This window comes from Stenotrophomonas maltophilia, assembly GCF_039555535.1.
In the GTDB taxonomy this organism is placed as follows: Bacteria; Pseudomonadota; Gammaproteobacteria; order Xanthomonadales; family Xanthomonadaceae; genus Stenotrophomonas; species Stenotrophomonas maltophilia_Q.
Window position 1 is genome coordinate 4,398,888 of the sequence record NZ_CP154630.1, and the last position, 226,512, is coordinate 4,625,399.

Annotated in this window: 204 protein-coding genes, 3 tRNA genes and 1 pseudogene (2 of these 208 running past the window's edge); 104 read left to right on the top strand and 104 right to left on the bottom strand. The window is 66.5% G+C overall.

The features are described 5' to 3' along the window. Positions 1–481: the 5' portion of a M20 family metallopeptidase gene (locus AASM09_RS20240; protein ID WP_049427338.1), read on the bottom strand. 839 nt of this gene lie to the left of the window's left edge; 481 of the gene's 1,320 nt are visible here — the first part of the coding sequence; the start codon lies at positions 479–481; the stop codon falls past the left edge of the window. Between the two features lie 187 nt (positions 482–668). On the opposite strand from AASM09_RS20240, the gene AASM09_RS20245 reads away from it, so the two are divergent. The 9 genes from AASM09_RS20245 (at position 669) to AASM09_RS20285 (ending at position 14,933) form a co-directional block, all read left to right on the top strand. Continuing rightward, entirely contained in the window at positions 669–1,913 is a 1,245-nt protein-coding gene (locus AASM09_RS20245; RefSeq protein ID WP_049427327.1) for an efflux RND transporter periplasmic adaptor subunit, read from the top strand. A gap of 74 nt (positions 1,914–1,987) precedes the next feature. Further along, the gene (locus AASM09_RS20250; protein WP_049427329.1) at positions 1,988–5,221 is read left to right on the top strand and encodes an efflux RND transporter permease subunit; all 3,234 of its coding nucleotides are present in this window, start codon (positions 1,988–1,990) and stop codon (positions 5,219–5,221) included. 31 nt (positions 5,222–5,252) lie between these two features. Beyond that, positions 5,253–8,375, top strand: coding sequence for an efflux RND transporter permease subunit (locus AASM09_RS20255; protein ID WP_049427330.1), 3,123 nt, complete (start codon positions 5,253–5,255; stop codon positions 8,373–8,375). A 152-nt stretch (positions 8,376–8,527) separates the two neighbouring features. After that, positions 8,528–10,705, top strand: a complete 2,178-nt coding sequence (gene yccS, locus AASM09_RS20260; protein WP_049427333.1) for a YccS family putative transporter — start codon at positions 8,528–8,530, stop codon at positions 10,703–10,705. A gap of 155 nt (positions 10,706–10,860) precedes the next feature. Next, a complete protein-coding gene (locus AASM09_RS20265) occupies positions 10,861–11,655 on the top strand; it encodes an SDR family NAD(P)-dependent oxidoreductase (protein WP_049427340.1) in 795 nt (264 codons plus the stop codon). Between the two features lie 137 nt (positions 11,656–11,792). After that, the gene (locus AASM09_RS20270) at positions 11,793–13,682 is read left to right on the top strand and encodes an MFS transporter (protein ID WP_049427334.1); all 1,890 of its coding nucleotides are present in this window, start codon (positions 11,793–11,795) and stop codon (positions 13,680–13,682) included. 181 nt (positions 13,683–13,863) lie between these two features. Next, positions 13,864–14,151 (top strand): CD225/dispanin family protein, encoded by a 288-nt coding sequence (locus AASM09_RS20275; protein WP_005419784.1) that lies wholly within the window; start codon positions 13,864–13,866, stop codon positions 14,149–14,151. A gap of 34 nt (positions 14,152–14,185) precedes the next feature. Further along, positions 14,186–14,464, top strand: coding sequence for a CD225/dispanin family protein (locus AASM09_RS20280; protein WP_005411298.1), 279 nt, complete (start codon positions 14,186–14,188; stop codon positions 14,462–14,464). Positions 14,465–14,507: 43 nt separating this feature from the next. Beyond that, positions 14,508–14,933: a DUF2752 domain-containing protein gene (locus AASM09_RS20285; RefSeq protein WP_049427336.1), complete on the top strand. Its 426-nt coding sequence runs from the start codon at positions 14,508–14,510 to the stop codon at positions 14,931–14,933. Between the two features lie 460 nt (positions 14,934–15,393). Here AASM09_RS20285 and ampE read toward each other — a convergent pair whose 3' ends face one another. The 5 genes from ampE to AASM09_RS20310 form a co-directional block, all read right to left on the bottom strand. Continuing rightward, positions 15,394–16,281, bottom strand: a complete 888-nt coding sequence (gene ampE, locus AASM09_RS20290; RefSeq protein WP_049426892.1) for a regulatory signaling modulator protein AmpE — start codon at positions 16,279–16,281, stop codon at positions 15,394–15,396. Between the two features lie 134 nt (positions 16,282–16,415). Continuing rightward, positions 16,416–17,321, bottom strand: a complete 906-nt coding sequence (nudC, locus tag AASM09_RS20295; protein WP_049426890.1) for an NAD(+) diphosphatase — start codon at positions 17,319–17,321, stop codon at positions 16,416–16,418. 119 nt (positions 17,322–17,440) lie between these two features. Continuing rightward, positions 17,441–17,833 (bottom strand): iron-sulfur cluster insertion protein ErpA, encoded by a 393-nt coding sequence (gene erpA, locus AASM09_RS20300; RefSeq protein ID WP_005411302.1) that lies wholly within the window; start codon positions 17,831–17,833, stop codon positions 17,441–17,443. Positions 17,834–17,864: 31 nt separating this feature from the next. Next, the gene (locus tag AASM09_RS20305) at positions 17,865–18,329 is read right to left on the bottom strand and encodes a bactofilin family protein (protein ID WP_049426888.1); all 465 of its coding nucleotides are present in this window, start codon (positions 18,327–18,329) and stop codon (positions 17,865–17,867) included. Between the two features lie 4 nt (positions 18,330–18,333). Then, positions 18,334–19,077, bottom strand: a complete 744-nt coding sequence (locus AASM09_RS20310; RefSeq protein WP_005411304.1) for a DUF6776 family protein — start codon at positions 19,075–19,077, stop codon at positions 18,334–18,336. 179 nt (positions 19,078–19,256) lie between these two features. On the opposite strand from AASM09_RS20310, the gene AASM09_RS20315 reads away from it, so the two are divergent. The 3 genes from AASM09_RS20315 to AASM09_RS20325 are packed head-to-tail and all read left to right on the top strand — an operon-like array spanning position 19,257 to position 24,041. Then, positions 19,257–19,874, top strand: a complete 618-nt coding sequence (locus tag AASM09_RS20315) for a DUF4126 domain-containing protein (RefSeq protein ID WP_049426886.1) — start codon at positions 19,257–19,259, stop codon at positions 19,872–19,874. 44 nt (positions 19,875–19,918) lie between these two features. Continuing rightward, positions 19,919–21,805, top strand: coding sequence for an EAL domain-containing protein (locus tag AASM09_RS20320; protein WP_049426884.1), 1,887 nt, complete (start codon positions 19,919–19,921; stop codon positions 21,803–21,805). A gap of 1 nt (position 21,806) precedes the next feature. Next, entirely contained in the window at positions 21,807–24,041 is a 2,235-nt protein-coding gene (locus AASM09_RS20325) for a hybrid sensor histidine kinase/response regulator (protein ID WP_049426882.1), read from the top strand. A gap of 1 nt (position 24,042) precedes the next feature. Here AASM09_RS20325 and bfr read toward each other — a convergent pair whose 3' ends face one another. The 3 genes from bfr to AASM09_RS20340 form a co-directional block, all read right to left on the bottom strand. Next, entirely contained in the window at positions 24,043–24,513 is a 471-nt protein-coding gene (bfr, locus tag AASM09_RS20330) for a bacterioferritin (protein WP_005419804.1), read from the bottom strand. Positions 24,514–24,655: 142 nt separating this feature from the next. Further along, positions 24,656–24,865: a (2Fe-2S)-binding protein gene (locus tag AASM09_RS20335; RefSeq protein ID WP_049426881.1), complete on the bottom strand. Its 210-nt coding sequence runs from the start codon at positions 24,863–24,865 to the stop codon at positions 24,656–24,658. 108 nt (positions 24,866–24,973) lie between these two features. Then, positions 24,974–25,594: an RNA pyrophosphohydrolase gene (locus AASM09_RS20340; RefSeq protein WP_005411310.1), complete on the bottom strand. Its 621-nt coding sequence runs from the start codon at positions 25,592–25,594 to the stop codon at positions 24,974–24,976. 121 nt (positions 25,595–25,715) lie between these two features. Between AASM09_RS20340 and AASM09_RS20345 the strand changes: the two genes are divergently transcribed. Further along, positions 25,716–25,792, top strand: a tRNA-Met gene (locus AASM09_RS20345). A 55-nt stretch (positions 25,793–25,847) separates the two neighbouring features. Next, positions 25,848–25,922 (top strand) — tRNA-Gln (locus tag AASM09_RS20350). Positions 25,923–26,177: 255 nt separating this feature from the next. On the opposite strand, the gene rpsI is transcribed toward AASM09_RS20350, so the two are convergent. Both rpsI and rplM read right to left on the bottom strand, forming a co-directional pair. Further along, the gene (gene rpsI, locus AASM09_RS20355; protein ID WP_005411311.1) at positions 26,178–26,570 is read right to left on the bottom strand and encodes a 30S ribosomal protein S9; all 393 of its coding nucleotides are present in this window, start codon (positions 26,568–26,570) and stop codon (positions 26,178–26,180) included. Positions 26,571–26,572: 2 nt separating this feature from the next. Beyond that, positions 26,573–27,001, bottom strand: coding sequence for a 50S ribosomal protein L13 (gene rplM / locus AASM09_RS20360; RefSeq protein ID WP_005414692.1), 429 nt, complete (start codon positions 26,999–27,001; stop codon positions 26,573–26,575). A gap of 198 nt (positions 27,002–27,199) precedes the next feature. On the opposite strand from rplM, the gene coq7 reads away from it, so the two are divergent. Further along, positions 27,200–27,844 carry a 2-polyprenyl-3-methyl-6-methoxy-1,4-benzoquinone monooxygenase gene (gene coq7, locus AASM09_RS20365; RefSeq protein WP_049426878.1) on the top strand — a complete coding sequence of 215 codons (645 nt, stop codon included), beginning with the start codon at positions 27,200–27,202 and terminating at the stop codon, positions 27,842–27,844. A gap of 118 nt (positions 27,845–27,962) precedes the next feature. On the opposite strand, the gene AASM09_RS20370 is transcribed toward coq7, so the two are convergent. Together AASM09_RS20370 and speD are read right to left on the bottom strand one after the other, a co-directional pair. Next, complete coding sequence (locus AASM09_RS20370) at positions 27,963–28,283, bottom strand: DMT family transporter (protein ID WP_049426876.1); 321 nt, start codon at positions 28,281–28,283, stop codon at positions 27,963–27,965. A gap of 168 nt (positions 28,284–28,451) precedes the next feature. Beyond that, positions 28,452–29,246, bottom strand: coding sequence for an adenosylmethionine decarboxylase (gene speD / locus AASM09_RS20375; protein WP_005411315.1), 795 nt, complete (start codon positions 29,244–29,246; stop codon positions 28,452–28,454). Positions 29,247–29,395: 149 nt separating this feature from the next. Here speD and crp point away from each other — a divergent pair, with 149 nt between their 5' ends. Next, positions 29,396–30,085: a cAMP-activated global transcriptional regulator CRP gene (gene crp / locus AASM09_RS20380; RefSeq protein WP_012481435.1), complete on the top strand. Its 690-nt coding sequence runs from the start codon at positions 29,396–29,398 to the stop codon at positions 30,083–30,085. A gap of 62 nt (positions 30,086–30,147) precedes the next feature. Beyond that, positions 30,148–30,909: a sulfite exporter TauE/SafE family protein gene (locus AASM09_RS20385; RefSeq protein WP_343368590.1), complete on the top strand. Its 762-nt coding sequence runs from the start codon at positions 30,148–30,150 to the stop codon at positions 30,907–30,909. 97 nt (positions 30,910–31,006) lie between these two features. Here the strand turns inward: AASM09_RS20385 and AASM09_RS20390 are convergent, their stop codons facing one another. From AASM09_RS20390 to AASM09_RS20435, 10 genes are all read right to left on the bottom strand, one after another. Further along, positions 31,007–31,723 (bottom strand): haloacid dehalogenase-like hydrolase, encoded by a 717-nt coding sequence (locus AASM09_RS20390; protein ID WP_049426872.1) that lies wholly within the window; start codon positions 31,721–31,723, stop codon positions 31,007–31,009. Then, the gene (gene trpC, locus AASM09_RS20395) at positions 31,720–32,514 is read right to left on the bottom strand and encodes an indole-3-glycerol phosphate synthase TrpC (protein ID WP_049426871.1); all 795 of its coding nucleotides are present in this window, start codon (positions 32,512–32,514) and stop codon (positions 31,720–31,722) included. Before trpC ends, AASM09_RS20390 begins: the two co-directional genes overlap by 4 nt. 74 nt (positions 32,515–32,588) lie before the next feature. Continuing rightward, positions 32,589–33,620 (bottom strand): anthranilate phosphoribosyltransferase, encoded by a 1,032-nt coding sequence (gene trpD, locus AASM09_RS20400; protein ID WP_049426869.1) that lies wholly within the window; start codon positions 33,618–33,620, stop codon positions 32,589–32,591. Positions 33,621–33,636: 16 nt separating this feature from the next. After that, a complete protein-coding gene (locus AASM09_RS20405; RefSeq protein ID WP_014038739.1) occupies positions 33,637–34,224 on the bottom strand; it encodes an anthranilate synthase component II in 588 nt (195 codons plus the stop codon). Positions 34,225–34,226: 2 nt separating this feature from the next. Further along, a complete protein-coding gene (locus tag AASM09_RS20410) occupies positions 34,227–35,006 on the bottom strand; it encodes an SIMPL domain-containing protein (RefSeq protein ID WP_049426867.1) in 780 nt (259 codons plus the stop codon). Between the two features lie 67 nt (positions 35,007–35,073). Next, positions 35,074–36,549 (bottom strand): anthranilate synthase component I, encoded by a 1,476-nt coding sequence (gene trpE, locus AASM09_RS20415; protein WP_049426866.1) that lies wholly within the window; start codon positions 36,547–36,549, stop codon positions 35,074–35,076. 290 nt (positions 36,550–36,839) lie between these two features. Next, the gene (gene yegS / locus AASM09_RS20420) at positions 36,840–37,790 is read right to left on the bottom strand and encodes a lipid kinase YegS (protein ID WP_049426865.1); all 951 of its coding nucleotides are present in this window, start codon (positions 37,788–37,790) and stop codon (positions 36,840–36,842) included. A gap of 328 nt (positions 37,791–38,118) precedes the next feature. Continuing rightward, complete coding sequence (locus AASM09_RS20425; RefSeq protein ID WP_049426895.1) at positions 38,119–38,601, bottom strand: GNAT family N-acetyltransferase; 483 nt, start codon at positions 38,599–38,601, stop codon at positions 38,119–38,121. Positions 38,602–38,613: 12 nt separating this feature from the next. Continuing rightward, a complete protein-coding gene (gene rpe / locus AASM09_RS20430) occupies positions 38,614–39,291 on the bottom strand; it encodes a ribulose-phosphate 3-epimerase (RefSeq protein WP_006474082.1) in 678 nt (225 codons plus the stop codon). A 57-nt stretch (positions 39,292–39,348) separates the two neighbouring features. Then, positions 39,349–39,678, bottom strand: a complete 330-nt coding sequence (locus AASM09_RS20435) for a J domain-containing protein (RefSeq protein ID WP_005411327.1) — start codon at positions 39,676–39,678, stop codon at positions 39,349–39,351. A 141-nt stretch (positions 39,679–39,819) separates the two neighbouring features. Here AASM09_RS20435 and AASM09_RS20440 point away from each other — a divergent pair, with 141 nt between their 5' ends. The 8 genes from AASM09_RS20440 to AASM09_RS20475 all read left to right on the top strand — a co-directional run bounded on the left by AASM09_RS20440 (position 39,820) and on the right by AASM09_RS20475 (position 47,952). Further along, positions 39,820–40,746, top strand: coding sequence for a phosphoribosylaminoimidazolesuccinocarboxamide synthase (locus AASM09_RS20440; protein WP_029379835.1), 927 nt, complete (start codon positions 39,820–39,822; stop codon positions 40,744–40,746). A gap of 461 nt (positions 40,747–41,207) precedes the next feature. Beyond that, positions 41,208–41,693, top strand: coding sequence for a DUF962 domain-containing protein (locus AASM09_RS20445; RefSeq protein ID WP_021202665.1), 486 nt, complete (start codon positions 41,208–41,210; stop codon positions 41,691–41,693). A 333-nt stretch (positions 41,694–42,026) separates the two neighbouring features. Beyond that, a complete protein-coding gene (locus AASM09_RS20450) occupies positions 42,027–44,858 on the top strand; it encodes a monovalent cation/H+ antiporter subunit A (protein ID WP_100443708.1) in 2,832 nt (943 codons plus the stop codon). Continuing rightward, a complete protein-coding gene (locus AASM09_RS20455) occupies positions 44,858–45,250 on the top strand; it encodes a Na+/H+ antiporter subunit C (protein WP_049428077.1) in 393 nt (130 codons plus the stop codon). The genes AASM09_RS20450 and AASM09_RS20455 overlap by 1 nt, the downstream gene beginning before the upstream one ends. Further along, positions 45,247–46,782, top strand: coding sequence for a monovalent cation/H+ antiporter subunit D (locus AASM09_RS20460; RefSeq protein ID WP_049428076.1), 1,536 nt, complete (start codon positions 45,247–45,249; stop codon positions 46,780–46,782). The genes AASM09_RS20455 and AASM09_RS20460 overlap by 4 nt, the downstream gene beginning before the upstream one ends. Continuing rightward, positions 46,779–47,285 (top strand): Na+/H+ antiporter subunit E, encoded by a 507-nt coding sequence (locus tag AASM09_RS20465; protein ID WP_049428075.1) that lies wholly within the window; start codon positions 46,779–46,781, stop codon positions 47,283–47,285. The genes AASM09_RS20460 and AASM09_RS20465 overlap by 4 nt, the downstream gene beginning before the upstream one ends. After that, a complete protein-coding gene (locus AASM09_RS20470) occupies positions 47,282–47,566 on the top strand; it encodes a K+/H+ antiporter subunit F (protein WP_005411334.1) in 285 nt (94 codons plus the stop codon). The genes AASM09_RS20465 and AASM09_RS20470 overlap by 4 nt, the downstream gene beginning before the upstream one ends. Further along, the gene (locus AASM09_RS20475; RefSeq protein ID WP_049428073.1) at positions 47,563–47,952 is read left to right on the top strand and encodes a Na+/H+ antiporter subunit G; all 390 of its coding nucleotides are present in this window, start codon (positions 47,563–47,565) and stop codon (positions 47,950–47,952) included. Before AASM09_RS20470 ends, AASM09_RS20475 begins: the two co-directional genes overlap by 4 nt. 134 nt (positions 47,953–48,086) lie before the next feature. Here the strand turns inward: AASM09_RS20475 and AASM09_RS20480 are convergent, their stop codons facing one another. Both AASM09_RS20480 and AASM09_RS20485 read right to left on the bottom strand, forming a co-directional pair. Beyond that, positions 48,087–49,052, bottom strand: coding sequence for a sodium:calcium antiporter (locus AASM09_RS20480; protein ID WP_049428072.1), 966 nt, complete (start codon positions 49,050–49,052; stop codon positions 48,087–48,089). A 73-nt stretch (positions 49,053–49,125) separates the two neighbouring features. Beyond that, positions 49,126–49,758 carry a hypothetical protein gene (locus AASM09_RS20485; protein ID WP_049428071.1) on the bottom strand — a complete coding sequence of 211 codons (633 nt, stop codon included), beginning with the start codon at positions 49,756–49,758 and terminating at the stop codon, positions 49,126–49,128. 125 nt (positions 49,759–49,883) lie between these two features. Between AASM09_RS20485 and AASM09_RS20490 the strand changes: the two genes are divergently transcribed. After that, positions 49,884–50,429: a hypothetical protein gene (locus AASM09_RS20490; RefSeq protein ID WP_049428068.1), complete on the top strand. Its 546-nt coding sequence runs from the start codon at positions 49,884–49,886 to the stop codon at positions 50,427–50,429. Positions 50,430–50,554: 125 nt separating this feature from the next. Here the strand turns inward: AASM09_RS20490 and hmgA are convergent, their stop codons facing one another. Together hmgA and hppD are read right to left on the bottom strand one after the other, a co-directional pair. Continuing rightward, positions 50,555–51,862 carry a homogentisate 1,2-dioxygenase gene (gene hmgA / locus AASM09_RS20495; RefSeq protein ID WP_049428067.1) on the bottom strand — a complete coding sequence of 436 codons (1,308 nt, stop codon included), beginning with the start codon at positions 51,860–51,862 and terminating at the stop codon, positions 50,555–50,557. Between the two features lie 102 nt (positions 51,863–51,964). Then, positions 51,965–53,077, bottom strand: a complete 1,113-nt coding sequence (gene hppD / locus AASM09_RS20500) for a 4-hydroxyphenylpyruvate dioxygenase (RefSeq protein WP_180849114.1) — start codon at positions 53,075–53,077, stop codon at positions 51,965–51,967. A gap of 129 nt (positions 53,078–53,206) precedes the next feature. Between hppD and AASM09_RS20505 the strand changes: the two genes are divergently transcribed. After that, positions 53,207–53,701: a MarR family winged helix-turn-helix transcriptional regulator gene (locus AASM09_RS20505; RefSeq protein WP_010482680.1), complete on the top strand. Its 495-nt coding sequence runs from the start codon at positions 53,207–53,209 to the stop codon at positions 53,699–53,701. Between the two features lie 119 nt (positions 53,702–53,820). Here the strand turns inward: AASM09_RS20505 and AASM09_RS20510 are convergent, their stop codons facing one another. The 4 genes from AASM09_RS20510 to AASM09_RS20525 all read right to left on the bottom strand — a co-directional run bounded on the left by AASM09_RS20510 (position 53,821) and on the right by AASM09_RS20525 (position 58,316). Next, a complete protein-coding gene (locus tag AASM09_RS20510; protein WP_049428065.1) occupies positions 53,821–54,960 on the bottom strand; it encodes a hypothetical protein in 1,140 nt (379 codons plus the stop codon). A gap of 180 nt (positions 54,961–55,140) precedes the next feature. Beyond that, positions 55,141–55,740: a thioredoxin family protein gene (locus tag AASM09_RS20515; RefSeq protein ID WP_049428064.1), complete on the bottom strand. Its 600-nt coding sequence runs from the start codon at positions 55,738–55,740 to the stop codon at positions 55,141–55,143. 19 nt (positions 55,741–55,759) lie between these two features. Then, entirely contained in the window at positions 55,760–57,259 is a 1,500-nt protein-coding gene (locus tag AASM09_RS20520) for a peptide MFS transporter (RefSeq protein WP_049428063.1), read from the bottom strand. 181 nt (positions 57,260–57,440) lie between these two features. Continuing rightward, the gene (locus AASM09_RS20525; protein ID WP_049428061.1) at positions 57,441–58,316 is read right to left on the bottom strand and encodes a tryptophan 2,3-dioxygenase; all 876 of its coding nucleotides are present in this window, start codon (positions 58,314–58,316) and stop codon (positions 57,441–57,443) included. A gap of 335 nt (positions 58,317–58,651) precedes the next feature. On the opposite strand from AASM09_RS20525, the gene pdhA reads away from it, so the two are divergent. Genes pdhA through AASM09_RS20545 form a run of 4 tightly spaced genes read left to right on the top strand, consistent with a single transcriptional unit; the run spans position 58,652 to position 62,534 of the window. After that, positions 58,652–59,734, top strand: a complete 1,083-nt coding sequence (gene pdhA, locus AASM09_RS20530) for a pyruvate dehydrogenase (acetyl-transferring) E1 component subunit alpha (protein ID WP_049428059.1) — start codon at positions 58,652–58,654, stop codon at positions 59,732–59,734. Further along, a complete protein-coding gene (locus AASM09_RS20535; RefSeq protein WP_019338598.1) occupies positions 59,727–60,794 on the top strand; it encodes an alpha-ketoacid dehydrogenase subunit beta in 1,068 nt (355 codons plus the stop codon). The genes pdhA and AASM09_RS20535 overlap by 8 nt, the downstream gene beginning before the upstream one ends. Before the next feature lies 1 nt (position 60,795). Continuing rightward, positions 60,796–61,149 (top strand): SH3 domain-containing protein, encoded by a 354-nt coding sequence (locus AASM09_RS20540; RefSeq protein ID WP_008265756.1) that lies wholly within the window; start codon positions 60,796–60,798, stop codon positions 61,147–61,149. Next, positions 61,146–62,534, top strand: coding sequence for a dihydrolipoamide acetyltransferase family protein (locus AASM09_RS20545; protein WP_049428057.1), 1,389 nt, complete (start codon positions 61,146–61,148; stop codon positions 62,532–62,534). The genes AASM09_RS20540 and AASM09_RS20545 overlap by 4 nt, the downstream gene beginning before the upstream one ends. A 121-nt stretch (positions 62,535–62,655) precedes the next feature. Here AASM09_RS20545 and AASM09_RS20550 read toward each other — a convergent pair whose 3' ends face one another. From AASM09_RS20550 to AASM09_RS20560, 3 genes are all read right to left on the bottom strand, one after another. Next, on the bottom strand, positions 62,656–63,042 hold the full coding sequence (locus tag AASM09_RS20550; protein ID WP_049428055.1) for a VOC family protein: 387 nt from the start codon (positions 63,040–63,042) through the stop codon (positions 62,656–62,658). A gap of 217 nt (positions 63,043–63,259) precedes the next feature. Next, the gene (locus AASM09_RS20555) at positions 63,260–63,967 is read right to left on the bottom strand and encodes a helix-turn-helix transcriptional regulator (protein WP_049428053.1); all 708 of its coding nucleotides are present in this window, start codon (positions 63,965–63,967) and stop codon (positions 63,260–63,262) included. Then, complete coding sequence (locus AASM09_RS20560; protein ID WP_180849116.1) at positions 63,967–64,602, bottom strand: NAD-dependent dehydratase; 636 nt, start codon at positions 64,600–64,602, stop codon at positions 63,967–63,969. The genes AASM09_RS20555 and AASM09_RS20560 overlap by 1 nt, the downstream gene beginning before the upstream one ends. A gap of 105 nt (positions 64,603–64,707) precedes the next feature. Between AASM09_RS20560 and AASM09_RS20565 the strand changes: the two genes are divergently transcribed. Continuing rightward, positions 64,708–66,246: a GGDEF domain-containing protein gene (locus AASM09_RS20565; RefSeq protein WP_049428047.1), complete on the top strand. Its 1,539-nt coding sequence runs from the start codon at positions 64,708–64,710 to the stop codon at positions 66,244–66,246. 95 nt (positions 66,247–66,341) lie between these two features. Here the strand turns inward: AASM09_RS20565 and AASM09_RS20570 are convergent, their stop codons facing one another. Further along, the gene (locus AASM09_RS20570; protein ID WP_049428046.1) at positions 66,342–67,268 is read right to left on the bottom strand and encodes a DUF808 domain-containing protein; all 927 of its coding nucleotides are present in this window, start codon (positions 67,266–67,268) and stop codon (positions 66,342–66,344) included. Between the two features lie 165 nt (positions 67,269–67,433). Between AASM09_RS20570 and AASM09_RS20575 the strand changes: the two genes are divergently transcribed. Both AASM09_RS20575 and AASM09_RS20580 read left to right on the top strand, forming a co-directional pair. Then, positions 67,434–69,125: an ABC1 kinase family protein gene (locus AASM09_RS20575; protein WP_049428045.1), complete on the top strand. Its 1,692-nt coding sequence runs from the start codon at positions 67,434–67,436 to the stop codon at positions 69,123–69,125. A gap of 244 nt (positions 69,126–69,369) precedes the next feature. Continuing rightward, a complete protein-coding gene (locus AASM09_RS20580) occupies positions 69,370–71,475 on the top strand; it encodes a phosphoglycerol transferase I (protein ID WP_049428079.1) in 2,106 nt (701 codons plus the stop codon). A gap of 531 nt (positions 71,476–72,006) precedes the next feature. Here AASM09_RS20580 and AASM09_RS20585 read toward each other — a convergent pair. Beyond that, positions 72,007–74,436: a DUF3772 domain-containing protein gene (locus tag AASM09_RS20585; RefSeq protein WP_049432033.1), complete on the bottom strand. Its 2,430-nt coding sequence runs from the start codon at positions 74,434–74,436 to the stop codon at positions 72,007–72,009. An 82-nt stretch (positions 74,437–74,518) separates the two neighbouring features. Further along, the gene (locus tag AASM09_RS20590; protein ID WP_006474562.1) at positions 74,519–74,767 is read right to left on the bottom strand and encodes a hypothetical protein; all 249 of its coding nucleotides are present in this window, start codon (positions 74,765–74,767) and stop codon (positions 74,519–74,521) included. A gap of 182 nt (positions 74,768–74,949) precedes the next feature. On the opposite strand from AASM09_RS20590, the gene AASM09_RS20595 reads away from it, so the two are divergent. From AASM09_RS20595 to AASM09_RS20605, 3 genes are all read left to right on the top strand, one after another. Next, positions 74,950–75,444 (top strand): lipocalin family protein, encoded by a 495-nt coding sequence (locus AASM09_RS20595; RefSeq protein ID WP_049432030.1) that lies wholly within the window; start codon positions 74,950–74,952, stop codon positions 75,442–75,444. A 13-nt stretch (positions 75,445–75,457) separates the two neighbouring features. After that, a complete protein-coding gene (locus AASM09_RS20600; RefSeq protein WP_049432025.1) occupies positions 75,458–76,666 on the top strand; it encodes an NAD(P)/FAD-dependent oxidoreductase in 1,209 nt (402 codons plus the stop codon). Between the two features lie 126 nt (positions 76,667–76,792). Beyond that, positions 76,793–77,275: a hypothetical protein gene (locus tag AASM09_RS20605; RefSeq protein WP_005411364.1), complete on the top strand. Its 483-nt coding sequence runs from the start codon at positions 76,793–76,795 to the stop codon at positions 77,273–77,275. An 83-nt stretch (positions 77,276–77,358) separates the two neighbouring features. Here the strand turns inward: AASM09_RS20605 and AASM09_RS20610 are convergent, their stop codons facing one another. After that, positions 77,359–77,793, bottom strand: a complete 435-nt coding sequence (locus tag AASM09_RS20610) for a PepSY domain-containing protein (RefSeq protein WP_043034271.1) — start codon at positions 77,791–77,793, stop codon at positions 77,359–77,361. 151 nt (positions 77,794–77,944) lie between these two features. On the opposite strand from AASM09_RS20610, the gene AASM09_RS20615 reads away from it, so the two are divergent. Genes AASM09_RS20615 through AASM09_RS20625 form a run of 3 tightly spaced genes read left to right on the top strand, consistent with a single transcriptional unit; the run spans position 77,945 to position 80,210 of the window. Further along, positions 77,945–78,235 carry a PepSY domain-containing protein gene (locus AASM09_RS20615; RefSeq protein ID WP_049432022.1) on the top strand — a complete coding sequence of 97 codons (291 nt, stop codon included), beginning with the start codon at positions 77,945–77,947 and terminating at the stop codon, positions 78,233–78,235. After that, entirely contained in the window at positions 78,235–78,894 is a 660-nt protein-coding gene (locus tag AASM09_RS20620; protein WP_049432019.1) for a response regulator transcription factor, read from the top strand. Before AASM09_RS20615 ends, AASM09_RS20620 begins: the two co-directional genes overlap by 1 nt. Continuing rightward, positions 78,891–80,210 carry a sensor histidine kinase gene (locus AASM09_RS20625; RefSeq protein WP_049432017.1) on the top strand — a complete coding sequence of 440 codons (1,320 nt, stop codon included), beginning with the start codon at positions 78,891–78,893 and terminating at the stop codon, positions 80,208–80,210. Before AASM09_RS20620 ends, AASM09_RS20625 begins: the two co-directional genes overlap by 4 nt. A gap of 142 nt (positions 80,211–80,352) precedes the next feature. Here AASM09_RS20625 and AASM09_RS20630 read toward each other — a convergent pair whose 3' ends face one another. After that, positions 80,353–80,673, bottom strand: a complete 321-nt coding sequence (locus AASM09_RS20630; RefSeq protein ID WP_049432014.1) for a DUF6122 family protein — start codon at positions 80,671–80,673, stop codon at positions 80,353–80,355. 43 nt (positions 80,674–80,716) lie between these two features. Then, positions 80,717–82,606 carry an arginine decarboxylase gene (speA, locus tag AASM09_RS20635; RefSeq protein WP_049432012.1) on the bottom strand — a complete coding sequence of 630 codons (1,890 nt, stop codon included), beginning with the start codon at positions 82,604–82,606 and terminating at the stop codon, positions 80,717–80,719. A gap of 191 nt (positions 82,607–82,797) precedes the next feature. On the opposite strand from speA, the gene speE reads away from it, so the two are divergent. Next, entirely contained in the window at positions 82,798–83,649 is an 852-nt protein-coding gene (gene speE, locus AASM09_RS20640) for a polyamine aminopropyltransferase (protein WP_049432009.1), read from the top strand. A gap of 141 nt (positions 83,650–83,790) precedes the next feature. Here the strand turns inward: speE and AASM09_RS20645 are convergent, their stop codons facing one another. Continuing rightward, a complete protein-coding gene (locus tag AASM09_RS20645; RefSeq protein ID WP_049432008.1) occupies positions 83,791–84,699 on the bottom strand; it encodes an aspartyl/asparaginyl beta-hydroxylase domain-containing protein in 909 nt (302 codons plus the stop codon). Between the two features lie 434 nt (positions 84,700–85,133). Between AASM09_RS20645 and AASM09_RS20650 the strand changes: the two genes are divergently transcribed. Then, on the top strand, positions 85,134–85,793 hold the full coding sequence (locus AASM09_RS20650; RefSeq protein ID WP_049432007.1) for an RIO1 family regulatory kinase/ATPase: 660 nt from the start codon (positions 85,134–85,136) through the stop codon (positions 85,791–85,793). A 103-nt stretch (positions 85,794–85,896) separates the two neighbouring features. Here the strand turns inward: AASM09_RS20650 and AASM09_RS20655 are convergent, their stop codons facing one another. Continuing rightward, positions 85,897–86,235 (bottom strand): P-II family nitrogen regulator, encoded by a 339-nt coding sequence (locus AASM09_RS20655; protein WP_005411374.1) that lies wholly within the window; start codon positions 86,233–86,235, stop codon positions 85,897–85,899. 154 nt (positions 86,236–86,389) lie between these two features. Between AASM09_RS20655 and ubiK the strand changes: the two genes are divergently transcribed. Together ubiK and arr are read left to right on the top strand one after the other, a co-directional pair. Then, the gene (gene ubiK / locus AASM09_RS20660) at positions 86,390–86,641 is read left to right on the top strand and encodes a ubiquinone biosynthesis accessory factor UbiK (protein ID WP_049432004.1); all 252 of its coding nucleotides are present in this window, start codon (positions 86,390–86,392) and stop codon (positions 86,639–86,641) included. 126 nt (positions 86,642–86,767) lie between these two features. Continuing rightward, entirely contained in the window at positions 86,768–87,202 is a 435-nt protein-coding gene (gene arr, locus AASM09_RS20665) for an NAD(+)--rifampin ADP-ribosyltransferase (RefSeq protein WP_049432003.1), read from the top strand. Positions 87,203–87,324: 122 nt separating this feature from the next. Here the strand turns inward: arr and AASM09_RS20670 are convergent, their stop codons facing one another. Next, positions 87,325–88,089 (bottom strand): ImmA/IrrE family metallo-endopeptidase, encoded by a 765-nt coding sequence (locus tag AASM09_RS20670; protein WP_233653633.1) that lies wholly within the window; start codon positions 88,087–88,089, stop codon positions 87,325–87,327. A 97-nt stretch (positions 88,090–88,186) separates the two neighbouring features. Next, on the bottom strand, positions 88,187–88,510 hold the full coding sequence (locus tag AASM09_RS20675; protein WP_049432001.1) for a helix-turn-helix domain-containing protein: 324 nt from the start codon (positions 88,508–88,510) through the stop codon (positions 88,187–88,189). Between the two features lie 458 nt (positions 88,511–88,968). Between AASM09_RS20675 and AASM09_RS20680 the strand changes: the two genes are divergently transcribed. Then, positions 88,969–89,688, top strand: a complete 720-nt coding sequence (locus AASM09_RS20680) for a hypothetical protein (RefSeq protein ID WP_152906613.1) — start codon at positions 88,969–88,971, stop codon at positions 89,686–89,688. Between the two features lie 162 nt (positions 89,689–89,850). Here the strand turns inward: AASM09_RS20680 and AASM09_RS20685 are convergent, their stop codons facing one another. Both AASM09_RS20685 and AASM09_RS20690 read right to left on the bottom strand, forming a co-directional pair. Then, positions 89,851–91,161, bottom strand: a complete 1,311-nt coding sequence (locus tag AASM09_RS20685; RefSeq protein ID WP_099498025.1) for a hypothetical protein — start codon at positions 91,159–91,161, stop codon at positions 89,851–89,853. Positions 91,162–91,248: 87 nt separating this feature from the next. Further along, the gene (locus tag AASM09_RS20690) at positions 91,249–91,530 is read right to left on the bottom strand and encodes a hypothetical protein (RefSeq protein ID WP_072180978.1); all 282 of its coding nucleotides are present in this window, start codon (positions 91,528–91,530) and stop codon (positions 91,249–91,251) included. Between the two features lie 674 nt (positions 91,531–92,204). Here AASM09_RS20690 and AASM09_RS22255 point away from each other — a divergent pair. Next, on the top strand, positions 92,205–92,405 hold the full coding sequence (locus AASM09_RS22255) for a tyrosine-type recombinase/integrase (protein WP_394253848.1): 201 nt from the start codon (positions 92,205–92,207) through the stop codon (positions 92,403–92,405). Positions 92,406–92,526: 121 nt separating this feature from the next. Here the strand turns inward: AASM09_RS22255 and AASM09_RS20700 are convergent, their stop codons facing one another. Together AASM09_RS20700 and AASM09_RS20705 are read right to left on the bottom strand one after the other, a co-directional pair. Further along, complete coding sequence (locus tag AASM09_RS20700; RefSeq protein WP_049431994.1) at positions 92,527–92,892, bottom strand: hypothetical protein; 366 nt, start codon at positions 92,890–92,892, stop codon at positions 92,527–92,529. 55 nt (positions 92,893–92,947) lie between these two features. Beyond that, positions 92,948–93,550, bottom strand: coding sequence for a DUF998 domain-containing protein (locus tag AASM09_RS20705; RefSeq protein ID WP_049431992.1), 603 nt, complete (start codon positions 93,548–93,550; stop codon positions 92,948–92,950). Positions 93,551–94,195: 645 nt separating this feature from the next. Between AASM09_RS20705 and AASM09_RS20710 the strand changes: the two genes are divergently transcribed. The 5 genes and pseudogenes from AASM09_RS20710 to AASM09_RS20730 form a co-directional block, all read left to right on the top strand. Continuing rightward, positions 94,196–94,552, top strand: a complete 357-nt coding sequence (locus AASM09_RS20710; RefSeq protein WP_049431990.1) for a hypothetical protein — start codon at positions 94,196–94,198, stop codon at positions 94,550–94,552. 46 nt (positions 94,553–94,598) lie between these two features. Further along, a complete protein-coding gene (locus AASM09_RS20715) occupies positions 94,599–95,195 on the top strand; it encodes a hypothetical protein (RefSeq protein WP_049431986.1) in 597 nt (198 codons plus the stop codon). Positions 95,196–95,295: 100 nt separating this feature from the next. After that, complete coding sequence (locus tag AASM09_RS20720) at positions 95,296–95,958, top strand: imm11 family protein (RefSeq protein WP_049431985.1); 663 nt, start codon at positions 95,296–95,298, stop codon at positions 95,956–95,958. Positions 95,959–95,999: 41 nt separating this feature from the next. Then, the gene (locus AASM09_RS20725) at positions 96,000–98,699 is read left to right on the top strand and encodes an XVIPCD domain-containing protein (RefSeq protein ID WP_080355085.1); all 2,700 of its coding nucleotides are present in this window, start codon (positions 96,000–96,002) and stop codon (positions 98,697–98,699) included. Positions 98,700–98,905: 206 nt separating this feature from the next. Next, positions 98,906–99,304, top strand: a pseudogene (locus tag AASM09_RS20730) (magnesium chelatase domain-containing protein); the annotation flags it as partial. A 188-nt stretch (positions 99,305–99,492) separates the two neighbouring features. On the opposite strand, the gene AASM09_RS20735 reads toward AASM09_RS20730, so the two are convergent. From AASM09_RS20735 to AASM09_RS20745, 3 genes are read right to left on the bottom strand one after another with little or no spacing between them, the layout of a single operon-like run. Beyond that, positions 99,493–100,311, bottom strand: coding sequence for a hypothetical protein (locus tag AASM09_RS20735; RefSeq protein ID WP_152906612.1), 819 nt, complete (start codon positions 100,309–100,311; stop codon positions 99,493–99,495). A 12-nt stretch (positions 100,312–100,323) separates the two neighbouring features. Further along, the gene (locus AASM09_RS20740) at positions 100,324–104,340 is read right to left on the bottom strand and encodes an RHS repeat domain-containing protein (protein ID WP_238378649.1); all 4,017 of its coding nucleotides are present in this window, start codon (positions 104,338–104,340) and stop codon (positions 100,324–100,326) included. 14 nt (positions 104,341–104,354) lie between these two features. Further along, complete coding sequence (locus tag AASM09_RS20745) at positions 104,355–107,003, bottom strand: RHS repeat domain-containing protein (RefSeq protein ID WP_049431973.1); 2,649 nt, start codon at positions 107,001–107,003, stop codon at positions 104,355–104,357. 414 nt (positions 107,004–107,417) lie between these two features. Here AASM09_RS20745 and AASM09_RS20750 point away from each other — a divergent pair, with 414 nt between their 5' ends. Continuing rightward, a complete protein-coding gene (locus AASM09_RS20750; RefSeq protein WP_049431972.1) occupies positions 107,418–108,917 on the top strand; it encodes a YifB family Mg chelatase-like AAA ATPase in 1,500 nt (499 codons plus the stop codon). Between the two features lie 229 nt (positions 108,918–109,146). On the opposite strand, the gene AASM09_RS20755 is transcribed toward AASM09_RS20750, so the two are convergent. The 3 genes from AASM09_RS20755 to yidA form a co-directional block, all read right to left on the bottom strand. Then, on the bottom strand, positions 109,147–109,533 hold the full coding sequence (locus tag AASM09_RS20755; protein WP_049431970.1) for a hypothetical protein: 387 nt from the start codon (positions 109,531–109,533) through the stop codon (positions 109,147–109,149). Positions 109,534–109,633: 100 nt separating this feature from the next. Next, complete coding sequence (locus AASM09_RS20760) at positions 109,634–111,952, bottom strand: TonB-dependent receptor (RefSeq protein ID WP_049431968.1); 2,319 nt, start codon at positions 111,950–111,952, stop codon at positions 109,634–109,636. 342 nt (positions 111,953–112,294) lie between these two features. Beyond that, complete coding sequence (yidA, locus tag AASM09_RS20765) at positions 112,295–113,128, bottom strand: sugar-phosphatase (RefSeq protein WP_049431966.1); 834 nt, start codon at positions 113,126–113,128, stop codon at positions 112,295–112,297. A 149-nt stretch (positions 113,129–113,277) separates the two neighbouring features. On the opposite strand from yidA, the gene AASM09_RS20770 reads away from it, so the two are divergent. Continuing rightward, complete coding sequence (locus tag AASM09_RS20770; RefSeq protein WP_049431964.1) at positions 113,278–113,940, top strand: exopolysaccharide biosynthesis protein; 663 nt, start codon at positions 113,278–113,280, stop codon at positions 113,938–113,940. A gap of 90 nt (positions 113,941–114,030) precedes the next feature. Here AASM09_RS20770 and AASM09_RS20775 read toward each other — a convergent pair whose 3' ends face one another. Together AASM09_RS20775 and AASM09_RS20780 are read right to left on the bottom strand one after the other, a co-directional pair. Continuing rightward, a complete protein-coding gene (locus tag AASM09_RS20775; protein WP_049431963.1) occupies positions 114,031–115,341 on the bottom strand; it encodes a PQQ-dependent sugar dehydrogenase in 1,311 nt (436 codons plus the stop codon). Further along, positions 115,334–115,774, bottom strand: a complete 441-nt coding sequence (locus AASM09_RS20780) for a DUF2231 domain-containing protein (RefSeq protein ID WP_049431961.1) — start codon at positions 115,772–115,774, stop codon at positions 115,334–115,336. The genes AASM09_RS20775 and AASM09_RS20780 overlap by 8 nt, the downstream gene beginning before the upstream one ends. A gap of 339 nt (positions 115,775–116,113) precedes the next feature. On the opposite strand from AASM09_RS20780, the gene AASM09_RS20785 reads away from it, so the two are divergent. Both AASM09_RS20785 and AASM09_RS20790 read left to right on the top strand, forming a co-directional pair. Next, the gene (locus AASM09_RS20785; RefSeq protein ID WP_049431957.1) at positions 116,114–117,880 is read left to right on the top strand and encodes a S8 family serine peptidase; all 1,767 of its coding nucleotides are present in this window, start codon (positions 116,114–116,116) and stop codon (positions 117,878–117,880) included. Next, a complete protein-coding gene (locus tag AASM09_RS20790; RefSeq protein ID WP_049431953.1) occupies positions 117,880–118,473 on the top strand; it encodes a S8 family serine peptidase in 594 nt (197 codons plus the stop codon). Before AASM09_RS20785 ends, AASM09_RS20790 begins: the two co-directional genes overlap by 1 nt. Before the next feature lie 212 nt (positions 118,474–118,685). Here the strand turns inward: AASM09_RS20790 and AASM09_RS20795 are convergent, their stop codons facing one another. The 5 genes from AASM09_RS20795 to cyoA form a co-directional block, all read right to left on the bottom strand. Beyond that, positions 118,686–119,357, bottom strand: a complete 672-nt coding sequence (locus AASM09_RS20795) for an SCO family protein (RefSeq protein ID WP_049431951.1) — start codon at positions 119,355–119,357, stop codon at positions 118,686–118,688. Between the two features lie 143 nt (positions 119,358–119,500). Then, positions 119,501–119,833, bottom strand: coding sequence for a cytochrome o ubiquinol oxidase subunit IV (gene cyoD, locus AASM09_RS20800; RefSeq protein WP_005411473.1), 333 nt, complete (start codon positions 119,831–119,833; stop codon positions 119,501–119,503). Position 119,834: 1 nt separating this feature from the next. Next, positions 119,835–120,470, bottom strand: coding sequence for a cytochrome o ubiquinol oxidase subunit III (cyoC, locus tag AASM09_RS20805; RefSeq protein WP_080355084.1), 636 nt, complete (start codon positions 120,468–120,470; stop codon positions 119,835–119,837). Continuing rightward, positions 120,467–122,443, bottom strand: coding sequence for a cytochrome o ubiquinol oxidase subunit I (gene cyoB / locus AASM09_RS20810; RefSeq protein WP_006474876.1), 1,977 nt, complete (start codon positions 122,441–122,443; stop codon positions 120,467–120,469). Before cyoB ends, cyoC begins: the two co-directional genes overlap by 4 nt. A gap of 5 nt (positions 122,444–122,448) precedes the next feature. Beyond that, on the bottom strand, positions 122,449–123,354 hold the full coding sequence (gene cyoA, locus AASM09_RS20815; RefSeq protein WP_010482114.1) for a ubiquinol oxidase subunit II: 906 nt from the start codon (positions 123,352–123,354) through the stop codon (positions 122,449–122,451). Between the two features lie 183 nt (positions 123,355–123,537). Here cyoA and AASM09_RS20820 point away from each other — a divergent pair, with 183 nt between their 5' ends. From AASM09_RS20820 to AASM09_RS20835, 4 genes are read left to right on the top strand one after another with little or no spacing between them, the layout of a single operon-like run. Further along, positions 123,538–124,953, top strand: a complete 1,416-nt coding sequence (locus tag AASM09_RS20820) for a PLP-dependent aminotransferase family protein (protein WP_049431949.1) — start codon at positions 123,538–123,540, stop codon at positions 124,951–124,953. Between the two features lie 55 nt (positions 124,954–125,008). Further along, entirely contained in the window at positions 125,009–125,287 is a 279-nt protein-coding gene (locus AASM09_RS20825; protein ID WP_238378652.1) for a hypothetical protein, read from the top strand. After that, positions 125,287–125,886: a DUF6436 domain-containing protein gene (locus AASM09_RS20830; RefSeq protein ID WP_049431947.1), complete on the top strand. Its 600-nt coding sequence runs from the start codon at positions 125,287–125,289 to the stop codon at positions 125,884–125,886. Before AASM09_RS20825 ends, AASM09_RS20830 begins: the two co-directional genes overlap by 1 nt. 9 nt (positions 125,887–125,895) lie before the next feature. Further along, complete coding sequence (locus AASM09_RS20835; protein ID WP_049431944.1) at positions 125,896–127,410, top strand: PLP-dependent aminotransferase family protein; 1,515 nt, start codon at positions 125,896–125,898, stop codon at positions 127,408–127,410. Between the two features lie 83 nt (positions 127,411–127,493). Here AASM09_RS20835 and AASM09_RS20840 read toward each other — a convergent pair whose 3' ends face one another. The 3 genes from AASM09_RS20840 to AASM09_RS20850 form a co-directional block, all read right to left on the bottom strand. Beyond that, on the bottom strand, positions 127,494–128,795 hold the full coding sequence (locus AASM09_RS20840) for an aminotransferase class V-fold PLP-dependent enzyme (RefSeq protein WP_049431941.1): 1,302 nt from the start codon (positions 128,793–128,795) through the stop codon (positions 127,494–127,496). Continuing rightward, complete coding sequence (locus tag AASM09_RS20845) at positions 128,795–131,197, bottom strand: TonB-dependent receptor plug domain-containing protein (RefSeq protein ID WP_343368604.1); 2,403 nt, start codon at positions 131,195–131,197, stop codon at positions 128,795–128,797. The genes AASM09_RS20840 and AASM09_RS20845 overlap by 1 nt, the downstream gene beginning before the upstream one ends. Before the next feature lie 256 nt (positions 131,198–131,453). After that, positions 131,454–132,059, bottom strand: a complete 606-nt coding sequence (locus AASM09_RS20850; RefSeq protein ID WP_238378653.1) for a hypothetical protein — start codon at positions 132,057–132,059, stop codon at positions 131,454–131,456. Here AASM09_RS20850 and AASM09_RS20855 point away from each other — a divergent pair. The 3 genes from AASM09_RS20855 to AASM09_RS20865 are packed head-to-tail and all read left to right on the top strand — an operon-like array spanning position 132,028 to position 134,674. Beyond that, complete coding sequence (locus tag AASM09_RS20855; protein WP_049431936.1) at positions 132,028–132,855, top strand: AraC family transcriptional regulator; 828 nt, start codon at positions 132,028–132,030, stop codon at positions 132,853–132,855. The genes AASM09_RS20850 and AASM09_RS20855 overlap by 32 nt on opposite strands. Before the next feature lie 13 nt (positions 132,856–132,868). After that, the gene (locus AASM09_RS20860) at positions 132,869–133,948 is read left to right on the top strand and encodes an alpha/beta hydrolase family protein (RefSeq protein WP_049431934.1); all 1,080 of its coding nucleotides are present in this window, start codon (positions 132,869–132,871) and stop codon (positions 133,946–133,948) included. A 54-nt stretch (positions 133,949–134,002) separates the two neighbouring features. Then, complete coding sequence (locus AASM09_RS20865; RefSeq protein WP_049431932.1) at positions 134,003–134,674, top strand: VOC family protein; 672 nt, start codon at positions 134,003–134,005, stop codon at positions 134,672–134,674. A gap of 1 nt (position 134,675) precedes the next feature. Here AASM09_RS20865 and AASM09_RS20870 read toward each other — a convergent pair whose 3' ends face one another. The 3 genes from AASM09_RS20870 to AASM09_RS20880 form a co-directional block, all read right to left on the bottom strand. Continuing rightward, positions 134,676–136,076 (bottom strand): TPM domain-containing protein, encoded by a 1,401-nt coding sequence (locus AASM09_RS20870; protein ID WP_049431931.1) that lies wholly within the window; start codon positions 136,074–136,076, stop codon positions 134,676–134,678. Between the two features lie 2 nt (positions 136,077–136,078). Continuing rightward, a complete protein-coding gene (locus AASM09_RS20875) occupies positions 136,079–137,914 on the bottom strand; it encodes a M3 family metallopeptidase (RefSeq protein WP_343368606.1) in 1,836 nt (611 codons plus the stop codon). 73 nt (positions 137,915–137,987) lie between these two features. Further along, complete coding sequence (locus tag AASM09_RS20880; RefSeq protein ID WP_049431925.1) at positions 137,988–138,500, bottom strand: hypothetical protein; 513 nt, start codon at positions 138,498–138,500, stop codon at positions 137,988–137,990. A gap of 82 nt (positions 138,501–138,582) precedes the next feature. Between AASM09_RS20880 and AASM09_RS20885 the strand changes: the two genes are divergently transcribed. Beyond that, a complete protein-coding gene (locus AASM09_RS20885) occupies positions 138,583–139,209 on the top strand; it encodes a YiiX/YebB-like N1pC/P60 family cysteine hydrolase (RefSeq protein WP_049431922.1) in 627 nt (208 codons plus the stop codon). 51 nt (positions 139,210–139,260) lie between these two features. Here AASM09_RS20885 and AASM09_RS20890 read toward each other — a convergent pair whose 3' ends face one another. From AASM09_RS20890 to ubiA, 3 genes are all read right to left on the bottom strand, one after another. Beyond that, on the bottom strand, positions 139,261–139,425 hold the full coding sequence (locus AASM09_RS20890) for a hypothetical protein (protein ID WP_005414774.1): 165 nt from the start codon (positions 139,423–139,425) through the stop codon (positions 139,261–139,263). A gap of 272 nt (positions 139,426–139,697) precedes the next feature. Then, positions 139,698–141,122 carry a short-chain fatty acid transporter gene (locus AASM09_RS20895; protein ID WP_180849118.1) on the bottom strand — a complete coding sequence of 475 codons (1,425 nt, stop codon included), beginning with the start codon at positions 141,120–141,122 and terminating at the stop codon, positions 139,698–139,700. Between the two features lie 176 nt (positions 141,123–141,298). Next, the gene (gene ubiA, locus AASM09_RS20900; protein ID WP_049431917.1) at positions 141,299–142,192 is read right to left on the bottom strand and encodes a 4-hydroxybenzoate octaprenyltransferase; all 894 of its coding nucleotides are present in this window, start codon (positions 142,190–142,192) and stop codon (positions 141,299–141,301) included. A 149-nt stretch (positions 142,193–142,341) separates the two neighbouring features. On the opposite strand from ubiA, the gene AASM09_RS20905 reads away from it, so the two are divergent. From AASM09_RS20905 to AASM09_RS20915, 3 genes are all read left to right on the top strand, one after another. After that, positions 142,342–142,418: transfer RNA gene (locus AASM09_RS20905), tRNA-Arg, on the top strand. 137 nt (positions 142,419–142,555) lie between these two features. Beyond that, positions 142,556–143,260 carry a DUF433 domain-containing protein gene (locus AASM09_RS20910; protein ID WP_049431914.1) on the top strand — a complete coding sequence of 235 codons (705 nt, stop codon included), beginning with the start codon at positions 142,556–142,558 and terminating at the stop codon, positions 143,258–143,260. After that, positions 143,257–143,670, top strand: coding sequence for a DUF5615 family PIN-like protein (locus AASM09_RS20915; protein WP_049431911.1), 414 nt, complete (start codon positions 143,257–143,259; stop codon positions 143,668–143,670). Before AASM09_RS20910 ends, AASM09_RS20915 begins: the two co-directional genes overlap by 4 nt. An 88-nt stretch (positions 143,671–143,758) precedes the next feature. On the opposite strand, the gene AASM09_RS20920 is transcribed toward AASM09_RS20915, so the two are convergent. The 3 genes from AASM09_RS20920 to AASM09_RS20930 form a co-directional block, all read right to left on the bottom strand. After that, positions 143,759–145,114: a Gfo/Idh/MocA family protein gene (locus tag AASM09_RS20920; RefSeq protein WP_100443730.1), complete on the bottom strand. Its 1,356-nt coding sequence runs from the start codon at positions 145,112–145,114 to the stop codon at positions 143,759–143,761. Positions 145,115–145,179: 65 nt separating this feature from the next. Next, complete coding sequence (locus tag AASM09_RS20925) at positions 145,180–148,155, bottom strand: TonB-dependent receptor (protein WP_005414779.1); 2,976 nt, start codon at positions 148,153–148,155, stop codon at positions 145,180–145,182. A 133-nt stretch (positions 148,156–148,288) separates the two neighbouring features. After that, positions 148,289–151,648, bottom strand: coding sequence for a TIM-barrel domain-containing protein (locus AASM09_RS20930; protein ID WP_049431908.1), 3,360 nt, complete (start codon positions 151,646–151,648; stop codon positions 148,289–148,291). A 322-nt stretch (positions 151,649–151,970) separates the two neighbouring features. On the opposite strand from AASM09_RS20930, the gene AASM09_RS20935 reads away from it, so the two are divergent. The 6 genes from AASM09_RS20935 (at position 151,971) to AASM09_RS20960 (ending at position 159,302) form a co-directional block, all read left to right on the top strand. Then, positions 151,971–153,125: an SIS domain-containing protein gene (locus tag AASM09_RS20935; protein ID WP_343368612.1), complete on the top strand. Its 1,155-nt coding sequence runs from the start codon at positions 151,971–151,973 to the stop codon at positions 153,123–153,125. After that, positions 153,118–154,056 (top strand): ROK family protein, encoded by a 939-nt coding sequence (locus AASM09_RS20940; protein WP_049431901.1) that lies wholly within the window; start codon positions 153,118–153,120, stop codon positions 154,054–154,056. Before AASM09_RS20935 ends, AASM09_RS20940 begins: the two co-directional genes overlap by 8 nt. Positions 154,057–154,073: 17 nt before the next feature. Beyond that, positions 154,074–155,408 (top strand): D-tagatose-bisphosphate aldolase, class II, non-catalytic subunit, encoded by a 1,335-nt coding sequence (locus AASM09_RS20945; protein WP_049431898.1) that lies wholly within the window; start codon positions 154,074–154,076, stop codon positions 155,406–155,408. 33 nt (positions 155,409–155,441) lie between these two features. After that, the gene (locus AASM09_RS20950) at positions 155,442–156,218 is read left to right on the top strand and encodes a DeoR family transcriptional regulator (RefSeq protein WP_049432038.1); all 777 of its coding nucleotides are present in this window, start codon (positions 155,442–155,444) and stop codon (positions 156,216–156,218) included. After that, positions 156,215–157,330 (top strand): N-acetylglucosamine-6-phosphate deacetylase, encoded by a 1,116-nt coding sequence (gene nagA, locus AASM09_RS20955; protein WP_049431896.1) that lies wholly within the window; start codon positions 156,215–156,217, stop codon positions 157,328–157,330. The genes AASM09_RS20950 and nagA overlap by 4 nt, the downstream gene beginning before the upstream one ends. Positions 157,331–157,499: 169 nt before the next feature. Beyond that, positions 157,500–159,302 carry an MFS transporter gene (locus AASM09_RS20960; protein WP_049431892.1) on the top strand — a complete coding sequence of 601 codons (1,803 nt, stop codon included), beginning with the start codon at positions 157,500–157,502 and terminating at the stop codon, positions 159,300–159,302. Positions 159,303–159,353: 51 nt separating this feature from the next. Here AASM09_RS20960 and AASM09_RS20965 read toward each other — a convergent pair whose 3' ends face one another. The 5 genes from AASM09_RS20965 to AASM09_RS20985 form a co-directional block, all read right to left on the bottom strand. Next, a complete protein-coding gene (locus AASM09_RS20965) occupies positions 159,354–159,824 on the bottom strand; it encodes a SecDF P1 head subdomain-containing protein (RefSeq protein WP_049431889.1) in 471 nt (156 codons plus the stop codon). Next, positions 159,821–160,372: an HdeD family acid-resistance protein gene (locus AASM09_RS20970; protein ID WP_049431885.1), complete on the bottom strand. Its 552-nt coding sequence runs from the start codon at positions 160,370–160,372 to the stop codon at positions 159,821–159,823. The genes AASM09_RS20965 and AASM09_RS20970 overlap by 4 nt, the downstream gene beginning before the upstream one ends. Before the next feature lie 58 nt (positions 160,373–160,430). Continuing rightward, positions 160,431–161,120 (bottom strand): ComF family protein, encoded by a 690-nt coding sequence (locus AASM09_RS20975; protein WP_049431882.1) that lies wholly within the window; start codon positions 161,118–161,120, stop codon positions 160,431–160,433. 146 nt (positions 161,121–161,266) lie between these two features. Beyond that, complete coding sequence (locus AASM09_RS20980; protein ID WP_152906610.1) at positions 161,267–162,097, bottom strand: hypothetical protein; 831 nt, start codon at positions 162,095–162,097, stop codon at positions 161,267–161,269. 159 nt (positions 162,098–162,256) lie between these two features. Then, entirely contained in the window at positions 162,257–163,597 is a 1,341-nt protein-coding gene (locus tag AASM09_RS20985; RefSeq protein ID WP_049431876.1) for a chloride channel protein, read from the bottom strand. Positions 163,598–163,800: 203 nt separating this feature from the next. On the opposite strand from AASM09_RS20985, the gene bioB reads away from it, so the two are divergent. The 5 genes from bioB (at position 163,801) to bioC (ending at position 168,638) form a co-directional block, all read left to right on the top strand. After that, positions 163,801–164,844: a biotin synthase BioB gene (gene bioB / locus AASM09_RS20990; protein ID WP_049431874.1), complete on the top strand. Its 1,044-nt coding sequence runs from the start codon at positions 163,801–163,803 to the stop codon at positions 164,842–164,844. A gap of 67 nt (positions 164,845–164,911) precedes the next feature. Beyond that, positions 164,912–166,135: an 8-amino-7-oxononanoate synthase gene (gene bioF / locus AASM09_RS20995; RefSeq protein ID WP_049431871.1), complete on the top strand. Its 1,224-nt coding sequence runs from the start codon at positions 164,912–164,914 to the stop codon at positions 166,133–166,135. A gap of 17 nt (positions 166,136–166,152) precedes the next feature. Further along, a complete protein-coding gene (bioH, locus tag AASM09_RS21000) occupies positions 166,153–166,932 on the top strand; it encodes a pimeloyl-ACP methyl ester esterase BioH (RefSeq protein WP_049431870.1) in 780 nt (259 codons plus the stop codon). A gap of 29 nt (positions 166,933–166,961) precedes the next feature. Continuing rightward, entirely contained in the window at positions 166,962–167,741 is a 780-nt protein-coding gene (locus tag AASM09_RS21005) for an SDR family oxidoreductase (RefSeq protein ID WP_049431869.1), read from the top strand. Between the two features lie 12 nt (positions 167,742–167,753). Continuing rightward, positions 167,754–168,638, top strand: a complete 885-nt coding sequence (gene bioC, locus AASM09_RS21010) for a malonyl-ACP O-methyltransferase BioC (protein WP_049431867.1) — start codon at positions 167,754–167,756, stop codon at positions 168,636–168,638. Positions 168,639–168,721: 83 nt separating this feature from the next. On the opposite strand, the gene AASM09_RS21015 is transcribed toward bioC, so the two are convergent. Beyond that, on the bottom strand, positions 168,722–169,366 hold the full coding sequence (locus AASM09_RS21015; RefSeq protein WP_049432036.1) for a YdcF family protein: 645 nt from the start codon (positions 169,364–169,366) through the stop codon (positions 168,722–168,724). Continuing rightward, positions 169,351–170,313, bottom strand: a complete 963-nt coding sequence (locus tag AASM09_RS21020) for a pyridoxal-phosphate dependent enzyme (RefSeq protein ID WP_049431865.1) — start codon at positions 170,311–170,313, stop codon at positions 169,351–169,353. The genes AASM09_RS21015 and AASM09_RS21020 overlap by 16 nt, the downstream gene beginning before the upstream one ends. 159 nt (positions 170,314–170,472) lie before the next feature. Here AASM09_RS21020 and AASM09_RS21025 point away from each other — a divergent pair, with 159 nt between their 5' ends. Together AASM09_RS21025 and mnmG are read left to right on the top strand one after the other, a co-directional pair. Continuing rightward, the gene (locus AASM09_RS21025; protein WP_100443712.1) at positions 170,473–170,964 is read left to right on the top strand and encodes a hypothetical protein; all 492 of its coding nucleotides are present in this window, start codon (positions 170,473–170,475) and stop codon (positions 170,962–170,964) included. A 554-nt stretch (positions 170,965–171,518) separates the two neighbouring features. After that, positions 171,519–173,408, top strand: a complete 1,890-nt coding sequence (mnmG, locus tag AASM09_RS21030) for a tRNA uridine-5-carboxymethylaminomethyl(34) synthesis enzyme MnmG (RefSeq protein ID WP_049431857.1) — start codon at positions 171,519–171,521, stop codon at positions 173,406–173,408. Positions 173,409–173,571: 163 nt separating this feature from the next. Here the strand turns inward: mnmG and smeC are convergent, their stop codons facing one another. From smeC to smeA, 3 genes are read right to left on the bottom strand one after another with little or no spacing between them, the layout of a single operon-like run. Beyond that, positions 173,572–174,987, bottom strand: a complete 1,416-nt coding sequence (gene smeC / locus AASM09_RS21035) for a multidrug efflux transporter outer membrane subunit SmeC (RefSeq protein WP_049431854.1) — start codon at positions 174,985–174,987, stop codon at positions 173,572–173,574. Beyond that, positions 174,984–178,133, bottom strand: a complete 3,150-nt coding sequence (smeB, locus tag AASM09_RS21040) for a multidrug efflux RND transporter permease subunit SmeB (protein ID WP_100443713.1) — start codon at positions 178,131–178,133, stop codon at positions 174,984–174,986. Before smeB ends, smeC begins: the two co-directional genes overlap by 4 nt. Positions 178,134–178,145: 12 nt before the next feature. After that, on the bottom strand, positions 178,146–179,342 hold the full coding sequence (gene smeA, locus AASM09_RS21045) for a multidrug efflux RND transporter periplasmic adaptor subunit SmeA (RefSeq protein ID WP_049428941.1): 1,197 nt from the start codon (positions 179,340–179,342) through the stop codon (positions 178,146–178,148). Positions 179,343–179,458: 116 nt separating this feature from the next. On the opposite strand from smeA, the gene baeS reads away from it, so the two are divergent. From baeS to AASM09_RS21090, 9 genes are all read left to right on the top strand, one after another. After that, complete coding sequence (gene baeS / locus AASM09_RS21050; protein WP_049428942.1) at positions 179,459–180,862, top strand: sensor histidine kinase efflux regulator BaeS; 1,404 nt, start codon at positions 179,459–179,461, stop codon at positions 180,860–180,862. Continuing rightward, positions 180,859–181,548, top strand: a complete 690-nt coding sequence (locus tag AASM09_RS21055) for a response regulator (protein WP_049428943.1) — start codon at positions 180,859–180,861, stop codon at positions 181,546–181,548. Before baeS ends, AASM09_RS21055 begins: the two co-directional genes overlap by 4 nt. A 116-nt stretch (positions 181,549–181,664) precedes the next feature. Next, positions 181,665–182,195 carry a gamma carbonic anhydrase family protein gene (locus tag AASM09_RS21060; protein ID WP_049428950.1) on the top strand — a complete coding sequence of 177 codons (531 nt, stop codon included), beginning with the start codon at positions 181,665–181,667 and terminating at the stop codon, positions 182,193–182,195. 124 nt (positions 182,196–182,319) lie between these two features. Continuing rightward, positions 182,320–183,009 carry an RDD family protein gene (locus AASM09_RS21065; RefSeq protein WP_049428951.1) on the top strand — a complete coding sequence of 230 codons (690 nt, stop codon included), beginning with the start codon at positions 182,320–182,322 and terminating at the stop codon, positions 183,007–183,009. Next, the gene (locus AASM09_RS21070; RefSeq protein ID WP_049428944.1) at positions 183,006–183,998 is read left to right on the top strand and encodes a stage II sporulation protein M; all 993 of its coding nucleotides are present in this window, start codon (positions 183,006–183,008) and stop codon (positions 183,996–183,998) included. The genes AASM09_RS21065 and AASM09_RS21070 overlap by 4 nt, the downstream gene beginning before the upstream one ends. Next, positions 183,988–185,610 carry a DUF4129 domain-containing protein gene (locus AASM09_RS21075; RefSeq protein ID WP_049428952.1) on the top strand — a complete coding sequence of 541 codons (1,623 nt, stop codon included), beginning with the start codon at positions 183,988–183,990 and terminating at the stop codon, positions 185,608–185,610. Before AASM09_RS21070 ends, AASM09_RS21075 begins: the two co-directional genes overlap by 11 nt. After that, positions 185,607–186,791 (top strand): DUF4350 domain-containing protein, encoded by a 1,185-nt coding sequence (locus tag AASM09_RS21080; RefSeq protein WP_049428945.1) that lies wholly within the window; start codon positions 185,607–185,609, stop codon positions 186,789–186,791. Before AASM09_RS21075 ends, AASM09_RS21080 begins: the two co-directional genes overlap by 4 nt. After that, positions 186,788–187,774 carry an AAA family ATPase gene (locus tag AASM09_RS21085; protein WP_049428946.1) on the top strand — a complete coding sequence of 329 codons (987 nt, stop codon included), beginning with the start codon at positions 186,788–186,790 and terminating at the stop codon, positions 187,772–187,774. The genes AASM09_RS21080 and AASM09_RS21085 overlap by 4 nt, the downstream gene beginning before the upstream one ends. Further along, positions 187,771–189,069, top strand: a complete 1,299-nt coding sequence (locus tag AASM09_RS21090) for a DUF58 domain-containing protein (protein WP_049428947.1) — start codon at positions 187,771–187,773, stop codon at positions 189,067–189,069. Before AASM09_RS21085 ends, AASM09_RS21090 begins: the two co-directional genes overlap by 4 nt. Positions 189,070–189,192: 123 nt before the next feature. Here AASM09_RS21090 and AASM09_RS21095 read toward each other — a convergent pair whose 3' ends face one another. From AASM09_RS21095 to AASM09_RS21105, 3 genes are all read right to left on the bottom strand, one after another. Then, positions 189,193–189,516 (bottom strand): hypothetical protein, encoded by a 324-nt coding sequence (locus AASM09_RS21095; RefSeq protein WP_308306918.1) that lies wholly within the window; start codon positions 189,514–189,516, stop codon positions 189,193–189,195. Between the two features lie 296 nt (positions 189,517–189,812). After that, positions 189,813–190,991, bottom strand: coding sequence for a glutathionylspermidine synthase family protein (locus AASM09_RS21100; RefSeq protein ID WP_049428949.1), 1,179 nt, complete (start codon positions 190,989–190,991; stop codon positions 189,813–189,815). A 7-nt stretch (positions 190,992–190,998) separates the two neighbouring features. After that, the gene (locus tag AASM09_RS21105) at positions 190,999–191,571 is read right to left on the bottom strand and encodes a DUF1190 domain-containing protein (protein WP_005420172.1); all 573 of its coding nucleotides are present in this window, start codon (positions 191,569–191,571) and stop codon (positions 190,999–191,001) included. Between the two features lie 509 nt (positions 191,572–192,080). On the opposite strand from AASM09_RS21105, the gene ilvD reads away from it, so the two are divergent. Both ilvD and AASM09_RS21115 read left to right on the top strand, forming a co-directional pair. After that, positions 192,081–193,919: a dihydroxy-acid dehydratase gene (gene ilvD, locus AASM09_RS21110; protein ID WP_049428555.1), complete on the top strand. Its 1,839-nt coding sequence runs from the start codon at positions 192,081–192,083 to the stop codon at positions 193,917–193,919. A 61-nt stretch (positions 193,920–193,980) separates the two neighbouring features. After that, positions 193,981–194,583 (top strand): hypothetical protein, encoded by a 603-nt coding sequence (locus tag AASM09_RS21115; protein WP_049428556.1) that lies wholly within the window; start codon positions 193,981–193,983, stop codon positions 194,581–194,583. A gap of 69 nt (positions 194,584–194,652) precedes the next feature. Here AASM09_RS21115 and dinG read toward each other — a convergent pair whose 3' ends face one another. The 3 genes from dinG to aroE form a co-directional block, all read right to left on the bottom strand. Further along, positions 194,653–196,755, bottom strand: coding sequence for an ATP-dependent DNA helicase DinG (dinG, locus tag AASM09_RS21120; protein ID WP_049428557.1), 2,103 nt, complete (start codon positions 196,753–196,755; stop codon positions 194,653–194,655). 167 nt (positions 196,756–196,922) lie between these two features. Beyond that, a complete protein-coding gene (locus AASM09_RS21125) occupies positions 196,923–197,276 on the bottom strand; it encodes a hypothetical protein (RefSeq protein ID WP_049428559.1) in 354 nt (117 codons plus the stop codon). Positions 197,277–197,279: 3 nt separating this feature from the next. Then, complete coding sequence (aroE, locus tag AASM09_RS21130; RefSeq protein ID WP_049428561.1) at positions 197,280–198,125, bottom strand: shikimate dehydrogenase; 846 nt, start codon at positions 198,123–198,125, stop codon at positions 197,280–197,282. A gap of 48 nt (positions 198,126–198,173) precedes the next feature. Here aroE and AASM09_RS21135 point away from each other — a divergent pair, with 48 nt between their 5' ends. Continuing rightward, positions 198,174–199,037 (top strand): TolB family protein, encoded by an 864-nt coding sequence (locus tag AASM09_RS21135; RefSeq protein ID WP_100443714.1) that lies wholly within the window; start codon positions 198,174–198,176, stop codon positions 199,035–199,037. A gap of 82 nt (positions 199,038–199,119) precedes the next feature. On the opposite strand, the gene AASM09_RS21140 is transcribed toward AASM09_RS21135, so the two are convergent. The 4 genes from AASM09_RS21140 to AASM09_RS21155 form a co-directional block, all read right to left on the bottom strand. Beyond that, on the bottom strand, positions 199,120–199,389 hold the full coding sequence (locus AASM09_RS21140; RefSeq protein ID WP_049428564.1) for a hypothetical protein: 270 nt from the start codon (positions 199,387–199,389) through the stop codon (positions 199,120–199,122). A 32-nt stretch (positions 199,390–199,421) separates the two neighbouring features. Further along, positions 199,422–200,411: a porphobilinogen synthase gene (gene hemB, locus AASM09_RS21145; RefSeq protein WP_049428566.1), complete on the bottom strand. Its 990-nt coding sequence runs from the start codon at positions 200,409–200,411 to the stop codon at positions 199,422–199,424. Between the two features lie 19 nt (positions 200,412–200,430). Beyond that, on the bottom strand, positions 200,431–201,348 hold the full coding sequence (locus AASM09_RS21150; RefSeq protein WP_049428569.1) for a bestrophin family protein: 918 nt from the start codon (positions 201,346–201,348) through the stop codon (positions 200,431–200,433). Between the two features lie 122 nt (positions 201,349–201,470). Next, positions 201,471–201,719, bottom strand: a complete 249-nt coding sequence (locus AASM09_RS21155) for a hypothetical protein (RefSeq protein WP_005411548.1) — start codon at positions 201,717–201,719, stop codon at positions 201,471–201,473. A 184-nt stretch (positions 201,720–201,903) separates the two neighbouring features. Between AASM09_RS21155 and AASM09_RS21160 the strand changes: the two genes are divergently transcribed. Further along, positions 201,904–202,368 carry a hypothetical protein gene (locus AASM09_RS21160; RefSeq protein ID WP_014038879.1) on the top strand — a complete coding sequence of 155 codons (465 nt, stop codon included), beginning with the start codon at positions 201,904–201,906 and terminating at the stop codon, positions 202,366–202,368. 135 nt (positions 202,369–202,503) lie between these two features. On the opposite strand, the gene AASM09_RS21165 is transcribed toward AASM09_RS21160, so the two are convergent. The 4 genes from AASM09_RS21165 to AASM09_RS21180 form a co-directional block, all read right to left on the bottom strand. Beyond that, positions 202,504–204,303: a DUF885 domain-containing protein gene (locus tag AASM09_RS21165; RefSeq protein WP_049428571.1), complete on the bottom strand. Its 1,800-nt coding sequence runs from the start codon at positions 204,301–204,303 to the stop codon at positions 202,504–202,506. A gap of 67 nt (positions 204,304–204,370) precedes the next feature. Beyond that, complete coding sequence (locus tag AASM09_RS21170) at positions 204,371–204,886, bottom strand: cytochrome c oxidase assembly factor Coa1 family protein (RefSeq protein ID WP_049428574.1); 516 nt, start codon at positions 204,884–204,886, stop codon at positions 204,371–204,373. A gap of 24 nt (positions 204,887–204,910) precedes the next feature. Continuing rightward, complete coding sequence (locus tag AASM09_RS21175; RefSeq protein WP_343368629.1) at positions 204,911–207,136, bottom strand: S9 family peptidase; 2,226 nt, start codon at positions 207,134–207,136, stop codon at positions 204,911–204,913. Positions 207,137–207,298: 162 nt separating this feature from the next. Further along, complete coding sequence (locus AASM09_RS21180) at positions 207,299–207,988, bottom strand: glutathione binding-like protein (RefSeq protein WP_049427180.1); 690 nt, start codon at positions 207,986–207,988, stop codon at positions 207,299–207,301. Between the two features lie 112 nt (positions 207,989–208,100). On the opposite strand from AASM09_RS21180, the gene AASM09_RS21185 reads away from it, so the two are divergent. Together AASM09_RS21185 and AASM09_RS21190 are read left to right on the top strand one after the other, a co-directional pair. Beyond that, positions 208,101–208,721, top strand: coding sequence for a TIGR00645 family protein (locus AASM09_RS21185; protein ID WP_049427182.1), 621 nt, complete (start codon positions 208,101–208,103; stop codon positions 208,719–208,721). A gap of 201 nt (positions 208,722–208,922) precedes the next feature. Beyond that, positions 208,923–209,927, top strand: a complete 1,005-nt coding sequence (locus tag AASM09_RS21190) for an energy transducer TonB (RefSeq protein ID WP_049427183.1) — start codon at positions 208,923–208,925, stop codon at positions 209,925–209,927. Positions 209,928–210,001: 74 nt separating this feature from the next. Here the strand turns inward: AASM09_RS21190 and AASM09_RS21195 are convergent, their stop codons facing one another. Next, entirely contained in the window at positions 210,002–210,256 is a 255-nt protein-coding gene (locus tag AASM09_RS21195; RefSeq protein ID WP_049427185.1) for a hypothetical protein, read from the bottom strand. Positions 210,257–210,333: 77 nt separating this feature from the next. Between AASM09_RS21195 and AASM09_RS21200 the strand changes: the two genes are divergently transcribed. After that, the gene (locus tag AASM09_RS21200; protein ID WP_049427187.1) at positions 210,334–211,119 is read left to right on the top strand and encodes an AraC family transcriptional regulator; all 786 of its coding nucleotides are present in this window, start codon (positions 210,334–210,336) and stop codon (positions 211,117–211,119) included. Between the two features lie 157 nt (positions 211,120–211,276). On the opposite strand, the gene AASM09_RS21205 is transcribed toward AASM09_RS21200, so the two are convergent. From AASM09_RS21205 to AASM09_RS21220, 4 genes are all read right to left on the bottom strand, one after another. Then, positions 211,277–212,461 carry an ABC transporter permease gene (locus tag AASM09_RS21205; RefSeq protein WP_049427189.1) on the bottom strand — a complete coding sequence of 395 codons (1,185 nt, stop codon included), beginning with the start codon at positions 212,459–212,461 and terminating at the stop codon, positions 211,277–211,279. After that, positions 212,458–213,204: an ATP-binding cassette domain-containing protein gene (locus tag AASM09_RS21210; protein WP_049427192.1), complete on the bottom strand. Its 747-nt coding sequence runs from the start codon at positions 213,202–213,204 to the stop codon at positions 212,458–212,460. The genes AASM09_RS21205 and AASM09_RS21210 overlap by 4 nt, the downstream gene beginning before the upstream one ends. Continuing rightward, a complete protein-coding gene (locus AASM09_RS21215) occupies positions 213,201–214,724 on the bottom strand; it encodes an alpha/beta fold hydrolase (protein ID WP_049427195.1) in 1,524 nt (507 codons plus the stop codon). Before AASM09_RS21215 ends, AASM09_RS21210 begins: the two co-directional genes overlap by 4 nt. Positions 214,725–214,792: 68 nt before the next feature. Then, the gene (locus AASM09_RS21220; RefSeq protein WP_049427197.1) at positions 214,793–215,995 is read right to left on the bottom strand and encodes a GGDEF domain-containing protein; all 1,203 of its coding nucleotides are present in this window, start codon (positions 215,993–215,995) and stop codon (positions 214,793–214,795) included. 155 nt (positions 215,996–216,150) lie between these two features. Here AASM09_RS21220 and AASM09_RS21225 point away from each other — a divergent pair, with 155 nt between their 5' ends. The 3 genes from AASM09_RS21225 to AASM09_RS21235 all read left to right on the top strand — a co-directional run bounded on the left by AASM09_RS21225 (position 216,151) and on the right by AASM09_RS21235 (position 219,365). Then, positions 216,151–216,636: a DUF1203 domain-containing protein gene (locus AASM09_RS21225; protein WP_049427198.1), complete on the top strand. Its 486-nt coding sequence runs from the start codon at positions 216,151–216,153 to the stop codon at positions 216,634–216,636. Between the two features lie 234 nt (positions 216,637–216,870). Next, complete coding sequence (locus AASM09_RS21230; RefSeq protein ID WP_049427199.1) at positions 216,871–218,037, top strand: lytic polysaccharide monooxygenase; 1,167 nt, start codon at positions 216,871–216,873, stop codon at positions 218,035–218,037. 161 nt (positions 218,038–218,198) lie between these two features. Beyond that, on the top strand, positions 218,199–219,365 hold the full coding sequence (locus tag AASM09_RS21235) for a lytic polysaccharide monooxygenase (protein ID WP_049427201.1): 1,167 nt from the start codon (positions 218,199–218,201) through the stop codon (positions 219,363–219,365). Positions 219,366–219,442: 77 nt separating this feature from the next. On the opposite strand, the gene AASM09_RS21240 is transcribed toward AASM09_RS21235, so the two are convergent. Next, positions 219,443–220,192, bottom strand: a complete 750-nt coding sequence (locus AASM09_RS21240) for a ferredoxin--NADP reductase (RefSeq protein ID WP_080354965.1) — start codon at positions 220,190–220,192, stop codon at positions 219,443–219,445. Between the two features lie 85 nt (positions 220,193–220,277). Here AASM09_RS21240 and AASM09_RS21245 point away from each other — a divergent pair, with 85 nt between their 5' ends. The 5 genes from AASM09_RS21245 to AASM09_RS21265 all read left to right on the top strand — a co-directional run bounded on the left by AASM09_RS21245 (position 220,278) and on the right by AASM09_RS21265 (position 225,067). Beyond that, positions 220,278–221,246, top strand: a complete 969-nt coding sequence (locus AASM09_RS21245) for an ABC transporter ATP-binding protein (protein ID WP_049427206.1) — start codon at positions 220,278–220,280, stop codon at positions 221,244–221,246. Then, on the top strand, positions 221,243–222,034 hold the full coding sequence (locus AASM09_RS21250) for an ABC transporter permease (protein ID WP_049427207.1): 792 nt from the start codon (positions 221,243–221,245) through the stop codon (positions 222,032–222,034). The genes AASM09_RS21245 and AASM09_RS21250 overlap by 4 nt, the downstream gene beginning before the upstream one ends. Positions 222,035–222,243: 209 nt before the next feature. After that, positions 222,244–223,011, top strand: coding sequence for a hypothetical protein (locus tag AASM09_RS21255; RefSeq protein ID WP_049427208.1), 768 nt, complete (start codon positions 222,244–222,246; stop codon positions 223,009–223,011). Between the two features lie 194 nt (positions 223,012–223,205). Further along, entirely contained in the window at positions 223,206–224,144 is a 939-nt protein-coding gene (gene panE / locus AASM09_RS21260; RefSeq protein ID WP_049427209.1) for a 2-dehydropantoate 2-reductase, read from the top strand. Further along, positions 224,141–225,067: an NAD-dependent epimerase/dehydratase family protein gene (locus tag AASM09_RS21265; protein WP_049427211.1), complete on the top strand. Its 927-nt coding sequence runs from the start codon at positions 224,141–224,143 to the stop codon at positions 225,065–225,067. Before panE ends, AASM09_RS21265 begins: the two co-directional genes overlap by 4 nt. 78 nt (positions 225,068–225,145) lie before the next feature. Here the strand turns inward: AASM09_RS21265 and AASM09_RS21270 are convergent, their stop codons facing one another. Next, positions 225,146–225,943, bottom strand: a complete 798-nt coding sequence (locus AASM09_RS21270; RefSeq protein ID WP_049427229.1) for a TatD family hydrolase — start codon at positions 225,941–225,943, stop codon at positions 225,146–225,148. Between the two features lie 68 nt (positions 225,944–226,011). On the opposite strand from AASM09_RS21270, the gene hrpB reads away from it, so the two are divergent. After that, positions 226,012–226,512: the start of an ATP-dependent helicase HrpB gene (hrpB, locus tag AASM09_RS21275; RefSeq protein WP_049427213.1), read on the top strand. The gene runs 2,004 nt beyond the window's last position; 501 of the gene's 2,505 nt are visible here — the first part of the coding sequence; it begins with the start codon at positions 226,012–226,014; the stop codon falls past the right edge of the window.

Consider the following 226,512-nt stretch of genomic DNA (forward strand, 5'->3'; position numbering starts at 1 on the left):
CCTGGCCCGGCAGGTCCTTCTTCATCGACACAAGCGCTTCGGCCACGCCCAGCAAGGTGGCGGTGTGTGCGTCATGGCCGCAGGCATGCATCACGCCTACGGTCTGGCCGCGGTACTGGTCGGTGGCCTTGGAGGCGAACGGCAAGCCCGTCTGCTCGGTCACCGGCAGCGCGTCCATGTCCGCACGCAGGGCGATCTTCGGGCCGGGCCTGCCGCCCTCGATGATCGCCACCACGCCGTGGTGGGCAATGCCGGTCTTCGGCTTCAGGCCCATCGCACGCAGGCGCTTGGCGACCTCGGCCGAGGTGCGCGCCTCGCGGTTGGACAACTCCGGATGCTGATGGAAGTCCCGGCGCCATTCGACCACCTTGGCCTGCAGCCGCTGCGCAGCGGCAGTCACTTCCGGGCGCTGCCCGTCCTGGGCGTGAGCAAGGGCCGGCAGGGCCAGCAGCAGGGCGGACAGCAGCAGCGAACGGCGCATCGCAATCTCCACAGCAAGAAGGTTCCAGCTGAATGTAGGGCAACACCGGCGCCACGGGAACCTCCCGCGGGGGATCCGGTCTTAGCGCCCGTCCCATCCGTCATGCAGGAAACGTGATGTGGCACAGGTATGCTTTGCGCATTGCCGCCGGCGTCCCGCCCGGTCCAGCCCTCTCGGAGTCCTCGTAATGTCACGTGTTTGGAAGATCGTGCTGCTGGTCGTGGCGGTTCTGGTGCTGGCCGTGGTTGGCCTGCGCGTCATCGGCGGGGGCAAGGACAAGGCTGGAAAGCCAGCGGCGGGCGCGCGCCAGGGTGGCGAAGACCCGGATGCCGGCCCGGTGCCGGTCACCGTGGTCGAGGCCACGCGCCAGGACGTACCGGTGTATGCCAGCGCGCTGGGCACGGTTACGGCAATGAACACCGTCACCGTCAGCCCGCAGGTCGGTGGCCAGTTGATGAGCCTGAACTTCCGCGAAGGCCAGGAAGTGAAGAAGGGCGACGTGCTGGCAGTGATCGATCCACGCACCGCCCAGGCCAGCTACGACCAGGCGGCGGCGGCCAAGCGCCAGAACGAGGCGCTGCTGGCCACCGCGCGCTCCAACTACCAGCGCTCGAATGCGCCGGAGTATCGCCAGTTCGTCGCCAAGACCGATCTGGATACACAACGAAACCAAGTGGCACAGTACGAGAGCGCAGTCGCGGCGAACGAGGCCAGCATGCGCTCGGCGCAGGTGCAGCTGCAGTACACCAAGGTCACCGCACCGATCACCGGCATCGCCGGCATCCGCGCAGTCGACGCCGGCAACGTGGTCAATGCCGGTACCGCCCTGGTCACGCTGACCCAGGTCCACCCGATCCATGTGCTGTTCAACCTGCCCGAACGCCAGCTCGGCGACGTGCGCCAGGCGCAGGCCGCCGGTGCGGTGCCGGTGGCAGCGCTGGACCGGGCCGATTCGCACGTGCTGTCCGGTGACGGCAAGCTGGACGTGGTCGACAACCTGATCAGTGCCGACAGCGGCACGTTCAAGGCGCGCGCGCTGTTCGACAACACCGACAACGGCCTGTGGCCGGGCCAGTTCGTCAACGTGCGCATGCAGCTGCGCACCATCGGCGGTGGCGTGGTCATTCCGACCCAGGCCGTGCTGCGTGGGCCGGACGGCGAGTACGTCTACGTCGTGCAGGGCGACAACACGGTGAAGATGCAGACCGTGCGCAGTGGCGTGGAAGTGGGCGACAGCCAGGTGCAGATTGCCGAAGGCCTGAAGGGCGGCGAGCGGGTGGTCAGCGAAGGCCAGTTCCGCCTGAAGCCGGGCAGCAAGGTCACCGCGCTGAAGCCGGGCGAAACCCCGGCCGCACCGACCGAGGCCGAGCTGAAAGCGGCCGAGCAGAAGAACGGTGGCGGCGGTGGCCGTCGCGGTGGTGGTCCGCGCTGAGCGCAGGCCACGGTTCTCCCTCGCGCCGGCGGACCTGCCGGCGCCGACATTGAAGTGCCAGCAAGGATCAGTCCGTGGGCTTTTCGACGATCTTCATCCGCCGCCCGATCGCTACCTCGCTGTTGATGGCGGGCCTGTTGCTGCTGGGCATCCTCGGTTACCGCAAGCTGCCGGTGTCGGCGCTGCCGGAAATCGATGCGCCCAGCCTGGTGGTCACCACCCAGTACCCCGGCGCCAACGCCACCACCATGGCCTCGCTGGTCACCACGCCACTGGAGCGCCAGTTCGGACAGATCTCCGGGCTGGAACTGATGACGTCGGACTCGTCGGCCGGGTTGTCGACGATCATCCTGCAGTTCTCGATGGACCGCGACATCGACATCGCCGCGCAGGACGTGCAGGCGGCGATCCGCCAGGCCACCCTGCCCTCGTCGCTGCCCTACCAGCCGGTCTACAACCGGGTGAATCCGGCCGACGCGGCCATCGTCACCCTGAAGCTGACCTCCGACACGCGCCCGCTGCGTGACGTCAACAATTACGCCGACTCGATCCTGGCCCAGCGCCTGTCGCAGGTGCAGGGCGTGGGCCTGGTCTCGATTGCCGGCAACGTACGCCCGGCCGTGCGCATCCAGGTCAATCCGGCGCAGCTGTCGAACATGGGCCTGACCCTGGAGCAGCTGCGCAGCGCGCTCACCCAGGCCAACGTCAATGCGCCGAAGGGCTCGTTGAACGGCAAGACCCAGTCCTACAGCATCGGCACCAACGACCAGCTGGCCAGCGCTGCCGAGTACCGCGACACCATCATCAGCTACAAGAACGGCCGCCCGGTGCGGTTGTCCGACGTGGCCGAGGTGGTCGATGGCGTGGAGAACGACCAGCTGGCGGCCTGGGCCGATGGCAAGCCGGCGGTGCTGCTGGAAGTGCGCCGGCAGCCGGGCGCCAACATCGTGCAGACCGTCGAGCGCATCCGCGCGATCCTGCCGCAGCTGCAGGGCGTGCTGCCGGCCGACGTGCACCTGGAGATCTTCAACGACCGCACCGAGACCATCCGCGCCTCGGTGCATGAAGTGCAGTTCACCCTGATCCTCACCATCGGCCTGGTGGTGGCGGTGATCTTCGTGTTCCTGCGCCGGCTGTGGGCCACGATCATTCCCTCGGTGGCAGTACCGCTGTCGCTGGCCGGCACCTTCGCGGTGATGGCCTTCGCCGGCATGTCGCTGGACAACCTCTCGCTGATGGCGCTGGTGGTGGCCACCGGCTTCGTGGTCGACGATGCGATCGTGATGATCGAGAACATCGTGCGTTACATCGAGCAGGGCAAGAGTGGCAAGGAAGCGGCCGAGATCGGCGCGCGCCAGATCGGCTTCACCGTGCTGTCGCTGACCGTGTCGCTGGTGGCGGTGTTCCTGCCGCTGCTGCTGATGCCCGGTGTCACCGGTCGCCTGTTCCACGAGTTTGCCTGGGTGCTGAGCATCGCCGTGGTGCTGTCGATGCTGATCTCGCTGACGCTCACCCCGATGATGTGCGCCTACCTGCTCAAGCCCGACGCGCTGCCCGAGGGCGAAGACGCGCACGAGCGCGCAGCGGCGGCCGGCAAGCAGAACCTGTGGACGCGCACCGTGGGCCTGTACGAGCGCAGCCTGGACTGGGTGCTGGACCACCAGCGCGCCACCCTGGCCGTGGCCGGCGGCGCGCTGGTGCTGACCGTACTGCTGTATGTGCTGATTCCCAAGGGTCTGCTGCCCGAACAGGACACCGGCCTGATCACCGGCGTGGTGCAGGCCGACCAGAACATCGCCTTCCCACAGATGGAACAGCGCACCAGGCAGGTGGCCGAAGCGCTGCGCCAGGACCCGGACGTGACCGGCGTATCGGCCTTCATCGGCGCGGGCAGCATGAACCCCACGCTCAACCAGGGCCAGCTGTCGATCGTGCTGAAGGAGCGCAGCCAGCGCGATGGCCTGGAGGAGATCCTGCCGCGCCTGCAGAAGGCAGTGGCCGGCATTCCGGGCGTGGCCCTGTACCTCAAGCCGGTGCAGGACGTGACCCTGGATACCCGCGTGGCCGCCACCGAGTACCAGTACTCGCTGTCGGACGTGGACAGCGCCGAAGTGGCCAAGCAGGCCACGCGCCTGACCGAGGCGCTGCGCAAGCGCCCGGAGCTTGCCGACGTCGACAACAACCTGTCCAACCAGGGCCGTGCGCTTGAGCTGAACATCGACCGCGACAAGGCAAGCGTGCTGGGCGTGCCGATGCAGACCATCGATGACACGCTCTACGATGCGTTTGGACAGCGCCAGATCTCGACCATCTTCACCGAGCTCAACCAGTACCGCGTGGTGCTGGAAGTGGCACCGGAGTTCCGCACCAGTACCGCACTGATGGAACAGCTGGCCGTCGCCTCCAACGGCGCCGGCGCGCTGACCGGTACCAACGCCACCAGTTTCGGCCAGGTCACCTCGTCCAACTCGTCCACCGCCACCGGCATCGGCGCGCAGAACACCGGCATCACCGTCGGTGCCGGCAACATCATCCCGCTGTCGGCGCTGGCCGAAGGCAAGGTGAGCAGCGCGCCGCTGGTTGTCAGCCACCAGCAGCAGCTGCCGGCGGTGACGGTCTCGTTCAACGTGGCGCCGGGGTATTCGCTGTCCGAAGCGGTGCGTGCAATCCAGGAGACCAAGGACAGCCTGGACATGCCGACCCACCTGCATGCCGAGTTCATCGGCAAGGCCGCCGAATTCACCGGCAGCCAGACCGATGTGGTGTGGCTGCTGCTGGCCTCGCTGGTAGTGATCTACATCGTGCTGGGCGTGCTCTACGAGAGCTACATCCACCCGATCACGATCATCTCCACGCTGCCACCGGCCGGTGTCGGCGCGCTGCTGGCGCTGATGCTGTGCGGGCTGAGCCTGTCGGTGGACGGCATCGTCGGCATCGTGCTGCTGATCGGCATCGTCAAGAAGAACGGCATCATGATGGTGGACTTCGCCATCGAGGCGCGACGCGCCGGAGCCAACGCGCACGAGGCGATCCGCCGTGCCTGCCTGCTGCGCTTCCGCCCGATCATGATGACCACCGCTGCGGCCATGCTCGGTGCGCTGCCGCTGGCGCTGGGCACCGGCATCGGCTCGGAACTGCGCCGCCCGCTCGGCATCGCCATCGTCGGCGGCCTGCTGCTGTCCCAGCTGGTCACGCTGTACACCACGCCGGTGATCTACCTGTACATGGAGCGCTTCTCCGAATGGCTTGCCCGCCGCCGCGAACAGCGCGCGCTGCGCAACGGTTCGCTGCAGGAGCCGCAGGCATGATCCTCGCCCCGCTGCTGCGGGGGACCGCACGATGAACCTGTCCGGCCCCTTCATCCGCCGCCCGATCGGCACCGCGCTGCTGGCCATCGGCCTGTTCATGGTCGGCCTGATCTGCTACCTGCGCCTGGGCGTGTCGGCGCTGCCGAACATCGAGATCCCGGTGATCTTCGTGCACGCCAGCCAGTCCGGCGCCGATGCGGCGACCATGGCCTCCACGGTCACCGCGCCGCTGGAACGCCACCTTGGCCAGCTGCCGGGCATCGACCGCATGCGCTCGTCGAGCTCGGAAGGCAGCTCGCTGGTGTTCATGATCTTCCAGAGCGGCCACAACATCGATTCGGCCGCGCTGGACGTACAGACCGCGATCAACTCGGCACAGGCCGACCTGCCCTCGGGCATGGGCTCGCCGATGTACCAGAAGGCGAACCCGAACGACGACCCGGTGATTGCGATCGCGCTGACCTCGCAGACGCAGTCGGCCGACGAGCTGTACAACGTGGCCGATTCGCTGCTGGCGCAGCGCATCCGCCAGATCACCGGCGTTGCTTCGGTCGACATCGCCGGTGCCTCGACGCCAGCGGTACGCGTGGACGTCAACCTGCGCCTGATGAACGCGCTGGGCCTGACCGCCGATGACCTGCGCAACGCCGTGCGCGCGGCCAACGTGACCTCGCCCACCGGCTTCCTCAGCGATGGCAACACCACCACCGCGATCATTGCCAACGACTCGGTGGCGCGCGCCGCCGACTTCGCCGACCTGGTGGTCAAGACGCAGGGCGATGGCCGGGTGATCCGTCTCAAGGACGTCGCCAATGTCTACGACGGCCAGCAGGACGCCTACCAGGCCGCGTGGTTCGACCACAAACCGGCGGTGGTGATGTACGTGTTCACCCGTGCCGGCGCCAACATCGTGGAGACCGTGGACCGGGTCAAGGCACAGATCCCGACCCTGCGCGACTACCTGCAGCCGGGCACCACGATGACGCCGTACTTCGACCGTACGCCGACCATCCGTTCGTCGCTGCATGAAGTGCAGATCACCCTGCTGATCAGCCTGGCGATGGTGGTGCTGACCATGGCGCTGTTCCTGCGCCGGCTGGCACCGACGCTGATCGCCGCGGTGACCGTGCCGCTGTCGCTGGCCGGTGCCGCGCTGGTGATGTACGTGATGGGCTTCACCCTGAACAACCTGAGCCTGCTGGCGCTGGTGATCGCGATCGGCTTCGTTGTCGACGACGCAATCGTGGTGATCGAGAACATCATGCGCCACCTCGACGAGGGCATGCCGCGCATGCAGGCGGCGCTGACCGGTGCACGCGAGATCGGCTTCACCATCGTCTCGATCACCGCCTCTCTGGTGGCGGTATTCATCCCGCTGCTGTTCGCCAGCGGCATGATGGGCGCGTTCTTCCGCGAGTTCACCGTCACCCTGGTGGCGGCGATCGTGGTTTCGATGATCGTCTCGCTTACGCTCACCCCGGCGCTGTGCAGCCGCTTCCTCAGCGCCCACGATCACGCTGCGCCGCCGTCGCGCTTCGGCCGCTGGCTCGATGCCGGCCACGAACGCATGCTACGCGTCTACACCGTGTTCCTCGACTTCTCGCTGCGCCACGCGCTGCTGCTGTCGCTGACCCCGCTGATCCTGATCGGCGCCACCGTCTTCCTGTTCGGCGCGGTGAAGAAGGGCGCGTTCCCGCCGCAGGACACCGGCCTGATCTGGGGCCGTGCCAACTCCAGTGCCACCGTGTCCTTCGAGGACATGGTGGCCCGCCAGCGCCGCATCACCGACATGCTGATGGCCGACCCCGCGGTGAAGACCGTGGGCGTGCGCCTGGGCAGTGGCCGCCAGGGCTCCAGCGCACAGTTCAACATCGAGCTGAAGTCGCGCAGCGACGGCCGCCGCGAAACCACCGCGCATGCGCTGGCACGGTTGAGCGCCAAGGCCGACCGTTACCCCGACCTGCAGCTGCGCCTGCGCGCGATCCAGGATCTTCCCAGCAACGATGGCGGCGGTTCCAGCCAGGGCGCGCAGTACCGCATCTCGCTGCAGGGCAACGACCTGGCATCGCTTCAGGAATGGCTGCCAAAGCTGCAGGCGGAATTGAAGAAGAACCCGAAGCTGCGCGACGTCGGCACCGACGTGGACAACGCCGGCCTGCGCCAGAACATCGAGATCGACCGCGCCAAGGCCGCGCGCCTGGGCATCACCGTCGGCGCCATCGATGGCGCGCTGTACGGTGCGTTCGGCCAGCGCCAGATCTCCACCATCTACTCCGACATCAACCAGTACAGCGTGGTGGTCAACGCCCTGCCCTCGCAGACGGCCACACCGGCGGCGCTGGACGAGGTGTACGTGCGTGCGCGCAACGGCGACATGGTGCCGATCACCGCGGTGGCGACCCAGGTACCGGGGCTGGCGCCGTCGCAGATCACCCATGAAAACCAGTACACGACGATGGACCTGAGCTACAACCTGGCGCCGGACGTGAGCATGGGGGAGGCCAAGGCGATCATCGATGCCACGGTGGCCGGCATGCGCATGCCCGGCGACATCCGCCTGGCCGATGACGCCGGTTTCGGCTTCAACTCCGACCCCAGCGACATGCTGATCCTGGTGTTTGCCGCGATCCTGACCGTGTACCTGGTGCTGGGCATGCTCTACGAGAGCCTGATCCACCCGGTCACCATCCTGTCCACGCTGCCGGCGGCGGGCGTGGGTGCGCTGCTGGCGTTGTTCGGCACCAACACCGAGTTGTCGGTGATCTCGATGATCGCGCTGGTGCTGCTGATCGGCATCGTCAAGAAGAACGCGATCATGATGATCGACTTCGCGCTGGTGGCGCAGCGCGAGCATGGGCTGGCGCCGCGCGATGCCGCGCGCGAGGCCAGCATCGTGCGCTTCCGCCCGATCATGATGACCACGATGGTGGCGATCCTGGCGGCGGTGCCGCTGGCGATCGGCCTGGGCGAAGGGTCCGAGCTGCGGCGTCCGCTGGGCATCGCGATGATCGGCGGCCTGCTGTTCTCGCAGAGCCTGACCCTGCTCAGCACGCCGGCGCTGTACGTGATCTTCTCCTGCCTGGCCGAACGCTGGCGGGCACGTCGTGCACGCAAGCGCGAAGCGAAGCTGCTCAAGCGCGCGCAGCGGGCGTAGAAGGGCCCATCCTCGCATGGCGCGGATCGACTGAAACGGTAGCGCCGGGCCATGCCCGGCGGATGCGGATGGTGGGTGCGGACCGACGGTCCGCACTCCATATTTCACGCGCACCCCGCAATAATGGAGCTCGATCCTTCCACCGAGCCTGCATGTCCGCCCGCCAATCCCGCCTCAGCCGCTTGTGGGCCCACGAGAAGGCCAGTTATGGCCTGCGGGTGTTCATCGCCCTGACGGCGGCGCTTGCCGTGTGCTGGCATCTGGACGCGCTCACGGCGCTGCCCGGCGTGTTCCTCGGCATCATCGCCAGTGCCATCGCCGAAACCGACGACAACTGGTGGGGCCGGACAAAGGCGGTACTGCTGTCGCTGCTGTGTTTCTGTATCGCTGCAGCCTCGGTGATCTGGCTGTTCCCGTGGCCGTGGATCTTCATCGGCGCACTGGCACTGTCCACCTTCTGCCTGACCCTGCTCGGCGCACTCGGCGAGCGCTACGCATCCATCGCCCAAGCCACGGTAACGCTGGCGATCTACACCATGATCGGCCTGGAGCAGCATGGCGCTACCGATCTGCACAGCGCGCTGGACGCCGTCAGCCACCTGCTGGCGGGTGCCGTCTGGTACGGACTGCTGTCGATCCTGTGGACCACGCTGTTCGCCAACCGCCCGGTGCGCGAGCGCGTGGCGCGGCTCTACATCGAACTGGGCCGCTACCTGCAGCTGAAGGCCGCCCTGTTCGAGCCGGTGCGCGAGGCCGACCTGCAACGCCGCCAGCTCGATCTGGCCGAGCAGAACCGGCGCGTGGTCGGCGCGTTGAACGAGGCCAAGACGGCGATCCTGGCCCGCTTCGGCCGCTCCGGCCGGCCCGGGGTGAACTCCGGCCTGTACCTGCGCCTGTACTACATGGCGCAGGATTTCCACGAGCGCGCCAGCTCCTCGCACTACCCGTATGGCGCGCTGGTCGACGCCTTCTTCCACAGCGACGTGCTGTACCGCTGCCAGCGCCTGCTCGACCTGCAGGGCCAGGCCTGCGCGCGGCTGGGCGAGGCGATCCGCCTGCGCCGTCCGTTCGTGTATGGCGAAAGCAACCAGCAGGCCGGGCGCGATCTGGCCGATGCGCTGGCCTACCTGCGCGACCAGCAGCGCCCGCAGTGGCAGCGCCTGCTGGGCTCGCTGGACCTGCTGGTGCACAACCTGCGCAGCATCGAGCGCCGCCTGCTGGACGCCGAACGCTCCGAGGCCAGCCTCGACAATGTCGATACGCGCCTGCGCGACAGCAATCCGCACACCCTGCGCGAGATGGGCGTGCGCCTGCGCCAGCAGCTCACGCCCGGCTCGGTGCTGTTCCGCCATGGCTTGCGCATGGCGCTGGCACTGATCGCCGGTTTCGCGGCCATCCGGCTGTTCAACGCACAGAACGGTTCTTGGGTACTGCTGACCATCGTATTCGTGTGCCGACCCAACTTCGGTGCCACCCGCCAGCGCCTGGCGCAGCGCATCGTCGGCACCGTGGCCGGCCTCGTGCTCACCTGGGCATTGCTGCAGCTGTTCCCGCAGCTGCACGTACAGCTGCTGATCGCGCTGCTGTCGGCGCTGCTGTTCTTCTTCACCCGTACCGATCGCTACCTGGTGGCATCGGCGGCGATCACCGTGATGGCCCTGACCTGCTTCAACCTGATCGGCGATGGCTTCGTGCTGATCGTGCCGCGCATGGTCGATACGCTGCTGGGCTGCGCGATCGCCGCCGCCGCCGCGTTCCTGATCCTGCCCGACTGGCAGGGCCGCCAGCTGCATCGGGTGCTGGCGCGGGTGCTGGATACCGCCGCGCGCTACCTCGATTCGGTGCTGGGCCAGTACCGCAGCGGCATGCGCGATGACCTGGCCTATCGCATCGCCCGCCGCGACATGCACAACGCCGATGCCGCGCTGTCCACCGCGCTGTCGAACATGCTGCGTGAGCCCGGCCACGTGCGCCGCAACCTGGATGCCGGCTTCCACTTCCTGGCCCTGTCCAACACCCTGCTGGGCCACCTCTCGGCGCTTGGCGCGCACCGCGACCAGGTGGACAGCTACGCCAGTGATCCGCTGGCATTGGCGGCCGGTGATCGCGTGCGCAAGGCGCTGCAGCAGCTGGCCACCGCCCTGGCCGCACGCCAGCCAGTCGCCGAAGATGACAACGATGCCGATCGCGCGGTGGCCGCCGAGCTGGAACAGATCGATGAGGCGATGCCGCCGAAGCTGCAGCTGATACGCACGCAGATGGCGCTGGTGCTGCGGTTGCTGCCGAAAGTGCGGGCGGCGGCGAATGAGGCAGTGCGTACGCTCACCTGACAACTGCCGCCGGGCATGGCCCGGCGCTACCGGTGCTGCTTCCACGCGTGGCGTGGATCTACTGTGCCGTGCGCAACAGCGCGTTGCGCCTGGCGCTGCATCCCGATCACGTTCCCGCGCGGATACTGGGTGATCCTCTGCTCCTGGACGCCCCCATGAAGATCGAACTCGCCGGCCGCACCGCGCTGGTCACCGCATCCACCGCCGGCATCGGCCTGGCGATCGCCCAGGGTCTTGCCGCAGCGGGTGCGCGGGTCATTCTCAATGGCCGCAGCACCGACAGCGTCGAACGCGCCCGCCAGCGCGTGCTCGCCGCCGTTCCGGGTGCCGAGGTGACCGGCGTCGCCGCCGACCTCTCCGATGCAGCCGGCGTCGATACCCTGCTGGCCGGCCTGCCCAAGGTCGACATCCTGGTCAACAACGCCGGCATCTTCGGCCCCGAGGACTTCTTCGAGACCGAAGACGCCACCTGGGAGCGCTACTGGCAGACCAACGTGATGTCCGGCGTGCGCCTGTCGCGGGCGCTGCTGCCGGCGATGGTCGACGCCGGCTGGGGCCGCGTGCTGTTCATCTCCTCCGAATCGGCACGCAACATTCCCGCCGACATGATCCATTACGGGGTCAGCAAGACCGCGCAGCTGTCGCTGTCGCGCGGCCTGGCCAAGCGCGTGGCCGGCAGTGGTGTCACCGTCAATGCGGTGCTGCCCGGCCCGACCCTGTCCGATGGCTTCGCGGCAATGTTCGAAGATGAACGCCAGCGCAGTGGCAAGCCGCTGGAGCAGATCGGCCGCGAATTCGTCATGGCACACCGGCCGTCTTCGGTGATCCAGCGCACTGCCACGGTCGAGGAAGTGGCCAACATGGTGGTGTACCTGGCGTCCTCGCAGGCTTCGGCCACATCCGGTGCGGCACTGCGCGTGGATGGCGGCGTGGTCGACGATATCGTCTGAAGTTCTGCAGGTGTGCGGGCCAACGGTCCGCACCCACCGACATGGGGTCTGGGGAGATCCACGCCATGCGTGGATCGCCCCACCGCAGTCCCGACACACGGGCAGGAATGCTAGGCTGCGCCGGTCAAGGAGGTTCCATGTCCGGTCACAACCAGTTCGCCCTGCTGCGCCAGCGCCGTTTCCTGCCGTTCTTCATCGTCCAGGCGCTGGGTGCGTTCAACGACAACGTGTACCGGCAGGCGATCATCAGCATGTTGCTGTTCATGGCCGTGCCGGAGGAAGAACTGGGGTTGTACGCCACGCTGGCACCGGCCATCTTCATCCTGCCGTACTTCCTGTTCTCGGCACTGGCCGGGCAGATCGCCGACAAGCTGGAAAAATCGCGGCTGATCGTGATCACCACCACCATGGAGATCGTGATCATGTCGCTGGCTGCTACCGGCTTCCTCACCCAGAGCCTGCCGGTGCTGCTGGTCGCCCTGTTCTGCACCGGCATGCAATCGACCCTGTTCGGCCCGGTGAAGTATTCGGTGCTGCCGTCGGTGCTCAAGCCCGAGGAACTGACCGGTGGCAACGGCCTGGTCGAGATGGGCACCTCGATGTCGATCCTGTCCGGCATGATCGTCGGCGGCCTGGTGTTCACCGTAGCCGGCAGTCATGGCACGGTGGTGGCCGCGTGCGCGATCATCGCGCTGGCGATCTGCGGCAACATCGCCGCACGGCTGATTCCCAAGGTCGATGCCGGCGATCCCGACCTGAAGATCAACTGGAACCCGCTGCCGGAATCGCTGGCAGTGCTGCGCATGGCGCGCCAGCAGAAAGCCGTGCGCAACTCGATCCTCGGCGTGTCCTGGTTCTGGTTCGTCGGCACCGTGCTGACCTCGCAGCTGCCGGCCTATGCGGTGACCAACCTCGGCGGCGAGCCGACCCTGTACATCTTCGCGCTGGCCCTGTTCTCGATCGGCACCGGCGTCGGCTCGCTGCTGTGCGAGAAGCTGTCGGCACGCACGGTGGAAATCGGCCTGGTGCCGCTGGGTGCGTTCGGCATGACCGCCTTCCTGCTCGACCTGTACTTCGCCCGCAGCGGCGAGGCGACCGCGCATGGGCTTACCGTCAGCACGTTCCTGCAGCAGCCCGGCAGCATCCGCATCGTCATCGACCTGGTCGGCATCGGCCTGTTCACCGGCATCTTCGTGGTGCCGCTGTTCGCGCTGATCCAGAGCCGCACGCCGAAGGCGCAGATGTCGCGCGTGTTCGCCGCGCTGAACATCCAGAATTCCGGCTTCATCGTGGGCGCGGCCCTGCTGTCGCTGGCCGCGCACAAGCTGCTGCACTGGACCATCCCGCAGCAGTTCCTGGCGCTGGCCATCGCCAACGCGCTGGTGGCGATCTACATTTTCACCATCGTCCCCGAATTCCTGATGCGCTTCCTCAGCTGGCTGATGGTGCGCACCCTGTACCGGCTGCGCCCGCACGGCATCGAGGCCAACGTGCCCGACGAAGGCGCCGCGCTGCTGGTCTGCAACCATGTCAGCTACATGGACGCACTGATCCTGTCGGCGACGATCCCGCGCCCGGTGCGCTTCGTCATGTACTACAGGATCTTCAACATTCCGGTGATGCGCTGGATCTTCCGCACCGCCAAGGCGATCCCGATTGCCGGTGCACGCGAGGACCCGGCGCTGATGCAGCGCGCGTTCGATGAGATCGACGCCGCGCTGGCCGAAGGTGAGCTGGTCTGCATCTTCCCGGAAGGCGCACTGACCAAGGATGGCGCGATGGCCCCGTTCAAATCCGGCGTCGAGAAGATCCTCGAACGGCGTCCGGTGCCGGTGGTGCCGATGGCCCTGCGCGGCATGTGGTCGAGCATGTGGAGCCGGCGCGACAGCCGCCTGGGCCGCATGCGGGTGCCGCGCCGTTTCCGCGCCACCGTCGAAGTGGTGGCGGCACCGGCCGTGGATGGCCACACCGCCAACGCCCAAGCGCTGGAGGGCCAGGTGCGGGCCCTGCGCGGCGATCACGCCTGACGGAATCGGCCAGCCTGGCGGGTGGAGTGACCTCTCCACATACGCCAGCGTCCAGTGGCGAACACGGCATGCCGTGCGTGTAAACGCATACATGCAACGCCGGTTGCGGTAGATTACGCACCCACAGGGGGGAGGTTCGGCCGATTCACCAAGGCCGGCCACCAAGGAATGGAGTCTCGCTTTGAATCAACCACCACCGCTCAGCCGTCCGGTCTACATCCCCAACCATCTGGTCTGGGCGATCCTGACGACGCTGTTCTGCTGCCTGCCGTTGGGCGTGGTGTCGATCGTCTATGCCTCCCAGGTCGATGGCCGCCGCGCGGCCGGCGACCTGCCGGGGGCCTACAGCGCGTCGCGCAAGGCGGGCTGGTGGGCAGTGGCTTCGGCCGTGGCCCTGCCGGTCCTGTTGCTGTTGTGGTTCGGGCTGTTCGGCGGCTTGGCCGTACTGGGCGCTCTTTCCGACCAATGATTCACCACCACCACCCATCAAGGAGCTTGAACCCATGAATACCGCTACTCCGCAGGTCCCGAACAACCTGGTCTGGGCGATCCTGACCACCCTGTTCTGCTGCCTGCCGGCCGGCATCGTGTCGATCGTCTACGCCGCACAGGTCAACGGCAAGCTGGCCGCTGGCGACATCGCCGGCGCCCAGGACTCCGCCGCCAAGGCCAAGAAGTGGGCCATCTGGTCGGCCATCGCCTGGGCCGTGCTGGTCGTGCTGTACGTGCTGTTCTTCGTTGTGCTCGGCGGCATGGGCGCGATGAGCAACAGCGGCTACTGATACGCCTGGACGGATCCGGCGCCTGCGCCGGATCCGTTGTTGCATGTCCGCGCTTCCCATCCGTTCCCGACTCGCCCGCTGGGCGCCGCTGCTGGTTTCCGCCGGCCTGGCCGCAGGTGCCACGGTGGTGCTGCGCAACGTCAACCCGTATGTCGCCGGCAATCCGCTGCCGAGCTGCCCGCTGTACGCGCTGACCGGCCTGTACTGCCCGGGGTGTGGCAGCACGCGCTGCCTGTATTCCCTGGTCCACTTCGACCTGCCCGGCGCGATGGCGATGAACCCGTTGCTGGTCATCAGCCTGCCGTTCCTGTTGTTGATGCTGCTGAACATCGCCGGCATCCGCCCACGCGTGCTCGACCCGCTGATGCGGGTACTGGCCAATCCCACGTTCTGGCTCTGGGTGCTGCCCGGGTATGCGCTGCTGCGCAACCTGCCGTGGGCACCGTTTACCGCGCTGGCACCGATCTAGGATTCCAGCCAACGGCGCAGCCCCTCGTGGTGGGCGGCGTTTGTCGATCATGGGATTGGCCGGGCGGGATGGGTTTGCGGGGGACGCCGTGAATCCGTCCGTGGAGGCTTGGCCGCGGCATCCATGCCGCGGACACCCCCGCAAACCCATCCCGCCCGGCCACGGACAGTTTCCGTGTGCGCCCACCACGGAAAAGAAAAAGAAGTTCAAAAGCGGATCGCTTCGCTGCGCTCGCTCGGAGCCGAGCATGGCTCGGCTCTACAGAACGTCAGTGCACGGAAAACTGTCGAAGGCGGGGTGGGTCGGATGGCGGGGGTGTGAGCCGCATGGATGCGGCGACCAAGCCTCCATGGACGGATTCACGGCGTCCCCCGCCATCCGACCCACCCCGCCATCCCGCGGTAATCCGGCTGTTGCTCTTGCTTCTGCAGGTGCAGGGCTGCAAGCCCTGCCAAAACACCTACGTCACCCAGCCTGCAATCACCAGCAAGGCAAGGATCGCCAGCCACAGCAGCAGCATCCGCCACACCAGGCTCATCGCATCGCGCAGGTCCGGCAACCGCTGCCACACCGGCAACAGCCCTGCCTCGGTGTAATCGTGCGCGTCCTCGCGCAGTTCGGCATTGACGCTGGCCCGCGCCACCGCACCCAGGAAGCCGATGTTGCCTGCCAGGCGCTCACCGTGCGCCTGGCGCCAGGCCTTCCACGCCGTATCGAAATTGCCGACCAGCGCCATCGAGAACGCCATCAGCTGCGCCACCGGCCACTCGATCCAGCCCAGCAGGCGCTGCGCCAGCGCCAGCGGCTCCACCGGCACGCGTGCGCGCATCGGGCTCTCCGCCATCAGCGCCAGCAGCCGGTAACCCAACGCGCCGGCCGGGCCCAGCAGCAGGAACCAGAACAACACCGCGAACCAGCGCCGCAGTGCGTTGAGCACCGTCGCCTCGACCAGCGACGGAATGTCTTCGCGCAGGCTGCCGCCGGCCGACTGCAGGTTGCGCACTGCGGCCTGTCGCGTCGCTGCATCGTCGGCATCGATGATGGCCTCGATATCGCGGTCCAGGTCACGCGGGCCCCAGCACCAGGCCAGCACCGCCACGCCCAGCAACAGCGACGGCAGGCCGAACAGTACCCCGCGCAGCAGCCAGGCCAGCAGGCCCAGCAGCAGCAGCGGCGGCAGCAGTGCCAGGGCAACGCCCGCCGGCCCCTGCCAGGCCTTTCCACCATGCGCGTCCAGCCAGCCCAACCAGCGCCGGAAGCCGTCGAAACGGCGCAGCGAGGCAGCAGCAGCCGGAGCGACATGGCCCAGGGCCAGTGCGACCAGCACGGCGGCCAGAGTGGTGAACATGGCGGGTCTCCCTACGAAACAGATCGCTCGGCGTCGCTACCTTACCTGCCGCAGCGGCACCCTCAGCGGTGAACCGGACTGTAACCCGTGCCGTGTTCAGGTGGCGGCAATACAGGCGCCCCCACCGGCCTGGCTCAGCCCTTCTGCTGCCGGTACCAGTGCTCGATCAGCCCTCGCGAAATCGAGATCGGCGGTGACAGGCGGATACCCTCGCCATCGTCCTGGTCATCACGTGCCAGCGCGGCACCGACCTCCTCGGCACTGAACCAGCGCGCGTCCTCCAGTTCACCATCCACGATCGGCAGATCGGCGTGCGCCTGCGCGCGGAAGCCAACCATCAGCGCTCCCGGAAATGGCCAGGGTTGCGAACCGAGGTACTGGCAGGCGGTCACCCGCACCTTGCTCTCCTCGTGGACTTCGCGCACCACGGTCTGCTCGAAGGTTTCGCCCGGTTCGACAAAGCCGGCCAGCACCGAGTAGCGACGTGGCGCCCAGTTCGACTGGCGGCCGAGCAGCAGGCGGCCCTGGTTTTCAACCGCCACGATCACAGCGGGGTCGACACGCGGGTAGTGCTCGGTGGAACACTGCGCGCAACGCCCCACGAAGCCGCCGCGGGCAAACGCCACGGCACCACCGCATACACCGCAGAAACGGGTGCGCGAGTGCCAGTAGGACATGCCACGGGCGTAGCTGAAAGCGGTCGCATCAGCCACCGACCACAGCAGGGCGGCCTGGCGCAGGTCGAGGCGACGTGGTGCGGTGACGGTGACGCTGGCGGCTTCAACCGAGAACCACGCTTGTTCCCCGCGCAGGCCGAGGAAGATCGCGGAGCCGGGACCGCCGCCGATGTCGGCGCCGGTCAGTGCCAGCGGCTGGTCGTCATCGCCGGTGAAGGCGCTGCCGTCCTGATCGAGCACCAGAATGCGCGCACCCGGCCACAGGCGCGCCAGTGCATCGGCATCTTCGCGCAGGGCATCGGCGCGCTCCAGCGGTTTGCCCACGAAGGCGAAACCGGAAAGCGGCGAAGGAGTATTGGGCATCCGGCAAGCGTGCCGCCAATCGATGCAGGTGGCAAGCCGCAGGCTTTGCCGAAACCGTCTGCAGGTGTGGAGCTTGCTCCACACACCTTGTCGCGCGGGACGCAGGCCCCGCGCCCTGCCTACATGCTGAAGCTGCTGCCGCAGCCGCAGGTGGTCTTGGCGTTCGGGTTGCGGATCACGAACTGCGCACCGGTCAGGCTCTCGGTGTAGTCCACTTCGGCGCCCATCAGGTACTGCAGGCTCAGCGGGTCGACCAGCAGGGTCACCCCGCTGGTCTGCACCGCCAGGTCGTCCTCGGCACGGTTCTCGTCGAACTCGAACCCGTACTGGAAACCGGAACAGCCGCCGCCTTCGATATACACGCGCAATGCCAGGTCGGGGTTGCCCTCTTCCTGGATCAGGGATTTGACCTTGGCGGCCGCCGACTCGGTGAAGTTCAGCGGGCGCTCCAGCGACTGGTAATCGGGCGCGGCGGCCGGGGTGGCGCCGGGCAGGGAGACTAGCGTGCTCATGGCGTCAGCATGGGGGCGCCGACGATGGCTTTCAAGCCATCGCCTCGGCCAGCTTGCGGCGTGCGGCAGTGTCACCCTTGCCACCATTGGCGTCGTCGCCTTCCGGGGCCGGCAGGGCCGCCATCGGCGCGTTGGCATGGATCAGGCGGCCGTTCAGCTGGGCGCCCGCATTCATCTCCACCACCTGGTAATGAACGTTGCCGTTGACCCGCGCGCTCGGGGTCAGCTCGACCTTCTCGGTGGCATGCACGTCGCCGTCCAGGCGGCCACTGATGACCACCACCTGGGCGCGGATCTCGCCCTCGATCACGCCATGCTCGGCGACCGTCAGGGTCGCGCCGCTGGCGCCTTCGGCGGCGATCACCTTGCCGTGGATGCGGCCTTCCACGTACAGGCCACCACTGAATTCCACATCGCCGCGGATCACCACCTGGTTGCCGATCAGGGCATCCACCACCAGCTGGCCTTCACGGTTGGATTTGCTGCTTCCGAACATCTGCCTACTCCCCTTTGCTGGCCGGCGCACCGGCCTGTTTCCAGTCGAATACCTGGGTGGTACCCCCCGTACCACTCCCCAATGTCACCCGCACGCGTTGCGGGGTGAAGTCAGCCGGCAGCATCACGCTGCCGGTGAGCTGCTGGAAGTACCGGAACGAGTAATCCTGTCCCGGCACCTTGCTGCGCTGGTGCAGATCATCCCAGCTGATCGTGGCCAGCTTGCCGTTCTTCACGCCTTCCACGGTGAAACGCATCTGCCCCTGGCTGATGGCACCACGGTTGAGGTTCTGGGTCAGCACGGCGGTGTACTGCCAGGTGCCGGCCGCTTCCGGGCTGAACTCGATCGAATGGGTGTTCAGGCCCTTGCGCTGGCTGGTCGAACCGACCAGGCGCTCATAGAAGGCGACGTCGGCACGCAGGCCGGCGATTTCCTCATCGCGCTCGGCCAGCGAGGACTGCACCTCGGTATTGGCGGCGCGGCTGATTCGGTCGGAGGCTTCCAGCGTGGCCTGCTTCTGGCGCAGTTCGGTCAGCTGTGCCTGCAGCGTCTCGGCACGCTTCTCGGCGGCCTGCAGGCGCTGGCCCTGCGCGTCGCGCGGGGTGGCCATCCAGCAGCCGCCGAGCACCGCCAGCACCAGGCTGAGCAGCCAGATGCCGCCGATCACCAGCAGGCGGCGGCGGTCGGCCGGCGGTTGCGGCGCGCCGGGCAGGCGGACCTGCACGCGCATGGGAGGACGGTTGGTCATGGGTGGATTCCGGGGCATCGCGAGGGCGACGCCGGTACGGCCCCTGTGGCAAACGACGGGCTAGTGTATGACAGGACGGGTGGGTTTCCTGCGCAGCACCCGACCGTGGTCTGTGGCGTTCAGGCACGCCATCGCCGATAGTGTGGCCCCCTGCACAGTTCCGTCACCGGAGCACCGCCATGACCGAAGCCCACCTGTTCGTGATCGGCATCCTGCTGGCCTGGCTGGCCGGCATCCGCGTCTACCTCACCGTGTTCGGCGTCGGCCTGGCCGGCCTGCTCGGCTGGGTCGACCTGCCCCCCGCCCTGCAGGCCACCGAATCGTGGTGGGTGCTGGGCACCTCGGCGGCACTGGCGGTGACCGAATTCTTCGCCGACAAGATCCCCGGCGTGGACTCGGCCTGGGACCTGGTGCAGACCCTGGCACGCGTGCCTGCGGGTGCTTTCCTCGCCGCGGCCACGCTGTCGCCGGACGGCCAGCTCGGCACCGGTGCACTCGCCGCCGGTGCCGGTGTTGCGCTGGCCAGCCATGGCTTGAAAGCCGGCACCCGTGCCCTGCTCAACACGTCGCCGGAACCGGCCAGCAACTGGGTCGCCTCCGCCGCCGAGGACACCGTGGTGGTCGGTGGCCTGGCCCTGGCCCTGGCACACCCGTGGATCGCGCTGATCGTGGTGCTGGCCTGCAGCCTGGCCGGCGCACTGCTGGTGTGGCTGGTCTGGCGCGCCCTGTGGAAGGGCGTGCGCTGGCTGGCACGCACTGCGTCGCCCGACAGTGCACGCCAGCCCGGCACCGGTTGATCGCCGGGCTTGTCGCATAATGGACGCGAACACCAGGAGCACCGATGGCCGCAAACGAATCCCCCGCGGGCGCCCGCCCGGGACGCGCTGAAACCCCTCCGGCCGACCATTGGCAACGCTGGGCGCCAGGCCCGGCGGCCGCGGTCACGGCAGCACCGGCGTCAGCCGCACCGCTGGCGGCCGTCGATACACCCCCTGGGATTGGCAGCGCACCGCCACCGCTGCCCGGCCCATCCCTGCTGGCAGAGGCCGGCAGCAATGACCCCGCACCGCTGCATTCCGATTCGCCCTACCGCGTGCTGATCGTCGAGGATGATCGTGCCCAGGCGCTGTTCGCACAGAGCGTGCTGCACGGCGCCGGCATGCAGGCGATCGTGCACAGCGATGCCGATGACGCGCTGCAGGCGATCAAGGAACATCGCCCCGACCTGATCCTGATGGACCTGCACCTGCCCGGCCTGGACGGAATGCGCCTGACCGCGCTGATCCGCCAGCAGCCCGGCCTGCAGCTGCTGCCCATCGTGTTCCTCAGCGGCGACCCGGACCCGGAACGCCAGTTCGAGGTGCTCGACAGTGGCGCCGACGACTACCTGAGCAAGCCGATCCGCCCGCGCCACCTGATCGCCGCCGTGGCCAACCGCATCCGCCGCGCGCGGGCGCAGGCCGCAACCCTGCCCGGCGTATCCGGCACCCCGGCCACCAGCAATCCGGAAACCGGGCTGCCGACGCGGCATCACGTGCTGCAGCAGCTCAACGCCGCGCTCGCCCACCGCGACCAGGGCGGCGTGCTGTTCGTCGAGATATCCAGCGCACTGGGCCTGCGCGAGCGCTATGGCTATGCCGCCTTCGAGCGCCTGATGGTGCAGGCCGGGCAACGCCTGGCAGAAGCCGGGCACCCGCACCTGCTGGCGCGCCTGAACGACAACAGCTTCCTGCTGCTTGCGCGCAATGTCAGCGAGGACAGCCTGGAAGGCATTGCCGCTGCGCTGCGCGAGCAGTTGTCGGCGCGGGCCTTCGTGATCCGCGATGACGAATCCGTGCACCTGCGCGGCGTGGTCGGCTATGCACCGCTGTCGCCGGGCTTCGACGATGCCAACAGCGCGCTGGAAGCGGTCGAGCGCACCACCCTGCAGGCACGCCTGCTCAGCGCCGGCGTGGCCGGCCACGTGCACCGCGACGTGATCAGCGAGCAGGAACACCTGGCACTGCTGGAAGGCCAGCTTGAACTGGCCTACCAGCCGATCGTCGCCGTCGCCGGCGGCAATACCGCGCAATACCAGCTGCTGCTGCGCCTTCGCCAGGCCGACGGTACGCTGCTGGCGGCAGGCCAGGTGATTCCGGCCGCCGAAGCCGCCGGGCGCATCGCCGATCTCGACCAGCAGGTGATGGACCATGCACTGGGGCTGCTCGACCTGTACCGGCACGCGACGCAACCGCTGAACCTGTTCGTCTCACAGTCACTGCGCACCCTGCAGCGCGATGCCTTCGCCGACTGGCTGCTGGAATCACTGCAGCAGCGCGGCCTGCCCGGCAGTGCGCTGGTGATCGACGTGCGCCTGCCGGATGCGCTGATCCACACCGTGCCGCTGCAGCAGTTCTGCGAACGCATGGCAGGGGCCGGCGTGCGTTTCTGCCTGAGCCAGTTCGAGCCCGGGGGCGAAGCCGATGCGCTGCTGACCCAGCTGCCGTTGTCGTTCGTGCGCATGGCCGCGCGCTTCTCCAGCAGCCATTCCAATCCGGCCACGCGCGAAGAGCTGCGCCGGGCAATCGAGCGGGCACACGCCGCCGGGCAGCAGATCATCGGCCAGCAGATCGAAGATCCACAGGCTGCCGCCGCGATGTGGGTGGGCGGTGTCGACTACATCCAGGGCAACATGGTGCAGTCTGCCGGCAGCGATCTGAACTTCGACTTCCACAACGCGGTGCTCTGACGTGCCGATGTGGGTCGCGCTGCTGGTTGCCCTTGCCGCGGCCTCCATCACGGCGCTGCTGTTGGGCCTGCGCCTGCGCGCGCGCAACCATGCACTGGCCCTCCTGCAGCGTGAGCGCAGCGCGTTGGCCAGCGAACGTGACCAGCTGCGCCGCACCACCGAACGCCAGGGGCAGCTGGAACAGCAGCTGCTGCAGGCCAAGCAGGCCGCAGAGGCGGCCGTGCTGGCCAAGGGTGAGTTCCTGGCCACGATGAGCCACGAGATCCGTACGCCGCTCAACGGCATCCTGCCGATGCTGGAGCTGATCGCACGCGGCCCGCTGGGCGAGGACCAGCGGCAGATGCTGGCCACCGCCTCGGCCAGCTCGCAGCAGCTGCTGCGCATCGTCGACGACATCCTCGACTACTCGCGGCTGGAAGCGCAGGCACTGGAACTGGAGATCACCAGTTTCAACCTGCGTGACCTGCTGGATGGCGTGGTGCAGCTCATGCAGCGCGCCGCCGACGCCAAGGGCCTGTCGCTGGGGCTGCAGCTGGACCCGTCGGTGCGCCTGCCGGTGCGTGGCGACCCGGTACGACTGCGCCAGGTGTTGAGCAACCTGCTGGCCAACGCGATCAAGTTCACCGCACGCGGCCAGGTGCAGCTGCGCGTGCAGCGCCTGGGCGAAGGTGCGGCACAGCACCAGCTGCGCTTTGAGGTCATCGACACCGGCATCGGCATCGACGAGGCACTGCAGGCGCGCCTCTTCCAGTCCTTCAGCCAGGCCGATGCCTCAACGACCCGCATCTACGGTGGCACCGGCCTGGGCCTGGCGATCTGCAAGCGCATCATCGACCTGATGCACGGGCGCATCGGCGTGCAGTCCACGCCCGGCCAGGGCGCCACGTTCTGGTTCGAGATCCCGTTGCTGAAGGTGCCCGGCGACCTGCCGGCCATGGCGCGCACGCCAGACTCGCTGCTGCTGTTCAGCAGCGATGCGATCCTGCAGGCACGCATCGAGCGCATCGCGGCCCATCATGGACTGCCGGTGCACGCCATGGCGCAGTTCGATGCCGTGGTCGAGCGCCTGCGCGCGATACCGAGGCCGGGGCAACCGGCACCAGCCTGGCTGCTGGTCGATGCACGCGCCCGCCGCATCGGTGAAGCGACGCTGCAACAGGCGTTGGCCGAGCGTGGCGAGGACGACGCCCTGCAGGTGCTGTGGCTGCAGGACGATGCCCTTCCAGCGCGCCCGCGCCAGCGGCAGCTACCCGCGCATTTCGACGACGCTGCGCTGCACGCACTGCTGGCGGCACCGGTCGCGCATGCACGCCCTGCCGCGCTGCTGGCCAATGCCGAACCGGGGCAGCCCACGCCCATGCTGCCGCCGTTGCACCTGCGCGTGCTGCTGGTGGAGGACAACACGGTCAACCGCATGGTGGCCGAGCAGCTGCTAGGCGTGTTCCAGTGCGTGGTGCGCAACGCCGCCGATGGCGAGCAGGCATTGGTCGCCCTTCGCGAAGGGGGCGTGGATGTCGTGCTGATGGACTGCCAGATGCCGGTTCTGGACGGCTATGCCGCCACCCGCCGCTGGCGCGCCGAGGAAGTGGAGAACGGGCGCCCACGCCTGCCGATCATCGCGATGACCGCCAATGCCATGGCTGGTGACCGCGAGCGCTGCCTGCAGGCCGGCATGGACGACTACCTGTCCAAGCCGATCGCACGTGCCACCCTGCATGCGCTGCTGCAGCGCTGGGGGGGCGGGAAAGCTGCATCACCGGGACAGCCTTCGGTAGAGCCGAGCCATGCTCGGCTGATGGCCAATAGCAGTCGCGCTCCATCAGCCGAGCATGGCTCGGCTCTACAAGACGATGACAGCCGAGTCGGCTCCAAGCCACAGCCGGTGCTGGACCGCGACGTGCTGGACGAGCTGCACGCGGTGATCGGCGATACCGCCATCCAGATCATCTCGGTATTCCTGGAGGATACGCCGACGATGGTGCAGCAGCTGCAGCAGGCCGCGCAGGCCGGCGACGAGCCCCGCCTGCAGGCCGTCGCGCACAGCCTCAAGTCATCCAGCGCGAACGTGGGCGCACTGTCGCTGTCGGCAGTCGCGCAGCGCATCGAGCACGAAGCCCGCAGCGGCAGCCTGCAGCGCCCCGCAGTGGCGGTGGCGCTGCTGGTTGCGGAATTCGCCCGTGCGCGCGTGGCACTGACGGGCTACCTGGCACAGCATCGCGCCGGCCAGGCCGGCTGACTCACTCTTCCAGCTTGCTCAGCAGGTACTTCGGTTCGCCGATGCGCTCGATCAGGTCCAGCTGGGTTTCCAGCCAGTCGATGTGCTCTTCTTCCGAATCGAGGATCTTCACGAACAGCTGGCGGCTGACGTAGTCGCCGACCGAATCGGAATAGGCCACGGCCTCGCGCAGGGTGACCACGCCATCGCGTTCCAGCGACAGGTCGCACTGCAGGATCTCGGTCGGGTTCTCGCCGATGCGCAGCTTGCCCAGTGCCTGGAAGTTCGGCAGGCCTTCGAGGAACAGGATGCGGTCGGCGAGCATGTCGGCATGCTTCATCTCGTCGATCGATTCCTTGTACTCGTGTTCGGCCAGTTCCTTGATGCCCCAGTTCTTCAGCATCTTGGCGTGCAGGAAATACTGGTTGATCGCGGTCAGCTCGTTGTAGAGGACCTTGTTGAGGAATTCGATGACCTTGGTGTCGCCCTTCATGGGGATGCTCCTGCACGCTGAAAACGCAGGCACTTTAGCGCCTTGCATGCAGTCGTGAAGGAACGCGAATCGTGCGCATTGGCCTATGCGGCCGCAGGTGAAGGATGCGAAAGCGCGGCGTCAATGCGCCGCGAAGAAGCGATCAGGCGACCTGGGCCAGGCCCAATACCGGCAGCGGCAGATCGTGGGTGGCACGCGCCTTGGCCAGCAGGTCGCCGGCCATGTCCAGGCAGGAACCACAGGTAGCGCCGCAACCGGTACGCATGGTCAGTTCGGCCACCGAGGTGACGCCATTGCTGGCGGCTTCGCGGATCTGGTGGTCGGTGACTCCGTTGCAGATGCAGACGTACACAGGCGTGGACCGGGCTGACAGGCCAGAAGCGGCCTGTTGGCTATTCCAATGGAAACGAGAATGGTTGTCAATCAGAGAGCTGAACCATTCTCGATACCGTTCAGCCCGTCAGCTGGCCGGGCCGTCGCCCGTGGCCTTCTTCGGCCAGTAGCCGCGGGTCCGCGGGCGCTTGCGTGGGCGGTCATGCCCGGCAGTATGGCCCGGCATCCAGGCCTCGGCGGCGCTCTTGGGCATGGCGGTAACCCCCTGCCCGGCCACCCCGCGCGCCAGCGGCGCCAGATGTCGCAACGCACGCGCATAGACGCCACGCTTGAACATCACCACATGCTCCACCGGATACCAGAAGTCCACCCAGCGCCAGTGGTCGAACTCGGGCGAGTCGGTGTGGTCCAGCTTCACGTGGGATTCGTCGCCGGTCAGGCGCAGCAGGAACCAGACCTGCTTCTGGCCGATGCAGACCTGCCGCTCGTTGCGGCGGATGGCCCGCGCCGGCAGCTTGTAGCGCAGCCAGCCGGGTGTCGCCCCAAGCACTTCCACATGCTCAGGCAGCAGGCCGGTCTCTTCCTGCAGTTCACGATACATGGCCTCGACAGGCGTCTCGTCGGTGTTCATGCCACCCTGCGGGAACTGCCAACCATCCCGGCGCACACGTCGTGCCCAGAACACCTGGCCGTCCTGCCGCATCAGCACGATGCCGACGTTCGGTCGATAGCCGTCCGGATCGATCACGATGCGGACTCCTAAGAAAATCTACTGGTCGGGACTATCCCATGCCCTCTGTCGGCCCACAAGCACGACACAAAAGTGTTGACAGGGTCGATACACATCCGCAGAATAGCGGGCTCACCAAGGCTATGTAGCTCAGCCGGTTAGAGCACAGCACTCATAATGCTGGGGTCGGTGGTTCGAGTCCACCCATAGCCACCACACTGAAAATCAAGTTGTTTTTCAGCGTGAAAAGTGAGAAAATAGTTGCACGTTTTGCCCCGTCGCCAAGCGGTAAGGCACCTGACTCTGACTCAGGCATTCGGTGGTTCGAATCCATCCGGGGCAGCCAAATTAAAAGCAAAAGGCCAGATCGAAAGATCTGGCCTTTTGCTTTTAATTTGGTCGCGCATCCCACCGACCAGGAGCAGCCGAGCATCGGCTCGGCTCTACAGAGACACAGGGTCGGATCCTTTTCCGCAGGAAAAGGCCCTGACCCCACCCCCTCCAATGCACACTCCCCCGAAACGACAAAAGCCCGGCTTCGGCCGGGCTTTTGCTTTTCCATCCAGCGGGCTCCCGAAGGAGCCCAGCCAGGCGCGGTAAATCAGCGCTTGGAGAACTGGGTGGCGCGACGGGCCTTGTGCAGACCGACCTTCTTACGCTCGACTTCACGGGCGTCACGGGTCATGAAGCCAGCCTTGCGCAGCTCGGACTTCAGGGTTTCGTCGTACTCGACCAGCGCACGGGCGATGCCCAGACGGATCGCACCGGCCTGGCCGGTGGTGCCGCCGCCAGCGGCGGTGACCAGGATGTCGAAGCTTTCGGTGTTCTTGGTCAGCTCGAGCGGCTGGCGCACGATCATGCGCGCAGTCTCACGACCGAAGAACTCGTCCAGCGGACGGCCATTGACGGTGATGTTGCCCGAACCCTTGCGCAGGAACACGCGAGCGGTGGAGGACTTGCGGCGGCCAGTGCCGTAGTTTTGAGTGATAGCCATGATTAGATATCCAGAACCTGCGGCTGCTGTGCGGCGTGCGGATGCTCAGTGCCAGCGTAGACCTTGAGCTTGCGGTACATCTGGCGACCCAGCGGGCCCTTCGGCAGCATGCCCTTCACGGCGATCTCGATCACGCGCTCCGGGTGACGCTCCAGCGCCTGGGCCAGGGACTCGGTCTTCAGGTTGCCGATGTAGCCGGTGAAACGGTGATACATCTTGTCCTGCAGCTTCTTGCCGGTGACGGCAATCTTTTCTGCATTGATGACGACCAGGTAGTCGCCGGTATCAACGTGGGGGGTGTAGACCGGCTTGTGCTTGCCGCGCAGACGGCGGGCCAGCTCGGTGGCGAGACGGCCCAGGGTCTTGCCCTCGGCGTCGACGAGGTACCAGTCGCGCTGGACGGTCTCGTTCTTGGCAGTGAAAGTGCTCATGAAGAACTCTAGGTTAGGTCGGGCTCATTGCGGCGAAAGGCTCGCCGGAACTCTGCCACGCGTTGTGAAAAGGTGAAGCGTAAGAGGCGGGATTGTACTCATCTTGCCGGGGGCGCGCAACCCGCCCCCTGGGCCGGGTTGGCAGGGGCGCGGGGCCGGGCGAGAATCGAGGGGTCTTCCGCCCCACCCCGTACTGCCATGACCGTGCTCCGCCAGACCACCCCGCTGGACCACCTGCTGACCGAGGCGCAGCGCGCCCTGGACACAGTGTTCGGCAATCCGCCGGCGGCCCGCCCCTACCCGGCCGCGGACACCGACGAGCCCGGCATGGACAGCGCCGAGCGGCGCCACGCCGCGGGCCTGATGCGGATCAACCACGTCGGCGAGGTCTGCGCGCAGGGCCTGTATTTCGGCCAGGCCGCCGTGGCCCGCGACCCGGCCACGCGCGAACACCTGCTGGAAGCGGCGCAGGAAGAAACCGACCACCTGGCCTGGTGCGCCACCCGACTGCGTGAGCTGGACAGCCGTCCGAGCCTGTTCAACCCGCTGTGGTACGCCGGCAGCTACACCATCGGCACCCTGGCCGGGCTGCGCGGCGACGGCTGGAACCTGGGCTTCGTGGTCGAGACCGAGCGCCAGGTGGAGGCCCATCTGGACGAGCATCTGGTCGACCTGCCGGCCGGCGACCTGCGCAGCCGCGCGGTCATCGCGGTGATGAAGGACGACGAGGCCCGCCATGCGGTCCACGCCGAGCAGGCCGGCGCACGCCGCCTGCCGTTCCCGATTCCGGGGGTGATGGCGGTGGCCTCCAAGGTCATGAAGACCATCGCCTACCGGCTGTAGGGAACCCGCCGGGGTCGGATCCCTTTCCCATCGGGAAAGGGCTCTGCCCCCTTACGGTCCGTGATCCATGATGGGGTCAGAGCCCTTTTCCCGCGGAAAAGGGATCCGACCCCGTCAATCAATTGGGCGAGACCAGCTTCAGGCCGATCACACCGGCCACGATCAGGCCCACGCAGGCCAGGCGGGCCGGTGAGGCGCTGTCGTTGAACAGGTAGATACCCAGCACCGCCACGCCCAGGGCGCCGATGCCGGTCCAGATCGCATAGGCCGTACCGACCGGGATGCTCTTCATCGCCTGGCTCATCAGGTACAGGCTGATCAATGCGGACACCACCGTGGCAACGGTAGGCAGGGGTTTGCTGAAGCCTTCGGAGTACTTCATTCCAAGTGCGAAACCGATCTCGAACAGACCGGCCAGCAACAGATGGATCCAGGGCATGGGTGGGGGCTCCTTACCTTTTTTGAGAAAAACGAAACGGCCCGGTGTTTTCACACCGGGCCGTGGGTCGGTACATCACCGTGGAACTGTAACGCGTGCGGGGCACTGGTTCCACGGGGCGGGTCGTCCCGCCTGGGTGGCGATGCCTGCGGGCATCGCGCATGGGGCTTACTCGGACAGGTTGCGGCCGTGGAACAGCTCTTCGATCTCGCGCTTGAGCAGCGCTTCGATCTTCATGCGTTCCTTGAACGACAGGTTCTTGGCCTTCTCCTCGAACAGGTACTGGTCCAGGTCGAAGTCCTTCAGGTGCATCTTCGTGTGGAAGATGTTTTCCTGGTAGACGTTGACGTCGAACATCTCGTAACGCGACTTGATGTTCTTGGCCAGGAAGTTCTGGATCGAGTTGATCTTGTGGTCGATGAAGTGCTTCTTGCCCTTCACATCGCGGGTGAAGCCACGGACGCGGTAGTCCATGATCACGATGTCCGACTCAAGGCTCTCGATCAGGTAGTTCAGGGCCTTCAGCGGGGAAATGACGCCACAGGTGGCCACGTCGATATCCGCGCGGAACGTCGCGATACCTTCCTGCGGATGGGTTTCCGGGTAGGTGTGGACAGTGATGTGGCTCTTGTCCATGTGCGCGACCACGGCGTCGGAGATCAGCTCCTTGCCGGCCAGCTTCTTGTCGATCACCGGCTCTTCGGAGATCAGGATGGTCACCGAGGCACCCTGCGGGTCGTAGTCCTGGCGGGCCACGTTCAGGATGTTGGCGCCGATGATCTCGGCGACATCGGTCAAGATTTGAGTCAGCCTGTCGGCGTTGTACTCTTCATCGATGTATTCAATGTAACGCTGACGCTCCTCTTCGGTGCGCGCGTAACACACGTCATAGATGTTGAAGCTCAGCGCCTTGGTGAGGTTGTTGAAACCCTGCAGCCTCAGGCGAGGCAACGGCTTGACCACGGCGGTCGATTCCTGTGTAAGAAGGGAAAGGGGGAATTATGGGGCAAACTGCCCCCGGGGGGAACGTGAAGACGCAAGAGTTCTGGCACACTGTTTGCCCTTAACAATTGCGCTGGTTAAGCTCCGCTATCGACCCCGTGAATCCGTTCATGCGCAGAGGGAGCGCCCCTATCGTGTCAACCGTGCGCCTAGCTAGCAGTCCACTGGCCTTGGATATCGCCACCATCGATCGTTTCCTGGCGCACAGCCACCGGCGGCGATATCCCACCCGTACCGACGTCTTCCGACCCGGTGACCCGGCGGGAACCCTGTATTACGTTGTCAGCGGCTCGGTTTCGATCATGGCCGAGGAAGATGATGATCGCGAGCTTGTGCTGGGCTACTTCGGTGCCGGCGAGTTCGTTGGCGAAATGGGCCTGTTCGTCGAATCGGACCGCCGCGAGGTGATCCTGCGGACCCGTACCGCCTGCGAACTGGCCGAAATCAGCTACGAGCGCCTGCACCAGCTGTTCCTCGGCCCGCTGTCCGCCGACGCCCCGCGCCTGCTGTACGCGCTGGGCCAGCAGATCTCCAAGCGCCTGCTCGATACCAGCCGCAAAGCCAGCCGCCTGGCATTCCTTGACGTTACCGATCGAATCGTGCGCACGCTGCACGATCTGGCGCAGGAACCGGAAGCGATGAGCCATCCGCAGGGCAGCCAGCTGCGCGTGTCGCGCCAGGAACTGGCCCGCCTGGTCGGCTGCTCGCGCGAAATGGCCGGCCGCGTGCTGAAGAAGCTGCAGACCGACGGCCTGCTGCATGCACGCGGCAAGACCGTGGTGCTGTACGGCACCCGTTGACCGTTGAGCACCCGGTGGGTGCGGACCTTGGTCCGCACTCCTTCGCGCGCTAGGCTCGGTGCATGGAACTGAGCAGCGAATTCTGGTGGTTCATCCTCATCGGCCTCGGCGCACAGCTGGTCGACGGTGCGCTGGGCATGGCCTTCGGCCTGGTGTCCTCGTCGGTGATGCTGAGCATGGGCCTGCCACCGGCGCAGGTCAGCGCCAGCATCCACACCGCCGAAGTATTCACCACCGGCGCCTCGGGCGTGTCGCACCTTGCCGCCGGAAATGTCGATAAGCGCCTATTCCTGCGCCTGGCCCTGCCCGGTGCGGTGGGCGGCGCGGTGGGCGCCTACGTACTCACCCAGATCCCCGGCGACATCATCCGCCCGTTGATCTACCTGTACCTGCTGGTGCTGGCGATCATCATCCTGGCCCGCGCCGCCGGCCGCTGGATGCCCAAGGGCGAAATCCGCCGGGTACCGGTGCTGGGCTTCTTCGCCGGCCTGCTGGACGCCAGTGGCGGCGGCGGCTGGGGCCCGGTGGCCACGTCCACCCTGCTTGCCCGCGGCGGCCAGGCGCGTACCACCCTCGGCACGGTCAACGCGGCCGAGTTCATCGTCACCCTGACCATCTCGGCCACCTTCCTGCTGTCGATGGGCGTGCAGCACCTGCAGATCGTCGCCGGCCTGCTGATCGGCGGCATGATGGCTGCGCCAGTGGCGGCCATCCTGGTCAAGCGGGTGAAGGAGCGCTGGGTGCTGGTGGCCGTTGGCATGCTGGTGCTGGGCATCAGCCTGTTCCAGATCGGCCATGCGGTGTACGGGCACCTGTATCGCTGAGTCATCCCCTGTAGAGCCGAGCCATGCTCGGCTGATGGCGCACGGATACCGCAACGAAGAGCAGCCGAGCATGGCTCGGCTCTACAGCAGGCTCGGATCAGGCCTTGTCGCCGCCGCGGTCCACGCAGCCCCAGTTGAGGATGCGGGTACCGGCCGGCAGCACGCTGCGGAAGAAATCCACCTTGGAGCGCTTCGGGTTCACCACCACCGGCGCTTTCGCGGCCAGCAGCAGCGGCAGGTCGGCGGTGCTGTCGGAGTAGGCGATATCGATGTTGCCGTAACCGCGCTCGCGCAGCATGCGCATCTTTTCTTCGTTGTGGCAGTGGCGGGTCGGGCCGACGCCCCCCAGCCGCGGGCCGACCTCGGTGCCGATCACCGGCACGTCCTGGTGGGCCACGAAGGCCAGGATCGCGCGGGCCAGTTCCGGCGGCGCACCGGTGGCGACCACCACGCGGTCCCCCTTGGCGCGATGCGCCGCAAAGATGTCCAGCGCCTGCGGCAGCAGCTTGGCGCGCATCTGCGCCTCGTTGCGCAGCACGTACGCGTCGATCACCTTGTTGAAATCACGCGCCCGGTGCAGGCCGAAACTGCCGATCCACACGTAAACCGAAATACCCGCTCGACGGGTCGGCAGCATCGCCACCAGCGGCCCGGCGATCGGCGTGACCAGCAGTGCGGCCAGCATGCGCAGCGGGTTGCGCTTGATCAGCGAGGCGAACAGGTGGGTGCCCGAATCGCCGTCGTAGAGGGTGTGGTCGAAGTCGAAGACCACCAGCGGCGCATCCTCGCGCGGCGTTGGATAGTGCGTTGTCATGCCGCGAAGAATAGCTGACGCAGGCCCTCGCCCGGCTCTTCCACGCGCATGAAGGCCTCGCCGACCAGGAACGCGTGGATGCCGGCGTCGCGCATCAGGGCCACGTCCTGCGGGCCGAGGATGCCGCTTTCGGTGACCAGCAGGCGATCACGCGGCACCGCCTTCTGCATGTCCAGGGTGGTCTGCAGCGACACCTCGAAGGTGCGCAGATTGCGGTTGTTGATGCCGATCATCGGAGCCGGCACCTGCAGCGCGCGCTCCAGCTCATCGATGTCATGCACTTCCACCAGCACGTCCATGCCCAGCGAAAGCGCCAGTTCGGACAGGGTGGCCAGCTGGGTGTCGTCCAGCGCGGCGACGATCAGCAGGATGCAGTCGGCGCCAAGCACGCGCGCTTCGTACACCTGGTAGGCGTCGATCACGAAGTCCTTGCGCAGCACCGGCAGCGTGCAGGCCTCGCGGGCCTGCTGCAGGTAGGCGTCGGCGCCCTGGAAGAAATCGACGTCGGTCAGCACCGACAGGCAGCTGGCACCGCCGAATTCGTAGCTGACGGCAATGTCGGCCGGGCGGAAATCCGGGCGGATCACGCCCTTGGACGGGCTGGCCTTCTTCACCTCGGCGATCACCGCCGGGTCGCCGTTGGCCACCGCCGCCTGCAGCGCGCGCACGAAGCCACGGACCGGCGGGGCGCTGGCCAAGGCGGCCTGCAGCTCCTCGAGCGGGCGCTGGGCGCGGCGCTGGGCTACTTCTTCGGCCTTGCGGGCCAGGATCGTCTGCAGGATGTCGCTCATCGTCGTCGCTTCGGTACTGGGGCGGTGAGGACGGCCATTATCGGCCATCGGGTGGGTCAGGCTGAACCGCGCGCTCAGGCAACCAGCGCGCGGGTGGTGTCAACGTACTGCTGCAGGCGCTGGCGGGCGCTGCCGTTGGCGATGGCGGCACGGGCGCGGGCCAGGCCGTCGCCGATGTCGCTGGCCACGCCGGCCACGTACAGCGCCGCGCCCGCGTTGAGGGCAACGATATCCAGCGCCGGGCCGGGTTCGTTGTCCAGCACCGCGCGCAGCAGGGCAATGGACTGCTCCGGGCCATCCACGCGCAGGTTGCGGCTGGCCGACATGGCAATGCCGAAGTCTTCCGGATGGATCTCGTACTCGCGCACCTTGCCGTCGCGCAGTTCGCCCACCAGGGTGCCGGCGCCCAGCGAGATCTCGTCCATGTTGTCGCGGCCCCAGACCACCATGGCGCGCTCGGTGCCCAGTTCGCGCAGCACGCGCGCCTGGATGCCTACCAGATCGGGATGGAACACGCCCATCAGCACCGCCGGCGCGCTGGCCGGGTTGGTCAATGGGCCGAGGATGTTGAAGATGGTGCGCACACCCATTTCGCGGCGGACCGGGGCCACCACCTTCATCGACGGGTGATGGATCGGCGCGAACATGAAGCCGATGCCGGTCCGGTCGATGGCCTGCGCCACCTGCTCCGGCTGCAGCTCGATCACCGCGCCCAGCGCTTCGAGCGCATCGGCGCTGCCTGACTTGGACGACACGCTGCGGTTGCCGTGCTTGGCCACGCGCGCGCCTGCGGCGGCGGCGACGAACATCGCGCAGGTGGAAATGTTGAAGGTGTGCGAGCCATCGCCACCGGTACCGACGATATCGACCAGGTTCGTGGTGTCGGCCACCGGCACTGGCCGGGCGAATTCACGCATCACGGTCGCCGCCGCGGCGATTTCGTCCACGGTCTCCTTCTTCACGCGCAGGCCGGTGAGGATCGCCGCGGTCATCATCGGCGAGACATCGCCGCGCATGATCTGCCGCATCAGGTCGACCATTTCGTCGAAGAAGATTTCGCGGTGCTCGATGGTGCGGTGCAGGGCTTCCTGGGGGGAGAAGCTCATGGGAATGCTCCTTGGATCAGGCCGCCGGACGCTGCAGGAAATTGCGCAGCAGGGCGTGGCCGTGTTCGGTGAGGATGGATTCGGGGTGGAACTGCACGCCTTCCACCGGGAACTGGCGGTGGCGCAGGCCCATGATCTCTTCGATCGAACCGTCGTCGTTCTCGGTCCAGGCGGTCACTTCCAGCACGTCCGGCAGGCTGTTCTTGTCCACCACCAGCGAGTGGTAGCGGGTGGCCTGATAGCGGTCCGGCAGGCCGGCGAACACGCCCTTGCCTTCATGGCGGATCGGCGAGGTCTTGCCGTGCATGATGTTGCCGGCACGGATGACCGTGCCGCCGTAGACCTGACCGATGCCCTGGTGGCCCAGACAGACGCCGAGAATCGGCGTGGTCGGGCCCAGCCGCTGGATCAGTTCCAGCGACACGCCCGCTTCGTTGGGCGTGCACGGGCCGGGCGAGATGACGATGCGCTCGGGCTTCTGCGCGGCGATCTCGTCCACGCTCATCGCATCGTTGCGCACCACCTTGACCTCGGCGCCCAGCGTCTGCAGGTACTGCACGAGGTTGTAGGTGAAGCTGTCGTAGTTGTCGATCATCCACAACATGGTCAGGTTCCGTCGCTTATCAGGAAAATGGCGTATACGTTTTCGGTGTAGGTGATGGGGCCGGCTTCCACCGACTCGCGCAGGCGGGAGCCCGTGCTCTCGATGCTGTTCATCGGTGCCTCGGGCGCGGGCGGCGAAGGCGGCGTCACCAGTTCCCCGCTGCTGGGCCAACTGCCCGCCTGGATGCCATAGGCGAAGTTCGGCGCCACGTCGGAAATGCTGTACAGACCGCGCAGCTGGGTGCCGTAGGCCTTGGCCAGGCCCTGCGCGGACTGGCGGGTCTGGGCCGCCGCCTCGCCCTTGAGTTCGCGACGCAGCGCCACTTCACCCGAATACGTCGGAGCCACGCTGCTGACCTGCACGTTCTCATTGGCCTTCAGCGCCCCCAGCACGTCCTGCATCTGCTGGACGCTGGCGAAGCTGGCGCGCAGTTGGCGTGACACGCGGGTGCCGATGAAGACCTGCCGGTTCTGCTCATAGCGCGTTGCAGGACCAATCCGCAGGTTGTCCGCGCGCACGCTGCCGTCCACCGCCTTGTGCTGCTTGAACAGTGCCAGCACGCGGGCAACGTTGTCCTGCACGCGGCGGCGCGCGGCGTCGGCGTCCATGTCGGTCTCTTCGATGTTCAACTGCAGGCCGAACCGGTCCGGCATCACCACGCGGCGCGCCTCGCCCTTCACCAGCAGGTGCGGCTGCGAGGGAATGGTATTGGCCTGTGCCCACGCAGACGGGGCCACCGTGGCCAGCAGTGACGACCACAGCAATGCGCTCAGCAGCTTCATGCGGTACTCCTTGTCTTGAATGGGAACAGCAGGAGGTGCCGCGGCGCAGGCCACGGCACGGAAAGGCTCACAGGCCCTTGGCGGCCTGGGCGACGGCGCGGAACAGCGCGCGGCCCTTGTTCATCGTCTCGTCCCATTCCTTGTCCGGGTCCGAGTCGTAGACGATGCCGGCACCGGCCTGCACGTACAGGCGGCCATCCTTGATCACCGCGGTGCGGATCGCGATCGCGGTATCGGCATCGCCGTGCCAGCCGATGTAGCCGATGCTGCCTGCGTACACATTGCGCTTGATCGGTTCCAGTTCGCGGATCACTTCCAGCGCGCGGATCTTCGGCGCACCGCTGACCGTACCGGCCGGGAAGGTGGCGCGCAGCACGTCGGCGTAGCTCAGGCCCGGCTGCAGCTGCCCGGTCACTTCGCTGACGATGTGCATGACGTGGCTGTAGCGTTCGATCACGAACTGCTCGCCCACTTCCACGGTGCCGGCCTTCGAGACGCGACCGGCATCGTTGCGGCCGAGGTCGATCAGCATCAGGTGCTCAGCGCGCTCCTTCGGATCGGCCAGCAGCTCGGCTTCCAGCGCCAGGTCCTGCTCGACCGTGGTACCGCGCGGGCGGGTGCCGGCGATCGGGCGCACGGTGACTTCCCCATCCTGCAGGCGCACCAGGATTTCCGGCGAAGAACCGACCACCTGCAGGTCGCCAACATCGAGGAAGTACATATACGGCGACGGATTCAATGCGCGCAGCGCACGGTACACATCCACCGGGCGCGCCTTGAACGGCACGCTCAGGCGCTGGCTCAGCACCACCTGGAAGATGTCACCGGCGCGGATGTATTCCTTGCTGCGCTGGACCGCATCGACGAAGCCTTCGCGGGTGAAACCGGAGACGAAATCGGACTCGTCCAGCACGTCGCTGTTGAGCGGTGCCGGATAGCCCGCACCCGGCGCCCGCAGCTTGGCTGTCAGCGCATCCAGGCGCGCCTGCGCCTGTTCGAAGGCACCGTCGATACGCGGGTCTGCGTGCACGATCAGGTACAGGCGGCCCTTGAGATTGTCGAACACCGCCAGCTCGTTGGAGTCCAGCAGCAGGATGTCCGGGGTGCCCAGCTCATCGCGACCGGCCGGCGATGCCAGGCGCGGTTCGATGTAGCCGATGCACTCGAAACCGAACCAGCCGACCAGACCGCCAGTGAAGCCCGGCAGGCCTTCCAGCTTGGGCACCGAGTGGGCGCTGCGCAGCGCCTCGACTTCGGCGAACGGGTCGGCCACCTCGCGGGTGTCCACCACCTGCCCGTCCTCGCGCACGGTCAGCGTGTGGCCGTGGAAGGCGTACACGCGGCGCGCCGGCAGGCCGATGATCGAGTAACGACCAAAGCGCTCGCCGCCTTCGACGGATTCAAACAGGTAGGTATTGGGGCCGTCGGCGAGCTTCAGATAGACCGAAAGCGGCGTGTCCAGGTCGGACAGCACTTCGCGGACAACGGGAATATGGGTGTGGCCTTCAGCGGCCTGCAGCTGAAACTGAGCGTGCGAGTTCAAGACGACTTTCCTTCCGGGACACAGCGTTATGGGGGCGGACGACGGCAACGGGCCACCATCGCCACCAACGGCGTGCGGAAGAAAGGGTATGCGGGGTCGTCAGGCTGGACACCCCTTGACTGTATCGCAGGATAGGCGGGAGGGGAACCCTGGGAAACTGAACCACGGCAAGCACGGGGCCGGTGATGGGGGCTGTGGCGGCTACCGGCGCGGGAACCAGTAGAGTCGACTGTTAGTCGACTTGCGCGCGAAGCGCGGGGTTTTACGTCGTCGGAACGAAAAGCAGTCGACTAACAGTCGACTCTACCCCCCTGCCCGGCCAGCAACGGGCAACCGGCGGGCAGATGCATGCGCACCCGGCCCGCCACGCAGTCGATGCGGAACCGCTGGGCCTGCACCGGCTCGCCATCCAGATTGAGAGTCAACGAGCGCTGCGATTCGATCTGCAGCCACGGCAGCCGCGCGCGCGTGGCCAGCTGTTCCAGCGCCGCCTGGGTGCCGGACTTCAGCATCTGGCCAAGGGTGGCGGTGACTTCGCCTTCCAGCTCCGGAAGCACCGTCACATCCAGCAGCCCATCATCGATCAGTGCCTGCGGGCACAGCTGCTGGCCGCCACCGGCCTGGCGACCGTTGCCGATGCCCAGGGCGATGAAGTCGCCTTCCCAAGCGAAGTCCGGCCCCGACAGGCGTGCGTTGATCGACTCGATGCGGCCGAGCTTGGCGATGCCGGTGATCACATAGGCCAGCCCGCCCAGCATCTTTTTCAGGCCGGCGTCGGTCTCCACGGTGACCTGCGTGCCGAAGCCACCGCTGGCGAGATTGGCGCACCACCACGGCGTGCCATCGGCGTCCACGCGCAGCAGATCGATGGCACGCGGCGCGGTCTGCCCGATCAACGCGAAGGCCTCCTTCGGTTCGGTGGGAATGCCGGCGGCGGTGGCGAAATCGTTGGCGGTGCCCATCGGGATCAGGGCCAGCGAGGGCAGCGCATCGGCCGGTTCCTCGCGATGCGCCAGTGTTTCCGCGACCGCGCTGAGCGTGCCATCGCCACCAGCAGCAACGATCACATCCACGCCGTGATCAATCGCCTCGGCCACATAGCGTTCGGCGTCGCCGTCCTCCCAGGTCACCCGTACTTCCAGCTGCACACCCTGCCCGCGCCAGTGGCCAACGGCCTCACGCAGGTCATCGTTGCCCGCGGATTTACCGTTGAGGATCAGGCGCCAGCGCGGGGTGGTCATGCGATGCTTCCAGAGTGGGGCCGCACAGGCTATCAATCACGCGTTCGCGGCCAGTGAACGCCACCGCCTGGAAGCAGTAGATCCACGCCAGGCGTGGATGATGGTGAAAGGGAGCCGACGCGGTGCCACAACCGCCATGTCATGCAGATGTCATTGCCGGCCCGGAGAATGGAAGGCCATAGCAGGGACGACGGATGGAGGCAGGATCAGCCTCCCACGCATGCAGCGAGGCCACGCCAGTGATTGGCGTGGCTTTTTTTTCGAGGTCCGCAGGGAGTGCGAACCAAGGTTCGCACCCACCGGGTTAGGTTGGCCCCAACCACACACCTCACCCGTTGGCGAAATCGTGCAGCGCCTGGCCCTGCAACCGGTACACGGTCCACTCGTCCTGCGGCTTCGCACCGGCGGCGGTGTAGAACTCGATGGCCGGGGTATTCCAGTCCAGCACCGACCATTCAAAGCGACCGCAGCCCTCGGCCACGGACTGGCGCGCGATGTACTTCAGCAGTGCCTTGCCGGCACCAGCGCCGCGCTTTTCCTGGCTGACGTAGAGGTCTTCCAGGTAGATGCCCTTGCGGCCCAGCCAGGTGGAGTAGTTGTAGAAATACACGGCATAGCCGATGGCCTCGCCGTCGGCTTCGCAGATCAACGCGCGTGCGGTCGCATCGGCGCCGAACAGGCTTTCGGCAATACCGATCTCGTCGGTCTGCACCGAATGCTCGGCCTTCTCGTAGATGGCCAGCTCGCGGATGAAATGCAGGATCAGGCCAGCGTCGGCCGCGGTGGCCGGACGGATGTTCAACACGGCCACCGTGCTCATGGTTCAGCCCCTTGCCGCAGCGACGTTCGCGCGCATCTGCGCGATCACGTCCTGATAGCTGGTCCTGGCGTTGAAGATGGCCGAACCGGCAACGAAGGTGTCGGCGCCGGCGGCAGCGATCTCGCCGATGTTGTCGGCCTTCACGCCGCCGTCGATCTCCAGGCGGATGTCCTTGCCGCTGGCGTCGATCATCTTGCGCACCACGCGCAGCTTGTCCAGCGCCGAGGGGATGAAGGCCTGGCCGCCGAAGCCCGGGTTGACCGACATCAGCAGCACCAGGTCCAGGTCATCCAGCACCCAGTCGAGGATGTCCACCGGCGTGGCCGGATTGAGCACGATGCCCGGCTTGCAGCCCAGCGAGCGGATCAGCTGGATGGTGCGGTGCACGTGGCGGCTCGCCTCCGGGTGGAAGCTGATGTAGGTGGCACCGGCCTCGGCGAAATCCGGGATGATGCGGTCCACCGGCTCGACCATCAGGTGCACGTCGATCGGCGCGGTGACGCCGTGCTTGCGCAGGGCCTGGCAGACCATCGGGCCGATGGTCAGGTTCGGCACGTAGTGGTTGTCCATCACGTCGAAGTGGACCCAGTCGGCGCCGGCGGCGAGGACGTTGTCGACTTCCTCGCCGAGGCGGGCGAAGTTGGCGGACAGGATGGACGGGGCGATGAGGCAGTTGGACATGGCCGGGGCCTTCGGAACGGGGAAAAGGTTCTCCCACCCGCAGGCGGGACTCTGGAATCAGCGCTTGCGCAGGGTCTTGATGCGGTCGTAGGCGGCGTTGATGCGCCGCGACTTCTGCTCGGCCTGCTGCTGCAGCTCGGGGGCGGCGCCGCCCAGTTTGTCGGGGTGGTACTGGGAAATCAGCTTGCGGTAGGCGCGCTCGACCTCGGCATCAGTGGCCTCGGAGGTCAGCCCCAGCTCCCGGTACGGGTTCTCCTTGTTCAGGCGGAACCAGTCCGAGTCAAAGGCGTGGCCGATCAACAGGCCAACCACCGCGCCAAACAGCGGATTGGGCCGGAACAGCAGGGCGCCGGCGATGAATCCGAGCAGTTTTCCGTACCAGCGCATGGCGCTCCGGGGGCGGCCGACGAAATGGATGCTCATTTTACGTCACAGCGGGCCCGGACGGCTTTACACTAGGCCGCCCGCTGGTCAGCGGGCCCGCCGGGTCCGTTGGGCAGCCGTATCGACAACGCCCCAGGAGTGCCCGTGCCAACCACGCTGTTGCAATCCGATCTCCCCGGCCTGCCCTTGCGCCATCGCGGCAAGGTGCGTGATGTGTTCGATATCCCGCGCGAGCGGCTGCCCGCAGGGACCCCGCCGGGCGACTACCTGTTGATGGTCGCCACCGATCGCCTGTCGGCGTTCGACGTGGTGCTGCCCGACCCGATTCCGGGCAAGGGCGAGATGCTCTGCCAGGTGTCCAACTTCTGGTTCGCCAAGACCGCGCACCTGATGCCCAACCACCTGACCGGCATCGACGTGGCCAGCGTTCTGCCCGAAGGCGTGGACCCGGCCCTGTACGCCAAGCGTGCGGTGGTCACCCGCAAGCTGAAGCCGGTGCCGGTGGAAGCGATCGCCCGCGGCTACCTGATCGGCAGCGGCTGGAAGGACTACCAGCGCACCGGCAAGGTCAGCGGTATCGACCTGCCCGACGGCCTGCGCCAGGCCGAGCAGCTGCCGGAGCCGATCTTCACCCCCTCGACCAAGGCCGCCGTCGGCGACCATGACGAGAACATCGATTTCGATGCGATGGTGAAGCAAGTCGGTGCCGACCTGGCCGAGCGCGTGCGCGACGCCACCCTGCGCATCTACAAGTTCGCCGCCGACTACGCGCGCGAGCGCGGCATCATCCTGGCCGATACCAAGTTCGAGTTCGGTACCGACGCCGATGGCCGCCTGTACATCATGGACGAGATGCTGACGCCGGATTCCTCGCGTTACTGGCCGGCCGACGAGTACGAAGTGGGCACCAGCCCGCCGAGCTACGACAAGCAGTTCGTGCGCGATTACCTGGAGACGCTGGACTGGGGCAAGACCGCCCCGGGCCCGACCATCCCGGCCGAGATCATCGAGCGCACCCGCGCCAAGTACGCCGAGGCGCTGCAGCGCCTGGCCGGGATCAGCGTCGACTGATCCGCCTGCGCCCCCGGCCGGAAAGGCTGGGGGCGTTCTGAAGGCGCGGCCGCCGACGGGGTGCATCGGCTGGGATGCGTTCGACTGGGATGAAATCGGCCGCGATACGGTCGACTGGGTAGAGTCGACTGTTAGTCGACTATCGCGCGCAGCGCGGGGATTTTCGCCGTCGAAACGAAGAGCAGTCGACTAACAGTCGACTCTACCCGGTCGGTCCCGCCCCATCGGTCCCGCCCCATCGGTCCCGCCCCATCGGTCCCGCCCCATCGGCCCCGCCCCATCGGCCCCGCCCCATCGGCCCCGCCCCATCGGCCCCGCCCCATCGGCCCCGCCCGGTCGGCCCCGCCCGGTCGGCCCCACCCATCGGCCCCACCCCGTCGGTTCGACTCGGTGCGCCCCACCCCGTCGCTCACCATTCGCCGCCCCTCACCGCCTGGCCCCGGCGGGAGTATGCTGGCCGCATGCAGACCTCCACCGAGCTTGCGCGGCCGATCGACCGCTATTTCGCCAGCTACTCCGACGACCACCGCAATGTGATCAACCAGCGCATCCATGTGGTGGCAGTACCGGCGATCCTGTGGTCGGTGGTGGCCCTGCTGTGGTGCCTGCCGCCGCTGATCACCTGGTTCCAGTACGGCATCTGGTCGGCGTTCGCGATGTTCAGCGCCTGGTGCTTCTACAACAAGCTGTCGCGCCCGCTGGGCATCGGCATGCTCATCCAGTTCTTCGTGTTCGGTTGCCTGTGCCGCCTGCTGGAAGCAGAAATCGGCCTGCAGGCCCTGCGCTGGCTGGCGGTAGGCGTGTTCGTGGTGGCCTGGATCGCACAGTTCATCGGCCACAAGTTCGAGGGCCGCAAGCCCAGCTTCCTGACCGACCTGACCTACCTGCTGATCGGCCCGGCGTGGGTGATGGCCAAGTTCTACCGCAAGCTCGACTGGCGCTACTGACACGCCGGCAGCCGACAACGACCGTCGTTTCCTGAACGGGCAGATCCCGTCACCCTCACTCCACGGCGGCCCTGCCAGCCTGCGCCGGTGACCCGCTCCCCACTTCCCGCCCGTCGACGGCAGCCCCTGTGCGACAGGGCCTGCCGTCTCCCTGCGTGGGCGTAGGGTGATCCCCGAGGGCAGCCAGCGAGGGACCGCAGGAACGTGATGCTGCGCCGCAGAAAAAATGAATCAGCGGACGTTACATGCAATTGATCGCTGTTCGATGGGTTTCGGCGACATTTCGCAGCCTGTTATCCTCCCTGACCTGCTCGTGAATCATGGATTCCCTGCATGCTCCCCAGCCTGCCCCTGCTGCTGGCCCTGCCGTTCCTGATGGCAGCGGCTGTTGCGGCCTTCCCCCGTAGTTCGCGCTCGACTGCTGCCTGGCTGGCGGCGCTGGCGCCGTTGGGCGGGCTGGCCATCCTCGGCTGGCTGACCCCGTCCGTACTCGATGACCAGGTGGTCCGCACCCTGGTGCCCTGGCTGCCACAGATCGGCCTGGACTTCACCCTGCGCCTGGACGGGCTGGCCTGGATGTTCGCCGGGCTGGTGCTGGGCATCGGCGCACTGGTGGTGCTGTATGCGCGCTACTACCTGAGCCAGCAGGACAACGCGCACCGCTTCTACTGCTACCTGCTGCTGTTCATGGGCGCCATGCTGGGCATGGTGCTGTCGGGCAACCTGCTGTTGCTGATGATCTTCTGGGAAATGACCAGCATCAGCTCGTTCCTGCTGATCGGCTTCTGGTCGCACCGCCAGGACGCCCGCGAAGGCGCGCGCATGGCGCTGGTGATCACCGGCGGTGGCGGCCTGGCCCTGCTCGGTGGCGTGCTGCTGATCGGCCGCATCGTCGGCAGCTTCGACCTGGACGTGGTGCTGGCCGCCGGCGAGCAGATCCGCGCCAGCGCGCTGTATCCGTATGCCCTGTTCCTGGTGCTGGCCGGCATCTTCACCAAGAGCGCGCAGTTCCCGTTCCACTTCTGGCTGCCGCACGCGATGGCCGCGCCGACTCCGGTCTCGGCCTATCTGCATTCGGCCACCATGGTGAAGGCCGGCGTGTTCCTGCTGGCGCGCCTGCATCCGGCGCTGGCCGGCAGCGACCTGTTCTTCTACACGGTCAGCGGCATCGGCGCGCTGACCCTGTTGATCGGCGCCTGGAACGCGATCTTCCAGCACGACCTGAAGGGCCTGCTGGCCTATTCGACGATCTCGCACCTGGGCCTGATCACCCTGCTGTTCGGCCTGTCCACGCCGATGGCGGTGGTGGCCGGCGTGTTCCACATCCTCAACCACGCCACCTTCAAGGCCTCGCTGTTCATGGCCGCCGGCATCATCGACCACGAGACCGGCACCCGCGACATGCGCAAGCTGGGCGGCCTGCGCAAGCTGATGCCGTTCACCAGCGCGCTGGCGATCATCGCCTCGCTGGCGATGGCCGGCATTCCGCTGCTCAACGGCTTCCTGTCCAAGGAAATGCTGTTCGCCGAGGCGCTGACCGCCGGTGGCGGCCCGGGCGCGATGCGCACCGCGGTGTCGATCGCCGCGCTGCTGGCCGGCGTGTTCGGCGTGGCCTACAGCCTGCGCTTCGTGCACGACACCTTCTTCGGCCCTGGCCCGCACGACCTGGACCGCGTGCCGCACGAGCCGCCGCGCTGGATGAAGGTGCCGGTGGAACTGCTGGTGGTGATCTGCGTGGCGGTAGGCATCGCCCCGGCACTGACCGTGGCGCCGGTGCTGCATGCCGCCGCGGCGTCGATCCTCGGCAATGCCATGCCCGAGTACAGCCTGGCGGTGTGGCACGGCTTCAACCTGCCGCTGGCGATGAGCGCGATCGGCGTGGTCGGCGGCGTGGCGCTGTACTTCGGCCTGCGCAAGCTGATCAACCTGCACGGCGTGGAAACCCGCACCACCGGCCGCAACGTGTTCCATGCGCAGCTGGATGCGATTTCCGCGCTGGCCATGCGCCTGACCAACGGCATCGCCAATGGCAGCCTGCAGCGCATGCTGCTGGGACTGGTGCTGGTGGCGATCGTGGTCGCTGCCGCACCGTTCGTGGCCAACCCGGCCTCGCCGAACTGGACCGCGCCGCAGCCGATCCCGCTGCTGGGCTGGGCGCTGTGGCTGGTGATGATGGCCTGTGCAGTCGCCACCCTGCGCGTCTACAAGCAGCGCCTGCTGGCGGTGCTGCTGGTCGGCGGCGTCGGCCTGATGGTGGCACTGACCTTCGTGTTCCTGTCAGCGCCGGACCTGGCGCTGACCCAGCTGCTGGTGGAGATGGTCACCCTCGTGCTGATGCTGCTGGGCATGAACTACCTGCCCGCGCAGTCCGGGCCGGAGCGACCGCGCTGGCGCAAGCGGCGCGACGCGGTGATCGCGATCATCGCCGGCGCCGGCCTCGGCGCACTGGCCTATTCGGCGATGACCCTGCCGCCGAACACCATGGCCGGCGAACTGCTCGCCCGTGCCCTGCCCGAGGCGTACGGCCAGAACGTGGTCAACGTAATCCTGGTCGACTTCCGCGGCTTCGATACCTTCGGCGAGATCACCGTGTTCGGCATCGCCGCGCTGGTGGTGCACGCGCTGCTGCGACGCACGCGGATGGCCCCGGAGCAGATCATGCCTGGCCCGCCGATCAAGCTGCCGGTACCGGCCGATCTGGCGCAGATCATGTTCCCGCTGACGCTGACCGTGTCGATCTTCCTGTTCCTGCGCGGCCACAACGCGCCCGGTGGTGGATTCATCGCCGGCCTGGTACTGGCGGTGCCGCTGCTGATCCAGTACGTGATCCAGGGCACTGCGTCGGTGGAATCGCGCTTCGGCTTCGACTACATCCGCTGCATCGGCATGGGCCTGCTGATCGCCCTGCTCAGCGGCAGCGCCTCGATGCTGTTCGGCGTACCGTTCCTGACCAGTGGCCACCTGGACCTGCACCTGCCGCTGATCGGTGACGTGCCGCTGGCCAGCGCGATTGGTTTCGACATCGGCGTCTACCTGGTGGTGTTCGGCGGCGCCATGCTGATGCTGTCGATGATGGGCACGATCAAGCCCTCGCGTACCCGTACCGCCCGCAAGGGTGAGATCGACCTGCAACGCCGTTCGGCCCGCACCGGGGAGATGCACTGATGGAACTGGCCCTGGCTACCGCGATCGGCGTGCTGACCGCCATCGGCATCTACCTGCTGCTGCGTGCGCGCAGCTTCGATGTGATCCTCGGCATGACCTTCCTGTCCTACGCCACCAACCTGCTGATCTTTGCCGGTGGCCGCGTGGTGCTGGGCAAGGCGCCGGTGCTGCAGGAAGGCGTGGACAGCCACCTCGGCAACTACACCGACCCGCTGCCGCAGGCGCTGGTGCTGACCGCGATCGTGATCGCGTTTGCGATGACCGCGGTGAGCATCGTGCTGGCCATGCGCAGCCGCAGCGACAACCACAGCGACCACGTGGACGCCCACGAGCCCGACGACGACCTGCAGGATGAGAGCGTGCCGCCGCGCCAGGGCGAGGACCGCGCATGAACCATCTGGTGATCCTGCCGATCCTGATTCCGCTGCTGGGTGCTGCGCTGTCCCTGTTCGTCGAACACCGTCGCTACGGCCCCAGGGTGCAGCGCGCGGTGGCCTGGACTGCGCTGTCGGCGCTGGCGCTGGCGGTGGGCCTGCTGTTTGCCAGCACGGCCAGCGGTGACATCAACGTCTACCTGCTGGGTGACTGGCCGTCGCGGCTGGGCATCGCGCTGGTGGCCGACCGGCTGTCGGCGTGGATGCTGCTGACCACCCTGCTGCTGGCCATTCCCTGCCTGCTGCATGCCTGCTCAGGCTGGGACCGCCGCGCGCCGCACTTCCATGCGCTGTTCCAGTTCCAGCTGGTGGGCCTCAATGGCGCGTTCCTCACCGGCGATATCTTCAACCTGTTCGTGTTCTTCGAGGTGATGCTGATCGCCTCCTACGGCCTGCTGCTCAGCGGTGGCCGCGGCCTGCGCATGCGCATCGGCCTGCACTACGTGGTGTTCAACGTCACCGCCTCGACCCTGTTCCTGATCGCGCTGGGCCTGCTGTACGCCTCGCTGGGCTCGCTGAACATGGCCGAGCTGTCGCAGCGCATCGCCGAGGTGCCGCCGGCGCAGCTGACCCTGGTGAAGGCGACGATGGGCCTGTTGCTGCTGGTGTTCTGCGCCAAGGCTGCGCTGATGCCGCTGTACCTGTGGCTGCCGGAAGCCTATTCGCGCGCACCGGCGGCGGTGGCCGCGCTGTTCGCGATCATGACCAAGGTCGGCCTGTACTCGGTGCTGCGCATCCAGATGCTGTGGTTCGGCGATGACGCGGGCGCGATGGCCGGCTACGGCCGCGACTGGCTGCTGTGGGCCGGCGTGGCAACGCTGGTGCTCGGCGGCCTCGGTGCCTTGGCTGCGACCCGCCTGCGCGTGCTGATCTCGTACCTGGTGATCGTCTCGGCGGCCACGCTGTTCATCGCCTTCTCGGTCGGCACCCCGCAGGTGCTGTCAGCCGGCCTGTATTACCTGCCGCACAGCAGCTTCGTGGCCGCTGCGCTGTTCCTCATTGCCGATCTGATCCGCCGCCGCCGTGGTGGCGCCAGCGATCGCAAGGAGGTGGTGGCACCGATGCCGGGCAAGGAAACGCCGGCGGTGCTGTTCCTGATCGGTGCGGTATCGGTGGCCGGCCTGCCGCCGCTCTCCGGCTTCCTGGCCAAGGCCGCGCTGCTGGCCGGCATGCCGGCGCAGTACACCGGCCCGGTCTGGACCGCGGTGCTGGTCAGCAGCCTGCTGGTGATCATGGGCCTGACCCGCGGCGGTATCCGCCTGTTCTGGCGCGTGCCGCCGGTCGATCCGGAGGCACCGAAGCCGCGCAAGGCACGCCTGCGCCGGGTCGAGTTGTACGCCGCCTGCATCCTGCTGGGCTACGGCATCGGCATGACCCTGGCCGCCGCCCCGCTGATGCGCTACACCGACGCCACCGCTGCACAGCTGCTGCACCCCAGCGAGTACGTGCAGCAGCTGCGCGCGACCACGCCGGAGATCCGCCAGCCATGACCGCCCAGCGCTCCCTGTTCCGCCGCGTCATTCCCTCGCCGATGCTCAGCATCATGGTGGTGGCGTTCTGGCTGCTGATGTCCGACAGCTTCACCCTCGGCCAGATCGTGCTGGGGCTGATATTGGGCGTGGTGGTGCCGCTGTTCGCCGCACGCCTGGACCGCGAGTTCGCCCGCATCGGCACGCTGCGCCCGCTGCCCAAACTGCTGTGCGTGACCCTGTGGGACATCCTGATGTCCAACATCCGCGTCGCCCTGCAGGTGCTCGGCCCGGAGAAGAACATCCATCCGGGCTTCATCTGGCTGCCGCTGGACATCGCCAACATCCACGGCATCGCCGCGCTGACCAGCATGATCACGCTGACCCCGGGCACGGTCTCGGCCGCGCTCAGTGACGACCGCAAGTTCCTGCTGGTGCATGTGCTGCACCTGGAGGACCCACAGGACCTGATCGATACGATCAAGCGCCGTTACGAGGCGCCGTTGATGGAGATCTTCCCATGACCGGTTTTGAAGTCATCCAGACCACCCTGGTGGTGTGCATGCACGTGGTCGGCCTGGCCATGCTGCTGGCCACCTGGCGCCTGCTGCGCGGGCCGACCGTGCCCGACCGCATCCTCGCGCTGGACACCCTGTCGGTGACCGCGATCGCCGAGCTGATGCTGTTCGGCATGTACCTCAACTCGCCGATCTACTTCGAGGCGGCGCTGATCATCGCCATGCTCGGCTTCGGCAGCACCGTGGTGCTGAGCAAGTTCGTGCTGCGCCGGGACATTGTCGAATGATCACCTTCATCCAGATCGCCCTGTCGGTGCTGCTGCTGTTCGGCTGCTTCTTCATCCTGGTCGGCGCACTGGGGCTGGTGAAACTGTCGACGTTCTTCAAGCGCCTGCATGCGCCCACCAAGGCCAGCACGCTGGGCGTGGGCTGCGTGCTGGTGTGTTCGGTCTGCTACCACATCTTCCTCGGCCAGGACCCGCAGCCGCGCGAGCTGCTGATCACCGTGTTCCTGTTCATCACCGCGCCGATCAGCGCACACATGATGGCCAAGGCCGCGCTGTCGCTGCTGATGGAAACCCGCCCCAGCCTGCCCGGCAACGAGCCGGCTGCTGAAGAGCAGCTGCCGCCGCCGGAGCCGGTGCGCGAGGAAGAAGGTTCACAGAGCCGGTAAATCCGGTAGAGGCCGACCTTGGTCGGCGCAGTGTTTTGGCGAGTGCCAACCAAGGTTGGCACCCACCGGATGATCGGTGGTAGGTGCCGACCTTGGTCGGCACGGCACCAACCGCATCCACGCATGGCGTGGATCTACATGGCCGGGGCGCCCACCAGCAGCAGCTCCAGCACGAACCAGCCGACGAAGGCGACCAGCAGGATTGCGCCTTCGCCGCGGCTGACCTTCAGGTCACCGCGCAGCATCGGGTACAGCACCAGCGCGAACGCAAGCAACGCGGGCAGTTCCAGGCGTACGAACGAGGCCGGCAGTGCGAGCGGCTGCAGCACCGCCATCGCGCCGATCACCAGCAGCAGGTTGACAGCGCTGGAACCCAGTACGTGGCCCAGCACCATGTCGCCATGCCCGCGGCGCGCGGCGGCGATGGCGGTGGCCACTTCCGGCAGCGCGGTGCCGATCGCCACCGGCAGCAGGCCGACCAGCAGCGGCGTCCAGCCCAGCGCAGCACCGAAGTCGGCGGCAGCCCCCACCACCAGGCGCGCACCCCAGTACAGCGCCAGCGCCGCGATCAACACCCTCAACACGTTCAACGGCAGGCTGGTGCGGCTCAGCGCGGACTCGGCGATGACCGCCTGCACCTCGGCGTTCTCGCTGCGACCACGGCGCAGCAGCACGACCTGCATGACGATGAAGCCGGCCACCAGCACGCCACCTTCCCAACGCGCCAGGCGGCCATCCAGGCCGAACAGGATCAGCAGCATGCCGGCCGCCAGCAGCGACCACCACAGCACCGTCTGCAGGCGTGCGCGCAGCAGCAGCGGCGCGGCAAGCGCCGCCATGGCCAGGGTCAGGCCGAGGTTGGCGATGCTGCTGCCCACCGCATTGCCCAGCGCCAGTTCCGGCTGGCCCACCGCCAGTGCCCGCGCGTTGACCGCCAGTTCCGGCAACGAGGTGGCTAACCCGAGCAGCAGCAGGCCCGCAGTGAAGGGCGTGGCCCCGAAGCGTTGGGCCAGGCCGGACACGGCCTTGACGATGGAGTCCCCGCCCAGCGCCAGCAGCAGCAGGCCAAGCAGGAACCAGGCAATGGCAATGGCGATCATCGAGCACTCCCCCAGCGGTCGTGGCGCGATTCTACGCTGGGCCCGCGCGCAGGGCTGGGCCGTGGATCAAGGATCAGCCGCAGCCTTCCGCATAATCGACCTGGGGGGTCTTCCCGACCCGCCAGGTACCCACCCGGCCATCGGCACCGAGCGCGAAGTCGATCACCGCCCCGCCCTCCTGCGCCGGGCGAACGCGCAGGTGCTGGGCGTTCTCGTCGTACTTGTCAGGGCCGACATCGGCCCGCTCCGGGTACAGCACCTGCAGCTCACCCAGGGTCATGCCGACCTTGCCGCCGCCTGGTGCGGTGATGGCGGCGCTGCGCACGTCGTAGCGCACCAGCTTGCGGCCTTCGATCATCAGGCGCGGGTCCTCGGCATCCTGCGGGCGCAGGAAGTAACAGCCATCGTTGCCATCGTCAGCCAGCAGCGGTTTGCCGGCGGCATCGGTGCCCAGCCCTTGCAGGGGCTTGCCGAAACCGCTGCGGACTTCGGCAATGCCAGCGCCCAGCTTTACGCCGGCGAAACCATCCAGCCGCGCCGGGCTGTCGGTGCGAGGATCGGCCGGCGACCGGGTCGCCAGATCGGCATCAGCTGTGGCAGCAGCCGGCGTAGCGCCCTTGGCCGGAGCATCAGCAGGTGTCTCAGGCGTGCGGTTGCAAGCGGCAAGTGACAGCAACAACAGACCTGCAATCGGAAGGTGCTTCATCGGTGCGGTTCCCTGGCACGAAGGTAGCTGCACGCTAGCGCAGCACACGTGCAGATGCTGCATTGTCATCGCGGTTTCATCGCCTTCGTTCAGGCTTGGCGAGCACCGACCTGGCCGTCCCTTCCATGCAACCGCGCAAGACCGATCTCGCCCGAACCGCGCTGCAGGCCCACCGCGCGCCGCTGGACATGCGCCAGCGCCGGCTGCTGATCCTGTGCGACGGTCAGCGCGGCATCGCCGAACTGACCAGCCTGCTCGGCCCGGAGGCGCCGGCGATGGTCATCCAGCTGGTGCAGGCGGGTTATCTAAGCACCGGGCTGGCCACGACGACGCCCACGCCCTCCTCCAGAGCGGTCATCCCCCCCGAACCGGTTGCTGCAGCACCGGCACCCGCTGCAGCGACTTCCATACCGGTCGAACGTCGCCGTTCGCTGGTGGCGGCGCGCATCTACGTGCTGGGCATCCTGGAGATGCAGCGGCATCCGCAGGCAGCGGCGCTGTTCCGCGACCTGCAGCAGGCGCGTGCGGAGGATGAGGTGCTGCAGCGGCTGCAGTCTGCGATGCAGCTGCTGCCCGCGCTGACTTCGGATGGCTATTGCCAGCGCGTGCGCCAGCGCCTGCTGGAGGCGTTGCCGCTGGAGCATTGCGACGCCTTCGCCGAGGTGGCGTAAGCGCAGGTTCCTGCCCATCCGGGCCGACCAACGGTCGGCCCCCACCGAAGGCCGCGTTCGGTAGACCCACGCCACGCGTGGATGCGGCCAGGATCCGTGCCAACCAACGGTCGGCACCTACCCACCTAGCGGGACGACCGGAAATTGTTGCGCAGGCCGTTCCAGCACTGCTGGTAATCGCCCTGGCGATGGCCGGCGGCCAGCGCCTGCGCGGTCGGGCGGATCACCCCGCGGGTCTCGAACATGAAGGCCATCGTGTCCTTGATCACATCGGCCTTGGACAGGTCGGCATTGGACGCCTTGTCGAAGGTCGGTGCATCCGGACCGTGGCCGCTCATGCAGTTGTGCAGCGACGCGCCGCCCGGCACGAAGCCTTCGGCTTTGGCGTCGTAGGCACCGTGCACCAAGCCCATGAACTCGCTGGCGATGTTGCGGTGGAACCACGGCGGGCGGAACGTGTTCTGCGCCACCAGCCAGCGCGGCGGGAAGATCGCGAAGTCCATGTTGCTGGTGCCCGGCGTGTCGCTGGGCGAATGCAGCACCAGGAAGATCGACGGGTCCGGGTGGTCGTAGCTGATCGAGCCGATGGTGTTGAAGCGACGCAGGTCGTAGCGGTACGGCGCGTAATTGCCGTGCCAGGCCACCACGTCCAGCGGCGAATGGTCGATCGGCGCACGCCACAGGCGGCCTTCGAACTTGGCGATCAGTTCGAAATCGCCATCCACATCCTCGAACGCCGCATGCGGGGTCTCGAAGTCGCGCGGATTGGCCAGGCCGTTGGAGCCGATCGGGCCCAGGTCGGGCAGCTTCAGCAGCGCGCCGTAGTTCTCGCAGATGTAGCCACGGCCAGGGCCATCGGGCAGCTCCACGCGGAAGCGCACGCCACGCGGAATCACCGCGATCTGCTGCGGTTCGATCTCGATCACGCCCAGCTCGGTCAGCAGGCGCAGCGCGCCCAGCTGCGGCACGATCAGCAGCTCGCCATCGGCGTTGTAAAAGTAGCGGCCGACCATGTCGCGGTTGGCGGCGTAGAGGTGGATGCCAACACCCGCGTGTGCATCGGGCGAGCCGTTGCCGCCCATCGTGTACAGGCCCTCGACGAAGTCGGTCGGCAGTTCCGGCAGCGGCAGCGGGCTCCAGCGCAGCTGGTTCGGCGAGGCCGGCTGTGCGCCGAAATCACACTGCAGCTGCGACTGCGCGAACGGGGTGAACTCGCCATGGGTCACCGCCGGGCGGATCCGGTACAGCCAGCTGCGGCGGTTGCTGCCGCGCGGCGCGGTGAAGGCGGTGCCGGTCAGCTGTTCGGCGTACAGGCCGTGGGCCACCTTCTGCGGTGAGTTCTGCCCGACCGGCAGCGCGCCGGCAACGGCCTCGGTGGCGAATTCGTTGCCGAAGCCGGACTGGTAGCCGCGGGCGGTGATGGCGCTGGACATGGGGGCTCCTGGATACGGCAAAACCGGAACGGAAAGCAGCCGAGCATGGCTCGGCTCTACAGATGGACAGGCGCCGGGACTGGCCCGGCGCTGCTGATGACCTTACAGCACGCCGCGGCGGATCTGGTCGCGCTCGATGCTCTCGAACAGCGCGGTGAAGTTGCCTTCGCCGAAGCCTTCATTGCCCTTGCGCTGGATGATCTCGAAGAAGATCGGGCCGATGCAGTTCTGGGTGAAGATCTGCAGCAGCTTGCGCTGGTGGGTTTCCGGATCGGCATCGATCAGGATCTTGTTCTTCGCCAGGCGCGGCACGTCTTCACCGTGGTTCGGCACGCGCTGGTCGATCACGTCGAAGTAGGTCTCCGGCGTGTCGAGGAAATCCACGCCCTGCGCGCGCATGGCTTCGACGGTCTCGTAGATGTTGTCGGTGAAGCAGGCGATGTGCTGGATGCCCTCGCCCTTGTACGCATCCAGGTACTCGTTGATCTGGCTCTTCGGGTCCGACGATTCGTTCAGCGGGATGCGCACGATGCCGTCCGGCGCGGTCATCGCCTTGGACACCAGGCCGGTCTTCAGGCCCTTGATGTCGAAGTAGCGGATCTCGCGGAAGTTGAACAGGCGCTCGTAGTAATCCGACCACTGCTGCATGTTGCCGAAGTACAGGTTGTGGGTCAGGTGGTCGATGAAGGTCAGGCCGAAGCCCACCGGGTGCAGGTCGGCACCGGCGATCGGCTCGTAGTCGCCGTCGTAGATGCTGCCGGCCGCACCGTAGCGGTCGACCAGGTACAGCATGCAATCGCCGATGCCCTTGATGACCGGGGCGCTGACCGCCTTGCTGTCCGGCTTGAAGGCGATGGCTTCGGCGCCGTTGCCCAGCGCGGTCTGGTAGACCTCCTGGCCCGGCTTCTTGAAGCGGATGGCGAAGCCGCAGGCGCATGGACCGTGCTTCTCGGCGAAGTCGGCGGCGAACGAATCGGGGTCTTCATTGACCAGGAAGTTGACGTCGCCCTGGCGATAGACGGTAATCGGACGCTGCTTGTGCTTGAGCACCGCGCTGAAGCCCATCTTCCGGAAGTAGTCGTGCAGCTCCTGGCCACGGCCGGCCGGGGCGGCGAATTCGACGAACTCGAAACCGTCGATGCCCATCGGGTTCTCGAAGGTGGTGACCTGCATGCCGGGGTTGGGGTGCGAGGCGGTCGGGACTGCGGTATTCATGGTGTGGCTCCGAATCGGTACCGCATCGGTACAAACCAGGTGCGGGCAGGTAGGGACCCGGCGAGAATGCAGGGTCTGGACCTACCCCTTATAGTTACACTTGAAACCACCAGCAAGGTGCACCGCAACATGAGCCCCGCCGATCCTGCCTCGACCCGCCTGCGTGCCTCGCACGTCCTGCTCGACCTGGAACAGTTCCTGCCGTACCGGCTGAGCGTGCTGTCCAACCGGGTCAGCGGCAACATCGCCAAGCTGTACGGTGATCGTTACGGTCTGGCGATTCCCGAATGGCGGGTCATCACCATCCTGGCGCTGTACCCCGGCTCCTCGGCCAGCGAGGTCTCCGACCGCACGGCGATGGACAAGGTGGCGGTCAGCCGCGCCGTGGCCCGCCTGCTGGAGCGCGGCTTCATCAAGCGCGAGACCCACGGCGACGATCGCCGCCGCTCGGTGCTGGCGCTGTCGGCGGCTGGCTTCGAGGTGTACGAGACCATCGCACCGATGGTGATCGAGATCACCCGCAAGCTGATGTCGGTGCTGAGCGAGGAGGAGGAGCAGCTGCTGGAGAAGCTGATCCTGCGCCTGGCCGGTGATGGCCTGGAGCGGATGGGCGAAGGGGTGTAACCACGCCGAGCGCGGCGATTGGTAGATCCGCGCCCTGCATGGATGGCGACACGCCGGCGCGGCTTCGGTGGGGGCAGAGCCCTTTCCTACGGAAAGGAATCCGACCCCTGGGCGTGGGGTCAGCTCAGATGCTTGCGCCGTGCGTGGATCCACGGCACGGCCAGCGCCGCAATGGCGCCACCGGCGAAGCCGAGCGAGGCGGCAACTGTGGCCGCTTCGACCGCCCCCGGCAACGCCAGCGCCGCAGCCACCAACAGCAGCGACGGCAGGCCAACGAAGGTGCCCAGGAAGAAGTGCCAGCGCGGCGACCAGGTGTTGAGCTGCAGCAGGCTGACCGGCTGCCAGGCTTCGGAGGCGGCGTCCTCGGCGATCTTCGCCACCGCCTTGGCCAGGTCCACTTCCGGCAGCGCGCGCCCCAGGCGAGCGGTCGCCAGCAGTTCGGCCACGGCCTCCACCGGCGGGAAGCTGGACGGCCACGCCACCGGCGCCGGCACGCCATAGGCGGTCAGCAGCGGCACGCTCAGCCACGGCGCCACCAGCGGACGCATGCGGCGGCGGCCCTGCACGCACCAGATCTGCGGCTGGCCGTGCGCGGTGACGCTGTACAGCGCCAGTTCGTTGGCCGGCGGATAGCCGAGCATGGTCACCCGTGCCGCCAGGCTGTCCTGGCCCATCGCGCGCAAGAAACCGGGGCGGCTGCGCCCTTCCTGCATCCACGCCAAGCCGAGTGCACCCACCAGATAGGCCTCGGCCACGTCCTTGCTGCCGGCGGAGGCGCGTTCGTCGCTGGCCAGGTACCAGGCCAGCGATTTCGGTTCGGACACATCGTCCAGGCCCCAACGGCTGTCGTCCCCCAGCACATGGCGCACTGGCAGGCGCGCGGGCGCGGTTTCGCCACGCTCGCCTGGCTGCAGGAACGGCAGCACGCCCTGGATGAAGGTGGACAGTTCGATCGCACGCACGCCGTGGCCCTGCCATTCCGGCGGCAGCAACCCGGCCAGCTGGCCGTCGGCGGCCAATGCATCGAGCCGGGACTTCTGCTCGACCAGCTTCTGCACCGCGCCCTTCAGCACCACGTTGTCGGGCAGCGCGATCTGCGGCAGGCGGTGGCGTGGCGGCGCCAGTTCAACACTGTCCTCGCCGGTACCAGCGTCATCCAGCAGCGCCTCCTGCGGCGGCAGGGTCACGCCCTCGCCTGCTCCGGCCTCGGCCAGCTCACTGGCGGGTTCGGGCAATCGTTCGGCATGGTCGCTGTGCATGGGCGTTCCGGTAAGGGGCATCGACGGGATGTCGACTGAAGTCCTTGCCGGTAGCGGCGAGCGCGTAGCGAAATTGAGATGCTGATTCCGGGAATGTGACCGCACCCACAGTAGATCCACGCCATGCGTGGATGCGACCCGGTATCAGTGCCGAACAACCCTGCCGGCCAGCGGCCGGCACTACCGGTCAGGCGCCCATTGCTTCAGGAAGGCGCTCACCCGCGCAGGCTGGAATGCCTCGCCCCGGCGCAGCTCACCGGTGGCCTGCGAGACCAGCAGGCTTCCATCGGCATCGAGCACCAGCAGGCGTGGATAGTCGCGCTCCATCTCGGGGAACTGGGCGAAGAAGGCGGTGTTGGGCTGCTCGTCACTGGCGTTGACCTTTACCCACACGTAGTGGGCATCGCGGAAGCGGCGCAGGTCGCCGTTGCCTTCCACGATCTCATCCAGCGCATGGCAGCGGTCGCAGGCGGCATTGCCGACCTCCAGCAGGATGCGCTTCTTGCCGCGCTGGGCTTCCACCTTGGCGGTGGCCAGGTCATCGGCGGGGTCGCGGGCCGGGTCGAACTGCGCGCCGAGCCCGGCGATGGCGGCGATGTCCGCCGCCACCGGGGTGTTGCCCGAGGCCACCGGTTCGCTGGGGTCAGCGACCGGTGGCTCGGTGGGTCGGGTATCCAGGGGCTGCGTGGGCTCGGCGGCGGCAGGCGGTTGCGGTTGGGAACAGGCGCCGATCAGCGCCGCACAGACCACCACCACTGCTCCACCGAGCTTCATGCGCATGCCTTCTACCCTCTCATCGTTACTTGACGCCGTGCATCAGCTTGTTGATCAGCGGGGCGATCAGGAACAGCACCACGCCGGAGCCGATCAGGGCCCAGAACCCGAAGGTATACCCCTTCAGGGCCGACTCGACCGTCATGCCGCCTTCACCACTGACCACGCCGGCGAAGATGCCCGACAGGTTGTTGCCGATGCCGGTGGACAGGAACCAGCCGCCCATGCCGAAGCCGACCAGGCGTACCGGGGCCAGCTTGGTCACCATCGACAGGCCGATCGGCGACAGGCACAGCTCACCGACCGACTGGATGACGTAGACCATGAACAGGGTCCAGAACGGGATCTTGCCGTCCACGACCATCTGCGACAGGGCGAACATCAGCAGCGCGAAGGCGGCGCCGTTGAACAGCAGGCCCAGGCCGAACTTGCGCGGGATGGACGGATTGGCGCGGCCCATGGCCACCCAGATCCAGGCGATGATCGGCGCCAGGGTGATGATGGCCACCGAGTTGACCGACTGGAACCACGCGGTCGGGAAGGTCCAGTCACCGAACTGGCGGTTGACGATGTTCTCGGCCAGGAAGGTGAAGGAGCTGCCGGCTTGTTCGAAGAACATCCAGAACATCACGTTGAAGGCGAAGATGATCAGCATGGCGATCACGCGGTCGCGCTGCACCTTGCCCTCGCGGATGCCCTCCACGAGCAGCACCACGGCCAGCGCGGTGAACATCGCGCCCAGGATCCAGGCCAGCGCGGTAGCGCCGGTGGCCAGCAGGAAGTAGGCGATCGGAATGGCGACCACGGCACCGATCAGCACCATGATGATACGGCCGAAACCTTCAGCGCCGGCCGGCGGTGCACCGATGCCCTTCAGGCCGGCACGGCCGATGTAGAACCACACCAGCGAGATCAGCATGCCCACGCCCGAGGCGATGAACACGACCTTGTACGACGGCATTTCCGAGGTACCGAAGACCTTGCGGGCCAGGTACTCGGTCAGCACCGGGGCGATCATCGCGCCGATGTTGATGCCCATGTAGAAGATGGTGAAGCCCGAATCGCGGCGCTCGTCCTTCAGGCCGTACAGCTTGCCGACCATGGTCGAGATGTTCGGCTTGAACATGCCGTTGCCGACGATGATCGTGGCCAGGCCGAGCTTGAAGATGTGCTCCTGCGGCAGCGAGATCATGAACAGGCCGGCGGCCATGATGACCGCGCCGGTCAGGATCGAACGCTGGTAGCCCAGCACCCGGTCGGCCACGTAGCCACCGAAGATCGCCGCGGCGTACACCAGCGCCAGGTAGGCACCGTAGATGCGGCTGGCGTCGCCTTCACCGGCGGCGTTGCCGTTGTAGAACTGGGCGACGATGTACAGCACCAAGGCCCAGCGGATGCCGTAGAACGCAAAGCGCTCCCAGAACTCGGTCATGAACAGCATCCACAGTGGGCGCGGATGGCCCAGCGTGGTCTTGAAGTCCGGCAGGGCCGGCTCTGGGGTGTTCGCAGTGGCGTTTACGCTCATGCGGGTTTCCTGGTTCGGTGGATGACGAGCACGTCCGCTGTGCAGTTGGAGCAACGCGCGAGGATCACCGACTTCTGGCGTTCACGTCAAATACACGCCGTTTGAGGCAAGTGCCGGCCTGCTCGCTGAACTTGCATCTGAAACGATCCAGCCAATGGCCGCGGTCCAAGCTGAATACGGATCAGCCCTGCGCTGACGGGGGCCCGGCCTGCAGGCTGGTGCGCACCTGGAACAGCTCAGGGAAGAAGGTCAGTTCCAGCGCCTTGGCCAGGAAGCCCACCCCGGACGAGCCGCCGGTGCCGCGCTTGAAGCCGATCACCCGCATCACCGTGCGCATGTGGCGGAAGCGCCAGAGCTGGAAGGCGGTCTCCAGGTCCACCAGGTCCTCGCACAGCGAATACTCGCGCCAGTAGCGGTCGGTGTCCTGGTAGATGCGCTCGAAGACCGGCTGCAGTGCGTCGTCGGCCACGTGCGGCTGGGTCCAGTCGTGGTTTTCATACACAGCCGGTACGGCGTGGCCGAAGCGGGCCAGGTACTTCAGGAACTCCTCGTACAGGCTGGGCGCTTCCAGCACGGTGCGCAGCTGCGCCTGGCCCGCGGCGTCGTGCTCGAACACCTGCAGCATCTGCGCGTTCTTGTTGCCCAGCAGGAACTCGATGTAGCGGTACTGCAGCGACTGGAAACCCGACGAAGGGCCCAGCACGTCGCGGAAGCCCATGTACTCGGACGGGGTCAGCGTTTCCAGCACCGACCATTGCTCGGTGAGCTGGCGCAGCACCTGCTTGCTGCGCGCCAGCACCTTGCGGCACTGCCAGACTTCATCGCGCTGCAGGAAGCCGATTGCGGCACGCAGCTCGTGGCCCAGCAGCTTCAGCCACAGCTCCGAGGTCTGGTGCTGGATGATGAAGAGCATCTCGTCGTGGTGCGGCGGGTTGGACAGCGGCTGCTGCGCGCTGAGCAGCTGGTCCAGCCGCAGGTAGCCGCCGTAGGTCAGGCGCCCCTGCAGGTCGGTGTGGATGCCGGCTTCGAGATCGCGTTGGTTGTTGTCGACGGACATGGGTGCGGCCAGATCGGGGGCGGCAAGGGTAGCGCGTTGCCGCCGCGCTGGCAGCCGCCGGGTCCATACCGGGGCGTGCGGTTGGCCGTGGAGCATCGGCCGATGCCGGGCCTGCGCGTGGAACCCCACATGCCGTTGTACTGGCGGTCAGCCAGAGGCGTATTCTGATGCTTTGCAGCAACGACTGAATACGTTGTTGTTATTGGCCCCCCACCCGCCGGCAGGGGTAAAACGGGGAATCGCCGTGTTGCGGCGCAGGAAGGCTATTCCGTACGCGTTCCTTAACATGGCGATTCATATCATTTGTAACTTCTCTGTCGAAGGTGCAGTACGCAATGACGGTTGCCGCTGAATTCAAGATCGAATACCTGCAGTACCTGGACGCGGACGGCAAGCTCGTCCGCGATGACCTGCCCGCGTCGCTGCGCGACCCCAAGGTCCTGGTACCGCTGTTCAAGCAGATGCTGTACGTACGCACGTTCGACAGCAAATCCATCGCGCTGCAGCGCACCGGCAAGCTCGGCACCTATGCCGCCTGCCTGGGCCATGAAGCCGCGCACGTGGGCATCGGCGCTGCGATGCAGAAGGACGATGTGTTTGCACCGTCCTACCGCGAGTACGGCGCGATGTTCATGCGTGGCGTGCGTCCGCACGACGTGCTGATGTACTGGGGCGGCGACGAGCGCGGCAACGACTACGGCGGCAATGCGGCCAAGGACTTCCCGTTCTGCGTGCCGATCTCCACCCAGTGCCTGCATGCTGCAGGCGCCGCGCTGAAGTTCAAGCTCAACAAGGAACCGCAGATCGCCGTGGCGGTGTGCGGCGACGGCGGCAGCTCCAAGACCGACTTCTACGCAGCACTGAATTCGGCAGGCGCCTACAAGCTGCCGCTGATCCTGTGCATCGTCAACAACGGCTGGGCCATCTCGGTTCCGCGTTCGGCCCAGACCGGTGCCGAGACGCTGGCGCAGAAGGGGCTGGCCGGCGGCCTGCATTGCCTGCAGGTGGACGGCAACGACCTGATCGCGGTGCTGGCCGCCATGGAGCAGGCGCGCGAACGTGCGCTGGCCGGCGACGGGGGCACCGTGCTGGAACTGATGACCTACCGCCTGTCCGACCACACCACCGCCGATGACGCGCGCCGCTACCGCGACGACGCCGAAGTGAAGGATGCCTGGCAGCGCGAGCCGATGCTGCGCCTGCGCAAGTACCTGACCGCCGCCGGCGTGTGGAGCGAAGAAGAAGAAACCGCCTGGATCGCCGAGTGCGGCACGCGCGTGGACGAGGAAGTGAACCTGTACCTCAACACCCCGGTGCAGCCGGTCGAGGCGATGTTCGACTTCCTGTATGCCGATCCGCCGCCGGACCTGCTGGCCCAGCGTGCCCAGGCGATCGCCCTGGAGAAGCGCCATGGATGAGATCAAGAACGGCGCGCCCGGCGCGCACACCAACGCCGCCGACAGCGCTGCTGTCGCGCGCGGAGAAGAGAGCATGACCACCACGCCGATCACCCTCATCGAAGCCATCACCCAGGCGCTGGCCTGGGAGCTGGAGCACGACCCGTCGGTGCTGGTGCTGGGCGAGGACGTGGGCGTCAACGGCGGCGTGTTCCGCGCCACCGCCGGCCTGCAGCAGCGCTTCGGCTCCGAGCGCATCCTCGATACCCCGCTGGATGAAACCACCATCGCCGGCCTGACCATTGGCCTGGCCGCGCAGGGCATGAAGCCGGTGGCCGAAGCCCAGTTCGATGGCTTCATGTACCCGATGGTCGACCATATCGTCTGCCACGCCGCACGCCTGCGTTACCGCACCCGTGGCCGCCTGCACTGCCCGATGGTGCTGCGCGTGCCGTGGGGCGGCGGCATCCGCGCGCCGGAACACCACAGCGAAGCCAACGAGGCGATCTTCACCAACGTGCCGGGCCTGCGCGTGGTGCTGCCGTCCTCGCCGCAGCGTGCGTACGGCCTGCTGCTGGCCGCGATCCGCGAGCCGGATCCGGTGATCTACATGGAGCCCAAGCGCATCTATCGCCAGTACAAGGAGGTGGTCGTCAACGACGGCGAGGCCTTGCCGCTGGACGTCTGCTTCGTGCTGCGCGACGGTACCGACGTGACCCTGGTGACCTGGGGCGCGCAGGTGAAGGAAGCGCTGGAAGCGGCCGACAAGCTGGCCGGCGAAGGCATCAGTGCCGAAGTCATCGACGTGGCCACGCTGCGTCCGCTGGACTTCGCCACCATCGCCGAATCGGTGGCCAAGACCGGCCGCTGCGTGATCGTGCAGGAGGCCCCGAAGACCGCGGGCTTCGGCGCCGAGATCGCCGCGCGCCTGGCCGAGGAATCGATCTACGACCTGCTGGCCCCGGTCGAACGCGTTACTGGCTACGACACCCACATTCCGCTGTTCCGCCTGGAAATGAAGTACCTGCCGAGCGTTGAGCGGATCGTGGCTGCAGCCAAGCGCGCGGTGGCGGCCGGCTGACATGCGGGCCCGCCTTCTGGGGGCTTACCGCAGCCAGTATCCCAACCCGCTCCGGTTCCACACCGGCCAGATCGTCGAAGTAGGTGTCCGTGACGAGGAATGGCCGGCGTTTGCCTGGGTACGCACCAACGATGGGCGCGCTGGATGGGCGCCCGTCGCCTGGTTGCAGCTGCTGGACGAGGGTCGCGCCGAAGCACTGTGCGACTACGACGCCCGCGAGCTGGATGTGGAAAGCGGCGAGATGGTGAAGCTTCATCACGAACACGGTGGGTGGTGGTGGTCCGAGCGCGCCAATGGCGCGACGGGCTGGCTGCCGGCCCGCGAACTGGAACTGCTGGAAGAGAACTGCAAATGAGCCAGACCAAGAACTTCAACCTGCCCGACCTGGGCGAAGGCCTGCCGGACGCGACCATCGTCGAGTGGTTCGTCAAGGAAGGCGATGTGATCAAGCTGGACGAGCCGCTGGTCTCGATGGAGACCGCCAAGGCCGTGGTGGAAGTGCCCTCGCCGTTCTCCGGCAAGGTGCTGAAGCTGTCCGGCGGTGCCGGCGACATCATCCCGACCGGCTCGGTGCTGGCCAGCTTCGAACTGGACCCGAACCTGCCGCAACGCGCCGATGGCCAGGACACCGGCCACAGCCATGGCCATGCCGCACCGGCCGCTGCACCGACGCCGCCGCCGCTTCCCGCTGCCGCCGCACCGGTGGCCGCAGAAGAAGCCAAGCCCGCCGCAGCCGAGCGTGATGACGCCGGTACCGTGGTCGGCGCGATGCAGAGCTCCAATGCCGTGCATGCCGAACAGGCGCTGGCCGTCGGTGGCGTCAAGGCCGTGCCGGCGGTGCGTGCGATGGCGCGCAAGCTGGGCGTGGACCTGAGCCGCGTGCCAGCCACCGGCACCGATGGCGCCGTGACCATGGCCGACGTCAAGCAGGCCGCCGCCAATGGCACCGCCAAGCTCGGCGCCGCCCCGGCACCGGTCGCCGCCGCCGCGTATGCCGCACCGGCCCCGGCGCAGGTGTCTGCCCCGGTGCAGAGCGAAGCCCGCACCCCGCTGTCTGCCGCTGGCAAGCCGATGCGCACCCAGCCGCCGGGCGTGGTCGCCAAGGGCCAGCCGGAACCGCTGAAGGGCGTGCGCCGCAACATGGCGCGCGTCATGGCCGACGCGCACAGCAAGGTCGTGCCGACCACGCTGAACGACGACGCCGACATCCACGCCTGGCTGCCGGGCAACGACGTCACCGCGCGCCTGGTGCGTTCGATCGTGGTCGCCGCGCAGAAGGTGCCGGCGATGAACGCCTGGTTCGACGGTGAAGCGCTGACCCGCACCCTGCACGCGCAGGTGGACATCGGCATCGCCGTGGACACCGACGACGGCCTGTTCGTGCCGGCCCTGCGCAATGCCGACATGCTCGACGCACGCGGCATCCGTGAAGGCGTCAATCGCCTGCGCGAGCAGGTCGAATCGCGTTCGATCGCCGCCTCGGAACTGAGCGGCTACACCATCTCGCTGTCCAACTTCGGCATGTTCGCCGGCCGCTACGCGACCCCTGTCGTGGTACCGCCGTGCGTGGCCATCGTCGGTGCCGGCCGTGCCCGCCACCAGATGACTCCGGTGATGGGCGGCGTGGAAGCGCACAAGGTCATCCCGCTGTCGGTCACCTTCGACCATCGCGCGGCAACCGGCGGCGAAGCTGCACGCTTCCTGCGCGCGATGATGGACGACCTGGCGCTGGCCAGCTGATCCAGCTGATCGGTGGGTGCCAACCTTGGTTGGCACATGAGTTGGAGAAACGCCGGGCACTGCCCGGCGTTTTTTTTGTGCCCGCATCCATGCATGGCGTGGATCTACCAAATGCCTGCGATCAATCGCGAGCGACCATGCCCTCGGCGCGGCTGTAGACACGCAGGCGGTGCCCGTCAGGATCGGCACCGACGAAGGTGTAGCCAAACTCCAGCGTCACCGGCGCCTGCAGGATCTGCACGCCGAGTGCGTGCCACGCATCGTGCATCTGCTGCACGGCGTCGGGGTTGGCGACGACCATCGCCAGTTCGGCGGCACCGGCCTGCGTGGACACCGGCGGTTGCACGTCGTCGCGCTGCCACAGGCCCAGGGCAGCGCCATCGCCGAGCAGGAACAGGGCAAAGCCGGGCGACTGCTCGACCGGCGGTTTGCCGAGAATGCCGCTGTAGAAAGTGGCGCTGGCGGCGACGTCGCGCACGTACTGCAGCAGGGTGCTGGGCTTGAACATGGGGAAGCTCTGTTGTTGGGAGCGATCATGGTGGTATGGGCCTGCTGACAGATTCTGTCAGCAGATTCGACTGTCGGTGGATTCGTCTGTCGGTAGAGTCGACTGTCAGTCGACTGCTCTTCCTTCAGCGTGCTTGAAACCCCGCGCTGCGCGCGATAGTCGACTAACAGTCGACTCTACCCCGCCGCCCGCTCCCCGCTTCCCGCTGTTGCTGTGGTTATGAGCGATCCAGCCAGTCCGGTGCGATGCCCTGCGCTTTCTGCCAGCGTCGCAGCAGGGTGGCGCGTGGCACCAGGTAGTGATCCTCCAGCACGCGCACCTGACGGATGCGGTCGAGCCTGAAATGCCGGAAGTCCTCGCGACCTTCGCACCATGCCGCCAGCATCGGCACTTCATCGAAGTAACCCAGCGCGAACGGCCAGACGGTGCGCTCGGTACGCTGGCCCTGCGCGTCCTCGTAGCCGAACTTCAGGCGCTGCTGCGAACCGACAGCCTCTCGCACGGCCTGCAGACGAGCCGCGGGAACCTTGGCCGCGGCGCGCGACGGGCCCACGCGCAGGCCACTGTCACGCAGCGCTTCGCGCCGTGCTGCAGGCAACACATGGGCGATACGCGCCAGGGCATCACGGGCAGCCTCGGCCAGCGCAGGCTCGGTGCGCGCGGCGACCCAGCGCAGGCCCAGCACCAGCGCGTCGATCTCGGCCGGTGGCAGGGTCATGGGAGGCAAGGTATCGCTCGGCGCCAGCAGGTAGCCGACGCCGGCCTCGCCACGCAGGTCAGCGCCCTGCTCGCGCAGGGTCTCGATATCGCGGTACAGCGTGCGCAGGCTGATCCCCAGCGCGTCGGCGAGGGCCTGCCCGGCCACCGGACGTCGATGACGGCGCAGCAGCTGCAGCAACTGGGTCAGGCGCAGCGCACGTGACATCAGCCGACCAGCGCGCTCGATGCCACCACGTGCTCGCCCGGCTGCGGGGCCAACGCGGCCTCGACCAGCACCTTGGCGATTTCGGTAGCCGGATTGATCCGCCACGCCCGCGGCAACACCGGCCCCAGCGCGCCCAGCACCGTCAGCGCGAAACGCTCACCACGGCGCACCTCGTTGCGCTCGCCCCCGATCAACCCTGGGCGGACCAGGGTCAACGAATTGAAGCCCAGCGCGCGCAGGTCGCGCTCCAGCTCGCCCTTCACCCGGCTGTAGAAGATCGACGACTGCGGATCGGCACCGGCTGCGGAATTCAGCACATAGGCCTGCGCACCCTGCGCCTGCGCCAGGCGGGCGAACGCCAGTGGGTAGTCATGGTCGATGCGATGGAAGGCCTCGCGGCTGCCGGCCTGGGCAATGGTGCTGCCCAGCGCGCAGATGACCGCGTCCACGCGCGCCCACCCCGGTGCGGCCGGCAGCGCGTCGAAGGCCAGCACCGGGTTTTCCAGCGTCGCGCGGGTCAACGCCAGCGGGCGGCGGGTGGGTGCCACCACGGCGCTGCAGCGCGGGTCGTCCAGCAGCCGGGACAGGGTCAGCCCGCCGACAAGGCCGGTCGCCCCCAGCAACATCACGCGCATCACCACCTCCACTGCGGCATCCTGTCGCCCATCGTAGCCGTTCAAGCCATCGGCAGCCGCGCCGATATGCTGGAACCTGCCCCTGCCAGCCCCAGGATTTGCTCCATGACGGACCAGCCCGACCACCGCCCTGCCCCCGGTACTGCCCTTGGGCCGCCGGCACGCGTGCGTGCGGTGGTGGACGATGGGCTGGGTGACCGCGTGGTGCTGCAGGGCGGCGGTGGCGTGGCCCTGCAGCAACTGTTCGCAGGCGCCGACGCGCCGGAACCGCTGCTGGCGGCGTTCGCCAACGGCATGGCCACCCTGCCCGGCGAGCTGGGCGACATGGGCGACCGCCTGCAGTCGGCGCAGGCCAGCGCCGACTGGCCACGCTACGGCCGCGCGATGCGGCAGCTGATCGACAAGTACATCCGCACCATCGAGCAGCATTCCCCGCACGGGCAGCCGGAAAGCCTGCGCCTGTCCGAGCAGCTGCGGCTGCTGCTGGGTGGGGCGGTGGTAGCCCTGCTGCAGCACGACCCGGACCTGCGTGAGCAGGCACAGGCGCTGGCCATGCGCCTGCGCCAGTGGCAGCCGGGCACGGCACTGGAACCGATCGAACAGGGCGTGCGCGAGCTCGGCCACCAGGTCGGCGTGCGCGCCGAGAGCTGGCAGGAGCAGCAGGCACTGCTGCTGGAACTGTTCGCGCTGCTGCTGGAGAACGTGAGCGAGCTGCTGGACGACCGCAGCTGGCTGCAGGGCCAGATCGCCGCAGTACGCCAGCTGCTGGACGGGCCGTTGGAGGCCGAGGCCGTCGAGCGAACCCGCGCCGAGCTGCGCGAAGTGATCTACAAGCAGGGCCTGCTGCGCCAGGGCATCGATGATTCAAAGGCGGCCATGCGCGGGCTGATGGGCGAGTTCATCGAGCGCATGGATGGCATGGCCACCAGCACCGGTGAGTACCACGACCGCATCGGCAGTTACGCGCTGCAGCTGCGCGAGGCGCGCAGCATCGCCGACCTCAATCAGCTGCTGCAGGAGGTGATGCGCGACACCGGCAAGGTGCAGCAGCAGGCTGCACAGGCCCGCGATCACCTGGCCAATGCGCGGCAGGAAGTGGAACGTGCAGAGCAACGCATCGCCGAGCTTGAGCAGGAGCTGCGCGCCGCCGGTGACCTGGCACGCATCGATCCGTTGACCCAGGCACTGAACCGTCGCGGCCTGGACGAACTGCTGCAGCGCGAGCTGGCGCGCGCCGCGCGCAACAACTCGCCACTGGGCGTGGCGGTGATCGACCTGGATGATTTCCACCAGACCAACGACGCGCACGGGCATGCCGGTGGCGATGCGCTGCTGCAGCACCTGGTGTCCGTGTGCAAGCTGTTGCTGCGCGCCACCGACGGCATCGCTCGGCTGGGCGGCGACGAATTCGTACTGGTGCTGCCGGAAACCCAGGGCGCCGACAGCATGGCCACCGTGCAGCGCCTGCAGCGTTCGCTGGCACATCGCGTGCTGACCGTGCAGGACCAGCGCGTGCCGGTGCATTTCAGCGCTGGGCTGGCGCAATGGCAGCCCGGCGACGATACCGAGACCCTGCTGCGCCGCGCTGATGACGCGCTGTATGCCGCCAAGCGGCAGGGCAAGAACCGGGTGCAGGCGGGGTGATGATCCAGCGTGCGGATTCTGTAGCGCCCGAGCCCATGTTCGGGCGGCGGCGCGCAGCGCCGTAGAGCAGCCGAGCGTGGGCTCGGCTCTACATATTACTTACCGCGCAGCTTCTGGAACCCGGTCACCGCCGCCAGCACGATGGCGCCGGCGATGATGCCGACCACCATGTTGGCCGCAGCACTGATCAGCCAGCCCCACTGCCCTTCGCCGCCCAATGCCTGCACCGTGTGGTGCAGTGCCGGCACGTTGTGCACGAGGATGCCGCCGCCCACAAGGAACATGGCGATGGTGCCGGCCACTGACAGGAACTTCATCAGCCACGGTGCCGAGGCCACCAGGCCGCGACCAAAGGCGGCCACAGCCCCGCCCTTGCGCGAGAGATACAGGCCGACGTCATCAAGCTTCACGATGCCCGCGACCAGCCCATAGACGAAGACCGTCATCGCCAGTGCAACCACGGCCAGCGTGACCACCTGGTTGGTGAACGGCGCGGTGGCGACCACGCCCAGGGTCAGCACGATGATCTCGGCCGAGAGGATGAAGTCGGTGCGGATCGCGCCCTTCACCTTGTCCTTCTCCCACGCGACCATGTCCACCTGGGTATCGGCCAGCGCCTTGCGCCGCTCGGCCTGGCGCTCGGCATCGTCGTCGGACGAATGCAGGAAGCGATGTGCCAGCTTCTCAACGCCCTCAAAGCACAGGAACGCGCCACCGATCATCATCAGTGGCACGATCAGCGGCACGTTCCAGCCGCGGCTGTGCAGCCAGGCCTCCAGCGCGCTGATCGCCAGAGCCGCCGGCACCAGGATCACCTTGTTGACCAGCGAGCCCTTGGCCACCGCCCACACCACCGGCAGTTCGCGGTTGGCGTTGACCCCGGTGACCTGCTGCGCGTTCAGCGCCAGATCGTCGCCGAGTACACCAGCGGTCTTCTTCGCCGCGACCTTGGTCAGGACCGAGACATCGTCGAGGAGGGTGGCGATATCGTCGAGCAGGGCGAACAGGCTGGCACCGGCCATGGGGCGTCCAAGAAAGGGAATGGGCGGATTCTGACCGATTCGGCGTTGACTGCGGAAGAGATCGGGTTCACCACGTGACGACCCCGGCCCGGCCAGACTGGAGCGTGATCCCGTTTCGCCGGGCATGGCCCGGCGCTACCGGCCGTCGTCTGAAAGGAGTTCCGCTTGAGCAACCCGCCCACCGCCTATGGCAATCCTCCGCTGGTCAAAGGCATGAACCGGCGCAGCCAGATCCTGCGCCTGCTGATGCGCTATCGCCATTCAGGCGTGTTCTCGGGCATGAACCTGGATGCCGCAGGCAATCCGGCCGACGTTCCCGCAGACGGCAACCCGGAACAGTTCGTCAGCGATCTGGAAGCGCTGGGGCCCACCTTCGTCAAGCTGGGCCAGATGTTGTCCACGCGCCCGGACATGGTGCCGGTGGAGTTCGCCACCGCACTGGAACGCATGCAGGAGAAAGTGGCCGAGATCCCGGTCGAACGCATCCACGCGATCGTCGAGCAGGAGCTGGGCGCACCGGTGAACAAGCTGTTTGCCTCGTTCGACCCTGAACCCCTTGGCTGCGCCTCGATCGCGCAGGTGCATCGCGCGGTGCTGCACGATGGACGCCAGGTGGCGGTGAAGGTGCAGAAGCCTGAAGTCGCTGCACAGCTGCGCTCGGACCTGGAGGCGTTGCGCAGCTTCGCGTTGGCCGCCGACCACCTGACCCAGGTCGGCCGCCGCGTGCGCCTGCGCGACTGGCTCAACGAGTTCGCCAAGACCCTGATGCAGGAGCTGGACTACCACGCCGAGGCCGAGAACCTGGCCCGCTTCGGCCGCCACCTCAAGCCGTTCCGCCGCCTGTGGATCCCGCAGCCGCTGTGGGATTACAGCAGCCAGCGCGTGCTGACCATGGAACTGGCCACCGGCGTGCGCGTGGATGCGATCCCCGATGTGCGCCGCACCGAACAGTCGATGGATCCACTGGCGGCGGCGCTGATCCGCGGCTACCTGGACCAGATCTTCGTGCATGGCGAGATCCATGCCGACCCGCATCCGGGCAACCTGCGGGTGATGCCCGATGGCCGGCTGGCGATCTTCGATCTGGGCATGGTCGCGCACATGCCGCCGCGCCTGCGCGAGCGCCTGTTGAAGATCCTGTTCGCCGCCGTCGATGGCCGTGGCGAGGAAGTGGCTGACGACCTGATCAGCATCAGCACGCGTCTGGAGGCGTTCGACGAGGAACGTTACCTGCGTGAGACCGGCCAGTTGATCGCGCGTTACGCCGCCAGCGGCACGTTCTCCGAAGGCCGCGTCGTGCTGGACATGGTGCGCATCGCCACCGCCTGTGGGCTGCGCACACCGCCGGAACTGAGCCTGCTGGGCAAGGCATTGCTCAACCTGGAAACCGTGTGCCGCTTGCTGGCACCCGAGCTGGAAACACGACGCATCGTCGAGCGTCAGCTGCAGCACGTGATGCGCGCGCGACTGAAGAAATCACTGTCCGCAGCCAACATCGCCAGCGAGGCGATGGAGCTGCAGCAGCTGCTGCGCGATGGACCGCGCAAGCTCTCGGACATCATGGCGCTGCTGGCCGAAAACCGCCTGCAGATGAAGGTGACCGGGCTGGAGGAATCGCGGCTGATGGAGAACCTGCAGAAGATCGCCAACCGCGTGGCGGCCGGCATCATCAGCGCGGCGCTGATCATGGCCGCGGCGATGATGATGAAAATCGACACCGGCTGGCACCTGTTAGGCTACCCGCTCATTGCGCTGATTCTGTTGTTCATCGGCGTAGTGCTCGGCCTTGGCATCGTGACCAGTGCACTGCTGTTCGATCGTCGCGCGCGGGCACGCGAAGAGCGCGGGCATCGCTAGCGCATCACAGAAAACACCCGTATTCATGCGGTTTTTAATGCAATCCAACGGCGTCTTTCACGCTCGTTTTACCTTCTGAGCGCGATCCCGCGCGCGTCATTGCAACAAACATTTCAGTCAGGTTCGTGCATGCACTATCGGGTCATCGGCCTGTCACATGCATGTGCTTGCGGCAGCGCCGGTCGGATGGACACGCGTCGGTACGACGTCCATCACCACCACCCCGTCACTGCCGAAGCTGCCTATGCTCTGGATACTGCTGCTGTCGTTGTTGCTGCTGTGCTGGTTGTTCCTCGCGTCCGACAAGTGGGTGTGGTGGAAGGCCAGTGCGTTCTCGCTGCTGCTGCTTGCGCTCAGCGCATGGTGGCTGATCGACAAGCTGTCCGGTGATGGGCTCAACGCCGCCACCCTGTACCACCTGGGCGCCGACATGGAAGGCGCCGGTGTCTCCGATTTCAAGGGCTATATCGCCGGCTTCATCGTGCTGGCGCTGGTCTCGCTGCTGCCGCTGTTCGCCACGCGGGTGAAGCGCTGGCGCCGGCCCGGCCATGGAGGCGCCTGGTTTGCCGGCTTCATCGCAGTGTGGGTGGGCACGATCATGTTCAGCCCGTTGGCCCGCGACGGCCAGCGCCTGTATCAGCAGCTGCGCCCGGTCGATTTCGCCCGCATCGCACCTGAGTACCAGGTGCCGACGCAGCCACTGCAGCGTCCGCGCAACATCGTCTGGATCTATGGCGAAAGCCTGGAACGTACCTACCTGGACGAGGCCGTGTTCCCCGGCCTGATGCCCAACCTCAACCGCCTGGCGTCCGAGTCGCTGGACGTGCGTGGCCTGGCCTCGGCCGAAGGCAGCGGCTGGACCATCGCCGGCCTGGTGTCGTCGATGTGCGGCGTACCGCTGACCACCTCGCAGGGCGATGAGAACAGCATGGACCGCATGGGCAGCTTCCTGCCCAAGGCGGTGTGCCTCGGCGACTACCTGAAGCAGCAGGGCTACACCAACCACTATCTTGGCGGTGCCAACGGCCAGTTCGCCGGCAAGGGCCAGTTCCTGGCCAGCCACGGTTTCGATGAAGTGCATGACCTGGCCTGGTTCAAGCAGCAGAAGAAGATCGGCCGCATCCATTACTCGGCCTGGGGCGTGCACGATGACGTGCTGCTGGACACCGCCTACCAGCGCTTCGAGCAGCTCTCGCGTGCCGGCTCGCCGTTCATGCTGACCACGCTGACCATGGATACCCATCACCCGGCCGGGCACCTGCCGGTGTCGTGCAAGGGCGAGCGCTACCAGAGCCAGTACGGCAACATCGGCCTGCTCAATGCACTCAAGTGCACCGACCGCCTGATCTCGCAGCTGGTCGAGCGCATCCAGGCCAGCCCGTATGGCAAGGACACGTTGATCGTGATCGCTTCCGATCATCTGGCGATGCCCAACGATCTCAGCCATGTGCTGGCCAAGCAGCAGCGCGAAAACCTGCTGCTGTTCCTCGGCGACGGCGTGACGCCTCGCCAGCTGGCGGTGGAAGACGGTTCAACGCTGGACTCCGGCGCCACCCTGCTCAGCCTGCTCGACCCGAACCTGCAGACCATGGGCTTTGGCCGCTCGCTGCTGGATGACAAGCGCGCGCCGAGCGCCAGCGTCGCCGCGCGCCGCGACGGTGGCCGCGACTACCCGCAGTATCTGGCGTTCGCCCGTTCGCTGTGGCTGGGTGAACCGACCCGTGAACTGAAGATCGACGGCGACGACCAGGTGGTGGTCGGCCTGCAGCATGTGCAGCCACCGGTTCTGCTGGAGTACGACAAGGACTGGGGTTTGAAGTCGGTATATCTGGAAAACACCTCACGCCAGTTCGATGATGCCGACCCGGACAATACCCTGGCCTATGTCGATCGCTGTACCGCGTTCGAGGACGGCTCGGCCGATGGCGACTGGTGCGCCCTGCTGGTCAACCGCGACAACGGCATCAAGCTCTACCGTGACAACGACCTGCGTGGCGGCATCGCCGTGGATGCACCGCTGGACCCCTTCCAGGGCCCGCGCCCGAGCGTGCGCCAGGCGCACATGATCACGCAGAAGGGCCGCCGCACCCGCGCCGGCCAGTACATGCTGCAGCTGGTGGCGAGCACGCGCCCGGATCGCGGTTTCTGGATCGAGGCGGTGTCGTCGCAGCGCAAGGTGGTGCTGGCCCAGCAGTGGGTGCAGCCCGATGCCAATGGCAAGATCAACGTATCGTTCGGGCTGGACCACGAAGTGGACGATCTGGAGATCCGCGCGTGGTTGAACCATGCCGAGAAGTTGGCGGTGGATACGTTCGCACTGGTGCCCTCGCGCAGCCGACCGCGCGGGTAGGGTTCTTTGCAGGGCCGCGCCCTGCCACCCGCCGAAGCAACAGCCGAAGCAAGAGCAACAGCAACGGCAACAGCGTGCATTCCGTGGTTGGGCGGGGCAGTGCCGGAGTGCGGGGACGCCGCAAGTACGTCCCTGTAGGCTTGGCAGCCGCATCCATGCGGCTGACACCCCGCACTCCGACACCGCCCCACCTCTGACAGATTTCGTGTGCTGTTGGTGGGTGTCGACCTTGGTCGACACAATCTGTCAGATATCGAAAATCAAAATGGGGTCAGATCCGTTTTCCGGAGGAAAACGGATCTGACCCCAATAGTATTTCCAACAGACCGCAGCCAACTGTCGAAGGCGGGGTGGGTCCGGTGGCGGGAGTGTCCGCGGCATGGATGCCGCGGCCAAGCCCCCATGGATGGGTTTACGGCGTCTCCCGCAACCGGACCCACCCCGCCAATCCTCGGAATGCCAGCTTTTGCTGTTGCTCTTGCTTCGGCCGTTGCTTCGGCGGGTGCAGGGCGCAGCCCTGCAAATAAACCCCTACTCCTGCGGATCGCGGGTGATGTGGATGTCGGTCGGGGTCGACAGCGGGATGTTCCGCTCCGCCAGGATCTGCAGCAGGCTGAAGTACAGATCGCTGCGGGTGGCGTAGACCTGCCGCGGGCTGGCCACGTACGCGAAGCTGTTGATGGTGATCTGGCCACCGGCAATGCTGTCGATGTAGACCGTCGGCGCCGGCTGCTTCAGCACGTTGGTGTGCGCGGTGTACGCATCCAGCAGCGCCTGCCGCAGATTGCCGACATCCGTGCTGGGCGGTACCGCGAACTGGATCTGGATGCGGCCCTGGTTGTTGCCCATCGTCATGTTGCGCACGGTCTTGGTGACCAGCTCGGAGTTGGGCACGATCAGCGTCGACTTGTCGCCCACCTGGATCTCGGTCGAGCGCAGGCTGATGCGGCGGATGTCGCCTTCCTGGTCACCCAGCTTCACCCAGTCGCCGATCTTCACCGGGCGCTCGGCCAGCAGGATCAGGCCGGAAACAAAGTTCTGGGTGATCACCTGCAGGCCGAAGCCGATACCCACCGACAGCGCGCTGACCAGCAATGCCAGCTTGCTCAGCTGCAAGCCCATCGCGCTCAGCGCCCAGATCACCGCGATGATGATGCCCACATAGCGGGCAACCGTACTCACCGAATTGCGTGCGCCCAGGTCCAGTTCGGTCTTGGGCAGGTAGGTGTCGGTCAGCCAGCGCTGCACCAGCTGGGTGACCGCCAGGCCGGCCAGCAGCACCAGCACGGCCAGCACGATGCGCACCGGCTCCAGCTTGGTTCCGCCGATATCGAACCCAGAAGTGAACAGCGACGAGAACCGCTCGACCACTGCGCCGATGTTGCCGAATGGCGCCACCAGGGCCAGCAGCGCGATCAGTACGACGATGGTGCGCAGTGCTGCCGACAGCAGCACGCCGGCCTGCTCCAGCCGCGATACGCTCAGCCCGGTGCTGAGCAGGATGGTCTGGCCGACCTTGCTGTCGGCGTTGAGCATCCAGGTGCTCAGGTCATCGACGAACTTGAACAGCAGCGTCGCCGCCAGCACCACGATGCTGCCGCCGATCAGCTGCTGGTTCACGAACTTGGCGAAATTCAGATAGCCCAGCAGCGTGGCGATGATCGCTGCCACCACCGCGATGTTGCCTGCCACGCGCGCCAGCACCAGCCAGCTGCTGCGGCGCACCGGCGTACTCGGGCCCTGCCCGTCGGCCTGCGCTTCCAGCTTGGCTTCGGCCTCGGCGGTCTGCCGGCGGTGCAGGCGCGCCAGCGTCACCAGCATGGCCATGATCAGGCCGAGGTAGGTCAGTGCAATCAGGCCATCCAGCGCCACCGTGGTGACGTCGCTGGTGCGCGTGGCCTGATCGAGGGCGACCAGCACCGCGCTCAGCCAGGCCAGCGCCGCCGCGCCCCAGGCGTACTTGCGCAATTTCAGTGCGGCGGTGTCGTCCAGATTCAACAATCGCCATGAGGGGCGCTTGGGCACCAGCAGGCAGGCGCTGAGCGCCGCGATGAACGCGGCGCGGAAGGTCGCGGTTTCCAACCCGTCGGCCACCACCTGCAGGCGCGGTGCGATCGCATCAACGGCGTCCAGCGCCGCCATCAGCACCACTACGGCATAGCCGGGCAGCAACGTGCCCACCAGCAGCAGCCACATGGCCAGGCCAGACCGGCGCAGGCGGCCATCAGGCGCGCGGTCAGACGCGGCGAACTGCCGCCCCAGGCGGCGCAGCCACAACCGCAGCGGGAACATCATCACCAGCGCGGCCACCAGGCCCAGCAGCGGCGTGCCCCAGCCATTGGCGCCGATGCCAGCGACCAGCGTGTCACGCCCCTGCTCGGCCAGCGGCGCAACGCGTGCGATATCGATCGGCAGGCGCTCGGCCACCTTGCTCCACAGCGCAGGCGACAGCGGCGAGGCCACCTTCTGCCCCAGCTCTTCGGTGCGCTGCGCGGCGCGTTGCTGGTCGATGTCGGTCGCCAGCTGCTGGGCACGCACCGCGCTGGTCTTGGCTTGGGCCACCGATGCGGCCAGTCCGTCGCGCTGCTTGTTGAGGATGCGCCGTTGCGCCGCCAGTTCGGGCGGCTCGGTGGCGCCCTCGGCAGGCGTGCCCAGCTGCGCCAGCTGTTCGTCGAGACGGTCCAGCTGCGGCTGCAGCGACTTCTCCAGCGCCTCGGCGTCACGCCGGGCCTTCGAAGCGTCCTCGGACAGCATGGCCAATGTTTCGATGGCCGCGGCATCACCACGCTTGCGGTCGACTTCCTTCAGCTTCGCATCGATATCCGCCAGCTGCTGCTTCGGCGTGGGGTCCTCATCCTGTGCCAGCACCGGTGCCGACAGCAGGAAGGCAGTGCACAGCAGCAGGACCAGCCAAGGCCCCCGTGCACGGATCGATTGCAGGAAAGAAGACACGCCAGCCACACCGTTTCGCGCGGACCACCGCGCCTGCGCGCGACTATACGGCACAGACGGTAAAGGGCGGATGCGTGGCCCCGTGGCGGTATCAGTACTTCAACCGCAGCTCTTCCACCGTGGGCTGCTGCAGCGCGTACCAGTCCTGGAACTCTTCCTCGGTGATCTCATCGGGCGCATACACCGCCACCGGGTGCCAGTCGTGGTCGGTCGGCAGTGGCTGGCGCGGGCCGGCACGCAGGCTGTAACTGACGCCCTCGTAGTCCACCAGGTCGTCGACCTGCGGCCACTGTTCGCGTGCGAACGCGGATTCACTCTTCAACAGGATCACCTGGTACATCGGCACCTCCACTTCGGTTGGATCAGGAAAACACGGCGCTGGTGGCAGCATACCGCCGCACCGTTGACAACGGGCACGCCGCAGCAGCGACGGAACGTTCTGGACACGGCCATCGCCCCGGCTTCACCCGCCCATGGCAAGGCCATCGGCATCGTGGAGGCCCACCCCTGCCACGACCGCCGATGACCGACCACCCGCCGCTGAAGACCGTCACCGACCTCAAGCTGCCCCGCTACCTGGGCACCTGGTACGAGATCGCACGCCTGCCGATGCGCCACGAACCGGAAGGCTGCACCGACGTGTCGGCGCACTACACCCTGCTCGACAACGGCAACGTCGGCGTCACCAACCGCTGCCGCATGGACGGCGAGGTCGAGGAAGCCACCGGCGAGGCCTGTGCCGTCGACAACGACAGCGCGCGCCTGGAGGTGAGCTTCCTGCCCAAGGGCCTGCGCTGGTTGCCATTCGCCAAGGGCGACTACTGGGTGATCCAGGTCGCCCCGGACTACAGCGTCGCGCTGGTCGGCAGCCCGGACCGCAAGTACCTGTGGCTGATGGCACGCGAGCCACGCCTGGACGCGACCGTGCAGGACCATTATCTGGCGACTGCCCGCCTGCAGGGCTTCGATCTGTCCGAACTGATCCACACCCCGCATACCGGTCGCCCGACAGCCTGAGCCGCGCACGCCCATGGACCTCAAGAGTGGCTACCCATGGTGGGCGGTTCGCAACGGCCTGATCCACGCCTTCCCACCGCTGGAAGAGAACCTGCGCTGCGACGTGCTGGTGGTGGGTGGTGGCATCACCGGTGCGCTGATCGCCGACGAACTGTCCGCCCACGGCCACGAGGTGGCGGTCATCGAGCAGCGCGACATCGGTTGGGGCAGTACCGCCGCCAGCACCGCGCTGCTGCAGTACGAGATCGATACCCATCTGCTGGAACTGGCACAGCGTTACGGCCATGACGCCGCCGCACGGGCCTACCTTGCCTGTGCCGAGGCCATTCCGGCGCTGGGCGATGTGGCGCGGGGCCTGAAGGACGTGGATTTCCAGCGGATGGACAGCCTGTACCTGGCCAGCCGCCATCGCGACGTGCCGCGCCTGATGGCCGAAGGCGATGCCCGTCGCGGCATCGGCCTGGATGCCCGCTGGCTTGGCCCCGGGGAACTGCAGGAACGTTTCGACGTTGGGGCCGGCGGCGCCCTGCTGACCCGGCAGGCGGCCCGGGTTGATCCGTATCGGCTGACCTATGCGCTGCTGCAGCGCCTGCGTCGGCGCGGCGGCCATGTGCATGACCGCACCATACTGCACAGCCTCGATGCTACCGCGCGCGGGGTGACCGCCCGTACCGAAGCCGGTGCCACCATCCGCGCACGCCACGTGGTGCTGGCCATGGGCTATGCCAACCAGCGCTGGCTCAAGCAACGGGTCGCACGCAACCGCAGCAGCTACGCCTTCATCACCGATCCCATCGATGCGGACGTGCTCGGCCGGCTGCGCAACACGATGGTCTGGGAGAGCGCCCGCCCCTACCTGTACCTGCGCGCCACCGGCGACCGTCGCCTGCTGGTGGGCGGGCTGGACGACGCCATCGACATCCCCGCCCGCCGCGACCGGCGCGTTCAGAGCAAGGCCGACCAGCTGATGAAGCAGCTGCTGCGCTGGTTCCCACGGCTGGACCCGGTGCCGGCGTTCTCCTGGGGCGGCACCTTCGCCGAGACCGCTGATGGCCTGCCGTTCTTCGGCCCGCACGAACAATGGGGACCGCGGGTGCACTTCGCCATGGCCTACGGTGGCAACGGCATCACCTATTCGATGATCGGCGCGCAGCTGCTGCGGGCCCGGATCGAACGGCGCACGCATCCACTGGCGGGGCTGTTCGGGTTCGGGCGGTTGTGACCTGCAGCCAGGCATGGCCTGGCTCTACCCCAATCCGGTACCGACAGGCATCATTCAAGCAGCCCCTGCTAGCGTCGGCCTGTACCGCCGCGTGTTGCGTGGCCACCTGTCCGCTGGAGCGCTGTCATGATCCGCCCCCTGACCCTGCTGCTGTGCCTGGCCCTGCCGGGAACCGTGCTGGCCCAGTCCGCCGCAGGCGCCACCGCGCCGCAGGCGGCCGGCCTGGACCTGACGCTGCCGCAGGCGCCGATGCGCTACCTCAACGACCCAGCCCTGCAGCAGGACCCGCCGGGCACGTACTACGGCGACAAGAGCGGCCCGCGCGTGCACGACGACGCGAAGATCGCCGACGTGACCGACGACAAGGTCAAGGTGTCCGGCAGCTTCACCACCGGCATCGGCTATTCCAAGAATGGCGGCAACAGCCACTACAACGCCGCCACGCTGAACCTGAGCAAGAACTACACCACCGATGAGGGCAAGACCCACGGGGTCAACGTCAACATCCACGTGAGCGAAGGCAAGGGCCCGGGCTTCTTCGGTCCGTATGGCGGCTACTACGGCCGTGGCCCGGGCTACTGGGACTACCCGCCGCCGTTCGGCTGGTAAGCCAGCTCCTGTAGAGCCGAGCCCATGCTCGGCTACGGTTGGCCGCAAAGCCGAGCATGGCCTCGGCTCTACATGGGCCAACGTCAATCCAGCCAGCCATCGCGCTCGCTGTGCAGGATGCGGCCGTCGTAACCGCTCAGGCGCACTTCCACCTTCTGGTTGCGGGCATTGCGCGCTTCCAGCGACCAGGTGGCACCATCGCGTTCCAACGAATGGATCTCGCGCAGGCCATGTGCCTGTGCCCGTGCCAGCACCTGCTCGGTGGTCAGCAGCGCGCGGCCGTTGTGCTCGTCGAAGATCTCGCCGGTCTTCGGGTCCACGTAGACCTCGCTGAAGCGGCCATCGGCGCGGCTCACGTCCGCTTCCCACAGGCTGTCATCACGCTCGATCTCGTGGATCTGGGTGTAACCGGCCTTGCGCAGGGTCTGTTCAACCTGGGCCATGCCCAGCGGTGCGGCCTGAGCGGCCGGTACGATGGCCAGGGCGGCGACGGTGGCGAGGGCAAGCGACTTCAACATGGGGATTCTCCTGTTCGTGTTCATGGCCGGACCATCCCGGCAACGCCACGATGCACGGGGTGGTTAACAGCCCCTTAGCCGGCGCTGTTAGCCCGCTGTTAGTCAGCCGCTGCACACTCACGCCTGTTCCCCCTTCCCTCATGCGCCCGCGATGCTCGCCACCCTGCCCCTGCTGCTGGCCCTGGCCAACACCCCGACCGCCGCTGCGCCCGTGCAGGATCCGGCGCAGCAGGTCGCGCGCCGTGCCGTGCAGCAAGGCCGTTACGTGCCGCTGGAAAGCGTGGTGCGCGATGCACTCAAGCGCTACCCGGGGCAACTGCTGGAAGTGGAGCTGGACGACGGCGTCTACGAAGTGGAGATCCTGCGCGCTGACGGCGTGGTGGTGGAGCTGGACTATGATGCGCGCAGCGGAAAGCTGCTGAAGACGGAGCTGGACGACTGATGCGCATTCTGTTGGCCGAAGACGATGCCGCGCTGGCGCAGCGCCTGGTGCCCCTGCTGGAGCAGGCCGGCTACGTGGTGCATGTGGTTGCCGATGGCCGCCAGGCCGAAGAGATCGGCCAGATCGAAGATCTGCAGGCGGCCATCGTCGACCTGGGCCTGCCCGGCCTGGACGGACTGAGCGTGATCGAGCGCTGGCGTAGCAACGGCCGCGGCTTCCCGGTGCTGGTGCTGACCGCGCGCGGGCGCTGGCACGACAAGCTGGCCGGCTTCGATGCCGGTGCCGACGACTACCTGACCAAACCGTTCCAGGCCGACGAACTGGTGCTGCGCCTGCGCGCCCTGATCCGCCGCAGCCATGGCCACGCCAGCCCGCGCCTGCACTGCGGCCCGCTGCAGCTGGACGTCAACGCCGGCCGCTTCGAACTGGACGGACAGCCGCTGGCACTGAGCCCGCAGGAGTTCCGCCTGCTCAGTTGCTTCATCCATCACAGCGGCCAGGTGATCGGCCGTGACCGCCTGGGTGAACAGGTGTTCGAGGGTGGGCTGGATCCCGACTCCAACGCGCTGGATGTGCTGCTCGGGCGCGTACGCCGCAAGCTCGGCATCGAGCTGATCCAAACCGTACGCGGCCAGGGCTGGCGGCTGGCGCCGCCGTGACGCGGCAGCCCTCGCTGCGACGGCGCCTGCTGCTGGCCGGTGGCGTCGGCCTGCTGCTGATCTCGCTGCTGGCCAGTGCACTGCTGGGGGAACTTTTCAAGCGCAGCGCGCGTGATCGGCTGGACCACGAACTGCAGCAGGACATGCTGACTCTGGTCGCGCAGGTGGAAGTTGCCCCCGACGGCCAGTTGCAGCTGCGCCAGGAACCGAACGATGCGCGCTTCCAGCGGGTGTTCTCCGGGGCTTACTGGCAGATCGCCGGTGCCGACGGCCGCGTGCTGCTGCAGTCACGCTCGTTGTGGGATGAAACGCTTCCCGCCACCGCCACTGGCCCGACCCCCCGCAACCTGGCCGGGCCGCTGCAGCAATCGCTGCGCGCACGCGTGCAGCAGGTGCGCCTGCCACGCGCCCGCGAACCGTTCGTGGCGGTGGTCGCCACCGATCGCAGCGCACTGGACGCGGATGTTGCTGCATTCCGCAAGCGCACCGCCATCGCGCTGGGCGTGCTGGTCGCCGCGTGGCTGGCGGTGCTGGCCAGCCAGGTGCACTTCGGCCTGCGCCCGCTGCATCGCCTCGGTGCGCAGCTGGAACGCGTACGGCGCGGTGATGCGCAGCGCATCGAAACGCGCGGATTGGGCGCGGAGGTCGCACCGCTGGGTGAAGAACTCAACGCGCTGCTGGAGCACCAGCAGCGCATGGTCGCGCGGGCACGCACCAGTGCACAGGATCTGGCGCATGCGCTGAAGACTCCGCTGAGCGTATTGGCCGCCGAGGCCGACGGCGACGGTACGCATTGGCGTGCCACCGTGCGCGAGCAGAGTGCGCGCATGCAGGCCAGCGTCGACCGTTACCTTGCTGCCGGACTGGCCGCCGACCATCGCCAACGCACCGACGTGGCGGCCGTCGCGCAGGCGATGTGCCGGCTGATGGCACGCGTGCATGGCGAACGTGGCATTGCGTTCACGGCGGCGGATATCGATCCGGCGTTGCAGTTCGCCGGTGCCAGTGCGGACCTGGAAGAGATGCTGGGCAACCTGCTGGACAACGCCGGGCGCTGGGCGCAACGGCAGGTCACTGTCGAAGCAGAAACCAGCGAAGGGCAGCTACGCATCGAAGTGCGCGATGACGGCCCCGGCCTGGCTGCAGACGCGCTGGAACGGGTCACCCAGCGTGGTGTGCGGCTGGATGAGCGTGAAGGCAGCAGCGGGTTGGGCCTGGCGATCGTGGGCGATATCGCCGCCAGCTACGGCGGGCGGTTGGCGTTGGAGAATGCGCAGCCAGGTTTGCGGGCGACGGTGTGGTTGCCAGCGGGGTGACTCGTTGGCGCTGGAACGCCAAGCGGGTAGAGTCGACTGTTAGTCGACTTTCGCGCGTAGCGCGGGATTTCCCAGCGCCTCAGCAAAGAGCAGTCGACTAACAGTCGACTCTACCGCCTTCGCCGGGCATTTCAGTTCCCCATCAACGGTGATGCATCCACCAGCAGTCAATCGCGTCCAGCACGATGTGGATGATCAAACCGATGCCGAACAACCGCGTTTTCTTCGGCACGCACAGCCCCGCGTAGACGGCGATGGCCGGGGCCGTATGCAGCGGGTGGAAACCGATGCTGCAGCGGTTGGGCGCGTAGATCGGATCGGCCAGCAGGTGGTCCAGGTCGATCACCCAGCCCAGCAGCATCAGCAACCACGCCGAGGCGAAACGCTTGCGCCAGAACAGCCATGCCAGCAGGGCTGGCACGGCGGCATGCAGGAACAGGTGGAAGATCGCGCGCGCGCTCATCGGGGCCGGTAGCGCCGGGACATGCCCGGCGTTCCCGTAATCATCAGACCAGCGGTTCGTCGGACAGGTACGTGTAGCCGGTCAGGCCCGCTTCCAGCGCTTCCGACAGTTCCTGCGCACGTTCCGGCAAAAGATCGGCCGCCGCCACGCGCTGGGCATACGCCGCACGCAGGTCGTCCAGCCTGTAACCCACGTAGTCCAGCATCACGTCGGTGGTGTCGCCACGGCGCTGCTGGGTGATGGCATAACCATCGGCGTCGGCCAGCACTTCCACCGCGTCGGTATCACCGAACAGATTGTGGATGTCGCCCAGGATTTCCTGGTAGGCGCCGACCATGAAGAAACCGATGCGGTAGCTTTCGCCGTGCTTGATCGCGTGCAGCGGCAGCGAGCTGTCCAGACTCTCGTTCTCAACGTAGGTCTTGACCATGCCATCGGAATCGCAGGTCATGTCGGCGATGATGCCGCGACGGTCCGGCGTTTCGTTCAGGCGTTCGATCGGCACGATCGGGAACACCTGGTCGATCGCCCAGGCATCGGGAATCGATTCGAACACGCTGAAGTTGACGAAGTACTTGTCGACCAGGCGCTCGTTCAATTCGTCCAGCGCCGGGCGATGGCTCTTTTCGTCGTAGCTCAGGCGCGCGCGCACGCCGTGGGCGATGGCATAGAACAGGTCGTCGATGCGCGCACGCTGCGGCAGGTCGATCTGGCCCAGCGCGTAGCTGGCCAGGCCTTCGGCGTGGAAGTGCTGCGCTTCCTGGAACAGTTCCACCGCCGGGCGCACGTCCAGTTCCTCATGGATTTCGCGCAGGTGGCGGATCGCCGCCGGCTCGTCGTCGTGCTGGTCCGGCACGCGGCCTTCCTGCGCCTGCTCCACTTCAGAGACATTGGCGATCAGCACCGCGTGGTGTGCGGTCATCGCGCGGCCGCACTCGGTCACGATGCGCGGCGGAGTCAGGCCGTGCTCTTCGCAGGCGCTGGCCAGCGGCTGCACGATGTTGCTGGCATACGAATTCAGGCCGTAGTTGATCGAGCAGAAGCTGCGCGAACGGGTGCCTTCGTAGTCCACGCCCAGGCCACCGCCCACGTCCACGTGGGTGATCTTCGCGCCCAGCTGTGACAGCTCGACGAAATAGCGGGTGGCTTCGCGCATGCCGTTGGCGATGTCGCGCACGTTGGAAATCTGCGAGCCCATGTGGAAGTGCAGCAGGCTCAGGCAGTCGGCGTACTCGGTATCGCGCAGCGACTTCCACAGGTCCAGCAGCTGGCGCGGTGACAGACCGAACTTGGCCTTGTCGCCACCGCTGTTCTGCCACTTGCCGGCGCCCAGCGAGGCCAGGCGCATGCGCACGCCCAGGCCCGGCTTCACGTCCAGCGCCTTGGACTCTTCCAGCACCAGCTTCAACTCGGACGGCTTCTCGATGACGATGAAGGTCTGCAGGCCCAGCTTGCGACCGATCAGGGCCAGGCGGATGTACTCGCGGTCCTTGTAGCCGTTGCAGACGATCAGGCCACCCGGGCGCGACAGCGCCAGCACGGCCATCAGCTCGGGCTTGCTGCCCGCTTCCAGACCGAAGCCTTCACCGTGGTGGCTGGCCAGGGTGCCGGCCACGCCGCGGTGCTGGTTGACCTTGATCGGGTACACAGCGGTATAGCCGCCGGCATAGTCCCAGTCCTGCTGGGCCTGGGCGAAGGCCGCCTGCAGCTTGCCCAGGCGCTGACCGAGAATGTCGGGGAAGCGCACCAGCAGCGGCAGCTTGGCGCCGGCGGCGCGCGCAGCGTCCACCACCTTGGGCAGCGACACCACCGGGCCGTCCGCCCCGGTCGGTCTCACCACCATGTGCCCGGCCTGATCCACGTCGAAGTAACCATCCGCCCAATGCGGGATCGAGTAGGTCTTGCGGGCTTGGTCGAGGGACCAATCGGTCATTTCAGTCGGCCTTGTTGGCAATAAAAGGGGGGGCATGATAACGCCTATATGCCCACAGGTTCGTTATCATGCGCGCCCGCGCCCGTGACAGGTTTCAACCTGAACGGGCCGATCCGTCCGGATGTGGCATCTGTGCCACGCGGCCCCGCCCGCCAGCCCGGCTCCACCCCTCCGAACAGGACTGTTTTCCAATGACTGACAGCAACAACTGGTACATCGAACACTTCGAGCGCACCGGCTCGGCCATCGGCTACCGCATCACCGGCAAGCTGGACGAGGTGCAGTCGCCGTTCCAGAAGATCGAGATCTTCCAGACCACCGACTGGGGCAACCTGATGACCATCGACGGGGCCATCATGCTGACCAGCAAGGACAACTTCTTCTACCACGAGATGATCAGCCACCCGGTGCTGTTCACCCACGCCGCGCCCAAGCGCGTGGTGATCATCGGTGGCGGCGACTGCGGCACCCTGCGCGAAGTGCTCAAGCACACCGGCGTGGAAAGCGTGACCCAGTGCGATATCGACGAGCAGGTCACCGTGATGGCGCGCAAGCACTTCCCGGAACTGTGCGACTCCAATGACGACGCCCGCGCCGAGCTGCTGTTCGACGACGGCGTGGCCTACATGGCCAACTGCCCGGCCGGAAGCGTGGACGTGGTGATCGTGGACTCGACCGATCCGGTCGGCCCGGGTGAAGGCCTGTTCAACAAGGCGTTCTACGAGAGCTGCTTCAAGGCCCTGAAGGACGACGGCATCCTGGTGCAGCAGTCCGAGTCGCCGCTGATGCAGCTGGACCTGATCAACGAGATGCGCGCCGAGATGGGCAAGGCCGGCTTCGGCTCGTTCAAGACCCTGCCGTTCCCGCAGCCGTGCTACCCGACCGGCTGGTGGAGCGTGACCATGGCGCGCAAGGGCGACAGCAGCTTCGACTTCCGCCAGGCCGACTCGGCCGCCAAGACCTTCAACACCCTGTACTACACCGCCGCGCTGCACACCGGCGTGCTGGTGACCCCGCCGTTCGTGCAGGCGGCACTGAAGTAAAAGAAAAACCCGCGCTGGCGACAGCGCGGGTTTCTGCTTTCTGTAGAGCCGAGCCCATGCTCGGCTGCATTTCGCGCAGAAGCAGCCGAGCATGGGCTCGGCTCTACAACATCCCCCGCGCGCGACCCGGCGGCGGTTCGATCACAGCGCCCAGATACCGGCAATCACCGCCACCACCAGGCCCCACTTGATCAGCTGGTAGGCCACCACGCTGCGCTCGCGCAGCGCCTTGGCCTTCAGGCGCACCTTGTACAGGCCACCGAATGCCTTGTTGACGCCACCGGTCGGGTCACCCGGCAGGTTCGGCGAAGCACCGCCGGCCAGCAGCGTGGCCGCCACCGCACGGTTGAACAGGCCCGGCAGGCCGAAACGCAGCGGACGGGCGATGTCGCAGAACAGGATCACGCGATCCTCCTGCGTCTCGTTGTGCGCATGGTGGATGTAGGTCTCGTCGAACATCATCCACTCGCCATCGCGCCAGCTCTTCTTGATGCCGTCCACTTCGATGTAGCAGCCATCGTCGTTGGGCGTGGTCAGGCCCAGGTGCAGGCGCAGCGAACCGGCGAACGGGTCGCGGTGCGGTCGCAGTTCACTGCCCGGCGGCAGCTGCGCGAACATCGCCGCACGCACGTCCGGAATCGACTCGATCAGCGCCACGGTCTTCGGGCACAGCGTCTTCGCCGACGGGTGCGACGGGCCGTACCACTTCAGGTAGAAGCGCTTCCAGCCACGGCGGAAGAACGAGTTGAAACCCGCATCGTTGAAGCTGCTGGAAGCGGCGATCTTCTGTGCATCGCGCAGCGCCAGCGCCTCGTCGCGGATCATCTGCCAGTTCTGGCGCAGCGGTTCCAGCTGCGGGAACTCCTTGCCCGGGTCCAGGAACGGCGTGGTCGGCACCTTCGAGAACATGTACATGACCACGTTGATCGGGGCCATGAAACTGGAGTGGTCCAGCAGCTGGCGCGACCAGCGCGCGCGGACCTTGCCACGGAAGTGGATGTACAGCACGCAGGCCACGAACAGCACTGCCAGTACGATCTTGATAGTCAAAGCACTTTCCTCCAGCCGCGGCCGGATCGGGAAACGGGGGCGATGCACGGCCAGGCGGCCAGCACCGGTGGGGAACGCGGCAGGGGACGGGGACGTGCCATGGAGGGGCGGCCGCCGATGTCGCGAATTAACAGCTTATGGTCGGCAGGCCGTGCGCCGGGGTCAAGCCGGACGTGCGTGGCATTCAGCGCGGCGCCGATGAATGGGCCAAAAGCGCAACCAACCCCTTGATTCAACTGGGCAAGCCTTATAAGTGAGACGGAATTGTCCGATTCTGCGTGACGAACTGTTCCAGCCACGACCCCGACATTTCTCCGACAAATCGTGGAATAGCGAACTGGCGAGTACTAAAATTAACGAAAACTTAGTAACTCCCTGTAACACCGGTTCGCTTGACGCTTTGCGCCGCCCACCGGGTCGTCCGAGACCCTGATATGTACCTCCCTGTTACTCCCCCCTCCTCCTGCGGCGATGACGCCGCAACGCCGCTGCTGCTCAAGCGCGGCGAACGTTTCCTGGCCCCCGATGTCTACCGCACCTGCCTGGACGGGCGCGAGGCGGTCATCAAGGACTACTCCCGTTATCGCGGCACCCCGCTGTCGCCCGTCGCCCGGCTGATGGTCCGCCGCGAGGCGCGCATGCTGCAGCGCCTGGGCGGCTGGAAGCACGCCCCGGCCCTGCTCGGCACCCTCGGTGGCCTGGCACTGGGCATGGAATTCATTCCCGGCCAGACGCTCAGCAGCGCACAGGCCGTGGGCAATGAAGTGTTCGAGCAGCTGCAGCACGCGCTCAGCCGCCTGCACGCCGCCGGCATCACCCACAACGACCTGCATGGCACCAACGTGGTGGTCAGCGGCGGCGTGCCGGTGCTGCTGGACTTCACCTCGGCCTGGCGCGCCCCGCGCTGGCTGCGCCGCAACCCGCTGAGCCGGCAGATGCGCCGCAGCGACATGAAGAACCTGCTGAAGATCCGCCAGCGCGTGACCGGCCAAGCGCCGAGTGCTGCGCAGGCCGCGCTGGTGGCCGACCCGGGCTGGGTAGCTGCAGTGCGGCAGGGCTGGAAGCGGTTCTACACGTGGGCGAAGCGGCGGTAGGGGTCGAGCTCGCTCGACCGCGTTACCGCTCTTTGTAGAGCCGAGCCCACGCTCGGCAATGCAGCCGAGCGTGGGCTCGGCTCTACAGATTCCCGCCGGCTGCTTACAACGCGTCCGCGTCCAGTTCACCGGTACGGATACGCACCACGCTGCCCAGGTCGTACACGAACACCTTGCCGTCACCAATCTTGCCGGTGCCCGCGGCCTTCACGATGGCCTCAACCACGGCCTCCACCTGGTCATCGGTCACCGCCACTTCCAGCTTCACCTTCGGCAGGAAATCGACCACATACTCCGCGCCACGGTACAGCTCGGTATGGCCCTTCTGGCGACCAAAGCCCTTCACTTCCGTCACCGTGATCCCGGTGACCCCACGCTCGGCCAGCGCTTCGCGCACGTCGTCGAGCTTGAACGGCTTGATCACCGCCATGACCATCTTCATCGTCTATCTCCTGTCTTCCGGCGTGGAGGATAGCGCCTGAACGCGGCCCGTGCGAAGCCGTTGCGGCCTGTCCGGGCAATGGGTGCCGGCAGTATCCTTGTGCCCGATCGGCCCGCCCGCGCCGGATGCACGGGCCACCCCCACGGAGCACCCCATGATCGACCTGAACCAAATCGATGACCTTGCACGTCGCCTCAGCGACCTGGTGCCGCCGGGCCTGCGCGAATCGCGCGAGGAGCTGCAGGCCACCTTCAAGAGCGCGCTGCAGGCCGGCCTGGCCAAGCTCGACCTGGTCACCCGCGAGGAATTCGAAGTGCAGCGCGCCGTGCTGCTGAAGACCCGCGAGAAGCTGGACGCGCTGGAACAGGCCGTACGCGAGCTGGAAGGCCCCGGCGCCGCAGAATGAAAAAAAGAGGCGCACCGCGCCTCCCGTTTACAGATTATTTCCCGGATGGGGCCTTGCAGCAAGGCCCACCGGACGCCCTAGACTCGCCGGCCTGTCGATCCGGCAGCACAGAGAGGGGCAGCAGCGATGACGCAGGACACCGAATGGACACCCGTTTCGCATGACACCTGCGACCAGGTCGCCGGGCCGTTCTATCACGGTACCCGCGCTGACCTCGCGGTGGGCGAACTGCTGAGCGCGGGCTTCAGGTCCAACTATCGCGACAGTGTGGTGATGAACCACATCTACTTCACCACGATTGCCAAGGGCGCCGGGCTGGCTGCGGAGATGGCCCGGGGTGAAGGGCGGCCGCGCGTGTATGTGGTGGAGCCGACCGGGCCGTTTGAGGACGACCCGAACGTGACCAACAAGAAGTTTCCCGGGAATCCGACGCGGTCGTATCGGAGTGCGCAGCCGTTGCGGATTGTGGGGGAGATTGTGGAGTGGGAGCTGTATGACGCGGAGTTCGTCCGGCAGTTGAAGGCGTTTGTTGCTTCGGGGAGTGGGGAGATCATCAATTGAGGGAAGGAGAGACACGTGCTTTGGCCGACGGAGGATCAACGCAGCAGGTCGTCGAACGATGTCCGCTTTCGGCCAAAAGGAGACGTCTCATCTACAGCAGCTTGACCGCGAATCCCACTGAATCATGCCTTGTCTGAGCAGCGCGGCTTCCAAGCAGAGGTCCCTCGTGGCAGAACCAAGAGTGAGATGGCGAAGTCATAGTGGTCGGCAGTGACCTTCATTTCACGAAGACTTGTTCCACTTGCCACATATGGAAACCAGAGCTTAGCGTCCGTTTCAACGCCCGTCGTGTTCTTCGGCACGTCACTAGACGCAAGTACAGCGTCTGGGACTGCGATGACCTTGCGCCGCGACGGGAAGAACGCCCCGCTACGAAACGCGGACTGGCTTGCTTTGGACTTCAGGACGTACCCATCGCGGTGAATAACTACCACAGCGTTGTGGTCTGTGTAACCAATCCAGCGAAGTAGTGCTGCAGTCAAAGATACGCCGTATCTATCGGCACAACCGCTTATGGCATCAAGACTAGCCTCAGTGCCCATCTGCGCACGAAAGTCGTCTAGCGGCATCAACAATGTCGACGCGAAGTAGTCCGCCTCGGCTTCAATATCCCGTTCATCCAAGTCGAGATCGACCATATCTTCATCGGTGCACTGAAAGCACTCGCGTTCATGGCGGTGTAATAAATAGTGCCCTAGTTCGTGAGCCTGGGTGAACTTGATCCTGCCGAGTGACCTTAGGGCACTGTTGTACAGAAGAAGCCAGCGTTTGCGCCCGTCATCCGGGAACAGAGCGCCGTCGAAGTTGTTGATCGCCTCCCCACGCACTTCGGTGATGGGGTCATCCCACTTGAAGATGTTCGCGGCCTCCAACGCCAGGCTCTGCACGTCTATAGGAAATCTAGGCGTGCCGTGGGCTTGCGAGATGGCATTTAGCAGATTCGTAAGCCTGTAAGCGGCCTTCGGCGGGGTCAGCGCAGCGGACCTATCCCTTTCTGAAGCTGTCGACGATCTTCCTGACACGTTCCCTGTCCTCCGGCTCAAGGTTGCTGTAATTGCGGAAGAAGGCTTCATCCAAGTGCCTCTCCTCCGGGCTCCCGGTTTCTTCGTGAAGCAGGAAGTCGACCGTAACGCCAAAGACGCCAGCGATCGCACCAAGCTTCTCAGCTGAGGGACTGGGAGCTTCCTTGCGATTCTCTATCTCCCACAAATAGCTCTTACTGATGCCAGTCGCATCCGCCAAGGCGTCGAGTGTGAGGCCGGACTTTTTCCGAAGATCTTTGACCTTGGTCTGAAGGGCTTTGTTCATATTTGTGCATAAGGTCAGTGCAATCGCAAGTTGCACTATACCGAACAAGATGTTTGACAGTAACGAATATGCACGGCACACTCCGCCGTGTTCGGTCCACCGAACATCCACTCATGCAATACCGATAGCGCCCAAGGAGGCCAGTATGAGCAAGCCCAGTGGACTCAAGCCGGGTCAGCCCGCCCCGACGTCGGGTCAGTACCAGATCATCGGCCCACGCGGGGGGCAAGGCCCCGAGCGCACCGTAGTGCGCCGGGAACCCCTGCCACCGACGCCGACCCGCGGATCAACCTACCGACTGGTCGATCCCACCAAGACAAAGCGCTGAGCTAGGTAGGAGGGGCGGTGCCTGGATGCGGCCGCCCCCTCTCCGGGCTGATCAAGCCATCAAATCCCGCGAGCGCCCCGTGCGGACAGTCGAACCGAGCGCGCAAATCATGTCATCAGGAGAGAAGCAATTGAGTACCAGCCTTCAAGCGGCTGCACGTCCAGGCATCGCCTACGAGAACCAGCTCCTAGGTGCCTTCATCTACGCATTGGGTTACGAGAGCGGTAGAACTGGAAAACCCTTGCCTGTGAATCTGTTCCAGCAGACCCCTCTCGACGGCACGTTCGGCGATCTCATCGCGGGGGGGGACTGGTGTGTGGCGTTGGAGTTCAAGCGCAGCTGGCCGGCCGCACGCTCAGAACGCGGCAAGTGGCCACCGGCCAACCTTCAGCGCTATCTGGAGGATAAGCAGATGCAGGATATCGCCAAGAAGGCCCATTTCTTGTGCTTCGGCGCGAAGGATCAAGATGAAATAACGATTGGTGCAATGCGCTACTCCGCATTCTTGCGAGACCCCGAAGCGAGCAAAGGTCAGGCCACCAGAGGAACGGCGATGGTGGATCTACTGGTCAACTGCACTGGGCTTGATAGACAAACGTCTCCGCTTGGCGTGGCACCAAGGGTCCTCGAATCCTATCTGAGGCGGCTCAGCGTAATGAGGAAGCTGATGGGAAGCGGAGAACCGCCAGCGCAGTGGCTAGCCGTCGCCAGTACGGCGCAAGGCTACAGAATCCGTTCGGCTGATTCATTGGAGCAGCTCCTTGATATGCCAAAAACCCGCTCAAGGGAGAGATCCGCTGAGTTGGACAGAACGCCCGAGCACAAGAAGAGCTTCGACCGGGAACGGTAGGTCTCCCAATACATTGCCTTGCGCCCCTGCGAGGACAGTTGATACGCGCTACTCGCAATCGACGTCCGCTTTCGGCCAGAAGCGGACAGTGAGCGTGAAGACGACCGTCAGCCAGTAGGCGGGCTGAAGCCCACCTACTGGCCGTCTGCGTCGATCGATCTGTTATCCCTCACTGGCGTCAATCGGAGATGGAAGCTCGTCCTTCACCAACCCGAGATCGCAGTTCCGCAGGAAGAAAAAGAAGGTGGAATCGATCGCGTACAACTGACGTTTGCCGATGTCGTAGTCGATCAAGGGCGGATTGATGCCTTTTTTGTGCTGCAGAGTCGAGAGGTTGTGGAGCAGGTTGCTCATGTCTGATGCGCGCACATCATCTTTACGGTGATGATGCTGCTTCATTTTGTCCGTGATATCGGAGCGGCTGATGCCATGCTCCAGACCGGCGTACCCCATCTCTAGGATGGCGCAGACGAGGTAGTACGGCAGGTGAAGGGGCGTTTTCTCCTTCTCCTTTGAATGCGTGACGTTGCCCGACGAAATAAGTTCGAGAGCCTGCTGGTGTGTGGCGCCGTACTGATCCGCCTTTTCTTGTACCGCCTTTTGAGCAAACGCAACATCAGCGATCTTTTGAGCCAAGAACTTCCGCTCCGATACACCGGCCGCCATACACGTGTGCTTCAGCAGTTCTTGGAAGACTCCAACGCTTCCAAAAGAGTTCTCAATGCAACGCTGAATCACTTCAGGAGCGAAGTCGATGTTCAGGCACTTTGCTCCTTCTGCAGCAACCTTGCGAAACTCGCCCTCGGTCCAAGGCTCCACTGCGAGATCAACGACCCGGTCGGTGAGATCAGGACAATAGATTCGGAGCTTGTCCTTCTGCCGCCATACCCCCAGAACCACAAAGATGATGCCCATCTCCTGAAACGAGCGCAGATCAAAAGATAGTTGACGCTGCTTCTCTTCTGCAAGGTAATGGAAGTTCTCTAAGACGATCTTCTTCTTGAAGTTCACCGCCTTCAATAGCTCTGCGATGTCTTGCGCCACGGCTAGATTGAAAGGAATTGTCTTGGAGGTCTTTTGGCTCCTATCGCCAGCCTTAAGCCCACCTGATGCGTTTGCCTCTCCCTCACCAAAGAACCAAATCGTCGCCTTCGCCTTGATCCCCAAAGTTGCCGAAGTCTCTGAGGTCTTCTCCTCCACCGTCCCTGTCTCGATCTCTACGCCACTTTGGCGGAGGATGCTCGAATAAATGTCTTCGACGTTCGTGTTCGGTGATAGGCGAACAACAACGTTCTGGTCGTAAGGCAGATACCGGGAAACCAATGCTGTTTTGCCCTGCTTCGAGGCACCGTACACGACCACATGCTTGTCCTCCTTGAGCACGGCGGTGAAGAGCCCGTCAATGTTGTCGCGGACGATATACGACAACACGGGGTCGGCGCTGACGCCGAAGACTTGGGTGAGATTTATCAATCTGCGATCCTCTGCAACATGCAATTGGATTGTGGAGGATAACGCCGCGGTTGAGCTGCGGCGTAGCCGTCCGCCTCGAACGAGATGTTAGGCCCAGGCACTTTGCACCAACAGCGCTAGGCTTTGAAGAGCAGCGGCTATCGCTGCTGCGAACGCAGCGCGCTTGCTCCACGTTGATTGGGCAAAGGCAGTACCAATGAAATCGGTGTTCTCACCAACAATGATCGCCGCTGGATAAAGTCCACTAGAATCAGGTTCGTCTTTGTGCGGAACCTGCACTGTTGCCGACCTGTACCACAAGCATGCAGCTATCAGCGCGAATAGAGCAGCACCAAGGTTAAGAAGGACGATTGCGGGGCCGACAGTCATTGCCAGATTTCTCCTGAGGTCTAGCTATTTAATATACGGACACACCTATCCGGGTAGACGTTCCCGGCGGCGCAACGAGATTCCTGCGCAACTCACTGTTCTTTCGGCACCTTATCTTTGCCATGTCCGGCTAACAACCGAGCGCAGAGCCGGACAGAGATGCCAAGCCTTGCAACGGCGGCTTTGGGTCGCATCACGCCTAGCTTCTCGAGCTAGGCGAACGCTGGCCAATCCCTCTACCAGGAGTTGGCCATGGTAATTCTTCACACACCTCAATCCTTCGAGCCCTGGAACAAAGGAAAGCTAGTCGGCCAGAAGGCCCCACTGAAGCTGAAAGACATTTGGGCTATCCGGATCAGACTACAGCTCGACCACAAGATCCGCGACCTCGCTCTGTTCAACCTAGCGATTGATTCGAAGCTACGCGCGTGCGATCTGGTTAAGCTTCGGGTATCTGACGTCTCGCATGGCGGCCAGATAGCATCCCGCGCAATCGTGATGCAACAAAAGACGGGGCGACCTGTTCAGTTCGAGATGACCCAATCGACTCGCGAGGCCGTCCACGCTTGGATCGCTTATGCCGACCTCAATGCTCGGATTTCCTATTCCGCAGCCGCGTGGCGGAATCGCCCCACCTGTCGACGAGGTAGTACGCCCGGATCGTCCATCGCTGGGTGGAAGATGCCGGCCTCGAGTCGGGATCCTACGGCACCCACACGATGCGCAGGACCAAAGCTTCGTTGATCTACCGACGAACGCGAAACCTTCGGGCCGTTCAGCTCTTGCTTGGGCACACGAAGCTAGAGAGCACCGTTCGCTATCTGGGCATAGACGTCGAGGACGCCTTGGAGATCGCCGAGCGGACTGATGTCTGAGCCCGGAAAGCTGGTCCTCGTCCTGCAGAAGGTCGAGGATCAGCCAAGAGCGGACTCTCGCAGTGCCTCGAACAGGCCCAACCACGAATTTGCTTGGCCTAGAACGAAGTATCGAGTCGCCCTACTTGAACATCTCCAACAGATCCTTGTCTTCATGCCTCTGCTCCCACGTAGAGAGAAAGCAGAAACTCACACCGCTGCGCATGGCAACCTTCTGGAACCCAGCGAGTTCTTCCTTCGTAATCGGATATTCAATCGGATCAAAGTGCAGAAGCGCCCATGGCTTTTGAAGTGAAAACCCGGGCGTGAGTTCCGAGAAGAGTTCCTTCAACATAGGCCGGAAGACGGAGAAGTCCTTGATCGCCCCTGCGCGATTTCCAAGGGCATGACACTGGCGACGGATGGTCCTGTCTCCACCGACCAACCGCGCAGTAAAATGGTGCTGGTGCACTTTGACGTAGATCAGCTGGCGGCGAAAAATCCTCATCTTGCTCTCAACTCCGCACGCTCAATCGTCGCCCAAATGTCTGCATACCCTTCCATCAATGCGCAGCCTGCGCCTTCAGCGCGCTTGAATCCCTTCGCAGCAGGTACAGCGCAACCAGGAATGGCCACAGCGAGTTGATCGACGAGAACACGCGCTGGGTCAGCCCCCTGAGCCCCTCCGGATCCACTCCCACCACGTTCAACCAGAGATAGACGATGGCCCCGATGCTCACCACAGCGGTCACGGCGTACGCCCTTCGGTTGGCAGACCAAGCGCTCAATTCGATGTGCGACATCGCCGGTGCAATGATGTTTGCGATACCGATGGTGTAGAAGCCGTGCATCGGATGGCCCATGGGCCAGAGCCCGTTGGTCAGCATGGAGATGCCAAAGATCATCCAGCAGATCGCGCCGACGGCAATCCGGCGGCCGGACTCCCGCCATACCCCGATGGCAAACGCCACGAAGCCTACGCCAGAGCCGATGGCGGCGATCCTGGCGCAAATGCTTGCAGGCGTTGGCGCCTGCAGCAGCTCGCTGGCGTGCTGGGCAAGCGGGTTGTAACCCGGCGCGAACAGGGCAGCAACGCTGGTCCAGAACAGGAACCACGGAAGCGGGAACAGACCCGCGCAGAGAAGCAGTCGGCTGCGGCGTGACACGTACAGTGGTCCTGTTTGGCCTGCGCCAGTGGGTGGAATCCAATCGAACGCTGCAAAACCTTCCTGCTGCGGGCAGGACGGCCCTCAGTGACTACAGCGGTAGTCAGATTGCGCGCGGCACTCGGTAGGTTCAATAGGCAGGAAGTCATTTAAACCATCTAGCGGGTGTCGCAACGGTTCGGTTGCATGGGCGATCACGCATGCCCGATGGGCGAGTGCTGTCGCTTTTGCCGCGCTTGGCGTCTCTGGCGGAAAAATTTGAAGACTCCGTTCCAGAAGTGCCGCTGCGCCAAGCACACCAAGGCTCTCGCCCCATCCGACGCTATGCGACAATGCCAAAAGCGTCTCGGGTTTTGGCGGCATTGACCTCTACCCGTTGGCATTCCGAACAACAGCAGGTAATCGTTACTGCGCCACCGTGCATCGGTGGTCGGGACTCGAAAACCCGGATTGCTAGACGTAAGTTTGCGCTTGCCAGCCGGCACCACCGCGCGTGGTGCTGGCTGGCAATCCGTCTGCCGGCTATGGCGGGCGGGGCGTGGGGGCCTCGTGCCCGCCGGCTTTGTCTAGCAACCGGTTTTCGAGCCACGCTCTGCCCGCCACCTTTATCGGTGGCGGCTTCCGCCTGCTTGCACGGAGCCCGCCATGATCACACCACACTCCCCTCCCCCGCGCCCCATCCAGGAAGCGCCCTCGGGCGCCCCGGCCCTGGACCCCAACAGCCTCATCGCCATCCTGCACGCCATCGGCGCGGGCGCTGCGGCTGACGGTCAGCCCTGGCCCGAGCGCCATCACCTGCACAGCCGGCAGATGCAGTTGTCCGACGCCGACTGCGCGCTGACCGGCCAACGCATCGTGCAGGAGATCCTGCTGGCGGCCGAGCGCACGCGTCAGAACAGCGATCCAGAACAGTACGTGGGCGACCGGGTGATGGAGGGGCTGGTGATGGCCGATCTGGCACTTACCGCCTTCATCCACGAGCGGGTGCGGCCACAGGACTGAGGACGCGCCTGTGGGCGTGACGTTCTGCTTTTGTGCGGGGTGACGAATGAAGAAGCATGGCCTTGCCGCTGCGGCGGTGTGTGCCTCGATCATGGGGGCGGTGTGGGTGGGATGGCCCGAGCCTGCGGGCGATCAGGTGTGGGCCTACCAGAAGCTGCAACCGGCCGATTACCGGTTGCTGCACAGTGATGCGCAGGGCTTCGTGACCGCGAAGGCCCAGGAAGGCTTTGAACTGCACACGCGCTATACCGGGGTGACGTCCTTCGAGATCCGCTGCAAGGGCGTCCTGGTGCTGGACGTGGAGAACGCGCCCTCGCGCGTGCTGATCCGCATGCCTGCCGATGCCCGCTGGCGGGCGCCGGACATCGAGCGTCTACGTGCCAGCTTCGAGCGGTGGCTGGATCTGCACCAGAGTGAGGGCCGGTTGTTGGTGGAGCGTGCGGAGCCTTCGTGGGTCGAGGCACGGCTTGGGCGCCTTGACAGGTCGGTGCCTGATGACCAGCGATGCACGTTCAGGGACCCAGGCCGCCCTTGGCCGGAACCTCCCTCGTCATTCCGTCCGTCCAGCAGACCATTGCAGGCAGTGGAAGGAATGGCAGCATCATCCTCGGCATTGTTCCGACGTCCCCGAAGAATCGCGTGAATCACGTGCCGCCGGCACCGTTTCGGCGCAACTTGTGGCTGCGCTGAAGCCTCGCTAGCATCGGCTCAACGGCTTTTCCCGTTCTACCCCCGCATCCATGATGGAAGCCCCCGTGACCGAATCGACCGCCACCGAAGTTTCAGCCGAAGCCGCATCTCACAAGGGCGAATTCTTCCTGATTGACGCAGGCTTGCTGAGCAACGGCGGGGTTCCCGGTATAGAGATCGCCAACGAAGAGAAGCTGATCGATCCGGGGATGAATGTCATCTCGCGTCCTGATGGAACGCCAGGCCAGTATCCCGAGCGCCCCCACCTGGTTCATGTACCTGAGAAGGGCGGAATGCCACGCGATCTGGAAGAGCTCGCTGGCATCTGGATCGTGTCGGAGCCGTTGAAGCAGCTGTTTGAGCAGTTGGACGCCGAGGCGTTTGCCTTTGTGGCCTGCGACTTCAGCCTTGCCGACGGCAGCCCCGGCCCTCAGTACTACCTGGGCAATGTGCTGCGCAGGCTCGATGCCCTGGACGAAGCCGCTTCCCGCGTGAGGATCAAGCTCGACCACAACTATCAGACCGGCGAGGACGAGAAGCTTTACAGCCTTGTCGGCGGGGCGAGCCTGGTGTTCAAACAGGACGTTGTGGGGGATGCCCATATCTTCCGCCAGGAGCGCATGGGCGCACCGCCCATCTGCGACCGCGTGATGTTTGATGCGTTGAGTGCCACCAGCTTTTCCGGCGTACGGCTGCGCGATGTAGCCGATATTTAAGACGAGCTCTTTCAAACGGATTCTTGAATGAGGTGGTGCGCATGGCCGACACACCGGTTTTTCAGGGACACCATCTGATCGAACAGATTGCGTTCGAGCAAAGCCAGCTACTGAAGTCGCTTGCCAGGAGCGGTCATTTCGCGCTCCACGGACCCAACAACATTCTCAACCTGCCCGCGAACCCTGCGCTGGCGACCAGGTTGAGTATTTCGCCACACTCGGGCGGCCCGTTGAGTGCGTACTCGGATCAACTGAAGTTCGTTCTCGACGACCTCGCGGAAACATCCGATGGCCGAGCCTTGCTGTCGAAGGAGACTCCGCCGGATGTGCGGGCCGCCGCGGCCGAGCGTATGGGTGCCCGCATCCAGAACCTGGAATTCACGCTTCGCGCCGGCATCCTCAACGGCGACCTGGTCACCAACACGCCCGAGAACATGACCCCGGCGGAAGCCAACGCCAAGGTCCGCACCTTCTTCTCTGATCTGGACGGCTACCAGCGCACCCACGCCACGCAGATCGCGGAACTGAAGACGCTCAATCCGTCCGAGTTACGCTGGCGCGGCGTCACCCAGTCCGAGGCCAATGTGAGGTTGGCTCTGGATGCCATCGACGAACCCGGCAACTCCACCCTGAGCGAGCGCTGGGGTGGCCGCGCATCGTTGGGCACCGCCATTCAAGAGGCCAACCAGGGCGGCCGCCTGCCGTTGAGCGAGCAGACCGCCGCCCGGGTACGCACTGCGTTCAACCCGGAGATGCCACTGACCCTCGTGCGCCCTGGCCCGGCAACCACGGCTCCGGAACTGGCTGGCTCTGCTGGGCGAACGGGCGCTGCGGAAGGTGCCGCCGAAGCTGCCACCGGGCGCGGACAGATTACCGGCGCGCGCGTACTCGGTGCCGCTGGCGTCGCCGCTCTGGCCGTGGACTTCGCCATCACCGGCCACCGCGTGGCCGAGTTGCGCAGCGAGGGCAACGACGCCGGCGCAAAATCTGCTGCCACCCACTTCGTGGGGCGTACCGCGGGCGGCTTTGGCGGCGGCTTCCTGTTGGGCGCGGGGTACGGCCTGGTTACCGGCTCGTGGACCGGGCCAGGTGCGCTGGCTACCGGGCTGTTGGGCGGGGTGGCCGGTGGCTTTGCCGGTGAGTACTGGGCCCAGTACCAGGACAAGAAAGCCGTTTACACCCAGGTGGACCGCAACGGCAACGAATGGAGCCGCGATCCGGAAGATGCAAAGGGCACCTGGAGCCGCAGCGTGCGCACGCCGCAGCCCGACGGAAGCTACCGCGAGACCACCATGGTCGCCGGTGGCCGGCTGCTGGATGAACTGAACTACAAAGCCGCCAACGACTCCTATTCACTGGGCATGGCCAACCTGCCCAAGCCGCAGAACCCCTTCAAGCTCGATGCAGGCGGCGAGAGCACGCCGCCGCGCGAGCCGTTTGAAACCAACCGCCACTACGTGCGCAATCCGCACAACGGCGAATGGAACCTCTCCATCCACTCGATGATTGATGGGCGCGTCCCTTTCGACTACACCGTGCCCGTAAGCCCGGAAAAATCCGGCCAACTGGAACGGGAATCGCAGCGCATCATTGCCCAGAACGCCTTGAACACGCCGGAGGCGCTCGCCGCCCGTTACCAGGTGGCGTTCAACCAGTACAACTGGCACGAGTTCGCCACCATTGAGCCGGTACCGGAGGTGATCACCAACGCGCTGACCCAGACGCAGCCCCTGCACGCTTCCAACGGCGAGAAGTACACGCAGGACGCCAACGGGCAGTGGCAAACGCCGGGTTGGGTGTACGGCACCAACCCGGCCGAGGGCAGCATCATCGAGGAGCTCAATCGTACGCGACAGAGCCAGCAGGCCGGCGTACAGGAGCTGACGTCCATGGCCGACATCGCCCGGGCCAACCCCACGCCAACCGAGTACAGCCTGCGCAGCCAGGTGGTGGACGCCTACCGTAGTGGCGGCATTGTGCACAGTGCCGAAGAGATTGATGACGCCGTAGCCGCCGTTGCACAGGATCACGCACGCGCCGTGCCCGACTTCGGCACGTTCACGCTGCAGGTGCAGAAGGATGGCTCGCTGGCCACACTGGCTGGGAAAGATGACGAGCGCATGCAGATCGTTTGCATCACCACGCCAGAGGAGATTGCTCAGGCACACGTGCAGCGCTCGACTGCCGAACAGCAGCCCGCGGATGCCTTGCCGCGCGCACCAACTTCACCTGAGCCCGCACCGAATGCATCGCCGCCACACACCTCCAGGCCTGCCACGCAGCACGACGCTGACGTAAAGCGGCACCACAGCACAGCCCTGCGCCCAGATGGCAGCGGGCTGCTGGAACAGCTGCGCTCGTCGGTAGCGATGCTGGATGAGAAGAACAACAAGCCGTGGGACCAGAGCAGCGACCGCCTGCTGGCCAGCGCCTACCGGCTTGCGGCAGACGCCGGGTTCAAGCCCGGCGACAAAGTAGACGCGGCATTGAGTGAAGCCACCGATACCCTTGCTGCGGGCACCACGCTGTTCGTGACACGCTCCGGACCGGGCGCGTCATCGGACCCCGCCGCCAACCGGGCGCAGATGCCAACACAGGACGCCCTGGCGGTCGCACCGGAGCAGCAGTATGCAGCGGCCAACCGGAGCCTCGGCGGCCAGGACCGGGAGCAGTCGCAGCAGCTGGCGCAAGCGCAGGAGCGGCAGCAGGAAGAGAGCCGGCCGGGGCCGCGGATGGGTTGATGGCAGCAGTTCTGGCTGATCAACGCCGATCCACTTGATACCGGGCGATCTCCGGCGCTCACGTTGTAGAGACGGGTTGTCGCACAGGAACAAGGCACGCTCCAGGCACCTGTCGGAATCCTCCTAGCTGCGCCACCAGCAAATCCCGATATCCCTGCGCAGAGCACCTGCCGCACGATCAAGCGCCTCTCTGCAGGAATCCACACATGAGCCTGGCACTGGTCCACAGCCGCGCCCGCGCCGGGGTCGATGCCCCGTTGGTGCGGGTGGAAGTGCATCTCTCTGGCGGCCTTCCTGTCACCCAGATCGTTGGCCTGGCCGAAACCAGCGTGCGTGAGTCCCGTGAGCGCGTGCGTGCTGCCCTTCTTTGCGCCCGCTTCGACTTTCCGCAGCGGCGCATCACCTTGAACCTCGCGCCTGCCGACTTGCCCAAGGAAGGTGGGCGCTACGATCTGGCGATTGCCTTGGGCATTCTGGCGGCCAATGGCCAGGTCGATCCGCAGTCGCTGCTGCAGTACGAATTCCTGGGCGAGCTTGGCCTGACCGGTGAACTGCGGCCGGTGGTGGGCGCACTGCCGGCCGCGATTGTGGCGGCCGAGGCCGGCGCAACCTGATGGATTGGACCCAAGACGATGGCGGCAGCCTCCACTCCGGGCACCACAGCGCCAGTGCGGCGGCGCCGGCGGCAAGTGGCAAGTGGCAAGTGGCAAGTGGAAATCCACCATGCAGACGCGCTTGTCACATTCCTCAATATGACCATGCTCTGAAACACCGCCTAACTGCTCTGCAAAGTCTATCCTGCCGGCGCACAAGGCCAGAGCTCGACACCTCTCAATCCTGCAGCTCTGATGGCGTTCGCTACTGTCGCACTCACAATCATTGCGTTCGCCGACTGATGCTCGACCCCGAAACGCTGCGAACTACGGAAGATCGGCACATCTGGAGGGTTCTTGATTGACGGGAAAAAGCCGCGGTCATGCCATTGGTAGCGTTCCCTGCCGCATTTCTCGCAACGAACTCCATCCAGCTCGCCCATACACAGCGGAACCACAGGCCCAAGATCGAGTTGAACAACCTCATCCAAGAGGCTTCCTTTGGTGTCCTCAACCGGAAGCACTCCGATACCCAGGGGGCGAAGATGTTCTGACCAAACGGAAGTCTGCATGAAGCAAGCTTCCTCTACCCAATTCAGCTTCAGAAAGGCATTCCGCCCCCACTTCAACGTCTTCTTGATCCGGAACGGCGCCACCTGAACTGCGCCTTCGCCACATTTTGGACATCGCGCGCTCAGGTCGTACGCCTGCTCAAGATACAGAAAATCTCTTTCTGGCTGTGGGTAGCCGCTGGCGTGGACAACCTGAAGCGCGCAGTGTGCGGCTTCCGAAATCTCCGCAGCAGTAAACTCCGTGGTCACAGAAGTTGCACCATTCCACGAGCGAATCAAGCTACAAGCTTCACTCCACCCTGGCGCACCTTCCAAAGCAAAGCTCACAGCAATACCACCGACTTCAGGACGAGGATCAGCCGGGGGCTGAACCTTCAAACCTAGAGCACGGAGCTGCAAAGCACGTGCCTCACTCCAAGTGAAAGCAAATCGATACTTGATCTTCATGTCACGATGCTATCAGAGTCCCAAAGATTTAAGGATGGCGGGATGATTGGCATAAATTGACCTTGCGGCGTCCATTATCTGGGCTTGGCTCGGTGGCGGCCTGCCATACGGAAACATCGATCGCCACTGATTGGTAAAGACCTGATGCTCCGTTCTAGTCACCACAACCGAAAGCATTTCACCCTCCTTCACTTGCATAACACCTGCAAACCGCTTCTCAATAAGATGGTGAACTTGTAACCCAGACCCTGTACCCACCATTCTCTTCAGAGAGTTGTAGGATGCAATGCCAAACTCACCCGCACGCGAGAGATTCCCAAAGCCTCTCGCTGCATTGCCCCCACGCAGCACTACCATGATGGAGGCGAGCTTGAGGCCACCAGCAGCCGTTGATCCCGTTGGAGAGTTCATCAACGGAACGACGATCGCCTCCGACACGGCATCGAAATCGGTCAAGCTCCCCTGTCCGATGAAGAAATTCCGTTCAGAAAAGTACTCCTCAATGGCACCCAGGCCTGTAGCCTTGACGGTCTCTGCAGGCGCGGGGGCGTTGGGATCGTGCTGGGGCACTCCGCCAGGTGTCGGCGACGGCGCACCGGTCAGGTTTGCCCCGGCGAACCAGCTGCCATTGCACATATGTGACCCGGTTGCCTGGTCACACGCGCCCGTGGGATCAGAGAATCGGAATGGGTTGTTGCTGGCGTACCGATAGCGATTGAAATTTGGCCCTCCGGAGGTGCTAGCAGCTAACGGATCGGGAGAAATGAACCTCGCCAGTTGTGGGTCGTAGTAGCGCCGCCCCATGTAGACCAGTCCCGTGTCGGGATCCGCAAGATGGCCTGAGTAGCCTGGAATCTTCGCAGCAGGCGCCGCGTCTGCCTCTCCATATGGTGACCAGAAGTGACGCGTCAGCACCTCTCCATTAGCCCTGCTCGTTGCCACAAGCGTATTGAGTGCATCGTGATGAAGATAGGTGAGCGTTGCCCCCGTGGCAGAGCTGGTGCGAATAGCCAGCAGTCTCTTGCCGAGGTAGATGTAGTCGGACGTTTCCCCACCTTGGGTGGATTCGATCAGCTCCCCACCCACGAGATACTGCCAGGAGCGATCCAGATCACTCGCCAAGAAACCAAGTTCACCGCCACCGCGCTCTGGAATGGATACATCCCAGTTGTGGCTACCCGTGATGGGCGCCTGGCCCAAGATGGGTGAATTTTCTGATGTCGGTGCCGACGTTGATGCTGTTGCGTAAGCACGCAGTCCGGCTCCGTCGTAGAAGTATTTCTGTACATCTCCGGCGGAACGGAGCTGGCCACCCATGTCGTAGGTGAACGTCTGGCCGTTACGCACCGCCAGATTGCCTGCCGCGTCGTAGGAGAAGCCAGAGACGCCGTTACCGCTGGGGTCCCGCAGCAGTTCCAGGCGATTGCGGGTGTCGTAATGGAACGTGCGCTCCCGCTTCCCTGGCAATCGCATCGAGACGATGTTGTCCAACGTGTCATAGCCGAACGTGTACTGCCCATTCCCACCAAATGCCGGCGCGCGGGCCTGAATCAATCGATCAAGGCGATCGTAGCCCAAGCTGATCTTCCAGGAGTCGCCGCGTACGGCATCGCTGATCTGGCTGATGTTTCCCGTCGCGTCATAGCTGTAGTTCAGATCGACCATGCCACTGTCAACGATGCGGCTGGTCAACTGTCGCGCATTCTCGGTTACGCCACGTACGATGCCATTGCCGTAGGTCAGCGCGGCGGTTTCACCACTGGGGAAGTAGGCGATGTTGCTGGCGAGTACGGCGCCAGTGCCATCCTGTAGCCGCACGGGCTGGCCCAGAGCATTCAAGGATTGCTGGACGGAGTAGCCATCGGGGTAGTCCGTACGAACATGCTGACCCATGTGGTCATAGCCAAATGCCAGCGTTCGGGCGCTCGCGCTGCCTATGACACGGCTCTGACTGACCACCGACCCGAGAGAGTTGTAGGTACGGGTGGTCACCACTGGCACACGGTCCTGATTGAAGACCCTCTCAGTCTTCAGCTGGCCCGTAGGTGTGTACTCAAGCTGCTGATCACCCAGACCATCGGGATAGACCACCGTCTGCAGGCGATTGCTGGCATCGTAGTTGCGTGAAACGCGGCGCGCTGCAATCTGCGGCGCCTCACGGTTGCATTCGGTCAGGCTGGGCAACTCCAGCCCGCTCGCACTCCAGGCAAGATTGCCGGCCGCATCGTAGCCAAACACGGTCGCCCCGGTTTCTGGCTCGATGACCTTGCACAACCGAAGGTTGTCGTCGTAGACGTATCGCCGGGCCACGGTCGGGGCCGGATTGTCTGGATTGACTGGCAAGGTAGGAGCGGCTTTGGCAGTGGCCGCCGCCTGGGCAATTGCATCGCCGGCGACCGAAAGCGTGAATCGATTCGTGCCGGAGCCAATCGGCACCACGATGGAACCGCTCGCTCCGCTGCCGACCACAGAGCCGCCATCACGCTTGAGTTCTGCACGGGAGTCCGTGGCCGACCAGGTCAGGGTGACGTTGCAGGTCTGTGCACCAGCTGCAATCTGGCACATCGCAGGGGACACAGACAGAGTGCCACTGGGCGCTGCGGGAACGACGAACGCACCGGAACCATCAATGGTGTTGTTGGGTTGTCCAACGGGAGAAATTCCATGGACATAGATCGGTTGCCCAGCCCGCTGGCGGCGCTGCTCGTTGCTCATTGGAAGCGAGAAGCGATGATTGCCTCCGGCCTTGCAGGACGTAGCTACGGCCGGCTCACTCGCCAAGTCGGCCTTACCGGTCAGGAAGATCGTCCCGCCACTGCCGGCGGCTCCACCGGTGTAGACATGAATGTCGATCGACGAATCAATGCCCGTCGAACACGCCCATCCTCGGATCTGACCGTCGCTGGTGACGCCATCGATATTGCCGATTACCTTGGACGGCGGCCCATTGACGGTGATCTGGACATTGTCACTTTCCCGACCAAACCACTCTTTGCCCTCTTCCAGCAATCGCCATTGGAAGCTGTAGACGCCCGGCAATGAAGGAGCTACCACATCGAATTCAAAGAACGCAGGCAGCTGTGGACTGACTTCATTCGGCATTGGAACCCGCGCCCTGCCCCACCGGACATTATCATTGGGATTCCAGGAACCCAATGCATAGCCCGCAGACGCCGACCACGTGGTATTGCCCGTATTGACGAACTTCAGCTTGACGCGATAGGTCCGCCCGGCCTCCATGCTGGTCGGAACCTCTTGCTCATACATGACGCCGCGATTGAGCCTTCCGGTCGTCTCAAAGGTCTGCTCGCTGCTGGTGCTACCAAAGCGAGCACCATTCCGGTTCATTTGCCATTGGAGCGTTGTCGGCCCGTTCTCACTGGCCGCTACTCCGTTGAACGTAAACGTCGCTGTGCCACCCGGAGCCACGTCATGAGGTACAGCAACCTCGGCAATTCCTAGCTTCGTAGCGCCGGAAACGTAGCGCTCGGCCTGCCCCAGTCGATAGCCTTCCACTGCTCGCCACGTTGTGTTGCCCGTGTTCCGGAAGGTGACGGTACCGCTGAATGGGGTTCCTCTATCGGCCGAGTTAGGCCAGCTTGCAGAGACGTACTCCGCGCCGTCGAAAGGGGTTGGCGGTGCCGCCACCGTGACCGTGATCGTGGGTGAGATTAGTTGTCGGGAAGACTCATTGCCGTTGAAGTTGCGCACGCCAAATGCCTTGTAGACATACTGATACGTGCCCGCCGACAGACCGTTCTCGGTATAGGTCCCGTTCGGAAGTCGGGAGATCACTTGGCCATTGCGCGTGAGCTGTATGTCTTCCAGATACTCCGCTTTGGGGCCGGTACTTGTGACGCCACTTTTGAGCTGCAACTGATAGGTTGCTGGTGCCGTGTAGGAGGTTTGGGCTGGCCCCGTAAGTTCAATCCAAGCGTCAGCGTGTGCCACTTGGCATAGGAAGATGATCATCAGCCCCAGCAGAACCGCCGCGGCCATGCGCAGTTTTTCAGCGTTCACGCTTGCCATCCTTGACATGCCTTTTAGTTGGCGGACTGGGCTACTTCGGTGGTAAGTCCAAAAGCATTTCGTTTGATGCTGACTTTGCTGCCATCGGCACGAATGATCTGCGCAGGCCTCCCGTAGTCCGGGCCTTCAAACGCATCGAATCGGGTGATGGTCTGATGGCCGAGTGGATCCACGACTGTGGTGGTGGCATTGCTGCTGTAGCCAATGGTTGTAATCAGCAGGCCCTGCTCGCTGTCCTGGGACGAAGAGGTCTTCCGCCCCAGCGCGTCGTACTCGGTCCAGGTACCGGTCGCCACCGTGCTATCGCTTGAAGGATAAGAGGTGAACGTCAGGCGACCTTCGCTGTCGTATGCGTTCCTGACCCACCGCTGCGTGCCGGCGACGTTGTTTGCATCGTATTCGCGCACCAGGAGCGGCTGCCAGAGTGCGTCGAGATAGGTTTCCTGGCGCCGTGCCCCTTGGACGTTATCGACTCGCCAGTGCCCCGGCGAAAGGCCGTACTCATCGGCCGCGACCTGACGGAATGAGATGGTAGTCTTGGCCCACTGGTTCTCATCGACCGGCGGTTGGACTTCGCGCACGCGACCCATCGGATCGTGCAGATAGGAAGTAGTCCTTTGTAGCGCGTCCGTGGTGGAAGTGATCCACCCGTTTCCATCTGCCGACATGCGATTGGTGGTGCCATCGGGATTGATGACCAATCGCGGCACGCCGCGATACCAGTCCTGGATCTGCGTTTCGTTCCCCTTTCCATCGCGCACTGCACTGATCGTGCCATCCGCCGCATAAGTAACACTCTGCAGCAAAGCCCCGGCCCGATAGACGGCATTCGGCTTGGCCATACCGTCATAGGCATACTGTGTGGTGATCTTTCCCGACGCAGCCTCCTTGACACTCAGCACCTGATCCAAGACCCAAGGGCTGGCCGTATCCAGATGCTCTCGTATCTCAGCCTTGGTACCAGAAGGACCGGTATAGCTCACGCGTGCCGGACGGGCCTTGCGATCGAAATCGCTGTAGACCACGCGGTAGGTATCGCCATCTTGAGAGAATGTGCTTTCACTGAGAGCGCTCAGCATGCCCGCCAAGAACTGACCCGCTTGCACCCCGATGGAATGCCCGACCCGCGTACTGAACGGACCGGTCTCGGAACCGAACGTATAGGTGTAGAGCTCGTCACGCTCCACTTGGCCAGCTGCGTCCAGAACCTGCTTTTGCATGAGCTTTCGCTCGTTCAGAGCTGGATTGGCACCGTAGCGCTCGCGAATCTGCGTTCCATCCGGCTTGGTCAGGCTGGACCAGCGGCCGCTTCCCGGCAACTGCAGGTTGTAGCTTCGCGTAGTGACCATCGGAGACAGTCCGGGCCCGGTGATGGTGCGCTTCTTCAAAGACCACGCTTGGTAGTGCGAGGGTGTCAGTCCATTGCAAGGATCGGAGCGAATGAACAACTCCATTTCAAAGTCGAATATGCCTTGCGCACCCGAGGGGGCGACCACCGTCATCTGCGTAGGAGGGGGCTCACTACCGGCCCGTATTTCGCACCCGCCCTCATCGTCGGCTTTACGGATAGGGAAACTGGACTGGAGGCGTCCGCGATGACTGTATGCCCACGCCGAGCCATCCGGAAGCGTGACCTGGGACAAGCCACCGTCGTTTCCGTCCGTGTCGCCAACATACGAATACCGCCATATGCGCCCATTGGCTTGCACGCTGGTCACCCGACCGTCGCCGTCATAGCTCAGGTCAATCCGGCGACCGTCGCTGGACTGAATGCTAGTGAGTTTGTCTCCGTTGTAACTATAGGACACCCAATTCCCATAACGGTCCTCCACACGCGACGCCAGAAGATAGACCCGCTTACGCCCCACCGAACGATTGGCAGCGCCATCACTGAACTGAGCTGTTGCATAGGGCCTTTCCACACCCCAGTCGAAGAAGTACTTCTTCCCATCCGGGGTGTGCCCAATAAACGCCTCGCCCGGATATCCGTTTCGTGTTGCAGCCAAACAGGTGAACCGTGCTCTCGAAGCCGTCATCCACTTGGGCGCCTCCAAGCCTGGTGCCGTGGCATGGGACGGATCGTCGGCAATCAGAAGCTCCTCGCCATTTCCGCCATGCCACTTCACGTCAATGCCGAAGCCGATATTGGTATAGCCCCAGGTCTCCAATAGGTAGGGCGCCTTATTGACCGAACAACGCTGTGTGGTCTGCGCCCCTGGATCGCCCGTAATCCATCCAGCCCCCTTGGTCCATACGCCCGACATGTGGGGAACGACGATTTCCCAATCGTCAAACAGCGTCAGCCCTTTGGCCTCGCTATAGCGAGATCCTCGGTTGACGGCCTCAACTCCAAAGCGGCGGGCGATGCTGACCGGAAGGTCGAAATTGCCAGGTATGGACACGTCTTCAACGAGGAACTCGGTGCTGCCGTCGAAGCCGGAAGTTCGATCCCCGAATACCTCATCTGCGGATATGGCGGCAAGCGACTGCGCGCTTTTTACCTTCTTCTCATACTCTTGGTAGTTGAAGAGTCCATCCTGGGCTGAGACGTGGAACCCGACTCCCAGCGCAAGTGCCAAGCCAACGATGAGCGAGCAAAGCGGCGAGCCCGGATAAACATTGCAGGGAGCATTTTCCCCCCGCCGGTCCTTGGCAGAAATCATGTCCGTTACATCCTTGGATGAAGGGCGACAAACGACTCAGCTTCCGTTCATGCGGATGATTACTCGAACTGAAGCATCCCTGTCAAGGCCTGATCTTCATGTTCGGACTTCCTCAGTTCAATCATCAGTCGTCCTGTTGGGTAGCCAGCATGATCGATGCAGTCTGGCGAGTGCCGGATAGCGAACGCGCGCGCATCAGCTTCGAGCGTTGGATGAACTCTCAGCGGAAACTGGGACGGTTGCTCTAGGAAGACGCAGAGCCACTGTTGGTCGAGGCGTGCTCTGGGTGCTCTGGCGAGTGTGCACCAGGCGAACACCGGCCAGAATCCTCCTAGCCACTTCACCAGCAATTCCCGATAGCTCCCCGCAGCGCACCTGCCGCACGATCAAGCGCCCCTCTGCAGGAAACCACACATGAGCCTGGCGCTGGTCCACAGCCGTGCCCGCGCCGGGGTCGATGCCCCGCTGGTGCGGGTGGAAGTGCATCTCTCTGGCGGCCTGCCTGTCACTCAGATCGTGGGCTTGGCCGAAACCAGCGTGCGCGAGTCCCGCGAACGCGTGCGTGCCGCCCTGCTCTGTGCACGCTTCGACTTTCCCCAGCGGCGCATCACGCTCAACCTCGCCCCCGCCGACCTGCCCAAGGAAGGTGGGCGCTACGACCTGGCCATCGCGCTGGGCATTCTGGCGGCCAGCGGCCAGGTCGATCCGCAGTCGCTGCTGCAGTATGAGTTTCTGGGCGAGCTTGGCCTGACCGGTGAGCTGCGGCCGGTAGCAGGTGCACTGCCCGCCGCAATTGCCGCCGCCGAGGCTGGGCGCATCCTAGTGGTGCCTCCGGGGAATGCCGCAGAGGCTGCGTTGGCCGAGCACGCCGATGTGCGAGTAGCGCGTACGTTGCTGGAATGCTGCGCCGGACTGGGCAATCCGCGCCTGTTGCCAACCGTGGAGCGCGCAGACACGACACCGTTGCCACTGCCCGATCTGGCCGACGTGCGCGGGCAGGCGCACGCACGGCGCGCGTTGGAAGTGGCCGCAGCGGGTGGGCACCATCTGTTATTGATCGGCAGTCCTGGCTGCGGCAAGACACTTCTGGCCTCGCGTCTGCCCAGTCTGCTGCCGGATACCGAGGAAGTCGAAGCACTGCAGCTGGCCGCCATTGCATCGGTGAGTGGCGAAGGGCTGGACCCAAGACGATGGCGGCAGCGGCCCTTTCGGGCGCCACATCACAGTGCCAGTGCGGCGGCGCTGGTGGGCGGCGGCAACCCGCCCTGCCCCGGCGAAATCTCGCTGGCTCATCACGGCGTGCTGTTCCTGGACGAGCTTCCGGAATGGAACCGCAGTGCGTTGGAGACTCTGCGAGAGCCGCTGGAATCCGGTCACATCCGCATCGCCCGCGCGGCACGCAGCGTGCAGTATCCCGCGCGGTTCCAACTGGTGGCAGCGATGAACCCTTGCCCGTGTGGCTGGGCCGGTGACCGCAGCAACCGTTGCCTGTGCAGCGATGAACGGATCAACCGCTATCGTGCGCGCGTCTCTGGCCCACTGCTGGACCGTATTGACCTGCATATCAGCGTGGCGCGCATGGACGCGGTGGAGCTGCGGGAGAGCACGCCGCTGGGTGAACCGAGTGCTGCAGTACGTGCGCGGGTGGAAGCCGCCCATGCCCGGCAGCAGGCGCGTGGAGGGCTCAATGCGCATCTGCCGCCGGCAGCGCTGCGGGCGTGTACCCTACTGAGCGAGGGCGATCAGGACATGCTTGAACAGGCCATCGAGCGTCTGCAGCTTTCCGCACGGGCGATGCACCGGATTCTGCGCGTGGCGCGCACGATTGCGGATCTGGCGGGTTGCGAGGACATCCAGACCGCGCATCTGGCTGAGGCGATCGGGTACCGGCAGCTGGACCGGGGAAAGCCTTAGAAGCACCCGTTGGAGAGGACGTTGGTAGAGTCGACTGTTAGTCGACTCGCGCGCGAAGCGCAGATTTCCGCGGAGCCGATGAGTAGAGCAGTCGACTAACAGTCGACTCTATCCAGAGAAGGTCATGACAGCGGTTGGGACAATGCCATAGCAGGTCATGGCAGCGGATGGTGCGAGGGCGCCAGGGCGGTTCATGGCAATCCGGCGTCGCCAGGAGCATCCCTGCAAATCAAGCCGCAGTACCCATCCGCCCACGCCTCGCCAGCAGCGCCACCCGACGGCTGACCAGCGCGTGCAGCTCCGCCAGCTCCGACGCCCGGTCAGCCGTCATGTTCCCGCCAAACACCACCCTCGACAACGCCGCCTCGTCGCTGTCGTCCGGGTGCTGCCAACGGTCGCGATACACCTTCTGGCACACAAGCCAGGCCTTCCGCAGCCCACCGCCGGGCAGCGGGCGGACTACGCGTTCGTAGACGTGCCAGAACTGGTACTCGGCACGCAGGTCGATTTCAGGCGCTACGGACAGCGCCTGCCGGGGCCGTCCTGGGCCCCGGATGCCGAACAGCGGGGTTCGCGGGTTGTGCTGTGCCATGCCAACAGGATGACCCATCAACATTGTGGGAACCTTGCGTCGCCGCCAGAAAATCCCTGTTGATTGCGCAAGGGGGGGGTCTTGGCGGGTTTGGGTCAACTATCCACGCATGGCGTGGATCTACCTAGAAGGTTAGCGACGTGCTGAACATCAGCTGCCGGGGCGCACTCCGCTGCAGGGTCTGGTAATCCCCCGAGAACGACGAGCCGGCGATGGTGGCGGTGCCGATGTTGTGGCGGTTGAACAGGTTGCTCACGTCCAGCCGCAGCTCCAGCCCGGGTACTGCACTGTCCGCACCGAAACGATACGCCGCATAGGTATTGACCTGCCAGAACGTGGGCACGCGGATGTCGTTCTCGTAGGTGAAGGGCTGGCGCAGGTAGGAGGTGCTGGTGGCACCAAAGCGCCAGTCGCCGAAGTGGGCGGACAGGTCGCTGACCAGCGAGATCTGTGGGTAGCCCGGCTGGGCATTGCCCTTGATCGGGTACACCGTATCGCCCACCACGAAATCGCTGTCGTAGTACGAACGAGCCACGGCCACGCCCTGGTAGAACTGCAGGTGGTCGGTCAAGTCGGCGGTGATGCCGAGGTCGGCACCGATCACGTGCATCTTCGGCATCAGCCGCACGGTGTTGATCTGCGTGAACTGGGTGCCGATGGCGGCCGACAGCAGGCGGTTGCGGATGTCGTTGTAGAACACATCGCCGGTGATCGTCAGCCGGTCGAAGCGGTGTGATGCGCCCACGGTGAGGTTCCAGTTCTTCTCCGGGCGCAGCGTACCGGCCACGCGGTCGAACTCCTCCTGGTCGGTGATGGTCCATGCCGAGGCGGTGTAACCGATGTTGCCGCGCTGGGCCACGCGGTAGCCGTTCATGGTGTTGGCCAGGTCGATGAACGCATCGGTGGATTCAGTCGGGCTCCAGAACAGCGAGACATGTGGCAGGAAGTTGCTCTTCGCGCGCAGCGTGCCGTTCACCGGACGGTCCTTGGCATCACCGAGGCCGCCACCGCTGGTGCGGAAGTCCACGGCCTTGAAGCCGACACCCAGCTTCAGCGTGTCGTTCAGCACGATGTCGTCCTGCAGGTAGAACTGGCGCGAGCGGGTCACCCAGCTCGATGCGTTGTCGGTCTTGAACGCGGGGCCGTACACGTCGAACGGGCCGGTGGCCTTCAGCGGCGGGCCCTCGCCCAGCAGTGGCTGCTGGTACCACTCGGTCTTGGCCGCGGCCTTGCTCTTCTCCTGCCAGAAACCGGCAGTGAAGGTGTGCGCGCCGGTCTCGAACTGCAGGTTGACCATGCCGCCCAGGCGGTTGAGGCGCGGCGTCTGGACCTGTTCGGAGAACGGTGCGCCGTTGGGCGACGGTACGGTCGGGTCAGTCAGCGTGGCCTGGGTGTGGCTGTTGGCGTTGTACAGCTGCACGTTGCCACGCAGTGCCGGGGTGATCTGGAAGCGGTGGTTGATCGAGGACACGCGGTCGCGGGTGATCTGGCCGGTGTCGTACGGAATCAGTTCGGACAGCTCACCGCAGGTGTAGGCGCCGCAGGACTTGTCTGCGTTCTCCGGCGAGGCCACGTACCAGGCCCACGCGTAATCCGGGTAGAAGATGTCGGCCTTCCAGCCGAGCTTGCGGATCATGTCGAAGGAGATGTTGTTGTAGCCCCAGACCTTGGCCTTGCTGTCGGACAGGAACACGGTGACATCGCCCCAGGCGACGTCCTGCTGCAGCTTCAGGTCGCCGCGCAGGAAGTTCTGCGTGCCTTCGCCCTGGTACTTGTCGGCGGACACGCGCTGCAGGTCGACCAGCACTTTCGGGCCGTGCTCACCGAGCTGGCCGCTCTGCCCGGACACGGTGGTGACCAGCGTGCTGTTGCTGCCCACGCCCTGCTTCACGCGCAGGCTGGGCGTGTCCTGCAGCTCGCGCAGGCGGTATTCCAGGCTGCCGCCGTTGACGCTGCTGGAGAACACGCTGACCGGTGCGCCACCGGGACTGACCGTGATCGCGCCGATGCCATCGGGCACGCCCACGTTCACCACGCTGGTGCCGGTGAGCGAGAGGAAGCCGTTGTCGTTCAGCGGCACGCCCTCGAAGGTGATGCCCATTTCATTCATGCGGAAGCCACGCACGAACAGGCTGGTGGCCGAGATGTCCAGGCCCAGGCCGTCGGTGGCGGTGTAGCTGGCGCCGGGCACCTGCTTGAGCATGGCCAGGCCATTGTTGCCGCTGACCATCGCGTCGAGGTCTTCGGCCTTGATGATGTAGCGGTTCGGGCCAACCACCTGGGTCGGTGCAACGGCGGCGCCGCGCGGTGTGGCGATCACCTGCAGGGCATTCAAGGTGGTGGGCGTGTCGTGCGCGGTCTCGGCCGAGTCGGCGGCATACGCAGGGGCGGCAATGGCCGTGATGATCGCCAGGGCGAGGCGCGTCGTGGGCGGGGTGTTCATTAGCAGATCCAAGGTGCAGGGGGAGTGCGGCGCAGGCGCACGCCCAGCGCGTTGCAGCGCCGGTGTCGGCGCCTGGCTGGCGGTGCGATTGCGTTGAGGGTGTGACGGCGCTGTCCGCGCCGGTCAGTGGCAGAGGAAGACGATCCTCTGCCTCAGAATTCGATGGCGTGATTTCGACGTGCGAAAGTCTTGCATCGCACTGCCGCATCCGCCATTGCACCGTGGTACAGCGCCGATGGCGGTGGGGATGGGTGGGCTATACCTGGGTATAGCCTGGGTCGGCGCTTGCCGATTGCGTGTGCCAACCAAGGTTGGCACCTACCAGAGCATGGGGACCCGCGGTTACTGCAGAACGAAGCGCTCAATCGCGCGCGCCACGCCTTCATCAGCATTGCTGCTGGTCTCGAACCGCGCCACCGCCTTCACCGCGTCGATGGCATTGCCCATTGCCACGCTGGTACCGGCGTACTGCAGCATGGTCAGGTCGTTCTCCTGGTCACCGATGGCCATCACGTTGGCGCGGTCGATGCCCAGGTGCTCGGCCAGCTTCTGCAGGCTCGGTCCCTTGCCTGCACGGTGGTCGAACACTTCCAGGAAGAACGGTGCGCTCTTCAGCACCGCGAAGCGCTCGGTCAGTTCGCTGGGCAGGCGCGCGATGGCGGCGTCCAGCACCTCGGGCTCGTCGATCATCATCAGCTTGATGAAGGACATCGACGGGTCCATGTCGGCCACGCGGCGGTACGACAGCGGCATCCGCGAAAGATGCGAGTCGGCCACGGTGTAGTAGCTGATGTCCTGGTTGGGTGTGTAGATGCGCTGGCTCTCCAGCGCCTGGAAGTGCACGCCCAGTTCGCGCGCCACCTGCTCGCAGAACAGGAAGTCGGCGAAGCTGAGCGGGTACTCGACCACGGTTTCACGGGTGCCGATGCGCTGCACCAGGCCGCCGTTGCAGGCGATGCAGTAGTCATCGTCGCCATCGATGCCGAGTTCGTGCAGGAATGGCGCCAGGCCCGGCACCGGGCGGCCGCTGGTCAGCACGATGTGCACGCCCAGCGCGCGTGCCTGCGCAATCGCCTGCGTGGCCCGGGCGGTGAGCCGATGGGCTGGGTCCAGCAGGGTGCCATCCATGTCGATGGCGACCAGTTCGATGGTCGATTGCCTGCGGCCCATATCCATTGCGTTCAACTCGTGCGGGGCACGCCAGTTTACCCCCTCATGCCCGGTTCACCTCTTTGCCCACGCTGGCCGGGATACTGCAGGAGCCTGTGCGTCCCCCACCGCAGGACGGCCCACTGACCGCCCTTCCCTGGAGAACCTTGCGACGCATGACCTACCGTGCCCCCGAAACCAACGACAGCGCGCCCCTGGCCCAGCAGATCGAGCAGATGATCGACGAGCTGCCCGGCGAACAGGTCAGCGTCGGTACCCTGCTCAGCGCGCTGGGCGATGAAGGCCTGCTGCTGATCGTGATCCTGCTCTCGGCCATCTTCATCATTCCCGTATCGATTCCCGGGCTGAGCACCGTGTTCGGCGCCTCGATCCTGCTGATCGGCCTGAGCCGGGTACGCAACCGCCCGCTGTGGGTGCCGCAGAAACTGGCGCGCCGCGAGATCGCCACCGACAAGCTGAAGGCCAACCTTGGCCGTGCACTGAAGTGGGTGCACCGCATGGAGCGGCTGTCGCGGCCGATGCGCCTGGCGGTGATGGTGCGTTCGAAGAAGATGATGCGCCTGAACAATCTGGCGCTGGTCGTGGCCACCCTGCTGCTGATGGCGCCGGCCGGCCCGATTCCCTTCAGCAACACGCTGCCCGCACTGGCACTGATGTCCTTCGCCATCGGCTTCATCCAGCGCGATGGCGCAGCGGTGGCGGCCGGTTACGCCTTCGTGGTGGCCACGATGGTGTATTTCGGCGTGCTGCTGGGTGGCGTCGGGTTTGCCGCCGAGTCGGTGTTCAGCGGGTTCCGCAGCGGTACTGCGGAACTGTAGAGCCGAGCCCATGCTCGGCTTACGCGCGCACCGCGCGGGTTTCCGTGCACCGAACGAAGAGCAGCCGAGCATGGGCTCGGCTCTACAGAACTACTTCGCCGACACCCGCCACACCACGTCACCCACGTCGTCGGCCACCAGCAGCGCGCCTTCGGCGTCCATCGCCATGCCCACCGGCGCGCCCATCAGGGTCTTCTCGTCCTTCGAGGCGAAGCCGCTGACCACGGTCTGCGGCCGCCCGGTCGGCTTGCCGTCCTTGAACGGTACGTAGACCACTTCGTAGCCGCTCAGCGGCGAGCGGTCCCAGCTGCCGTGCTCGCCGATGAAGGCACCGCCGTGGTACTGCGCCGGCAGCGCCTGGCCGGTGTAGAAAAGCAGGCCCAGCGGTGCCACGTGCGAGCCGATGGCATAGTCCGGCACGATTGCCTTGGCCACCAGATCCGGCCGCTGCGGCTGCACGCGTTCGTCCACGTGCTGCCCGTAGTAGCTGTAGGGCCAGCCGTAGAAGCCATCTTCCTTCACCGAGGTGAGGTAGTCCGGCACCAGGTCTGCACCGATCTCATCGCGTTCGTTCGCAACTGCCCACAGCTTTCCGGTGCTCGGCTCCCAGTCCAGCCCGGTCGGGTTGCGGATGCCCGACGCAAAGATGCGACTGCCACGGGTGGCCACGTCCACTTCCAGCACCACCGCACGGCGGTATTCGACGGCCAGGCCGTTCTCGGTGATGTTGCTGTTGGAGCCCACGCCCACATACAGCTTGCGGCCATCGCGGCTGGCCAGCAGTTCCTTGGTCCAGTGGTGGTTGATGGTGCTGGGCAGATCGGTGAACTCGCGGCCCTTGTCGGACATGCGGGTTTCACCAGGTACGTAGTGGTACTGCATGATGTTGCCGGTGTTGGCCACGTACAGCGTGTCGCCGATCAGCTGGATGCCGAACGGCGAGTGCAGGCCCTCGATGTAGACGTGCTGGGTCCAGGTGTTCGTTCCCGGCGAGCGGCGCAGCAGGGTGACCCGGTTGCCGCCCTTGCCGGCCTTGCCCGAGCGCGCTTTGACCTTGCCGGCAATCCACTGCTTGGGCGTGGTGACCGGTTCTTCGCCGGGGCCGTTGCCTTCCACCACCAGTACATCGCCATTGGGCAGGGTCAGCAGCCGCCTCGGATGCTGCAGGTTGGCGGCGATGCGTTCGATCTTCAGGCCCTCTGCCACCGTGGGGGTCTGTCCATCAGCCCAGCCGACGCCCTTGGGCACCTGCATCGGCGGCATCAGGAAGTTCTTCGGCGCCGGCAGCGGCGGCTTTGCGCCGGACTGGTCGGCGGGATGGTATTCAGCCTTGCCGGCGCAGGCCGACAGGGTGACGGCCAGTGCCAGCGCGGCGACGGTGGGCAGGATGTGCTTAGCCATGACGACCTCCCTGCAGCACCGGCGGCTGCAACGACAGCAGGATCAGGCCCAGGGCGATCAGGGCCACGGTCAACGCCGACAGGATCGTGCCCGGCACCGCCACGGCATAGGCATCGCGGCTGTGCACGAAGGCGTTCCAGATGGCCAGCACCACCGCGACCAGGTTGAGGAAGAAGTCGATGCGGTCGATGCGGGTGGCGGTACCGCTGCGGCGCCAGACCGCGAACAGGTTGATCAGGCGCGGAATGATGGCGATCAGCAGGCCGAAGGTGATCAGCCAGGCGGCCGCCTTGCCCCACATCACCTCGGCGCTGTTGAGATAGATCGCGTCGAAGATCAGCGCGCCGACGAAGAAGCCGAAGGGTATCGGGTTCAACAGGCTGAACAGCGTGGTGCCGAGGCCGCGATGGGCCTGGGCGAGCGGATTGACCATCATCGTGCTCCGACGCGGAAGGGGTGCTCTGGGTTTAGTAGCACAGCGGGATGTGAAGCAGCGCGATGACACCACTTCTGTAGAGCCGAGCCATGCTCGGCTGATCGGACAGGCACATGTACAAAGCAGCCGAGCATGGGCTCGGCTCTACAGAGCTCTATAGAAATGTGCAGTTGTCATTACCCCGCGGAATGAGTGTTTGTGACGCAATTGGCACATCTGCAGATTGGGTGTGTGAAGAGGTAGGGGGTTCTTCGTTGTGTCGCGTTTGGCTCGTTGCGATGGGGCAGTTCCGCCCCGCCGTCCTGCCATGCCGATTCACAACAGAAGGATTCGTGTATGAAGCGACACACGCAACGCAACGCGCCACCGCGCTCCGCGCGCCTGGCCTTGGCCACCGCCCTTGTACTGGGCAGCCTGGCCGTCACCGCCCAGGCCCAGCAGGCCGATCCGCTGGCCGGACGCCAGTGGCATCTGCTCAACACCGGGCAGGCCGTACTGGGCGATACCCTGCCGGTGGCCGGCAACGATCTCAACGTGGATGGCCTGTTCCGCAATGGCATCCGTGGCCAGGGCGTCACCATCGCCATCGTCGATGACGGCCTGCAGATTGCCCACCCGGACCTGGCCGCCAACGTCGCGGCAGTCGCGGGCAAGAACTTCGCCAACCAGAGCAACAATCCTTCACCGTCCAATCCGGACCGCGACAATCACGGCACCATGGTCGGCGGCATCGCCGGTGCGGTGGGCGCCAACAACCTGGGCGTGCGCGGCGTTGCCTCGGCGGCCACACTCAAGGGCTTCAATTTCCTGGCATCCAATGCCCAGGGCAATTCGAACTCCAACATCGAGTACTCGTGGTGGGACGGCGCCGAAGTGGCCGACGTGGGGGTATTCAACAACAGCTGGGGCTCCAGCCCGGGCAACCCCAACCTGCCGCTGGCCTACAGCCAGAACGACATCACCGCCTATGAGCAGGCCATGTCCGGCACCCGTGGCGGGCGCGGTGGCATCTACGTGAAAGCCGCCGGCAACAACCACAACAACGGCGCACGCTCGGATGGCACCGACATCTGCTCGGCAGACACCAAGAACCGCAACACCGGTTGCATTCCAGCCGGCCGCGATCCACGCAACAACCTGTTCAACGTGATCACCGTTGCCGCCGTGCGCGCCGATGGCGTGCGCTCGTCCTACTCGTCCACCGGCTCGGCGCTGTGGGTGTCCGGCTTCGGCGGCGAGAATGGCTGGCAGCGGCAGGTCGTGCCGGGGCAGCTGGCGATCCGCTACGATCCGGCCATTCTCACCACCGACGTCACCGGCTGCGCACAGGGCAGCAACAAGAACACGAGCCTGCGCAATACACTGGACGGCGATCAGTCCGCCATCGACAGCACCTGCAACTACACCGGCAAGATGAACGGTACCTCGGCGGCCACGCCGATGGTGTCGGGCGTGGCGGCACTGCTGCTGGAGACAAATCCGAACCTGTCCTACCGCGATGTGAAGTACATCCTGGCCACCACCGCCACCCGCAATGACCCGAACCGGGCGGCGGTCACGCACTCCGATGGCCGCGTGCTGGTGCCGGGTTGGACGGTGAATGCCGCCGGCCGCGCCTACAGCAACTGGTACGGCTTCGGCGTGGTCAACGCCGCCCGTGCAGTTGAGGTCGCCGAGAACTTCCAGTCGCTGGGTGCACTGGTGGACAGCGGCTGGCGCAACACGACACGCACCGTGGCTATCGGCAACACCTCGGCCGCCGCTGCACGCCTGACCTTCCAGCTGGCCAATGGCGCGCGCAACATCGAAAGCGTGCAGCTGGGCTTCCGGGTCAACCACAGCAACACCCGCCAGCTGCAGTTCGTGCTGGTCTCGCCCAGTGGCACGCGCAGCGTGGTGCAGCCGGCATTCACCGCGATCGGCTCTGGCCTCAATGGTGTCCAGCGCAACTTCACCAACTGGGACCTGCTGTCCAGCAATGCCTTCCTGGATGAGAACGCCACGGGCACCTGGACGCTGGAAGTCACCGACCTGGGGCAGGCCGCGAACGCTGCATCGCGTGGCAACCTCGAATTCTTCAAGATCCGCGTTCTGGGGCACTGATGATGAAGACGACCATTCTGTTGAGCACCCTCGCCCTCGCGGCGATGACCACCACCACCTGGGCACAGAGCTCGGGCCAGACACCTGCGGCGAAGACCTTGTCGACCGTAGACACGCAGCAGTTGAAGGCGGAGGCCACCGGCCGTTCGTTCAATGTGGGCGGCGCGCGCTTCCAGCTGGCGCCGTCGGCAACCGTGCAGCAGGCCAGCGGCGGCCAGTTCCGGATCACCACCGGGGCTGATGCCAGCGCGGCGGCCGTCGGCACCCGCAGCAAGCGGTCCACCGATGCGTCTACCGGTGTGGCCGCACGTGCGGATGCCGGTGCCAGCAAGTTTGCGGCCGCTGTCTCCAACGATGGTGCGCCAGTGGTGGCGACCTCGCGGGTCAAGGTGTTCTTCACCGATGCGGCCTCGGCCCAGCGTGCGGCCGCCGCCACCGGCGGCACCGTGGTGAAGGTGTCCAAGGCCTCGGGCCGCGCGATTGTGGAGTACCCGTCGGTGAACGCGGCGCTGGATGCGACCACCAAGCTGCTGTCGACCGCCGGCATCAAGGCGGCCGAGCCGGACGTGGTGCAGTGGGAAGAAACCAAGTAAGGCGTTGAGTGGTGCCCCCGGCCGGTTGGCTCTCCTGGCCGGCCGGGGGATTGGTGTGGGAGTGTGCCGACCAACGGTCGGCACTCACCGAGCGGCGAGCATGTAGAGCCGAGCCTATGCTCGGCTGCTGTTTGCAGGGTGCACGGTGAGCCCGGAGCCGAGCATCGGCTCGGCTCTACACCTGTGCCAACCAAGGTTGGCACACACCAGCGTCAGCGGGCGGCGAGCGTGTCGCTGTGCTTGAGGCTGCAGCTGGCCAGCGCGTCATTGCCTGCCGCCGGATGTGCCGGCTCCAGCAGCAGGCGCTGCACGTCGGAGAACAGCTTGTCCACCGGCATGCCATAGGGCGCGAACAGGCGCAGGCGGCCCTGGCGGTCGAACACGTAGCCACCGGCGATGTGGCTCATGGTGTAGGTCTCCGGCACCTGGCCGGGCTCCTTCTCGTAGAACGCCTTGAAGTCGCTGGCCATCGCGGCCAACTGCGCTTCGTTGCCGACCAGTGCGATCGCCTTGGGGTCGAAGGCTTCCACATAGGTGCGTGCAACCTCCGGCGTATCACGCGCCGGGTCGACGCTGACGAACACCACCTGCAGCTGGTCGGCGTCCTTGCCCATCAGGTGCTTCACCTGGCTCAACTCGACCATGGTGGTCGGGCACACATCCGGGCAGCTGGTGAAACCGAAGAACAGATAGGTCACCTGCCCCTGCAGGTCCTTCGGGCCACGCACGGTGCCGTGGCTATCGGGCATCGACCACTGCTGGCCAAGTTCTTCGCAGGCGATGTCCTTGGAGTAGAAGTCCATGCGCGACTGCGCACTGCAGCCAGCCAGCAGGCCGATGGCCAGGCCTGCCAGCAGCGGCAGGCGGAAACGGGGAGAGAACAACGAACGGACAACAGCAGCAGGACGCTTCACGGGTACCACCAACGCAGATGCGGGCGGGGTCTCGGTCAGGCCTGCCCTTGGGGGAAAAGAGGGCTGAGGTGCCGGGGTGATCGCGCGATCCGTGCCGATCACCCCGGCCACGGTCAGTTGATCATCATGTGGTAGTGCATGCTCCAGATGATCCACACCGACAGCGCGACGATGATGAACAGGATCACCAGGGTGAACACGAAGCTGGCCAGGTTCCAGCCACCTTCGGACTTGCGGTCCATGTGCAGGAAATAGACCAGCTGCACCAGGATCTGCGCCACCGCGAAGCCGACCAGCAGGAACAGCGTGAGCGGCCGCGACAGCACCGGGTTCATCACCAGCGCGAACGGCACCACGGTCAGCAGCGCGCACAGCACGAAGCCGATCAGGTATGACTTGGTGGAGCCGTGCGCATTGCCGGCGCGCGAGGTTTCGACGTGGGCCATGTCAGAAGGCTCCGATCAGGTAGACGAAGGTGAAGACGCAGATCCACACCAGGTCCAGGAAGTGCCAGAACAGGCTCAGGCACGACACGCGGGTGATGTTGGTCGGGGTCAGGCCACGGCGGTAGACCTGGTGCATCACCACGGCCATCCAGATCAGGCCACTGGCTACGTGCAGGCCGTGGGTGGCAACCAGGGCAAAGAACGCCGACAGGTAGGCACTGGTGCTCGGGCCGGCACCTTCGTGGATCAGGTGCGAGAACTCGTAGATCTCCATGCCGATGAACGAGGCACCGAGCACGAAGGTCACGCCCAGCCAGCGCAGCACCGCCGATGCATCGTGACGATGCATCGCCAGCACGGCCTGGCCGTAGGTGATGCTGGACACCAGCAGCAGGAAGGTCTCGGCCATCACGAACGGCAGCGAGAACAGGTCCTTGCCGGTGGGGCCGCCGGCGTAGGCGGTGCTGAGCACCGCATACGAGGCGAACAGCGAACCGAACAGCACCAGGTCGGACATGAGGTAGACCCACATGCCGAACACCTTCATGCTGCCCTGCTCGTGGCTGTGGTCGTGCTCGTGGTGGTCCTCGTGCGCCTGCGTGTCGCTGGCCAGCTCGGGGCGGGTCAACAGGTTCATGCGCGTACCTCCTTCAGCTTGGCCAGGTTGGCCGCTTCAGTGCGCGCCACCTCTTCGGAACTGACGTAGTAGTCCACGTCCTCGTCGTAGGACCGCACGATCAGGGTCACGATCATCGCAATGAAGCTGGCCGCGGCCATCCACCAGATGTGCCAGACCAGGGCGAAGCACAGCACCAGGATCCAGATGTTGAGGATCAGCGGCACGCCGGTGTTCTTCGGCATGTGGATCGGCGCGTACTTCTTCGGCGGCGGTGGCAGGCCACGCTTTTTCGCTTCGTGGAAGGCGTCCAGCTCATCAGCCTTGGGCACCACGGCGAAGTTGTAGAACGGCGGCGGCGACGGCGTGGCCCATTCCAGCGTGCGTGCGTTCCACGGGTCGCCGGTCAGGTCCAGGTTGCGCTTGCGGTCGCGCACGCTCACGTAGATCTGCACCAGCATCAGGATGATGCCCGCGAACACGAACAGCGCACCGATGAAGGCGGCGATCAGGTACGGCGTCCACGCCGGGTTGTCGTACTGGTTCATGCGGCGGGTCATGCCCATGAAGCCCAGCATGTACAGCGGCATGAAGGCCAGGTAGAAGCCGATCACCCAGCACGCGAACGACCACTTGCCCAGGCGCTCGTTGAGGGTGAATCCGAACACCTTCGGGAACCAGTAGGCGAAGCCGGCCAGGTAGCCGAACAGCGCGCCGCCGATGATGGTGTTATGGAAGTGCGCGACCAGGAACAGGCTGTTGTGCAGCAGGAAGTCCGCGCCCGGGATGGCCAGCAGCACGCCGGTCATGCCACCGATGGTGAAGGTGACCAGGAAGGCAATGGTCCACAGCATCGGCACGCTGAACTCGACGCGGCCGCCGTACATGGTGAACAGCCAGGTGAAGATCTTCACGCCTGTGGGAATGGCGATGATCATCGTCATGATGCCGAAGAAGGCATTGACGCTGGCACCGGAGCCCATGGTGAAGAAGTGGTGCAGCCAGACGATGAACGACAGGATGCCGATCGCCAGCGTGGCGCCGACCATCGACTTGTAGCCGAACAGCTTCTTGCGCGCGAACGTGGCGGTTACTTCGGAGAAGATGCCGAACGCCGGCAGCACCAGGATGTACACCTCCGGATGGCCCCAGGCCCACACCAGGTTCACGTACATCATCGGGTTGCCACCCAACGTGTTGGTGTAGAAGTTGAAGTCCAGGTAGCGGTCCAGGGTGAGCGCACCCAGCGCCACGGTCAGGATCGGGAAGGCGGCGATGATGATCACGCTGGTGACCAGCACGGTCCAGGTGAACACCGGCATCTTCATCAGGGTCATGCCCGGCGCACGCATGCGCAGGATGGTGATGAACAGGTTGACGCCGGTCAGCAAGGTGCCGATGCCGGAGGCCTGCAACGCCCAGATGTAGTAATCGACACCCACGCCTGGACTGAACTCGATGCCCGACAGCGGCGGATAAGCCACCCAGCCGGTCATGGCGAATTCGCCAACGCCCAGCGAGATCATCATCAGCGCGGCACCGACCACGAAGATCCAGAAGCTGAAGGCGTTGAGGAACGGGAACGCCATGTCGCGCGCGCCGATCTGCAGCGGCACGATGATGTTCATCAGGCCGACCACGAACGGGGTGGCCACGAAGAAGATCATGATCACGCCGTGCGCGGTGAAGATCTGGTCGTAGTGCTCGGGCGGCAGGAATCCGTCGCTGCCTGGGCCGGCCGCGGCCAGCTGCGCGCGCATCATCAGTGCATCGGCGAAGCCGCGCACCAGCATGACCAGCGCCACCACCACGTACATGATGCCGATCTTCTTGTGGTCCACGGTGGTGAACCAGTCACGCCACAGCGGGCCCCACAGCTTGAAGTACGTCACCGCGCCAAGCAGCGCGAGGCCACCCAGCACCATGGCCGCCAATGTGACCACGACGATCGGCTCGTGCAGCGGCACGGCCTCCCACGTCAATTTACCCAACATGTTCGTTACTCCTGGGAAACCTGGGCACCGCCGGCAGCGCCCGCCGGGGTGGCGGCAGCGGTGTTTTCACCAACGCCGATGAACTGGTCGATGACCTTCTTGAACAGCAGTGGTTCAACACTGGAGAAGTGCTGCACCGGTGCGTTCTTCGACGGCGCGGCCAGCGCCTTGAACTGCGTGAAGCTGAGCGCGTCCGGCGCGCTGCGCACCTCGGCCACCCAGCGCTCGAAGTCTTCGTTGCTGCTGGCGGTGGCGATGAACTTCATGTTCGAGAAGCCATGCCCGCTGTAGTTGCCGGACATGCCACGGAACTGGCCGGGCTCGTTGGCGATCAGGTGCAGCTGCGTGCGCATGCCGGCCATCGCGTAGATCTGCCCACCCAGCTGCGGGATGAAGAAGGTATTCATCGTCGAGTTGGAGGTGATGTTGAATGCCAGCGGGCGGTTGGCCGGGAAGTTGAGCTGGTTGACCGTGGCGATGCCCAGGTCCGGATAGACGAACACCCACTTCCAGTCGGTGGCGATCACGTCCACGTGCAGCGGTTCGCCAGCCACGTCCAGCGGCTTGTACGGGTCGAGCTCGTGGGTGGACTTCCACACGATCACCGCCAGTACCGCGATGATGATCAGCGGCACGCCCCAGACCACGATTTCCACCTTGGTGGAGTGCGACCAGTCCGGCGTGTATTTCGCTTTGGTGTTGCCGGCGCGGTAGCGCCACGCGAACACGAAGGTCAGCACGATGGCCGGTATCACCACGATCAGCATCAGGCCGATGCAGATCAGGATCAGGTCGCGCTGGGCGAGCCCGACCATGCCCTTCGAATCCAGCAGCACCCAGTCACAGCCCGACAGGCCGACGCAGGCCAGGGCGACCAGCGCCAGGCGGATGCGGTTCCAGCAGATATTCATTGGAGGTCAACCCTGTTGAAGAAGCGCGCTTGACCGGCTCGCCTGCGCGCAGCGCCCGGGCGTGGAGCGGCTACACTGTGGGTACGAGGTCGCCTACAAGCAGGCGAACCACTCCAATCAAGCCCATACAAGATACAGCATTGTATGGACTTGTGCATCTGCACGTATGGAAAAATCTGACCGATGACGCCACCTGCCGCCGGCCGCCGCCTGAAACACCCCAATCGCACCTGGGTCCGCCCCTTCCGCGAGGGCGCCGGCCCGCTGTACCTGCAGATTGCCCAGCAGGTGCGCGAGGCAGTGGATGACGGCGTGCTGCGCCCGGGCGACCGCCTGCCGCCGCAGCGCGACCTGGCCCAGCAGGTGGGCGTGGACCTGACCACGGTCACCCGCGCCTTTGCCGAACTGCGCCAGGCCGGGCTGCTGGATGCACAGGGGGCCGGCGGCACCTTCATCGCGCTGTCGGCCGGCAACCGCAGCACCTCGGTCGACCTGAGCATGAACATCCCGCCGCTGCTGGGCAGCGCGCCGTTCGCGCAGGGCATGGAGGCCGGTTTCCAGCACGTGGGCCAGCAGCTGGGCCAGGGCGAACTGATGAGCTACCACGTCGGCGCAGGTACCCGCGAGGACCGCGCCGCCGCCGTACAGTGGCTGGCACCGATGCTGGGTACGGTCGGCGCCGACCAGGTAGTGATCTGCCCAGGTGCGCAGACCGCGCTGTGCGCATTGATCCTGGCCCGCACCCAGCCAGGCGAGCTGATCGCCGCCGAGCAGCTGACCTACCCGGGCCTGCTGGCCGCCGCGCGCGTGCTGCAGCGGGGCGTGGTGCCGGTGGCGATGGACGCCGAAGGCATGCTGCCCGAAGCTCTGGAAGAAGCCTGCCAGCTGCGCCGCCCGCGCCTGCTGTATCTGGTGCCGACCATCCAGAACCCCACCACGGCAACGATGTCGGCGCAGCGCCGGCAGGCCCTGCTGGATGTCGCCAAGCGCCACGATCTGACCGTTATCGAAGACGATCCCTACTGGTTGCTGGCCGGGGACGCCGCACCGCCGCTGGCCGCCCAGCGCGATGCCGACTGCCCGGTGTATTACATCTCCACCCTGTCCAAGTGCCTGGCACCGGGCCTGCGCACCGCCTACCTGGTGGTGCCGGCCGGCGAACCGATGGAACCGGTGCTGGACGCGCTGCGCGCGATCGCCCTGATGCCGACCCAGTCAATGGTGGCGGTGGCTTCGCAGTGGATCCGCAGTGGCCAGGCCCAGGACATGGTGCAGCGCTTCCAGCAGGAGCTGCGCGAGCGCCAGGCCATTGCCGCCCGGTATCTGCCCGCCCGTGCCCAGGCCCATCCGGCCGGCCTGCACGTGTGGCTGCCGTTGCCGCCACGGCTGGACCAATACCGGCTGATCCAGGCCGCCCAGGAACAGGGGCTGGGCATCGCCAGCTCCGACGCCTTCAGCGTGGAGGAGCCGCCACCGGGCAACGCGATCCGCCTGTCGCTGGGCGGCGCGGTCGACCAGGGCGCGCTGGCCGGGGCGCTGGCGAAGCTGAATGAGATCCTGTCTGAAGCGCCCGAGGCCCGGCATAACGCCATCGTCTGAACCGGGTAGATGGCACTCCATCCATACAAGATGATATTTTGTATGCAATGTATGGATGAAGGAACGTGCATCGATGCGCGCCGAGAAACTGAAGTTCCACCTGGTGATGGCGGGGTGCGGTGGCTTTGTGGTGCTGATGCTGGCCGCACTGGCCTGGGTCTGCCTGCAGCCGCAGACCGTGGACGTGCAGGCCGCCGAGCGCCACGCCATCGAGCAGTGCGTGCAGCGCAGCGAGGATCCGTCGCGTAGCGAGATCCAGCGCCGCGCGCAGGCCGATTCCTGCCGCGAGATGCGCAAGCAGTACGTGCACAAGTTCGGAAGGGAAGACTCCTGATGGGCGCAGCCGCGCCGCGCCGCCGCTTGCTGCTGCCGACGATGATCGCCCTCGCCTGCCTGTTCATGGCAGGCGTGGCGGCTGCACTGTGGCAGTACTTCGGCTACAGCGCGCAATCCACGTTCACCGAACAGGCCATCGTCTTCGACGACTCGCAACTGCGCCTGCCGGCTGATCTTGCCGGAGATAGCGGCCGCATCCGCGTGGTGCATTTCTGGGACCCGGCATGTGCGGTCTGCAACCGGGAGACCGGTGCACACCTGAGCTACCTGATCAGCATGTACCGCCGCGCCGGCATCGACTTCTACGCGATCCGCCGCCCTGGCACGCAGGGCGAACTGCCCGAGCCGCTGCGCAACAAGGTGATCAACCTGCCGACCATCGATGGAATCGAGCACATCCCGGCCAGCCCTGCGGTGGCGATCTGGGACCGGCAGGGCCATCTGGCCTACGCCGGGCCGTACAGCATCGGCATGGTCTGCAACTCGGCCAACAGCTTCGTCGAACCGCTGCTGGACAGACTGGTGCGCGGTGAAACCGTGCGCCCCAAAGGACTGCTTGCCGTGGGCTGCTACTGCCCGTGGCAGGCCAAGCGCTGAGGACGCGCAATGACATCACTGGCTCTGAGTGGCGCGACCGCCGCAAACAACAACGGCGGTCACCTGTCCGAACCGACCGATGGTTATGGACAGGCTCCCGCCGTTGGAAGCAACGATACGCCCCGACATGCTCCGTACATGCCGCGACCGGATGTCGCAGCGCGCGAGTGGGTGCAGGACGTGCTCGCGCACAGCGGGCCGATCTACCTGCGCATCGTCAACTCACTGGAACGCACGGTGCGTCGCGGTGGCCTCGCCCCCGGCCAGCGCCTGCCCTCGCAGCGTGCGTTGGCGCAGCAACTGGGCATTGACCTGACCACGGTCACCCGCGCCTTCGATGAAGCACGCAAGCGTGGCCTGATCGAAGCGCGCGGACCGCAGGGCAGCTTCATCGCACCGCCCAAGGCCGGCTTCGACCAGGTGGTGGACCTGAGCATGAACGTGCCGCCGGTGCCTGATGCCGACGCGCTGGCGGAGACGCTGCGCCGTGGTGCCGCCGCCGTGCTTGCGCGCAGCAACGCACCGAACCTGATGACCTATCACCTGGGTGGCGGCAACCCCACTGATCGCCATGCCGCGGCGCGCTGGCTGCAACCGATGCTCGGCACCGTGGATGACAACTGCCTGCTGCTGACCGAGGGCGCGCAGGTGGCGCTGGCCGCGATCCTGGTCAGCCAGGGCCGCGATGGCGATACGATACTGTGCGATGCGCTGGTCTATCCGGGGCTGCTGCAGGCCGCAGCGGCGCTGGGGCGTCGGCTGCTGCCGGTGGACGGCGACGAGCACGGCATGTGCCCTGAAGCGCTGGCGCGGCAGGCACGCGACAGCGGCGCGCGGCTGGTCTATCTCAACCCCACCTGCCAGAACCCGACCGCCCTGACACTGCCCTTGCAGCGGCGTGAGGCGCTGGTGCAGGTGCTGGAGCGCGAAGGCCTGCTGGCGATCGAGGATGATCCGTACTGGCACCTTGCCGAGGACGCGCCAACACCGCTGGCGACACTGGCGCCGCACCATGTGTTCTACGTGGCAACGCTGTCGAAGGTGATCAGCCCCGGCCTGCGCACCGCGTTCGTGCACTGCCCCAGTGCCGCACACGCCGAAGCGATGACAGCCGCGCTGCGGGCAACACGGTTGATGGGCCATCCGCTGGTGTCGGCGCTGGCCAGCCAGCTGCTGCTGGATGGCTCGGCGCAATCGTTGCTTGCGCAGGTGCGCAGCGAAGCACGCGAGCGCGTGCGCATGGCGCGCTATCTGCTGGCACCGTCGCTGCTGCAGCGTGCCGAGGGCCTGCATGCCTGGTGCCGGATACCGGCGCCGTGGACCGATGCCACCCTGGTGCGTACCGCGCAGCTGCAGGGGCTGGCGATCGCACCGTCATCGGCGTTCTGCCCGCCCGGGGTACAGCATCAGAACGGCGTGCGGCTGTCGCTGGGGCTGGCAGCGGAACGCCGGCAGCTGGAAGGCGCGTTGCGGCGGATTGACCGGCTGCTGTTGTCGGATGCGTTGCCGGCGATTGATCGATAGGCGAAGAGCATCCACGCATGGCGTGGATCTACGGGAACCGCTTCGGTAGATGCCAACCTTGGTTGGCACCTACCAGCGCAGGGTCAGGCCAGGGCAGAGAGGGCCCGCGCCAGCGCATCCATCTGCTCCGGCCGGGTGAACACCGACGGCGTCACCCGTACACAGGCACCCGATTCCAGGCCATCGCGATACGTGGTGAAAATCCGATGTTCATCCAACAGGCGCTTCTGCAGTGCCTGGTTCTGTTCCACCGAGGTGTGGCCGCGCAGACGGAAACTGGCCAATGCACTGGCCAGCGCCGGGTCCGGCGAAGACAGCACTTCGATATGCGCCATCTGCCGCGCAGGTACCGTCCAGCGCTCGCGCAGGTAGCGCAGGCGCGCCTGCTTGTTGGCCACGCCGATGCGCTGGTGCAATGCGATCGCTTCCGGCAGCGCCAGGTATGCCGCGAAGTTGACCGTGCCGGTGTGCACGCGGCTGCCGACACGGCCATCGTCGGTCTCGCCCATGTAGGGATCCAGGTCCGCCACGCGCCCCTTGCGCACGTACAGCGCGCCGACGCCGACCGGTGCGCCGATCCACTTGTGCAGGTTGATGCCGACGAAATCAGACTTCAGCTGCGGTATCGCATAGTCGATCTGGCCGAACCCGTGCGCGGCATCGACGATCACATCGATACCACGCACACGTGCACGCTCGGCAATCTCCGCCACCGGCAGCACCAGCCCGTGGCGATGGCTGACCTGGGTCAACAGCACCAGCTTCAGCTGCGGCAATCGCGCGAATGCAGTCTCGTAGGCCTGCACGATCTGTGCGTGGTCGGGCACCGATGGCAGCGCGATGCGCTCGACCTGCACGCCACGACGCTGCTGCAGCCAGCGCATCGCGCCGATCATGCTGTCGTAGTCGATGTCGGCATACAGCACCTGGTCGCCGGGCTGCAGGCGGTTGTAGCCGCCAATCAACGCCAGCATCGCCTCGGTGGCCCCCCTCGTCAGTGCGATCTCATCCGCACCCACACCCAGCAGCTCGGCCACCTGCCGCTGTACCGCCATGTACTGCGCCGGAAACGCGCGGCGCCCATACCAGGCATTGCCACGGTTCACCTCGGCGGTATGGCGCTGATAGCTGGCCAGCGTCTCACGCCCCATCGCGCCCCAGTAGCCGTTCTCCAGATGGTTCACTTCGTCGGTGATGTCGAAGTGGCTGGCCACGGCGGCCCAATGGTTTTCATCGCGGGCCAGTACTTCCGGCGCCACGGTCGTCGCGGGAATCTCCATCGGCGAAGCGTAACGCGCAGTGGCGCTGGCCGGCAGTGAAGGCAGCGCCGCTGCGGCCGGCAGCAATGCACCGGCGCGCAGCAGGGAACGACGACGAGCGTCCATCAGAAGGTCAACCGGTACTGCGCGTACAGGTTGGCACCGTCGGTGTCGTACGGCGCGTTGCGCGAGTAGACCAGGCCACGGCTGGCCTGGAACGTGGCCTCATCCGGGTAGCGATCGAACACATTGTCGGCACCCACGCGCAGGCTGTGGTGCTCGTTGATGCGATACCCCACGGCCAGGTCGAGGAAGCTCATCGCACCGAAGCGCTGGTAGATGTCGCCCACCGCGTTGCCGCTGGAGTCGGTCCAGGCACCGTAGTAGCGCATGCGCGCCATCAGCGACCAGGCACCGATGTCCCAGCTGCCGGTCAGACTGCCCTTGTGCTCGGGCAGGCGGTCCTCGAACAGCACGCGCTGGGTTTCGTTGGTGGCCACCGAGGTGCTGCCGTTGTCCACGCGGGTGCGGTTGTAGTTGTAGGCCAGGGTCAGCGTCATGCGGCCGGCGCCGAGATCGCGCAGGTAGTTGCCGACCACGTCCACGCCGGTGGTGGTGGTATCGAAGTCGTTGGTGAAGTAGTTCACCGAGGTGTAGCCCAGTGGATTGGGCGTACCGGCCGGAATGGCGAAGCTGGCCGACTGGCTGAAGCGATCGGTGAGCTTGATCTGGTAGACGTCCACCGAGCCGGACAGGCCGAGGTCGGTGCGCCAGGTCAGGCCCAGCGAGGCGGTGCGCGATTCTTCAGGCTTCAACGGCTTGGCCCCAAGCAGCTGCGCCAGCGGATCGTTCGGCGACAGGCGGCCACTGGTGAAGATCTGCAGCGTGCGCGTGTCCAGGCCCTGGCTGGTGCTGGTGGTGTTGAGCTGCGCCGGCGTCGGTGCGCGGAAGCCGGTCGACACGGTGCCGCGCAGGGCCACGTCCGGGGTGATCGCAAAGCGCGCCGACAGCTTGCCATCCAGCGTGCTGCCGAAGCTGGAGAAGTCTTCGTAACGGCTGGCCGCGCCAATGCTCCAGCGCTCGCCCAGCGGCACTTCCATGTCCACGTAGGCGGCCTTGCTGCGCTGGGTCCACTGCCCGGCCTGGCTGGCCGAGAAGCCCGGCGCGCCATTGGAATTGGCCTCCAGGCCCGCGGCCGCGCCCGGGCCCACCGCGTACGAGGCCGGATCACCGGCGCGGACCTGGTAGGTTTCCTGGCGGAACTCGCCACCAAAGGCGACGTTGATCGGCTTGGACAGCGCGGCCACGTCCCACTCGTAGTTGAAGTCGGCGTTGGCGTTCTTCTCGGTCTGGGTCAGGCGGCCGAGGTCGAACGCGGTCGGGCTGGCGGGACCCAGCGAGGCGTTGATCGAATTCTTCAAGCTGTAGTCGATGGCGTTGCGGCCATACGAGGCGCTGACATCCCAGCGCAGCTTGGGCGTGATCTCGCCGCGCAGGCCGCCGACCAGCTGCAGATCGTTCTGGACATTGCCGTACTGCGGGCTGAAGCCCACCGGATACAGCGAGCGCAGGTTCCAGCCGGGGAAAATGGTGGTGGTTCGGTAGGCACCGGTGGTGGTATCCGGGTTTCGCCAGTTGAAATCGCTGACGCCGTCGCTGTGGCTGTACAGGCCGAACGCATACAGCTCCAGTGTGTCGCTGGCGTTGGCCTTCACGTTGAAGCCGACGCGGCGGCTTTCCAGTTCCGGCTGGCCCCAGCGCTGCACCGGGTTGGGTACCACCAGCTCGGGATGTGCGGCCTGGAACGCGATGGCATCCGGGCGCTGGCGGGTGCGCGAGGTGGCATCGGAATTGGAGGATTCAGCGAACAGCACCAGGCTGCCATAGTCGCCCAGCGACCAGCCGGTGCGCGCACTGAAGTCGCGCGAGGCACCATCGCCCTGCGCATACTGCGAGTAACCGGCGGTGATCTCGGTGCCGGGGCCGTCTTCGAGAATGATGTTGATGACGCCGGCGATGGCATCCGAGCCGTACTGCGCCGAGGCACCATCACGCAGCACCTCGATGCGCTTGATCGCGCTGGTCGGAATCTGCGCCAGGTCGGCGGCCTGCGCGCCACGGTTGCCGAGCAGCGCACTGCGGTGGAAGCGGCGGCCGTTGACCAGCACCAGGGTCTGGTCCGGCGACAGCCCGCGCAGGGTGGCCGGGCGCACGAACACCTGGCCATCGGCCATCGGCAGGCGCTGCACCACGAACGACGGCACCAGCTGCGCCAGCACGTCCTTCAGGTCGGTGGATTCAACGGACGTGATGTCTTCCTTGGTGAACACATCCACCGGCGCCAGCGTTTCGAACTGGGTGCGGTTGGAGGCCCGGGTGCCGGTGACCAGCATCGCATCGAGCTGGGTGGGCACGGCGCGGCTGCCACTGCTGTCATCGACCGCATCGGCCTCCGCTGCGATCGCGCCTCCTGCGCTGGCCATGGAAAGGGCAAGGAGGATGGAACGCGAAAGCTTCGAACGATGCACGGCAGGGCTCCGGGAGGACGCGACAGGGCCAGCACCTGTTCGGAAACAACAGGGCTGGACAAGCCGCGCAGTCTCGGCGCGATCTGTGAAGGAGCCATGACGTCAGTGCGACAGCTTGATGCGGGGTCGCGCATCAATGCGAAAGGCATCCACGCATGGCGTGGATCTACTGGCAGGTCCCGCATGTGCCGACCCAGGCCGGAGTAGTAGATCCACGCCATGCGTGGATGAGCATTGGCGCCTCGCGGCGTGGGGGCTAGTCCGTGGTCTTGCCGCCGAAGCCAAGACGAGCCGGCCGTGCCGTCCGCAGTGGAAAGAACAGCATGCCAATGGACACCATCTGGAACGGTGTGAACAGGAACCAGATGTTGTCGGTGCCGACCGCCAGGAGGTTGAAGTCCAGATCGCCGATCCACTCCAACCGCAGCAACACCGTAACCACTCCTCCGACGGTCGGAACCGGCAGAACGCCGTGACCGGCCAGCATCAACGTCGGTGTCAGCAGCCCGGCCAGGAGCGCGAAGCCGGCGCGGTATACCCAGGCATTGCCCTTCCAGTACGGCGCGCAGCGCCACATCAGCAGTAGCAATGCGAGGGTCAACAGCCAGGGCAACAGCCACTGTGTAACCACCAAGTCCATCATCGGATCGGTTCCACCGGCCTGGCATCCCACGTCGTTGATCGCATCTCCCTGCCCCCCCAATACGTCCATGAAGCACGCATTGTTGCCGGTACGCGGGCAGACGCAAAGCCCCGGCAGCGCAAGAACTGCTAAACGCCGCGCCTGCCGATCCGCTACTGTGCCTGGCATCGGATTCGGGAACGGCAGGATGAGCGCGGCAGGCAAGGCGTTGTGGTACATCGAAACCCATGCGGACCAGCCATTGGCGCTGGCCGATATCGCCGCCGCAGCGGGGCTGTCGCCGTTCCATCTGTCACGCCTGTTCCAGGCCCGCACTGGCACCTCGGTGGTGCGCTATCTGCGGGGACGGCGCCTGACCGCTGCTGCGCAGCGGCTGGCCAACGGCGCCGGTGACATCCTGCAGGTCGCGCTGGGGGCCGGTTATTCCACCCATGCCGCGTTCACCCGTGCCTTCAGCGAGCAGTTCGGGCAGACACCCGAGCGGGTACGCGAACAGGGCACCGATGGCCTGGCGCTGGTACAGGCGATCCGCGTGGACGATGCGCCGGCGCCCTGCGGTGAAGCGCCACGACTGCTCGACACGCCCGCATTCCAGGTAGTGGGCATCGGCATGCGGCATACCCGCGATAGTGGCGGCGCGATACCCGGGCAGTGGGCGCAGCTCAATCGGGAATGGCCGACGCCGGCGCCGATCAGCTTCGGCGTGTGCTGCAACAGTGATGACGATGGCGGCTTCGATTACATTGCCGCACTGCCCGCCAACGCGCTGCCGACCGTGCCGGCGCACTGGCAACGGATGGACGTGCCGGCGCGCCGCTATCTTGTGGCCTGGCACGGCGGGCACATCTCGGCCATCCGCTCGACCTGGTTCTGGCTGCTGGACCATTACCTGCCAGGATCCGGCCTGAGCCTGGCCGAGGCACCGGACCTGGAACGCTACGACAGCCGCTTTGATGAGCACACCGGCAACGGCGGCGTGGAGATCTGGCTGCCAGTCGACGAGCACCCCAACTGACAAGGAATTGAAGATGCGCATGATGGCCGCTGTGCTGGGAATGATCCTCATGGTCTCCACTGCCATCGCCGAGGGCAGCGAGACGCAGGCGGCCGGCGAGCGCCACGGCGCCACCACCGTGGCCAGCGCAGCTGTACGCGATGCGCAGCACCACGATGGGCTGCGCTACACGGTCTGGTACCCAGCGGTGGCCGGCAGCCGGGAAACCGCCCTGACCATCGGCCCGCCCGACGCGCCGCTGTTCGAGGTCGGACGCGCAGCGATGGATGCTCGCGTCGCGGGGGCTCGCCTGCCGACGCTGCTGCTGTCGCACGGTAACGGCGGCAGCGCACGCATGATGGGCTGGTTGGGCACGGCGCTGGCGCGGGACGGCTATCTGGTGATCGCGGTGGATCATCCCGGCAACAACGGTGCCGACGAGATGACGCTGGCCGGCAGCATGCTGAGCTGGCTGCGCGCGGATGACCTGCGCGCTGCGCTGGCCGCCGTGCAGGCCGATCCGATCCTGGGCCCGCATGTCGATCCTGAACGGCTGGGCGTGGTCGGCTTCTCGGCCGGTGGCTACACCGCGCTGCTGGCCGCCGGTGCACGGCCCAGCCTGCAGCGACTGCTGGCCTTTTGCACCGCACACCCGGATGACGGCGTCTGCCAACCGCAACAGGAGGCGGCCACGCACACGATGCAGGCACGCCGGGCCGCTGCGGCTTCACCCGCGCTTGCCCCCTGGATCGCCGAGGCCGACGCACAGCGCACGATTCCCGGCGTGCGTGCCGTGTTCCTGCTGGCACCCGCCATCGTGCAGGCGTTCGCGCCCGCGCAGCTGTCCGCGTTGCGGCAGCCGGTGTCGATCATATTGGGGACCGCAGACGCTGTCGCGCCACCGGAGACCAATGGTGAGGCCGCACAGGCACAGATTCCGCGCGCAACGCTGCAACGCCTGCCGGACGTGGGTCACTACGACTTCCTGGCGGCCTGTACCGCTGTCGGCGGGCAGAGGCTGCCCGGGCTGTGCAACACGTTGGTCCCCAGGGCGAAAACCCACCAGGAAGCGGTGGATGAAGCGGTGCGGTTCTTCGCAGACGCGTTGCGCTAGTGGCCGCCAGGCACGGCCCGGAGCTACAGTGGTCGCGTCCACGGAGGAACGTTCATGCGCCTTTTGCACCTCACCCTGCCGGTCTCCGACGTCGGTGCCGTGGCCAGCTACTTCCACGATGTGCTGCAGCAGCGCGTGGTCGGCAATCATGTGCACATCGGCTGGAGCACGATCGAACTGCAGCCGGCGGGTGATCATCCGGTCGGGGGCGTGCACCTGGCCTTCAACGTACCGGACAACCGCTTCAGCGAGGCGATGACCTGGTTGCGTGAGCGGACGCCGCTGCAACGTAATCCGGCGGGACTGGACTACTTCGCGCTGGAGAGCAGCTGGCAGTCCCAGTCCGTGTACTTCACTGGCCCTGATGGCCTGATCCTGGAACTGATCGGCCGCCGCCGTTTGCCGGCCAGTCTGCATCAGGGCGCCTTCCACGGCAGCGAACTGACCTGCCTGAGCGAGGTCGGCCTGCCCAGTCACGATGTCGATGCCGTGCGCGAACAGTCCAGCCTGCGGTTCGGCCTGCAACCGATCAGCCCGCCTTCGGCGCAGTTCGCGCCGATGGGCGACGACGAAGGCCTGCTGATCGTGGTGGCGGCCGATCGCCGCTGGTTCCCGGAGCAGAAGGACCTCCCCAATGCGCAGGGACTGCAGGTGCGGGTCGGCGAGGTAGCCGGTCCGGGTGTCGTGGAGGACGCTGCACTCGGCTGGCGCGTACAGGCAGCCTGAACTACCAGCTGCCCGATGCACCGCCTCCCCCGCTGCGGCCACCGCCCCCGGACCAGCTGCTGGAACTGCTCGAAGATGAACTCGACGACGAGGTGCTGGATGCGCTGCGGTGGCCACCGGATGAACTGCGGCCGCCGCGTGCCTTCTCACCTGGCAGCATGGTGAAGACCCAAGCGAAGTACAGCACGAGCGTGCCGGCACCCCATCCGATCGTGGCTGCAAGGCGTGCAACCGGATCGGCCCGATCAATGGCCAGCAGTGCGACGATCACGTAGCCCGCGGTCAGCAGCAAGAGCACTGCGAACCGCACCCCGAAGCTGCTGCGGTCCTTGTGCCAGCGCGCACGGCAGGCCTGTACGAGGAAGAACACCAGCATCGCGGCAATGCCCACGGCCAGGTCCAGCAGCGTGTGCAGGGCGAGGCTGGGCGGCAACTGTCCACGCAGCAGCATCACCACGCAGAAACCCGCACTGACCCCGAGCATGCCCAGCAACACGACGCGCAGGCCTCGGCTGCGGCGCCAGCACCAGCCGAGCAGGCTCGCCACCGGTACGCACAACGCCAAGACGATGCAGATCGCTGCCAGTGCCTGGCGTGGCGCCCACATGGCCGCCGCCAGCAGGCCCGCGGCCACCAAAGCCGTCACCAGCAGCGGGCGGGCCCAGGCCGGCAATGGCTTCGGGCGCGCCTGCGACGTGGTGACCTCGCGCGGCGCCCCACGCCGGCGCTCGCGACGCCTGCATGCGAAGTCGTCCAGCGTCCTGGGCGCCGGCCGCAAGGGCGGTGAGCGCCACAGACCCGCAAGGAAGCCGGCCAGCAGCGTCAGTGCAACCACCGAGTCCGCGCTGCGCCAATCGGCCGGCAGCACGTTGCGCATCGATGGCTCTTCCCATGCCGGCAGGTCCTCGCCATCGATCAGCGCGACCACGATCTTCGTTCCATCCAGCAGGCCCTGGTCAAGGTCGCCATCGCGGAAACGCGGCACGATCGCCTTGTCGATGATGCGGGCGGCATAGGCATCGGGAATCGCGCCCTCCAGGCCGTAACCGGTCTGGATGCGTACACGGCGATCCTGCACGGCCACAAGCAGCAGAACGCCATCGTCAACGTCTTTGCGGCCCAGCTGCCACTGGTCGAACACCTGCTGTGCGTATGCCTCGATGCCCTCGTCGCCAACATGGTCGACCACCAGCACCTGCAGCTGCGAGCCGGTGCGCGCCTGCAACTGAAGTGCCTGCGTGCGCAGTGTGTCGCGGGTATCCGCCGACAGTGCGTTGGCGGTGTCCACCACTGGATCATCCAGTGCCGGTACTGCGGCTGCGGCCATCGCCATCCCCGGCAACAGGCACAGCAGTACCAGCAGCCATGCCGTGGCCCAGGTGCGCGTCGCCCTGCGCGGCATCCTCATGTGCCCTGCCCTGCCTCGATCTGCACATGCAGCGCCTGCAACTGCGCAACCGCTTGGTTGAACACCTGCAGATCGGCCTCCACCATGGCCGGCCAGTCCGGTGCGTGCCCCAGCAGCTGCGCCACCTGCTCGTTCGGCGCGCGATCAAAGCCTTCGCCAAGCACAGCGAGATAGCGCTGGCGGAAACTCTCCGGGTCGCGCTGGTCCTGCACGTAGAGCTGCACCGCCAGCAGTCCCGCATACAGGTAGTTCACCAGATAGTTCGGGTCGTCATACATCAGGCGCTTGGCGATCCAGCCGTTGCGCAGCTGCGGATAGCGCTCCGGCTGCTGGCCGAAGCGCGCCAGCACCTGGCCGGTCAGCTCATCCAGATCGTCGGCGGTGCCCAGCGTGCCGGCGGCAACGCCCTGGTAGATCGACTGCTCCAGCTGCGCCTCCTCGGAAGAGGTGAACAGCTGCAGCACCATGTCATCCAGCAGCGACTTCAGGTAGTAGGCCTTTGCACGCGGGTCCTGTGCCTGCTGGTACAGCTGGTCGCGGAAACGCAGCTCGTTGTAGATGGCGAGCGCCTCGGTCAGCCATGGGCTGCCATTGCGCTGCAACGGCGAGGCATGGCCACGCTGCATCCACTCGCCGTGCAGGGCATGGCCGGCTTCATGGGCGATCTCGACATCGCTTTCCAGATCCCCGCTGCGCACACCAACGAACAGCATCGCCGGCGCGCCGGGTGCGTTCAACGGGAATGCATCCTGGCTGCGCTCACCACGTTCGGTGGCCAGGTCCATGCGGTGGTTGGCCGGATCAAGCAGCGCACGCAGTTCGGCGACGTACGCCGGCCCGAGCCCCTGCATCGCTTCTGCGGCGTTGTCGCGCAGCTGCGCCAGTGTCAGCACCGGCGGCGTGTACCCGGCGTCGGGTACCGTGGTATCCCAGATCTGCGGTGCATCGATGCCGGAGTGCACCGCGTGGCGCAGCAGCATGTCCTGGTAGGCGCGGCGATCCCCTGCATGCTGTTCGATCGCCCGCAACGTGGCGTCCACCGTCGCTGCATCCAGGCCCATGTGCTGATAGCCCCGCGCCGGCGCGGAGCCCTGCCCCTGCAGACGCGCGGTCGCATCGTTCACCTGCACCAGGCCCAGCAGCACCGAGGCCATCGGCTCGCGGCGCGATTGCAGGCCCTGCCAGTACCCCTTCCATCCCGCCTCGCGCACAACGCGATCTGGATGCCGGGCCAGCGCCTGCCTGACACGCCCCGCATCCCAATGCCGCCCATCGCGCTCGACCTGCGGGTACTCGGCCGTGCGCAGGATCTGCCCGCGCAGGCGCGCGAAACTGTCCAGCGCCGGATCAGCCAATGCATCCACCGCCTCATCCAGCGTGGCATTGGCTGGGGCGGCGGCCTCCTTCAATGCGCGCGTGCGCAGGAAGGCATACGGTGCGGCCCAGGCCGCGTCCGCAGGCGCCTCGCGCAGCGCGGCGCGACCGGTGCGGGCAATGCGGCTGCACAGCCCCATCACCTGGTCCAGCGCATGTGCCGGTCGATGATCGCGCGCATTGCGGGCAGCCTGCAGGTGCAGGTAGCTGTGGTGACGCAGGCACCGCGCCTCCATGGTTTCGGCCTGCTGGAAACGTTCCGCGGGTGCGATGCCCGCAGCATGCTGCAGGGCCTCCAGCTGCCTGCCCAACGCATCACGCGCGGTCTGTTCGGCCGTGGCGCTGGCGAAGTAGGCGCGATCGTCGGCGTGCAGCGACTGCGCATGCAGACTGGTGAAAGGCACCATCGCCAGCAGTGTGGCAATGGCGGTGGTGGTACGCATCCTGCGAATCTGCATCGGCCTCTCCCTGCCTGGTTCAGACCTCGAGCGTAGCAGCCGTTCCGCCACCATGCCTGTGCCGGATCAGGTCTCAGATCGACTCATCCTCACGCCTGACCAAGGTCCAGCACGGCGTCTGCGCGAAGGTGTAGGTCTGCTGGTCGCTGCTGTCCGGGGTGCGGATCTGCACCTGGCGCTGCCCATCGGCCAGCGTGCTGACCTGCAGCTCGCGTCCCTGCCCTGGCAAGGCGGCAGGATCAGGCATCACCGGCCACTCGACGTCGGCCAGCGCCAGCCGGCTTTCCACCTTGCGTGGTTCCGGCTCGGCCTCGGCATCGATATAGCTGTCCAGCAGCGGGTCGGCGGTGGCCTTTTCCTGCAGCGTGATCTCGTTGCCGAAGTGCTTCAGGAAGGCGTCGAATTCCGGGTAAGGGCATTCGCTGCGCGCGGGTGCCGGGGCCAGCGTGATCACCGCAGGCGTAGTGGCCGGCACAGGCTCAGCGGGTGCGGGATCGATGGGCATGGCCTGCGGCGCGGGCTTGCAGGCCGCGACTACCATGCTGCAGGCAAGCATCAGCATGACGGGAGAGGGGTATCGACGCATGGGCTCATCCTGAATCCAGTCCGGTCGCTCCATGCTAGCGCGCACCCTACAATTCCGGCACTCCGCCTGTCCGAGACTGTCCATGCATCGCCTCCTGCTCCTGATCGGCCTGCTGCTGCCCGCCCTGTGGCCGGGCGTGGCGAGGGCCGTCGATGTCCACGAAGGCGACCTGCTGTTTGTCACCGCCGGCCGCAGCGGCCTGAGCGCGGCCATCGACGATGCCACCGGCAAGCAGGGTTCGACCAGCTTCGATCACGTAGCACTGGTGGCCTCGGCGCCGAAAGGCTGGGAGGTGCTGCACGCGGACGAGAAGGGGTCGCGCCGGCAGTCGCTGGCCGAGTTCCGCCAGGACGCGCGTGCCAAGCAGCGGCAGGTCGTGGTCTATCGCCTGCGCGCGCCGCAGCGGGACGCGATCAAGGACGCCGTCGCCACCGCGCGCACGATGCTGGGCAAGCCGTACAACACGTCGTATGTATTGAACGAGGACAGCTACTACTGCTCGGACTTCATCGAACGCGCCTTCCGCGCGCACCATGTGTTCGCATTGCAGCCGATGAATTTCCGCAACCCGCAGACTGGAGAGATCGCCCAGCACTGGGTCGACCTGTATCGTGGGATGGGCATGGACGTGCCGCAGGACCAGCCTGGCACCAATCCCAACGACATGTCGGCGGCGCCGGTGCTGCAGCGTGTCGGCGTGCTGGAATAAGCAAAGCCCCGCACGGGGCGGGGCTTCGCATCACCGGAGGGGGTAGCGAGGTCACTCTTCCTCGTCCTGCCCACCCTGCTGCTGGTTGCGCTGGTTGCGCTGCTGCTGTTCCTGCTGCTGTTGCTGCTGCTGGTCGCGGCCACGACCCTGCTGCTGATCCTGCTGGTTCTGCTGGCCCTGCTGCTTCTGGTTCGGGTTCTGGTTCTGCTGTGCCATGTCCGATCTCCAAAGCCACTCGCGGAATGCGGTGGACGTGGCCATCGTCTGCAGCGAATGGTTAATCACGCGTGGGTGGGCGGCTACATCTGTGTGTACGCCTGTCAATGAACGCGCAGAAACCCTTGTGGCACAAGCATCTGAAGGATTCATGCGGGTTCGGCATGTGCTCATGCAGTAGTCAGCATGGCGCGCATTCATGGCGTTCTCAGCCGGAAACACGCGCGGAAGGAGGCTGGCTTCCCAACTCACGCAGCAAGCCAGCCCAGCATTCAGGGCATCACCGGCGGCACATACGCCAGGGTCATGCCCAGCAGCCACAGCAGGCCCAGCACCAGCGGAATGTGCACCAGCAGCTGGATGAAGGTGAAGCCGACGATGTCGCGTGCCTTCAGGCCCAGCACGCCCAGCAGCGGCAGCATCCAGAACGGATTGATCAGGTTCGGCAGCGCTTCGGCCGCGTTGTAGACCTGCACCGCCCAGCCCAGGTGTGCCTTCAGTTCGTTGGCGGCCTGCATCACGTACGGCGCCTCGATGATCCACTTGCCACCACCGGAGGGCACGAAGAAGCCGAGCACCGCCGAATAAACGCCCATCACCAGCGCGAAGGTATCGGTGCTGGCCACGTGCACGAACAGGCTCGACAGCCGGTGCGCCAGTGTCTGCCCGTCGCCACCGGCAGCGTGGGTGAGGATCATCGCGATGCCACCGTACAGCGGGAACTGGATCAGCACGCCGGTGGTGCTGGGCACCGCCTTGGCCACCGCGTTGAGGAAGCTGCGCGGGCGCCAGTGCAACAGCAGGCCCAGCGAAATGAACAGGAAGTTGTAGGTGTTGAGGTTGGCGATGGCGGTGACCACCGGCTTGTTGGCAAACTCGTTGAACAGCCAGCCGAACGCCAGCAGCGAGAGCAGTACGGTCAGCAGCGGGCTGTATTCCAGCCATTCGCCCGGGCGCGTGCGGCGCTGCAGCGGCTCCGGCTCGGCCTGCGCGGCGCCGGGGAAGTCTTCAGCGGTGCGGGCGCTGCCGGCGGCCGGTGCGGTCAACCAGGCGATCAGCAGCGAGACCAGGATCAGCACCGCGGTCAGTGCGATCGACTGCCACAGGAAAATGGTTTCGGTGAACGGCAGTACGCCGGTGATCTCGACCAGCCCCGGCGGCATGCTGGCAGGGTTGGCCTGCAGCTGCGCGGCCGACGAGCTCAGGCCCATCGCCCACACCGCGCCCAGGCCGAGGTAGGCCGAAGCACCGGCCGCGCGGTAGTCCATGCGCAGTTCGATGCGGCGGGCCAGCGCGCGCACCAGCAGGCCGCCGAACACCAGCGAGAAGCCCCAGCTGAGCAGCGAGGCGAGCATACTGACCAGGCCCACGTACACCACCGCACCACGGCCGGTGCGCGGCACCCGGGCCAGGAAGTCGATGAAGCGCGCGACCACTGGTGCGGTCGCCACGGCGTAGCCACCGATGACCACGAAGGCCATCTGCATGGTGAAGGGGATCAGGCTCCAGAAGCCGTCACCGAAGGCGCTGGCGGTGGCCTGCGGAGTCGAACCGAAGCCCATCGCGGCAAGTGCGACGATGACCACGCCGAGCACCGCGAACACATAAGCGTCAGGAAACCACTTTTCCGCCCAGGCGGCCGAGCGCAGCGCTGCGCGCGCCATCCAGCCGTCCTGTACTGCTGCCGTCGAGGCCATCGCCTACCCTCCCAGGTTCGATGGACCGATTCTGGGCGGTGGGGTGTGGGCTGTCTGCCACCTATTGGTCGTAGGTGGCGGAAGGCCCGGCGCTGTGCGCCGCCGCCCGAGCATGGGCTCGGGCGCTACAGAAGCACTGTCAGCTGTAGAGCCGAGCCTACGCTCGGCTGCGCTTCTCAACGCAGCGCCAGGTCCACGGCGATGCCGGCAAACAGCGCGGCACCCACCCAGTTGTTGTGCAGAAACGCCTTGAAGCACGGGCCGCGCTCGCGGTTGCGGCAAATCCAGAACTCGTACACCACCAGCGCGGTAGCCACGGCCACGCCGGCCAGGTAGTAGCCACCCAGCCCGCCGCGCACGCCGACCAGCGCCATCGTGGCCAGGAACAGCGCGTACAGCACGCCCTGGATGACCAGGTCCAGGTCGCCGAACAGGATCGCGGTGGAGTGCGAGCCCATCTTCAGGTCGTCCTCGCGGTCGACCATGGCATACCAGGTGTCGTAGGCGGTGGACCACAGGATGTTGCCGGCGTACAGCAGCCAGCCCAGCATCGGCACTTCGCCCTGCACGGCGGCAAACGCCATCGGGATGCCCCAGCCGAACGACATGCCCAGGTAGACCTGCGGCAGGTGGGTGTAGCGCTTCAGGTACGGGTAGCTGGCGGCGAGGAACACGCCGATGAAGCTGAGGCCGATGGTCAGCCCGTTCAGGGTCAGCACCAGGCCGAACGCCACCAGCATCAGTACCGCGAACAGGGCCAGCGCGGCGCGGCCACTGATCGCGCCGGTCGCGAGCGGGCGCGCCTTGGTGCGCTCCACATGCGGGTCGAGCCAGCGGTCGGCGTAGTCGTTGATGACGCAACCGGCCGAGCGGGTCAGCCACACGCCGGCGGTGAACACGAACAGCGGCCACAGCGGCGGCAGGCCGCCCGCGGCCAGCCACAACGCCCACCAGGTGGGCCACAGCAGTAGCAGCGTGCCGATCGGGCGATCAGCGCGCATCAGACTCCAGTAATGCCGCCAACGCGGCGTCGCCGGCGACTGCGGCGAAGTGAGGGGGGTATCAGCCATGCCGATAGGATACTCCTGCCCCTCCGGCAGGGCTTTGCCCGTGGGGGGAGATTTGTTCGGCGAAACTGGATAGAATGCCGGTCCCGCACCGCCTCATGGCGCTGCGATGCCCGCCCCGGCACTGGCCGACGGCGCGGCGGTTCTACAACGCGCCCGTAGCTCAGCCGGATAGAGTAGTGGCTTCCGAAGCCATTGGTCGGGGGTTCGAATCCCTCCGGGCGCGCCATTTCCTTGTCGGCATCGGCCTGCCAATCACCGGGCAGATTCGCCCACGCACGTCCCCGTTCTCATTTCATGAGTCCTGCGGGGCGCAGAATGTGGCTCTGTACTCCAGCTCCATTCGGATTGAGTAGACTCACTGCCATGGGTATCGCCTTGCCAGCACGGGACAGCCTCGGCGTCGGTCTCTATTCCTACGCCGATGCCGCGCGCTTCATTGGTGGCAGCTCATCGGAACTGCGCCGGTGGCTGAAGGGCTACCAGGGCCGGAAGCACGGGAATCCGGAAGCCCACCCTCCCCTGTGGAAGTCGCAATGGGCCGATTCAGAGATCGATGGCATTGGCTTTCGCGATCTGATCGAGCTGCGCTTCGTCCGCACATTCGTCGCATGTGGCGTGCCACTCAACCTGGTACGGCGAACCATCGTAGAGCTGAACGAGCGGCTCGGTAAGGAGTACCCCTTCACCAGCACCAGCTTCAAGACCGATGGGCGCCGCATTTTCATGGAGCTCGTGGGCGACAGCGGCGATGCCGCCTTGGTGGATGTGGTGAAGCGCCAGGACGTGATGCGCAAGGTCATCGCACCTTCACTGCGTGACGGCATCGAACTGGGCATCGATGATCGTGCCGAACGATGGTTTCCACTGAAGGGCTCCCGCGCGGTGGTGTTTGATCCCCAGCGCAGTTTTGGTCAGCCCATCCTTTCCGAATCGGGCGTTCCTACCATCGCCATTGTTGAGGCGCTGCGCGCCGAAGGTGGCGACGAGCGTCGCGTGGCCAAGCTGTATGACCTGCCTCTGACTGCGGTGAAGAAAGCACTGCAGTTCGAGAATCGAGCCGCGCCTTGAAGGCGCAGATCGATGAGAATCTTCCGCCCGCGCTGGCTCGGGCCATCGACGCCATTGCAGGAACGTACCAGCACGAAGTCTGCCACGTAAGGGAGTTCGTGAAGCCCGGCACGACCGACCTCGAACTCTTCGAAGCGGCCACCCAGCGTGGCATCCGCGTGCACGTTACCCAGGATCATCATCATCGCAGGCCTGCAGAGCGCGAGGCCATCGCACGCCTCGGCCTGACTGTATTCGTGCTGGCCAAAGGTTGGAGCACGTTCAACCACTACGAGCGCGCAGCACGTCTTCTGGAGTGGTGGCCAAAGATGATGCAGCAGGCCGAACTCGTGCAACCGGGTGCAATGTTCCGCGTACCGCATGCCAGGGCGTCCGGGGGACGGCTGACGCAGATCAAGGTGTCGCGGTAACGGCTTGCTATTGCAGGGCAGCAACGCCAGGCAGTGCCCGGCGTTGCCTTCACGCCAGTCGAGCATAGCTCGACTCTATAAGTACGGGTCAGTACCTGCCGTCAAACGCAAAGATCGGCTTGCGCTGCTTCCACGCACCCGCAGTGAAGTCCGGGAACTCCAGCGTCTGGAAGCTGTTGGCGATCGACTGCTCGCTCAATGGGGTGATCGCGCTCCAGGTCACCGCGTCGTAGATGTCGATCGGCATCGGCGCCTTGGCCTTCAGCGCTTCAACAAATGCATGGATGACGAACCAGTCCATGCCACCATGCCCTGCACTCGCGGCGGTGTCGGCATTCTGCTTCCACAGCGGGTGCTCGTACTCGTCCTGGTACTTCTTGAACTCTTCCCACTGGTGCGGCGGGCTGCGGCCTTCGATGTGGATCGAGTGGTTCACATCCATCCACAGGCCCTTGGTGCCCTGCACGCGGAAGCCCATCGAGTACGGGCGCGGCAGCGAAGTGTCGTGCTGCAGCAGGATGGTCTCGCCGTTCTCGCAGGCCAGCGTGGTGGTGACGATGTCGCCCAGCTTGAACTTGACCTTGGTGCTGGGGTGGGTGGTGCCGCCACTCTTGGCCACGGTGTACTCGTGCAGGCCCCGGGCCTTGGTCGCGAATGCATTGATGTGGGTGAAGCGGTTGCCACGGTTGATGCCGGTGTACATCGCGCACGGGCCAATGCCGTGGCTGGGGTACAGTTCGCCATTGCGCTGCACCGAATGCTCGGTGCGCCAGCGTGCTTCGCTCCAGCCCTTGGGACCGAATTCCACGCCACTGTCGTAGGGCTGGTTCGGGTCGCCGGAATTGAACTTCACGCCGCGCAGGTCGTGCTGGTAACCGGCCTGCAGGTGCACCAGTTCGCCAAACAGGCCCTGGCGCACCATCTGCAGCGCGGCCATCACGTCGCGGCGGTAGCAGACGTTCTCCAGCAGCATGTACGGGGTGCCCGTGCTCAGCTGGGTCTTCAGTACATCCCAGTGGTCCTGCAGGGTGATGCCGGCCACCACTTCGCAGCCCACGGCCACGCCGGCCTGCATCGCGGCAATCGCCATCGGCGCGTGGTATTCCCACGGCGTGGCGATGATCACGCCATCGATGCCCTTCTGTTCCATCAGGCGCTTCCAGGCGTTGCTGTCACGGTCCTGGCCGTAGGTCTTCGGTGCCGGCTTGCCGGCCTTGGCCACCATGTCCATGGCGCGGCCGAGCATGATCGGCTCGATGTCGCACAGCGCGACCACCTCGACGTCGTCGCGACGCACCAGCTCCTTCAGCAGCACCAGGCCGCGCATGCCGGTGCCGATCATGGCCAGGCGCACCTTGCGCCCGCGTGCCCATGCCGGGGTCTGCGGCAGCAGGCTGCTGGCGGCGACAGCGGCACTGGCCGCGATGAATTCCCTACGCTTCATGGCAAACATCTCTCCTCTTGGCAGCGTGCCGGCCGCAGCCGGCACGCCAGGTCACGCAAACGGAATTACTTGAAACGGTAGCCGATGGTCACACTGTAACCACGGCCGAAGATGGTTGCGTAGTCACTGGAGTCACCCAGGAAGCTATTCGGATCGTAGAACGGCAGGCGATTGAACAGGTTCTTGACGGTGAAGCTCAGGTTCCATGCATCATCCGGGCGCCAGGTGACGCTCATGTTGGCGGTCCACCACGACGGCGCACCATCACACTTGCTCTTCTGCAGGGCCAGGTAGCCGCCGGTGCAGGTTTCCTTGTTGTTGCTCACTTCATCGACCTGGTCGGTGGCCCACTTGGTGCCGCCCACGTAGTTGACGAACATGCTGGTGGTGACCTGCTTGTAGGTCCAGTCGGCATTGAGCGTGGCACGCAGGCGCGGGTTGTTGTAGTAGCCCACTACGTCGCCGTAGTACCAGCCATTCTCCGCATCCATGTAGAAGCGGTTGCGGTTGGCAATGGTGGCGGCCAGGCCGATGTTCAGGTTGCCCCAGTCACCCAGCGAGAAGCGGCTGCGCGCATCGATGTCGAAACCGTCGATCAGCGTCTTGCCACGGTTCTTGTACTGGCCCACCACGCTGGCCACGTTGCCGGCCGAGTAGCCCGGCAGCACCGACGGGCAGCTCACGCCACTGGCCGGATCGGCACACATCGCCGCCAGCTGGGCCAGGTTGGCACGGTCACTGTCGGTGATCGGCGAGCGCGACATCGAGATGATGTCTTCCATGCGGCGATAGTCCGGCGCGACGATTTCGTTGTTGCGGTAGATGAACCAGTAGTCGGCCGACACCGACAGCCAGCTCGCCGGCTCGTACACGAAGCCGAGGGTGGCGATCTTCGCCTTCTCCGGCTTCAGGTCCTTGTTCGGCTGGGTCATGCGGGCCACGGTGCGGCTGCAGTCGACGTTCAGCATGTTCTTGCCCAGGTCGACATCACCCGGCCGCTGCGACTTCAGCAACAGGTTGGCGATGGCGTTGGTCTCGTTGCAGCGCAGCTCGTCGCGGAAGCCACCCAGCTGCGCGAATACGCCACCATTGCCGGACTCGGCCAGGCTGGGTGCGCGGAAGCCGGTGGAATAGGTACCGCGCAGCATCAGCTGGTCGAACGCCTGGTACTTGAAGCCGATCTTCGGTGCCACATTGGCGCTGAAGTTCGGGTACTTGTCCACGCGCACTGCCGCATCCAGTTCCAGCTTGTCGGTGATCGGCGCCACGGTCTCGGCGAACAGCGCGTAGGTGTTGCGCTTGCCGTCGAACCACGAACCACCCTGCTGGGTGATCAGGCCGTTGGCGGCGTCGGCGTTACCCGGTGTATAGAAGGTTTCGCGGCTGGCGTTGAAGCCGAATGCCGCACGCATCTCACCGGCCGGCAGCTGGAACAGCGGGCCTTCGATCTTGCCGTCGAGGGTGTGCAGGCGAGTCCACGACTGGATGTCAAAGGTCGGGAACGCTTCACGGATCAGTGCGGCGTTGGCTTCGCTGATCTCGCCGAACTTGTACGCCGGATGGTCGGAGATGATCACGCGGCCGGTGCCCGGATCGATCGTGTACGGGCCGAAGGCCTTCTCGAAGCCCTTGGTGTTGACGTTGATCGTCTGGTAGGTGGTGGAGTGGGTGCCGGCGCTGGCGAACGCGGTTTCCCAGTTCCAGTCGCCCCGATTGCCACGCGCACCGGCCAGCACGCGGTAGCTCTTGTCGGTATTGCGCTGGCCGAAATAGTTCGGGCCGGCATCCTGCAGCAGGTAGTTCAGGCCGACCACACCGCCCATCATCGCCTTCATCTGCGGGCTGGCGTGGTTGTACTCGTTGTTCGGGCCCAGGAACGGGTACAGGAACTGGTTGACGGTGTTGCCGGTATTGCGCGAGAACCAGCTGGTCGGGTTGCCGGTGGTGGTGCCGTAGGTGCGCGGCGTACCGCCGTTGGCGCGCAGGTCGATGTCGGTGTAGGTCGCCTCGGCGAAGATCTCGGTGCTGTCGCCGACCAGGAAGGTGCCGTTGAGGTAGGCGGTGTTGCGCTCGGACTTGGCACCGGCGTCGATCTCGTTGTTCATCCAGGTTTCCCAGACGCAACGCGGACCGGCCGCTTCACTGGTCAGCACGTTCCTGCAACCCGGCGCAGCTTCCTGCACACGGCGGCCGGTGACCGGATCGAAGGCGAAGTAAGTACCCGGATTGAATTCACCCGGCTTGCTGCCCACGCCCAGGCGCAGGTTGTTGAGGTAGTTCGGATTGTTGACGTAGTACTGGTCGGGCCGCTTGTCGTAGAAATCGCTCAGCGGGATCGCGTCGCGGCGGTACATGTTCACCGCGCCGTAGATGTTGAAGCGGTTCTCGGCCAGGTCACCGAAGCCGGCGGTGATGCTGGCCTGGCGTTCGCCGTAGGAGTCGATGCGCGAAGAGGTGTCGTTGGTGAAGCTGACCTCGGCACCCTGGAAGTTGCGCTTGGTGATCACGTTGATCACGCCGGCCACCGCGTCGGTGCCGTACACCGCCGAGGCGCCGTCGGTCAGCACTTCCATGCGCTCGATGGCCGCAGCCGGAATCGCATCGATGTTGACGAACTGGGTCTGGAAGCCGGCCGGTGCACCGTAGTACGACAGGCGACGACCGTTCAGCAGCACCAGCGTGCCCTGCGCGCCGAGGCCACGCAGGTTGGCCTGCGAGGCACCGTCGGAGCCGGTGAACAGCGAGCGCGCGTCCTGCTGCGCCGGGCGGGCGGCCGGCAGGTTGTCCAGCACCTGCAGCAGCGTGCGCGCACCCATGTTCTGGATGTCCTGCTTGCTGATCACCTGCACCGGCGAGGCGGTTTCAACGTCGGTGCGGCGGATGTTCGAGCCGGTGACCTCGATGCGGGCCAGGTCGGTGGCCTTGTCCTTGCTCTCCTGGGCGAAGGCAGGAACGGCGACCGACAGCAGCACGCCGGCGATGGCCAGCGACAGCGGAGCGATCGAACGACAGGGGGGGCGGTGGTGGCGTGCGGGCAACATCGGGGTTCTCTCCTGGCAGGGGTGCAGCGCAATAAGTGAGCGCGTGGGCGTTCGGCGGGCAAAACGCTCCCGGGCCACGGCCATGAGGGCCGTAGTCGGAATGGGCGGGGGGAGGAGCGGTGTTACGAGGGGGTCATGGGGCGACGATGCTGGCGGAGTCGCCCTCCTGGCCGATCAGCACGGCGTTGGCCCAGTTGGCACAGACCTGGGCGGGTTGGCTGCCCTGCGCACCCAGCGTGCGCAGGCTCAGGGTGGAAAGGCCACGGATGTCCAGCTCCGGCTTGACCACGCCGGGTGCCTTCACCAGGCCGCTGTCGTACAGCAGGCGGTTGTCACCCCAGACCTGGAACTGCAGGCCGCCGGCGCTGCGGCACGCGTCGTCAATGCCGAGGTCGGCGCGCAGCAGGTGCCAGCCGCCCTGCAGGCGCAGGTCAATGCGGCTGTTGGCGCCGACGCCCAGGCCACGGCGGAACTGCAGGCCGTTCATGCGCATGCCGGCATCGCCACGGAACGGCTGGTCGGCGCGCACCTGGCTGGCCAGCGCGGCCGGCACCGGCAGCTCGGAGAGATAGCGCTGCCGGGCCGGTCGCTCCGGTTCCTGGTGTTCGAGGATGTGGAAGGTGGACAATGCGATCGGGCCGACGTCGCGCGGCTGCAGCGCATCGAAGGCACGGGCGCTGCCCTGCGCGGCGGTGACCATCGGGTCGGTGCTGCTGGCGCCGTCGCCTTCGGGGTTCTGCACACTCAGCACGCGGAAGCGCAGCAGGCGGCCGGCATGGGCCGGGAAGTCGATGCGCTGCACGCCCTCCTTCAACTGCAGGCGGCCACGTGCGATCGGCTCACCCCACTCGCCATTGCTGTCGCCCAGGTACACCTCGTAGTCACGCACCTGGCCGTGCTTCCAGTTCTTGTCGTTGCGCGGCGCGATGTCGATGCCATCGATCATCTTCCGCTCACCGAACCCGATCACCCACTCATGCGCACCGGTGCGCACGGCCTGGTTGCGCACGCTGCGGAACCAGGTGTTGGGATCATCGTCGAAGGCATTTTCCAGCGCGTGGCCGGGTTCTTCGGCCGGGCGGTTGACCACCAGCAGGCTGTCGGCCGGCAGTTCGCGGCCGAGCACCGGTGCCGCCGGATAGGCATCGTCGGCAGCGGCGGCGGCGACCGCGAAGTCCAGCTGCAGCTGCAGCGGCTGGCGGATGTCCTGGCTGGCGGTCCGCACACGCAGGGTGCCGCGACGCTCGGCAGCATCGAAGTACCAGCCTTCAGCCGCAGCGTTGAACGCAGCGGCATCAGCCAGCGCCGGCAGCACGCGGCCACCGGCCTGCACCGCACGCGGTGCCTGGCGGCTGAGCACACGCAGGCCGTAGCGGCGCTGCGCCAGCTGACCGTTGTAACTGCCCTGCACCGCGTCGATCTGCACCTGCACCGGGCCACTGCCCTGCGCCGGCGCCTGCACGCGGATCCGCTGCGTGCTCGACTCGCCCTGCTGGTAGCGGCGGGTGTTGCCGTCGTCTTCGTACAGCGTGTACTGCGAGTCGCCCTGTGGGTACAGGTCGAACGTCACTTCATCAAGCGGTTTCTCGCCGTCGAACAGCATCGACGGGTACATCGGCAGGATCGCACCGGCACGCACGAATACCGGCAGCGTGGCCAGGTCCACCTGGCGGTCGAGCTGGCGGCCGTCGGCGCCGGCCTGCACGCGGCGGCCATCCCAGTAGTCGATCCAGCCTCCGGCCGGCAGGTGGATGTCGCGACGCCAGCCACGGCTGGCGGCCTGGCTGCGGTACACCGGCGCCACCAGCAGGTCGCGGCCGAGCAGGAACTGGTACTTGTAGGTTTCATCCTGCGCGTGCGGGTCGCGCGGGTTGTCCCACATCAGGCCACGCACCGGCGGCGCGCCGGTCTGCGCGGCCTCGTGCACCAGCCCGTACATGTACGGGGTCAGGCGCATCTTCAACTTCAGGTAATCGCGGTTGATGCTGCGATAGGGCTCGTCGTACCACCACGGGTGCTTGCGTGCGTTCGACGACCAGCCGCTCATGCCCATCAGCACCGGGGTGAACGCCTTCCACTGCAGGTCGCGGGTGAAGGTCTCGGCGCTGCCGCCGAAGATCGCATCCACATCACCGCTGGCATAGGCCATGCCGGACAGGCCCGAACCGACCAGGGTCGGCACGTGCCAGCGGATGTAGTCCCAGCTGCTGCTCTGGTCGCCGGTCCAGGCCACAGCGTAGCGCTGGATGCCGGCCCAGCCCATCACCGTCCACAGGAACGGGCGCGAATCGGAATTGTCGAGGATGCCGTTGAACGCCTGGCGGTTGGCGTCCATCGCGAACTGGTAGCCCTTGCCGGTCCAGGCCACGTCCAGCTTCTGCACGCGGCTGCCGGCCTTGCCCACTTCCCAGGCGATCTTGTCGACACCGTTCTCGGTCCACAGGCCGGTGCGGAAACCGTAGCCGGCGAGCCCCTTCACCGTTTCCGGCAGCTGCTTGTAACCGCAGCCGTAACCATCGTTGGGCAGGATCCAGCCACCGGGCATGTCGTGCTCGCGGTACTGCTTGGCCACCGAGTCGATCACATCCGGCGTGGTGCCGGTCGGGCCGTCACTCCAGCCTTCGGGCACGGTGCCGGGCTTCTTGGCATTGTCACCGTCGTTGTAGCAATCGGCATCGCCATAGGACAGCGCCCAGCGCGCCACCATGTTCGGGCGGCCGGTCAGCTGGGTGTAGCGCTCGATCAGCTTGGGCAGGTCGGCGCCGACGAAGTAGTACGCGTCGAAACGGTCTTCGCGGTGCAGCAGCGTGGCCTGGTCGGGCTGGCGCAGGTCGTAGCTGCCATCGCTCCAGGTATTGCGCAGCATGCCCCAGCCCCGGCTGCTCAGCAGCATGGGTGCCGGGCTGGGACGGTCGCCCTCTTCCCAGCCGCCGGAGTAGGACACGTCCAGCTCGCGGCCCTTGAACTGGTAACGGCCGTTCTGCTGGCCGCCACCGAAATAGCCTTCGTCAGCCTGCGAGGACAGCACCTGCACGCTCTGCGCGGCATCCAGGTCCAGCGGCTGCAGTTCCTGCCACAGCGCGGTGGGCTGGCCGTTGTCCAGACGTTCCAGGCGCATGCGCAGCGGCTGCCGCTGCACATGCAGCACCAGCGCATCGGTACGCACGCGGATTTCCTGCGCGTCTTCTTCCAGCTGCGCCTGCACGTTCGTCTTGGGCTGCGGCAGCACGATCGGCGCGGCCTTGTCGCCGGCGCCGGTCAGCTTGCCGTTGCGGCCGGCCTGCACGCGGATGATGTCGGTGGCCGGCAGTTCGATACGGATGCGCGCGCCCTTGTCGGTCTGCAGGTCCCAGCCGCGCACGCCATCGCGGCTGTCGCTGGCGCTGACCGAACGCAGGTTGCCGACCGGCTCGGCCCGGGCCGGCATGGACGCCAGCATCAATGCCGGCAACAGGGCCAGCATCAGCGGCGAGCGACGAACGCAGTTTTCCACGCGGACTCCCAACCCGTTCACCGGGCGTTTCGAAAGCGATTGGGCCGACTCTAGGGCAGCGATTCGAAAGATGTCAACAAATTGAAAGGAAAAAGGAAGATATATTCCATTGAAACGAAAGTTGTTGCGTCGCAATACTTTGTGTAAGCGCTTGCAGCCGCCTGTTAAGCATTGTGCGATACGGCATCCGGCGGATTCTTGCGTTTTCCGACGTGCTCTGGTCAGAGCGAAGCCGTAGTCACATTTTCTTTCTTTTTGCTTTCGCTATTTGACATTTCGAAAGAAAACGCAGATGGTGCGCTGGCCCAACTGGAACCTCCGAATGGACGTCACCCTGCTTTCCGATGTGTCCGCCTGGCAGCGCCTGGGCGGAGCCGATACCGCTACCGAAATCGCCCAGCAGCCTGCGCTGTGGGAATCCCTCGCCCAGGACCTGTCGCGTGCCCGCGACCGCCTGCAGGCCTTCCTCGGCGACAGCCTCAATGACCCGAACCAGCGCGTGCTGTTCACCGGCGCCGGCAGCTCCGGCTTCATCGCTGAAATGGTGGCCGACGCGATCAATGCACAGTGGCCGGCCGAGGTGCGCGTGGTGCACACCACCAGCCTGCTGACCCACCCGGCGCTGTACCTGCAGCGCGACCGCCCGACCCTGCTGGTGTCGTTTGGCCGCAGTGGTTCCAGCCCGGAAAGCGTGGCTGCGGTGGACCGCGTGCGCGCCGATGTGGATGACGCACGCTTCCTCGACATCACCTGCAACGCCGATGGCGAACTCGCCCGCCGCGGCGCCGGCCGCGCAGATACCTGCACCCTGCTGATGCCCTCGGCCAGCTGCGACCGCGCGTTCGCGATGACCAGCAGCCTGACCTGCATGCTGCTGGCTGCGCTGACTGTGTTCGACCGCTCGTCGTGGGATGCCCGCGTGGCACGCCTGAAGCAGGTCGCCGCGCTGGCCCGTGAAGGCCAAGCGCAGTGGGATGCACCGGTGGCAACGCTTGCGCAGGGCCCGTTCAACCGCGTGATCTATCTTGGCAGCGGGCCGCTGGAAGCGCTGGCCCGCGAGTGTGCACTGAAGGTGCTGGAGCTGACCGCCGGCCGCGTGCTGGCACTGGCCAACACGCCGCTGGGCTTCCGCCACGGCCCGAAGTCGACGCTGGACGGCAATACGCTGGTGGTGGTGCTGCGCAGCGTGCAGCCACTGGCGCGCCGCTACGAACAGGACCTGCTGGAAGAACTGCGCCGCGACGGCGTGGCCGGCCAGGTGCTGGCGATCGGCCCGCACTCGGATATCGGCGCCGATGACGAGTACACCCTTGTGGTGCCGGCATTCGACGACCCCTGGCTGGCGCCGGTGTGGCTGGGCTTCGCGCAGCTGTTCGCATTGCAGCGCTCGGCCGCACTCGGCCTGACCCCGGACAACCCGTTCCCGGACGGCACCGTCAACCGCGTCGTCAAGGGCGTCACCATCCACCATGGCTGAGCTGATCGCCCACGCCTGCTACGGCATCGACATCGGCGGCACCAAGATCGAGCTGGTGGCGTGCGATGCGGCGATGCAGGTCACCTGGCGCCGTCGGGTCAGCACGCCGCAGGGCGACTACGACGGTTTCCTGCAGGCGGTGGTGACCCTGGTCGCCGAGGCCGATGCCGCGCTGGGTCGCAGTGATGCGGCCATCGGCATCGCCCTGCCCGGCGTGCGCGATCACCGCAGCGGCCGCCAGCTGAGCGCGAATGTGCCGGCATTGACCGGCCACAGCGTGGCCGCCGACCTGCAGGCACGCCTGCAGCGCCCGCTGCACTTCGGCAACGATCTGCAGTGCTTTGCCCTGTCGGAAGCACACGGCGGTGCCGCCGACGGCTATCCCAGCATGTTCGGCGCCATCCTCGGCACCGGCGCCGGTGGCGGCTTCTGCCTGCAGGGTCGCCTGCTGTCCGGCTTCAACGGCCTGGCCGGCGAATGGGGCCACTGGAGCGTGCCCGGCCACCTGCTGCAGCGCCATGGCCTGCCACTGATCGACTGCGCCTGCGGCCTGCAGGGCTGCGTGGAGCGCTACGTGTCCGGCAGCGGGCTGGCGATGATCGAGCGCCATCTGGGTGGAAGTGCGGTGGATGCCAGCGCGGTGATCGCCCTGGCCGAGGCCGGCGACGCGCGTGCGCGCCAGGCGCTCGACATCCACCGCGATCTGCTTGGCCACAGCCTGGCCGCGCTGGTGCTGGCGCTGGACCCGCACGTGATCGTGCTGGGCGGCGGCCTGTCGCAGTACGCACCGCTGTACCAGCAGCTGCCAACCGCCGTCTCGGCGCATCTGTTCAACGGCGTGCAGGTTCCGCCGATCGTGCCGCCGCGCTTCGGCGATGCCGGTGGCGCCCGTGGTGCCGCCCTGCTCGCCTGCCAACCCTCGTTTTCCTGATTGACCGGAGCCTGACCATGTCCCCGTTGCAGACCCTGCTTGCCTCCCACCGCGCCGGTGCCAACGTCGGCCTGTACAGCGTCTGCTGCAGCAACGAGCAGGTGCTGCGTGCGGCCATGCACGTGGCGCTGGCGCACGGCACCGTGCTGCTGGTCGAGGCCACCTCCAACCAGGTCGACCAGTTCGGCGGCTACACCGGGATGACTCCGCCGCAGTACCGCGATTACGTCAGCACGCTGGCCGATGAGGAAGGTTTCCCGCGCGAGCGGCTGATCCTGGGTGGCGACCACCTCGGCCCGAATGCCTGGCAGAAGCGCCCGGCTGCCGAAGCGATGACCCACGCGCGCGTGCTGATCGAAGCCTACGTCGCCGCCGGTTTCCACAAGATCCACCTCGATTGCAGCATGTCCTGCGCCGATGACCCGGTGCCGCTGCCGGACGCCATCGTCGCAGCGCGTTCGGCCGAGCTGGCTGAAATCGCTGAGCGCACCGCTGCGGATCATGGCCTGCCGCCGCCGGTCTACGTGATCGGTACCGAGGTGCCGATTCCCGGTGGCGAAGCCTCGCTGGCCGAGGGCCTGCAGGTGACCACGCCGGCCGCCGCCGCGCAGACCCTGGCCATCCACCAGCAGGCGTTCGACACGCCGCTGCTGCGCGACGCGTGGCAGCGCGTGATCGCGATGGTCGTGCAGCCGGGCGTGGACTTCGACCACAGCAGCGTGCACGAGTACGACGCGGCCGCTGCCAGCGCGCTGGCTGACTTCCTCGAACAGCAGCCACGCATCGTGTTCGAAGCGCATTCCACCGATTACCAGCGCGAAAGCGGCCTGCACGCGTTGGTGCGCGACCACTTCGCCATCCTCAAGGTCGGCCCGGCGGCGACCTTCGCCTACCGCGAAGCGCTGTTCGCGCTGGCCGCGATCGAGGCCGAACTATTGCCGGCGGCGCAGTGCTCGCGCCTGCCGCAGGTGCTGGATGAAGTGATGGTGGCGCAGCCGAAGTACTGGCAGTCCTACTACCAGGGCGATGAGGCAGCGCTGCGCCTGCTGCGCAGCTATTCCTTCAGCGACCGCTGCCGCTACTACTGGGGCGAGCCCGCGCTGGTGCAGGCGGTGCAGACCCTGTTCGCCAACCTGGAACGGCACGCGCCGCCGCTGGTGCTGCTCAGCCAGTACCTGCCGGAGCAGTACCGTGCCGTGCGCGAGGGCACCCTCGCCAACACCCCCACCGCACTGGTGCAGCACCGTATCGGCCTGTGCCTGGGCGAGTACGCCCGTGCGTGCAGCGCCAACCAGGCCGGAACCCGCACGCAGAACGCAGGCTCGGCTGCTGCCGCTGCTGCGAACGGCTAATCTCTACCTTTCCCCGCGACACCGAGAATGGCCATGCGCAACACCCGCTCCCGCCGACAACAGATCCTGCAGCTGCTGATCGAGCACGGCGCGGTGCAGGTGGCCGATCTGGTCGAGCGCTTCGGCGTGTCGGCGGTGACCATCCGTGCCGACCTGACCCACTTCGAATCGCAGGGCCTGGCCAACCGTACCCACGGTGGCGCCACGCTGGTGCGCACGCCGCCGCAGGAACAGGACATCCACGAAAAGGACGCACTGAACCTGCCGCTGAAGGAATCGATCGGTGCGTGTGCCGCGCGCCTGGTGCGGCCCGGCGACAACATCATCATCGACTCCGGCTCGACCACGATGACCCTGGCCCGCCACCTGCGCACGCAGCGCGACGTGACGGTGATGACCAACGGGCTGAACATCGCCTGGGAACTGGCCAACGCGCCGGGCATCAACGTGCTGCTGACTGGTGGCCTGCTGCGCCAGCAGTCGTTGTCGCTGCAGGGCAGCCAGGCCGAAGCCAGCCTCAACTCCTACAGCTTCGACACGCTGTTCCTGGGCGTGGACGGCCTGGACCTGCAGTTCGGCCTGACCACCCATGACGAAGCCGAAGCCCGCCTCAACCATCGCATGGTCGAGCGTGCACGCCGCATCGTGGTGCTGACCGACGCCTCCAAGTTCGGGCGCGTCAGCCTGCACCGCATCGCTCTGCTGGATCAGATCCACACCATCATCACCGATGCCGGCATCGACGACGCCTCCCGCGAGGGACTGCAGCGGCTGGGCATTGAAGTGATCATCGCCGAGCCCGCCGCATGACCGACACCCGCTCCCTGCATGGCCGCATCCTCACCCCGCTGGGCTGGCGGCGTGGCCAGGTCCACTTCGATTCGGACGTGCGCCAGCTGCAGGTGGACGACCACAGCGGCGCCGGCGATCTGCAGCTGCCGGTGATCCTGCCCGGCTTCATCGACCTGCATGTGCATGGCGCCGCCGGCGTGGACCTGATGCAGGGCGGCGACGTGGCACGCACCATCGCCCGTACGCACCTGCGCTTCGGTACCACCACGCTGCTGGCGACCACCATGACCGCTGGCCTGGATGAGATCGAGCACGCGCTGCAGGGCGTGGCCGCGACCATGGCAGCGCCCGATGCCGATGCCGCCTGCATTGCCGGCGTACATCTGGAAGGGCCGTTCATCAGCCCGCAGCGGCTGGGTGCGCAGCCCAACCGCACCATCGAAGCAACACTGGCACTGGTGCAGCAGCTGCACGCGCTGGCACCGATCCGGGTGATGACGCTGGCGCCGGAGATCGGCGAGCACACCGCGCTGATTACCGCGCTTTCGGCAATGGGCATCCGCGTGCAGCTCGGTCACAGCGCCGGTACCTACGAAGAAGGTGTTGCTGCGCTGCAGGCCGGCGCCTCCGGCTTCACCCATCTGTTCAACGGCATGACCGGCGTCGATCACTATCGCCCGGGCATTGCGACGGCGGCACTGGCACATGCGCAGTACGCCGAGATCATTCCCGACCTGCAGCACATCCATCCCGGCGTGATCCGCCTGGCCGCGCGCGCGATCCCGCGCCTGTACGCGGTGACCGACGCCACCGCCGCCACCGGCATGCCCGACGGCGAGTACGCACTGGGCGAGCAGCGCGTGCACAAGTGCGGCGGCTGCGTGCGCCTGGCGACCGGTTCACTGGCAGGAAGTGCACTGACCATGGACCAGGCCCTGCGCAATCTGGTGCAGGTGGGCCTGGAGCTGGCCGATGCCTCGCAACGTGTTTCCACCTTCCCGGCCGATTACCTGGGCCTGGGCGATCGCGGTCGCATCGCGCCCGACGCCCGCGCCGACCTGGTGGTGCTGGATGCGGAGCTGCGCCTGCAGCAGGTCGTGGTCGGTGGCCGCGTGATCGACCTGCACTAGGCGACGCACGTCTGTAGAGCCGAGCCATGCTCGGCTGCTTTTCGCACCGACATCGACGACGTCCGCGCCGCGCTTCGCGCGGCAAGCCGAGCATGGCTCGGCTCTACATGAAGCGCGCAAGCGCCTTGCATCAGCCACGCACCATCCCCGTTATTCCAGGAATACGCCGATGACCGCAGCCGCCGCACCTGCCGTACCCGCTTCCACCGCTCCGCGCTGGCCCGTACGCTACCTGCTCTTCATCGGCGGCCTGGGTGGCCTGCTGTACGGCGTCGACATCGGCATCATCGCCGGCGCCCTGCCCTATCTTGAAGCAACTGCCAGCCACGCCTGGCAGCTCAGCAGCCAGCAGCTCGGCTTCGTGGTGGCGGCGGTGCTGCTGGGCAGCGTGCTGTCCTCGCTGTTCGCCGGCATGGTTGCCGACCTGATCGGCCGCCGCGGTGCGATGCTGCTGGCCGGCCTGCTGTTCACCGCCTCGATTCCGATCATGGCACTGGCCTCCGGCTACACGCCGCTGCTGCTGGGACGCCTGCTGCAGGGCATCAGTGGCGGTTTGATCGGCGTCGTGATTCCGCTGTACCTGGCTGAAGTGCTCAGCCCCGAGCGACGCGGGCGCGGCGCGGCGATGTTCCAGCTGCTGCTGACCGTTGGCCTGGTGCTGGCAGCCCTGATCGGCCTGTACCACGCCCACGCCGTGGATGCCGCCGCCGAAGCCGTGCGTTCGCTGCCGGTCGCGCAGCAGGCGCAGGAACTGTTCACGGTGAAGGACCACGCCTGGCGCACCATCTTCTGGACCTGCCTGGCGCCGGGCCTGCTGTTCTGTGCCGGCATCTTCTGGCTGTCCGAATCACCACGCTGGCTGGTGCGCCGCGGTCGCATCGATGAAGCCCGCCGCAGCCTCCAGCGCGTCCTGCCCGCCGCAGATGTCGAGCCCACGCTGGCCCAGATCCAAGCGCCGGAATCGAGCAGCAGCGAAGGCAAGCGCGATCCGCTGCTCAGCCGCCGCTATGTGGTGCCGTTCCTGCTCGCCTGCGTGGTGCTGGCCTGCACCCAGGCCACCGGCATCAATTCGGTGCTGGCCTACGCGGTGAACATCCTCAACCAGGCCGGTCTGTCCGGTTCAGTGGCCAACGGCGCCGACGTGGCGATCAAGCTGCTCAACGCGGTGATGACCGTGGTCGCGTTGCTGCTGGTCGACCGCAAGGGCCGCAAATTCCTGCTGATGCTGGGCAGCGGCGGTATCTGCGTCGCCCTGCTGGCGGCGGCCACGCTGTTCTTCCAGGCCGAACGCGGTCGCGCCGATGTGCAGCCGCAGCTGCAGGCGGCGGTCAGCGGCGACGGCCTGCAGCTGGTGCTGGATGATGCGCAGTGGCAGCGCCTGAGCAATGGCACCGACAGCCAGGGCCGGCCGATGCAGCTGACCGTGTCCTACGCCTACGGTGATTTCACCAATGTGCGCGCCCTGCGCAGCGACAACCTGGCCGATCGCGAGCTGCGCATCGAGCGCGCTGGCACCGTGCAGCCCGACAGCGTGATTGGTGCGTTCTTCCGCAAACTGCATCTGAACCCGTTCGCCGACCCGGCCAGTGCCGGCCAGGCGCCATTGCGCATCGAACAGGCCCGCATCGGCCCGGTGCCGCCGCCTGCACATGGCTGGGCGGTGGCCGCCTGCATCCTGGTATTCGTCGCGTTCTTCGCGGTCGGCCCCGGCGTATGCGTGTGGCTGGCACTGTCGGAACTGATGCCGAACCGCATCCGTTCCAATGGCATGAGCATCGCACTGCTGATCAACCAGTTTGTATCCACCACCATCGCCGCCATCTTCCTGCCCACGGTGGGCCACTACGGCTACGCCAGCATGTTCGTGTTCTGGGCAGCCTGCACCTTCGTGTTCTTCCTGGTAGCCGCGTTCTGGCTGCCGGAGACCAAGGGCAAGTCACTGGAAGAAATCGAGGCACGGTTCGCCCGGTAGCGGTCGACCTTGGTCGACCTCGCGCGTAACGCGGTGGTGTTGGCGCGCCCGTCACTGACCGGTGATGTGCTTCGCCAACGCCTGTGCCTCGGCAATGCTCGGCAGCCCGCTCAGCATCATCGATTCACCGAACGGGCCTTTCACCGTCGCCACCATCAGCACGCGGCCATCCACACTGATCGCTGCTCGCTGGCCCACCAGTGCTGCCGTGCCATCGTGGATGCGCTGGTGCGCTTCGGGTCGATAGCGGATCTGCAGGCCGGGCTGCTGGCCCTCGTCCAGCACGTAGCGCACATCGGCGATATCGGCGCTGCCGGCAATCGGCGGCTCGCGCAGCGCCAGGGTCTCGCCCTGCCACTGCGCTTGCGTGCCCTTGCCATCCGCATCGACCGCGCTCAGGCGCACATCCACACCGGGGCGCGGTGCATGGCGCTCGACTGTCTGCACTGCGGGCGTGGCGCCCGGCATGCAGCCGGCCAGGGTCAAGGCCACGCCCAGCAACAGCGGAAGCGCCGTTCTCACTTCAGCTTCCGCAGCTTGAATGCCACCAGCACCTGCAGCAGGCCGTACAGCAGGCTGCCGATACCGATCCACAGCGTGGTGACCGCCACGCCGGCATACGGGTTGGCCGCAAACAAAAGGCCCAGCACCACGGCCAGCACGCCGCTGAGGATCAGCAACCATTCGCCCTGGATCTGCTTGCGCACGCGGATCGCGAACACGATGCGATAGATGCCGGCCACCAGCAGCCACGCCGCCAGGAACAGCACCAGCACGCTGGCGGTGGCCAGCGGATTGATCACCGCCAGGATACCGAAGCCCAGCGAGGCGAGGGCGTACAGCGCCAGCCAGCCGCGGGACGCGCCGCTGCCGCCATTGATCAATGCGAACAGACTGATGACGCCCTCGATGATGGCCATCACGCCCAGCGTCCAGGCCAGTGCCATCGCTGCGGACAGCGGCCAGCCGATGGCAACGATGCCGAAACCCAGTGCGACGAGCCCGTACAACAGCAGGATCCACCAGCTGCGCCCAACCGCCGATAACAAGGGAGACAAGGGGGAATTCATGGCCACTCCTCCGATCCGGAACCGGCCTCATCCTAGACCCTGTGGATGAAGAGGGCGATCACGGCGCCCGCGCACAGACCCACACGCGCACCTCCCCAGCGCCGACCAGGCGCAGCGTCTCGGCGACCTCCATCACCGTGCTGCCGGTGGTCATCACGTCATCGACCACGGTCAGCCGCGAGGGCACCGGACCACGAACAGCAAACGCATCGAACAGATTCTCCCTGCGCTGTTCGGCCGTGCGTTCGGACTGCGGTGCGGTATGCCGCCGCCGGTACAGCCCCTGCCAGACGGGCATCGGCAGCAACCGGCACAGTTCGGCGGCCTGGTTGTAGCCGCGCTGGCGCAGGCGCCGCCCATGCAGCGGCACCGGCACCAGCGGCGCGCACGACCAGGGCGGTGGTGCGCGCTGCATCAGCTGGGCAAGCAAGCGCCCGGCCGCCAGATCCTGGTGGAACTTGTAGCGCACCAACAGCTGATCGACGGGGGGAAGGTACAGCAGGCTGGCATGCGTGGCGGCCTGCGGCGGTACCTCGTCGCGGCATGTACCGCAGACGATCAGGGCGTTGTCCGGCAACGGCAGTGCACAGCGCAGGCAGGCACGACCGGCCCAGGGCAGATGGGCCAGGCAGGCATCGCAGAGATCGAGTCCATCGTGGCCGGGTTCGTTACAGACGAGGCACCGTAGTGGCAGCAGAACTCGAAGAGAGCCAGCAAACAAGGCGCCGACTTTGCAGAAAGTGCGCATCACTTAGACTCGCCCAGCCCACCTACATCTGTATGTCAGCAAGGGGGAATTCAACCTGTCAGTGAACGGCCATGCAAACCATCGTCAATCACTGAAGTCAGAGGGTGGGGGCCTATTGGATGACCCTGGCAATTCCGGTAGCACCGTCACGATATCTCCACCAAATTGCATGACGTGTACTGTTGGTTCCTCAAGAATTGGCCGTCCGCATCCGTGAGCCATGCTTGGCCGCCCGAAAAATACTTGCGCGAAACATACTCGGTGACAACTACATAAACGTCAACAACTTCAATGTATGCATTTGACATCCCAAGAGCCGCCTCAAAATCGCGAAAGCGAACTGCCGCGTACTCCCCAGAAAAATCGATGTACTCTTTCTGCAGCCGGGGCTGGATATGAGTGTAGTCACTCAAGTGGGAATACAGCCGACCAACGCCTGACTCGACATTCTTCAGTTTCGATATAGATCTCGTTGGATTCTTATCAAATATTGTTCGATCATCAATCTCATGAATATCGTAAGCCCAAGCAACTTGCTCCAGACACAAACGAAGAATCGCAGCGGATTCGTACGTTGCACCCTGCATTAGAAGAAACGAAGCATACTCAAAACTGGGCTTCAACCTCATGAGCGCCGATTCTGCAGCAAAAAGGCCAAAATGCGCCTCTCTCTCAACTCCATTTGCGAGTTGAGCTGCCACTCTATCCACCTCGATTCCGCATTTCTGAAAAACGGCAGACAACCTGACCCTTGAGGGAGCGGGCTGAGGAAAAACAGCCAAGTGTCCATAACGTTTGAAGTAGTAATCCATTGAGCGATTACCATCGACATAGCTCAGTGCGGCCGACCAAACTCGCCTCTTGAACTCATCGGGGGCGTCAAATGGAACGCCGAGGACGAGGTTCATGTTCCCAATGAATTCGGTATCCTCGAATCGCCCTGAAAGCCGAAAATACTCACCACCACCTGAACTCATACTTTCATCCGGAAACAACATTTAACTTTGAGAGTACAGCCCTATAGAACTAAGTGAGAGCCCAGCCATCAGGACTACCAAATACTCCCCGCAGGCTGGCCGATTATTTGACAGGGAAGCTGCATGGCATGCTGCTGCGGCAGCATACTGTACTGCGAGCTAGGTGCCAGCCTTGCGGGCCTCAATCTCAGGCGGCGGCGCCTTCGGCACCATCAACAGCTCTGCCAGACCACGGTAGATCGGCACCCGGCAGACCAGCCCGGACACGCCACGCGCGATCAGCACCGTCGCCAGGATCGGCAGCAGCAGATCACCACTGTCGGTCAGCTCCAGCGAGATCACCGCCGAGGTCAGTGGCGCCTGGGTGACGCCGGTGAGGTACGCACACATGCCCAGCAGCACGAACGCGCGCGGATCCACGCCGGGCATCAACACGGCGAGGTTGTGGCCCAGTCCCGCGCCGACCGCCAGCGCGGGCGAGAACAAGCCTCCGGGAATACCGGCCACGTACGATGCGAGGTTGGCCAGCAGCTTCATCAACCCGAACTCGTGGCCGACCATCGCCTGCCCCTGCACCAGGCTGCGCGCCTGTTCGTAGCCGGTGCCGAACGCGCCTTCACCGAAGACCAGGGCGAGCAGAACCACCACCAGGCCGCAGCCTGCGGCCAACAGAACCGGATGCCGCTGCCGCAGTTGCCCGAGCCAGCGCGGACGGCCCGCCGCACTGGCCAGCACCGCACGCGCGAACAGGCCTCCCAGCAGGCCCGCCACCACGCCGCACAGCAGGATTGCCAGCCAGCCCTGGCCCAGCGGCAGACGCGCGCTCACATGGCCGAAATAGGTGTAGTTGCCCAACAGACCGAGCGATACCACACCACCGACGATCACCGCGGTCAACAAGGTGCCGGAGAAGCGATGTTCGAAACGGCCGCTGAGCTCCTCGATGGCGAAGACGATGCCGGCCAGCGGCGTGTTGAACGCCGCCGCAATACCGGCAGCGCCACCGGCCAACAGGAAGTGCGAGAGCTCGCGGGGATCCTTGAAGCCGAACCAGCGGCCGAACAGGTACATCAGGCTGGCACCCACGTGCACGGTCGGGCCCTCGCGGCCAACGGACGCGCCACCGAGCAGCGACAACGAGGTCAGCAGCAGCTTGCCGGCTGAGACCGCAGGCGAAAGATTGGTCTTCCGGAATGGCTCATCGGGCTTGTCCAACGCAGCGATGACCTGCGGAATGCCGCTGCCCCGCGTGGGTTTCAGCACGCCGGAGGTCAGCCAGGCCAGCAGCGCGAAGATGCCCGGCGTGAGCAGCAGGGCCCACCACGGCGAGTGCGAGGTGATGCGCTGGAACAGATGGAAGGCCGCATCGCTGGCCTTGGCGAACAGGATCGCCACCAGCGCCACGGCCACGGCACCGCCCCAGAGCGCGGCGCGGCGGCGCCAGGCCTCGCTGAGGACCAGCGCGCTGATGCGGCCGCGGAGACGATGGAGATCGGTCATGGGAAAGAGTCTGCGCGCCAGCACTTCCGTTGGGCAGCGGCCACTTTGGCCGAAGCCCTTGCAGGATGCGGTGAAATGCGGCGTTTCCGCCAAGCTTGATGGGAGTGGCCACCCGTAAACCACAATAACATCATCGCGGTTGACAGCATTCATCAACCCACCCACACTGCCGCCCTCGCTCCATTCGTACCCAAGGTCCCGCCATGGCTGCTGCCATCCGCCACGACTGGCAACACGACGAACTGCAGGCGCTGTTCGATCTGCCGTTCCCAGAGCTGCTGTTTCGCGCCGCAGCGGTCCATCGCGAGCACTTCGACCCTTCGCAGGTGCAGGTGTCCACGCTGCTGTCGGTGAAGACCGGCGGCTGCCCGGAAGACTGCGCGTACTGCCCGCAGGCGCAGCGCTACAGCACCGGGGTGAACGCGCAGAAGCTGATGGAGACCGACGCGGTGCTGGCCAAGGCACGCCAGGCCAAGGCCGCCGGTGCATCGCGCTTCTGCATGGGTGCCGCATGGCGTTCGCCGAAGGATCGAGACATTCCGAAGGTCGCGGCGATGATCGCCGGGGTGAAGGCGCTGGGTCTGGAGACCTGCGCCACGCTGGGCATGCTCAGCGGCGAGCAGGCGCGTGCGCTGAAGGACGCCGGCCTGGACTACTACAACCACAACATCGACACCGCGCCGGACTACTACGATTCGATCATCCACACGCGCCAGTACCAGGACCGCCTGGATACGCTGGAACACGTGCGCGATGCCGGCCTGAAGACCTGCTGCGGCGGCATCGTCGGCATGGGCGAGACGCGCGCGCAGCGCGTCGGCCTGCTGCTGGCGCTGGCCACGCTGCCGGCGCATCCGGATTCGGTGCCGATCAACAAGCTGGTGCAGGTGGCGGGTACGCCGCTGCATGGCAGCGCCGAACTGGACCCATTCGAGTTCGTGCGCATGATCGCGGTGGCCCGCATCGCCATGCCGCGCTCGATGGTGCGGCTGTCGGCCGGGCGCGAGGCGATGAGTGACGAACTGCAGGCGCTGTGTTTCCTGGCCGGCGCCAACTCCATCTTCTACGGCGACAAGCTGCTGACCACCGGCAACCCGGAAAGCGAACGCGACCTGGCCCTGTTCGCCCGGCTCGGGCTGCAGCCGATGGCGGTGCAGGTGGATGCCGAAGGCCACGACCACGGCGGCACCGTGCACGCCGATATCAGCGCCGATGCACCCGGCTGCGGCTGCGCTCACGCCGCCTGAGACGGGCCGCAAGCAGGCGCCGCGGCAACGCGCTACCCTAGCCGCCCCGTCGACGCATTCAGCCACCATGGCCCGCCCCGACCTGACCGCCCGCCTCCACGCCCAGCGCGCTCTGCGCGATGTCCAAGGCCGTCGCCGCCCGCGACGTACGGTCACCCGTCGCGATGGCGTGCGCCTTGAGGTGGACGGCCAGTGGCTGACCGGCTTCTGCAGCAACGATTATCTGGGCCTGGCGCAGCAGTTCAGCGTGGTCAATGCGCTGCAGGACGCCGCTGCGCGCGAAGGTGCCGGTGCCGGTGCCTCGCACCTGGTCTGCGGCCACCACGCGATGCACGACGCCCTCGAACGCGAAGTGGCCGAATGGCTGGGTTACCCGCGTGCATTGCTGTTCGGCAGTGGCTTCGCCGCCAACCTGGCGGTGCAGCAGGCGCTGCTGAGCGAAGAGAACGACGTATGCGTGCAGGACAAGCTCAACCACGCCAGCCTGCTCGATGCGACGCGGCTGGCCGGTGCGCGCCTGCGCCGCTACCCGCACCTGGATGCGGAAGGCGCGATGCGCCAGCTCAAGCACGCGCCCGACGGCGCGGCGATGCTCGCCACCGACGGTGTCTTCAGCATGGATGGCGACATCGCGCCGCTGCGTGCGTTGTCGCTGGTCGCGCGCCTGCAGCAGGCGTTGTTCTACGTCGATGACGCGCATGGCGTGGGCGTGGTGGGTGATGGCCGTGGCGCCGTTGCTGCCGCCGGCCTGGGCGTGGACGACGTACCGCTGCAGCTGGTAACGCTGGGCAAGGCCTTGGGCGGTTCCGGTGCGCTGGTGCTGGGCCGCGACGATCTGATCGAGCACCTGGCCGAAACCGCGCGCCCGTACATCTACACCACCGCCGTGCCACCGGCGATGGCCGCCGCTGCACTCGAGGCGGTGCGCCTGGCGCGCCGGGACAACTGGCGCCGTTCCAAGCTGGCCGACCTGATCGCGCTGTTCCGCAGCGAAGCACGCCGCCACGGGCTGGACCTGATGGCCTCGGAAACGCCGATCCAGCCGCTGCTGTGCGGCGATGACCACAGCGCCATGGCGATGTCCAAGGCGCTGGAACAGGCCGGCTGGCTGGTCGGCGCGATCCGCCCGCCGACGGTGCCGGAAGGCAAGGCGCGCCTGCGCGTTACGCTGTCCGCACTGCATGCGCCGGAACAGGTGCGGGGCCTGGTCGAGGCCATCGCCAACGCGCGGGATCGCCTCGACCTGGCCGTACGCGAAGCCGCCCCGCCGCCGCTGCCCGCTTTTGCCTGAGTTCCGCTTCGTTGCCCATGCATATTGAAGTCACCGGCCGTGGGCCGGACCTGGTGTTGATCCACGGTTGGGCCCTGCAGGGCGGCGTGTTCGCGCCGCTGGTACAGCGGCTGGCGGACCAGTTCACCCTGCATCTGGTCGACCTGCCCGGCCATGGGCACAGCCGCGAGGACACCACGCCGCTGCGCCTGCCGTTCGTGGTCAGCGCCATTGCTGCGGCCACGCCACCGGCGGTGTGGTGCGGCTGGTCGCTGGGCGGCCTGTTAGCGTTGCACGCGGCGGCAACGCTGCCGAAGGTACGCGGCCTGGCAATGATCGCCGCCACGCCGCGTTTCGTGCGTGGCGAGGATTGGCCGCACGCGGTGGAACCGGCAGTGTTCGAGCAGTTCGGGCGCGAGCTGGCCAACGATTTCGGCGGTACCCTGGAGCGCTTCCTGGCGCTGGACGTGATGGGCTCGGCGCACGCCCGCGAGGAGCTGCGCACGCTGCGCCAGCGCCTGGTCGAGCGCGGTGCCCCCACTGAACGCGCCCTGCTGGAAGGCCTGCGCCTGCTCGAAAGCACCGACCTGCGCGGTGCACTGCCAACGCTGGGCAAACCCAGCCTGTGGATCGCCGGCCAGCGCGACCGCCTCGTGTCACCGGTCGCCATGCAGGCCGCTGCGGCGCTGACCCCGGGCGCGCAGTCACTGACCGTCGCCCACGGCGGCCATGCGCCCTTCCTCGGCCATGCCGATGAGGTGGCCGCCGCCCTGCAACACTTCGTTGCCCGCCTGTCACCGGCCGATGGCGGACAATGAGCGCCTACCGAATTCCGCAGGACTGACGCATGGATCTGGGTATCACTGGTCGCTGGGCACTGGTCTGCGGCGCAAGCAAGGGGTTGGGCCTGGGCTGCGCGCGCGCGCTGGTGCGTGAGGGCGTGAACGTGGTGGTCGTAGCGCGTGGCGAGGCTGCACTGCAGGTCGCCGCCGACGAACTGCGTGCACTGCCCGGTGCCGGTGAGGTACGCGCCGTCGCCGCCGACGTCACCACCGAGGCCGGCCGTACGGCGGCGCTGGCCGCCTGCCCGCAGGTGGACATCCTGGTCAACAACGCCGGTGGCCCACCGCCGGGTGATTTCCGCACCTTCGAGCGCGACGACTGGATTGCCGCACTGGATGCCAACATGCTGGCGCCGATCGCGCTGATTCGCGCCACCGTGGATGCAATGATCGAGCGCGGCTTCGGCCGCATCGTCAACATCACCTCGTCGGCGGTGAAGGCACCGATCGACATCCTGGCACTGTCCAACGGCGCGCGCAGCGGCCTGACCGGTTTCGTCGCCGGCCTGTCGCGCCGCACCGTGGCCCACAACGTCACGATCAACAACCTGCTGCCCGGCCAGTTCGACACCGATCGCCTGCGCGCCAACTTCGCCCACAGTGCGGGCAAGGACGGCGACGCCGCGGAAGTGGCCGAGCGCCGCCGCCAGCAGATTCCCGCCGGCCGCTTCGGCACGCCGGACGAGTTCGGCGCCGCCTGCGCCTTCCTGTGCAGTGCACAGGCCGGTTACCTCACCGGGCAGAACCTGCTGATCGACGGCGGCGCCTACCCCGGTACGTTCTAAGAGACTTTCGCAATGCCGTCCCACTTCGATGCCCGCCATGTCCGTCGCGCATTCGCGCGTGCCGCCACCAGTTACGACGCTGCCGCCGCCCTGCAGCGCGAGGTGCAGTCGCGGCTGATCGAGTCGCTGGACTACCTGGAGGCACGCAAGCCCGAGGTGGTGCTGGACATTGGCGCAGGCACCGGCCACGCCAGTGCGCTGATGAAGAAGCGCTGGCCGAAGGCGCAGGTGATCGCGCTGGACGTGGCGCTGCCGATGCTGGACCAGGCCAAGCGCCAGGCCGGCTGGTGGAAGCCGTTCCAGCGCCTGTGCGGCGATGCCAGTGCGCTGCCGCTGGCCGACAACAGCGTGGACGTGATCTTCAGCAACCTGTGCCTGCAATGGGTGGATGACCTACCGGCGGTGTTCGCCGGGTTCCGCCGCGTGCTCAAGCCGGGTGGCCTGCTGCTGTGCTCGACGTTCGGCCCGGAAACGCTGATCGAACTCAACGAAGCCTTCGCCGCCGCCGACGACCGCCCGCACGTGAGCCGCTTCGCGCAGATCGCGCAGTTCGGCGATGCACTGATGATGGCTGGCTTCCGCGACCCGGTGCTGGACCGCGATCTGTTCACCCTGACCTACGACGACCTGCCATCGCTGATGCGCGAGCTGCGCGCGATGGGCGCGACCAATGCGCGGGTAGACCGCCGCCATACCCTGACCGGGCGCGGACGTTTCGCTGCCGCCGCGGCCGCGTACGAACCGATGCGTGGCGCCGACGGCAAGCTGCCCAGCAGCTGGGAAGTGATCTACGCCCACGCCTGGGCACCGGACCCCGGTGCGCCGATCCGCGAAGGCGGGCATGACGTGGCCTCGGTGCCGGTGTCGGCAATTCCGATCCGGCGCAAGCAGACCTGACTGCCTGGTAGTGCCGGCGGCATCGCGATCTGGCAGGTTGTGCCGACCAAGGTCGGCAGCCACCCAAAGCAGGCGGCCACCGCTCAGGTATTGGCCGGCGAACTCAGCGGCGGGCGCACCAGGTCGCGGTGGAAGAAGTAGATTTCCTGCACCAGGAAGCGCCAGCTGGTATGGAAGCTGCGGAAGCGCGTGCTGGGTGTGGACGAGGCCAGCGCATCGATGCCCAGCGCCTTGCTCAGGCGCAGCGCGCGCGCCATGTGCAGCGGGTCGCTGACAATGATCACCCGGTGCAGGTTGCGCTGGTCCATCAAGCGTTTGGCTTCCACCAGGTTCTGCACGGTATTGCGCGACGCGGTCTCGATCAGGATCGCGTCATCCGGCACGCCATGCTTCAGCGCGTAGCGCCGCGCCACCTGCGATTCGGAGAAGCGCGCGCCGGTGCCACCATAGCCACCGGTGAAGATCAGCAGCGGCGCGTAGCGTGCTTCATACAGGTCCAGCCCGTGGCGGATGCGCTCCTCGAACACCGGTGACGGCTTGGCGTCATAGGCCGCGGCACCCAGCACGATGATGGCGTCGGCCTTGGCGGCCTGGTCGCGTTCACCGATCCAGACGATCCAGGCGGTCACGCCCAGCAGCCAGATCACCAGCAGCACGAACAGCCGCCACAACCAGCCCAGCAGGCCGGTGCGTTCGCGGTGCCGCCCGCGGCTCACGCCGCCTCCCAGCGCAGGGCTGGCAGGTCGACGTTGCCGCCGGACAGCACCAGGCCCACGCGCAGGCCGGCGAAGCGCTGCGGCTGCGCCAGCACCGCAGCCAGCACGGTGGCCGAAGAGGGTTCCACCACCTGCTTGAGCACCTCCCACAGCAGGCGCATCGCCACCAGCGTCGCGGCGTCATCGACCACGATCACCTCGGCACCCGCGGCGCGCAGCAACTCGAAATTGGGCGCGCCGATCAGGGTACGCAGGCCATCGCAGATGGTGTCCGGGGTAAACGCGCCATGGCGCTCGCCGGTGGCCAGCGAGCGCGCGGTGTCATCGGCACCGGCCGGCTCGGCCAGAATCAGCCGCGTGTGCGGACTGGCGTGCTGCAGGGCCAGCGCGGTACCGCTGGCCAGGCCACCGCCGCCCACCGGCACCACCAGCACATCGAACGGGCCGTCGCTGTGCAGCAGTTCCAGGGCCGCAGTGCCCTGCCCGGCCATCACCGCCGGGTCCGTATACGGATGCACCAGGGTCGCGCCGGTATCGGCCTGCACCCTGGCACAGGTGGCCTCGCGGTCGGCGATGGTCGGCGGGCAGCGCCAGAGCGTGGCGCCGTGGCGGGCGATGTTGGCCAGCTTGGCGGCCACCGCCCCTTCCGGCACCACCACATGGCAGGGGATGCCGCGGGTGCGTGCGGCCAGGGCCAGCGCGGCACCGTGGTTGCCGGAGGAATGGGTCACCACGCCAGCACTGGCGCGATCAGCATCGAGCGACCACACGGCATTGCAGGCACCGCGGAACTTGAATGCGCCGCCGCGCTGCAGGTGCTCGGCCTTGAACGCCAACTGTGCGCCGGTCATTGCATCGAGCGTGCGCGAGCGCAGCACCGGGGTCACGCTGGCATGCGAGGCGATCCTCGCAGCAGCAAGCAGGACGTCATCGGCGCGGGGGAACAGTGAATCGCTCATGACGCAAGATTAACGTATGCCCCTGCGCTGGCGACCGGGGCACAGGTCATGCCAGCATGCGGGCCTACGCCTCCATTCATCCTGGCCAGCCGAATTAAGGGCCGATTCAATGCCCGCGCACGAAGCTGGCTGCACACCCGTCCTCTGGGGGGACCCACCATGAAAATGCGCCTGTTGCTTGCCGGTGGCCTGTTGCTGGGCCTGACTGGCTGCACCACCTACGACTATGTAGGCGGTGGCCGCGGTGGCGGCTACTACCACGGCGCGCCGTCGGTGGAGTACCGCTACCCGGCCGGCTATCCCTACAACTACGGCTACCCGTACTACGGTGGCTATGGCGGCTATTACGGCGGCTATGGCAACCCGTACTACTCGCGCCCGATCTACCGTCCGCCGCACAACCACCGCCCGCCGCCGCGCCCGCCCGGCAACGGTGGCGAGAACCGGCCGCCGCCGCCGCCGCGGCCGTCGTACAACGGCGGTTCCCCGTGGCGGAACATGGATTCGATGCGCCGCCCGCCGCAGTCGAACATGCAGCCGCCGGCGCCCGCGCCGCAGGCCCGTCCGGCCCCGGCACCGAGTGCGCCGAGGATGAATGGTTCCCCCTGGCGCAACATGGATCGTGCGACGCAGCGCACAGTTGAGCGCTGAACCGTCTTGCATTTCACACGGTCTAAGCCGCAATCTACGCGGACAGTGACGGCCCGCGTCACAAAGTGACAAAAACGACACGGGCCGCCGCAAAAAGCTCTACGTCGATATCCGACAGGAACATCTGGATCCCCCCTGTTCCGGCCCTGTCGGATGTCGGCACCTCTGAAGGCAGACGGCCCCGCATTGCGGGGCCGTTTGTTTTGGGGACAGTCCAAGCGCCATTCGCGCAGGCCCGGTTTCAGTAGATCCACGCCATGCGTGGATGAAGCTCTCCCTACAGCCCCAAAAAAAACAGGGCCGGACAGTCCCCCGACTGCCGGCCCTCTGCTCCCCCATCGTGCGCCTGTACCGGCCCCTGTTCCAATTCCGGTCACGGGCGCCTTCGGCGCCAGCCACGATGGGTGCTATTGGGTTATCTGCAAAAATCCTGCCAACTTTAGGGCCGATTTCGCCGCCAACGGGCCGGCGCCGGCGTCCGGGCCCCGAATGGCGCTAAAATCGCCACCCCGGCGCCGCCCCCGGCCGCGCCTGCCCCAAGCTGAACAGCCCCCATGAACCCGTCCTTCCATCGTTACGACGTCATCGTCATCGGCGGTGGCCACGCCGGCACCGAAGCCGCGCTGGCCGCAGCCCGCACCGGCGTGCGCACCCTGCTGCTGACCCACAACATCGAAACCGTGGGCGCGATGAGCTGCAACCCGGCCATCGGCGGCATCGGCAAGGGCCATCTGGTCAAGGAAATCGACGCCCTGGGCGGGGCGATGGCGCATGCCGCCGACCGTGCCGGCATCCAGTGGCGCACGCTCAACGCGTCGAAGGGCCCGGCCGTGCGTGCCACCCGCTGCCAGGCCGATCGCAACCTGTACCGCATGGCGATCCGCGCCATCGTCGAAGGCCAGGACAACCTGACGGTGTTCCAGGCCGCGGTCGATGACCTGGTGATCGAGGGCGACGCCGTGCGCGGCGTCATCACCCAGACCGGCCTGCGTTTTGACGCCGGGGCCGTGGTGCTGACCGCCGGCACCTTCCTGGCCGGCAAGATCCACGTCGGCCCGACCCAGTACGCCGCCGGCCGCATGGGCGACCCGCCGGCCACCACGCTGGCCGCGCGCCTGCGCGAGCGTCCGTTCCAGGTGGACCGCCTGAAGACCGGCACGCCGCCGCGCATCGATGGCCGCTCGCTGGATTACAGCGTGATGGACGAGCAGCCAGGCGATTCGCCGCGGCCGGTGATGTCCTTCCTCGGCTCGGTGGACGAGCATCCGCAGCAGGTCAGCTGCTGGATCACCCACACCACCGAGCAGACCCACCAGATCATCCGCGACGCGCTGCACCGCTCGCCGCTGTACAGCGGCCAGATCGAGGGCATCGGCCCGCGCTACTGCCCGTCCATCGAAGACAAGGTGGTGCGCTTCGCCGAGAAGGCCAGCCACCAGATCTTCGTCGAACCCGAAGGCCTGGGCATCGTCGAGATCTACCCCAACGGCATTTCCACCTCGCTGCCGTTCGACGTGCAGCTGGAGATGGTGCGCAGCATCCGCGGTTTCGGGAACGCGCACATCACCCGCCCCGGCTATGCGATCGAGTACGACTTCTTCGACCCGCGCGGGCTGAAGGCCTCGCTGGAAACCAAGCTGGTCAACGGCCTTTTCTTCGCCGGCCAGATCAACGGCACCACCGGCTATGAAGAAGCCGCCGCGCAGGGCCTGCTGGCCGGCCTCAACGCCGCACGCCAGGTGCGTGGGCTGGACGGCTGGTGCCCGCGCCGCGACGAGGCGTACCTGGGCGTGCTGGTGGATGACCTGATCACCCACGGCACCAACGAGCCGTACCGCATGTTCACCAGCCGCGCCGAGTACCGCCTGCAGCTGCGCGAGGACAATGCCGACCAGCGCCTGACCCCGGCCGGCCGAGAGATGGGCCTGGTCGATGACCGCCGCTGGAACGCGTTCGAGACCAAGCAGGCTGCGGTGGCCGCCGAGCGCGCGCGCCTGGGTGCGCTGTGGGCGACCCCGGCCAATGCGCTGGGACGTGAAGTGCGGGACACGCTGGGCGTGGCGGTCAGCCGCGAAACCAATGTGCTGGACCTGATCAAGCGCCCCGAGCTGGATTACGCGCAGCTGATGCAGGTGCCGTCTCTGGGCCCGGCCGTGGCCGACGGCAAGGTGGCCGAGCAGGTGGAGATCGGCGTGAAGTACGCCGGCTACCTGGATCGCCAGCGCGAGGAAATCGAGCGCCAGCAGCGGCATGAGGCCACGCCGATCGCCGAGGCGTTCGACTACGCGACCGTGCGCGGGCTGTCGGCCGAAGCGCTGCAGAAACTGGAGCGCGTGCGCCCGCAGACCATCGGCCAGGCGCAGCGGATTCCCGGCATGACCCCGGCGGCGATCTCGCTGCTGCTGGTGCACCTGGAGCGGGCGCGCCGCGGCCGCGTGGCGTAACGCGCCGCTGCGCTCGCCGGGCATGGCCCGGCGCTACCGTGCATTGGCGGGGATTCATCCACGCATGGCGTGGATCTACTGCCGCCCGCCCTGGTAGATCCACGCCATGCGTGGATGAAGGCCTCCGTGCCGACCAAGGTCGGCAGCTACCGGAACGAACGCGCTATCGTGCGTCCGCGCCGCCGCCCAATACCTTGAACAACGTCACCCGGTTGCCCGCTTCCTGCTGCTGCAGCGAGATCAGGTCCTGCTGCGCGGCATACAGGCTGCGCTGTGCATCCAGCGACTGCAGGTAGCCATCCAGCCCGGTGCGGTAACGTGCATCGGCCAGCGTGTAGCTGCGCTGGCTGGCGGCCACCAGCGCGCGCTGCGCGTCCATCTGCGCGGTCAGGTGGTCACGCGTGGCCAGCGCATCGGCCACTTCGCTGAAGGCCTGCTGGATCACCTTCTCGTACTGCGCGATGCCGATGTCCTTGCCGATCTTCGAGGCATCCAGCGATGCCTTCAGTGCGCCGGCATGGAAGATCGGCGCGGTGATGCTGGGCGCGAACGACCAGCCACGGGTGCCGGCCGAGAACAGCGTCGACAACGCGGTGGAGCTGTGGCCGTAGTTGGCAGTCAATGTCAGCGTCGGGAAGAATGCAGCGCGCGCGGCACCGACATCGGCGTTGGCGGCCTGCAACGCATGCTCAGCGGACAGCACATCCGGGCGCTGCAGCAGCACGCTTGAAGGAAGATTGGCAGGCAGCGGCGCCAGTGCCACGCTGCCCTCCAGCACCTGCGCGGTCGGCAGCAGTGCCGGATCCAGCGGCGACCCCACCAACAGCTGCAATGCATCGCGATCCTGCGCCTGCTGTGTCTGCAGCTTGGCGAGCGCGCCGCGCGCGGCTTCCACGCTGGTCTGTACCTGCGACAGATCCAGCCCCGAGGCGAGCCCCTGCGCATGGCGGGCCTCGGTGCGCTGCAGGGTCTGCTGCTGGCTGTCCAGGGTCTGTTGCGTGAATGCCAGCGACTGCCCATCGGCCGCCAGCGCCAGCCACGCCGTCGCCACTTCGGCGACCAGGCTGGTGCGCGCCGCACGCTGGTTCTCGGCACTGGCCAACCAGTTCTGCAGGGCCTCGTTCTTCAGGCTGCGGATGCGTCCGAACAGATCCAGTTCCCAGCTGCTGATGCCGACCTGCACGGCATCGGATTCGGTTACCTGGGTGGCCCCGGCTTCACTGTTCGCATCGCTCACGCGCGAGCGGGTGACGCTGCCACTGGCATCCACCGACGGCAGCAGCGCCGCACGCTGGATACGGTACTGCGCGCGTTCCTTCTCCACCTGCAGCACGGCCACGCGCAGGTCGCGGTTGTTCTGCAGCGCCAGCGCGATCACCTGCTGCAGGCGCGGTTCGAGGAACACCTCGCGCCATGCCGGCATCGCCAGCGCAGGATCAGCCTCGCCCGTTGCCGCGTTGCCGAACTGCCCCGGCACCGGGGCCTCGGGCCTCTGGTAGTGCGGCGCCATGCTCACGCAGCCGCCCAGCGCGGTGGTCATCGTTGCGGCCGCCAGGGCGCGCATCAGCATCGGCTTCATGGACGTGCCTCCGGGGCAGTGGCGTGAGTCGCTGCGCGCCCCGGGAACAGGCGGCGCACCAGCAGGTAGAACAGCGGCACGAAGAACATGCCCAGCACCATCGAGGCGACCGTGCCGCCGGCCACGCCGGTACCCAGCGATCGGCGCGCGGCTGAACCGGCACCGGTGGCGAACACCAGCGGCAGCACGCCCATCAGGAACGCCAGCGAGGTCATCACGATCGGCCGCAGCCGCAGGTAGACCGCCTGCAGGATCGCCTCGCGGGTGCTCTTGCCCTGGTGTTCGAGGATGCGCGCGAACTCGACGATCAGGATGCCGTTCTTGGCCGCCAGGCCAATCGTGGTCAGCAGGCCGACTTGGAAGTACACGTCGTTGTTGAGGCCACGCAGGTTCATCATCAGCACCGCGCCGAACACGCCCACAGGCACGGCCAGCATCACCGCGAACGGCACCGCCCAGCTTTCATACAGCGCGGCCAGGCACAGGAACACGAACAGCAGCGAGATGGCGTACAGCATCGGTGCCTGGTTGCCCGACAGCTGTTCCTGGTAGGCCATGTCCGACCAGGCGTGGCTGAAGCCCTCCGGCAGCGTATCGGCCAGGCGCGCGATCTCGGCCATCGCCTCACCGGAGCTGACGCCGGGCGCCGGCTGGCCGGTGATCTCCATCGCCGAGATGCCGTTGTAGCGTTGCAGCGCGGCCGGTGCGCTGGACCAGTGCGCGCTGACCAGCGATGACAGCGGCACCATCTGTCCGGCCTGGTTGCGCACGCTCCAGCGCTCGATGTCCTGCGGCTGCATGCGCGCTTCGGCGGTGCCCTGGATGAAGACCTTCTTGATGCGGCCCTTGTAGATGAAGTTGTTGACGAAGTCGCCGCCCAGCGCCGCGTTCAAGGTGTCATTGATGTCCTGCGGATTCACGCCCATCGCCTGCGCCTTGGCGTCGTCCACCTTCACCGCATACACCGGTGCATCTTCCAGGCTGGCATAGCGCACGTTGACCAGCTTCGGATCCTTGGCAGCTTCCTTCAGCAGGGTGTTGCGCGCGGCCACGGCGGCGGCATGGCCGGCACCGCCTTCGTCCTGCAGTTCCAGAGTGAATCCGCCCGCATCACCCAGGCCGAGGATGGCCGGCGGCGAGGTGATGAACACCTGCGCATCGGGCACGCTGGCCATGGCCTTGGTCAACCGCGCGGCGATGGTATCGGCATCATCCTTGCGGTCGTCCCAGTCCTTCAGGCGGATGAAGGCCTGCCCGACGTTCTGGCCGCTGCCGGTCACGCTGAAGCCGGCCGTCGCCTGGATCGACAGCACGCTGTCGTCCTTCACCGCGGCGGCACTGAGGCGGTCCATCACCGCCCGGGTCTGTTCAAGCGTGGCGCCGGCCGGCAGCTTCACCAGCGCGTTGAGCATGCCTTGGTCTTCATCCGGCAGGAACGCGCCGGGCAGGTGCCACAGCAGCAGGCCGGTGACCACGCTCAACAGCAGGTAGAACACCACGCCCAGCGTGCGCCGGCCAAGGAAGCCATCCACCCGACGACGCAGGCCGTTGGAGGTGCGTTCGAAACGGTGGTTGAACCAGATGAAGAACTTGCCCAGCAGGCTCGGCTCGCCGCCGTGGTCGCCGTGCGGATGCCCGCCCTTGGGAATCTGGTGCAGGATGCTGCCGCACAGTGCCGGGGTGATGGTCATCGCGACCAGGACCGACAGGATCATTGCTGCAGCAATCGTCACCGAGAACTGGCGGTAGATCACCCCGGTGACACCACTGAAGAACGCCATCGGCAGGAACACCGCGGTCAGCACCAGCACGATGCCGACCAGCGCGCCGGTGATCTGGCCCATCGCCTTCAGCGTGGCCGGCTTCGGCGCCAGCCCTTCGAAGGTCATCACCCGTTCCACGTTCTCCACCACCACGATGGCATCGTCCACCAGCAGGCCGATGGCCAATACCAGCGCGAACATGGTCAGCGTGTTGATCGAATAGCCGAACGCGGCCAGCACGCCGAACGTGCCCAGCAGCACCACCGGCACCGCGATGGTCGGGATCAGGGTGGCGCGCCAGTTCTGCAGGAACAGGTACATCACCAGCACCACCAGGATGATCGCCTCGACCAGGGTTATCACCACTTCCTTCAGCGAGATGGTCACGAACGGCGTGGTGGTGAACGCCACGTGGGCGGTGTAGCCATGCGGCCAGTACTTCTGCAGCTGCTGAAGCCGCGCATCGATGGCCTTGGACACGGCGATCGCGTTCGCACCGGCATTGAGTTCAATGCCCAGCGAGGCCGACGGCTTGCCGTTGAAGGTGCTGATGCTGTCGTAGCTCTCCGGGCCCAGGCCGATCGTCGCCACGTCGCCCAGATGCACCACGCTGCCGTTGGCATCGGCCTTGAGCACCACCTGCGCGAACTGCTCGGGCGTGTGCAGGCGGCTGCGCGCGGTCACCGTGGCGTCGAGCTGCTGGCCCTTCAGCGCCGGCTGGCCGCCGAGTTCACCGGCCGAGACGTCGGTGTTCTGTGCCTGCAGCGCGGTCTCGATGTCCGACGGCATCAACGCGTACTGGCGCATCTTCTCCGGGTCCAGCCAGATGCGCATGGCGTACTCCTGGCCGATCGGCTGGATGTTGCCGACACCACTGACGCGGCTGATCTGGTCATCGATGCGCGCTTCCATGAAGTTGGCGACATCGAAGTTGTCCATGCTGCCGTCTTCGCTGGTGAACGACAGCACCTCGAAGATCGAACCACTGGACTTGGTGATGGTCAGGCCGTTCTGCTGCACCGCCTGCGGCAGCGTGGCCATGGCGGCCTGCAGCTGGTTCTGCACCTGCACCTGCGCGGTGTCCGGGTTGGTGCCGGTGGCGAACACCAGGTTGACCTGCGCCGAGCCGTCGGAGGCGCTGGTGGAGGTCATGTACATCAGGTGGTCCAGGCTCTGCTGGGACTGCTCGATGACCTGGGTGACCGCGTTTTCCACGGTCTGCGACGAGGCGCCGGTGTAGGTGGCGCGGATGGTGATGGTGGGCGGGGCGATCTGCGGATAGCGGTCCACCGGCAGGATCAGGATCGCAAGCAGGCCGAGCAGGCTGACCGCAATGGCGATCACCCAGGCGAAGATCGGCCGGTCGATGAAGAAACGAACCATGCGCGGCAGGCCTCAGTGCGACTTTTCGTCGGTGTTGCCGTTCGGGTCGATCGCCGGCATCGCCGCCAGCTGCGCCGTCGTGGCCGCCACCGCCTTCACCTGCTGGCCCAGTGATACCGCACTGCCGTTGCTGACGATCACCCGTTCGCCGGACTTGAGACCATCGGTGATCTGCCACTGGTTGCCGACCACCTGGCCGATGCTGACCCGGCGCTCGACCACATGGTCCTTGGCATCGAGCAGGCGCAGCAGCGGCTCGCCGCGTTCGTTGCGCACCACCGCCTTCTGCGGCACCAGCAGCGCGCGCGCGTCGGTGGCCATCGGCAGCACCGCCTTCAGGTACATGCCGGGCAGCAGCAGGCCCTCCGGGTTCGGGATGACCGCACGCAGCACCACATTGCCGGTGCCCGGATCCACCGCGCTGCCGACGAACTCCAGGGTGCCCTCATGCGCATAGGTGCTGCCGTCCTCCAGCAGCACCTTCACCTGTGCCTTGCCATCGATGGCCTTCACCAGGCCCGCATCGAGCTGCTTGCGCAGCGCCAGCATCTGCGTGCTGGACTGGGTGACATCCAGGTACACCGGGTCCAGCCGCTGGATGGTGGCCAGCGCGGCGTCCTGCCCGGCCGCGACCAGCGCACCCGCGGTCACGCTGGAGGTGCCGATGCGACCGTCGATGGGCGCGGTCACCCGCGTGTAGTCGAGGTTGATGCGGGCGGCCTGCAATGCAGCGCGCGCGGCGATCACGTTGGCCTGCGCCTGCTTCAACGCCGAGGTGGCGTCGTCGGCATCCTGCTTGCTGGCCGCATCCATGCTCACCAGCGCGCGGGTGCGCTCGGCCTTCGGTTGTGCCGACAACACGGTGGCCTCGGCCTGCGCCAGCTGCCCGCGGGCGGTATCGAAGGCCGCCTGGTATGGCGCCGGATCGACCTGGTACAGCAGCTGCCCTGCCTTGACCTGCTGGCCTTCGGTGAACAACCGCTGGCGGATCAGGCCACCGATCTGCGGCCGCACCTCGGAGATCTCGAACGGCACGGCGCGGCCGGGCAGGGTCTGCTGTAGTGCCAGCGGCCGCGCGCTGGCCGTGATGACGCCCACTTCGGGCATGGCCGGTGCTTCAGTCCTGCCCGCCGAACAGGCCGCCAGGGCCAGCAGCAGGGGCAGCAGCAGGGGACGCGGGGAACGGGACAGCGGGCGCAGGAGGGACATGGGGGCGTGGGGGCCTTGCGTTGACCCGTGCACGCTGCCGTGGAACTGTGCAGAGAATATGGAGATTGTGCGACCGGCTCAGCTGGCGCTTGCTTTCGGCGCCGCATGCGCCGCTAATGGCCTCCGCGATGGCGAAGATTCGACTCAAATTCGGCCTGACCGCGAAGACCTTCCTCGCGATCTTCACCGCCTGCCTGCTGGTGCTGGCAGTGAACGGTATTGCCAGCCGCGTGGCCTTCCAGACCGGATTCCTGGACTACCTCAACGACCAGGGCGACCTGCGCATGCAGCGGCTGATGCCCCACCTTCAGCGCGAGTACCGCGAGCACGGTGGCTGGGAGCATCTGCACGGTGATGGCGACCGCTGGGCGCGGCTGCTGCGCCCGGACCTGGCCCATGGGCACGAAGGACCGGTGCCGCCGCTGTCCGACCAGACCGGCGTGCCGTCGCGTCTGGGCCTGTTCGATGCACGGCACCGCTTCGTGGCCGGCAACCCCGACGCCACCAGCGATGACGAGCCGCATGCGGTGCAGGTGGACGGGCAGACCGTCGGTTGGCTGGGCATGGTGCCGTTCCAGACCGTCATCGCCACCAACGACCTGAATTTCTACAACACCCAGGTGCGCGCCTGGTGGGTGATCGGCATTTCGCTGCTGCTGGTGACGGTGCTGCTGGCCTGGCTGGTGTCGCGCGCGCTGCGCCAGCGCCTGGCCAAGCTGGCCGCGGCCACCCACCGGTTGGCCGCCGGTGACTACGGCACCCGCATCGAGCGAACCAGCGACGATGAGCTGGACGCACTGGTCAACGACTTCAACCGGATGGCGCAGGCGCTGGACGATACCGAGCGCAACCGCCGCGCCTTCATCGCCGACATCTCGCACGAACTGCGCACGCCACTGGCGGTGGTCCGCGCCGAGCTGGAGGCGATCGAAGATGGCATCCGTCCGCTGGACCGCGCCAACCTGGTGGGCCTGCAGGGCGAGATCCGCCAGCTGGGCAAGCTGATCGACGACCTGCACGACCTGTCGATGACCCAGTCCGGCGGCCTGGCGTACCGTTTCGCGCCACTGGACCTGGCGGCGCTGCTGCGCAGCGAACTCAACGGCATGCGCGTGCGCTTCGCCAATGCAGGCCTGGCGCTGGAAGAAGATCTGCCCGCCACGCCGTTGCAGGTGTCCGGTGACGAACGGCGCCTGCAGCAGGTGCTGGCCAACCTGCTGGAGAATGCACTGCGCTACACCCACGCCGGTGGCCGCGTACTCGTGCAGGCAGCGCACGTGCCTGCCGGCGTGCAGCTGATCGTGGAAGACACCGCGCCGGGCGTGCCTGCCGACAAGTGCGCGCTGCTGTTCGAACGCTTCTACCGCGTGGAAAGTTCGCGCAACCGCGCCAGTGGTGGCAGCGGGCTGGGCCTGGCCATCAGCCACAACATCATCCTCGCCCACCACGGCGTCATCCACGCCGAGCCCTCGCCACTGGGCGGGCTGCGCGTGGTCATCACCCTGCCGGAGCCTGCATGAGCACGTCGCCCGCCATGTGCGCGAAGATCCTGATCGTCGAGGACGAGCCACGCCTGGCCTCGGTACTGCGCGACTACCTGGCCGCTGCCGGCATGGCCAGCGAGTGGGTGGACGACGGTGGCCAGGTGATCGACGCGTTCGCGCGCTACCAGCCCGACCTGGTGCTGCTGGACCTGATGCTGCCGCAGCGCGACGGCGTGGACCTGTGCCGCGAACTGCGCGCCAGCAGCGATGTGCCGGTGATCATGGTCACCGCACGGGTGGAAGAGATCGACCGCCTGCTGGGCCTGGAGATCGGTGCCGACGACTACATCTGCAAGCCGTTCAGTCCGCGCGAAGTGGTCGCTCGGGTAGTGGCGGTGCTGCGCCGCTACCGCCCAGACCCCGGTGCGCGTGCCAACGGCGGCCTGCACATCGACGAGCCGGCCGCACGCGCCACCTGGAACGGCAAGGGCCTGGACCTGACTCCGGTGGAATACCGCCTGCTGCGCACGCTGCTGGCCACGCCAGGCCGGATCTGGGCGCGCGATGAACTGCTCGACCGGCTGTACCTGGACCATCGCGTGGTGGTCGACCGCACCGTCGACAGCCATGTGCGCAACCTGCGCCGCAAGCTGGCCGACGCCGGCATGGAAGGCGAGCCGATCCGTTCGGTGTACGGCATGGGCTACAGCTACGAACCCTGAGCTCCCTGTAGAGCCGAGCCCATGCTCGGCTGCGTAGGGAGCCGAGCATGGGCTCGGCTCTACAACGCACCACGCAGGTATCATCGTCGCGAACGCCCTGATTTCCGGAGATGCCGATGAACCCGCTGCGCCCCTTTCGCGACAAGATGCCCGTCCTCGGCGAGCGTGTGTACATCGACCCGGCCTGCACCGTCATCGGTGATGTGGAACTGGGCGACGACGTGTCGGTGTGGCCGGGCACGGTCATCCGCGGCGATGTCAATTACGTGCGCATCGGTGCGCGCACCAACGTGCAGGACGGCACCATCATCCATGTCAGCCACCACAGCCCGTACAACAAGGCCGGCTACCCGACCCTGATCGGCGAGGGCGTGACCGTCGGCCACGGCTGCATCATCCATGCCTGCACCATCGGCGATTACAGCCTGATCGGCATGGGCGCCTGCATCCTCGACGGTGCCCGCGTGGAGCGCCATGGCTTCGTCGGTGCCGGCGCGGTGATCGGCCCCGGCAAGGTGGTGGGCGAAGGCGAGCTGTGGGTCGGCAACCCGGCCCGGCCGGCGCGCACGCTGAGCGACAAGGAAATCGAGTCGCTGCACTATTCGGCCGACCACTACGTGCGGCTGAAGGACGAATACCGGGGCTGAGCAGCCAACGCCGCCACGCGGCTCTGCTAAAGTCTGGGCCCGACCAGGACCTGTCGAGACCCCCCATGCCTGTGGTTGCCAGCCGGAGAGGACTCCGGTGCCCGCAACGAAGGCCATCGCGCTGATGGCCGCACCGATGCTCGATACCTACCGTGAGGTGGTGACGCCGGAGGGTGTGCTGCTTCAGTTGCCAGTAGCCGGACCGCTGCCGCGGGCCATGGCCTGGCTGGTCGATCTTGGTGTGCGCATCGCGGCACTGGTGCTGATGGCGATTCCGCTGGCGGTGCTGGACGAATTCGGCTCCGGCCTCAACCTGGTGCTGATGTTCCTGGTCTACTGGGTCTACCCGATCGTGTGCGAGGCGCTGTGGGGCCGCACCCTGGGCAAGCGCGCGCTGGGCCTGCGCGTGCTGTCCCGCGATGGCGCGCCCGTGGGCTGGATGGCGGCGATCACCCGCAACCTGCTGCGTACGGTGGACATGCTGCCGTTCGGCTATGCACTGGGCCTGGTCAGCAGCCTGTTCGATCCGCACGGCCGCCGCCTCGGCGACCTGGTGGCCGGCACCGTGGTGGTGCACGCGCCTGTCCTGTACCTGCCGCCGCCACCTACCATCGACAGCGTGCTGGCCCCGCCGCAGCCGCTGCGGCCGGAGGAACAGGCCGCGCTGATGGCCTTCGCCGAGCGCGCCCCGCGTCTGTCCGCGCCCCGCCAGCAGGAGTTGGCCGGCATTGCCGAACCCCTGACCGGCAGCCTGGGCCAGATCGGTGTGCTGCGCCTGTATGCGATGGCCAACTGGCTGCTGGGGCGGCGATGAAACAGGAACAGTTCGTCGCCCGTTACCAGCAGGAATGGCAGGACCTGGAACAGTGGCTGCTGCTGCGTGCCGGCGCCTCGCGCCGTGCGCGCCGCAAGGCCAGCGGCCTGGCACTGGACGATGCCACCGTCCCGCAACGCTATCGGCGCCTGTGCCAGCAGCTGGCGCTGGCCCGCGAGCGCGGTTACAGCCCGCAGCTGGTCCAGCGCCTGCAGCAGCTGATGCAGCAGGGCCACAGCATGCTGTACCGCACACGGCCGACGCGCTGGCGCGCCGCGCTGGAATTCCTGGTGGCCGACTTCCCGCTGCTCGTGCGCAGCCAGGCACGCAGCATGTGGGTAGCGCTGGCGATGTTCGCGCTGCCGGCAATCGCCTGCTTCGTGCTTGCACAGGTCTACCCGGACCTGATCCACACGCTGATGGACAACCGCCAGATCGCCGCGATGGAGCGCATGTACGACCCTGCCGCCGAACGACTGGGCCGCGACAGCGGCACCGACTGGATGATGTTCGGCCACTACATCCTCAACAACATCAGCATTGCCCTGCGCACGTTCGCCAGCGGCCTGCTGGCGGGGCTGGGCACGCTGCTGGTGCTGCTGTTCAACGGCGTCACCATCGGGGCGGTGGCCGGCCACCTGCAGCACATCGGGCACGGTGGACCGTTCTGGCGCTTCGTGGTCGGCCACGGCGCCTTCGAGCTGACCGCGATCGTGATCGCCGGCGGTGCCGGCCTGCAGCTGGGCATGAAACTGCTGGCACCGGGCCGGCGCAGCCGCCTGGATGCGCTGGTCGACGGTGGACGCATCGGTGCCCGGCTGTGCCTGGGCGTGGCGTTCATGCTGCTGGTCGCGGCCTTCATCGAAGCGTTCTGGTCGTCGATCGCCGAAGTCCCCGCATGGATCAAGTTCAGCGTCGCCGGAGTGCTCTGGGCCGGCGTGCTGCTGTGGCTGTGGCGTGGCGGGCGTGGAAGCGGCCATGCGCATTGACCGCCTTGACGTGGTGCTGCGTGCACGCAGCGGCTGGGAGGCGATGGAGCTGGGCAGTGCCCTCGCCCGCCGCCATGCGCGCGCCGTGTGGGGCAGCTGGCTGCTGGCCAGTGCTCCGTTGTTCGTGATCTTCAACGCGCTGGGATGGTGGCTGGATGCCTTCGGCTGGGCCTGGCTGGCGATGTGGTGGTGCAAGCCACTGTTCGAGCGTGCGCCGCTGTATGTGCTGTCACGCGGCATCTTCGGCGAACCGGTCAGCACGCTTTCGGCGCTGCGTGCGCAGCGCCACTGGGGCAACTCCGGTTTCTGGGGCTACCTGGGCTGGCGTCGTTTCAGCGTGCTGCGCAGCCTGTGTCTGCCGGTGAACCTGCTGGAAGGCAACGCACCGGGCCAGCGCGGTCCACGCCGCCGTGCGGTGGCGGCCGGCGCCGCAGGTGCGGCGACAGTGCTGACCGTGACCTGCATGGCGTTCGAAGCGGTGCTGGTGTCCGGTGCCATCGGTGCAGTGTTCATGTTCATGCCACTGGACCTGATGTCCGAATCCTGGCGTGCGGCGTGGGACATGATCGGCAAGGACACGCCGGCCTGGGCACGTTTCGGTTTCAATCTGGCCTGCTGGCTGGCCTCGGCGCTGATCGGCCCGTTCTTCGTCGGTGCGGGCTTTGGCCTGTACTTGAACCGGCGTACGCAGATGGAAGCCTGGGACGTCGAAATCGCCCTGCGCCGCCTGCGCGATCGCCTGCTGCCGGCAGCGTCGACGCTGGCCCTGCTGCTGTGCCTGGCACTGCCGCTGGTCTCCGCACCGGTGCACGCCCAGGACGCAGATGCCGAGCCCGGACGCGCCATGGGCAAGCCCAACGACAGCGGCATCGCCTCCGAAGAGGACGACGAAGAACCGACCATCGACCCGGCCAACACGCCAGCCACCATCTTCGGTGGCACGCCGGTGGACACTGCTGGTTTCCGCCAGGCGGTGAATCGCGCCTACGAGGATCCGCTGCAGCGCCCGACCCGCCAGGTCACCCGCTGGAAGCCGATCGAACAGGCCAAGGAAAAAAAGAAGGACGACAAGCAGCTGCAGAGTGACAGCAGCCCCCGGGGCGAACGCAAGGCGCGCAAGGAGGGCATCGCCTGGCTGGCACGGTTGGCCGAGTGGGGCCTGTGGGGCCTGCTGGGCATCCTGCTGCTGGTGCTGCTGCTGACGGCCCGGATGTGGTTGCCCTGGCTGCGCGGCAGCGGCCGGCGCAAGGCCGATGCACCACCGCAGGTGATGGAGGAACAGGTGGAACTGCCCCTGGTGCTGCCGCCGGACGTGGCCACCCAGGCCGGCCTGCTCTGGGACCAGGGGCGCCCACGCCAGGCGCTGGCCCTGCTCTACCGTGCCAGCGTGCGCACCGTGGGCGAGCGCAGCGGCATCGCGCTTCCGCCGGGCGCCACCGAAGCACAATGCCTGCGCGCATCGCGACGCATGCCTGACGCCATCGACCGTGACCTGTTCGCGCGCATCGTTCGCATGTGGCAGTACGCGGCTTACGGTGGCCGCCTGCCCAGCCGCAGCGATTTCGACGCACTGGCCGCAACGCTGCGCCAGCAGTACCGGTGGCAGGCATGAGCCCGCGCCTGTTCTGGTCGTTGCTGCTGGGCGTGCTGGTGCTGTTCGGCGTGCCGCTGACCATCCTCTACCTGCGCACGCATGAGCGCGTGACCGAGACCATCCGGCTGCCACCGCAGGGCGAGGCGGCCTACAACCCGCTGTACGTGCTCGGCCAGGCCCTGCGTGCCGACGGCATCGACGTGCATTCACTGCCCCGGCTGGACCTGCAGCAGATGACGCTGGGGCCGCACGATACGGTGGTGCTGCTGCAGGACAGCAGCGAACTGCCGCCGCCCGTCGCCAATGCCCTGCTGGATTGGGTCGAGGATGGTGGACACCTGCTGGTACGCACGCCGCCACCGGCCGAGGACGACGCCAGCAGCTCGCAGGGTCCGTTGCTGGACCGGCTGGGCGTGGACAGCCTGTTCCAGCGCAGCGACTGCCAGCCTTTCCATGTCGATGATGATCCGGGCCACGTTGAATTCTGCGGTGGCCGCCGCTTTACCCTGGGCTTTGCGGCCAGCGCGCAGGCCGAACGCCGTTGGGGCGGTGATCGCGATCTCGTGTACGCACGCCTGCGCCATGGCCAGGGCAAGGTGAGCGTGCTGGCCGACATGGACTTCATGCGCAGCGAGGTGGATTCACCGGCAGCGCGCCTGGCCTCGGCCGGCGGCAACGCCAGCGATGGCCTGCACGATGCTTCGCACCGCGACCTGACCCGCTATCTGCTCGACCCGAACTACGGCAAGGGTACGGTCTGGCTGATCTACGCCAGCCGCCCGCCATCGTTGTGGGCACGCATCTTCTACCAGGGCTGGCCACTGTGGGCGCCACTGCTGCTGGCCCTGCTGGGTTGGCTGTGGAGCCGCTCGCAGCGCTTCGGCAGCCTGCAACCGTCGCCGGTGCTGGAACGCCGCTCGCTGCTGGAGCACGTGCGCGCCAGTGGCGAACTGCTGCTGCGTTTCGGCCACGGTATGCGCCTGTACGACGCCGTGCTCGCCCTGTTCCTGCATCGCCTGCGCCTGCGCGCGCCGGTTGCCGCCGCGCTCGATGGCGCACCGCGTGAGCAGGCCATCGCCGCACTGCTGAAGTGGCCACAAAGCCGCGTCGCCAGCGCGCTCACACCGCCTCCGCCGCACGATTCCTCCGCCCTGCGCGAGCGCATCCGCTTGCTGCTCCAGATGAGATCCCTGCTATGACCGAAGTCCCCGAGCTGCCGGCGGCCGCCGATGCCCGCCTGATCGAACGCGTCGATGCCATCCGCGAGGCCGTCGGCCGCGCTTTCATCGGCCAGGCCGACGTGCTGGACCAGATTCTGGTGGCCCTGCTGGCAGGTGGCCACGTGCTGATCGAGGGCGTGCCCGGGCTGGGCAAGACCCTGCTGGTGCGCGCGCTGGCGCAGGCGATGGAGCTGGACTATGGGCGCGTGCAGTTCACCCCCGACCTGATGCCCAGCGACGTCAGCGGGCACGCCGTGTACGACCCGAAGAGCGAGAGCTTCAAGATCCGCCGCGGCCCGGTGTTCACCAACCTGCTGCTGGCCGATGAGATCAACCGCGCGCCGGCCAAGACCCAGTCGGCGCTGCTGGAAGTGATGCAGGAAGGCCAGGTGACCATTGAAGGCAAGGCCTTCACCCTGGCGCCACCGTTCATGGCGCTGGCCACGCAGAACCCGCTGGAACAGGAAGGCACCTACCCGCTGCCGGAAGCGCAGCTGGACCGCTTCCTGCTGAAAGTGCTGATCGACTACCCGCAGCTGGAGGACGAGAAGCGCATGGTGACCGCGATCACCAGCGGCCGCTCCGCCAGCGATTTCGACCTGAGCCAGGTACCGCGCGTGCTCGGTGCCGGTGAACTGGTGGAGCTGCAGCGCGCCACCGCGGCGATCAACGTGGATGACGAAGTGATCGACTACGCGGTGCGGATCGTGGCCGCTACCCGGCAGTGGCCGGGCATCGCAGTCGGTGCCGGCCCGCGTGGCAGCATCGCGCTGGTACGTGCATCGCGCGCACAGGCGGTGCTGGCCGGCCGTGACTTCGTCACCCCCGACGACGTGCGCGACATCGCGCGCCCTGCGCTGCGCCATCGCATCGCGCTGGTCCCGGAGCTGCAGATCGAAGGCCAGGATGCCGACGACGTGCTGGGTGCGCTGCTGGCCAAGGTGGAAGCACCGCGCCGATGAGGCCTGCCCCGCTGCTGCTGGCGCTGTTGCTGGCCTGGGCCGTCCTGGGCGGCCTGGTGCTGGGCGGCCTGCTGCCACGCTGGAGTTGGGCGCTGGCTGCGGTGGCGATTGCCGTGCCGGCGTTGATGGATCTGTGGCGGCAGTCACGGCGTCCATCGCCGCAGGTGCAGCGCGAACTGCCCGAAGCGCTGGCCCTGGGTGTGCGCCGCGAGGCCGCGCTGCGCCTGCAGGCGGACGCAGCGATGACGGTGCAGGTGTTCGACCTGGTCCCCGGCGGCTGGCCGCTGGAATCGCTACCGCAGCGCGTGCGCCTGCAGCCCGGCAGCGCCTCCACCCTGCACTACCACCTGCAGCCGCTGCAGCGTGGGCGCTTCCGCTTCGACGGTGTGCATCTGCGCATGCGCTCGCCATGGCGGCTGTGGTGGCAGCAACGCACCCTGCCACCGGCGCTGGACGTACGGGTCTATCCGAACTTCGTGCCGCTCACCCGCTTCGCTCTGTTCAGCGCCGACCAGGCATCGCGCCTGGTGGGTGCGCACGTGAAGCGTCGCCGTGGTGAAGGCACCGACTTCCACCAGATGCGCGAATACCGCGTGGGCGACAGCCTGCGCCAGCTCGACTGGAAGGCCACCGCACGGGCGCGCAAGCTGGTCTCGCGCGAGTACCAGGACGAGAAGAACCAGCAGCTGCTGCTGATGCTCGACAGTGGGCGGCGCATGCTGGCCAGCGAAGGCGGTCTCTCGCATTTCGACCACGCCTTGAACGCCTCGCTGGTGGTGGCGTACCTGGCATTGCGCCAGGGCGATGCCGCCGGCCTGTTCGCTGCCGGTGGCGAGCGCCGCTGGGTGGCGCCGCAGCGTGGCATGGGCACGGTCGAGCACCTGCTGCGTGCCAGCTACGACCTGCAGCCGCGCGCGGTGGCCACCGATTACCTGGCCGCCGCCACCGAGGTGTCGCTGCGCCAGCGCCGGCGCGCACTGGTGATGCTGGTCAGCAACGTGCGCGACGAAGACATCGAGGATCTGCTGGCGGCGGTGCGCCTGCTGCAGAAACGCCATCTGGTGTGCGTGGCCAGCCTGCGCGAGCGCGAGCTGGACGGCGCACTGGAGGGCGACGTGCAGACGCTGGAGGATGCCACCCAGGCCGGTGCCGCCGCACTGTACCTGCAGCAGCGCGCGAAGGCGCACGACGCGCTGCGCAGCGAGAAGGTGATGGTGCTGGACGTGACCGCCGACGCCCTGCCCGGCGCGCTGGTGGAGCGCTACCTGGCAGTGAAGCGCGAAGGGCTGCTGTAGTCCTGCGCTTGACCCAAGCCGAGCATGGGCTCGGCTCTACAGGAATCGGGCTGTCTGTAGAGCCGAGCCCACGCTCGGCTGCCACATCAACCCACGCATGGTGTTGCCGGCCAGTGGCCGGCACTACCCCTGCAGCAATCGCCGCTGCAACCGCTCCACCGCACGCTGCAGCAGCACCCGGTTGCGGGCCAGCTTCATCCACTGCGGCAGGCGCGAGAACATCGAACGATGATGGCCGCTGCCTTCGCGCAGTCTGGCCGCGGCGTAGTCGTGCAATGCCTGCAGATGCTCGGCGTTATACGCCCACAGCAGGCCAGCCGAGGTTTTTTCCACCAACCTCAAAGGCAGGCCGAAGTCCGGGTCGATGGCTTCGTTGCCACGCCAGCGCGACCGGGTGACCTCGACATCGCTGCTGCGCCCACATTGGCTGCAGTCCGCGGACAGCACCCGCAGCGCAGATGTCTCTCGAGCGCGGCGAACTTCAGCGCTTACCCATTTGTGGCCGCAGTAGCCGCAAGGACGGTAGCCGCAGTAGCGCACCGGTCCTACCCAGTCTCCGGAGCCACAGCGGCTGCAACCGCAGCCGCCGTTCAATGCCTGGCTGCAACCCAGGCACCGGAAGCGGCGTGAATCAGGCGTACCTACCACCCAACCCGGCGTGTCACATCGATTGCAACGCACCGCCACCCGGTCTGCATAGCGCAGCAGTGAGTGACCGTCGTCCCGGTGGCGCCCTGCCACCATCAGACGTAGATCCGCGTCGGCGCCTCGTCGACGATCGCGTGCGGCACGAAACGCGCGCTGTCGCGGGTGATCGCGCTGTCGTCCTCGCGGATGCCGATGCCGCAGGCGTGGTCGCCGATCACCCAGCTGCCGATCAGCGGGTAGCCGCCTTCGAAGCGGGTCAGCGGATGCGCGCGCTGGATGATCGCGGGGCCATCGTAGGGGCCGTCGCTGCGCTGGGTGCTGCCATCGGCGAGGTGCATCTCGATGTTGGCGCCCTCGCGTGAGAACAGCGGCTTGCGCACCCAGCCCGAGGCCAGCGTGCTGCCGTCATCGAAGTGCGCTTCCAGCAGGTTCGGATGGCCCACGTTGCGCTGCCACAGCAGCGGCAGGATGCCCTTGTTGCTCAGCACCGCCTTCCACGCCGGTTCCAGCAGCTGCATGCCCGAACCGGGAAGCGCGCGACCGAATTCCTCGGCCATCAGGTCTTCCAGCGGGTACAGCTTGAACAGCGTGCCGATCACCGAATCGTCCAGCGCGGTGAAGCGGCCGTCCTCGGACAGACCGATGTCCTCGACGGCGATGGCCTGGCCATGCAGGCCGGCCTGCGAAGCGCAGTCGCGCAGGTAATCGACGGTGCCACGGTCTTCTTCGGAACTGCCCACCGCGCTGAAGTACAGCGGCGGCGGCAACTGCTTGGCCAGTTCGCCGAAGCGCTCGACGAGCGCTTCGTGGATCGCGTTGAACTGGTCGGCATGCTGCGGCAGGCGGCCGGCATTGCGCTGGTCCTCCAGCCACTGCCACTGGAAGAAGCTGGCCTCGAACAGCGAGGTCGGCGTGTCGTAGTTCAGTTCGTACAGCTTGGCCGGACCGGTACCATCGTAGGCCAGGTCCAGGCGGCCATAGAGGTGTGGCTGACGCTGGCGCCAGCTGTCGGCGATCCAGTCGCGGTAATGCGACGGAATCGCCAGCTGGTCCATCAACCGTTCGCTGCCGATGACATCACCGACCAGGTCCAGCGCCATCTGGTGCAGCTCGGCACTGGGGTCTTCGATGTCCTGTTCGATCTGGCGCAGGGTGAACGCGTAGTACGCGCTTTCATCCCAGTACGGCTGACCATCGATGGTATGGAAACGGAAACCCGCTTCCTCCGCACGAGCCCGCCACTGGGCACGCTCGGCAATCCGGATGCGCTGCATGGACCGGTCAGCCGCCGTAGCTGCCGCTGGTGCTGCGGCGCGCGCTGGTGTTGCCGAAGCCACCACGGCTGGCAGTGACCGCACGGTTCGGCTCGCTGGTGACCGGGGCCAGGCCGGCCTTGCCCGCGCCGATGCCGCTGGCGGTGTTCAGGCCACCGGTGCCACCCGGTGCCGGGCGCGCCCAACCCGCATTCTTGTCCTGGTAGGCCGGCGCCGACGCCGGCGCCTGCGGGGCCAGGCCGCCGCGGTTGCTCAGCATCTGCGACATGAAGAAGCCCATCATCATCGGGCCGATGAACGAGGTACCCGCCGACGTGTGCTGCTGCACGCACTGTTCCGGCTTGTAGTCCTTCTCGCAGGCTTCCTTGCTGGCGTACTTCGGCGCCGCATCGGCGGCCTGCTTCTGCGCTTCGGCGAAGGCATTGCGGCACGACGACGGATCGCCGGTAGCCTCGGTGCAGGCCTCGACCGAGGTGTACAGGCCTTCCTGCACCTTCACCTCCGGCTCCTTCTGGCAGGCGGTGAACAGCAGCGGCGCGGCGCTCATCAGCAGCAACGCGGTGGTGCGGGAACGTTTCATGGCCTCATGCCCTGTCGACGGATCAATGCCCCAATGATGCCAAATCCGGGCCAGCAACCGGAATCGGCAAAGTCCGAAAGATGAACGGACTTTCATTTTCGTCGTTCCCCATCTTCCACGCATGGCATGGATCCATCGTGTCGACCAAGGTCGACACCTACCAGGAGCAGAGCGCCGGCCCCGACAGATCGCAGGAAACTGTCGAAGGCGGGGTGGGTCCGCTGGCGGGGGTGTCCGCGGCATGGATGCCGCGGCCAAGCCCCCAAGGACGGGTTTACGGCGCCCCCCGCCAGCGGACCCACCCCGCCTCCCGCAGGAAGCCCGCCGTTGCTTCAGCTGTTGCTTCGGCTGTTGCTTCGGCTGTTGCTTCGGCTGTTGCTTCGGCTGTTGCTTCGGCAGGTGCCGGGCGCAGCCCGGCCGGACCATCTCCGGTGGTTGCAGCAGCAACCGAAAAAATTGGCCATGATCAGGCGACCCCCACGTCGTACGGCCCGCCCGTTCCGCCAGCCATGCCCGAATATCGTTCCCGCACCTCCACCGCAGGCCGCAACATGGCCGGCGCCCGCGCCCTGTGGCGTGCCACCGGTATGAAGGATGGCGACTTCCACAAGCCGATCATCGCCATCGCCAACTCCTTCACCCAGTTCGTGCCCGGCCACGTACACCTGAAGGACCTCGGCCAGCTGGTCGCGCGCGAGATCGAACAGGTCGGCGGCGTCGCCAAGGAATTCAACACCATCGCCGTGGACGACGGCATCGCGATGGGCCACGACGGCATGCTGTACTCGCTGCCCAGCCGCGAGATCATCGCCGACTCGGTCGAATACATGGTCAACGCGCACTGCGCCGACGCACTGGTGTGCATCAGCAACTGCGACAAGATCACGCCCGGCATGCTGATGGCCGCGCTGCGCCTCAACATCCCGGTGGTGTTCGTCTCTGGCGGCCCGATGGAAGCGGGCAAGACCAGACTGTCCGAGCACAAGCTGGACCTGGTCGATGCGATGGTGGTGGCCGCCGATGACAGCGCCTCCGACGAGAAGGTCGCGGCGTTCGAGCGCAGCGCCTGCCCCACCTGCGGCTCCTGCTCGGGCATGTTCACCGCCAACTCGATGAACTGCCTGACCGAAGCACTGGGCCTGTCGCTGCCCGGCAACGGCACCACGCTGGCGACCCATGCCGATCGCGAGGCGCTGTTCCGCCGCGCCGGCCGCCTCATCGTCGAACTCTGCCATCGCTGGTATGGCGGCGAAGACCCGAGCGCGCTGCCGCGCGGCATCGCCACCCAGGCGGCGTTCGCCAACGCGATGGCCCTGGATATCGCCATGGGCGGTTCCACCAACACCATCCTGCATCTGCTGGCCGCGGCGCAGGAGGCAGAGGTGGACTTCGACCTGACCCACATCGACGCGCTGTCGCGGCGCGTGCCGCAGCTGTGCAAGGTGGCGCCGAACACGCCGAAGTACCACGTCGAGGACGTGCATCGCGCTGGCGGCGTGTTCGGCATCCTCGGCGAGCTGGACCGCGCCGGCCTGCTCGATACCTCGGTACCGACCGTGCACAGCACCAGCCTGGCCGACGCGCTGGAACGCTGGGACGTGGTGCGCAGTGACAACGACACCCTGCATACCTTCTTCAAGGCCGGCCCGGCCGGCATTCCCACCCAGGAGGCCTTCAGCCAGGCCACGCGCTGGCCGACGCTGGACATCGACCGCGCCGAAGGCTGCATCCGTTCGCTGCAGCACGCGTATTCGCTGGAAGGCGGCCTGGCCGTGCTGCGCGGCAACCTCGCGCTGGATGGCTGCGTGGTCAAGACCGCAGGCGTGGACGAGTCGATCCACGTGTTCGAAGGCCCCGCGCGCGTCTACGAAAGCCAGGACGCCGCCGTCGCCGGCATCCTCGCCGACGAAGTGCAGCCGGGCGAGGTGGTGGTGATCCGCTACGAAGGCCCGAAGGGTGGGCCGGGCATGCAGGAAATGCTGTACCCGACCAGCTACCTGAAATCGAAGGGACTGGGCAAGCAGTGCGCGCTGCTCACCGATGGCCGCTTCTCCGGTGGCACCTCGGGCCTGTCGATCGGCCACGTCTCGCCGGAAGCCGCCAGCGGCGGTGTCATCGGCCTGGTGGAAGACGGCGACCGCATCCGCATCGACATCCCCACCCGCCGCATTGATCTGTTGCTGGATGAGGCCACGCTGGCCCAGCGCCGCGCCGGCGCCGACGCGCGTGGCTGGAAACCGCGCGCACCGCGCCCGCGCAAGGTCACCAGTGCGCTGAAGGCTTACGCGCTGCTCGCCACCAGCGCCGACAAGGGCGCCGTGCGCAATACCGCCCTGCTCGGCGATTGATCCCGATGCGGTAGTGCCGGCCGCTGGCCGGCATCTGGGCGCATCATGTGCAACCCTGTACATGGACGTCACGATGCGCTTCGGCCTGATGCTTTTCTCATGGGTGATCGCCGCACCTGTACTCGCCGGCGAATGCCAGTTCGACAATCGCGCCGAACTGCTGGCGATGCCACCCGATGCATTCAATCAAGGGCCCGGGGAGGGCTGGGACGCACTTGTCGAGCGCGCAGGCTGCCAGTTGGAACTGGCTGACCTGTTCGCCGCATACCGGCGCCAGGCCAAGGCAAGCGGCCACCCAGAGCTGGCCTGGCACGAGGCGCAACTGCGTGCCTACGAGGGGCAACGCGATCCCGCCAGCGCACTGATGCGGTTGACGTACAAGCCTGCCGACGCCGATCCGGAGGGTTGGAACCTCTACGTGGATGCGACCATCGCCTTTCTGGATGACGACCTGCCGGCACTACGACGTGCGCGCGCGCGCTTGGCCGCCCTGCCGCTGCCACCCGGTACCACGCTCAGGGAAGGGATGGTCGAGATGCGTAGCGCGCAGGGCCTGCAGCACGTCGCATGGCCACCGCGGCTGAAGGCGGTGGACGACCTGATCCGCTGCATGTACCAGCCCTACGCACTGGCGTCCGACTCATGCCCGCAGTCGCAGGACTGAAAGGCGAAACGACCCTGCTCGCGCGACGGGGTCAGAGCCCTTCCGGCGGAAGGGATCTGACCCCGCTCCTCAGCCGATGGTGCGCTTGAACGGCGGCAGCGCGTCGATGATGCGCTTGCCGTAGCGGCGGGTCAGCAGCCGCGAATCGAGGATGACCACGCGGCCGGTATCGGTGGAGGTGCGGATCAGACGGCCGGCGAACTGGGTCAGCGTGCGCAGGGCGTGCGGAATGGCGATCAGGTTGAACGCATTGAGCCCGCGTCCCTCGAACCATTCGCTGAGCGTGGCGGTCTGCGGGTCGGTCGGCACCGCGAACGGCACCTGGGTGATCACCACCGTGGTGCAGGCCTCACCCGGCAGGTCGAGGCCTTCGCCGAAGGAGTTCAGGCCGAACAGCACCGAGCCCTCGCCCGCCGCGACGCGGCGCAGGTGTTCGTCGATCAACCGGGTCTTGGACATCTCGCCCTGCACCAGCACCTGCTTGCGGCGCGCGGCCGACATCAGGCCGGCTACCTTCTCCATCTTCCAGCGCGAGGTGAACAGCACCATCGAGCCCTTGGCCCAGTCCAGTTCGGTGTCGAGATAGCGCGCCACTTCGCGTGGATGGCCCTCGCGGTCGTCCGGGGTGACCGGGAATTTCGGCACGATCAGCTCGGCCTGGTTGGGCAGGTCGAACGGCGAGGACAGCGAGACCATCTCGGCGTCTTCGGGAATGCCGTTGTCGATCGCCAGTGACTGGAAATCGCCACCACCGGTCAACGTCGCCGAGGTCATCACCACCGAGTCCACTTCATCCCACAGCAGCTTGCGCAGCACGTGCGCGGCCGACACCGGCGAACCGTGCAGCACCAGGTCGCCGTCGCGGGTGGCGGTGACCCAGCGCGCCATCGGCGGCGCACCGTCCTTGTCCTCGCGACGCCAGGCCTGCCACAGGTTGTACTGCTGCTCGATCATCTCCAGCGCCATGCCCAGGTTGCGCTGCAGGCGCTCGCGCGCGGCGTCGTCCGGCTTGCCCTTGGCCACCTGCGCGGTAGCCGCATGCGCCCAGTTGTAGAGACTGCGGGTATCGTCGGCCAGTGCTTCGATCGGCTCGCGCCAGGCCTCGGGCAGGCGACCGTTGGCGGCGCGCCACATCGGCTCCTCGTCGGCCGGCGCCGGCATCCACACCCGCTCGATGTGGTCACGGAACGCGCGCAACTGCTTGGCCACGTTGCTGGCCACTTCGATCGCTTCGTTCGGCAGCAGGTTGCCGAGGCGATCCTTGTCGACCGCGCGGTAGGCACCAGCGATCAGGATCTGCAGGCGGCCGGTGCGCTTGGCCATTTCATCCAGCGCCAGGCTTGCCGCGCCCTGGTCGATCGCCACGCTGCCGATGTGATGGCCTTCGTCCAGCACCAGCAGCATGTCCGACGGCGGCGCGATCAACGGCTGGCCGTTGTCGCTGTCGCCGATCGACAGTGCCGACAGCAGCAGCGCGTGGTTGGTGACCACGATCTGCGCATCACGCACGGTATTGCGCGACCGCAGCACCGCGCATTGCGCCGAGTAGGCGCAGCGGCGCCCGGCGCAGCCCGAGGCCGGCGTGGTGATGCGGCTGCGCAGGCCGGGACTGATGGTTTCCGGGGCGTTGTCGATGTCACCATCCCAGCTGCCGCCGGTGAAGGCATCGGTCAGGCGCTTGGCGATGTCCATCTCGATCGGCGCCAGTGGCCGGTCGAACAGCGGCGCGTCGTCCTCGAACATGCCGCCCTGCGAGCCCTCGCCCTGCGCCTCGGCGGCATTGCGCGTGCACAGGTAGCGGGTACGGCCCTTGGCCAGCGCCACGGTCGCTTCCAGGCCGGTGGCCTTGAGGAAGTTGGGAATGTCGCGCTCGACCAACTGCGACTGCAGCGCCACGGTGCCGGTGCTGATCACCAGCTTCTTCTTGCTGGCCAGCGCGATCGGCACGCCCGCGGTGAGGTAGCCCAGGCTCTTGCCGACGCCGGTCGGCGCCTCGACCACGCCGACGCCGCCACTTTTGGACAGCGCACGCGACACCACGCCGATCATCTGGCTCTGCGAGCGGCGGGTGGAAAAGCCGGGCGTATTGGCCTGCAGCGTCGTGTACGCCTTGCGGATCGCGTCCTTCAAGGAGTCATCGAGCGCGCGCGGAGCGGCGACGGTTTCGGTCACGCCGGGAATTACCGTAGCTGGATCAGGCCGGGCATTGTCGCACGGCCGGCCGCATTCACCGCCGCTGGCACCCTGAACGGGCCAGCGACGACGCGCGCTGGCGGTCACGGTCCGGTGGCCGGACCGTCCCAGGGGCAGATACGCCGGGCATGACCCGGCGCGACCGGTCAGGCGGCCGGGAGCGTACGGGTACGCAGCAGGCGCACCAGCGCCCACACCACCAGCACCACGCCGATGGCCTCGACCATCGCCAGCGCGAAATGCAGCACGCCGAGGATGGCGCTCAGGCTCGACACAGCACTGAAATCACCGCTGCGCACCATCCACATCGGCAGGATGCCCGCCGCCATGCCGCCAAGGCTGGCCAACAGCAACAGCAGCAGGCCGACCAGGGCACCGGTGCGGGTGGCATCGCGCGGTGCGCCGACCACCCAGACCAGGCCCACGCACAGCGCGATCAGCACCGGCAGGCGCACGCCCACCATGCTCAGCACCGTGACCAGCAGGGTTGCGTTGTCCATCGATCAGTCCTCGCCGGCCAGCACGGCCGAGCCCTGGCGCAGCGACTGGTAGACCTCGTCGGTCTGCGGGCGCACACCGTGCCACTGCAGGAAGCTCTCGGCGGCCTGCTCGACCAGCATGCCCAGGCCATCGACCGTATTACGGCACTCCGCGGCGCGCGCCCAGGCCAGGAAGGCGATGGCCGCCTCGCCGTAGTTCAGGTCGACGGCAGTGGTCATCGAGTTGACCAGCGACAGCGGCAGCTTGAACTCGACGTCGCGGTCGCGGCCGGCCGAGGTGGCGTTGACGATCAGTTCGAAGTCGCCCAGCTCGCGCAGGTCTTCCCAGTAGCGGCTGATCGCGCGGCCCGGCTCGCCCATGGCATCGATCAGCTCATCGGCGCGTTCCGGCGTGCGGTTGACCACCACCAGCTCGGTGATGCCGGCATCGAGCAGCGCCGGGGCGACGCTGCGTGCCGAACCACCGGCGCCGATCAGCAGCATGCGGCGGCCGCGCAGGTCCAGGCCATGGCGATCGGTCAGGTCACGCACCAGGCCGATGCCGTCGGTGGTGTCACCGTGCCAACGGTCGCCCTTGCGCAGCAGCGTGTTGACCGAGCCGGCGCGGCGCGCGCGCGCGGTCAGCGTGGTGCACACCGAGAACGCGGCTTCCTTGTGCGGCGAGGTGACGTTGGCGCCGACACCGCCCTCGGCGGCGAAGGCTTCCAGACCGCCCAGGAACGCATCCGGAGCCAGGTCGATCGCGCGGTAGTCGATGCTGATGCCTTCCTGGCGACCGAACACCGCGTGGATCTGCGGCGACTTCGAGTGGGCAACGGGGTGTCCGAAGACGGCGTAACGGTCGGTCATGGAATCCTCAAGCTGGCTAGACTGATGCTCTTTCGTGCACGGACCCGGATGATGCGCATCACCCCGCCCCTGCTGGTGCTTGCCGCCAGTCTACTCTCTGCCCCCGTGGCAATGGCGTTGAACGAGTACGGCATCGAAGGCATGGGCGTGGTCTCGACCCGTGCCGACGAAGGCCGCGCCACGATCAGCGCCGACGGCCAGCGCATCGTGTTCGCGCGCCGCGGCGAGGCCGGCTGGGGCCTGTGGCAGGCACGCGTGGTCGATGGCCGCTGGCAGCAGGCGCAGGCGCTGCCGGTGGGCGTGGCCGGCGAGGCCCGCGATCCCTACTTCAGCCGTGATGGCCGCTGGCTGCTGTTCGCGGCCGGCCGCGAGGGCGCGCTGGCGCTGTACCGCGCCACGGTGGAAGCCGACGGCCAGCTCGGCAAGGCGCAGACCTTGGCGGGCGATGGTGGACGCCGGGAAGAGCGCGGACCGGCCCTGAGCGCGGATGGGCGACGACTGTTGTTTGCCCGCCAGCAGGGCCGGGGCGCCGGCTGGAATCTGTTCGTGTCGACGCTGGATGCCCAGGGCCAGCGCGGACCGGCCACTGCACTGAGCGCGTTGAACAGCGCCGACGACGAGACCGACGGCGACTGGCTGGGCCAGGACGGCGCCGTGGTGTTCAGCCGCGGCAGCGGCACCACCGCACAGGTGTGGAGCAGCGGTTGTGCGTGGACCGGCGTGGCCCTGCAGCCGTTGGGGCTGTCATTCAACCAGACGGGTGGCTGGACCGGCGCGCCGGTGGTCGACAACGCCAAGCCGGGCGAGATGATGGTCGCCAGCAGCGCGGCCAAGGCACCGCGTGCCGGTGGCGTGGACGTGTACCGGTTGGCGGTACCAAAGGTGGCGGCGGTGGCGGGGTGCGTGCGGTAGATCCACGCCACGCGTGGATGGCGCCCGCGAAGGGGTCAGAGCCCTTTCCTGCGGAAAGGGATCCGACCCCGGGCATTGCCCGTCAGCGCGACAACACCCTGGCGCGCTGCTGCTCGTACTCGACCTCGCTCAGCTGGCCATTGTCCTTGCGCTGGTTCAGCGCGGCCAGCTCGGCCTGCACGCTCTCCGGCAGGGCCTGCTCACGGGCCACGTGGCGGGCAGCGGAGAGCTGCTCCGGCGGGCGCTTGCCGGCCCGCCAGGCGGCGATGAAGACACCGACGATGATGGCGCCGAACACCAGCGTACCGATGCCCCAGATCAGCCATTGCATCCATCCCAGTTCGGGCCCCATCGCGCATTCCTCCGTCTATCGTGGCGCTATTGTCAGCGCTCGCGCAGCCATCGCGCCACCTGCGGCGCGAAATAGGTCAGCACGCCATCGGCGCCGGCCCGCTTGAAGCCCAGCAGCGACTCCAGCACGCAGGCGCGCTCGTCCAGCCAGCCGTTGGCGAAGGCGGCCTTCATCATCGCGTACTCGCCACTGACCTGGTAGGCGAAGGTCGGCACGCCGAAGGTCTCCTTCACCCGGCGCACCAGGTCCAGGTACGGCATGCCCGGCTTGACCATCACCATGTCGGCGCCCTCTTCCAGGTCCAGCGCGATCTCGCGCAGGGCCTCGTCGCCGTTGGCCGGGTCCATCTGGTAGGTCTTCTTGTCGGCCTTGCCGAGGCTGGCTGCGCTGCCCACCGCATCACGGAACGGACCATAGAACGCCGAAGCGTACTTGGCCGAGTAGGCCATGATGCGCACGTTGATGTGGTTGCCGGCATCCAGCGCGCGGCGGATCGCACCGATGCGGCCGTCCATCATGTCCGACGGCGAGACGATGTCCGCACCGGCCTCGGCATGCGACACCGACTGCTTGACCAGCGCGTCGACGGTGATGTCGTTCAGCACATAGCCCTTGTCATCGATGATGCCGTCCTGGCCATGGGTGGTGTACGGGTCCAGCGCCACGTCGGTCATCACTCCCAGTTCCGGGAAGCGCGACTTCAGCGCGCGGATCGCCCGCTGCGCCAGGCCGTCTTCGGACCAGGCGGCCGATGCGTCCAGCGACTTCAGCGACGGGTCGATCACCGGGAACAGGTCGATCACCGGAATGCCCAGCTCCAGCGCCTCTTCGGCCACCTTCAGCAGCTCTTCGATCGACAGCCGTTCAACGCCCGGCATCGACGGCACCGCGGTGCGGCCGGCCTGTTCGTGCACGAACACCGGGTAGATCAGGTCGTCGGTGGTCAGCGTGTTCTCGCGCATCAGGCGGCGCGAGAACTCGTCGTGGCGCATGCGGCGCGGGCGGTACAGCGGGTGGGACATGGCAGGCTCCGAGGAGTGGCTATTGCAACAGGTAGCCCTGCGGCAGCAGGGGTTCGGGCAACGGGCGTTCGCCTAGCGCATCGAGCTGGTCGATCTCGATCGTGCGCACCAGCGCGTCCAGCGGCAGGTCGTTCGGCTCCAGGCCGAACGGGTCTTCCATTTCTTCGCCCAACTGGTCCAGGCCGAAGAAGGCATAGGCAAGCACCGCAGACAGTACCGGCGTGCCCCAGCCCAGCGAACTGGCCAGGCCGAACGGCAGCAGCACGCAGAACATCCACGCGCAGCGATGCAGCAGCAGGGTGTAGGCGAACGGCAGCGGCGTGGTGAGGATGCGCTCGCAGCCGGCCTGGATCGACGACATCGCGTGCAGGCGCTCTTCAAGCTGGGTATAGAGGATGGGGTCGAGCTGGCCGGCGCGCAGCGCCTGCGCCAGTTCGGCCGCGATCATCGCCAGCAGTGCATCGGGCACGTTCTCGCGCTGGCCCAGCTGTTCGCGCTGGCGCTTGTCCAGCCACGGTAGTGCCGCCAGGGCGACGATGCGGCCACGCAGTCGCGCCGCCAGCGCATGGGCGAACGCAGTGGTGAGGTAGGCGACGCGACGACGACGGCCCGCGTCGTCGGCCAGCAGCAGGTTCACCTGGCGCGCCAGCGAACGCGATTCGTAGACCAGCTGGCCCCACAGCTTGCGGCCTTCCCACCAGCGGTCGTAGCAGGCGCTGTTGCGGAAGCTCAGGAAGATCGACAGCACCAGGCCAAGCAGGGTGAACGGCGTGACCGAAACGCGTTCGATGCCGGTGGGCGGCGCCAGTTCCACCACCGCGGCCACGGCGATGGACAGGATCAGGATGGCCAGCACCTTCGGCGCGATCGCTTTGACGATCGAGCCGCGCAGGATGTACAGCAGTTGCCAGCCGTGGGGACGGGGTCGGATGATCATGGGGCAGCCGCGCGGGGCGCGGATTCACAGGCACGCGGGGGGCTCGCGCAGCCATTCATTGTACGCCCCCGCCCGGCCATCGGCCGTGTGCCTGCGACGCCCGGTCGCACCCGGGACCGGGCTCAGACCACGCCGCCACCTAGGCCAAGGCGCAGGATGCCGACCACCACCACGATGCCGTTCAGGACCAGGCCGGCCCAGGCCCGGCCACGCTTGCTCGGGTGGGTGAACAGGATGCCCAGCGCGGCGATCACCGCGCCCACCGCAGCGAACGGGATCAGGAACCAGTTGCCCCAGCCGAGCAGTGGAATCAGCGCCAGGATCATCCACAACAGCGCCAGTACGCCCCACAACAGACTGATCACACCCATGTCGCTCTCCCGCAGTTGGTTCCTGCCCCAACCATAGACGTTCCCGCTGCCGCCGCCTACTGCCATTGGCGGAGCTGTCACCCGCACCGTGCTAGCGTGCTGCCGTGCGTGCCCTGGCCCGGGTGTTGGCGCCGATTCAGAGTGGCCCGCCGATGATCGCAACCAGTCCTACAGGGGTCGTGCCATGAACATCCGTTGGGCCGCGTTGGCGGCCATCCTGCTGGTCGCCGCTGGCTGTGCCAGCACCTCCAAGGTGATGCTGGGCCGCGCCCGCGCACCGATCGATCCGGCGCTGGTGCAGATCTATTCGACGCCACCGGCCGGCTCCCAGGAAATCGCCCAGCTGGAATCGGCTTCAGCCGTCGGCTTCGGCACCCAGGGCCAGACCGATGCCGCCGTGGCCCGCCTGAAGCGTGAAGCCGCGGCGCTCGGCGCCAACGGCGTGGTGCTGATGGGCGTGGGCAGCAGCGGTTCGCCGGTAGGCATGTCGGTGGGCGCGGGCACGTTCGGCTCGCACGTCGGTGGCGGCGTCGGCATCGGTATTCCGACGACGCAGAAGCGCGCCGCGGGCGTTGCCATCTGGGTGCCGAATCCGGCACCGCCGGCGCGGTTGCCGACACAGGTGATCACGCCGCAACCGCAGCGGTGATGCGGCACTACCGCTGCAACCGACGCATCGCTCTGGTGGGTGCCAACCTTGGTTGGCACGACCCCACAGCGCCGACCAAGGTCGGCATCTACCCACACCGGTTGCCGGCCAGCGGCCGGCACTACCGGGTGGGATTCAGCGCTTGTACTTCGGCACGAACACCTTGTTCACTGCGTCAGCCAGCTGGTCCGGCGGCAGCAGGCCCTGGTCGAGCAGGAAGTTGTTGAACGCCAGGCGGTCGAACTTCGCGCCCAGCGCCAGCTCGGTCTGCATGCGCAGTTCCAGGATGCGGGTATAGCCGTAGAAGTAGCTGCCGGCCTGGCCCGGCATGCGCACCATGTAGCGGTCCAGTTCCTGGGTGGCCATCGCCTTGGACAGGCCGACCTGCTCCATCAGCACTCGCTCGCCGTTGGCACGGTCGGTCAGGCCGAGGTTGAGCATCGGGTCGAGCATCGCGCGCGCAGCGCGCAGCAGGCGGAACTGCAGGGCGATCATCTGCCCGTCCAGCGGCTCGTACGGCACCATCTCGGCTTCGGCATACAGCGCCCAGCCTTCCACGTTCACCGAATTGAACGCGAACATGGTGCGCGCCAGCGACACGCCGCGCTCGACCATTGCGGTGAACTGCAGCTCGTGCCCCGGGCGGCCTTCGTGCGCGCTCAGCGTCCATGCCGCCGCACCGAAGTTGAAGTCGTCGTACTGCGCGCCCGGGCCCGCGGCCGGGTTGCCCAGCGGCAGCACGAAGGTGCCCTGCTGCCCGGTGTTGTTGACCAGCGGGGCCGGCAGGAAGTGCGGCGCCGGGCTGGCCGCGCTCTCGGCGGCCGAGCCCAGGCGCATCTGCATGGCGCGCTTGGGTACGTCGACGATGGCGTGTTCACGGATCAGCGGATCGATCGCATCGATCACCTTGCGGTAGTGGCCTTCCAGGTGATCGTCGGCGATCTTGTCGGCCTTCAGCGCCCGGATCACCGCCACCGGGTCGCTCGGATCAGCCACCTTCAGGCCCTTGTCCTTCACCACCAGCGGTGCCAGCTGCTGCATCGCCGAGCGGGTTTCCATGAACTCCAGCTGCGCGCGCTGCATCAGCAGCTTCGGGTCGATGTCGATGCCGACCTGCTTGAGCTGGTAGGCGTACAGCGGCGCCGGCAGGCGTGCGTCGGCACGTGCTTTCGGCAGCACCTCCCTGCGCGTCCAGGCGGCGTAGTCCTTCATCTGCCCGGCCAGGGTCTTCATCGCCTCGTCGGCGCCGGCGATCTGGTACTTCTTCAGCAGCGACTCGATGCCGGTGACGTAGGTCTCGACGTTGTCCAGCGACTGCTGCACTTCGATCTTCGTCGGCTGCAGCAGGCTGCCGTCCTTCAGCCGCTCTTCGTAGCGCTGGCGGGCCAGCGTGGTGAAGGCGGTGCCACCCGGCTGCAGGCCGGCATAGGCTTTGAGGCGATCGATCGCCTTGGCCCGGCGCTCGGCCGGCACCTGGTCGGACAGCAGCAGGTTGAGGCCGCTGAACACGGTCTGCGGTGCGTCGCTCCACGGCAGCAGGTACTTCTCGTTGAGCTCGCTGCCTTCGATGTTCTGGTTGGCGGCGTGGATCATGATCTCCAGGTCCTGGCGGACGTTGGGATCCTTTTCGGCGGCCAGCTTTGCTTTCAGTTCGTCGCGTGCCTTGGCCATGGCAGCGCGGTAGCGCTTGGCGTTGTCCGGGCCGAGGTCGGCCACCTTGTCGTCATAGCCGGGCACGCCGAAGAAGCCGGTTTCCTCCGGCTGGAACGGGCCCTGCGCATCCAGCAGGAGCTGCGCCAGCGCATTGCTGCGGGCGACCCAGGCCGGGCTGGCCGGGGTAGCGGCCTTGGCGGCGGGTGCCGCCAGCGCCGGCGGTGCGGACAGCAGCGGTGCGGCGCTCAGCGCCAGGGCAACGGCCAACGCGATCGGCTTCATGGTGCACTCCAGGACAGGGTTGCCCGCACCCTACGCGCTCACGGCGATGGCGACAATCGGCCGGAGGTCACAACGCGGCGGTCAGCGGGCATTCGCCGCGATCGCGGCAGGCCTGCAGTTCGCATTCGCGTGCAGCCTCATCATCATCCAGCGCCGTCAGGTCGAAGGTCTGCTTGTCCTCGCCCAGCACGTACATCACCGGGTAGTCCCACACGTCATCGCGACGGGTGCCCTGCACGAACAACCGCCCATGCGCGTGCGGTCCTTCCAGGGCCACGGTCAGGCCGACATCACGCTGGCCGTTGATCGCGGTCTGCATGCTGCCCAGCGGCATCGACTCGATGTTCAGCGGCTCACCGAACGCTTCCACCAGTTCGATACTGCAACCGGCGCGCCGCAGCGCCTCGCGCATCGGCGGGCTCTCGCGTGCCGCCTCGCTCCAGCGCAGCACGCTCCAGGTCACCACACCCCCTGCCCCACCCAGCACCAGCACCACCACCAACGGCATGGCCCAGCGCCAGTGGCGGCACCACCAACCGGCGGATGCCGGGTCATGGCCGGGAATCGGCGGTGGCTGGGTCATCGGCGGGCTCCTTCCCGTGCTGGATCAGGGTTTCAGGCAACGTCCCAGGAAGGCTTCGGCCACGCGGTAGCGATGCAGTGCATCGGCGCCGGACAGGCCATGCTTGGCACCCGGGTAGGTCATCAGTTCGAACGGCTGGGCACGCTTCTGCAGCGCGCTCATCAGGCTGGTCGAATTGGTGAACAGTACGTTGTCGTCCGCCATGCCGTGGATCAGCAGCAGCGGCGAACGCAGGCCATCGATATGGGTCAGCACGCGCGCTTCGCGGTAGCCGGCTTCATTGCGCGCCGGCAGGTCCATGTAGCGCTCGGTGTAGTGGCTGTCGTACAGGCCCCAGTCGGTCACCGGCGCACCGGCCACGCCACAGGCGTAGCTGTCGGAGGCCTTGGCCAGCAGCATCAGGGTCATGTAGCCGCCATTCGACCAGCCCTGCACGCCGATGCGCGCCGGGTCCACCCATGGCTGCTGCTTCAGCCAGGCCACGCCACGCAGCTGGTCGGTCACTTCCACCGTACCCTGCTTGCCGTACAGCGCACCGCCGAAGTCGCGGCCACGGCGCGGGGTGCCACGGTTGTCCAGCGAGAACACCACGTAGCCCTGCTGGGCCAGGTACTGGTTGAACAGATGGTCGCCGCGGCCGGGCCAGCTGTCGGTGACGGTCTGGCTGGCCGGGCCGCCGTAGACATACACCGCCACCGGGTAGCGCTTGGACGGATCGAAGCCGGCCGGCTTGATCAGGCTGTAGTTCAACGGGGTCTTGCCGTCGGCAGCCATCAACGTGCCGAACTCGACCGGGCGCTGCGCATCGCGGTAGCGCGCATACGGGTGCTTGGGATCGGTCAGGTCGTTCTCGACCAGCGTGGCGATCTTCTCGCCGTTGGCGCGGAACAGTTCGATCTGCGGCGGCGTGCTGCTGTTGGACCAGCTGTCGACGTAGACGCTGGCGTTGCGCGCAAAGCTGGCGCTGTGCATGCCCGGCGCCTTCGACAGGCGCTGCGGCTCGCCGCCCTGCAGCGACACTGCGTAGATCTGGCTTTCGCGCGAGGTTTCGATGCCAGCGCGGAAGTAGGCCTTGCCGGCCTTCTCATCGACTGCCAGCAGTTCGTCCACCGGCCAGTTGCCGTGGGTCAGTGCAGTGGCCTTGCCCTTGCTGTCGATGCGGTACAGGTGCTGGAAGCCGGTGCGTTCGGACGACCACAGCACGCTGCCGTCGTCGAGGAAGCGCAGGCTGTTGTGCAGCGGCACCCAGGTCGGGCTGGTCTCGTGGGCGAGCACGCGCTGGCGGTTGGAATCGAGCGCCACTTCCACCAGGTCCAGCTGCTTCTGGTCACGCGACTGGCGCTGGAAACTCAGGTGCTGCGCATCGCGCCAGTCGACGCGGGCCAGGTAGATGTCCTGTTCCTTGCCGAGGTCGACCCAGCGCGGCTGCGCATCGGCGGCCGGTGCGATCACGCCCAGCTGCACGCGCACGTTGGCATCGCCGGCGGCCGGGTAACGCTGTTCAATCACATCAGTGCGGTCGGCATAGACCTCGTAGCGCTTCTGCACCGGTACCGGCGATTCGTCGATGCGGGCAAAGGCGATCGCAGAATCATCCGGCGCCCACCAGTATCCGGTGTGGCGGTCCATTTCCTCGTCGGCGACGAATTCGGCCACGCCGTTGCCGATAGTGGTGCTGCCGTCGCGGGTCAGCTGCAGCTGCTTGTCGCTGGCCAGGTCGATCACCCACAGGTTGCGGCCGCGGATGAAGCTGACGAAGCCGCCCTTGGGCGACAGCTTGGCATCGGTGGCGAAACCTTCACCGTGGGTCAGCTGGCGTACCGCCGCCTGACCCTGCTGCTTGAGGTCGTACAGGTACAGCTCGCCGCCCAGCGGGAACAGCAGGCGCTGCGCGTCCGGCGACCACTGGTAATCGACGATGCCGGTCATCGCGGCGATGCGCTGGCGCTCGCGGCGCGCCTTTTCCTCATCACTGAGGGTCTCGGTGCCGGGCAGCACCACCTTGGAATCGACCAGCAGCCGGGTCTGGCCACTGCCGATGTCGTAGGTCCACAGGTCCAGCTGGTTGCGGTCGCTGTCCTTGCCGCGCAGGAAGCTGACCTGCGATCCGTCCGGCGCCACCTTGGGCTTCATCAGGGTCGGGCCGGACAGCGGCAGCGGGCCGGTGATGGCTTCCAGGGTCAGCTTTTCAGCGTGGGCGGCGGTTGTGGTGGCGAGCATGAGGGCGAGCGAAGTGAACAGGTGGCGCATGGAGGATCCCGGCAAACGGCAGGTCCGCCCCCGCGATGGACGCGGAGCGGTCGTCCCCCATCCTAACCAAGCCTGTGCGGGAAGGCAGCATGACCTTCTGCCCATGGCCGGGTGCTGGGGTCAGAGCCCTTTGCGCTGCAAAGGGATCCGACCCCGAGGCGGTCAGCGCTGGCCGAACAGGTGCTTGCGCTCCTCGTCGCTGAGCGGCTTGCCGGCGTTCGGGTTCACCTGCTGGCGCAGGGCATAGGCACGCTGGGTGGCCGGGCGTGCGGCAATGGTTTCATGCCAGCGCTTGAGGTTCGGGAACGCGGTGAAATCCACCGGCAGCTTGTCGTAGGCGCCGATCCACGGGTAGCTGGCCATGTCAGCGATGGTGTACGCGTCGCCGGCCAGGAACGCGTGCTGGGCCAGGCGCTTGTCCATCACTCCGTGCAGGCGACGCACTTCGTTGTCGTAGCGCTCGATGGCATACGGGATCTTTTCCGGCGCGTACACGTTGAAGTGGCCCATCTGGCCACTCATCGGGCCCAGGCCGGCCATCTGCCAGAACAGCCACTCCAGGGTGGTGACGCGGCCGCGGGGGTCGCTGGGCAGGAAGCGGCCGGTCTTCTCGGCCAGGTACAGCAGGATCGCGCCAGACTCGAACACGCTCTGGGGAGCACCGCCATCGGCCGGGGCCTGGTCGACGATGGCCGGCATCTTGTTGTTCGGCGAGATCGCGAGGAATTCCGGCTTGAACTGGTCGCCCGAGCCGATGTTGACCGGGTGGATGCGGTACTCCAGGCCGGCTTCTTCCAGCAGCAGGGTCACTTTGTGGCCGTTCGGGGTGGGCCAGTAATACAGGTCGATCATGGCGGCGGCTCGGGGTGCGGAAAGGAACCTGAAGTCTAGTGCGTGAGTTGGCTTGGCACCGTCATGGCGGGCCGGTAACCTCGCCTCTCCCCCGCAACGCAGCATCCCTCGCATGAGTGCAAACCGCCCGCCGCTCTCCCCCTTGTCCACGCTGATCTTCGCCTCGCGCTGGCTGCAGCTGCCGCTGTACCTGGGCCTGATCGTGGCGCAGTGCGTCTACGTGTTCCTGTTCGGCAAGGAACTGTGGCACCTGATCTCGCACTCGGTGTCGATGGGCGAGCAGCAGATCATGCTGATCGTGCTGGGCCTGATCGACGTGGTGATGATCTCCAACCTGCTGGTGATGGTGATCGTCGGCGGCTACGAGACCTTCGTCTCGCGCCTGCGCCTGGAAGGCCACCCGGACCAGCCGGAATGGCTGAGCCACGTCAACGCCAGCGTGCTCAAGGTGAAGCTGGCGATGGCGATCATCGGCATCTCCTCGATCCACCTGCTGAAGACCTTCATCGCCAGCGGTGCGCTGGGCGGCATCCCGCTGTGCACGCCGGAGCAGATGAGCGTCGCCGCTGCCAACATCGGTGTCGCCCGCTGCTCGATGCTGACCCAGGATGGCGTGCTGTGGCAGACCATCATCCACTGCGTGTTCATCCTGTCGGCGATCGGCATCGCCTGGACCGACAAGCTGATGTCAAACAGCCACAGCAAGCCCCACGACAAGTCGCACGACCACTGATGCGGCAACCGGCAGCGGCCCTTCGCCGCTGCCCCTTCCCGGCCCCTGCCCCTTGTACGCGGCGGTGGCCGGGATGCTAGATTGCACCCTCGCCGTTGCCGGCGGTGGCGTCGGGAAACGTCACCCTGCCGCGCCCGGACCGCAGGTCCCGGCCATGCATATCAATGATTTACGTCACGTCGTCTTCTAGAGGGGAGCAGGATGTCGCACGTCTCAATGATCACCGCCGCGCGCCGGTGGCTGCCGGTTGCCCTGGCACTGGCACTGGCCGCCTGCTCGGGCAAGGAAGAATCCGCAGCGCCTGCTGCCGCCACGGCGCCTGCCGCTGCCGCACCCGCCGCACCGGCGGTTGCTGCCAAGGTGCAGTCCATGGGCACCGAGCAGCTGCGCGAGTCGGCCAGCCAGGCGCTGCGCGAGAACCGCATGTATGCACCGGCCGGCGACAACGCCATCGAGTACTACCTCGCCCTGCGTGACAAGACGCCGGACGACGCCTCGGTGAAGAGCGCACTGACCGACCTGCTGCCGTACACCCTGATCGCCGCCGAGCAACACCTGAGCCGCGAGGACTACACCGAAGCGCAGCGCCTGGTGGCACTGATCGAGAAGGTGGATGCCTCCGCGCCGGCCCTGCCGCGCCTGAAGGACGGCCTGGCCAAGGGCGTGCAGAACGCAGCCAAGCGCACCGAAGCGGAAGCCGAGAAGGCCAAGAAGGATGCCGAGGACCGCAGCAAGCAGCAGACTGAGCAGCAGCGCCTGAGCGAGCAGCGCGCCAAGGAAGCCGACGCCGCCAAGCAGATTGCCGCGCAGCAGGATGCCGCGCGCCGCGACAACGAGCGCCAGGAAGCCGAGCGCCAGGCCGCCGCCCGCCGCGAGGCTGAGCAGAAGCAGCAGCAGGCTGCCGCCCAGCAGGCCAGCGCCGCACGCCAGGCCGCCGCACCGGCAGCGCCCACCCTGCGCCCGGTCAGCACACCGGCGCCGCGCTATCCGGGCGAAGCCCTGCGTTCGGGAACCTCCGGCGAAGTGCTGGTGGAGATCACCGTCGGCACCGATGGCTCGGTGGTGAATGCTCGCGTGCTGCGCGCGACGCCGGGACGCGTGTTCGACCGTGAAGCCCTGAACGCGGTCAAGCGTTGGCGCTTCGAGCCGGTCAGCGCGCCGGTGACCACCCGCCGTACACTGGTGTTCGCGCCGGGCAACAACTGAGGCACGTCGAGGTAGCGCCGGGCCACGCCCGGCGACAATGGATCAAGGCCCGGCATGTCCGGGCCTTGTCCGTGTCAGGCCGCTCCATCGATCAGGTGTTGCAGTGCCGGATCGCGCGCTGTCAGCACCTGGAACAGGCCCAGCGCATGCAGGCCCGGCAGCAGCGCACGCAGATCCGCTTCGGCCGTGGCCCGGGTGGCGGGATCGCCGGCAGGATCCTGCCAGTCGCGGACGCTGGCGAGGAAAGCCCCGACACTGCCCTTGCGCACGGTCACGCCGTTCACCTGCACGTCGTTCTGATGGTCGGGGAGGATGTCGTGTGGCTGCATGGAGGATGCTCCTGTGGGATCGGAGCCCAGTGTGGCGCCCGCCGGCTGGCGTTTCTGCCGTATAACTGCCAATGGATATGGTAGATCAGACATTCATCGCGTTGATCGATCCCACCCTGGCGGACGCCGGCGATGGTCCCGCGGTGCTGTCGTCGCAACTGCGCGCAACCGGACGACGCCGTACAGCACGCCACCGGCATGTGCGCGGCCAGCTGCTGGGTGCCCACCACGGCGTGCTGCGCATCGAAGCGGGGGATCTGCAGTGGCTGCTTCCTGCGGGGCACGTCGCATGGATACCGCCCTCGCTGCCCCACGCACTGGCGGAGGCAGAGGAGTTCGATGGCTGGAGCCTGTACTTCAGCGCCGCGACCTGCCTGGAACTGCCTGCGACGCCACGTATTTTCCAGCCCAGCGCGCTGCTGCAGTCGGCGACGGCGCGGGCGCTGCAATGGCCCCATGCGCCACTGGATGCTGCGCAGGCACGCCTGGCCGGCGTGATCGCCGATGAGATTGCCGCCAGCACGCCGCTGCCGCTGGCCCTGCCACAACCGCGTGACCGGCGCCTGCGCCAGATCGCCGCCGCGCTGGCTCGCGCGCCGCACGACAACCGCACCGTCGAGGCCTGGGCCGCCAGCAGTGGCCTGTCGGGCCGCAGCCTGGCCCGCCACTGGCTGGCCGAGACCGGCATGACGCTGGGCCAGTGGCGACAGCGACTGCGTGTGCTGCTGGCGCTGCCACGCCTGCTGGCAGGTGATCCGGTGATCGGTGTTGCGCTGTCGATGGGGTACGACACGCCCAGCGCCTTCATCGCCGTGTTCAAGCGCGAGATGGGGGTGACGCCTGCGCGGTATGGGGAGGGGTGAGGTGTCCAACACTCCCGCTGTCTGCACTTGCGATTGGCGCCGGTGATCGCCCAGCGTTTCGCCACTTGGCAGGCAACGCGGTCCTGAAAACAACGAAGCCCGGAATGACCGGGCCTCGTTCGAAATCCGCCGGGCATGGCCCGGCGCTACCAGGTGGTCAACCGGAGATCGCCAGGCGTTCGTTGTGGTAGCGGCGCACGGCGGCGAACCACAGCACGGCGGCCAGGCCGAGGCTGGCGCCGAGGTAGATCGCCCACACCGAGGGGGTGATGGTCTCGTGGCGGATCACCTTCAGCAACATCTGGTTCTGCGACAGGAACGGTACTGCGTACTGCCACGGCTGGCTCTTCACCGGGTAGGCAATCAGCGCATAGCCCGGCAGCATCGGCAGCAGCATCAACCAGGTCATATGGCTCTGCGCTTCCTTCATGCTCTTGGCGGCTGCGGCCAGGAACGTCAGCAGCGAGGTGCCGATCAGCAGCATCGGCAACATCACCAGCAGCATCTGCACCATGGCGACGATGTTCATGTTGAGCTGGCGGCCGATGTTGCCCGGTGCAATCTGCGCGCTCACCTTGAACGCGGCCAGGGTCAACAGCAGCGAGGCAAAGCCGACCATGCAGGCGGCGGCGATCTTGCCGCTGACAATGGCGCTGCGCGATCCCGGCGTGGCCAGCAGCGGCTCCAGCGACTGACGCTCACGCTCGCCGGCGGTGGTGTCCATCACCAGGTAGGCGCCGCCGAGGAACGAGGTGAGGGTCAGCAGGATCGGCAGCAGCGCCGACAGCATCAGGCCACGCTTGGCTTCGGCACTGGCCATGTCCTGGCTGGCCACGTCCAGCGGCCGTGCAACCTGGGCGTCGATGCCACGCGCCATCAGCCGCAGCGCTCCCACTTGCCCGTTGTAGGTGGCCAACGCCGCCTGCAGGCGCGCAGTGGGCACCTCGGCGGCACGCCGCGTGCTGTCGCGGATCACCTCCACCAGCGCCGGCTTGCCATCGGCCCAGTCCTTGCCGAAGTCCGGGCTGATGCGCAGCGCCACGTCGATGTCCTGCGAGCGGATGGCCTCGGCCAGATCCTTCGGCGCCGCAGCGGCATTCAGGCCCTGGGCCGCCAGGAAGCGCACCAGGTTCGGCGCGTGCTCGGCACCGATGGTGGGAATCTGCAGCGGCTGCTCGATCTGCGTGCGGACGCGGCTTTCGGACAGCTTGCCCATGCCCAGGATCAGCAGCGGGTACAGCAGCGGACCGAAAAGCAGCGTCAGCGCCAGCGTGCGGCGGTCGCGCGAGAGGTCACGCAGCTCTTTGCGCATCACCGTCATCAAGGTCGACATCATGCTCATGCGTGCAGGCCCTCTTCGCTGCCGATCAGTTTCACGAACGCATCCTCCAGATTGGCTTCACCGGACTGCGCGCGCAGTTCATCGGCGCTGCCGGCGGCCATCACCGTGCCCTTGGCAATGATCACGATGTGGTCGCACAGCGCACCCACCTCCTGCATGATGTGGCTGGACAGGATCACGCAGCGGCCTTCTTCGCGCAGCCCCAGCAGGAACCGGCGCAGCGCGCGGGTGGTCATCACGTCCAGGCCGTTGGTGGGTTCGTCGAGGATGACGTTGCGCGGGTCGTGCACCAGTGCACGGGCGATGGCGGTCTTGGTGCGCTGGCCCTGCGAGAAGCCGTCGGTCTGGCGATCCAGGATGTCGCCCATGTCCAGTGCTTGCGACAGCACTTCGATGCGTTCGCGGATGTGCTGGGCCGAGAGGCCATGCAGTTCGCCGAAGTAGGCGATGTTCTCGCGTGCGGTCAGGCGCTTGTACACGCCGCGCGCATCGGGCAGCACCCCCAGGTGGCGGCGGACGTCCACCGGATTGCGTGCCGCATCGATGCCGTCGACGCTGATGCTGCCCTGGTCGGGCGTCATCAGCGTGTACAGCATGCGCATGGTGGTGGTCTTGCCGGCACCGTTGGGGCCCAGCAGGCCGGTGATCTGGCCATCGGCGGCGCGGAAGCCGACGTTGGCCACGGCCTGGATGCGGCCGGTGCGGGTATCGAAGGCTTTGTGCAGGTTGTCGGCGACGATCATGGGGTCCATCCGTTGAACGAGGTGAACGCCGGCACGTAGCTCAGCGTGTCCAGGCAGCTGGCATCGAGCGCCTTGGCCTGGGTGGTGTCGATGAACTGGCCAAGCAGGCGCGGCATGCAGCCGGCGTTGAGCGTGCCGTGGCCCTGCCCACGGGCAACCAGCGCTCGGCCGTTGGGCAGGCCCTTGAGCACCTGCTCGGCGTAGCGCGGCGGGGTGACCGGGTCCAGTTCACCGGAGAGCAGCAACACGGGCAGATCGCCCTTCAGCGCTGCGGTGCTGGCGGCCGGCGCCGGCTGGTGAGGCCACACCGGGCAGGCGGCGAAGAACGCGCGCGCTGCTTCGGCACCGAACAGCGCGTCATCGCTTTCAGGCGGGGCCTGGTAGCGCGGCGCGTCTTCGCTGCAGATCACCGACCACTGCATGCCGCGATTGATCTGGAAATCCATGCTGCGGGTGGCGCCACGCACCAGCGAGGCAAGCGGTACGTAGCGGCCCTGTGCGGCTTCATCCAGCACCAGCGGCAGCAGCGAGGAGTACTCGGGCACGTAGGAGAAGGCGAACGCCAGGCCCACCACGCTGTCCGGCGAAAGCACGTCCTGGCGCGGCGCGTTCGTACCGGGGTCGCGGTAATCGACCGTCACCGGCGTGCGGCGCAGGGTGTCGGCCACGCTGCGCAGCTGTTCACGGGTATCCACCGGGAAGCGCTTGCTGCAGGCGGCATCCTTGCGGCACTGCGCCGACTGCAGGGTGATGGCGTTGTCGAAGGTCCTGGCGAACTCGCCACCCACCACCAGATCGTTGGGCACCACGCCATCGATCACGATGCTGCGGGTGTGCTGCGGGTAGGCCATGGCATAGCGCTGGGCCACGCGGGTGCCATAGGAACCCCCGACCAGATTGATCTTTTCAGCGCCCAGCGCCTGGCGCACGGCGTCCAGATCGGCAATGGCTTCGGTGGTGGTGTAGAAGCGCGGATCGGCACGGCCTTTCAGCGAGGCCAGGCACTGCGTGGCGAAGTCGCGCATCACCGCTTCGGTGGGCGCGGCGTCTTCGTCCAGCTGCAGTTCCTTGCCGTCGGCGCCCAGGCAGCTGAGCGGGTTGGAGCCGCCGGTGCCGCGCTGGTCGATCAGGAACACGTCGCGCTGCTTGCGCACCTGGCGCAGGGCGGTATCGACAACGACGGCCACCTCGCTGGCGGCCTGGCCGGGGCCGCCGGCCAGGAAGAACACCGGATCGGGCTGGCTGCTGCCGTCGCCGGATTCCAGCCAGGCGATGCGCAGGCCGATGCTGCGGCCTTCGGGATGGGCGCGATCCTCCGGCACCTGCAGGGTGGCGCACTGGGCTTCCACGTTGGCGCTGGCGCCGACGGTGGACAAGGTGCAGGGCTGGAAGCCGATCGTGCCGAAGCGGCGGTTGGGCGCGTCGGTGCTGCCCTTCGCGTCGACCGACGACGTTTGGTTGCAACCGGCAAGCATCAGGCTGGCCAGCATTCCGGCCAGCGCGAGGTGGTGTCTTTGCATCGTGCGTGTTTCCCCTGGAGGACGTTCCTGCCGACCACGACGGGCTGCCGCGGAAGATGTGACCCAACTTACACGGGCAGCGCGTCGGCGGCGATGGGCAGAGGCGGATTCCCGGCCGGGACGGCGCAGGCCAGGCGATCGCGGCCCTCGGCCTTGGCCCGGTACAGCGCCGCATCGGCCGCCGCCAGCAGCGTGGACAGGTCGCCGTGGCCTTCGTCCATCGCCAGACCGATGCTGGCGGTGACCGTCACCGCTCCGGTGGCCAGGCGCGCCGGGCACCGCTGCAGAGCGGTACGGATCGCTGCAGCCCCTGCCATTGCTTCGCCCTGCGTGCTGCCGGCCAGCACCAGCACGAACTCCTCGCCGCCGTAACGGCCCAGCAGGGCGTCACGGCCCTGCGTACAGCGCTGCAGCACCGCTGCAAAGTGGCGCAACACCTGGTCGCCGGCCAGATGGCCCCAGCGGTCATTGATCTGCTTGAAGTGATCGACATCCACCAGCAGCAGCGCCAGCGGCCGCCCCTGTCGACGCAGGCGCTGCAGACGCGCGTGGCCATCGGCCAGCACCGCACCGCGGTTGAGCAGGCCGGTCAGGCCGTCGGTGCGCGCCGCATGGCGCAGATCGACCAGCATCCGCTCAACCAGCAGCAGCACCATCGCGAAGCAGCGCGCCAGTTCCAGCATCACTCCGGCGATGTAGGTCGCGAACATCGGCGAACCGGTGCGCATGATGTCCTCGCCGGCATCCGGGGCCACCGGCAGGAACAGGCGCACGGCATACAGGCTGGCTTGGGCCAGGAACACCGCAGCGGCCAACCGGCAACTGGTGCGTTGCTGGGCCGGGGCATGGCGCAGCAGCAGCCATGCAATCCAGCCATCGACACCCAGCGCGAACACGCTGAACACCTGCAGGCGCATGCCCAGGTTCGGCCACAGCACAAGGAAGGCGAAGATGCAGGCCATGAACGCGGCCGCCATCAACAACGGCCACCACAGCGGCAACGGCTGCTCCAGGTGCAGCGCAACGCCGCGCAGCATCATCAGCGCGCACCCGGCCATCGCCGCGTTGCCGGCCAGCACGGCCGGCACCAGTGGCAGATAGGGGCGCAGCGCCAGCAGGGTCACGCCCAGGGTCAGCAGCCACAGGCTGGCGGTCCACTGGCGCAGCACCGGCTGCCCGCGCAGCACGACCAGCAGCAGCGAGAACCCCACGGCAATGCCGATGCAGAGCAGGAAGCCAAGCACGGTGATGGTGCGGAAATCCAGGGACATGCAGCGCTCGTCGGCCAGGGCGGCGCGCGCATCTTAGCGCCTTGCAGCGCGAATCCCGTGGCGTTCCCCGGCTTCGAGGGTGATGCCGGGTCTGAAAACGGCGAGCAGGACGACCGGCGCATGCGCAGAATCCGCGCACAACCCAGGAGACGCCCATGCACGCGTGGTACCTCGGTGGCATCGACCACCGCCCCTTCCTGCCCCTGTTCGAGATGAGTGACAACGCGCTCGCTGCACTGGGAATCCAGCGTCGCTGGGCGGGCGATTCAGGAGGACACCCCTGCCGGATCAGCCTGAGCGATCCTCCCTGCGGCAGCGAACTGCTCCTGCTGTCCCACGTGCACCTGCCGTTGCACTCGCCGTATCGCGCCTCCGGCCCGATCTTCGTGCAGCGCGGCGTGACCCGTTGCGTACTGCCTGCCGGGGAGGTGCCACCTTATGTGCAGCGCCGCATGATCTCGCTGCGTGCCTACGACAGCGCAGCGCTGATGCGCAGTGCGCAGGTCTGCGCCGGCACCGAGGTTGCCACGCAGCTGGACACGATCTTCGCCGATCCAGCGGTGGCCTTCGTCCAGCTGCACAACGCGGCACACGGCTGTTTCTCATGCCAGGCAGATCGGGTCGGCACCAGCGCCACGTAGCGCCAACCTCCATGACGTGATCGATGGCACGCCGATCACGTGACCGCTGGCGCATCCATTCAGCACCGCGTGAAGCCTGCGGGAAGGGCTTCACATGCACAGTCACGGATCGGCACTTCCATGGTTCCTCCGCCCGCACCACGACTCGATACTCGCTGTGGTGCCGCCGCAAGTCCGCCGCGCAGCGCAACGCCTGCGGTCACCGTTCCCTTTCGACGACCACAAGGATGCGCCATGTCATTCCGCTCCACACCAGTGCTGCTGGCCACCGCGTTCGCCGCCGCAGGCCTCGGCCTGGCCGGCACTGCAGCCGCTCACGGCACCATGACCACGCCGGTCAGCCGCGTCTATGCCTGCTTCCAGGGCAATCCCGAGAACCCGACCAATCCGGCCTGTGCCGCCGCCAAGGCGATCGGCGGCTCGCAGGCGTTCTACGACTGGAATGGCATCAACCAGGCCAACGCCAATGGCAACCACCAGGCGGTGGTACCCGATGGCAAGCTGTGCAGCGGCAACAACCCGACCTTCCGCGGCCTGGACGTGGACCGCAGCGACTGGCAGACCACGCCGATCCAGCCTGATGCCAATGGCAAATTCACCTTCGTGTTCAAGGCCACCGCGCCGCATGCCACGCGCGACTGGCGCTTCTTCGTCACCCGCGAAGGCTGGCAGCCGGGCAGCCCCTTGCGCTGGGCCGACCTGCAGGAATTCTGCACGCTGGGCAATACACCGCTGTCGGCCGATGGCACCTACAAGCTGCAGTGCACGTTGCCGCAGCGCAGCGGCCAGCACGTGATCTACAACACCTGGCAGCGCTCGGATTCGACCGAAGCGTTCTACACGTGCATGGACGTGCGCTTCCAGGGCGGCGGCGGCACGCCAGCACCGCAATGGCAGGATGCCGGCCCGGTCACTGCGCGCGGTGAGCTGCCGGTCGGCACGACGCTGGCGCTGCGCGTGTTCAACGCCAACGGCAACGATGTCGAGCGCGTGGAGGCCACCCTGGCCAGCGGCCAGACCGCCGCGGCACAGTGGCCGCTGGTGCTGGCACGCAGGGTCAATGCCGATGCACAGCATGCGCGGCTGGGTGTGCTCAGCAACGGCGTGATCACGCCCACCGCATCGGCCACCGCCAACCGTGTGTACCTGAAGGACGGCAACCGCTTCCAGCTCGACACCAAGGTGCCGGACCCGGGTACGCCGTCGCCGGGCGGTGATTTCGACCATGTGTACCCGGCCGGTATCGGCAGCTACGTGCCGGGCCAGACCGTGGTGAAGGGCACCGACGGCAAGCTGTACGCCTGCCGCCCGTTCCCGGAAGGTGCGTGGTGCAACGTCAATGCCGATGCCTATCGTCCGGGCACCGGCTCTGCCTGGCGGGACGCTTGGATCGCGTACTGAGATGCCCTGCGGGGAACGGCGTTTTTTCGTCGTTCCCCCTCGGAATGCGAAGTTCATCGCAGCGCAGAAAACGCACCCTTACCTTTCAAACTATTCCTATGGAGCGTGCCGGGACGCATGTCGAAACTCCGCAGGGTTCCACCACCCACAGGAGATTCCTGATGCACCTGTCCCATCGGACCGTCCTTGCACTGTCCTTCATCGCGGGTCTGGCGCTGCCTGGCAGCGCCTTCGCCCATGGCACCATGTCCAAGCCCACCAGCCGTGTCTACGCATGCTATCTGGGCAACCCGGAAAACCCGACCAATCCGGCCTGCGCCGCCGCCAAGCAGCTGGGCGGTGCCCAACCGTTCTACGACTGGGCTGGTGTCAATCAGGCTCATGCCAACGGCAACCACCAGGCGGTGGTTCCGGACGGGCAACTGTGCAGCGGCGGCAACTCCACCTATCGCGGCCTGGACCTGAACCGCAGCGACTGGGCCACCTCGCCGATACGGGCCGACGCGCGCGGTCGCTACACCTTTGAATTCCTGGGTTCCGCTCCGCACGAAACCCGTGAGTGGAAGTTCTACGTCACCCGCGATGGCTGGCAACCTGGCTCTCCCCTGCGCTGGGGTGATCTGGAAGCCTTCTGCACGCTGGGCAACGTACCGTTGTCCGCCGGTGGCGTATACAAGCTGGACTGCCCGCTGCCAAAGCGCGAGGGCCAGCACATCATCTACAATACCTGGCAGCGCTCGGATTCGCAGGAGGCCTTCTACACCTGCATGGACGTGCGTTTCGAAGGCGGTGGTGGCGTCACCCCGCCGCCGCAATGGCAGGACGCAGGTCCGGTCATCGCGCGGGGCGCGCTGGACACCGGGACCACCTTGACCCTGCGGGTGTTCAGTGCCAACGGCAACGATCTGGAACGCCCGGCGCTGACACTGAGCGCTGGTCAGACCGCAGCGAATCAATGGCCCTTGGCGCTGGCACGGCAGGTCAACGCCAACGCGCAGCACGCACGTGTGGGTGTAATGAAAGACGGGATGATCACGCCGGTCGCTTCTGCCACGGATAATCGTGTCTACCTCAAGCCTGGCAACCGCTTCCAGCTCGAAACACTGGTTCCGGGACCGGGCCCGATAGACCCACCTCCAGGTGACTACGACTTCATCTACCCGGCTGGTATCGGCAGCTATAAACCCGGCGAAACCGTGGTGAAGGGCACCGACGGCAAACTGTACGCCTGCCGTCCCTTCCCGGAAGGTGCGTGGTGCAACATCAATGCCGATGCCTACCGTCCGGGCACCGGCTACGCTTGGCGGGATGCCTGGGTCGCGTACTGAGGCAGGTTCCGGAGGCGGCATGAGGCCGCCTCCGGTACATGAGGGGGTTGCCGGCCAGCGGCCGGCACTACCCGGGCCTATTTGCTGCTGACGTACTTCTCGCGGCGGATCTGCGGGTTGCCCAGTCCGGCAGCCTTGAGCAGCTCGGCGCAGGCGTCGACCATGTCCGGGTTGCCGCACAGGTAGGCGATGTCGGTGGCCGGGTCCGGCGAGAAACCGGCCAGCGCCTGCTGCACGTAGCCATGCTGCACGTCGGGATGCGGATCGGCCGGCAGTTCGCGCGACAGGCACGGAACATAACGGAAGTTAGGATGCTTTTCGGCGAAGCTGTAGAAATCTTCGCTGTACAGCAGCTCGCCCGGGCTGCGCGCGCCCTGCAGCAGCACGATCTGCACGCCCCGCTCGGCCATGGCCGTTTCCAGCAGCGGCAGCATCGAGCGGTACGGGGTGACGCCGGTGCCGGTGGCGATCAGCAGGTAGCGGGCGTTGTGGTCGCCGGGGTTCAGGCAGAACCGGCCATAGGGGCCGGACGCATTGATCTGGCCGCCCTGCTCCAGCGCCTCGAACAGGGCCGTGGCGGCGCCGCCGGGCACGAAACTGACCGCGATATCCACCGCCTCGCCCGGGCCCAGCGCGTGGTCGTGGATGGTCGCCAGCGAGTAGCTGCGCTTGGTTTCGGTGCCGTCGGCATAGCTGAAATGGACCTGGATGAACTGGCCGGGCTGGAAATCCAGCGGCTGCCCATCGTCACGCACGAACTGGTAGTGGCCGACGGTCGGGGCCAGCATGCGGCAGCCGACCAGCTTGAGGGGGAATTGAACAGGCACGACTTTTCGGGACAGTGTGTAGCCGGGGCAAGCCCTCGGGGTCTTCTATAATAGCCCCTCCCCGCCCCCTCTCCAGCGCCAGCCCATGGGCGCGAAGGCTTCGAGCTTGGCATCCCAGAACGATATGGCGCCCGCCCTGCGCGTGCGCGACCTGCGCAAGACCTACGACAACGGCACCCAGGCCCTGAAGGGTGTTTCCCTGGAAGTGGCTCCGGGCGACTTCTTCGCCCTGCTCGGCCCCAACGGCGCCGGCAAGTCGACCCTGATCGGCATCATCAGCTCCCTGGTCAACCTCAGCGAGGGCCAGGTGGAGGTGTTCGGCAGCGACCTGGTGCGCAACCGCAGCGCCACCATGCGCCTGATCGGGCTGGTGCCGCAGGAAATCAACTTCAACCTGTTCGAGAAGCCCTTCGACATCCTGGTGAACTACGCCGGTTTCTACGGTGTGCCGCGCCAGGAAGCCGAGCAGCGCGCCGAAGAGGAACTGAAGCGCGCGCACCTGTGGGAGAAGGCCCAGGTGATGAGCCGCACACTGTCCGGCGGCATGAAGCGCCGGCTGATGATCGCCCGCGCGATGATGACCCGCCCGCGCCTGCTGATCCTGGACGAACCGACCGCCGGCGTGGACATCGAGATCCGCCGCGACATGTGGCGCGTGCTGAAGGAGATCAACGCGGCCGGCACCACGATCATCCTCACCACGCACTACCTGGAAGAGGCCGAGTACCTGTGCCGGCACCTGGCGATCATCAACCACGGCCAGATCGTCGAGCAGGGCCCGATGCGCGCGTTGCTGGCCAAGCTGGACGTGGAAGGCTTCCTGCTGGACATCGACGGTGAACTGCCGGCGCAGCTGCCGGTGATCGAAGGCGCGACGTTGACCGCCCCGGACCCGCACACGCTGGACATCGACATGCCGCGCGCGATGGACCTCAACCGCGTGTTCGCCACGCTGAACGAGGCTGGCATCCGCGTGCGTTCGATGCGCACCAAGAGCAACCGCCTGGAGGAGCTGTTCGTGCGCCTCACCGGCAACCTGGAGACTTCCGCATGAGCACCACCGAGCTGACCGACGGCCAGCGCAACCGCGTCGCACTGATGACCATCGTGCGCCGCGAAGTCGCCCGCATCATGCGCATCTGGGGCCAGACCCTGGTGCCACCGGCGATCACCATGACCCTGTACTTCCTGATCTTCGGCAACCTGATCGGGTCGCGCGTGGGTGAGATGGGCGGCTACAGCTACATGCAGTTCATCGTGCCGGGCCTGGTGATGATGAGCGTGATCCAGAACAGCTACGGCAACATCAGTTCCTCGTTCTTCGGCGCCAAGTTCGGCCGCCATGTGGAAGAGCTGCTGGTCAGCCCGATGCCGAACTGGGTGATCCTGTGGGGCTACGTGGCCGGTGCCGTGCTGCGCGGCCTGATGGTGGGCGTGATCGTGCTGATCATCGCGATGTTCTTCACCCCGGTGCGCATCCCGCACCCGATCGTGATGCTGACCACGGTGATCCTGGGCGCGACGATCTTCTCGCTGGCCGGCTTCATCAACGCGGTGTATGCGAAGAAGTTCGACGACGTGGCGATCGTGCCGACCTTCATCCTGACCCCGCTGACCTACCTGGGTGGCGTGTTCTATTCGGTGAAGCTGTTGCCGACCTGGGCCGAGGCGGCCACCCACGCCAACCCGATCTTCTACATGGTCAACGCGTTCCGCTATGGCCTGCTGGGCAGCAGTGACGTTCCGCTGCCGGTGGCCTACGGCCTGATGATCGGCTTCGTGGTGGTGCTGACGGCACTGGCGCTGTGGCTGCTGCGCCGTGGCGTGGGCATGCGCAGCTGAGTTTTGCCTGCAGGGCCTGCGGCCCCGCACCCGCTGAATCAACTTCAACGGCAACGGCAAAAGCTGACTATCCGTGGCATGGCGGGAGCCTGGTGGGTGTCGACCTTGGTCGACACTGTAGATCCACGCCATGCGTGGATGAAGCGATCTCTGTAGAGCCAAGCCGATGCTCGGCTCTTTTCGTTTGGGATTGCGGCTAGGCTGTGGCGATGAAGATCACTTCCATTCCGTTGGACAAGGCCGTGTCGGACGGCCCCATCGATGCCTTCAGCCACGCGCTGCTGGGCGATTCGCCCACGCTGGATGAGGTGCTGGGATACCTGGCCACACGGCACGCAGCTGATCCCCGGCACCGCTATCTGTGCACGCTCGATGATGCCGGTCAGTGCCGCTACACCAGCATGCACGCGTCAGACGACGCGCGCATCGCGCTGTACGAGGACGAAGACCCGGCAACCCCCGACGATGCGTTGGCGGCACGCGAGCGGTTGCTGGCGCATGTCATCGCGCAGCTCGAGCATTCCTCTCATCGGCTGGAATGGAGCGCGCTGGCAGGCACACTGATGTGCAGTGACGCAGACATCGAGGCGCTGGTTGCTGCCAATGCCGCGCCGGATCTGATCGTCGACGAGGTGGTCTGCGTGCAGCAGGTACCCGTGGTCCGTGACGACCTGCTGATCGCCGCCCTGCCCAATGGCTACTTCAGCGCCGACTGGGACATCTTCCAGAACCATGCCCTGATCCGGCACCTGCAGGAACACCATGGCTACCGCCTGTTCGGGCTTGGCGCATCGTGGTTGGGCTTCCAGCGCGACAGCGCGCCGTTGCCTGCGGAAGCGAGTGCTCTGGTCACGGATCTGCAGCACATCTTTGCCACAGGAAGGGACGACACCTGGTCGCACCTGGCTGCGACGCTGGCCACCCGCACCACGCTTCTGCTGGGATACACCGAAGACTTCAGCGAGCAGCTGCGCTGAGTACCGCTCTGCATGGGCGAGCGCAGCGAGCGACCCGCTTCCGCCCTTGAACTGCTTCACGCGGTGGCGGTGGCCGCGCCGGGCCAACCCCACTGAACAGTGCTTTCCGCGAACCACCACGGGGGGCACCGCCGTTGGCCGCAATCTCCGGCACAATCGCAGTTCTGATTCCCCCAGAACACGGTGAACCTGCAATGCGCATCCTGATCCTCGGCGCCGGCGGTACCGGCGGTTACTTCGGTGGTCGACTGGCCCAGGCCGGCGTGGACGTGACCTTCCTCGTGCGCCCCGCCCGCGCAGCGCAGCTGGACCGCGATGGGCTGGTCATCCACAGCCCGATCGGCGATGCCTGCTTCCCGGTGCAGCACGTGACCGCCGAGGCACTGCCCGCGCTCGCCGCGGAGAAGCCGTTCGATCTGGTCATTCTCAGCTGCAAGGCCTATGACCTGGACAGCTCGATCGATGCCATCGCGCCGGCAGTCGGTGCGAACACCACCGTGCTGCCGATCCTCAACGGCCTGCATCACTACAACGCACTGGATGCGCGCTTCGGTCGTGAGGCGGTGCTCGGCGGCCTGTGCTTCATCAGCGCCACCAAGGCCGCCGACGGCGCCGTGCTGCATCTGGGCAAGCCGGCCAAGCTCACCTTCGGCGAGCGCGATGGCGGCGCGATCTCCGCGCGCGTGCGCGCCTTCGCTGCCGCCTGCGCACAGGCCAATCTTGATCACCTGGCCAGCGAGCACATCGGCCAGGAGCAATGGATCAAGTACACCTTCCTGACCGCGCTGGCCGCAGCCACCTGCCTGCTGCGTGCGGACATCGGCACCATCGTCGCTACCCACGATGGCGAGGCGATCGTGCGTGGCCTGTACGACGAGTGCCTGGCCGTGGCCGAGGCCGCCGGTGAACCGATTCCCGAAGCCGCGCAGGACAACGCGCGCGGCACCTTGACCCAGGCCGGATCTGCGCTGAAGGCATCGATGCTGCGTGACCTGGAGGCCGGCCAGCAGGTGGAGGTCGAGCAGATCGTCGGCGACATGCTGGCGCGTGCGCGCAAGGCCGACCAGGAAGCCCTGCTGCTGCAGGTCGCCTACAGCAGCCTGCAGGCCTACCAGGCACTGCGCAGCGCGTGAGCTTCGCGTTGCAGGCCAACGCACTGCCAGCGCGGGTGCTGATCCTCGGCCTGGGCTGGAGCGGATGCGTGCTGGCCACGCAGTTGCAGGCACGTGGCGTGCAGGTTGCTGGGACGGTGCGCGATCCGGCAGCGGCGCCCGATGACGGTCTTCGTCGGTATCGGTTGCAGGCCGACACCGCACCTTCGCCCGATCTGCTCGAGGAGATCGCACACGCCGATGCCGTGCTGTGCAGCGTGCCGCCCGATGCCGAGGGCGATCCTGCCTTGCGCCTGCTGCTGCCCGCGCTGTTGGCCAGCCCAGCACTGCGCTGGGTCGGCTATCTGTCGTCCACCTCGGTGTATGCCGATCGCGCCGGCGGTTGGATCGACGAGCGCAGCGCGGCCGACGCCACCGACGCGGCCGGCGTGCAGCGCCTGCTCGCGGAAGCACAGTGGCGTGCACTGACCGGACAACGCGGCATCGCCTCGGCGGTGTTCCGCCTGCCAGGCCTGTACGGACCGGGCCGCAATGCGCTGGTGCAGTTGTCACAGGGCCGTGCACGCCACGTGGTTCGCCCGGACCAGGTGTTCAACCGACTGCACGTGGATGACCTGGCAACCGTCATCATCGCCGCAATGCGGCGACCGGCCCGGCAGGGTCTCTACCTGCCCAGCGACGACGAGCCCGCACCGCCGCAGGATGTGCTGGCCTTCGCCGCGAAGCTGGGCGGGTTTGCGCTGCCGCCCGCCGTGGCCTGGGATGACCCGGCACTGAGCCCGACGCTGCGACGCTTCTACGAGAGCAACAAGCGCATCGACAGCCGGGGCACGCGTGAAGCGCTGGGGTGGGCGCCACGGTTTCCGACGTATCGGGAAGGGCTGAAGGACCTTGCCGCTTCGCTCGCCGGGCATGGCCCGGCGCTACCGGACAGCGCTTTGTAGAGCCGAGCCCATGCTCGGCTGCTCTCCGTGTCCGTCGCGCTGCGCGCGATGAGCCGAGCATGGGCTCGGCTCTACGGATCAACCCGCGTCGGGCAGACGGAAGAACGTGCGCGCGGCCGCCGTGGCATTGGCCGCGGTCAACGCAACGTCCTCGCCACGGTCACGTGCCAGCTCTTCCACGATGTGCGACAGGAACATCGGTTCGTTGCGGCGATCCTTCGGCATCGGCTTCAGTGTGCGTGGCAGCAGGTACGGCGCGTCGGTCTCGATCATCAGGCGGTTGGCCGGGATGTTCTTCACCAGTTCGCGCAGGTGCGCTCCACGGCGCTCATCGCACAGCCAGCCGGTGATGCCGATGTACCAGTCCTGGTCCAGGTAGTCGAACAGTTCATCGCGTTCGCCGGTGAAGCAATGCACCACCGCCGGGCCGATGCGACCTTCGAAGTTCTTCATCTGTGCCATGAAATCGGCATGCGCGTCGCGCTGGTGCAGGAACAGCGGCTTGCCATTGTCCGCGGCCAGCTGCAGCTGGCGCTCGAACGCACGGTGCTGGGCCGGGCGCGGCGAGAAATCACGGAAGTAGTCCAGCCCACACTCCCCCACCGCCACCACTTCCGGATGGGCGTGCAGCGCGCGCATCTCGGCATCGCATTCGTCGGTGTATTCCACCGCATGATGCGGGTGCACGCCGGCGGTGGCATACAGGAAGCCCGGATGCTGCTGCGCCAGCTGTACCGCCAACGGCGAGTGCTCGCGGCTGGCGCCGGTGATGACCATCTGCACCACGCCGGCCTGGCGCGCACGGTCCAGCACGGCATCGCGGTCGCGGTCGAAGGAGTCGTGGGTCAGGTTGGCGCCGATATCGATCAGGTGCATGGTCATCGCGGGGGAAAAGTGCCCGCGCATTGTACCTGCGCCGGCCGTGGCCCCTTATCCTTTGCATAATGAACGCCCCGCTCTTCCCGATTTCCCCGCTGCTGCCACAGATCCAGCAGCACCTGGCTGCGCAGCCGCGGCTGGTGCTGGAAGCCCCACCCGGCGCAGGCAAGACCACCCAGGTGCCGCTGGCGCTGCTGGACGCACCGTGGCTGCAGGGCCGGAAGATCATCCTGCTGGAACCGCGCCGGGTGGCTGCGCGCAGCGCGGCGCTGTTCATGGCACGACAGCTCGGTGAAGAGGTCGGTGGCACGGTCGGCTACCGCATCCGCTTCGAGAACAAGATCTCGGCACGCACCCGCATCGAGGTCGTCACCGAGGGCATTCTCACCCGCATGCTGCAGGACGACCCGATGTTGGAAGAGGTCGGCGCAATCCTGTTCGACGAATTCCACGAACGCCACCTCAGCGGCGATCTGGGCCTGGCGCTGGCGCTGGACGTGCAGGCACAGCTACGCGATGACCTGCGTCTGGTGGTGATGTCGGCAACGTTGGATGGCGAGCGCTTG

Bases quoted from the DNA above. Each gene is read 5' to 3' on its own strand.
- arr (WP_049432003.1), top strand. From the start codon at position 86,768: ATGACGCAGGACACCGAATGGACACCCGTTTCGCATGACACCTGCGAC.
- AASM09_RS20760 (WP_049431968.1), bottom strand. From the start codon at position 111,952: ATGAACACCCCGCCCACGACGCGCCTCGCCCTGGCGATCATCACGGCC.
- AASM09_RS21230 (WP_049427199.1), top strand. From the start codon at position 216,871: ATGTCATTCCGCTCCACACCAGTGCTGCTGGCCACCGCGTTCGCCGCC.
- AASM09_RS20820 (WP_049431949.1), top strand. From the start codon at position 123,538: ATGACGCCACCTGCCGCCGGCCGCCGCCTGAAACACCCCAATCGCACC.
- AASM09_RS20465 (WP_049428075.1), top strand. From the start codon at position 46,779: ATGACCGCCCAGCGCTCCCTGTTCCGCCGCGTCATTCCCTCGCCGATG.
- AASM09_RS20470 (WP_005411334.1), top strand. From the start codon at position 47,282: ATGACCGGTTTTGAAGTCATCCAGACCACCCTGGTGGTGTGCATGCAC.
- AASM09_RS20505 (WP_010482680.1), top strand. From the start codon at position 53,207: ATGAGCCCCGCCGATCCTGCCTCGACCCGCCTGCGTGCCTCGCACGTC.
- bioH (WP_049431870.1), top strand. From the start codon at position 166,153: ATGCATATTGAAGTCACCGGCCGTGGGCCGGACCTGGTGTTGATCCAC.
- AASM09_RS21150 (WP_049428569.1), bottom strand. From the start codon at position 201,348: ATGATCATCCGACCCCGTCCCCACGGCTGGCAACTGCTGTACATCCTG.
- AASM09_RS21210 (WP_049427192.1), bottom strand. From the start codon at position 213,204: ATGATCGTCGCCGACAACCTGCACAAAGCCTTCGATACCCGCACCGGC.
- pdhA (WP_049428059.1), top strand. From the start codon at position 58,652: ATGACGGTTGCCGCTGAATTCAAGATCGAATACCTGCAGTACCTGGAC.
- AASM09_RS21070 (WP_049428944.1), top strand. From the start codon at position 183,006: ATGAAACAGGAACAGTTCGTCGCCCGTTACCAGCAGGAATGGCAGGAC.
- cyoA (WP_010482114.1), bottom strand. From the start codon at position 123,354: ATGAATATCTGCTGGAACCGCATCCGCCTGGCGCTGGTCGCCCTGGCC.
- AASM09_RS20940 (WP_049431901.1), top strand. From the start codon at position 153,118: ATGGCTGAGCTGATCGCCCACGCCTGCTACGGCATCGACATCGGCGGC.
- AASM09_RS20435 (WP_005411327.1), bottom strand. From the start codon at position 39,678: ATGCGCTGGTACGGAAAACTGCTCGGATTCATCGCCGGCGCCCTGCTG.
- AASM09_RS20445 (WP_021202665.1), top strand. From the start codon at position 41,208: ATGCAGACCTCCACCGAGCTTGCGCGGCCGATCGACCGCTATTTCGCC.
- AASM09_RS20245 (WP_049427327.1), top strand. From the start codon at position 669: ATGTCACGTGTTTGGAAGATCGTGCTGCTGGTCGTGGCGGTTCTGGTG.
- AASM09_RS20485 (WP_049428071.1), bottom strand. From the start codon at position 49,758: ATGAAGCACCTTCCGATTGCAGGTCTGTTGTTGCTGTCACTTGCCGCT.
- AASM09_RS20840 (WP_049431941.1), bottom strand. From the start codon at position 128,795: ATGGACGCTCGTCGTCGTTCCCTGCTGCGCGCCGGTGCATTGCTGCCG.
- AASM09_RS20630 (WP_049432014.1), bottom strand. From the start codon at position 80,673: ATGAGCGCGCGCGCGATCTTCCACCTGTTCCTGCATGCCGCCGTGCCA.
- AASM09_RS20370 (WP_049426876.1), bottom strand. From the start codon at position 28,283: ATGCCCTGGATCCATCTGTTGCTGGCCGGTCTGTTCGAGATCGGTTTC.
- AASM09_RS20925 (WP_005414779.1), bottom strand. From the start codon at position 148,155: ATGTTGCCCGCACGCCACCACCGCCCCCCCTGTCGTTCGATCGCTCCG.
- cyoC (WP_080355084.1), bottom strand. From the start codon at position 120,470: ATGAACCTGTTGACCCGCCCCGAGCTGGCCAGCGACACGCAGGCGCAC.
- AASM09_RS20870 (WP_049431931.1), bottom strand. From the start codon at position 136,076: ATGCCGCGCAGGGCGACGCGCACCTGGGCCACGGCATGGCTGCTGGTA.
- AASM09_RS20985 (WP_049431876.1), bottom strand. From the start codon at position 163,597: ATGACCGATCTCCATCGTCTCCGCGGCCGCATCAGCGCGCTGGTCCTC.
- AASM09_RS20605 (WP_005411364.1), top strand. From the start codon at position 76,793: ATGATCCGCCCCCTGACCCTGCTGCTGTGCCTGGCCCTGCCGGGAACC.
- AASM09_RS20535 (WP_019338598.1), top strand. From the start codon at position 59,727: ATGGATGAGATCAAGAACGGCGCGCCCGGCGCGCACACCAACGCCGCC.
- smeA (WP_049428941.1), bottom strand. From the start codon at position 179,342: ATGTCCCTCCTGCGCCCGCTGTCCCGTTCCCCGCGTCCCCTGCTGCTG.
- aroE (WP_049428561.1), bottom strand. From the start codon at position 198,125: ATGACCGACCGTTACGCCGTCTTCGGACACCCCGTTGCCCACTCGAAG.
- AASM09_RS20825 (WP_238378652.1), top strand. From the start codon at position 125,009: ATGAAGGAACGTGCATCGATGCGCGCCGAGAAACTGAAGTTCCACCTG.
- AASM09_RS20860 (WP_049431934.1), top strand. From the start codon at position 132,869: ATGCGCATGATGGCCGCTGTGCTGGGAATGATCCTCATGGTCTCCACT.
- AASM09_RS21065 (WP_049428951.1), top strand. From the start codon at position 182,320: ATGGCCGCACCGATGCTCGATACCTACCGTGAGGTGGTGACGCCGGAG.
- AASM09_RS21215 (WP_049427195.1), bottom strand. From the start codon at position 214,724: ATGCAAAGACACCACCTCGCGCTGGCCGGAATGCTGGCCAGCCTGATG.
- AASM09_RS20890 (WP_005414774.1), bottom strand. From the start codon at position 139,425: ATGGCACAGCAGAACCAGAACCCGAACCAGAAGCAGCAGGGCCAGCAG.
- AASM09_RS20945 (WP_049431898.1), top strand. From the start codon at position 154,074: ATGTCCCCGTTGCAGACCCTGCTTGCCTCCCACCGCGCCGGTGCCAAC.
- AASM09_RS20750 (WP_049431972.1), top strand. From the start codon at position 107,418: ATGAGCCTGGCGCTGGTCCACAGCCGTGCCCGCGCCGGGGTCGATGCC.
- AASM09_RS20385 (WP_343368590.1), top strand. From the start codon at position 30,148: ATGGAACTGAGCAGCGAATTCTGGTGGTTCATCCTCATCGGCCTCGGC.
- AASM09_RS21115 (WP_049428556.1), top strand. From the start codon at position 193,981: ATGGACGTCACGATGCGCTTCGGCCTGATGCTTTTCTCATGGGTGATC.
- AASM09_RS21135 (WP_100443714.1), top strand. From the start codon at position 198,174: ATGATGCGCATCACCCCGCCCCTGCTGGTGCTTGCCGCCAGTCTACTC.
- crp (WP_012481435.1), top strand. From the start codon at position 29,396: ATGCGCAGAGGGAGCGCCCCTATCGTGTCAACCGTGCGCCTAGCTAGC.
- AASM09_RS20620 (WP_049432019.1), top strand. From the start codon at position 78,235: ATGCGCATTCTGTTGGCCGAAGACGATGCCGCGCTGGCGCAGCGCCTG.
- AASM09_RS21245 (WP_049427206.1), top strand. From the start codon at position 220,278: ATGGGCGCGAAGGCTTCGAGCTTGGCATCCCAGAACGATATGGCGCCC.
- AASM09_RS20315 (WP_049426886.1), top strand. From the start codon at position 19,257: ATGACCGAAGCCCACCTGTTCGTGATCGGCATCCTGCTGGCCTGGCTG.
- AASM09_RS20950 (WP_049432038.1), top strand. From the start codon at position 155,442: ATGCGCAACACCCGCTCCCGCCGACAACAGATCCTGCAGCTGCTGATC.
- AASM09_RS21190 (WP_049427183.1), top strand. From the start codon at position 208,923: ATGTCGCACGTCTCAATGATCACCGCCGCGCGCCGGTGGCTGCCGGTT.
- AASM09_RS20885 (WP_049431922.1), top strand. From the start codon at position 138,583: ATGCATCGCCTCCTGCTCCTGATCGGCCTGCTGCTGCCCGCCCTGTGG.
- AASM09_RS20895 (WP_180849118.1), bottom strand. From the start codon at position 141,122: ATGGCCTCGACGGCAGCAGTACAGGACGGCTGGATGGCGCGCGCAGCG.
- AASM09_RS20910 (WP_049431914.1), top strand. From the start codon at position 142,556: ATGGGTATCGCCTTGCCAGCACGGGACAGCCTCGGCGTCGGTCTCTAT.
- AASM09_RS21125 (WP_049428559.1), bottom strand. From the start codon at position 197,276: ATGGACAACGCAACCCTGCTGGTCACGGTGCTGAGCATGGTGGGCGTG.
- AASM09_RS21200 (WP_049427187.1), top strand. From the start codon at position 210,334: ATGGTAGATCAGACATTCATCGCGTTGATCGATCCCACCCTGGCGGAC.
- AASM09_RS21195 (WP_049427185.1), bottom strand. From the start codon at position 210,256: ATGCAGCCACACGACATCCTCCCCGACCATCAGAACGACGTGCAGGTG.
- AASM09_RS20700 (WP_049431994.1), bottom strand. From the start codon at position 92,892: ATGAGGATTTTTCGCCGCCAGCTGATCTACGTCAAAGTGCACCAGCAC.
- AASM09_RS21205 (WP_049427189.1), bottom strand. From the start codon at position 212,461: ATGAGCATGATGTCGACCTTGATGACGGTGATGCGCAAAGAGCTGCGT.
- AASM09_RS20725 (WP_080355085.1), top strand. From the start codon at position 96,000: ATGGCCGACACACCGGTTTTTCAGGGACACCATCTGATCGAACAGATT.
- rpe (WP_006474082.1), bottom strand. From the start codon at position 39,291: ATGTCCAACTGCCTCATCGCCCCGTCCATCCTGTCCGCCAACTTCGCC.
- yegS (WP_049426865.1), bottom strand. From the start codon at position 37,790: ATGACCACCCCGCGCTGGCGCCTGATCCTCAACGGTAAATCCGCGGGC.
- AASM09_RS21250 (WP_049427207.1), top strand. From the start codon at position 221,243: ATGAGCACCACCGAGCTGACCGACGGCCAGCGCAACCGCGTCGCACTG.
- AASM09_RS20390 (WP_049426872.1), bottom strand. From the start codon at position 31,723: ATGACAACGCACTATCCAACGCCGCGCGAGGATGCGCCGCTGGTGGTC.
- AASM09_RS20265 (WP_049427340.1), top strand. From the start codon at position 10,861: ATGAAGATCGAACTCGCCGGCCGCACCGCGCTGGTCACCGCATCCACC.
- rpsI (WP_005411311.1), bottom strand. From the start codon at position 26,570: ATGGCTATCACTCAAAACTACGGCACTGGCCGCCGCAAGTCCTCCACC.
- speA (WP_049432012.1), bottom strand. From the start codon at position 82,606: ATGACCGATTGGTCCCTCGACCAAGCCCGCAAGACCTACTCGATCCCG.
- AASM09_RS20270 (WP_049427334.1), top strand. From the start codon at position 11,793: ATGTCCGGTCACAACCAGTTCGCCCTGCTGCGCCAGCGCCGTTTCCTG.
- baeS (WP_049428942.1), top strand. From the start codon at position 179,459: ATGGCCTCCGCGATGGCGAAGATTCGACTCAAATTCGGCCTGACCGCG.
- AASM09_RS21185 (WP_049427182.1), top strand. From the start codon at position 208,101: ATGAGTGCAAACCGCCCGCCGCTCTCCCCCTTGTCCACGCTGATCTTC.
- trpC (WP_049426871.1), bottom strand. From the start codon at position 32,514: ATGAGCGACATCCTGCAGACGATCCTGGCCCGCAAGGCCGAAGAAGTA.
- AASM09_RS20850 (WP_238378653.1), bottom strand. From the start codon at position 132,059: ATGTACCACAACGCCTTGCCTGCCGCGCTCATCCTGCCGTTCCCGAAT.
- AASM09_RS20650 (WP_049432007.1), top strand. From the start codon at position 85,134: ATGTACCTCCCTGTTACTCCCCCCTCCTCCTGCGGCGATGACGCCGCA.
- AASM09_RS20310 (WP_005411304.1), bottom strand. From the start codon at position 19,077: ATGACCAACCGTCCTCCCATGCGCGTGCAGGTCCGCCTGCCCGGCGCG.
- AASM09_RS20920 (WP_100443730.1), bottom strand. From the start codon at position 145,114: ATGAAGCGTAGGGAATTCATCGCGGCCAGTGCCGCTGTCGCCGCCAGC.
- AASM09_RS21075 (WP_049428952.1), top strand. From the start codon at position 183,988: ATGCGCATTGACCGCCTTGACGTGGTGCTGCGTGCACGCAGCGGCTGG.
- AASM09_RS20580 (WP_049428079.1), top strand. From the start codon at position 69,370: ATGCTCTGGATACTGCTGCTGTCGTTGTTGCTGCTGTGCTGGTTGTTC.
- bfr (WP_005419804.1), bottom strand. From the start codon at position 24,513: ATGAAGGGCGACACCAAGGTCATCGAATTCCTCAACAAGGTCCTCTAC.
- AASM09_RS20475 (WP_049428073.1), top strand. From the start codon at position 47,563: ATGATCACCTTCATCCAGATCGCCCTGTCGGTGCTGCTGCTGTTCGGC.
- AASM09_RS21170 (WP_049428574.1), bottom strand. From the start codon at position 204,886: ATGACCCAGCCACCGCCGATTCCCGGCCATGACCCGGCATCCGCCGGT.
- AASM09_RS20560 (WP_180849116.1), bottom strand. From the start codon at position 64,602: ATGCGCGTGATGTTGCTGGGGGCGACCGGCCTTGTCGGCGGGCTGACC.
- AASM09_RS20510 (WP_049428065.1), bottom strand. From the start codon at position 54,960: ATGCACAGCGACCATGCCGAACGATTGCCCGAACCCGCCAGTGAGCTG.
- AASM09_RS20875 (WP_343368606.1), bottom strand. From the start codon at position 137,914: ATGCAGATTCGCAGGATGCGTACCACCACCGCCATTGCCACACTGCTG.
- ilvD (WP_049428555.1), top strand. From the start codon at position 192,081: ATGCCCGAATATCGTTCCCGCACCTCCACCGCAGGCCGCAACATGGCC.
- AASM09_RS21180 (WP_049427180.1), bottom strand. From the start codon at position 207,988: ATGATCGACCTGTATTACTGGCCCACCCCGAACGGCCACAAAGTGACC.
- AASM09_RS20855 (WP_049431936.1), top strand. From the start codon at position 132,028: ATGAGCGCGGCAGGCAAGGCGTTGTGGTACATCGAAACCCATGCGGAC.
- AASM09_RS21155 (WP_005411548.1), bottom strand. From the start codon at position 201,719: ATGGGTGTGATCAGTCTGTTGTGGGGCGTACTGGCGCTGTTGTGGATG.
- ubiK (WP_049432004.1), top strand. From the start codon at position 86,390: ATGATCGACCTGAACCAAATCGATGACCTTGCACGTCGCCTCAGCGAC.
- AASM09_RS20745 (WP_049431973.1), bottom strand. From the start codon at position 107,003: ATGATTTCTGCCAAGGACCGGCGGGGGGAAAATGCTCCCTGCAATGTT.
- AASM09_RS21105 (WP_005420172.1), bottom strand. From the start codon at position 191,571: ATGAAACGTTCCCGCACCACCGCGTTGCTGCTGATGAGCGCCGCGCCG.
- AASM09_RS20450 (WP_100443708.1), top strand. From the start codon at position 42,027: ATGCTCCCCAGCCTGCCCCTGCTGCTGGCCCTGCCGTTCCTGATGGCA.
- yidA (WP_049431966.1), bottom strand. From the start codon at position 113,128: ATGGATATGGGCCGCAGGCAATCGACCATCGAACTGGTCGCCATCGAC.
- speE (WP_049432009.1), top strand. From the start codon at position 82,798: ATGACTGACAGCAACAACTGGTACATCGAACACTTCGAGCGCACCGGC.
- AASM09_RS21055 (WP_049428943.1), top strand. From the start codon at position 180,859: ATGAGCACGTCGCCCGCCATGTGCGCGAAGATCCTGATCGTCGAGGAC.
- AASM09_RS21235 (WP_049427201.1), top strand. From the start codon at position 218,199: ATGCACCTGTCCCATCGGACCGTCCTTGCACTGTCCTTCATCGCGGGT.
- AASM09_RS20565 (WP_049428047.1), top strand. From the start codon at position 64,708: ATGACGGACCAGCCCGACCACCGCCCTGCCCCCGGTACTGCCCTTGGG.
- AASM09_RS20690 (WP_072180978.1), bottom strand. From the start codon at position 91,530: ATGACTGTCGGCCCCGCAATCGTCCTTCTTAACCTTGGTGCTGCTCTA.
- bioF (WP_049431871.1), top strand. From the start codon at position 164,912: ATGGCCCGCCCCGACCTGACCGCCCGCCTCCACGCCCAGCGCGCTCTG.
- AASM09_RS20490 (WP_049428068.1), top strand. From the start codon at position 49,884: ATGCAACCGCGCAAGACCGATCTCGCCCGAACCGCGCTGCAGGCCCAC.
- AASM09_RS20520 (WP_049428063.1), bottom strand. From the start codon at position 57,259: ATGAGCGTAAACGCCACTGCGAACACCCCAGAGCCGGCCCTGCCGGAC.
- smeC (WP_049431854.1), bottom strand. From the start codon at position 174,987: ATGAAGCCGATGCTGATGCGCGCCCTGGCGGCCGCAACGATGACCACC.
- AASM09_RS20455 (WP_049428077.1), top strand. From the start codon at position 44,858: ATGGAACTGGCCCTGGCTACCGCGATCGGCGTGCTGACCGCCATCGGC.
- AASM09_RS20740 (WP_238378649.1), bottom strand. From the start codon at position 104,340: ATGGCAAGCGTGAACGCTGAAAAACTGCGCATGGCCGCGGCGGTTCTG.
- AASM09_RS20460 (WP_049428076.1), top strand. From the start codon at position 45,247: ATGAACCATCTGGTGATCCTGCCGATCCTGATTCCGCTGCTGGGTGCT.
- AASM09_RS20550 (WP_049428055.1), bottom strand. From the start codon at position 63,042: ATGTTCAAGCCCAGCACCCTGCTGCAGTACGTGCGCGACGTCGCCGCC.
- AASM09_RS20480 (WP_049428072.1), bottom strand. From the start codon at position 49,052: ATGATCGCCATTGCCATTGCCTGGTTCCTGCTTGGCCTGCTGCTGCTG.
- ampE (WP_049426892.1), bottom strand. From the start codon at position 16,281: ATGTTCACCACTCTGGCCGCCGTGCTGGTCGCACTGGCCCTGGGCCAT.
- trpD (WP_049426869.1), bottom strand. From the start codon at position 33,620: ATGAGCTTCTCCCCCCAGGAAGCCCTGCACCGCACCATCGAGCACCGC.
- AASM09_RS20785 (WP_049431957.1), top strand. From the start codon at position 116,114: ATGAAGCGACACACGCAACGCAACGCGCCACCGCGCTCCGCGCGCCTG.
- AASM09_RS20610 (WP_043034271.1), bottom strand. From the start codon at position 77,793: ATGTTGAAGTCGCTTGCCCTCGCCACCGTCGCCGCCCTGGCCATCGTA.
- erpA (WP_005411302.1), bottom strand. From the start codon at position 17,833: ATGAGCACGCTAGTCTCCCTGCCCGGCGCCACCCCGGCCGCCGCGCCC.
- AASM09_RS20615 (WP_049432022.1), top strand. From the start codon at position 77,945: ATGCTCGCCACCCTGCCCCTGCTGCTGGCCCTGGCCAACACCCCGACC.
- cyoB (WP_006474876.1), bottom strand. From the start codon at position 122,443: ATGTTGGGTAAATTGACGTGGGAGGCCGTGCCGCTGCACGAGCCGATC.
- AASM09_RS20755 (WP_049431970.1), bottom strand. From the start codon at position 109,533: ATGTTGATGGGTCATCCTGTTGGCATGGCACAGCACAACCCGCGAACC.
- AASM09_RS21020 (WP_049431865.1), bottom strand. From the start codon at position 170,313: ATGAGCGATTCACTGTTCCCCCGCGCCGATGACGTCCTGCTTGCTGCT.
- AASM09_RS20280 (WP_005411298.1), top strand. From the start codon at position 14,186: ATGAATACCGCTACTCCGCAGGTCCCGAACAACCTGGTCTGGGCGATC.
- AASM09_RS20980 (WP_152906610.1), bottom strand. From the start codon at position 162,097: ATGAGTTCAGGTGGTGGTGAGTATTTTCGGCTTTCAGGGCGATTCGAG.
- AASM09_RS21220 (WP_049427197.1), bottom strand. From the start codon at position 215,995: ATGTCCCTGGATTTCCGCACCATCACCGTGCTTGGCTTCCTGCTCTGC.
- AASM09_RS20285 (WP_049427336.1), top strand. From the start codon at position 14,508: ATGTCCGCGCTTCCCATCCGTTCCCGACTCGCCCGCTGGGCGCCGCTG.
- nagA (WP_049431896.1), top strand. From the start codon at position 156,215: ATGACCGACACCCGCTCCCTGCATGGCCGCATCCTCACCCCGCTGGGC.
- AASM09_RS20735 (WP_152906612.1), bottom strand. From the start codon at position 100,311: ATGAAGATCAAGTATCGATTTGCTTTCACTTGGAGTGAGGCACGTGCT.
- AASM09_RS20305 (WP_049426888.1), bottom strand. From the start codon at position 18,329: ATGTTCGGAAGCAGCAAATCCAACCGTGAAGGCCAGCTGGTGGTGGAT.
- nudC (WP_049426890.1), bottom strand. From the start codon at position 17,321: ATGCCCAATACTCCTTCGCCGCTTTCCGGTTTCGCCTTCGTGGGCAAA.
- AASM09_RS20975 (WP_049431882.1), bottom strand. From the start codon at position 161,120: ATGCGCACTTTCTGCAAAGTCGGCGCCTTGTTTGCTGGCTCTCTTCGA.
- hemB (WP_049428566.1), bottom strand. From the start codon at position 200,411: ATGTCCCACCCGCTGTACCGCCCGCGCCGCATGCGCCACGACGAGTTC.
- AASM09_RS21270 (WP_049427229.1), bottom strand. From the start codon at position 225,943: ATGCACCTGATCGATATCGGCGCCAACCTGACCCACGACTCCTTCGAC.
- AASM09_RS21140 (WP_049428564.1), bottom strand. From the start codon at position 199,389: ATGGGGCCCGAACTGGGATGGATGCAATGGCTGATCTGGGGCATCGGT.
- hppD (WP_180849114.1), bottom strand. From the start codon at position 53,077: ATGAATACCGCAGTCCCGACCGCCTCGCACCCCAACCCCGGCATGCAG.
- cyoD (WP_005411473.1), bottom strand. From the start codon at position 119,833: ATGGCCCACGTCGAAACCTCGCGCGCCGGCAATGCGCACGGCTCCACC.
- AASM09_RS20570 (WP_049428046.1), bottom strand. From the start codon at position 67,268: ATGGCCGGTGCCAGCCTGTTCGCCCTGCTCGACGATATCGCCACCCTC.
- AASM09_RS21160 (WP_014038879.1), top strand. From the start codon at position 201,904: ATGAACATCCGTTGGGCCGCGTTGGCGGCCATCCTGCTGGTCGCCGCT.
- bioB (WP_049431874.1), top strand. From the start codon at position 163,801: ATGGCTGCTGCCATCCGCCACGACTGGCAACACGACGAACTGCAGGCG.
- AASM09_RS21025 (WP_100443712.1), top strand. From the start codon at position 170,473: ATGAAAATGCGCCTGTTGCTTGCCGGTGGCCTGTTGCTGGGCCTGACT.
- AASM09_RS20710 (WP_049431990.1), top strand. From the start codon at position 94,196: ATGATCACACCACACTCCCCTCCCCCGCGCCCCATCCAGGAAGCGCCC.
- AASM09_RS20715 (WP_049431986.1), top strand. From the start codon at position 94,599: ATGAAGAAGCATGGCCTTGCCGCTGCGGCGGTGTGTGCCTCGATCATG.
- smeB (WP_100443713.1), bottom strand. From the start codon at position 178,133: ATGGTTCGTTTCTTCATCGACCGGCCGATCTTCGCCTGGGTGATCGCC.
- hmgA (WP_049428067.1), bottom strand. From the start codon at position 51,862: ATGTCCAGCGCCATCACCGCCCGCGGCTACCAGTCCGGCTTCGGCAAC.
- coq7 (WP_049426878.1), top strand. From the start codon at position 27,200: ATGACCGTGCTCCGCCAGACCACCCCGCTGGACCACCTGCTGACCGAG.
- AASM09_RS20655 (WP_005411374.1), bottom strand. From the start codon at position 86,235: ATGAAGATGGTCATGGCGGTGATCAAGCCGTTCAAGCTCGACGACGTG.
- AASM09_RS20970 (WP_049431885.1), bottom strand. From the start codon at position 160,372: ATGAATTCCCCCTTGTCTCCCTTGTTATCGGCGGTTGGGCGCAGCTGG.
- AASM09_RS21100 (WP_049428949.1), bottom strand. From the start codon at position 190,991: ATGCAGCGCATCCGGATTGCCGAGCGTGCCCAGTGGCGGGCTCGTGCG.
- AASM09_RS20880 (WP_049431925.1), bottom strand. From the start codon at position 138,500: ATGCGTCGATACCCCTCTCCCGTCATGCTGATGCTTGCCTGCAGCATG.
- AASM09_RS21060 (WP_049428950.1), top strand. From the start codon at position 181,665: ATGAACCCGCTGCGCCCCTTTCGCGACAAGATGCCCGTCCTCGGCGAG.
- AASM09_RS20775 (WP_049431963.1), bottom strand. From the start codon at position 115,341: ATGGCTAAGCACATCCTGCCCACCGTCGCCGCGCTGGCACTGGCCGTC.
- bioC (WP_049431867.1), top strand. From the start codon at position 167,754: ATGCCGTCCCACTTCGATGCCCGCCATGTCCGTCGCGCATTCGCGCGT.
- AASM09_RS20770 (WP_049431964.1), top strand. From the start codon at position 113,278: ATGACCTACCGTGCCCCCGAAACCAACGACAGCGCGCCCCTGGCCCAG.
- panE (WP_049427209.1), top strand. From the start codon at position 223,206: ATGCGCATCCTGATCCTCGGCGCCGGCGGTACCGGCGGTTACTTCGGT.
- AASM09_RS20515 (WP_049428064.1), bottom strand. From the start codon at position 55,740: ATGCGCATGAAGCTCGGTGGAGCAGTGGTGGTGGTCTGTGCGGCGCTG.
- AASM09_RS21090 (WP_049428947.1), top strand. From the start codon at position 187,771: ATGAGGCCTGCCCCGCTGCTGCTGGCGCTGTTGCTGGCCTGGGCCGTC.
- AASM09_RS21165 (WP_049428571.1), bottom strand. From the start codon at position 204,303: ATGAAGCCGATCGCGTTGGCCGTTGCCCTGGCGCTGAGCGCCGCACCG.
- AASM09_RS21255 (WP_049427208.1), top strand. From the start codon at position 222,244: ATGAAGATCACTTCCATTCCGTTGGACAAGGCCGTGTCGGACGGCCCC.
- AASM09_RS21225 (WP_049427198.1), top strand. From the start codon at position 216,151: ATGCACGCGTGGTACCTCGGTGGCATCGACCACCGCCCCTTCCTGCCC.
- AASM09_RS20255 (WP_049427330.1), top strand. From the start codon at position 5,253: ATGAACCTGTCCGGCCCCTTCATCCGCCGCCCGATCGGCACCGCGCTG.
- AASM09_RS20675 (WP_049432001.1), bottom strand. From the start codon at position 88,510: ATGAACAAAGCCCTTCAGACCAAGGTCAAAGATCTTCGGAAAAAGTCC.
- AASM09_RS20960 (WP_049431892.1), top strand. From the start codon at position 157,500: ATGACCGCAGCCGCCGCACCTGCCGTACCCGCTTCCACCGCTCCGCGC.
- AASM09_RS20600 (WP_049432025.1), top strand. From the start codon at position 75,458: ATGGACCTCAAGAGTGGCTACCCATGGTGGGCGGTTCGCAACGGCCTG.
- AASM09_RS20720 (WP_049431985.1), top strand. From the start codon at position 95,296: ATGGAAGCCCCCGTGACCGAATCGACCGCCACCGAAGTTTCAGCCGAA.
- AASM09_RS20830 (WP_049431947.1), top strand. From the start codon at position 125,287: ATGGGCGCAGCCGCGCCGCGCCGCCGCTTGCTGCTGCCGACGATGATC.
- AASM09_RS21005 (WP_049431869.1), top strand. From the start codon at position 166,962: ATGGATCTGGGTATCACTGGTCGCTGGGCACTGGTCTGCGGCGCAAGC.
- AASM09_RS20405 (WP_014038739.1), bottom strand. From the start codon at position 34,224: ATGTTGTGGATGATCGACAACTACGACAGCTTCACCTACAACCTCGTG.
- AASM09_RS20555 (WP_049428053.1), bottom strand. From the start codon at position 63,967: ATGTCACGTGCGCTGCGCCTGACCCAGTTGCTGCAGCTGCTGCGCCGT.
- AASM09_RS20780 (WP_049431961.1), bottom strand. From the start codon at position 115,774: ATGGTCAATCCGCTCGCCCAGGCCCATCGCGGCCTCGGCACCACGCTG.
- AASM09_RS21085 (WP_049428946.1), top strand. From the start codon at position 186,788: ATGACCGAAGTCCCCGAGCTGCCGGCGGCCGCCGATGCCCGCCTGATC.
- AASM09_RS20935 (WP_343368612.1), top strand. From the start codon at position 151,971: ATGGACGTCACCCTGCTTTCCGATGTGTCCGCCTGGCAGCGCCTGGGC.
- AASM09_RS20525 (WP_049428061.1), bottom strand. From the start codon at position 58,316: ATGTCCGTCGACAACAACCAACGCGATCTCGAAGCCGGCATCCACACC.
- AASM09_RS20595 (WP_049432030.1), top strand. From the start codon at position 74,950: ATGACCGACCACCCGCCGCTGAAGACCGTCACCGACCTCAAGCTGCCC.
- ubiA (WP_049431917.1), bottom strand. From the start codon at position 142,192: ATGGCTGATACCCCCCTCACTTCGCCGCAGTCGCCGGCGACGCCGCGT.
- AASM09_RS20540 (WP_008265756.1), top strand. From the start codon at position 60,796: ATGCGGGCCCGCCTTCTGGGGGCTTACCGCAGCCAGTATCCCAACCCG.
- AASM09_RS21175 (WP_343368629.1), bottom strand. From the start codon at position 207,136: ATGCGCCACCTGTTCACTTCGCTCGCCCTCATGCTCGCCACCACAACC.
- AASM09_RS20545 (WP_049428057.1), top strand. From the start codon at position 61,146: ATGAGCCAGACCAAGAACTTCAACCTGCCCGACCTGGGCGAAGGCCTG.
- AASM09_RS20865 (WP_049431932.1), top strand. From the start codon at position 134,003: ATGCGCCTTTTGCACCTCACCCTGCCGGTCTCCGACGTCGGTGCCGTG.
- AASM09_RS20790 (WP_049431953.1), top strand. From the start codon at position 117,880: ATGATGAAGACGACCATTCTGTTGAGCACCCTCGCCCTCGCGGCGATG.
- AASM09_RS20590 (WP_006474562.1), bottom strand. From the start codon at position 74,767: ATGTACCAGGTGATCCTGTTGAAGAGTGAATCCGCGTTCGCACGCGAA.
- AASM09_RS20410 (WP_049426867.1), bottom strand. From the start codon at position 35,006: ATGAAGCTGCTGAGCGCATTGCTGTGGTCGTCACTGCTGGCCACGGTG.
- AASM09_RS21080 (WP_049428945.1), top strand. From the start codon at position 185,607: ATGAGCCCGCGCCTGTTCTGGTCGTTGCTGCTGGGCGTGCTGGTGCTG.
- mnmG (WP_049431857.1), top strand. From the start codon at position 171,519: ATGAACCCGTCCTTCCATCGTTACGACGTCATCGTCATCGGCGGTGGC.
- rplM (WP_005414692.1), bottom strand. From the start codon at position 27,001: ATGAGCACTTTCACTGCCAAGAACGAGACCGTCCAGCGCGACTGGTAC.
- yccS (WP_049427333.1), top strand. From the start codon at position 8,528: ATGTCCGCCCGCCAATCCCGCCTCAGCCGCTTGTGGGCCCACGAGAAG.
- AASM09_RS20835 (WP_049431944.1), top strand. From the start codon at position 125,896: ATGACATCACTGGCTCTGAGTGGCGCGACCGCCGCAAACAACAACGGC.
- AASM09_RS20320 (WP_049426884.1), top strand. From the start codon at position 19,919: ATGGCCGCAAACGAATCCCCCGCGGGCGCCCGCCCGGGACGCGCTGAA.